Annotated in this window: 216 protein-coding genes and 2 pseudogenes (1 of these 218 running past the window's edge); 95 read left to right on the top strand and 123 right to left on the bottom strand. The window is 66.9% G+C overall.

The genetic code is table 11. The features are described from left to right. From fghA to U5809_RS13960, 4 genes are all read right to left on the bottom strand, one after another. Positions 1-132, bottom strand: the start of a protein-coding gene (fghA, locus tag U5809_RS13975) for an S-formylglutathione hydrolase (RefSeq protein WP_322086941.1). Its footprint begins 714 nt before the window's first position; 132 of the gene's 846 nt are visible here — the first part of the coding sequence; its start codon is at positions 130-132; the stop codon falls past the left edge of the window. Between the two features lie 13 nt (positions 133-145). Next, on the bottom strand, positions 146-307 hold the full coding sequence (locus tag U5809_RS13970; protein WP_322086940.1) for a zinc-binding alcohol dehydrogenase: 162 nt from the start codon (positions 305-307) through the stop codon (positions 146-148). A 146-nt stretch (positions 308-453) separates the two neighbouring features. Continuing rightward, positions 454-1,509: an aromatic ring-hydroxylating dioxygenase subunit alpha gene (locus U5809_RS13965; RefSeq protein WP_322086939.1), complete on the bottom strand. Its 1,056-nt coding sequence runs from the start codon at positions 1,507-1,509 to the stop codon at positions 454-456. A gap of 112 nt (positions 1,510-1,621) precedes the next feature. Next, entirely contained in the window at positions 1,622-2,671 is a 1,050-nt protein-coding gene (locus U5809_RS13960; RefSeq protein ID WP_322086938.1) for an aromatic ring-hydroxylating dioxygenase subunit alpha, read from the bottom strand. A gap of 507 nt (positions 2,672-3,178) precedes the next feature. On the opposite strand from U5809_RS13960, the gene U5809_RS13955 reads away from it, so the two are divergent. Beyond that, positions 3,179-4,141 carry a PDR/VanB family oxidoreductase gene (locus U5809_RS13955; RefSeq protein ID WP_322086937.1) on the top strand — a complete coding sequence of 321 codons (963 nt, stop codon included), beginning with the start codon at positions 3,179-3,181 and terminating at the stop codon, positions 4,139-4,141. Positions 4,142-4,539: 398 nt separating this feature from the next. Here the strand turns inward: U5809_RS13955 and U5809_RS13950 are convergent, their stop codons facing one another. The 3 genes from U5809_RS13950 to ribA all read right to left on the bottom strand — a co-directional run bounded on the left by U5809_RS13950 (position 4,540) and on the right by ribA (position 7,509). Further along, on the bottom strand, positions 4,540-4,785 hold the full coding sequence (locus U5809_RS13950; protein ID WP_322086936.1) for a helix-turn-helix transcriptional regulator: 246 nt from the start codon (positions 4,783-4,785) through the stop codon (positions 4,540-4,542). Between the two features lie 576 nt (positions 4,786-5,361). Beyond that, positions 5,362-6,636, bottom strand: a complete 1,275-nt coding sequence (locus U5809_RS13945) for a tyrosine-type recombinase/integrase (RefSeq protein WP_322087006.1) — start codon at positions 6,634-6,636, stop codon at positions 5,362-5,364. Positions 6,637-6,858: 222 nt separating this feature from the next. Next, entirely contained in the window at positions 6,859-7,509 is a 651-nt protein-coding gene (gene ribA, locus U5809_RS13940; RefSeq protein ID WP_282509022.1) for a GTP cyclohydrolase II, read from the bottom strand. Between the two features lie 178 nt (positions 7,510-7,687). Between ribA and U5809_RS13935 the strand changes: the two genes are divergently transcribed. After that, positions 7,688-8,146 (top strand): CBS domain-containing protein, encoded by a 459-nt coding sequence (locus tag U5809_RS13935; RefSeq protein WP_039344004.1) that lies wholly within the window; start codon positions 7,688-7,690, stop codon positions 8,144-8,146. Between the two features lie 157 nt (positions 8,147-8,303). Here the strand turns inward: U5809_RS13935 and U5809_RS13930 are convergent, their stop codons facing one another. Further along, on the bottom strand, positions 8,304-8,633 hold the full coding sequence (locus U5809_RS13930; RefSeq protein WP_176050181.1) for a DUF4148 domain-containing protein: 330 nt from the start codon (positions 8,631-8,633) through the stop codon (positions 8,304-8,306). 511 nt (positions 8,634-9,144) lie between these two features. Here U5809_RS13930 and U5809_RS13925 point away from each other — a divergent pair. Then, entirely contained in the window at positions 9,145-9,543 is a 399-nt protein-coding gene (locus U5809_RS13925) for a GreA/GreB family elongation factor (protein WP_176050182.1), read from the top strand. A 178-nt stretch (positions 9,544-9,721) separates the two neighbouring features. Here U5809_RS13925 and U5809_RS13920 read toward each other — a convergent pair whose 3' ends face one another. Beyond that, on the bottom strand, positions 9,722-10,804 hold the full coding sequence (locus U5809_RS13920; RefSeq protein ID WP_282509020.1) for a porin: 1,083 nt from the start codon (positions 10,802-10,804) through the stop codon (positions 9,722-9,724). 577 nt (positions 10,805-11,381) lie between these two features. Between U5809_RS13920 and U5809_RS13915 the strand changes: the two genes are divergently transcribed. After that, positions 11,382-11,753 (top strand): hypothetical protein, encoded by a 372-nt coding sequence (locus tag U5809_RS13915; RefSeq protein ID WP_322086935.1) that lies wholly within the window; start codon positions 11,382-11,384, stop codon positions 11,751-11,753. A 293-nt stretch (positions 11,754-12,046) separates the two neighbouring features. Here the strand turns inward: U5809_RS13915 and U5809_RS13910 are convergent, their stop codons facing one another. Next, positions 12,047-12,433, bottom strand: a complete 387-nt coding sequence (locus tag U5809_RS13910) for a winged helix-turn-helix transcriptional regulator (protein WP_176050185.1) — start codon at positions 12,431-12,433, stop codon at positions 12,047-12,049. A 337-nt stretch (positions 12,434-12,770) separates the two neighbouring features. On the opposite strand from U5809_RS13910, the gene U5809_RS13905 reads away from it, so the two are divergent. From U5809_RS13905 to U5809_RS13895, 3 genes are all read left to right on the top strand, one after another. Next, positions 12,771-13,247, top strand: a complete 477-nt coding sequence (locus tag U5809_RS13905) for a nuclear transport factor 2 family protein (RefSeq protein WP_322086934.1) — start codon at positions 12,771-12,773, stop codon at positions 13,245-13,247. Between the two features lie 128 nt (positions 13,248-13,375). Then, complete coding sequence (locus U5809_RS13900; RefSeq protein WP_282509017.1) at positions 13,376-14,191, top strand: helix-turn-helix transcriptional regulator; 816 nt, start codon at positions 13,376-13,378, stop codon at positions 14,189-14,191. Positions 14,192-14,589: 398 nt separating this feature from the next. After that, complete coding sequence (locus U5809_RS13895) at positions 14,590-16,215, top strand: amidohydrolase (protein ID WP_322086933.1); 1,626 nt, start codon at positions 14,590-14,592, stop codon at positions 16,213-16,215. Positions 16,216-16,234: 19 nt separating this feature from the next. Here the strand turns inward: U5809_RS13895 and U5809_RS13890 are convergent, their stop codons facing one another. The 3 genes from U5809_RS13890 to U5809_RS13880 form a co-directional block, all read right to left on the bottom strand. After that, positions 16,235-16,846, bottom strand: coding sequence for a cysteine hydrolase family protein (locus tag U5809_RS13890; protein ID WP_322086932.1), 612 nt, complete (start codon positions 16,844-16,846; stop codon positions 16,235-16,237). A 177-nt stretch (positions 16,847-17,023) separates the two neighbouring features. Next, complete coding sequence (locus U5809_RS13885; protein ID WP_322086931.1) at positions 17,024-18,274, bottom strand: MFS transporter; 1,251 nt, start codon at positions 18,272-18,274, stop codon at positions 17,024-17,026. 150 nt (positions 18,275-18,424) lie between these two features. Beyond that, positions 18,425-19,741, bottom strand: coding sequence for an MFS transporter (locus U5809_RS13880; protein WP_322086930.1), 1,317 nt, complete (start codon positions 19,739-19,741; stop codon positions 18,425-18,427). Positions 19,742-20,057: 316 nt separating this feature from the next. Here U5809_RS13880 and U5809_RS13875 point away from each other — a divergent pair, with 316 nt between their 5' ends. Next, positions 20,058-20,975, top strand: a complete 918-nt coding sequence (locus U5809_RS13875) for a LysR family transcriptional regulator (RefSeq protein WP_322086929.1) — start codon at positions 20,058-20,060, stop codon at positions 20,973-20,975. A gap of 24 nt (positions 20,976-20,999) precedes the next feature. Here U5809_RS13875 and U5809_RS13870 read toward each other — a convergent pair whose 3' ends face one another. The 3 genes from U5809_RS13870 to U5809_RS13860 all read right to left on the bottom strand — a co-directional run bounded on the left by U5809_RS13870 (position 21,000) and on the right by U5809_RS13860 (position 24,645). Continuing rightward, complete coding sequence (locus U5809_RS13870; RefSeq protein ID WP_322086928.1) at positions 21,000-22,145, bottom strand: porin; 1,146 nt, start codon at positions 22,143-22,145, stop codon at positions 21,000-21,002. Positions 22,146-22,208: 63 nt separating this feature from the next. Then, positions 22,209-23,306, bottom strand: a complete 1,098-nt coding sequence (locus U5809_RS13865) for a M14 family metallopeptidase (protein ID WP_322086927.1) — start codon at positions 23,304-23,306, stop codon at positions 22,209-22,211. Positions 23,307-23,313: 7 nt separating this feature from the next. Then, a complete protein-coding gene (locus U5809_RS13860; RefSeq protein ID WP_322086926.1) occupies positions 23,314-24,645 on the bottom strand; it encodes an MFS transporter in 1,332 nt (443 codons plus the stop codon). Positions 24,646-24,776: 131 nt separating this feature from the next. Here U5809_RS13860 and U5809_RS13855 point away from each other — a divergent pair, with 131 nt between their 5' ends. From U5809_RS13855 to U5809_RS13845, 3 genes are all read left to right on the top strand, one after another. Next, on the top strand, positions 24,777-25,670 hold the full coding sequence (locus U5809_RS13855; RefSeq protein ID WP_322086925.1) for a LysR family transcriptional regulator: 894 nt from the start codon (positions 24,777-24,779) through the stop codon (positions 25,668-25,670). A gap of 223 nt (positions 25,671-25,893) precedes the next feature. After that, positions 25,894-26,430, top strand: a complete 537-nt coding sequence (locus U5809_RS13850) for a VOC family protein (protein WP_322086924.1) — start codon at positions 25,894-25,896, stop codon at positions 26,428-26,430. A 41-nt stretch (positions 26,431-26,471) separates the two neighbouring features. Next, complete coding sequence (locus U5809_RS13845) at positions 26,472-27,227, top strand: glucose 1-dehydrogenase (RefSeq protein WP_282509006.1); 756 nt, start codon at positions 26,472-26,474, stop codon at positions 27,225-27,227. A 109-nt stretch (positions 27,228-27,336) separates the two neighbouring features. Here U5809_RS13845 and U5809_RS13840 read toward each other — a convergent pair whose 3' ends face one another. Together U5809_RS13840 and U5809_RS13835 are read right to left on the bottom strand one after the other, a co-directional pair. Further along, entirely contained in the window at positions 27,337-28,854 is a 1,518-nt protein-coding gene (locus tag U5809_RS13840) for a purine-cytosine permease family protein (RefSeq protein ID WP_322086923.1), read from the bottom strand. 202 nt (positions 28,855-29,056) lie between these two features. Continuing rightward, the gene (locus U5809_RS13835; RefSeq protein ID WP_322086922.1) at positions 29,057-29,704 is read right to left on the bottom strand and encodes a glutathione S-transferase family protein; all 648 of its coding nucleotides are present in this window, start codon (positions 29,702-29,704) and stop codon (positions 29,057-29,059) included. A 105-nt stretch (positions 29,705-29,809) separates the two neighbouring features. On the opposite strand from U5809_RS13835, the gene U5809_RS13830 reads away from it, so the two are divergent. Then, positions 29,810-30,922, top strand: a complete 1,113-nt coding sequence (locus tag U5809_RS13830) for a transketolase-like TK C-terminal-containing protein (protein ID WP_322086921.1) — start codon at positions 29,810-29,812, stop codon at positions 30,920-30,922. An 18-nt stretch (positions 30,923-30,940) separates the two neighbouring features. Here the strand turns inward: U5809_RS13830 and U5809_RS13825 are convergent, their stop codons facing one another. After that, positions 30,941-31,396 (bottom strand): MarR family winged helix-turn-helix transcriptional regulator, encoded by a 456-nt coding sequence (locus U5809_RS13825; RefSeq protein WP_322086920.1) that lies wholly within the window; start codon positions 31,394-31,396, stop codon positions 30,941-30,943. 178 nt (positions 31,397-31,574) lie between these two features. Between U5809_RS13825 and aceE the strand changes: the two genes are divergently transcribed. Further along, positions 31,575-34,259 carry a pyruvate dehydrogenase (acetyl-transferring), homodimeric type gene (gene aceE / locus U5809_RS13820; protein ID WP_322086919.1) on the top strand — a complete coding sequence of 895 codons (2,685 nt, stop codon included), beginning with the start codon at positions 31,575-31,577 and terminating at the stop codon, positions 34,257-34,259. A gap of 54 nt (positions 34,260-34,313) precedes the next feature. Here the strand turns inward: aceE and U5809_RS13815 are convergent, their stop codons facing one another. The 3 genes from U5809_RS13815 to U5809_RS13805 are packed head-to-tail and all read right to left on the bottom strand — an operon-like array spanning position 34,314 to position 40,196. Continuing rightward, entirely contained in the window at positions 34,314-35,825 is a 1,512-nt protein-coding gene (locus U5809_RS13815; RefSeq protein ID WP_322086918.1) for an efflux transporter outer membrane subunit, read from the bottom strand. Further along, entirely contained in the window at positions 35,822-38,995 is a 3,174-nt protein-coding gene (locus tag U5809_RS13810) for a multidrug efflux RND transporter permease subunit (protein WP_322086917.1), read from the bottom strand. The genes U5809_RS13815 and U5809_RS13810 overlap by 4 nt, the downstream gene beginning before the upstream one ends. Positions 38,996-39,008: 13 nt before the next feature. After that, on the bottom strand, positions 39,009-40,196 hold the full coding sequence (locus U5809_RS13805; RefSeq protein ID WP_415877946.1) for an efflux RND transporter periplasmic adaptor subunit: 1,188 nt from the start codon (positions 40,194-40,196) through the stop codon (positions 39,009-39,011). A gap of 89 nt (positions 40,197-40,285) precedes the next feature. Here U5809_RS13805 and soxR point away from each other — a divergent pair, with 89 nt between their 5' ends. Then, the gene (soxR, locus tag U5809_RS13800; protein ID WP_310133084.1) at positions 40,286-40,765 is read left to right on the top strand and encodes a redox-sensitive transcriptional activator SoxR; all 480 of its coding nucleotides are present in this window, start codon (positions 40,286-40,288) and stop codon (positions 40,763-40,765) included. Between the two features lie 36 nt (positions 40,766-40,801). Here the strand turns inward: soxR and U5809_RS13795 are convergent, their stop codons facing one another. Then, complete coding sequence (locus tag U5809_RS13795) at positions 40,802-41,563, bottom strand: SDR family NAD(P)-dependent oxidoreductase (RefSeq protein WP_322086915.1); 762 nt, start codon at positions 41,561-41,563, stop codon at positions 40,802-40,804. 108 nt (positions 41,564-41,671) lie between these two features. Between U5809_RS13795 and U5809_RS13790 the strand changes: the two genes are divergently transcribed. After that, a complete protein-coding gene (locus tag U5809_RS13790; RefSeq protein WP_322086914.1) occupies positions 41,672-42,583 on the top strand; it encodes a LysR family transcriptional regulator in 912 nt (303 codons plus the stop codon). 25 nt (positions 42,584-42,608) lie between these two features. Here U5809_RS13790 and U5809_RS13785 read toward each other — a convergent pair whose 3' ends face one another. Continuing rightward, on the bottom strand, positions 42,609-43,262 hold the full coding sequence (locus U5809_RS13785) for a TetR/AcrR family transcriptional regulator (protein WP_322086913.1): 654 nt from the start codon (positions 43,260-43,262) through the stop codon (positions 42,609-42,611). A gap of 148 nt (positions 43,263-43,410) precedes the next feature. Here U5809_RS13785 and U5809_RS13780 point away from each other — a divergent pair, with 148 nt between their 5' ends. Then, positions 43,411-44,703 (top strand): NAD(P)/FAD-dependent oxidoreductase, encoded by a 1,293-nt coding sequence (locus tag U5809_RS13780; protein WP_322086912.1) that lies wholly within the window; start codon positions 43,411-43,413, stop codon positions 44,701-44,703. Between the two features lie 44 nt (positions 44,704-44,747). Beyond that, on the top strand, positions 44,748-45,137 hold the full coding sequence (locus tag U5809_RS13775; protein ID WP_176050207.1) for a DUF3331 domain-containing protein: 390 nt from the start codon (positions 44,748-44,750) through the stop codon (positions 45,135-45,137). Positions 45,138-45,139: 2 nt separating this feature from the next. Here U5809_RS13775 and U5809_RS13770 read toward each other — a convergent pair whose 3' ends face one another. Together U5809_RS13770 and ggt are read right to left on the bottom strand one after the other, a co-directional pair. Further along, the gene (locus U5809_RS13770) at positions 45,140-46,468 is read right to left on the bottom strand and encodes a dicarboxylate/amino acid:cation symporter (RefSeq protein WP_322086911.1); all 1,329 of its coding nucleotides are present in this window, start codon (positions 46,466-46,468) and stop codon (positions 45,140-45,142) included. A 185-nt stretch (positions 46,469-46,653) separates the two neighbouring features. Further along, positions 46,654-48,405, bottom strand: coding sequence for a gamma-glutamyltransferase (gene ggt, locus U5809_RS13765; protein ID WP_322086910.1), 1,752 nt, complete (start codon positions 48,403-48,405; stop codon positions 46,654-46,656). 364 nt (positions 48,406-48,769) lie between these two features. Here ggt and U5809_RS13760 point away from each other — a divergent pair, with 364 nt between their 5' ends. Beyond that, positions 48,770-49,648 (top strand): MurR/RpiR family transcriptional regulator, encoded by an 879-nt coding sequence (locus U5809_RS13760; protein ID WP_322086909.1) that lies wholly within the window; start codon positions 48,770-48,772, stop codon positions 49,646-49,648. A gap of 27 nt (positions 49,649-49,675) precedes the next feature. Here U5809_RS13760 and U5809_RS13755 read toward each other — a convergent pair whose 3' ends face one another. From U5809_RS13755 to U5809_RS13745, 3 genes are all read right to left on the bottom strand, one after another. Continuing rightward, a complete protein-coding gene (locus U5809_RS13755; RefSeq protein ID WP_322086908.1) occupies positions 49,676-51,025 on the bottom strand; it encodes a nitrate/sulfonate/bicarbonate ABC transporter ATP-binding protein in 1,350 nt (449 codons plus the stop codon). A gap of 11 nt (positions 51,026-51,036) precedes the next feature. Further along, the gene (locus U5809_RS13750; protein WP_322086907.1) at positions 51,037-52,791 is read right to left on the bottom strand and encodes an ABC transporter permease subunit; all 1,755 of its coding nucleotides are present in this window, start codon (positions 52,789-52,791) and stop codon (positions 51,037-51,039) included. An 82-nt stretch (positions 52,792-52,873) separates the two neighbouring features. Beyond that, complete coding sequence (locus U5809_RS13745; RefSeq protein WP_322086906.1) at positions 52,874-54,463, bottom strand: inorganic phosphate transporter; 1,590 nt, start codon at positions 54,461-54,463, stop codon at positions 52,874-52,876. A 254-nt stretch (positions 54,464-54,717) separates the two neighbouring features. Between U5809_RS13745 and U5809_RS13740 the strand changes: the two genes are divergently transcribed. From U5809_RS13740 to U5809_RS13725, 4 genes are all read left to right on the top strand, one after another. Then, positions 54,718-55,662 (top strand): metallophosphoesterase family protein, encoded by a 945-nt coding sequence (locus U5809_RS13740; RefSeq protein ID WP_282508966.1) that lies wholly within the window; start codon positions 54,718-54,720, stop codon positions 55,660-55,662. A gap of 19 nt (positions 55,663-55,681) precedes the next feature. Next, a complete protein-coding gene (locus tag U5809_RS13735) occupies positions 55,682-56,023 on the top strand; it encodes a cupredoxin family copper-binding protein (RefSeq protein ID WP_282508965.1) in 342 nt (113 codons plus the stop codon). 94 nt (positions 56,024-56,117) lie between these two features. Continuing rightward, positions 56,118-56,579, top strand: a complete 462-nt coding sequence (locus U5809_RS13730; RefSeq protein ID WP_322086905.1) for a cupin domain-containing protein — start codon at positions 56,118-56,120, stop codon at positions 56,577-56,579. Between the two features lie 162 nt (positions 56,580-56,741). Then, entirely contained in the window at positions 56,742-57,881 is a 1,140-nt protein-coding gene (locus U5809_RS13725) for a patatin-like phospholipase family protein (protein ID WP_322086904.1), read from the top strand. Positions 57,882-58,152: 271 nt separating this feature from the next. On the opposite strand, the pseudogene U5809_RS13720 reads toward U5809_RS13725, so the two are convergent. The 5 genes and pseudogenes from U5809_RS13720 to U5809_RS13700 all read right to left on the bottom strand — a co-directional run. After that, positions 58,153-59,118: pseudogene (locus U5809_RS13720) on the bottom strand (D-2-hydroxyacid dehydrogenase family protein); the annotation flags it as partial. 59 nt (positions 59,119-59,177) lie between these two features. Further along, positions 59,178-60,374, bottom strand: coding sequence for an alpha/beta fold hydrolase (locus tag U5809_RS13715; RefSeq protein ID WP_322086903.1), 1,197 nt, complete (start codon positions 60,372-60,374; stop codon positions 59,178-59,180). A gap of 85 nt (positions 60,375-60,459) precedes the next feature. Then, entirely contained in the window at positions 60,460-61,812 is a 1,353-nt protein-coding gene (locus U5809_RS13710; RefSeq protein ID WP_322086902.1) for an MFS transporter, read from the bottom strand. Between the two features lie 34 nt (positions 61,813-61,846). Beyond that, positions 61,847-62,539: an HAD family hydrolase gene (locus tag U5809_RS13705; RefSeq protein WP_322086901.1), complete on the bottom strand. Its 693-nt coding sequence runs from the start codon at positions 62,537-62,539 to the stop codon at positions 61,847-61,849. A gap of 83 nt (positions 62,540-62,622) precedes the next feature. Further along, a complete protein-coding gene (locus U5809_RS13700; protein WP_282508959.1) occupies positions 62,623-62,934 on the bottom strand; it encodes a winged helix-turn-helix transcriptional regulator in 312 nt (103 codons plus the stop codon). Between the two features lie 243 nt (positions 62,935-63,177). On the opposite strand from U5809_RS13700, the gene U5809_RS13695 reads away from it, so the two are divergent. Next, a complete protein-coding gene (locus U5809_RS13695) occupies positions 63,178-63,507 on the top strand; it encodes a YdhR family protein (RefSeq protein ID WP_322086900.1) in 330 nt (109 codons plus the stop codon). A gap of 61 nt (positions 63,508-63,568) precedes the next feature. Here U5809_RS13695 and U5809_RS13690 read toward each other — a convergent pair whose 3' ends face one another. The 3 genes from U5809_RS13690 to U5809_RS13680 form a co-directional block, all read right to left on the bottom strand. After that, positions 63,569-65,128: an agmatine deiminase family protein gene (locus U5809_RS13690; RefSeq protein ID WP_322086899.1), complete on the bottom strand. Its 1,560-nt coding sequence runs from the start codon at positions 65,126-65,128 to the stop codon at positions 63,569-63,571. A gap of 32 nt (positions 65,129-65,160) precedes the next feature. After that, positions 65,161-66,705 (bottom strand): DUF3138 family protein, encoded by a 1,545-nt coding sequence (locus tag U5809_RS13685; protein ID WP_322087005.1) that lies wholly within the window; start codon positions 66,703-66,705, stop codon positions 65,161-65,163. Between the two features lie 234 nt (positions 66,706-66,939). Next, complete coding sequence (locus U5809_RS13680; protein ID WP_282508955.1) at positions 66,940-68,061, bottom strand: polyamine ABC transporter substrate-binding protein; 1,122 nt, start codon at positions 68,059-68,061, stop codon at positions 66,940-66,942. A gap of 572 nt (positions 68,062-68,633) precedes the next feature. Here U5809_RS13680 and U5809_RS13675 point away from each other — a divergent pair. Both U5809_RS13675 and U5809_RS13670 read left to right on the top strand, forming a co-directional pair. Then, complete coding sequence (locus U5809_RS13675) at positions 68,634-68,942, top strand: ArsR/SmtB family transcription factor (protein WP_006496873.1); 309 nt, start codon at positions 68,634-68,636, stop codon at positions 68,940-68,942. An 81-nt stretch (positions 68,943-69,023) separates the two neighbouring features. After that, positions 69,024-70,085 (top strand): alkene reductase, encoded by a 1,062-nt coding sequence (locus tag U5809_RS13670; protein ID WP_322086898.1) that lies wholly within the window; start codon positions 69,024-69,026, stop codon positions 70,083-70,085. Positions 70,086-70,103: 18 nt separating this feature from the next. Here U5809_RS13670 and U5809_RS13665 read toward each other — a convergent pair whose 3' ends face one another. Next, a complete protein-coding gene (locus tag U5809_RS13665; RefSeq protein WP_322086897.1) occupies positions 70,104-70,631 on the bottom strand; it encodes a GNAT family N-acetyltransferase in 528 nt (175 codons plus the stop codon). Positions 70,632-70,718: 87 nt separating this feature from the next. On the opposite strand from U5809_RS13665, the gene U5809_RS13660 reads away from it, so the two are divergent. Together U5809_RS13660 and U5809_RS13655 are read left to right on the top strand one after the other, a co-directional pair. Next, positions 70,719-71,330 carry a LysE family translocator gene (locus tag U5809_RS13660; protein WP_322086896.1) on the top strand — a complete coding sequence of 204 codons (612 nt, stop codon included), beginning with the start codon at positions 70,719-70,721 and terminating at the stop codon, positions 71,328-71,330. 54 nt (positions 71,331-71,384) lie between these two features. After that, on the top strand, positions 71,385-72,341 hold the full coding sequence (locus U5809_RS13655; protein ID WP_322086895.1) for an alpha/beta hydrolase family protein: 957 nt from the start codon (positions 71,385-71,387) through the stop codon (positions 72,339-72,341). Here the strand turns inward: U5809_RS13655 and U5809_RS13650 are convergent. After that, the gene (locus U5809_RS13650; RefSeq protein WP_322086894.1) at positions 72,338-73,258 is read right to left on the bottom strand and encodes a phosphatidylinositol-specific phospholipase C; all 921 of its coding nucleotides are present in this window, start codon (positions 73,256-73,258) and stop codon (positions 72,338-72,340) included. The genes U5809_RS13655 and U5809_RS13650 overlap by 4 nt on opposite strands. A 6-nt stretch (positions 73,259-73,264) precedes the next feature. Here U5809_RS13650 and U5809_RS13645 point away from each other — a divergent pair, with 6 nt between their 5' ends. After that, positions 73,265-74,287 (top strand): LacI family DNA-binding transcriptional regulator, encoded by a 1,023-nt coding sequence (locus U5809_RS13645; RefSeq protein WP_322086893.1) that lies wholly within the window; start codon positions 73,265-73,267, stop codon positions 74,285-74,287. A gap of 32 nt (positions 74,288-74,319) precedes the next feature. On the opposite strand, the gene U5809_RS13640 is transcribed toward U5809_RS13645, so the two are convergent. From U5809_RS13640 to U5809_RS13585, 12 genes are all read right to left on the bottom strand, one after another. Continuing rightward, positions 74,320-75,180, bottom strand: coding sequence for a carbohydrate ABC transporter permease (locus U5809_RS13640; RefSeq protein ID WP_176049878.1), 861 nt, complete (start codon positions 75,178-75,180; stop codon positions 74,320-74,322). Continuing rightward, positions 75,177-76,046, bottom strand: coding sequence for a carbohydrate ABC transporter permease (locus U5809_RS13635; protein WP_282508948.1), 870 nt, complete (start codon positions 76,044-76,046; stop codon positions 75,177-75,179). The genes U5809_RS13640 and U5809_RS13635 overlap by 4 nt, the downstream gene beginning before the upstream one ends. Positions 76,047-76,080: 34 nt before the next feature. Further along, positions 76,081-77,319 carry an ABC transporter substrate-binding protein gene (locus U5809_RS13630; RefSeq protein ID WP_322086892.1) on the bottom strand — a complete coding sequence of 413 codons (1,239 nt, stop codon included), beginning with the start codon at positions 77,317-77,319 and terminating at the stop codon, positions 76,081-76,083. A 243-nt stretch (positions 77,320-77,562) separates the two neighbouring features. After that, positions 77,563-78,771: a porin gene (locus tag U5809_RS13625; protein WP_322086891.1), complete on the bottom strand. Its 1,209-nt coding sequence runs from the start codon at positions 78,769-78,771 to the stop codon at positions 77,563-77,565. Between the two features lie 166 nt (positions 78,772-78,937). Then, on the bottom strand, positions 78,938-79,876 hold the full coding sequence (locus tag U5809_RS13620; protein WP_174952483.1) for a helix-turn-helix domain-containing protein: 939 nt from the start codon (positions 79,874-79,876) through the stop codon (positions 78,938-78,940). Positions 79,877-79,939: 63 nt separating this feature from the next. Next, entirely contained in the window at positions 79,940-80,527 is a 588-nt protein-coding gene (locus tag U5809_RS13615) for a DUF3156 family protein (RefSeq protein ID WP_322086890.1), read from the bottom strand. Continuing rightward, complete coding sequence (locus U5809_RS13610) at positions 80,524-82,026, bottom strand: APC family permease (protein WP_322086889.1); 1,503 nt, start codon at positions 82,024-82,026, stop codon at positions 80,524-80,526. The genes U5809_RS13615 and U5809_RS13610 overlap by 4 nt, the downstream gene beginning before the upstream one ends. 247 nt (positions 82,027-82,273) lie before the next feature. Continuing rightward, the gene (locus U5809_RS13605) at positions 82,274-83,614 is read right to left on the bottom strand and encodes an aspartate aminotransferase family protein (RefSeq protein WP_011354541.1); all 1,341 of its coding nucleotides are present in this window, start codon (positions 83,612-83,614) and stop codon (positions 82,274-82,276) included. Between the two features lie 72 nt (positions 83,615-83,686). Then, positions 83,687-85,189 carry an aldehyde dehydrogenase family protein gene (locus U5809_RS13600; protein ID WP_176049884.1) on the bottom strand — a complete coding sequence of 501 codons (1,503 nt, stop codon included), beginning with the start codon at positions 85,187-85,189 and terminating at the stop codon, positions 83,687-83,689. 234 nt (positions 85,190-85,423) lie between these two features. Continuing rightward, positions 85,424-85,606, bottom strand: coding sequence for a hypothetical protein (locus U5809_RS13595; protein WP_322086888.1), 183 nt, complete (start codon positions 85,604-85,606; stop codon positions 85,424-85,426). 93 nt (positions 85,607-85,699) lie between these two features. Beyond that, on the bottom strand, positions 85,700-86,428 hold the full coding sequence (locus U5809_RS13590) for a helix-turn-helix transcriptional regulator (RefSeq protein WP_322086887.1): 729 nt from the start codon (positions 86,426-86,428) through the stop codon (positions 85,700-85,702). A 164-nt stretch (positions 86,429-86,592) separates the two neighbouring features. Continuing rightward, complete coding sequence (locus U5809_RS13585) at positions 86,593-87,474, bottom strand: neutral zinc metallopeptidase (RefSeq protein ID WP_322086886.1); 882 nt, start codon at positions 87,472-87,474, stop codon at positions 86,593-86,595. Positions 87,475-87,877: 403 nt separating this feature from the next. Between U5809_RS13585 and U5809_RS13580 the strand changes: the two genes are divergently transcribed. The 5 genes from U5809_RS13580 (at position 87,878) to U5809_RS13560 (ending at position 92,860) form a co-directional block, all read left to right on the top strand. Beyond that, positions 87,878-88,669, top strand: coding sequence for an SDR family NAD(P)-dependent oxidoreductase (locus U5809_RS13580; protein ID WP_282508940.1), 792 nt, complete (start codon positions 87,878-87,880; stop codon positions 88,667-88,669). A gap of 189 nt (positions 88,670-88,858) precedes the next feature. Continuing rightward, on the top strand, positions 88,859-89,902 hold the full coding sequence (locus tag U5809_RS13575; protein ID WP_322086885.1) for a LysR family transcriptional regulator: 1,044 nt from the start codon (positions 88,859-88,861) through the stop codon (positions 89,900-89,902). Positions 89,903-90,001: 99 nt separating this feature from the next. Beyond that, a complete protein-coding gene (locus tag U5809_RS13570; RefSeq protein WP_322086884.1) occupies positions 90,002-90,691 on the top strand; it encodes a DUF4286 family protein in 690 nt (229 codons plus the stop codon). Positions 90,692-90,789: 98 nt separating this feature from the next. Next, a complete protein-coding gene (locus U5809_RS13565; protein ID WP_322087004.1) occupies positions 90,790-92,109 on the top strand; it encodes an MFS transporter in 1,320 nt (439 codons plus the stop codon). Positions 92,110-92,158: 49 nt separating this feature from the next. Then, positions 92,159-92,860, top strand: a complete 702-nt coding sequence (locus U5809_RS13560; protein WP_322086883.1) for a DUF2848 domain-containing protein — start codon at positions 92,159-92,161, stop codon at positions 92,858-92,860. Between the two features lie 350 nt (positions 92,861-93,210). Here U5809_RS13560 and U5809_RS13555 read toward each other — a convergent pair whose 3' ends face one another. Next, positions 93,211-94,188: an NAD-dependent epimerase/dehydratase family protein gene (locus U5809_RS13555; RefSeq protein WP_322086882.1), complete on the bottom strand. Its 978-nt coding sequence runs from the start codon at positions 94,186-94,188 to the stop codon at positions 93,211-93,213. A gap of 98 nt (positions 94,189-94,286) precedes the next feature. Here U5809_RS13555 and U5809_RS13550 point away from each other — a divergent pair, with 98 nt between their 5' ends. After that, entirely contained in the window at positions 94,287-95,189 is a 903-nt protein-coding gene (locus U5809_RS13550; RefSeq protein WP_322086881.1) for a LysR family transcriptional regulator, read from the top strand. A 31-nt stretch (positions 95,190-95,220) separates the two neighbouring features. On the opposite strand, the gene U5809_RS13545 is transcribed toward U5809_RS13550, so the two are convergent. Both U5809_RS13545 and U5809_RS13540 read right to left on the bottom strand, forming a co-directional pair. Further along, the gene (locus U5809_RS13545) at positions 95,221-95,541 is read right to left on the bottom strand and encodes a hypothetical protein (protein WP_322086880.1); all 321 of its coding nucleotides are present in this window, start codon (positions 95,539-95,541) and stop codon (positions 95,221-95,223) included. Between the two features lie 60 nt (positions 95,542-95,601). After that, on the bottom strand, positions 95,602-96,474 hold the full coding sequence (locus U5809_RS13540; protein ID WP_282508933.1) for a LysR family transcriptional regulator: 873 nt from the start codon (positions 96,472-96,474) through the stop codon (positions 95,602-95,604). Positions 96,475-96,619: 145 nt separating this feature from the next. Here U5809_RS13540 and U5809_RS13535 point away from each other — a divergent pair, with 145 nt between their 5' ends. Next, complete coding sequence (locus tag U5809_RS13535) at positions 96,620-98,080, top strand: MFS transporter (protein ID WP_322086879.1); 1,461 nt, start codon at positions 96,620-96,622, stop codon at positions 98,078-98,080. 70 nt (positions 98,081-98,150) lie between these two features. Here U5809_RS13535 and U5809_RS13530 read toward each other — a convergent pair whose 3' ends face one another. Further along, complete coding sequence (locus tag U5809_RS13530; protein WP_176049897.1) at positions 98,151-98,348, bottom strand: oxidoreductase-like domain-containing protein; 198 nt, start codon at positions 98,346-98,348, stop codon at positions 98,151-98,153. Between the two features lie 162 nt (positions 98,349-98,510). On the opposite strand from U5809_RS13530, the gene U5809_RS13525 reads away from it, so the two are divergent. Continuing rightward, on the top strand, positions 98,511-98,933 hold the full coding sequence (locus U5809_RS13525; protein WP_322086878.1) for a RidA family protein: 423 nt from the start codon (positions 98,511-98,513) through the stop codon (positions 98,931-98,933). Positions 98,934-99,008: 75 nt separating this feature from the next. Here the strand turns inward: U5809_RS13525 and creD are convergent, their stop codons facing one another. From creD to U5809_RS13500, 5 genes are all read right to left on the bottom strand, one after another. Beyond that, positions 99,009-100,403, bottom strand: a complete 1,395-nt coding sequence (gene creD, locus U5809_RS13520; protein WP_322086877.1) for a cell envelope integrity protein CreD — start codon at positions 100,401-100,403, stop codon at positions 99,009-99,011. Between the two features lie 101 nt (positions 100,404-100,504). After that, positions 100,505-101,956 (bottom strand): two-component system sensor histidine kinase CreC, encoded by a 1,452-nt coding sequence (gene creC / locus U5809_RS13515; RefSeq protein ID WP_322086876.1) that lies wholly within the window; start codon positions 101,954-101,956, stop codon positions 100,505-100,507. 15 nt (positions 101,957-101,971) lie between these two features. Next, complete coding sequence (gene creB, locus U5809_RS13510; RefSeq protein ID WP_322086875.1) at positions 101,972-102,682, bottom strand: two-component system response regulator CreB; 711 nt, start codon at positions 102,680-102,682, stop codon at positions 101,972-101,974. Between the two features lie 76 nt (positions 102,683-102,758). Continuing rightward, positions 102,759-103,472, bottom strand: coding sequence for an SDR family NAD(P)-dependent oxidoreductase (locus U5809_RS13505; RefSeq protein ID WP_322086874.1), 714 nt, complete (start codon positions 103,470-103,472; stop codon positions 102,759-102,761). Positions 103,473-103,529: 57 nt separating this feature from the next. Further along, positions 103,530-104,438 (bottom strand): sterol desaturase family protein, encoded by a 909-nt coding sequence (locus tag U5809_RS13500; protein WP_176049903.1) that lies wholly within the window; start codon positions 104,436-104,438, stop codon positions 103,530-103,532. Positions 104,439-105,078: 640 nt separating this feature from the next. Here U5809_RS13500 and U5809_RS13495 point away from each other — a divergent pair. The 6 genes from U5809_RS13495 (at position 105,079) to U5809_RS13470 (ending at position 110,552) form a co-directional block, all read left to right on the top strand. Continuing rightward, positions 105,079-106,164, top strand: coding sequence for a hypothetical protein (locus U5809_RS13495; RefSeq protein ID WP_322086873.1), 1,086 nt, complete (start codon positions 105,079-105,081; stop codon positions 106,162-106,164). Between the two features lie 90 nt (positions 106,165-106,254). Next, the gene (locus U5809_RS13490; protein WP_244137758.1) at positions 106,255-106,560 is read left to right on the top strand and encodes an EF-hand domain-containing protein; all 306 of its coding nucleotides are present in this window, start codon (positions 106,255-106,257) and stop codon (positions 106,558-106,560) included. Between the two features lie 45 nt (positions 106,561-106,605). Then, complete coding sequence (locus U5809_RS13485; RefSeq protein ID WP_282508926.1) at positions 106,606-107,319, top strand: response regulator; 714 nt, start codon at positions 106,606-106,608, stop codon at positions 107,317-107,319. Then, positions 107,319-108,665 carry an ATP-binding protein gene (locus U5809_RS13480; protein ID WP_322087003.1) on the top strand — a complete coding sequence of 449 codons (1,347 nt, stop codon included), beginning with the start codon at positions 107,319-107,321 and terminating at the stop codon, positions 108,663-108,665. Before U5809_RS13485 ends, U5809_RS13480 begins: the two co-directional genes overlap by 1 nt. Positions 108,666-108,901: 236 nt before the next feature. Continuing rightward, the gene (locus tag U5809_RS13475; RefSeq protein WP_322086872.1) at positions 108,902-109,669 is read left to right on the top strand and encodes a DUF4410 domain-containing protein; all 768 of its coding nucleotides are present in this window, start codon (positions 108,902-108,904) and stop codon (positions 109,667-109,669) included. A 175-nt stretch (positions 109,670-109,844) separates the two neighbouring features. Next, entirely contained in the window at positions 109,845-110,552 is a 708-nt protein-coding gene (locus U5809_RS13470; RefSeq protein WP_322086871.1) for a dihydrodipicolinate reductase, read from the top strand. 94 nt (positions 110,553-110,646) lie between these two features. On the opposite strand, the gene U5809_RS13465 is transcribed toward U5809_RS13470, so the two are convergent. Together U5809_RS13465 and U5809_RS13460 are read right to left on the bottom strand one after the other, a co-directional pair. Then, a complete protein-coding gene (locus tag U5809_RS13465; protein WP_322086870.1) occupies positions 110,647-111,456 on the bottom strand; it encodes an SDR family oxidoreductase in 810 nt (269 codons plus the stop codon). Beyond that, positions 111,453-112,286 carry a molybdenum cofactor biosynthesis F family protein gene (locus tag U5809_RS13460; protein WP_282508921.1) on the bottom strand — a complete coding sequence of 278 codons (834 nt, stop codon included), beginning with the start codon at positions 112,284-112,286 and terminating at the stop codon, positions 111,453-111,455. Before U5809_RS13460 ends, U5809_RS13465 begins: the two co-directional genes overlap by 4 nt. Before the next feature lie 170 nt (positions 112,287-112,456). Between U5809_RS13460 and U5809_RS13455 the strand changes: the two genes are divergently transcribed. The 3 genes from U5809_RS13455 (at position 112,457) to U5809_RS13445 (ending at position 115,111) form a co-directional block, all read left to right on the top strand. Further along, positions 112,457-113,251 carry an AraC family transcriptional regulator gene (locus U5809_RS13455; protein WP_322086869.1) on the top strand — a complete coding sequence of 265 codons (795 nt, stop codon included), beginning with the start codon at positions 112,457-112,459 and terminating at the stop codon, positions 113,249-113,251. A 172-nt stretch (positions 113,252-113,423) separates the two neighbouring features. Next, positions 113,424-114,377, top strand: coding sequence for a DMT family transporter (locus U5809_RS13450; RefSeq protein WP_322086868.1), 954 nt, complete (start codon positions 113,424-113,426; stop codon positions 114,375-114,377). A gap of 185 nt (positions 114,378-114,562) precedes the next feature. Then, positions 114,563-115,111 carry a permease gene (locus tag U5809_RS13445; RefSeq protein ID WP_282508918.1) on the top strand — a complete coding sequence of 183 codons (549 nt, stop codon included), beginning with the start codon at positions 114,563-114,565 and terminating at the stop codon, positions 115,109-115,111. Between the two features lie 95 nt (positions 115,112-115,206). Here U5809_RS13445 and U5809_RS13440 read toward each other — a convergent pair whose 3' ends face one another. Further along, entirely contained in the window at positions 115,207-115,341 is a 135-nt protein-coding gene (locus U5809_RS13440; protein WP_009688930.1) for an entericidin A/B family lipoprotein, read from the bottom strand. A gap of 234 nt (positions 115,342-115,575) precedes the next feature. Between U5809_RS13440 and U5809_RS13435 the strand changes: the two genes are divergently transcribed. Beyond that, the gene (locus U5809_RS13435) at positions 115,576-116,871 is read left to right on the top strand and encodes an aspartate carbamoyltransferase (protein ID WP_282508917.1); all 1,296 of its coding nucleotides are present in this window, start codon (positions 115,576-115,578) and stop codon (positions 116,869-116,871) included. A gap of 134 nt (positions 116,872-117,005) precedes the next feature. On the opposite strand, the gene U5809_RS13430 is transcribed toward U5809_RS13435, so the two are convergent. Next, entirely contained in the window at positions 117,006-117,425 is a 420-nt protein-coding gene (locus U5809_RS13430) for a type II toxin-antitoxin system VapC family toxin (RefSeq protein ID WP_322086867.1), read from the bottom strand. After that, positions 117,422-117,661, bottom strand: coding sequence for a FitA-like ribbon-helix-helix domain-containing protein (locus U5809_RS13425; RefSeq protein WP_059619278.1), 240 nt, complete (start codon positions 117,659-117,661; stop codon positions 117,422-117,424). Before U5809_RS13425 ends, U5809_RS13430 begins: the two co-directional genes overlap by 4 nt. Positions 117,662-117,970: 309 nt before the next feature. Between U5809_RS13425 and U5809_RS13420 the strand changes: the two genes are divergently transcribed. The 8 genes from U5809_RS13420 to U5809_RS13385 all read left to right on the top strand — a co-directional run bounded on the left by U5809_RS13420 (position 117,971) and on the right by U5809_RS13385 (position 124,023). Then, positions 117,971-120,217 carry a TonB-dependent siderophore receptor gene (locus U5809_RS13420; protein WP_322086866.1) on the top strand — a complete coding sequence of 749 codons (2,247 nt, stop codon included), beginning with the start codon at positions 117,971-117,973 and terminating at the stop codon, positions 120,215-120,217. 3 nt (positions 120,218-120,220) lie between these two features. After that, entirely contained in the window at positions 120,221-120,988 is a 768-nt protein-coding gene (locus U5809_RS13415) for a tetratricopeptide repeat protein (RefSeq protein ID WP_322086865.1), read from the top strand. Then, positions 120,985-121,668 carry a Fe2+-dependent dioxygenase gene (locus tag U5809_RS13410; protein WP_322086864.1) on the top strand — a complete coding sequence of 228 codons (684 nt, stop codon included), beginning with the start codon at positions 120,985-120,987 and terminating at the stop codon, positions 121,666-121,668. The genes U5809_RS13415 and U5809_RS13410 overlap by 4 nt, the downstream gene beginning before the upstream one ends. A 91-nt stretch (positions 121,669-121,759) precedes the next feature. Further along, positions 121,760-121,999: a type II toxin-antitoxin system Phd/YefM family antitoxin gene (locus U5809_RS13405; protein WP_011659184.1), complete on the top strand. Its 240-nt coding sequence runs from the start codon at positions 121,760-121,762 to the stop codon at positions 121,997-121,999. Continuing rightward, on the top strand, positions 121,996-122,391 hold the full coding sequence (locus tag U5809_RS13400; protein WP_322086863.1) for a type II toxin-antitoxin system VapC family toxin: 396 nt from the start codon (positions 121,996-121,998) through the stop codon (positions 122,389-122,391). The genes U5809_RS13405 and U5809_RS13400 overlap by 4 nt, the downstream gene beginning before the upstream one ends. A gap of 55 nt (positions 122,392-122,446) precedes the next feature. Continuing rightward, a complete protein-coding gene (locus U5809_RS13395) occupies positions 122,447-123,034 on the top strand; it encodes a hypothetical protein (protein ID WP_322086862.1) in 588 nt (195 codons plus the stop codon). An 85-nt stretch (positions 123,035-123,119) separates the two neighbouring features. Further along, positions 123,120-123,704 carry a nucleotidyltransferase family protein gene (locus tag U5809_RS13390; RefSeq protein WP_322086861.1) on the top strand — a complete coding sequence of 195 codons (585 nt, stop codon included), beginning with the start codon at positions 123,120-123,122 and terminating at the stop codon, positions 123,702-123,704. 178 nt (positions 123,705-123,882) lie between these two features. Continuing rightward, positions 123,883-124,023 carry a hypothetical protein gene (locus U5809_RS13385; RefSeq protein ID WP_021158153.1) on the top strand — a complete coding sequence of 47 codons (141 nt, stop codon included), beginning with the start codon at positions 123,883-123,885 and terminating at the stop codon, positions 124,021-124,023. Between the two features lie 67 nt (positions 124,024-124,090). On the opposite strand, the gene U5809_RS13380 is transcribed toward U5809_RS13385, so the two are convergent. The 8 genes from U5809_RS13380 to panE all read right to left on the bottom strand — a co-directional run bounded on the left by U5809_RS13380 (position 124,091) and on the right by panE (position 133,362). Further along, a complete protein-coding gene (locus U5809_RS13380; RefSeq protein ID WP_322086860.1) occupies positions 124,091-124,849 on the bottom strand; it encodes an SDR family oxidoreductase in 759 nt (252 codons plus the stop codon). Then, complete coding sequence (locus tag U5809_RS13375) at positions 124,846-126,393, bottom strand: FGGY-family carbohydrate kinase (RefSeq protein WP_322086859.1); 1,548 nt, start codon at positions 126,391-126,393, stop codon at positions 124,846-124,848. Before U5809_RS13375 ends, U5809_RS13380 begins: the two co-directional genes overlap by 4 nt. 31 nt (positions 126,394-126,424) lie before the next feature. Then, positions 126,425-127,513 (bottom strand): alcohol dehydrogenase catalytic domain-containing protein, encoded by a 1,089-nt coding sequence (locus U5809_RS13370; RefSeq protein WP_322086858.1) that lies wholly within the window; start codon positions 127,511-127,513, stop codon positions 126,425-126,427. Positions 127,514-127,560: 47 nt separating this feature from the next. Then, positions 127,561-128,574, bottom strand: coding sequence for an ABC transporter permease (locus tag U5809_RS13365; RefSeq protein ID WP_282508907.1), 1,014 nt, complete (start codon positions 128,572-128,574; stop codon positions 127,561-127,563). Next, the gene (locus tag U5809_RS13360) at positions 128,561-130,081 is read right to left on the bottom strand and encodes a sugar ABC transporter ATP-binding protein (RefSeq protein WP_322086857.1); all 1,521 of its coding nucleotides are present in this window, start codon (positions 130,079-130,081) and stop codon (positions 128,561-128,563) included. The genes U5809_RS13365 and U5809_RS13360 overlap by 14 nt, the downstream gene beginning before the upstream one ends. A gap of 62 nt (positions 130,082-130,143) precedes the next feature. Then, a complete protein-coding gene (locus U5809_RS13355) occupies positions 130,144-131,088 on the bottom strand; it encodes a substrate-binding domain-containing protein (RefSeq protein ID WP_322086856.1) in 945 nt (314 codons plus the stop codon). Between the two features lie 120 nt (positions 131,089-131,208). Next, positions 131,209-132,168: an AraC family transcriptional regulator gene (locus U5809_RS13350; protein ID WP_322086855.1), complete on the bottom strand. Its 960-nt coding sequence runs from the start codon at positions 132,166-132,168 to the stop codon at positions 131,209-131,211. Between the two features lie 246 nt (positions 132,169-132,414). Beyond that, positions 132,415-133,362 (bottom strand): 2-dehydropantoate 2-reductase, encoded by a 948-nt coding sequence (panE, locus tag U5809_RS13345; protein ID WP_322086854.1) that lies wholly within the window; start codon positions 133,360-133,362, stop codon positions 132,415-132,417. 253 nt (positions 133,363-133,615) lie between these two features. Between panE and U5809_RS13340 the strand changes: the two genes are divergently transcribed. Then, entirely contained in the window at positions 133,616-135,169 is a 1,554-nt protein-coding gene (locus U5809_RS13340) for a methyl-accepting chemotaxis protein (RefSeq protein ID WP_322086853.1), read from the top strand. A 25-nt stretch (positions 135,170-135,194) separates the two neighbouring features. Here U5809_RS13340 and U5809_RS13335 read toward each other — a convergent pair whose 3' ends face one another. Beyond that, complete coding sequence (locus tag U5809_RS13335; protein WP_282508902.1) at positions 135,195-135,872, bottom strand: response regulator transcription factor; 678 nt, start codon at positions 135,870-135,872, stop codon at positions 135,195-135,197. A 376-nt stretch (positions 135,873-136,248) separates the two neighbouring features. On the opposite strand from U5809_RS13335, the gene U5809_RS13330 reads away from it, so the two are divergent. Next, positions 136,249-136,740 (top strand): hypothetical protein, encoded by a 492-nt coding sequence (locus U5809_RS13330; RefSeq protein ID WP_282508901.1) that lies wholly within the window; start codon positions 136,249-136,251, stop codon positions 136,738-136,740. Positions 136,741-136,768: 28 nt separating this feature from the next. Here the strand turns inward: U5809_RS13330 and U5809_RS13325 are convergent, their stop codons facing one another. The 4 genes from U5809_RS13325 to U5809_RS13310 form a co-directional block, all read right to left on the bottom strand. Continuing rightward, positions 136,769-137,275 (bottom strand): hypothetical protein, encoded by a 507-nt coding sequence (locus tag U5809_RS13325; RefSeq protein ID WP_322086852.1) that lies wholly within the window; start codon positions 137,273-137,275, stop codon positions 136,769-136,771. Between the two features lie 132 nt (positions 137,276-137,407). Further along, on the bottom strand, positions 137,408-138,766 hold the full coding sequence (locus U5809_RS13320) for a sigma 54-interacting transcriptional regulator (protein WP_415877945.1): 1,359 nt from the start codon (positions 138,764-138,766) through the stop codon (positions 137,408-137,410). Positions 138,767-138,941: 175 nt separating this feature from the next. Next, complete coding sequence (locus tag U5809_RS13315; protein WP_322086850.1) at positions 138,942-139,526, bottom strand: hypothetical protein; 585 nt, start codon at positions 139,524-139,526, stop codon at positions 138,942-138,944. 156 nt (positions 139,527-139,682) lie between these two features. Continuing rightward, positions 139,683-141,173 carry a chemotaxis protein CheA gene (locus tag U5809_RS13310; RefSeq protein WP_322086849.1) on the bottom strand — a complete coding sequence of 497 codons (1,491 nt, stop codon included), beginning with the start codon at positions 141,171-141,173 and terminating at the stop codon, positions 139,683-139,685. Between U5809_RS13310 and U5809_RS13305 the strand changes: the two genes are divergently transcribed. Continuing rightward, positions 141,160-141,435 carry a hypothetical protein gene (locus tag U5809_RS13305; protein WP_322086848.1) on the top strand — a complete coding sequence of 92 codons (276 nt, stop codon included), beginning with the start codon at positions 141,160-141,162 and terminating at the stop codon, positions 141,433-141,435. The two genes, U5809_RS13310 and U5809_RS13305, sit on opposite strands and share 14 nt — an antisense overlap. A 22-nt stretch (positions 141,436-141,457) precedes the next feature. Here U5809_RS13305 and U5809_RS13300 read toward each other — a convergent pair whose 3' ends face one another. The 4 genes from U5809_RS13300 to U5809_RS13285 form a co-directional block, all read right to left on the bottom strand. Next, a complete protein-coding gene (locus U5809_RS13300; RefSeq protein ID WP_059239774.1) occupies positions 141,458-141,739 on the bottom strand; it encodes a hypothetical protein in 282 nt (93 codons plus the stop codon). 73 nt (positions 141,740-141,812) lie between these two features. Further along, the gene (locus U5809_RS13295; RefSeq protein ID WP_282508897.1) at positions 141,813-142,403 is read right to left on the bottom strand and encodes a hypothetical protein; all 591 of its coding nucleotides are present in this window, start codon (positions 142,401-142,403) and stop codon (positions 141,813-141,815) included. A 111-nt stretch (positions 142,404-142,514) separates the two neighbouring features. After that, positions 142,515-142,838: a hypothetical protein gene (locus U5809_RS13290; protein WP_322086847.1), complete on the bottom strand. Its 324-nt coding sequence runs from the start codon at positions 142,836-142,838 to the stop codon at positions 142,515-142,517. A gap of 1,016 nt (positions 142,839-143,854) precedes the next feature. Next, entirely contained in the window at positions 143,855-144,262 is a 408-nt protein-coding gene (locus U5809_RS13285) for a hypothetical protein (protein ID WP_322086846.1), read from the bottom strand. Positions 144,263-144,671: 409 nt separating this feature from the next. On the opposite strand from U5809_RS13285, the gene U5809_RS13280 reads away from it, so the two are divergent. From U5809_RS13280 to U5809_RS13260, 5 genes are read left to right on the top strand one after another with little or no spacing between them, the layout of a single operon-like run. Continuing rightward, on the top strand, positions 144,672-144,896 hold the full coding sequence (locus U5809_RS13280; RefSeq protein WP_322086845.1) for a hypothetical protein: 225 nt from the start codon (positions 144,672-144,674) through the stop codon (positions 144,894-144,896). Further along, positions 144,889-145,896, top strand: coding sequence for a UDP-glucuronic acid decarboxylase family protein (locus U5809_RS13275; protein ID WP_322086844.1), 1,008 nt, complete (start codon positions 144,889-144,891; stop codon positions 145,894-145,896). Before U5809_RS13280 ends, U5809_RS13275 begins: the two co-directional genes overlap by 8 nt. Further along, on the top strand, positions 145,893-146,882 hold the full coding sequence (gene galE, locus U5809_RS13270; RefSeq protein WP_322086843.1) for a UDP-glucose 4-epimerase GalE: 990 nt from the start codon (positions 145,893-145,895) through the stop codon (positions 146,880-146,882). Before U5809_RS13275 ends, galE begins: the two co-directional genes overlap by 4 nt. A gap of 47 nt (positions 146,883-146,929) precedes the next feature. After that, positions 146,930-148,333, top strand: a complete 1,404-nt coding sequence (locus U5809_RS13265; protein ID WP_322086842.1) for a UDP-glucose/GDP-mannose dehydrogenase family protein — start codon at positions 146,930-146,932, stop codon at positions 148,331-148,333. A gap of 26 nt (positions 148,334-148,359) precedes the next feature. Further along, the gene (locus U5809_RS13260) at positions 148,360-151,017 is read left to right on the top strand and encodes a glycosyltransferase (RefSeq protein ID WP_322086841.1); all 2,658 of its coding nucleotides are present in this window, start codon (positions 148,360-148,362) and stop codon (positions 151,015-151,017) included. Between the two features lie 18 nt (positions 151,018-151,035). On the opposite strand, the gene U5809_RS13255 is transcribed toward U5809_RS13260, so the two are convergent. Next, positions 151,036-151,959 carry an AraC family transcriptional regulator gene (locus U5809_RS13255; protein ID WP_322086840.1) on the bottom strand — a complete coding sequence of 308 codons (924 nt, stop codon included), beginning with the start codon at positions 151,957-151,959 and terminating at the stop codon, positions 151,036-151,038. Positions 151,960-152,140: 181 nt separating this feature from the next. Here U5809_RS13255 and U5809_RS13250 point away from each other — a divergent pair, with 181 nt between their 5' ends. From U5809_RS13250 to U5809_RS13225, 6 genes are all read left to right on the top strand, one after another. Next, positions 152,141-152,602: a (2Fe-2S)-binding protein gene (locus tag U5809_RS13250; RefSeq protein ID WP_069252121.1), complete on the top strand. Its 462-nt coding sequence runs from the start codon at positions 152,141-152,143 to the stop codon at positions 152,600-152,602. Between the two features lie 2 nt (positions 152,603-152,604). Beyond that, the gene (locus U5809_RS13245; RefSeq protein ID WP_322086839.1) at positions 152,605-154,812 is read left to right on the top strand and encodes a xanthine dehydrogenase family protein molybdopterin-binding subunit; all 2,208 of its coding nucleotides are present in this window, start codon (positions 152,605-152,607) and stop codon (positions 154,810-154,812) included. A gap of 469 nt (positions 154,813-155,281) precedes the next feature. After that, entirely contained in the window at positions 155,282-155,680 is a 399-nt protein-coding gene (locus tag U5809_RS13240; RefSeq protein WP_282508888.1) for a winged helix-turn-helix domain-containing protein, read from the top strand. Between the two features lie 372 nt (positions 155,681-156,052). Further along, positions 156,053-157,207, top strand: a complete 1,155-nt coding sequence (gene sctQ / locus U5809_RS13235) for a type III secretion system cytoplasmic ring protein SctQ (protein ID WP_322086838.1) — start codon at positions 156,053-156,055, stop codon at positions 157,205-157,207. A 3-nt stretch (positions 157,208-157,210) separates the two neighbouring features. After that, entirely contained in the window at positions 157,211-157,885 is a 675-nt protein-coding gene (sctR, locus tag U5809_RS13230) for a type III secretion system export apparatus subunit SctR (protein WP_322086837.1), read from the top strand. Further along, positions 157,882-158,670, top strand: a complete 789-nt coding sequence (locus U5809_RS13225) for a lytic transglycosylase domain-containing protein (protein WP_322086836.1) — start codon at positions 157,882-157,884, stop codon at positions 158,668-158,670. Before sctR ends, U5809_RS13225 begins: the two co-directional genes overlap by 4 nt. A gap of 19 nt (positions 158,671-158,689) precedes the next feature. Here the strand turns inward: U5809_RS13225 and asnB are convergent, their stop codons facing one another. The 15 genes from asnB to U5809_RS13150 form a co-directional block, all read right to left on the bottom strand. Next, the gene (asnB, locus tag U5809_RS13220) at positions 158,690-160,657 is read right to left on the bottom strand and encodes an asparagine synthase (glutamine-hydrolyzing) (protein ID WP_322086835.1); all 1,968 of its coding nucleotides are present in this window, start codon (positions 160,655-160,657) and stop codon (positions 158,690-158,692) included. Positions 160,658-160,934: 277 nt separating this feature from the next. Further along, complete coding sequence (locus U5809_RS13215) at positions 160,935-161,966, bottom strand: EscU/YscU/HrcU family type III secretion system export apparatus switch protein (protein WP_322086834.1); 1,032 nt, start codon at positions 161,964-161,966, stop codon at positions 160,935-160,937. A gap of 16 nt (positions 161,967-161,982) precedes the next feature. After that, the gene (gene sctT, locus U5809_RS13210; protein WP_282508883.1) at positions 161,983-162,792 is read right to left on the bottom strand and encodes a type III secretion system export apparatus subunit SctT; all 810 of its coding nucleotides are present in this window, start codon (positions 162,790-162,792) and stop codon (positions 161,983-161,985) included. Next, a complete protein-coding gene (locus U5809_RS13205) occupies positions 162,786-163,454 on the bottom strand; it encodes a hypothetical protein (RefSeq protein WP_322086833.1) in 669 nt (222 codons plus the stop codon). Before U5809_RS13205 ends, sctT begins: the two co-directional genes overlap by 7 nt. Next, positions 163,447-164,823, bottom strand: coding sequence for a type III secretion system ATPase SctN (sctN, locus tag U5809_RS13200; RefSeq protein ID WP_322086832.1), 1,377 nt, complete (start codon positions 164,821-164,823; stop codon positions 163,447-163,449). The genes U5809_RS13205 and sctN overlap by 8 nt, the downstream gene beginning before the upstream one ends. Next, entirely contained in the window at positions 164,820-165,449 is a 630-nt protein-coding gene (sctL, locus tag U5809_RS13195; RefSeq protein WP_124449655.1) for a type III secretion system stator protein SctL, read from the bottom strand. Before sctL ends, sctN begins: the two co-directional genes overlap by 4 nt. Then, a complete protein-coding gene (locus tag U5809_RS13190) occupies positions 165,431-166,180 on the bottom strand; it encodes a SctK family type III secretion system sorting platform protein (RefSeq protein ID WP_322086831.1) in 750 nt (249 codons plus the stop codon). Before U5809_RS13190 ends, sctL begins: the two co-directional genes overlap by 19 nt. Then, positions 166,177-167,046: a type III secretion system inner membrane ring lipoprotein SctJ gene (gene sctJ / locus U5809_RS13185; protein ID WP_282508878.1), complete on the bottom strand. Its 870-nt coding sequence runs from the start codon at positions 167,044-167,046 to the stop codon at positions 166,177-166,179. Before sctJ ends, U5809_RS13190 begins: the two co-directional genes overlap by 4 nt. 50 nt (positions 167,047-167,096) lie before the next feature. Further along, positions 167,097-167,576, bottom strand: coding sequence for a hypothetical protein (locus U5809_RS13180; RefSeq protein ID WP_322086830.1), 480 nt, complete (start codon positions 167,574-167,576; stop codon positions 167,097-167,099). A gap of 148 nt (positions 167,577-167,724) precedes the next feature. Next, positions 167,725-167,937 carry a hypothetical protein gene (locus tag U5809_RS13175; RefSeq protein ID WP_034180511.1) on the bottom strand — a complete coding sequence of 71 codons (213 nt, stop codon included), beginning with the start codon at positions 167,935-167,937 and terminating at the stop codon, positions 167,725-167,727. A 141-nt stretch (positions 167,938-168,078) separates the two neighbouring features. After that, positions 168,079-169,413 (bottom strand): type III secretion system inner membrane ring subunit SctD, encoded by a 1,335-nt coding sequence (gene sctD / locus U5809_RS13170; RefSeq protein WP_322086829.1) that lies wholly within the window; start codon positions 169,411-169,413, stop codon positions 168,079-168,081. After that, entirely contained in the window at positions 169,394-171,433 is a 2,040-nt protein-coding gene (sctC, locus tag U5809_RS13165) for a type III secretion system outer membrane ring subunit SctC (protein WP_322086828.1), read from the bottom strand. Before sctC ends, sctD begins: the two co-directional genes overlap by 20 nt. Then, positions 171,433-171,711: a type III secretion system export apparatus subunit SctS gene (gene sctS, locus U5809_RS13160; RefSeq protein ID WP_124449641.1), complete on the bottom strand. Its 279-nt coding sequence runs from the start codon at positions 171,709-171,711 to the stop codon at positions 171,433-171,435. The genes sctC and sctS overlap by 1 nt, the downstream gene beginning before the upstream one ends. After that, positions 171,708-173,915: a type III secretion system export apparatus subunit SctV gene (gene sctV / locus U5809_RS13155; RefSeq protein ID WP_322086827.1), complete on the bottom strand. Its 2,208-nt coding sequence runs from the start codon at positions 173,913-173,915 to the stop codon at positions 171,708-171,710. Before sctV ends, sctS begins: the two co-directional genes overlap by 4 nt. Before the next feature lie 255 nt (positions 173,916-174,170). After that, positions 174,171-174,998 carry a helix-turn-helix transcriptional regulator gene (locus U5809_RS13150; RefSeq protein ID WP_322086826.1) on the bottom strand — a complete coding sequence of 276 codons (828 nt, stop codon included), beginning with the start codon at positions 174,996-174,998 and terminating at the stop codon, positions 174,171-174,173. A gap of 285 nt (positions 174,999-175,283) precedes the next feature. On the opposite strand from U5809_RS13150, the gene U5809_RS13145 reads away from it, so the two are divergent. After that, on the top strand, positions 175,284-176,189 hold the full coding sequence (locus tag U5809_RS13145; RefSeq protein WP_322086825.1) for a helix-turn-helix transcriptional regulator: 906 nt from the start codon (positions 175,284-175,286) through the stop codon (positions 176,187-176,189). A gap of 118 nt (positions 176,190-176,307) precedes the next feature. On the opposite strand, the gene U5809_RS13140 is transcribed toward U5809_RS13145, so the two are convergent. Both U5809_RS13140 and U5809_RS13135 read right to left on the bottom strand, forming a co-directional pair. After that, positions 176,308-177,954: an Nramp family divalent metal transporter gene (locus U5809_RS13140; RefSeq protein WP_282508870.1), complete on the bottom strand. Its 1,647-nt coding sequence runs from the start codon at positions 177,952-177,954 to the stop codon at positions 176,308-176,310. 121 nt (positions 177,955-178,075) lie between these two features. Then, positions 178,076-178,213, bottom strand: coding sequence for a hypothetical protein (locus tag U5809_RS13135; protein ID WP_322086824.1), 138 nt, complete (start codon positions 178,211-178,213; stop codon positions 178,076-178,078). 1,079 nt (positions 178,214-179,292) lie between these two features. On the opposite strand from U5809_RS13135, the gene U5809_RS13130 reads away from it, so the two are divergent. Beyond that, the gene (locus U5809_RS13130) at positions 179,293-179,562 is read left to right on the top strand and encodes a hypothetical protein (protein WP_322086823.1); all 270 of its coding nucleotides are present in this window, start codon (positions 179,293-179,295) and stop codon (positions 179,560-179,562) included. 119 nt (positions 179,563-179,681) lie between these two features. Further along, positions 179,682-181,169 carry a carbohydrate porin gene (locus tag U5809_RS13125; protein WP_322086822.1) on the top strand — a complete coding sequence of 496 codons (1,488 nt, stop codon included), beginning with the start codon at positions 179,682-179,684 and terminating at the stop codon, positions 181,167-181,169. A 95-nt stretch (positions 181,170-181,264) separates the two neighbouring features. Here U5809_RS13125 and treA read toward each other — a convergent pair whose 3' ends face one another. Both treA and U5809_RS13115 read right to left on the bottom strand, forming a co-directional pair. Continuing rightward, entirely contained in the window at positions 181,265-182,992 is a 1,728-nt protein-coding gene (gene treA, locus U5809_RS13120; protein ID WP_322086821.1) for an alpha,alpha-trehalase TreA, read from the bottom strand. Positions 182,993-183,128: 136 nt separating this feature from the next. Next, positions 183,129-183,758 (bottom strand): TetR/AcrR family transcriptional regulator, encoded by a 630-nt coding sequence (locus U5809_RS13115; protein ID WP_322086820.1) that lies wholly within the window; start codon positions 183,756-183,758, stop codon positions 183,129-183,131. A 452-nt stretch (positions 183,759-184,210) separates the two neighbouring features. On the opposite strand from U5809_RS13115, the gene U5809_RS13110 reads away from it, so the two are divergent. Both U5809_RS13110 and U5809_RS13105 read left to right on the top strand, forming a co-directional pair. Beyond that, on the top strand, positions 184,211-185,599 hold the full coding sequence (locus U5809_RS13110; RefSeq protein ID WP_282508865.1) for an MFS transporter: 1,389 nt from the start codon (positions 184,211-184,213) through the stop codon (positions 185,597-185,599). Between the two features lie 389 nt (positions 185,600-185,988). Then, the gene (locus tag U5809_RS13105; protein ID WP_322086819.1) at positions 185,989-187,200 is read left to right on the top strand and encodes a winged helix-turn-helix domain-containing protein; all 1,212 of its coding nucleotides are present in this window, start codon (positions 185,989-185,991) and stop codon (positions 187,198-187,200) included. Between the two features lie 55 nt (positions 187,201-187,255). On the opposite strand, the gene U5809_RS13100 is transcribed toward U5809_RS13105, so the two are convergent. Continuing rightward, positions 187,256-187,474: a DUF1653 domain-containing protein gene (locus U5809_RS13100; RefSeq protein ID WP_006480837.1), complete on the bottom strand. Its 219-nt coding sequence runs from the start codon at positions 187,472-187,474 to the stop codon at positions 187,256-187,258. Positions 187,475-187,531: 57 nt separating this feature from the next. Further along, positions 187,532-187,975, bottom strand: coding sequence for a GNAT family N-acetyltransferase (locus U5809_RS13095; protein WP_322086818.1), 444 nt, complete (start codon positions 187,973-187,975; stop codon positions 187,532-187,534). A gap of 83 nt (positions 187,976-188,058) precedes the next feature. Here U5809_RS13095 and U5809_RS13090 point away from each other — a divergent pair, with 83 nt between their 5' ends. Further along, positions 188,059-188,247 carry a Txe/YoeB family addiction module toxin gene (locus U5809_RS13090; RefSeq protein WP_322087002.1) on the top strand — a complete coding sequence of 63 codons (189 nt, stop codon included), beginning with the start codon at positions 188,059-188,061 and terminating at the stop codon, positions 188,245-188,247. Positions 188,248-188,265: 18 nt separating this feature from the next. On the opposite strand, the gene U5809_RS13085 is transcribed toward U5809_RS13090, so the two are convergent. After that, positions 188,266-188,667 (bottom strand): DUF4087 domain-containing protein, encoded by a 402-nt coding sequence (locus U5809_RS13085; protein WP_322086817.1) that lies wholly within the window; start codon positions 188,665-188,667, stop codon positions 188,266-188,268. A gap of 188 nt (positions 188,668-188,855) precedes the next feature. On the opposite strand from U5809_RS13085, the gene U5809_RS13080 reads away from it, so the two are divergent. The 3 genes from U5809_RS13080 to U5809_RS13070 all read left to right on the top strand — a co-directional run bounded on the left by U5809_RS13080 (position 188,856) and on the right by U5809_RS13070 (position 191,299). Beyond that, on the top strand, positions 188,856-189,686 hold the full coding sequence (locus U5809_RS13080) for a substrate-binding domain-containing protein (protein ID WP_322086816.1): 831 nt from the start codon (positions 188,856-188,858) through the stop codon (positions 189,684-189,686). Positions 189,687-189,703: 17 nt separating this feature from the next. Continuing rightward, positions 189,704-190,327 carry an HAD hydrolase-like protein gene (locus tag U5809_RS13075; RefSeq protein WP_322086815.1) on the top strand — a complete coding sequence of 208 codons (624 nt, stop codon included), beginning with the start codon at positions 189,704-189,706 and terminating at the stop codon, positions 190,325-190,327. A gap of 393 nt (positions 190,328-190,720) precedes the next feature. After that, complete coding sequence (locus tag U5809_RS13070) at positions 190,721-191,299, top strand: DUF4142 domain-containing protein (protein ID WP_282508857.1); 579 nt, start codon at positions 190,721-190,723, stop codon at positions 191,297-191,299. A gap of 102 nt (positions 191,300-191,401) precedes the next feature. Here U5809_RS13070 and U5809_RS13065 read toward each other — a convergent pair whose 3' ends face one another. Both U5809_RS13065 and U5809_RS13060 read right to left on the bottom strand, forming a co-directional pair. Further along, positions 191,402-192,001 carry a GNAT family protein gene (locus tag U5809_RS13065; protein WP_322086814.1) on the bottom strand — a complete coding sequence of 200 codons (600 nt, stop codon included), beginning with the start codon at positions 191,999-192,001 and terminating at the stop codon, positions 191,402-191,404. Positions 192,002-192,057: 56 nt separating this feature from the next. Beyond that, on the bottom strand, positions 192,058-192,972 hold the full coding sequence (locus tag U5809_RS13060; protein ID WP_322086813.1) for a LysR family transcriptional regulator: 915 nt from the start codon (positions 192,970-192,972) through the stop codon (positions 192,058-192,060). A 109-nt stretch (positions 192,973-193,081) separates the two neighbouring features. Between U5809_RS13060 and lysA the strand changes: the two genes are divergently transcribed. From lysA to U5809_RS13030, 6 genes are all read left to right on the top strand, one after another. After that, positions 193,082-194,320: a diaminopimelate decarboxylase gene (gene lysA, locus U5809_RS13055; RefSeq protein WP_322086812.1), complete on the top strand. Its 1,239-nt coding sequence runs from the start codon at positions 193,082-193,084 to the stop codon at positions 194,318-194,320. Positions 194,321-194,957: 637 nt separating this feature from the next. Then, a complete protein-coding gene (locus U5809_RS13050; RefSeq protein ID WP_322086811.1) occupies positions 194,958-195,758 on the top strand; it encodes a transporter substrate-binding domain-containing protein in 801 nt (266 codons plus the stop codon). 65 nt (positions 195,759-195,823) lie between these two features. Then, positions 195,824-196,483: an amino acid ABC transporter permease gene (locus U5809_RS13045; RefSeq protein WP_175022152.1), complete on the top strand. Its 660-nt coding sequence runs from the start codon at positions 195,824-195,826 to the stop codon at positions 196,481-196,483. A gap of 43 nt (positions 196,484-196,526) precedes the next feature. Then, the gene (locus tag U5809_RS13040) at positions 196,527-197,252 is read left to right on the top strand and encodes an amino acid ABC transporter ATP-binding protein (RefSeq protein WP_176050037.1); all 726 of its coding nucleotides are present in this window, start codon (positions 196,527-196,529) and stop codon (positions 197,250-197,252) included. Between the two features lie 51 nt (positions 197,253-197,303). Then, the gene (gene metC, locus U5809_RS13035) at positions 197,304-198,485 is read left to right on the top strand and encodes a cystathionine beta-lyase (RefSeq protein WP_282508852.1); all 1,182 of its coding nucleotides are present in this window, start codon (positions 197,304-197,306) and stop codon (positions 198,483-198,485) included. A gap of 76 nt (positions 198,486-198,561) precedes the next feature. Beyond that, on the top strand, positions 198,562-198,906 hold the full coding sequence (locus U5809_RS13030; protein WP_322086810.1) for a DUF3088 domain-containing protein: 345 nt from the start codon (positions 198,562-198,564) through the stop codon (positions 198,904-198,906). Between the two features lie 33 nt (positions 198,907-198,939). Here the strand turns inward: U5809_RS13030 and U5809_RS13025 are convergent, their stop codons facing one another. Further along, positions 198,940-199,641 (bottom strand): YafY family protein, encoded by a 702-nt coding sequence (locus tag U5809_RS13025; protein ID WP_322086809.1) that lies wholly within the window; start codon positions 199,639-199,641, stop codon positions 198,940-198,942. Between the two features lie 77 nt (positions 199,642-199,718). Here U5809_RS13025 and U5809_RS13020 point away from each other — a divergent pair, with 77 nt between their 5' ends. Next, positions 199,719-200,087, top strand: a complete 369-nt coding sequence (locus U5809_RS13020; protein WP_322086808.1) for a VOC family protein — start codon at positions 199,719-199,721, stop codon at positions 200,085-200,087. Positions 200,088-200,145: 58 nt separating this feature from the next. Here the strand turns inward: U5809_RS13020 and U5809_RS13015 are convergent, their stop codons facing one another. Beyond that, complete coding sequence (locus U5809_RS13015; RefSeq protein WP_322086807.1) at positions 200,146-201,033, bottom strand: DMT family transporter; 888 nt, start codon at positions 201,031-201,033, stop codon at positions 200,146-200,148. 125 nt (positions 201,034-201,158) lie between these two features. On the opposite strand from U5809_RS13015, the gene U5809_RS13010 reads away from it, so the two are divergent. Beyond that, positions 201,159-202,637, top strand: coding sequence for a PLP-dependent aminotransferase family protein (locus U5809_RS13010; protein ID WP_322086806.1), 1,479 nt, complete (start codon positions 201,159-201,161; stop codon positions 202,635-202,637). A 302-nt stretch (positions 202,638-202,939) separates the two neighbouring features. Here the strand turns inward: U5809_RS13010 and U5809_RS13005 are convergent, their stop codons facing one another. Beyond that, a complete protein-coding gene (locus tag U5809_RS13005; protein ID WP_322086805.1) occupies positions 202,940-204,373 on the bottom strand; it encodes a nicotinate phosphoribosyltransferase in 1,434 nt (477 codons plus the stop codon). Positions 204,374-204,446: 73 nt separating this feature from the next. Continuing rightward, complete coding sequence (locus tag U5809_RS13000; RefSeq protein WP_322086804.1) at positions 204,447-205,487, bottom strand: bifunctional nicotinamide-nucleotide adenylyltransferase/Nudix hydroxylase; 1,041 nt, start codon at positions 205,485-205,487, stop codon at positions 204,447-204,449. Between the two features lie 191 nt (positions 205,488-205,678). Here U5809_RS13000 and U5809_RS12995 point away from each other — a divergent pair, with 191 nt between their 5' ends. The 3 genes from U5809_RS12995 to U5809_RS12985 all read left to right on the top strand — a co-directional run bounded on the left by U5809_RS12995 (position 205,679) and on the right by U5809_RS12985 (position 208,079). Then, positions 205,679-206,131 carry a type II toxin-antitoxin system RatA family toxin gene (locus U5809_RS12995; RefSeq protein WP_322086803.1) on the top strand — a complete coding sequence of 151 codons (453 nt, stop codon included), beginning with the start codon at positions 205,679-205,681 and terminating at the stop codon, positions 206,129-206,131. A gap of 147 nt (positions 206,132-206,278) precedes the next feature. Next, positions 206,279-207,166: a DUF4261 domain-containing protein gene (locus U5809_RS12990; protein ID WP_322086802.1), complete on the top strand. Its 888-nt coding sequence runs from the start codon at positions 206,279-206,281 to the stop codon at positions 207,164-207,166. A 124-nt stretch (positions 207,167-207,290) separates the two neighbouring features. Next, positions 207,291-208,079, top strand: a complete 789-nt coding sequence (locus U5809_RS12985; RefSeq protein WP_322086801.1) for a lysozyme inhibitor LprI family protein — start codon at positions 207,291-207,293, stop codon at positions 208,077-208,079. Positions 208,080-208,249: 170 nt separating this feature from the next. Here the strand turns inward: U5809_RS12985 and U5809_RS12980 are convergent, their stop codons facing one another. The 6 genes from U5809_RS12980 to U5809_RS12955 are packed head-to-tail and all read right to left on the bottom strand — an operon-like array spanning position 208,250 to position 212,167. Beyond that, the gene (locus U5809_RS12980) at positions 208,250-208,666 is read right to left on the bottom strand and encodes a hypothetical protein (protein WP_322086800.1); all 417 of its coding nucleotides are present in this window, start codon (positions 208,664-208,666) and stop codon (positions 208,250-208,252) included. Next, positions 208,663-209,046: an adenosylmethionine decarboxylase gene (gene speD, locus U5809_RS12975; RefSeq protein ID WP_322086799.1), complete on the bottom strand. Its 384-nt coding sequence runs from the start codon at positions 209,044-209,046 to the stop codon at positions 208,663-208,665. Before speD ends, U5809_RS12980 begins: the two co-directional genes overlap by 4 nt. Next, positions 209,043-209,192 carry a hypothetical protein gene (locus tag U5809_RS12970; RefSeq protein WP_155291822.1) on the bottom strand — a complete coding sequence of 50 codons (150 nt, stop codon included), beginning with the start codon at positions 209,190-209,192 and terminating at the stop codon, positions 209,043-209,045. Before U5809_RS12970 ends, speD begins: the two co-directional genes overlap by 4 nt. Next, complete coding sequence (locus U5809_RS12965; RefSeq protein ID WP_322086798.1) at positions 209,189-210,703, bottom strand: DUF4178 domain-containing protein; 1,515 nt, start codon at positions 210,701-210,703, stop codon at positions 209,189-209,191. Before U5809_RS12965 ends, U5809_RS12970 begins: the two co-directional genes overlap by 4 nt. 9 nt (positions 210,704-210,712) lie before the next feature. Continuing rightward, positions 210,713-211,753 carry an SPFH domain-containing protein gene (locus tag U5809_RS12960; protein ID WP_322086797.1) on the bottom strand — a complete coding sequence of 347 codons (1,041 nt, stop codon included), beginning with the start codon at positions 211,751-211,753 and terminating at the stop codon, positions 210,713-210,715. Positions 211,754-211,780: 27 nt separating this feature from the next. Continuing rightward, positions 211,781-212,167 carry a DUF350 domain-containing protein gene (locus tag U5809_RS12955; protein ID WP_322086796.1) on the bottom strand — a complete coding sequence of 129 codons (387 nt, stop codon included), beginning with the start codon at positions 212,165-212,167 and terminating at the stop codon, positions 211,781-211,783. A gap of 121 nt (positions 212,168-212,288) precedes the next feature. Here U5809_RS12955 and U5809_RS12950 point away from each other — a divergent pair, with 121 nt between their 5' ends. From U5809_RS12950 to U5809_RS12925, 6 genes are all read left to right on the top strand, one after another. After that, the gene (locus U5809_RS12950) at positions 212,289-213,803 is read left to right on the top strand and encodes a polyamine aminopropyltransferase (RefSeq protein ID WP_322086795.1); all 1,515 of its coding nucleotides are present in this window, start codon (positions 212,289-212,291) and stop codon (positions 213,801-213,803) included. Then, positions 213,803-215,422, top strand: a complete 1,620-nt coding sequence (locus U5809_RS12945) for an FAD-dependent oxidoreductase (protein ID WP_322086794.1) — start codon at positions 213,803-213,805, stop codon at positions 215,420-215,422. Before U5809_RS12950 ends, U5809_RS12945 begins: the two co-directional genes overlap by 1 nt. 124 nt (positions 215,423-215,546) lie before the next feature. Next, positions 215,547-216,311: an N-acetylmuramoyl-L-alanine amidase gene (locus tag U5809_RS12940; protein ID WP_322086793.1), complete on the top strand. Its 765-nt coding sequence runs from the start codon at positions 215,547-215,549 to the stop codon at positions 216,309-216,311. A gap of 54 nt (positions 216,312-216,365) precedes the next feature. Next, positions 216,366-216,755 (top strand): lysozyme inhibitor LprI family protein, encoded by a 390-nt coding sequence (locus tag U5809_RS12935; protein ID WP_282508836.1) that lies wholly within the window; start codon positions 216,366-216,368, stop codon positions 216,753-216,755. A gap of 62 nt (positions 216,756-216,817) precedes the next feature. Further along, complete coding sequence (locus U5809_RS12930) at positions 216,818-217,396, top strand: hypothetical protein (RefSeq protein ID WP_322086792.1); 579 nt, start codon at positions 216,818-216,820, stop codon at positions 217,394-217,396. 50 nt (positions 217,397-217,446) lie between these two features. Then, positions 217,447-217,983, top strand: coding sequence for a GNAT family N-acetyltransferase (locus U5809_RS12925; RefSeq protein WP_322086791.1), 537 nt, complete (start codon positions 217,447-217,449; stop codon positions 217,981-217,983). Here the strand turns inward: U5809_RS12925 and U5809_RS12920 are convergent. Then, entirely contained in the window at positions 217,972-218,907 is a 936-nt protein-coding gene (locus U5809_RS12920) for a LysR family transcriptional regulator (protein ID WP_322086790.1), read from the bottom strand. The genes U5809_RS12925 and U5809_RS12920 overlap by 12 nt on opposite strands. A gap of 153 nt (positions 218,908-219,060) precedes the next feature. On the opposite strand from U5809_RS12920, the gene U5809_RS12915 reads away from it, so the two are divergent. Continuing rightward, entirely contained in the window at positions 219,061-220,239 is a 1,179-nt protein-coding gene (locus U5809_RS12915) for an FAD-dependent oxidoreductase (protein WP_415877944.1), read from the top strand. A gap of 23 nt (positions 220,240-220,262) precedes the next feature. Here the strand turns inward: U5809_RS12915 and U5809_RS12910 are convergent, their stop codons facing one another. From U5809_RS12910 to U5809_RS12890, 5 genes and pseudogenes are all read right to left on the bottom strand, one after another. Then, the gene (locus U5809_RS12910; RefSeq protein WP_322086789.1) at positions 220,263-221,609 is read right to left on the bottom strand and encodes a glutamine synthetase family protein; all 1,347 of its coding nucleotides are present in this window, start codon (positions 221,607-221,609) and stop codon (positions 220,263-220,265) included. A 153-nt stretch (positions 221,610-221,762) separates the two neighbouring features. Continuing rightward, the gene (locus tag U5809_RS12905; protein WP_282508831.1) at positions 221,763-222,320 is read right to left on the bottom strand and encodes a helix-turn-helix domain-containing protein; all 558 of its coding nucleotides are present in this window, start codon (positions 222,318-222,320) and stop codon (positions 221,763-221,765) included. Between the two features lie 16 nt (positions 222,321-222,336). Then, positions 222,337-223,626: an FAD-binding oxidoreductase gene (locus tag U5809_RS12900; RefSeq protein ID WP_322086788.1), complete on the bottom strand. Its 1,290-nt coding sequence runs from the start codon at positions 223,624-223,626 to the stop codon at positions 222,337-222,339. A gap of 328 nt (positions 223,627-223,954) precedes the next feature. Further along, on the bottom strand, positions 223,955-227,323 hold the full coding sequence (locus tag U5809_RS12895; RefSeq protein ID WP_322086787.1) for a hybrid sensor histidine kinase/response regulator: 3,369 nt from the start codon (positions 227,321-227,323) through the stop codon (positions 223,955-223,957). Next, positions 227,269-227,504, bottom strand: a pseudogene (locus tag U5809_RS12890) (hypothetical protein); the annotation flags it as partial. The pseudogene U5809_RS12890 and the gene U5809_RS12895, both read right to left, overlap by 55 nt.

Raw genomic sequence — 227,504 nt, 5'->3', positions numbered from 1 at the left:
TCCCGGCACCGCGCGCGCCTGTGGCGGTAGATATACCGAAAAACGCATCGACAACCCGATCTCGAACGACTCGTGACGATAGATGCGCTGCACGCCGCCGTGGCATGCGTGCTCCTCGATCAGTTCGAGCATTATTTGCCTCTTCTCAATGCAGTTCGACCGAGCGGGCCGAATCACCCTTCTTCATCACGTCCAGGTATGGGCCCTTCAGCGTGCCGCGATCAATGCGGTAGATGCCCGTCGCCCTGACCTCGATCGGCACATCGCCTTCGCACGGAGCTTCAAGGTCGACTTCCTCGATCGTCAACAGTGCACCTGCCGTCCATGCGACAACTCCGTTTCTCTTCATTTCGCTCCCGCCGAAATGGGAGAAACAAATAAGCCCCGAGTTGCCTATGTGCCGATGCTTGCGCGGCAGGTCTGCCAGACGCTGTCCAGGTTTTAGTTCGCTGCCTATAGTTGTTGTTGAGCCAGTTCGGACCGGATCAGGTTATCCAGCAAGCGCCGGACGCGAACACCGGCCGCATCGCCAACCAGCAGTACCGGCTTGAGCGACCAGAAATCTTGCGCTCCGATGGACTCCTGCTGCTTCTCGAGCATCGGCGTGTCCTCCCGGTCGAACGTGCTCGCAAATGATTCGACGACGTTCGCGGCGATTTGCTCGGCTTGTGGGTCCCCGTCTTTCGGCATACACATCGAGAACCAATAGTGCGATGTGCTCTGGGTCTCCGGCGTGAATAGGTGGGGATTATTGAAATTGAGCCCGACGGCCTCGCTTCGTGGTCGTCCGGTAGGTGTTGCACCGCCTAACAGCAGCAGGTTAGACGGTGCACTCCACCTGACATCGAGCCAGCGGTCGACATGCAGGCCGCGCGGAACACCGAACTGGTCGCAGGCCGCATCGGGCAGCACTTCGTTTTGGATAAAGCGCAGCGACCACACATCCGCGCCTTCCTGGCGCACCTCGGTTTGTGCATGCTTGACCGACTCGCTGCCTAGCGAATCAGGATGCAGAAATTCGATGTGTGAAAGATCAAGAATATTGTCGACTTCGAGCCGGTAATTCGCCCGCGGCCGAAGGTATGCCTTGCCGACATACCAGTGCTCAGGATCCATGCACGAGAATTCCGGAATGCTAGACGGGTCGGCCCGCTCCGGATCTCCCATCCAGATCCACAGCACACTGTACCGCTCGACGAGAGGATAAGAACGTACTGCCGCGGCAGCCGGGATTCTGCCATCGCCGTGAGGATTGCGTACACACTGCCCGGCCCCATTGAACTCCAGTCCGTGGTAACCACATTGCACTGCGCCTTTATCGGCCAGAAGTCGACCACAGGACAATGGCGCGAATCTGTGCGAGCAGCGGTCTTGCAGGGCGTGAGCCACGTTTGCGGCATCACGGAACATCACAATCGGCTGATCGAGCAGTTTTCTCGCCAGAAGCCCTCCCTTCTCGAGCTCACTATCCCAACCAGCCATGTACCACGTGTTGAGCAGATAATCCATGTTGTTGTCTCCTCCGGCTATGTGTGTGCCACTGTCAACGGTGTCCGCGCACCGCCGTCATATGGTTCATGAGCAAGTGGCGCTCGCGCAGATAGTGCGACGGAAATGTTCGCTAGCCGTCGCGCTCCATCCACCGCGCCACAATGCGGCGCGCTTGAATGCCCGCCGCATCGGCCTTGACGCTACGCTCGCCAGCACTCACACGGCGAGGACGACGACCCGCCTGCGCCTGAATGGCCTCCAGCACGACGCGGTCCTCGTCGAACCCGGTACGGATCGCCCCAACCAGATGGTCCATCGCTTCCGCCCCAGTCGCGAAATCGCGGCCGATTACCCAGAAGTACAGCATGTGGGTCTGGTCAATCGGCGTGGTCGCGTGCGCCACTCGAAACCGGCTCGGCCCGTGCTCAGGATGCGACGGATCCTCGAAGTCCACACAACCCTCCTGCAGCGCCGGTGACAGGAACGAGCCGCGGTGCTCGCGATGCCACGGCGTACCCGGCGGTACGCCAAGTGACATCGCGTAACCAGGCGCAAGCGGCTTGTTCACGAAGCGCTGACGGTATTCAACGGTGTCGCCGTTCCCGCTCACCTCGGGGGGACTGGTCCAGTCCTCGATCTGGAACGTCGACGCGTGTACATAGCCGAAGTGCGTCAAATCCAGCACGTTTTCCTTGAGCAGCATGTAGTTGGCCGATATTTCAATTTGGCCGGAGTGGGTGGCGAAGGTAGGGTCCGTCATCCAGTGCAACTCGGGTGCCGGCGGAGCCGCGTCGATCATCGAGGGTTCGCCCATCCAGATCCACACGAACGGGCCAACCTCTTTCACCGGATAGCGCCTCACCGAAAACGCGGGCGCCGCGTCGGCGGACGGCACACGCACACAGTGCCCTGCGGCATCAAAGCAGAATCCGTGATATCCGCACTCAACGGTATCGCCGCGAAGACGTCCGATCGACAGGGGCGCCTGGCGGTGCGGACACCGGTCTTCGAGCGCGGCAACTGTGCCGTCCTCCTGCCGGAAAAGCACCACGGGTGTATCGAGCAACCAGCGGCCCAGCAGTGTACGACCCACTTCATCGCTGAATGCTGCGACCCACCAGCAGTTGTAGGGATAGTTGCGGGCTTCCGCGATACTTTCCGCAATATTCACAATTGCCACGATCTCTCACTCCTTGTCTGGACGACTTGTGTCTTATTCCGATCCCGCATCGGTAACCACCCCGCCGATAAGGGCCTCATGCTGACGTGCATCATTCCACCACCCCAGCTACGCGTTGTTGGCCAACGCCGACCATTACTAAACGATTCGTATCGTTTTACTTTAGTTCAAGCTCACACCGCGCGCAATCGGGTTTGCCCGGACAACACTACCCTCCGGCCTTGCCCGCACTTGACTATCTCACCGCCATATGTGGATTGCGCACATGTGTTGAGTGTCGCGCGAGTTAGCATCATCGATGCCGGGGTAAATCCCGTTGACGGCGATAGGCTGTATCGGTATCTTTTTAAATACGATACGTCTCGATCTTCATATGCAGGGACAAAACCACATCCGTCAACGTGAACTTTCGGCCATGCGAACTCTCGGGAGGCTTAGTTTCGCACTGGAGACCCAACCCAGCCCCGTTCGGGATGTGCCGGCCAAAACAGATCAGGAGTTTTTGATATGGACGCAGTAACCCGCCCTGTGCGCATCGCCGCCAAGGTGATTGAAGCCCGCGACATCTTCAGCTTCGAGCTGGTAGCCCTCGATGGCGACAGGCTTCCCTCGTTTTCTGCTGGCGCGCATATCGATGTCCATCTGCCAGCTGGGCTGGTGCGGCAATACTCGCTCTGCAACAGCCCCGCAGAATCCCACCGCTACCAGATTGCCGTGCTCCGTGACGCGAATTCGCGTGGAGGCTCCGTCGCGATGCACGCACTTGAAGTGGGAAAAGTCATTGATATCAGCGAGCCGAAAAACCATTTCCCGCTGATATGCGACGCACAGCACAGCGTGCTGCTTGCGGGCGGCATCGGCATCACACCACTACTGTGCATGGCCGAGCATTTGGCGAGTCTGGGCAGATCGTTCGAACTGCACTACTGCGCGCGTTCAGACGATTGCACGGCATTCACCACAAGACTCCTCACCTCCCGGTTCGCGGCGGCCGTGCAACTTCATTACGACGACGGCCCACCGTCCCAGAAACTCGACCTGACGGCCCTGCTCGAACGGGGCCGCTCCAGCGCACATCTCTATGTCTGCGGCCCTGCAGGGTTCATGGACTGGACACTCGAGAGTGCAAGAACTGCGGGTTGGCCGGAAGAACGCCTGCACCGCGAATATTTTGCGGCCGCACCCAGAGATACGAGCGGAGACCGCAGCTTCGACGTGGAAATCGCGTCGACAGGTCAGGTCATCCGAGTCGCAGCCGAGCAGACAGTGATCGCAGCGCTTTCCGCTCATGGCATCAGCGTCCCCACGTCCTGCGAACAGGGGGTCTGTGGCGCTTGTCTCACGCACATCCTGGACGGCACGCCCGACCACCGCGACATGTTTCTTACTGCCGAGGAACAAGCCCGCGCAGACCAGTTCACACCGTGCTGCTCACGATCCCGAAGCCCTAAACTCGTTTTGGATCTCTGAACTTGTACGGTCGATTCAAGTAGGTTTCAGCAGAGGCTGTTGAAGTGGTTTACTCCTTGGCCAGTTCAGATGGCGGACGCGTGGAACACGCGGAACCTTTCCCTCAAGTCCAATGGGAAAGGTTCGCCATACATCATCCGCCCGACGACACAGTGCAGCAGCCGTCACGCAGCCTCGCGGCGCAGCGCGGCCACAGTGATGATGGCGTTCTCGCTGCTAGTCAAACCGATGGTCACCCTTCACCTTCATCCTTGTCGCCGCCTAAGATATCGAGCAATCGCCAAGAGCGGCGTATCCCTGACGGTCAGCATGAGCAGCGACCAACGCTCTGCGGAGCCAGTTTGCTTTCGATCACGGGTTCGCGACCTTTACAGCCATGGCGCCGAAAACAGGAAGACTTACAAAGCCACCCGATCGTCTTGGGCGACTTGCCGCTTCTTAGCGCCCGTATTCTCTGGCGGCAGCAGGTCGGCAACCGGACGAGCATCAGCCCACGTCTGAACCTCATGTGCGAGCCATCCTACCCTCCGGCCCGATAGCAGCCGCGGTGCTGGGAAAGTTTTCTCGCGTACTAGCTTCTGTACCGTTGCCGGTGATAGTGAGAGTGCCTCTGCCACTTCTTTCAGAGAAAAATAGATCTTCATTGCGACTCCACCTTTCGGCTGTTGCTGTTGATTCCCTGTCTGTGCGGAGGCATTGTCAACATCAGCAACAGGAGAATCGAGAGGGTACGGCAAACCCTTCATGCTTACGATTGACCACACACTTCCGAATTTAATGGGTGACGTCAAGCGCGGCAAACACACTCACAGCAATAAATTTCCGTTTGGCGGTACGTCCATTGGTACGATGGATTTCCTTGAAATTCCGCTGTAGTCCTCTGCCAAAAGAGGCTGAGCCGAAATTCCTTGCAGCCCTGCTCCTTGGCGTTGATCCTTTTTGTTTAAGGTACGACGGAAATCCTATTCGCGTGGCATATCGGGGATGAATAACGTATCGCACCTTGCTTGTCGCGCTGTCGCTGAGATAGCTGCTCAGGGAGGTTACTATCTGAAGCGAGCGTCCAGAAACATGCTGGTGAAAACCAGCCCCCGAAGCCCCGCATGGTTCACGCCGCGGAGACGGGTAACTCACGCACGAAATCAGGGCGCGATCCAAATGCTAGATCGCTGATCTCTCTCCTCCGCCGGACACCAGCCACTGCAATCGGTATCGCTGGCCTACTTCTTCGAGGGATATGTCACAGCGATCGATTCCAAGCGAAGCGACAACTGCGTGAGCCACTCGCGCCGCTCCCTGTCATAGGTGTGCCGGTTATAGACGCCAATGATTCCAGGTTGTACATGGCCGAGCACCGCCTCGGCAATATCATTGGGACATCCCAACATTGCAAGCAACGTCCGGGTTGTGCGACGAAGATCGTGGGCTGACCAATGTGTGACAGGCAAGCGCGGCCGTTCATGCTTAGGAGCGATCTTGCAATATGGTTGATGATAATAGACGCCGTGCTGGACCACAGTCTGGTCCATTGACGTTCCGCGCGACGACGGAAACAGAAAGGTTCCCTTGACCTGATCGAGGCGCCGCCGCACAACAACCTCAGCACGACCTATGAGCGGCACGCGCAGATCCGTTGCCCTCTCGTTATGCAGCCCTTTGGTCTTGTGTTTCGGGATAGTCCACCAGAGACCGTCAGTTTCCGCCGCCACCTCGGCGCTTTCCATGGCGACGATCTCGCCGCCCCTCGTACCGGTCCAAAGGTAGAGCGTCAACGCATCAGCAACAGTCAAACTGAAATTCGGCAACCACCTGATCAATGTGCCCAGTTCATCTACCGAAAGCACTCGTTTCTGTGTCCCGGTGTATTTCCCTTCGACCTTGCGCCCTTTGCTCTTTAATCGCCCTCTTAGAACATCCTTCCACCAATTCGCAGTGTCTTCCGGAAGACGCCCAGCATCAAGCGCATAATTCCAGGCGCCACCAAGCTCCATGCGAAGGCGCGCCGCGAGCATAGGCGTCGACCGATATGAATCGAGGAAATCGAACGCTTGGGCGCGTGTGATGGTCGCCGCGCTCGCATTCGCAATAGGCCCCAACATCGCCTTGAACATACGCGCGACCTCGATCGCTCCCTTTGTTTTCCGATTTACTTCTACATACCCTTCCAGATAGTCGCGGCACAGCTCCTTGACGGTGTAGGTAATTGGTGACGGACGAGCAGTCGCCGCTTCATTCTTTCGACGCAGTGCGGAAAGCTCAGCACCGGAATCGCGCTCGACGCGACTTTTTTCCCACGCGGAGATCGCTGCAGCAAATGCCATCGCCGGCCACTCACCAAGCTTCACCTGCCGCATGCGGCCGTCGACCGGCGACTTGTAACGATACGTCCACGACTTGCGGCTCATCGAAGCCTGAAGGCGAAGGCCCGGAAATCCCTCAAACGTCATGTGCTCGCCGCTCGGCAGCTTGGCCGCGACGCGTGCATCAAAGTGCATTCTTCCCTCGGCGTAGGTTTTTCCTGAGAGAAGCATACGCGGCGTAGGTTTCGTGCACAACGTCACAGAAACCTACGCCGTCGCGGCAAGTTTAGCCAAGCGGAGGTAAGCGTTGATGCGGCGACGAAGACGAAGAGAAGCCTTTAATTTTCACTAATATTCAAAGACTTAAAGACGCTAGCGGATCATTTCAGACCACCTCGGACAAATCCGAAATTTCTACTATTCATTTTCTTCGAAGTAATGCCCGAACTTCGTCTGCTTCGTGCGGATATAACGCTCGTTTTCCTCGCGCACGGGCACCGCGAGCGCCACGCGCTCGCAAACCGGAATGCCGTGCTTAGCGAGCGTGTCGAACTTCTCGGGGTTGTTGCTCATCAGCCGCACCGACGTCACGCCGAGGATCCGAAGGATCGCGGCGGCCGAATCGTATTCGCGGGCGTCGTCGGGCAGGCCGAGGTCGAGGTTCGCTTCGACGGTGTCGCGCCCCTGCTCCTGCAGCGCGTACGCGCGGATCTTGTTGCTCAGGCCGATCCCGCGCCCTTCGTGGCCGCGCAGATACAGCAGCACGCCGCGATCTTCCGCCGCGATGTAGCGCAACGCGAGGTCGAGCTGCTCGCCGCAATCGCAGCGATACGAGCCGAACACGTCGCCGGTCAGGCATTCGGAATGCAGCCGCGTCAGCACGGACTGCTCGCCGGCCACGTCGCCCATCACGAGCGCAAGATGTTCGGCATCGCTGCCCGATACGCGAAACGCGTATGACTTGAACGTACCGTAGCGCGTAGGCAGCGACGCGGTGGCGACGAGTGTCACGCACTCGTCGGCCTGGCCATTGCCCTGCGTGGGCGATTGGGGATGCGAAGACATCATGAATTCAATCGAAACGTTCAGGAATGTAGGAGTTGTGTGGATAGTGCGTGACGGGAGTTTACCGCTAATCTGGAAACGTCACGCGACTGCCACTGCCTGCCCGGCTATACTGGGCTCATCGGGTGTCGCGCACCAACGCCCAGCCTTTCCTGTATCGACCTGCACACGGAGAAAGCGAATGAGCACGACTGTCGCGCAGATTCTCAAGGCCAAGCCGGATTCGGGCCGCACGATCTACACCGTCACGAAGACCGATCTCGTCTATGACGCCATCAAGCTGATGGCGGAAAAGGGCATCGGTGCGTTGCTGGTCGTGGACGGCGACGACATCGCTGGCATCGTCACCGAGCGCGATTATGCGCGCAAGGTTGTCCTGCAGGACCGTTCATCGAAAGCCACCCGCGTCGAGGAAATCATGACGGCCAAGGTGCGCTACGTCGAACCATCGCAATCGACCGACGAGTGCATGGCGCTGATGACCGAGCACCGGATGCGCCACCTGCCCGTCCTCGACGGCGGCAAGCTGGTCGGCCTCATCTCGATCGGCGACCTCGTGAAGAGCGTGATTGCCGATCAGCAGTTCACGATCAGCCAGCTCGAACACTACATTCACGGCACGCCGGTCGCTTCCACCTGATCCGCTCCAGCGAAAAAGGCCCAAACGCGTGAGCGTCTGGGCGGAAAGCCGCCGACATGCGGCGACGGAGGTTCTGCTCCTGCGGACGAACGACGCGCGCGAATGGCGCGCGTCACGTCGATGGAATGGTGCGCTCGGGCAGACCGGGGACGTTCGATTAGTTGCCGAAATAGACTGAGTTCACGGGATTCGGCGCGTCATGCGTCATGCGGCGGCCTGCCTGGCCGGCACCCGTCGCCACGGCACCGTAGCCGCTCGTATCGGCCTGCGCGAGCATCGGCTGGTTCGGCTGGATGCGTTGTTCGGCTGCCTGGATGTTGTTCGGGTACTGCGAATCGCTCGCCAGCGGCTTGTAGCCGTTCTGTTCGAGTTGCACGAGTTCGGCCTTGACCTGGTCGCGCGTCAGCCCCTGCTCGGACTGTGCAAACGATGCGATCGGTGCGGCAAGGACGGATGCGGCGATGGCTGCATAGATGATCGACTTCATGATTTACCTCCGGAATATGTTCTGTTTTGACGTCGCCTCGGCAGGACTGTCTGAAGCGATTGAAACCAGTGTAGTGCTCGTCACCCCAAGGGGAAACCCTTAGTTTGAACATACAGCGTTGCGATTTTGGCAAAAATCACCGAGTATTTCTGAACACATCCGCCGCGACTTGCTTCATCCGCACAACAATCGCTGACGAAACGCCAACAGCCGAATCACATATCCCGATGGTTGTGTTGTAGAATCGTAAGGTTTTATTCGCCAGTCGATATTCCATCCACCATGTACGCGCTCACGCCCCTTTCGGTTTCGCCGTCCGGCCCGGCCGGCGTGCGCGCGCACGCCGGCCATCCGGCACATCCCCTCGCTCGACGCACGGCCCAGGCGCCGCTCGCCCCTGCCCGGCGCCTGATCTGACGGCTCGGTCTCCTCCCGGAGCCAGGTCAGACAGGCTCCGGGCGATCCCCATAGGCACGCCACGCCTGCCCTTGCCGATCATTGGAGAACTGCCATGAAACAACGCCTTTACCAGTTGACCGAACTCGACGTTGCTCGCCTCGAAAAGCACGCCGAACACAACCCGCGCTTCCAGACCATGCTCGACACGCTGCTCGAGCGTGCCGACATCGTCCAGCCCGACGCCATCAAGGCCAATGTCGTCACGATGAACTCGCAGATCACGCTGCTCGACGAGGCGACCCAGGAACAGGCCACCTGGACGATTGTTTATCCCGATTCCGCCAATCTCGAACTCGGCCGCCTGAACGTCTTCTCGCCCGTCGGCATGGCGCTGCTGGGCACGCAGCGTGGCCAGATGGTCAAGGTGATGCAGCCGAGCGGCGCCGAAAAGCTGATGAAGGTCTCCGCGATCGTGTTCCAGCCGGAAGCCAACGGCGAATACACGCGCTGACGTCATCGGCCGCCGGCACCGCGCTCAACACGGGCGCAGAATGGAAAAAGCGAGGCACCGGCCTCGCTTTTTTGCATTCGGGCGATCCGAACCGTCGCCATCGCATTCCGTAGACGAAAAAAAGGCGCCCGAAGGCGCCTTTTTCGATGCTGCGAAGCGGGTTACCCCGCCGTCACGCTTAGAAGCGGTGACGCAGACCAACCGTTGCTGCGGTTTGGTTGATCGACGAGCTCGCTGCCGTCGTGTTGTCGCCGTTGTAGATCGACGTGCCGAACGCATTGCCCTTCGCGCCGCGCTGGTACACAGCTTGTGCGTACACGTCGGTGCGCTTCGACAGAGCGTAGTCAGCTTGCACGCCGAACTGGTTCCAGTGCGAGCTGCCACCGTCTACCTTCGTGTTCGTGTACGTGTAAGCTGCGCCCAGGCCGAGAGCCGGCGTCAGGTTGTACTTTGCGTTGACTTCGTAGTTGTCGGTACGGAACGCGCCAGCTTGACCCGGAACGTTGTCGATACGCGATTGCGTCCATGCAGCGCCGACTTGTGCCGGGCCGAATGCGTAGCCAGCACCAGCACCGTACGTGCGGACGCGACCTTGCGAAGCGATGTTCGTTGCGCCGTTGGCGTTCGTGCCGTCGCCCAGGTTAGCTTGCGAGTAAGCTGCACCCAGCTTCAGGCCTTGGAACTGGTACGACGCACCAGCGCTGTACGCACGGTTGTTGCCGAAGTTCTGGTTGTTCGAGAACGAGTACGTGCCGCCGAATTGCAGGCCAGCGTAGTTAGCGCTCGTGTACTTGATCGAGTTGTTCAGTGCGACGTCGCCGTTCGTGCTGAGACGGTCGTTGTTGCCGCGGTGCGCGAAGTACGTGCCGCCCCACGTGCCCGTTGCCGTCAGCGGCGCCAGGTAGTCTTGCGTTGCGTCGTACTGCTTGCCCAGCGTGACCGTGCCGTACTGGCTCGACAGGCCGACAAATGCTTGACGGTTGAACATGCCGCCGTTGTTGCCCAGCTTGCCGTTACCGATGCCGAAGCCGCTTTCCAACGTGAAGATTGCCTTCAGGCCGCCACCGAGGTCTTCCGAACCACGCAGGCCGAAACGGCTCTGGTCGATACCCGAGCCCATCGACCACAGCGACTTGCTGGCGACGTTGCTTTGGTAGGTGATGCCTGCGTCCAGCACGCCGTACAGCGTGACGCTGCTTTGTGCGTGAGCGACGGTAGCAAACGATGCTGCAGCTGCTGCAACGATCAGAGTCTTGTTCATTCGTGGAGCTCCCTTCTAAAAAGAGGCAGGTCTCGCGACCTTGTTCATAAACGGTCTGCAACCGCCCGGGAGCGCCATCGATCCTGCTGGCCGCGCCCGGATAGTTGCCCGTTTGGGAACCGTGAGTTTAGGGGTGTACCCTAGGGGAGCGATCCGCAAATAAAGAAATAAGCTTTTCCAAAACTAGAAATAATGAAAGTGGGGCCTAGTCATAAGTATTTGTTTTAACGTTTGTTTTTGACTTCTTGACGACGGCGTTTTGGTGGCATTCATCGCACCATTCTTACATGTCATCGTCTTGACGGTTGCATAGAAACAACAAACGGATCTGATGCAGCACCCCGAAATCGGTAATTTATACCTATTTTAGTCCCAATTTCCCGGTGCCGGGCGTCTAAAACGTACTCGCCCTTCTGTAAACAGGGTGCCTCGGGCGATGTCCCCGTCAGTCGACGGAAAGGAAATGGCGGTTACCACCTGCCGTGACACGCAGTAACAGCCTTAACCGCACGCGTAACCCGGCCGGTGCACTGGCAGGCTAATGTAAGGCAGCCTTCAATACTGAACAGGACACGCCATGAATCGACGCTCGTTGTTGCGCGCCATCGGATTGACTGCCGCCTTCGCCGGCACCGGCTGGCTGCGCGCCGCCTCAGCCCAGCCCGCGCCGCCCGTGTATCGGCCGTCCGGCCCGAACCGCGTGCCCGGCGGCCCGCCGTATGACGATCGCCCGCGCGCCGGGCCGCCGGCGGCCCGGCACGACCGCCGGCCGCCACCACCCCGGCCGCACGGTTATATATGGACGGACGGCTATTGGCGCTGGCAGCATGGCCGCTATATATGGGTGTCCGGCCGCTGGGTCGCACGGCGCCCCGGACGTCGCTGGGTACCCGGCTACTGGCGCCGCCAGGGGCCGGCATGGGTCTACGTCGACGGCTCGTGGCGATAGGCCGCCGCCCGGCTCCGGCCAATGAAGGTGCGGAGCCGGACGACGCGCGGGATGCGGCGCCGTTCGCGCCGTCGAATCAGGGATGCGCGGCCCGCAATCAGCGCGTCGTTACGCCAGCGCCCTGCCGCTTTCGCGACGAACACATCGACGCATCATCGCGGTCGTTCGTCTCGACGGCATCCTTCGGATAACGAAATCAATCGATGGCGATGCAACCGTACCGGCCATGCGTCGTTCCATCGCGCGCCATCCGCAGCACTCCATGCACCGACGAAGCGACCGGTGCGTCCTGCTCAACGCCCGCCGCCCTCCGGTTCCCGCGCACGACGACGCGCCGCGCAGATCGCGCGATGATGTTCGTCGGCCCACCGGATCATCGCCTGCATCGGCGTGAGGAACGAGCGCCCGAGATCGGTCAGCGCATACTCGACGCGCGGCGGCACTTCGGCGAACAGCGCGCGGCTGACGAAGCCGTCCTGCTCGAGCCGCTTCAGCGTACGCGACAGCATCTGGTTCGACACGTCGCCGATCGCGCGGCCGAGTTCGTTGAAACGCATCGTTCCGCCGGACAGCGCTTCGAGCACGAGCAGGCTCCACTGGTCGCCGATGCGGTCGAGCACATCGCGGATCGGGCAAGGCTGGTCGAGTTCGACGGATTCGTCGGCGGACGGCAACGGCATGACTGGACTCTCTTCTCTCTTTCTGGGGCAATCCACGGTCATCGCGGTGTGACCTGTTCACACCGCGGTGACTTCTTGTGACGGGTTCGCGGCAACTGTACCATTCGATCGACCCGACAACCGGCAGGATTCGCCAGTTCACCGAAACATGACGATGCCGCACGGCGTCGCCGTATCAGCCGCCGTGACGCCCCATGCGTGGCGACGAATCCTTCGCATCGGGACTGCGCGCGTGCCGGCAGTTGCGCGCTGCCTCCCGCCGATCGTCACGATCGGCGTCACCCGCAGTCGCACATCGTGCGCCCACTCACGAACCGTCAGACAAGGAAACCGCTACATGTCATTGTTCCGCTCCCCCGCTCGCGCCGTTGCCGCATGCGTCATGCTGGCCGCATCGACGGCCGCGCTGGCCGCCGGCCCGGCTACTCGCGACCTGGCCGCCGAGGAAGCCAACCGCCAGCTCGTGCTGACCTTCTACGACCGCTTCTTCAACAAGCACGAAGCCGTCGAGGCCGCCACTGTCGTCGCGGACGACTACAAACAGCACAACCCGCACGTGCCAGACGGCAAGAAGCCGTTCGTGTCGTACTTCGTCGGCGCGTTCCAGAAGAACCCCGCATCGCGCGCGCGCATCGTCCGCAGCGCGACCGACGGCGATCTCGTCTACCTGCACGTGCACGCGACCGAGCGTCCGGGCGATCGCGGCGAAGCGGTGGTCGACATCTTCCGCGTGAAGGACGGCAAGATCGTCGAGCACTGGGACGTGATCCAGCCGGTGCCGGAAACGGCCGCAAACCGCAACACGATGTTCTGACGCGCGGGCGCCGGGCAAGCGCGGATGCCCGGCGCCGGCGAAGTCCCCTACAATCGTGCTTCGCCGCCGCTCCGGCGCAGGCGAAGCACGGCCCGCGCAGGCGGCCGTTCGCGAAGACGGTGTCAACGATGAGCCCCGCCCACATTTCCCTGAGCAACGCCGGCGACCTGGTCGCCAGCCTCGGCAGTCCGCAGTTTCCCGCCCGGCTTTGGGCGTGGCTGCGCGAAACCGTCGATCCGCAATCCCATTACAGCGTCGCGACGCGTTACCGGCGTGACGCGCCGTCGCACGCGGTCGACAGCGTCGACGTGCTGTTCTTCGCCGGCGGCGACGATCCCGACGGCACGCGCCACGCACTCGATCTGTATACACAGGGCGACTGGCGCAACGACACGCTGCTCCCGCATATCGAGCGCGCGACCGATTCGCAGCTCGTGTTCTCCTGCAACGAGGAAATCGACACGGCGACCGAGTACGGCCGCCAGTTCGCGCTTGGCGAGCTCGGCGAGGACTGCACGCTGCTCGGCAGCGAGCGCGACTATGTCTATGCGTTCTCGCTGTTCCGCCGGCGCGGCCAGCCGTCCTATACGCTGGCCGAACTGGCGCTGCTGCGGCAGCTCGGCGATTTCGTGCTGCCGCTGCTGATCCAGCATGCGCGGCTCGCCCGCCTGACGCCGCGCTCGGACGACGGCGCGCTGCTGCAGCGCTTCGAACAGCGGCTGTCGGCCAGCGGCGCGGCGCTGTCGCAGCGCGAGCGGCTCGTATGCCGCGCGGTGCTGCAGGGCCAGCCCGTCCCGCAAATCGCCGACGCGCTCGCGCTCAAGGCCAGCAGCGTGCGCACCTATCTCGGGCGCGCACTCGCGAAACTCGGCGTCGCGAATCGCGCCGGGCTGTTCGCGTGGTGCGTGACCGAAGAAGAAGCGCCGGAAGACCGCAGCCAGTAGACGCCGTCGCCGCGTCACCCCCACCGCCTTTGTCGCGCGTTGTCCTCAAAACAATGACAGACAGCCGGCCGCCCCGCTCCTAGTATCTGACTCACCCGACGACAGCAACGTGTCGGATACCACGGAGACACGGAATGCCGAATACCGGATCGACGCCGGCCCGCGCGGCCGCGAGCGCGTGGCCCATCGATTCGCCGATACAAACCCATCGGCAAAACCGGCATGACGCTCCGGCAGCCGTTGCCGGCCTTCGCCACGGTGCATCGCCGCCGCCACGCAGCGCCGGCACGTAACGCCCCATCCCACTCCAACCCGACCGGGTTCACACGACCGGACGAGCCACACGGCCCGCCCGCCGGACACGTGCGCCCGTCGATCCCCCTATCCGGAGGAGACACATGCAACACGCCGATACCGTCTATCTGAACGGCCTGCTTTACACGGGCGACGCGCAGCGCCGCTTCGCGCAGGCGCTCGCTACAAAGGACGGCAAGATCGTCGCGGTCGGCCGCGACGACGACATCCGTCCGCTGGCCGGCCCCGCAACGCGGATGGTCGATCTCGCCGGCCGACTGATGCTGCCGGGCCTGATCGACGGTCACGTGCACCCGCTCGAAGGTCATCAGATTCTCGGCGACTTCGACCTGTCCGGCATCAACGATCCCGACACGATCCTGCAACGCATCCGCGCGTGCGCCGATGCGACGCCCAACGAGCCGTGGGTCTATCTCGGCGGCGCGAACCTCGCCGCGTTCGGCGCGTATCCGACCCGCGAACTGCTCGACCGGATCGTGCCGGACCGGCCGCTGCTCGTGGTCGGCTTCGACGTGCACAGCGGCTGCCTCAACACGAAGGGGCTCGAAGCGGCCGGCATCCAGGCCGACACGCCCAATCCGTCCGGCGGCGTGATCGAGCGTGATGCCTCGGGCGCGCCGAACGGCGTCGTGCACGAAGCAGCCTTCTACCGTGTGTGCCCGATCATTCCGCAACTGAGCCCGGCCGGCTACCCGAAGTCGCTCGCCAAGGCGCACGCGATGGCGCACGGCTACGGCATCACCGGCTGGTTCGATGCGCGCGTCGAGGAAGCCGAACTCAAGGCCTATGCCGACGCGCAGCGCGCGGGCACGCTAAAGGCGTACATGAGCGCGGGCCTCTACGCGAACCCGCGCCGCGACCCGCGCGAGCAGGTCGAGCGCTTCGTCGCCTGGCGCCGCGAATATGAGCGCGACAACCTGCGCCTGCATACGGTGAAAATCTTCGTCGACGGCGTACCTGAATCGAAAACAGCCGCGCTGCTCGAGCCGTACGCGGGCACCGACGACTGCGGCCTGGCCCTGTGGAGCCAGGACGCACTGAACGAAATCTGCCTGCTCGCCGATACGGCCGGCTTCGACCTGCACTTCCATACGCTCGCCGACCGTGCGGTGCGCATGACGCTCGACGCACTCGAATATATCCAGCGCCGCAACGGCATGCGCGACCGGCGTGCGCAGCTTGCGCACCTGCAGCTCGTCGATCCGGCCGACATGAGCCGCTTCAACCGGCTCGGCGCGATCGCAAGCGTGCAGACGCTGTGGACCGCCGCCCGCGAGGAGCAGCAACAGCTTTATCGCGACCTGCTCGGCGCCGAGCGCACCGCGCGCAACTATCCGTTCCGCAGCCTGCGCAACGCGGGCGCGATGCTCGCGGCCGGTTCCGACTGGTCGGTCAGCACGATGGACCCGATGCAGATCATTCAGACGGGCGTCACGCACCTGCTGATCGACCAGCCCGACAGCCCGCCGTGGAATCCGCACGAACGGCTCGACCTGCTCACGATGCTCGAGGCCTACACGGTCAACACCGCCTATGCGTTGCGCTTCGACGACTGCACGGGTTCGCTCGAAGCGGGCAAGGATGCGAGCTTCGCGATCCTCGACCGCAATCCGTTCGCGCACCCGGTCGAAACGTTCGCGCAAACTCGCGTGATCGAGACGTGCTTCCGCGGCGAAGTCGTGCACGCCGCGCCGGGCTGGGCCGACTGAACGTCGGCCCGGGCCGTCGTCAGGCGACGCCGAGCGCCAGTACCTGCTCGGTCGTCAGCACGTCGCCGAACGTGTCCGACAGCGCGGCCAGCGTCGCGCGATGGAGGTCGCGGTGCGGCACCGTCCCGCCGCTCGCGACGTCGAGATCGCGCGTCGCGCATGCGTCGTCGACGACGATCACCGCATAGCCGAGCGGCACCGCATCGCGTGCCGCACCGGCCACGCATGCATGCGTCATCAGGCCCGTGACGATCAGCGTGTCGACGCCGGCGGCCTTCAGGCGCGCATCGAGGTCCGTCGTCGGGAACACGCTGACCGACGTCTTCTTCACGACCGCGTGATGCGGCGCCGGCTGCAGATCCGCATGAAAGCGGAAGCCGTCGCTGCCGTCCGCGAAGATCGGGCTGTCGGCCGTATCGACGTGCTGGACGTGAAATACCGGAATGCCAGCGCGATCGGCGAACGCGATCACGCGCTGCGCATTGCCCAGCGCACGCGGCCCTTCCGGAATCGGCAGCCGGCCGCTGAAGTATTCATTCTGGAAATCGATCACCAGCAGCGCGGTGCGGGCGGCGGCGATCGACGTCGGCGCGGTCGCGCCCGCCAGGGTACGGATGGTCGGATGTTGCATGGGTCGCTCTCTTTCGGTTCGCACATTGATCGGACGGCGTGCCGGGCCTGCCGGCACCACCGGACGCGGCCCGATCCTTCCCCGGCCGCGAGGCGACAGTGTCGGGCCGCGCGGCCTTGCGCGACAGCGGCGCGCGGGACAACGTCCGACAGGATCGGGCCAACGTGCGTGTGCCGCTTACGACAGTGCGGCCGTACGGGTGCCCGACCGCGTACGCCCGTACGCGACCATCATCACGAAGCTGAGCAGGAAGCCCGCGCCGCCGATCAGCAGCAGGCCCGTTTCGCCGAATACGGGCAGCAGGTTCGTCAACGCACCCGTGACGACCCACGCGACCGCCATCACCGAGCCCGCGACGCCGAGCGCCCAGCCCTGCCGGTCCTCGCTGACGGCGTCCGAGAACGCCGTATACATCGTCGTGTACGCGACCATGTCGAAACAGCCGACGACCATCGCAAGCGCCCACAACACGGGTTCGTGCGGAAACAGTGCCGACAGGATCTGGCCCAGCCCGGCGACGAGCAGGCCCGTCTTCGCGATGTCGATCACGCGCCACACGCGCAGCATCAGCCGCACGACGAACAGCAGGCCGAACACGAAGCAGATGCCGATCACGCCGCTGAACAGCCCGAGCCGCGCGCTCGTGTAGCCGAATTTCGCCTGCAGCAGCAGCATGATGGTCTGCAGGTACAGCCCGTAGCCGACCTGCATCAGGAAGAACACCACCGACAGGAATGCAACGTTGCGCTGCCGGGCGGCCTCCCAGATGATCCGCAGCGGCAGCAGCGGATCGACGCGCGTGTCGCCGCGCGGGGCGGCCGAGTCGCGATACGACGCCCAGGTCCAGAACGCGCAGACCAGCGACAGCGCGGCGACCAGCACGAACGGCGTGCCGTAGTCGAACAGCGGCGAAATCGTCCGGTCGGACGTGACGCCGCCGAGCACCGGACCGACGATCACGCCCGCGCTGAACGCGAGCGACATGATGCTCATGTTGTACGCCTTGTTCTCGGGCGTGCTCAGGTCGGTGATCGCTGCCTGCGCGATGCCCTGGCAGCCGGCCATCAGGCCGGTGAGCCCGCGGCCGGCCAGCAGCAGCGCGATGCTGGCGTGCCATGCACCGGCCGCCATCATCGCGTAACCGGCCGCGAGGCCGAGCACGCACAGCAGCAGGATCCGGCGGCGGCCGTAGCGATCGGAGAGTTCGCCCATCAGCGACGAGCCGAAGAACATGCACAGCGGGTAGATCCCGTAGCCGAGACCGAGATAGAAATTGCGCGCATGCGCACCTGCGTCGGCCGGCAGGATGCCCGCGTGCGGATCGCTGAAGATCGCGGACATCATCGGGTAGACGAGCCCGAACCCCATCGCGTCGAGCGCGATGGCGAGCAGGCAGGGGCCGAGCAGTTTGTAATCGAGCCGGGACATGGCGACCTTCCGGACGGAGTGGATGATCGCCCAAGCGTAATGACCGGGCGGCCGCCGCGGTAGGCCGCCGCCCGCGATGCTAACCATCGGCCGCGCCGATACCCTGCATGCGGCCCGCGCCGATGGGTCGCCGGCGCGGGTGCCCGGCCGCTACTTGGCGCTCAACGGCTCGCCCTGGAATTGCCGGCGTGCGACCACACAGGGCGCACCGTCATGCATGAACACGCTCGCGAGCAACCCGAACGACGCCGCGAACAGCACGTACCAGGCGGGCGCGACGGGCGAGCCGCTCGCACGCGTCAGCCACGTGACGATGAACGGCGCGAAGCCGCCGAACACCATCACCGCGACGTTGTAGGCGAGCGCGACGCCGGTCGACCGCGAGCGCGTCGCGAACTGCTCGGCGAGCGTGGTCGGCGCGGGACCGTAGCAGATGCCGATGATCGTGCAGATCACGAGCTGCATCACGAGCAGGCGCCCGACGCCCGGCGCCGCGGCCAGCCACGAGAACAGCGGATACGTGACCGTCAGCAACGCCAGCGTGCCGGCGATCAGCACGGGCCGCCGGCCGATCAGGTCGGACACGATCGCCGCGACCGGAATCGTCACCGTCAGCAGCGCAACGGCCACCATCTGCACCTTGAACACCTGGTCGAGCGGCAGCCCGAAGGTCTTGTGCACGAACGTCGGCATGTTCACGAGCATCACGTAGAACACGGCCGTGCCGGTGATCGTCTGCCCCATCGACACCAGCACGCCGCGCAGGTTCTCGCGCAGCACGCGCGAGACGCTCGCCGGCGGTTCGGCCGTCGACTTGCTCGCATCGAGGAACGCCTCGGTCTCCTCCATGTGCCGGCGGATCCACAGGCCGACCGGCCCGATCAGCAGACCCAGCGCGAACGGCACGCGCCAGCCCCAGCTGTGCAGCGCTGCGTCCGACAGCGACTGCGTGGCCCACGCGCCCATCGCGGCACCCGAGAACACCGCGAGACACTGGCCGATCAGTTGCCACGATCCGTACAGCCCGCGCCGGTTCGCGGGTGCGCTTTCGACGAGGAACGCGGTCGCGCTCGCATATTCGCCGCCCGTCGCGAAACCCTGCAGCAGCCGGGCGACGACGATCAAGATCGGCGCCGCCGGGCCGATCGCCGCGTACGACGGCGCGAACGTGATCAGTGCGATCGACAGCGTCATCAGGAAGATGATGAGCTGCATCGCGGCCTTGCGGCCCTTGCGGTCCGAATAGAGCCCGAGCAGGATGCCGCCCACCGGACGCATGAAGAAGCCGACGCCGAACGTCGCGAGCGACATCAGCAGCGACGCGTACTGGCTCTCGGCGGGAAAGAACAGCCGCGCGATGATGCCGGAGAAGAAACCGTAAACGATGAAGTCGTACCACTCGAGGGTATTGCCGACGACCGCGGCAATCACTTGCCGCTGCCGCGAATTCCGACGTGAGTCGCGCATGCTGTTCTCCTGCAGTCTCGGGGTGCCGCGCCGCATGCCTGCCGCGTTCCGTGGCGGGCATGGGCGAACCGGCTGTTCGCATCGCCGGTCGGGACGGGACAGGCACGACGGCACCTCTCGGCCCGCGCACGACCAGCGTGAATCGATCATAGGGACGCCGAAAATCCGCATCAATTAACGCCCGCGGCAGATGATTAGCCGGAGACTAAATGTTTCCGCTGCGGACTCCACTGCGCGAAAAACCCGGTATTTCGCGCATTGTTGCGGTCCCGGTTCTGCGGCAGAATCGTCGGCCGCCCTTCCCGTCGTCCGCATCATGCGCAACCGCATCAACGAAGAGATCACGTTCCGCAAGCTCGAGGTGCTGCTCGCCTTCATGGAAGCCGGCAGTCTCGCGAAGGCGGCCGAGGCGCTGGGCATCAGTACCGTCAGCGTGCACCGCGCACTCCATACGCTCGAGGAAGGGATGCACTGCGCGCTGTTCCGCCACGAGGGGCGGAACCTGATTCCGACCGAGGCCGCGCAGGTGCTCGCCGAAGTCGCCGGCGAAGTGCTCAAGACGATGACCGACGGCATCCGTTCGACGCGCGAGGCAGCCGGCTACGGCGCGGGCCAGTTGAAGATCGGCTCGCTGTATTCGCTGACGATCCGCACCGTGCCCGAGGTCGTGATCGCGCTGAAGGAGCGCCGCCCCGAGTTGCAGGCCGAACTCGTGCTCGGCTCGAACGCCGACCTGCTCGATAAGCTCAGGCAGGGCGCGATCGATGCGACGCTGATGGCGCTGCCCGAACCGGATGCCGAAATCGAATCGATCGCGCTGTTCGAGGACGAGATGTTCTTTGCCGTGCCGATCGATTCGCCGTATGCGCAACGCGACGCGATCGATCTTCATGCATGCGGCGACGAGCCGTTCGTGTCGCTCGGCGAAGGTTTCGCAACGCATCACGGCTTTACGGAGGCGTTCCGCACGGCCGGCGTCACGCCGAACGTCGTGATGCGGGTGGGCGACATCTTTTCGCTGATCAACCTCGTGTCGGGCGGGGTCGGCTGCTCGCTGCTGCCCGGCCGCGTGCGCGACCTGTTCGCGCACAAGATCGCGCTCGTGCCGCTCGCGGGGCCCACGATCCGCCAGACGATCGGCCTGAGTTTCCTGCACCGCCGCGAGCGCGACCCGAACCTGCTCGCGCTCGCGACCGTGTGTCGGCTGACGGTCAAGGGGGCGACCTCGCGGTGACGCGGCACGGCGCAGCGCTCGACGTCAGAACTTGACGAGCAGGCCGAGCCGCGCCAGCAACTGATTGGCGGTCGACGACGGTGTCGTCTGGTTGATCTGGGCGACAGCCTGCCGGCCGTACGAGTCGAGCCCGGATGCATGCTGGTAGATGCCGACCATGTAGAGCGTCGTCCGTTTCGACAGGAAATACTGCGCGCCGACATTGAACTGCTGATACTTCGCATCGGGCGCCGCCGTGTACGTATACGCGGCGCCGAGCGCCACGGCCGGCGTGACGAGGTACGTGACGTTGGCCTCGTAGTTGTCGAACGACGCCTTGCCGCGGTATGACGTATTGAGCGTCTGCACGATGTTCTGGAAACGCGTGTTGGTGTACACGAAGCGGAACGTCGCATTGCCGAGCGCATAACTGCCGCCGGCCCCATAGATCTGCAGTTTCGACGCCGACTGGTAGCCGCCCCAGATCGGCGTGGGCAGCGCGGTCGAAAACGCCGCGTTCGGCGCCGGGTTCGCGCTCGCACCCCAGAGCGTCACGGCCGGGTTGTTGACCGTCTCGTACGCGGCGTCGAGTGTCAGCGGCCCACGCTCGTAGCGCGCGCCGACGCTGATCGCGCGGTTCGCGGAGAAACTGCCCGGCACGCCGCCGAAACCGTACAGCGCCGCCATCGAGAAGCCGTTGAAGTCCGGCGTCTTGTATTTGATCGCATTGTTGATGCGCGCCGTGTCGTTCAGGTTGTCGACGTCGGCCGCGTGCGCGCCGAGGTAGCCGGTGAAATTGCAGCCGGCGGCCAGCAGGCCGAGATACTCGCCGCTCAACTCGTCGTACTGGCGGCCGAGCGTGACGGTACCGAATGCGCCCGTCAGGCCGACGAACGCCTGGCGGCCGAACATCAGCCCGCCCTGCCCGAGCCGCCCCGTGTTCGCGTCGTAGCCGTTCTCCAGCGTGAAGATCGCCTTCAACCCGCCGCCGAGATCCTCGCTGCCCCGGAAGCCGAGGCGGTTTCCGTACAGCGTGCCCGACACGGCCTGGATCGCCTTGCCGCCACCCATGTTGCTGACGTAGTTCACGCCGTTGTCGATGGTTCCATACAACGTGACCGAATTCTGCGCGTGCGCAGCGACAGCGAAGGATGCCGCCGCGGCTGCCGAGATGATGCCGTTGGCTTTCATCAGATCTCCTGAATAATATTCTTATGTTTGAACAGGCGGCGCACGCCGCCTGCCTTTCCGCCCTTACGCGGCGGCCAGCCCCATCAGTGCCTGCAGCACCGCGGTACGCGTCTGCCCCCAGATCGCGCCCTTCCAGATGTCGTCGTCGCCGTAGAACGCGTCGCGGATTCGCTGAAGAATGTCGCGGCGCAATTCGGCCGGCGCATCGGGATGCCGGATCAGCCAGTGCGACGCACGCAGCCGGTTGATCATGTCGTCGAATGGCACCGTGCCGAATTCGAGTGCCATCAGCGCGGCATCCGCGCGCGGGCACTCGTCGTGCGCGATCGACGCGATCGGCCCCGACACGCCCGGCGACTCGGATTCGCCAGCGAACGGTGCGACGATGTCGGCGCCCCACCACGCGCGGGCGCGCGCGAGTTCGGCGGCGACGTTGCGGCCCGCGTAGATCTTCTCGCCGTGACCGCGCGGCCCGAGGCCCGTATGCACGTCGATCCATGCGATCGCTTTCGCATGCGCCGCGCGCCCGCGCAGGATCGTACGCATCGTGCGGTTGTTCCAGGTCGGCTCGCGCCCGCCGAAGAACATCCCGTCGGGGGTCGTGTACTGACCGCCGCTCAACGCGCCCTGATACGCGAGCTTGCCATGTCGCGCGATGTACTCGGCCAGCGCCTGCTCGTCGTCAGGCGACGGCGGCCAGCTTTCCGGGAGCACGAGGCGATCGATCTCCGGATACGCGTCGTTGGCCGGCAGCGCTGCACTGAAATCGATGTGGTTGCGGTTCAGGTCGACGTTGTCCTGGTTGGTGCGCTGCAGGTACGAGAAACCGTACGGATTGACCGCATGGATCAGCAGCAGCCCGATACCGGCGCGTGCAAGCCGCGCGATCAGGTCGTCGTCGAACAGCATTGCGATCTGGCAGCCCGATCCGCAGAAACCTTCGGGCCCGTGCGTGCCCGAACTGACGATCAGCAGCCGCTCGGCCTCGGCGACGCCAAGGCCGGCCACGTCGATCGCCAGCGTTTCGCCGAGCGCGCCGCGCAGGCCGGGCAGCACGAACGACTCCAGCGTCGCGCGCCGGTGCGCGGCGGCGTCCAGAAACTTCTGGCGGGCTTCGACATAGGTGCCGGAGAAATGTCGGGTAACAGCGATAGGTTCCATGGTGCGGTCAGACCTTCGAGTAGGAGGAAACGCCGGAAACGGCAGGAGCATCGATCGTTTCACCGGTGCGGTCGCGCAGGTACGGCAGACCGGCCATCGACACGAGCGCAACGACGATCAGGTACCAGGCCGGTGCAACCTTGTCGCCGCTCACGTTGACGAGCCACGTGCTGACGAACGGCGCGAAGCCGCCGAAGATCGCGACGCCGATGCCGTACACGAGCGACATGCCCGTTGCACGCACCGATTCGGGAAACATCTCCGGCAGGATCGTGATGCTCGGCACGGCCTGGATCGCGAGCACGACGGTCAGCACCCCGACCACCGTGAACAGCACGGCCGGGGTCGGCGATGCCTTCAGCCACGTGAACGCCGGATAGATCAGCAGCACGAGGACGATCCGGCCCGCGACGATCAGCGGCTTGCGGCCGACGCGGTCCGACCAGCGGCCGACGAGCGGTGCGCATCCGAATGCCAGTGCGCCCGTCAGCGCAGCGGCCGACAGCGCCACGGTCGGGCTCATCCCGAGTTCGCGGATGGCAAAGGTCGGCATGTAGAAGCTGACGACATACGACGCGCCGGTGGCGCCCATCGTGATCATGATCGCGACGATCACCGCGCGCCCGTGCTCGCGGAACAACGTCGCGACGCGGCCGCTGCGCCGCATGCCGGCCGGCGCGTGCTGAACGGTCTCGCCCGCGTGCGTTTCCTCGAGCCGGCGGCGGATGTACGCACCCACCGGCGCGATCAGCACCCCGAGCGCGAACGGCACGCGCCAGCCCCAGCGTTCGAGCGCGTCGGGCGTCAGCGTGAACGACAGGATCGCGACCGTCAGCGCGGCCATCAGCACGCCGAGCCCCTGGCTCGCGAACTGCCAGCTCGCCATGTAGCCGCGTGAGCGCGGCTGCGCATGCTCGACGAGCAGCGTCGTCGACGCACCGAATTCGCCGCCGGCCGAAAAGCCCTGGATCGACCGTGCGACCACGATCAGGATCGGCGCGGCCACGCCGATCTGCGCATAGGTCGGCATCACGGCGATCATCCCGCAGCCGAATGCCATCAGGAAGATGGTGAGCACCATCGCCGGCTTGCGCCCCGCGCGGTCGGCATAGGCGCCGATCACGACGCCGCCGAGCGGCCGCATCACGAATCCGGCCCCGAATGTGCCGACCGCCAGCAGCAACTGGCCGGCCGAGTCGAACGACGGGAAGAACAGCTTGCCGATAATGAACGCGAGAAAGCCGTAGACCGTGAAATCGAAGTATTCGAGCGCGTTGCCGAGGGTCGTCGCGAGAATGGTCCGGCGTGTGCCGGCGCCGGTTTGCGGTTGGGGTGCCATGACGGGTGTCTCCTTCATCGTGCGGTTTCGCACTGGTTATATGCGACCGCATTCTAGGCGGCTGCGTGTTACCCGAAAAGACAACAATCCATTACACTCGTTGCCATTTGGTTTACACCCCGGAGCGCCCCGTGAAGCCGAACCAGTTGCATGCGTTCGTGGCCGTGGCCACGCAGATGAGCATCCGCGGCGCGGCGCGCCAGCTCGGCGTGTCGGCGCCCGCCGTCACGAAGATCATCCGCGAGCTGGAACGCGAGATCGGCGCCCCGCTCGTCGAGCGCAGCGTCAAGGGCATCGTGCTCACCGAATACGGCGCCGCGCTGTTGCCGCGTGCGCGCCTGCTGCTCGACGACATGCAACGCGCCCGCGACGAGATCGTGCAGTTGCGCGACGGCAACCTGGGGCACATCCGTATCGCGGTCACCACGTCGTTCGCGCAGACCGTATTCGTGCCGGCTTACCGGCTGCTGCGCGAGCGACGCCCCGGCGTGACGGTGCACGTGACCGAATCGGGCCCGCCCGGCACGCTCGCGCGGCTGCGCGACGCTCAGACCGACTTTGCGATCATGCATGTCGATCCGGAGGCGCTCACCGACGATTTCGTCAGCGAACCGCTCGCGCCCGTGCGGCTCGTGCTCGGGGTGCGCGACAAGCACCCGTTGCGCAACCGGCGCAGGGTGCGCGATTTCCTCGATTCCGAATGGGCGCTGCCCGGCGACGGCAACGATCCGATGTCTGCCACCAAACGGCTGTTCGGCTCGTTCGGGTTGCCGGTGCCGGCGCACGTCGTGCACGGCGATTCGATCTCGACCGCGCTCGCGCTGGTCGCACAGATGGATCACGTCGCCTTCTTCGTCGAACCGCTCGCGAACGAGGTGTTCAAGCGGATGGGTATCCGGCGCGTCGAACTCGACGACCCGATGCCCGTGCTGCAGATGTGCGCGATCCAGCGCCGCGGCAGTTCGCTGACGCCGGCCGCCGCGCAATTCGTCGACTGCGTGCGCGAAGTGCTCACGGCGCAGTGACGCGCGGCCGCTCGCACCGGCCCGCTCCTCGCCCGCCTCCACGTGAGCCGGCGTCTCGACGACACCGTGCTCCCGATGCGCTTCGCCCGTCCTCCGCGGCTCATCGCGCGGTAGGCGCACGTCGCGGCTAGTCCATTCGGATGGCACGAAGCGCGCGCTTTGTTGCGATCATGACCGTCATTCATCGCGCGGCACGCACACGTGCGTCCGCCACGGAGACGACATGAACGACCCAGTCCTCGGCCCCATCGAACAGATCGGCTATGTGGTCGCCGACCTCGAACGCAGCATCGCGCGCTGGCGCGCCCGCCACGACATCGGCCCGTGGACCGTATTCCGCAACGTCCGCCTCGACGGCCGGTATCTCGGCGAACCGGTGACGGTCACGATGGACGTCGGCCTCGCGTATCGCGGCGATCTGCAGATCGAACTGATCCACGTCACGAACGACACGCCATCGCCGTACCGCGACGCGCACGGGCAGCCGCTCGCCGGCCTGCACCACGTCGCGTGGATCGTCGACGATCTCGATGCGGCGGTCGCGCAACTCACCGCGCGCGGCCTGCGCGTCGTGTTCGAAGCGAGCAACCCGGCCACGCGCGTCGCGTATCTCGACGACGCCGACGATCCCGGCGTGCGCGTCGAAGTGATCGAAGGCGCGGGCATGCGCGACATGATCGCGCACGGCATCGCCGAAGCACACACCTGGGACGGCACCGATCCGGTTCGCATCATCGACGCCGCGGCCGCCTCCGCGTAAGCGGGCCCGCGCGTCCCCCCTCACTCACAGGAGCAAGCAGGATGAAACGACTCGAAGGCAAGGTGGCGCTGATCACGGGCGGTGCCCGCGGCCAGGGCGAAGCGGAAGCACGCCGGTTCGTCGCCGAAGGCGCACGCGTGGTGATCGCCGACGTGCTGGACGACGCCGGCCGGCGCGTCGCGGCCGAACTCGGCGACGCCGCGCGATTCCAGCATCTCGACGTCACCAGCGAAGCCGACTGGCAGGCCGCCGTTCAGGCAACGCTCGCGCAGTTCGGCCGGCTCGACGTCCTCGTGAACAACGCAGCGATCCTGAAGCTCGTGCCGATCGAATCGTGTTCGCTCGACGACTATCGCAAGGTGATCGACGTGAACCAGGTCGGCTGCTGGCTCGGCATGAAATCGGCGGTGGCCGCGCTGAAGGAAGCCGGCGGCGGCTCGATCGTCAACGTGTCGTCGACGGCCGGGATGGAAGGCGTCGCGGGCGGCAGCGCGTACGTGTCGAGCAAGTTTGCCGTGCGCGGGATGACGAAGGCCGCCGCGCTCGAATTCGGCCGCTACGGCATTCGCGTGAACTCGGTGCATCCGGGCGGCATCGATACGGTGATGGCGCGCCCGCCCGAGTTCGCGGATTTCGATCCGTCGTCGATCTACAGCGGCCTGCCGATCGCACGCATCGGCAAACCCGACGAAGTGGCCAGCCTCGTGCTGTTCCTCGCATCCGACGAATCCGCGTATTGCACGGGGTCGGAATTCATCGTCGACGGCGGGATGCTCGCGGGCAGCACGTTCCACTAATCGACCGCATCAGCCGAAAACGGAAACGACAACGCCGCCGGCGGCTTGACCCGCACGGCGGCGTTGTCGTTTCGGGACGCGGGGCAAATGCCCACGCGCCACGCGCCGCTCAATACCCCTTCGGCTGGATCGCCGGCGCACCGACACCGCGCGCGCCCTGCTTGCCGCCGCGCACGAAGCGGCGCCCGTGCGGCCCGTACACGCCGTCCGGCTCCGGATACAAGGTCAGCAGCACGAAGTACAGCATCCCGCCCACCACCAGCGACACCGGCACGCTCAGGTCGAGCCCGCCCGCGAGGTGGCCGAGCGGCCCGACGAACTGGCCCGGCAGGTTCACGAACGCGAGCCCGATGAAGGCGGCCGGCAGCCATGCGCCCATCGCGCGCACGTTCCAGCCGTGCGTGAACCAGTAGTGACCGCCGTGCAGCCCGCGGTTGAACACCTGCAGGTCGTCGGCGAGATAGTAGCCGCGGCGCGTCACGTAGCCGATCACCATGATCGCCATCCACGGGCAGCTGAACGTATCGATCAGCGTCGAGAACGTGGCAACACTTTCGACGAGGTTGAACCAGAAGCGCCCGACGAAGATGAACGCGATCGCGATCGTGCCGATCAGCAGCGTCGCACGCACGCGGTTCAGGACGCGCGGGAACATGCTCGACACGTCGAGACCGGTACCGTACAGCGCGGTCGTGCCGGTCGACATCCCGCCGATGATCGCGATCAGGCACATCGGCAGCAGGAACCAGCGCGGCGAAATCGCGAGCAGCCCGCCGACGTAGTCGTTCGATGCGATGAACGCGGGCGCCTTCGACGCAATGATCGTCGCGGTCGCAAGGCCGAAGAAAAACGGCACGAACGTCGCGACCTGCGCGGCGAACACGGCGCCCATCACGCGGTGCTTCGGCGTGTTCTGCGGAATGTAGCGCGCCCAGTCGCCGAGCGTCGATGCGAACGACACCGGGTTGCTCAACGCAACCAGCACGGCGCCGACGAACGCGGCCCAGAAGCCCGCGCTGCCCAGTTGCAGCGTGCCCGCGTAATTCATGTCGAACAGGCCGGCGAATGCGAACAGGCCCGCGACAAAGAGCACGCTCGCGGCCCACACGGCGATCTTGTTGACCCACAGCATGAAGCGAAAGCCGTAGATGCAGACGATCAGCACGAGCACCGCGAATACCATGTAGGCTGCGCCGAGCGTGAAGCCGTTGACGGGCACGCCGACCATGTTGTGCGCGCCACCGACGAGCGCATCGCCGGAACTCCACACGGCGAGCGAGAAGAACGCGATCGACGTGAGCAGCGCGAGAAACGAGCCGACGATCCGGCCATGGATGCCGAAATGCGCACCGGACGAGACGGGGTCGCTCGTCCCGTTGCGCGGGCCGAACAGGCTCATCGGCGCGAGAATGCACGTGCCGGCGAGCACGCCGAGCACGATCGCGCAGACGCCCGCCTTGAACGACAGCCCGACCAGCACGGGAAAGCTGCCGAGCACCGATGTGGAAAACGTATTGCAGCCGCCGAACAGCAACCGGAACAGATCGATCGGCCGCGCGTAGCGCGATGCATTGGGAATGCGCTCGAAACCAAACGATTCAACCTGCGTAATCCTGCCTTCACCCATTTGTCTCCAACTCCTCTGGTGCGCCTGTACGGCCCGGGGCTGCGGCCATACGACACATCGTCATCGATTCGCGGCCACTCTAAACCGGATCGCGCGGCTCAAATATCACGCATTCGAGACGTTTACGACGATGGAGAACAATGTTTCCGGGCGGGCAACCAGCCGGATTCCGCGCCGCGCGTGCGGCGCGGGCGATGCGACGTCAGTGCGCCGCCGCTGCCGCCGGCGCGCGGCAGGCGATCAGGCCCCGCTGAACGGCCGGCCGCGCGGCGATGTCGGCGAGCCAGCGCTCGACATGCGGGAAGCCGGCAAGGTCGAAATCGAGTTCGGCGGCCGTGCGCAGCCACGGAAATGCCGCGATGTCGGCGATCGAATACCGCGACGATGCGAGATACGCCGATGCTGACAATCGGCTGTTCACGACCCCGTAGAGACGCGTGGCCTCCTTCCGATAGCGGTCGATCGCCTCCGCATTGACCGTCTTCGATGCATGCAGGAACCACCAGAGCTGGCCGAGCATCGGCCCGATCCCGCCGATCTGGAAGTGCAGCCATTGCTGGACCGCCGTGCGCTCGGCCAGCGTTTCCGGATGCAGGTATCCCGTCTTCGCGGCGAGATAGCCGAGGATCGCGCCGGATTCGAACACGGCCAGCCCGGTGTCGTGATCGACGATGGCCGGGATCTTGCCGTTCGGGTTGATCGCGAGGAATGCCGGGCTGCGCTGTTCGCCCGCGGACAGGTTCACGTGCACGAGGTCGTGCGCGAGCCCGGCCTCTTCCAGGTAGATCGCGATCTTGTGCCCGTTCGGCGTGTCGGCCGTATGGAACGTGAGGGAGTGCGTCGAGGTCATGTCGGGCCTTGTCATCGGGTTGTCGTTGCAACTACAATCGTTGCACTTGCAATCCTATGCCGGAACCGATGGCGCCGGCGACATGCCAGTACTCGAAGGAGGGACATGCAGACTGCACGATCCGGTCCGCCCGTGCGGACGCCCGACACCCGCCGCGCCGCGGCGGCCTGCCTCGAACGGTTGACGACGCGGCGGCTCGCACCGCAAGGCCGCGCGATATCCCCGCTCGGCGCGATGCGTGCGGCCGCCGATTGCCTCGAACGCGATGCGGCAACGTCGAAGCGCGTGTGGATCGTCCGCGCCGATGCGCGCGAACCGTTCGCCGACACGCGCGCACATCGCCACATCAGCGCATGGCCGCTGCGGTTTCTCGATCCGGGCAAACCTTTCGAGCGACCGCTGCTGTACCTGCTGCACGCGCGTGCGATCGACCGGCTGCGGTTGGCATCGATCGAGACCGTCGATCGCGGGATCTTCGTGAACGATGCGGAAACGGCCGCGTCGTCGTGGCCGAAGGGCGTGACGCCCGACGTCCCGCACTGGCTGGCCGCGAACCCAGCATGCACGCCGTACGACCCGGCATCGGGACACGAAGCGATCGCGATCCTGCGCCACGCACTGCGCACGCTTTACGTCGCCGGCCAGCCGGGCTTCTTCTACCTCGCGGGCCATGACGACTGCGTGCCCGATGCGAAGCCGCTGTCGGCCTCGGCCGCCCGCGATGCGTTCAACGGCATGGTGCGGGCCGGCCGGCGCACGGCGGCCGGCGCGGCAGCGCGCATCCGGCTGTGCGGCGCGGGCAGCACGCTCGTGCAGGTGATGAAAGCGGCCGACCTGCTGCACGACGAATGGCGGATCGATTCGACGATCTGGAGCTGCCCGAGCTACACGCAGCTCGCGCGCGACGGCAGAGCCGCCGACCGCTGGAACCTGCTGCATCCACAAGATGAACCGCGCATCGCGCACATCCGTGCATGCCTCGGCGAAGGCGACGCGCCGGTGCTCGCGGTGACCGGGTACGCACAGCACGTCGCCGCGCAGATCGGCGCGTTCATCCCTGCCCGCTTCAGCGCGATCGGCGCGGATTCGGCCGGCCCCGGCACGCGCACGCCGGATCCATGGTGGATTGCCGCGGTCGCGCTTCGCCTGCTGGCCGACGACGGCCGCGTGCCGGCCGACTGGGCCGCGCAAGCGATGCACCGTTATGCGCGCGGCTGATGCGCGCGCCGGCTGCCGTTACTTCGCCTCGGCGGTTGCGTCGCGGGCCATGGCCGTCGCGCGGTCGAGCGCGGCGGCCATCGCCGCCTGCTCCTTGCCGGTGAACTGGTCGAGAAAGAGTTCGGCGACCGTCGACTGGTACACCTTCCACATCTTCTTGCGCAGCGTGCGCCCCTTGTCGGTGATGCTCGCAAACGCGGCGCGTCCGTCGTCGGCCGACCGCGCGCGCGTGACGAGCCCTTCCTGTTCGAGCCGGTCGACGAGCCGCGTCAGGTTGTAGCGCTCGATCGCGAGCACATCGGCCAGTTCGTGCATGCGGCGCGTGCCATCGGGCCCGCTTTCGAGCCCCCACAACGCGTCGTACCACGCATAGGCCGGAAGGCCTGCCGCCGCGAGGCGGCGTTCGATCTCGCGAATCATCGTCCGGTGCGCGCGGACGAACGAGAACCACAGATCGGGTTCGGGTGCGCTCATGTCAGGTCGTTCCTTTCGTTGAATTGCAGTTGCAATTAAATTTTACCTCGACAACAATGGCCGTCGATACGATTGCAATTGCAATCATTTCCTTGCCCGCTGATCGGTGGGTGTTCCGTCGCGCGACGCGGCGCCACGACCGTCGCCCCGCGCAGCCTGATGCTTCTGGAGACACTGCATGACCGCACCTCTCGCGTTACCCGACATCGACCCGCAGGAAACCCGCGAATGGCTCGATGCGCTCGAATCCGTGATCGCGCTCGAAGGCCGTCCGCGCGCTCACTACCTGCTCGACCAGCTCGCCGATCTCGACGCGGCCCGCCACGGCGACCTGCACGGCCGCGTGACGACCGCCTACGTAAACACGGTGCCGCGCGAGCGGCAACCGGCCTACCCGGGCGATCTCGCGCTCGAACGCCGCCTGAACGCGATGATCCGCTGGAACGCGATGGTGATGGTGCTGCGTGCCGGCCGCCATTCGAACGTCGGCGGCCACATCGCGACCTACCAGTCGGCGGCCGTGCTGTACGACGTCGGCTTCGACCACTTCTTTCGCGGCCGCACCGACACGTTCGACGGCGACATGGTCTACATCCAGGGCCATTCGGCGCCCGGCATCTATGGCCGCGCGTATCTGGAAGGCCGCATCACGGACGCGCAGCTCGACAACTTCCGCCGCGAGACCGGCCGCGAAGCGGGCCGCGACGGGCTGTCGTCGTATCCGCATCCGCGCCTGATGCCGGATTTCTGGCAATTCCCGACCGTGTCGATGGGGCTCGGGCCGCTCACGGCCGCCTATCAGGCGCGCTTCATGCGCTACCTCGAATACCGCGGGCTGAAAGCCCATCAGGGCCGCAAGGTGTGGGCGTTTCTCGGCGACGGTGAAATGGACCAGCCCGAATCGCTCGCCGCAATCTCGCTCGCCGGGCGCGAACGGCTCGACAACCTGATCTTCGTCGTCAACTGCAACCTGCAGCGGCTCGACGGCCCCGTGCGCGGCAACGGCAAGGTCATCCAGGAACTCGAGGGCACGTTCCGCGCGGCCGGCTGGAACGTCGTCAAGGTGATCTGGGGCAGCGGCTGGGATCGCCTGCTCGAACGCGACACGACGGGCCTGCTGCGCCAGCGCATGATGGAATGCGTCGACGGCGATTACCAGACCTTCAAGTCGCAAAGCGGCGCGTACGTGCGCGAGCATTTCTTCGGCAAGTATCCCGAGCTGCTCGAACTCGTCGCCGACCTGTCCGACGACGACATCTGGAAACTGGCGCGCGGCGGTCACGATCCGGAGAAGGTCCATGCGGCGTATGCACAGGCGATGCGCGCGGACGGTCGCCCGACCGTCGTGCTCGCGAAAACCGTCAAGGGCTTCGGGATGGGCGAAGCCGGCGAAGGCCAGAACGTGAACCACCAGCTGAAGAAGATGAGCGCGGACGCCGTGCGCGCGTTCCGCGACCGGTTCGCGCTGCCGGTCAGCGACGCGCAGCTCGACGAGCTGCCCTATCTGAAGCCTGAGCCGGGCAGCGCCGAAGCGCGCTATTTCGCGGAACGCCGCGCGGCGCTGGGCGGCCACGTGCCGGCCCGCTTCAGCACCGTGGCTGCGCTGCCGGTACCGCCGCTCGCCGCGTTCGACGCGCAGTTGAAGGACAGTGGCGAGCGCGGGCTGTCGACGACGATGGCGTTCGTGCGCATCCTCGGCACGCTGCTGAAGGATCCGCAGCTGGGCAAGCTCGTCGTGCCGATCGTGCCGGACGAATCGCGTACGTTCGGCATGGAGGGCCTGTTCCGCCAGATCGGCATCCACTCGCATCTCGGCCAGCTCTATACGCCGCAGGACGCGGGCCAGCTCAGCTACTACAAGGAAGCGAAGGACGGGCAGATCCTGCAGGAAGGGATCAACGAATCGGGTGCGATCGCATCGTGGATCGCGGCCGGTACCGCGTACAGCAACCACGGATTGCCGACGATCCCGTTCTACATCTTCTATTCGATGTTCGGGCTGCAGCGGGTCGGCGATCTCGCGTGGGCAGCCGGCGACGCCCGCACGCGCGGCTTCCTGCTCGGCGCGACGTCGGGCCGCACGACGCTGATGGGCGAAGGGCTGCAGCACAACGACGGGCACAGCCAGGTGCTGTCGTCGGTGATTCCGAACTGCGTGTCGTACGACCCGACCTATGCATACGAACTCGCGGTGATCGTGCGCGACGGATTGCGGCGGATGTTCGCGGAACAGGACGACGTCTATTACTACATCACGCTGCTCAACGAGAACTACCCGCATCCGGCGCTGCCCGATAACGCGGAGGCCGGCATCCTGAAGGGGCTTTACCTGTTGCGCGAAAGCACACCGCGCAACGCCGATGCGACGCGCGTGCAGCTGATGGGCAGCGGCGCGATCCTGCGCGAAGTGATCGCCGCCAGCGACCTGCTCGCGCAGGACTTCGGCGTGTCGAGCGACGTATGGAGTGCGACGAGCCTGACCGAACTGCGCCGCGACGGGCTTACCGCCGAACGCTGGAATCTGCTGCATCCCGAGCAGGCGCCGCGCGTACCGTATGTGCAGCAATGCCTCGACGGCCGCACGGGGCCGGTGGTCGTCGCGACCGACTACATGAAGATCGTCGGCGACCAGATCCGCGCATTCGTCGACGGCCGGCGCTTCGTGTCGCTCGGCACCGACGGCTTCGGCCGCTCGGATACGCGCGAGGCATTGCGCACGTTCTTCGAGGTCGACCGGCACTTCATCGCGATCGCCGCGTTGAAGGCGCTCGCCGACGATGGCGCGATCGAGCGTGCACGCGTCGGAGAGGCCATCCGGCGGTACGGCATCGACATCGACAAGGTCGATCCGGCTACCGTGTGATCATGCGCCGCGCGACAGACACGATCCCACCGGTCTGCCGCGCGGCGCCGCGCGCTACGGCTTCGACTGCGCGAGCGGGGCTTGCGCGCCCTGCTCCGCGCCCGACGGCCAACCGCCCGCAAGCGCCTTGTACAGCGCGACCGTCGACGCCGCGCTGCGCGTCCGCCCGTCGGCCGCCGCGTCCTGCGCCTGCAGCAGCGTCCGCTGCGCGTCGAGCACTTCGTAGTAGTCGATCGCACCGGCCGAGAAACGTGTCTGCGCGAGCTGCGCGGCGCACGCGCTGTCGTCCGCCGCGCGCACGAGGTGCGCGGTCTCGTCACGCGTGCGTGCGACACGCAGCAGCGCGTTCTCCGTTTCCTCCAGCGCGCCGAGCACGGTCTGCCGGTACTGCGCGAGCTGGCCGGCCGCTTCCGCGTCGCTCGCGGCGATCCGCGCACGCACGCGGCCGACGTCGAGGAACGACCAGTCGATGCCGAGCGCGATCAGGTTCGTGTCGCTGCCCGCGCGGAAGAACCCGTAGCTGCTCGTCGCGCTGCCGAGCAGGCCCGACAGCGTGAAGCGCGGAAACAGGTCGGCCGTCGCGACGCCGACGCGCGCGGTCGCCGCGTGCAGCCTTGCCTCGGCGGCCGCGACATCGGGACGCCGGCGCAGCAGGTCGCCCGGCGTGCCGGGATCGATGTCGGCGGCCAGCGCCGGCAGCGGCACCGGCGTGCCCGCCACCGTGCCGGTTTTCGGCCAATCGAAGCGGCCGATCAGCGCATCCGGCGTCTGCCCGGTCAGCACCGCGAGCCGATGCTCGTCGACGCCGATCGCCGCTTCGTACACGGCGATCCGCGATGTCGTCGATTCGTACTGCGCCCGCGCCCGCGCCGCATCCAGCTCAGACCCTCGCCCCGCGCCGACGCGCGCATTGATCAACGCAAGCGTCTGCTTCTGGTTGTCGGCGTTCTCGCGCGCGATCCGCAGCCGCTCCTGCGAGCCGCGCAGATCGACATACGTGCTCGCCACCTCGCCGGCGATCGCGACGCGCACCGCGCGCACGTCGGCCGCGCTCGCCGCCGTTTCCGCGCGCTGGGATTCGATCGAACGACGCACGCGGCCGAACAGGTCGAGTTCCCATGCGGCGTTGATCCCGACGCTGGACGTCGGCGTGTCGCGCTGGCTGCGCGGCGCGCCGAACGCCTGGTCCTTGCTCATCAACTGATGGCCGATCTGGCCGCTAGCGGTGATGGTCGGAAAGCGGTCGAAGGTCGCCTGCGACAGCAATGCATTCGACGCGTCGTAGCGCGACACTGCCACCTGCAGATCCTGGTTCGCCGCGAGCGCCGCGTCGATCAACTGCGTCAGCGCCGGATCGCCGAAGCCACGCCAGAACGTGGCATCGGCGGCAGCCGACGCGTCGGGCAACGTATCGGCCAGCGACGCGTCGCGCTGCGCGGCCGGATGCGCGTCGCGCGCGAACCGCGCGGCCGTGGCCGTATCGGGCCGCTTGAAATCGGGGCCGACCGCGCACGCGGCAAGCGTCACCGACATCGCGAGCGCGGAAAGACGGAAAGCGGCGCTCATCGGTTTTCTCCTTCGAGGGTGCCGTGATGTTCGCTCCAGACGGCCGGCGTGCCGCCCGCGAGCTTGCGGATCGCCACATAGAACACGGGTGTCAGGAACAGCCCGAACAGGGTGACGCCGAGCATCCCCGCGAACACGGTCACGCCGGTGGCGGCACGCACTTCGCTGCCGGCGCCGCTGCCGATCAGGAGCGGCACCGAGCCCGCGATGAACGCGACCGACGTCATCACGATCGGGCGCAGCCGCAGCTTGCACGCTTCGAGCGCCGCTTCGATCACGCCCTTGCCCTGGATTTCGAGTTCGCGTGCGAATTCGACGATCAGGATCGCGTTCTTGCACGCAAGCCCCATCAGCACGACGAGACCGACCTGCACGAACACGTTGTTGTCGCCGCCGGACAGCCATACGCCGAACAGCGCCGCGCACATGCACACGGGCACGATCAGGATCACCGCGAGCGGCAGCGTCCAGCTCTCGTACAGCGATGCGAGTACGAGGAACACGAGCATCACCGCCAGCGGGAACACGACGATCGCCGCGTTGCTCTGCGTGACCTGCTGGTAGCTGAGGTCGGTCCATTCGAGCGTGATGCCGGGCGGCAGCACCTCTTTGGCGATCTGCTGGAGCTTCGCGATCGCCTGCGACGACGACATCACCTTCGGATCGGCATCGCCGATCAGGTCGGCGGCAGGATAGCCGTTGTAGCGAACGACAGGGTCGGGCCCGTACGCAGGCTCCACCGTCACCATCGAACCGATCGGCACCATCTCGCCCTTCGCGTTGCGCGTGCGCAGGTTCGCGATGTCGGCGGCCGTCTGCCGGTGGCCGGCATCCGCTTGCGCCATCACGCGATACACACGGCCGAAGATGTTGAAGTCGTTCACGTACATCGAGCCGAGATACACCTGCAGCGTGTTGAACAGGTCGGTCAACGCGACGCCCTGCGCCTTCGCCTTCAGCCGGTCGACCTTCACCTCGAGCTGCGGGATGTTCGCCTGGTACGAGCTGACGGGATAGCTCATCCCCGGCGTCTTCGCGACCGCGGCCTGGAACGTCGTCAGCGCCTTCTGCAATTCGCCGTAGCCGAGCGCACCGCGATCCTCCAGGTACAGCGAGTAGCCCGAACCGTTGCCGAGGCCCTGGATCGGCGGCGGCATCAGCGCGTAGGTAATGCCGCCGCCGATCGCCGCAAAGCGTGCGTTCAGGTCCGCATTGATCTGCGCGGCGCTGCGATGACGCTGGTCGAACGGCTTCAGGATCACGTAGGAGTTCGTGATGTTCGGCGTGTTCACGCCCTGCAGCGCATTCAGCCCCGCGAACGCCGGCACCATCTCGACGCCGTCGGTGCCGAGCGCGATCTTCGTCATCTGCTCGGTCACCGCGCTGGTGCGCGCAAGCGACGCGCCTTCCGGCAGCTTCGCGCCCGCGAACAGGTACAGCTTGTCCTGCACGGGGATGAAGCCGCCCGGCACCGCGTTGAACAGCAGCGCGGTCGCCGCGAGCAGCACCGCATAGACGGCGAACACCACGCCGCGACGCTTCAGCGTGCGACCGACGACGCCATGATAGCGATCCGAACTGCGCTCGAAGAAGCGGTTGAACGGATGGAACAGCCAGCCGAATGCGCGATCGAGCGCACGCGTGAGCGCATCCTTCGGCGCGCCGTGCGGGCGCAGCAGCTTCGCCGCGAGCGCGGGCGACAGCGTCAGCGAGTTGATCGCGGAGATCACCGTCGAAATCGCGATCGTCACCGCGAACTGCCGGTAGAACTGGCCCGTGACGCCCGACATGAACGCCATCGGCACGAACACCGCGCACAGTACGAGCGCGATCGCGACGATCGGCCCCGACACCTCGCGCATCGCCTGGTGCGCGGCATCGCGCGGGCTCAGCCCCTGTGCGATGTTGCGCTCGACGTTCTCGACGACGACGATCGCATCGTCGACGACGATCCCGATCGCGAGCACGAGCCCGAACAGCGTCAGCGTGTTGATCGAATAGCCGAGCAGATGGAGAAACGCGAACGTGCCGACCACCGACACCGGCACCGCGACGAGCGGAATGATCGATGCGCGCCACGTCTGCAGGAACAGGATCACGACGAGCACGACCAGCACGACGGCCTCGATCAGCGTGTGCTGCACCGCGCGGATCGACTCGCGCACGAACACGGTCGGGTCCCACACCGGGCGGTACGCGACGCCGGGCGGGAACCGCTTCGACAGCTCGTCGAGCTTCGCATACACGGCCTTCGCGACGTCGAGCGCGTTCGCACCCGGCGACAGGAAGATGCCGACCACGGCCGAATGCTTGTCGTTGAAATACGAGCGCAGCGTGTAGTCGCCCGCGCCGAGCTCGATGCGCGCGACGTCGGACAGCTTCACGACCTGGCCGTCGTCGCCGTTGCGCAGCACGATGTCGCTGAATTCCTGCACCGTGCGCAGGCGGCCGCGCACGTTGATCGACACGAGGAAGTCGTTTTTCTTCGGCGACGGTTCGGCGCCGAGCTGGCCGGCCGACACCTGCACGTTCTGCTCGCGCACGGCCGCGATCACGTCGCTTGCGGTCAGCCCGCGCGACGCGAGCCGGTTGGGATCGAGCCACAGCCGCATCGCGTAGTCGCCGGAGCCGTACACGCCGACGTCGCCGATGCCGGTGAGCCGCGACAGCTCGTCCTTCACGTGCAGCGTCAGGTAGTTGCGCAGGTACAGGGAATCGCGGCTGTTGTCCGGCGAATAGAGGCTCACGTACATCAGCGGCGTCGGCGACTGCTTCTGCGTGGTCACGCCGTACTGGCGCACCTCGTCGGGCAGGCGCGACAGCGCCTGGCTCACGCGGTTCTGCACGCGCACGGCGGCCGTGTCGGGGTCGACCCCCTGCAGGAACGTGACGACGACCTGCAGGCTGCCGTCCGACCCCGCAACCGACTTCATGTACATGATGCCTTCGACGCCGTTGATCGCCTCTTCCAGCGGTTCGGCGACCGATTCGGCGATTTCCTTCGGGTTCGCGCCCGGGTACGTCGCACGCACGACGACGCTCGGCGGCACGACTTCCGGGTATTCGCCGGCCGGCAACATCGGAATCGAGATCAGGCCGATCGCGAAGATGACGATCGACAGCACGACCGCGAAGATCGGCCGGTCGATGAAGAATCGGGAGAAATCCATCGTATCGCTCCCGTCACTGCGCGGCCGGCGTGCCGGCGTCGGCCACGGCCTGCGTGGCGTTACCGGCATCGGCGCGCGCGGGCAGCGCCTTCGGCTTCACCTGCGCACCCGGGTAGTAGATCCGCTGCACACCGTCGACGACCACGCGATCGCCCGCCTGCAGCCCCTTCTCGACGATCCGCTCGCCCTCCATCTCGCGGCCGATCGTCACGTCGCGGCGCAGCGCCTTGTCGCCCGGGCCGATCACGTACACGTACTTGCGGTCCTGGTCGGTCAGCACGGCCTTGTCGTCGACGAGCAGCGCATCCTGGTCGCGACCGCTGACGAGCTGCACGCGCGCATACAGCCCCGGCGTAAACGTATGGTCCGCATTCGGCAGCCGCACACGCGCGCGGATCGTGCCGGTTTGCGGATCGAGCCGGTTGTCGAGGAAATCGACGGTGCCCGCGTGGGGGAAGCCCGTCTCGTTCGCGAGGCCGACGCGCACGGGATCGGCGCCGATCGCGCGATGCTTCGGATCGGCACGGCGCGCGTTGTAGCGCAGGTAGCTCTGCTCGTCGCAATCGAAGTACACGTAGACGGGGTCCTGCGACACGACGGTCGTCAGCAGCGTGTCGTCCGCACGCGCGAGGTTGCCGACGGTCGCGACCGCGCGGCCGACGCGCCCTGCGATCGGCGCGCGCACCTCGGTGAAGCCGAGATTGAGCTTCGCATCGGCGACGGCCGCGTCGGCCGCCTGCAGGTCCGCGCGCGCCTGCTCGGCGGTGGCGCGCGCATTGTCGAGTTCTTCCTGCGACGTCGCATGCGCATCGATCAGCGTCTGCACGCGCTTGAGTTGCACCTGCGCGAGGCTCGCGGCCGCTCGGGCCCGCTGCTGCTGCGCGTTGGCGCGGTCGAGCGCGATCCGGTACGGACGCGGGTCGATCTCGAACAGCAGCGCGCCCTGCGCGACGAGGTCACCTTCCTTATAGGCCACGCGCTGCAGATAGCCGCTCACGCGCGGCCGCAATTCGACCGCGTCGACGGCTTCGACGCGCCCGTTGAACTCGTCCGCGAGGCGGACCGTGCGCGGCGCGACCGTGGCGACGCCGACTTCGGGAAGAGGCTGGGCCGACGATGCGTCTTTGCCGTCGTGACAGCCCGACAACGCCAGCAACAATGCACAGGCGGCGCCCAACGGCGACGTCCTGCGTAGGGACAAGGAGAGCATGATGCCTCGCGACGGGTTAAACTGCCGCGTAGCATAAAAGTTGAAGTTAACTTTAAGTCAAGCTTTCCCCGGAGAACGTCATGGGTACCCCGGAAGAACCGAAATGGCCGTTGATGTCGATCCGCGAAGTGGCCGCGCGCAGCGGCGTGCCGGCATCGACGCTGCGGTTCTACGAGATGCGCGGGCTCATCAAGTCGCATCGGAACGGCTCGAGCCATCGTCACTATTCGCGCGCGGTGCTGCGGCTGATCGCGTTCATCGTGTTCGCGCAGAAGATCGGCTATTCGCTCGACGAAATCGCAGAACAGCTCGTCAGCCTCCCCGAGGACACCGCGCCGAGCAACAAGGACTGGCAGCGGCTGTCGCGCGGCTGGAAACAGCGCGTCGCGAGCCGGATCGAGGAGTTGCAGCGGCTCTACATCAACCTCGACGAATGCATCGGCTGCGGCTGCCTGTCGCTCAAGCGCTGCAAGCTGACTAACCCGGAAGACCGCGCGGGCCGCAACGGGCCCGGTGCGCGGCGCTGGCTCGGCGACAAGCCGCCGATGGATGTCGAATGACGGACGCACGCATGCCCGCCGCCGGCGCGGTGCGCGTCACCCGACGCGCCAGCCGCCGTTCACCGCGATCGTCGCGCCCGTGACGAACGACGCGCGCGGCCCGGCGAGCCACGCAACCGCGTCCGCGATGTCATCCGGATGCCCGGCGCGACCGGCCGGCGTCTGCTCGCGGATCGTCGCGGCGATGGCCGGCGCAACGCCGCCGTCGCCGAAGAAGCGTGTGTCGGCGATATAACCTGGCGCGACCGTATTGACCGTCGCACCGCGCGGCCCGAGTTCGCGCGCCAACGCAACGGTGAACCCTTCGACGCCGGCCTTCGCGGCCGCATACGCCAGCCCGCCCGGCAGCAAGCTGCCGGCGCGTGCCGCGATCGAGCCGATGTTGACGATCCGCGCTGCACGGTCGGCCAGGTGCGGCAACACGGCCATCGTCGTCAGGAACAGGCTTTTCAGGTTCGCGTCGAGCACGGTGTCCCACACGTCCTCGGCCTCGTCCGTCCCGGTATCCGCACCGACGCGGCCGGTCAGCCCCGCGTTGTTGACCAGCACGTCGATGCGCGGCCACCGCGCGACGATCGCGGCGACCGCCGCCTCCGCCTCGCGCCGCACGCTCAAATCGCCGGCCTGCCCGATCGCCGCGCCGCCGAGACGCGTGACGGCCGCCTCCAGCCGCGCGACGTCGCGCCCGACGATCGCAACGCGATACCCGTCCTCCACCAGCCGGCTTGCGATCGCGAAGCCGATCCCGCTCGACCCGCCCGTGACGATTGCCGTTCGCTGCCGTTCGTTGCCCGCCATGACCTGCCCTCCTGACTGTCGACGGTTGATGACAAGGCCATTCTGGGCGGCGCCAGGTGATAGGTAAAATACGAATTCGATGATCAACTGATACATGGAAGGTATCGCATGATCGATCTACGCCAGTTCAGGCAATTCATCGCGGTGGCCGAGACGCTGAGCTTCCGGCGCGCGGCCGAGCGGCTGCACATGGCGCAGCCGCCACTCAGCGCGGCGATCCGCAAGCTGGAGGACGATCTGGGCGTGGCGCTGCTCGAACGCGACAACCGCGGCTCGCGACTCACGCCGGCCGGCGAAGCGTTCCTGCTCGAAGCGCGGCGTGCGCTCGAACAGGCCGAGCGCGCGGTAGCCATGGCCCGCCGCGCAGGCGCCGGCCTCGGCGGCACGCTGCGGCTCAGGTTCGTCGACAGCACGGTCAACGCGCTGCTGCCGCTGATCCTGCGTGCATTCCAGGAACGGTATCCGGACGTCGATTTTCAGCTCGAAGAAGGGACGACCGCCGAACAGGTGCTCGCGCTGCGCCAGGACCGTACGGACGTCGGCCTTGTCGTGCTGCCGGTGGCCGATGCCGGCGACGTGCGCGTCGAACCGCTGCTGCGCGACCGGATGGTCGCCGCGCTGCCCGACGGTCATCGGCTCGCGCACCGCAAGCGCATCGCGCTCGCCGAGTTGGCGGACGAACCGTGGGTCATGTTTGCGGCGCACCATGGGCCCGGCATGCACGCGCTGATCGTGACCGCGTGCGCGCAGGCCGGTTTCGCGCCGCGCGTGGTCCAGCAGCCGCGCCAGATGCAGACGACGGCCGGGCTCGTCGCGGGCGGCATCGGCGTCGCGCTGATGCCGCGCCTGTTCGTGCCGATGCAGCCGCACGGCATTACGTTCTGCGAACTGAAAGATGCGGGCAGCCCGCTTGCGTACGAGCTGGCGATCGCTTACCGCACGCCGTCGCCGCTCGTCGATGCGCTGCGCGAGACCGCGCGAAACGCGGTCGGCGAACTGGGGCTGGTTGCCGCGATGTGACCGCGCGCGTTGCGCGCGGCGGCGCTCAATCGCCGAGCATGTTGTACACGACTGCGAGTACGGCCTGCCGGAACGCCTCCGGCCGGGTCGGCAGCGACGTGTACTCCAGCATCATGTGGCTGTACGACACGGTCGTGCCGATCGCGCTCGCGATCATGAAGAACAGCACGTCAGGATCGACCGGGCGGATCGCGCCCGCGTCGACCGCCTCCGTCAGCAGCGGAAACATCGCATCGTGATACGGACGCACGATCCGCTCCTGCAGCCGGTCGAGCCGCCCGCCCTCCTCGGTCGCAGCGGTCGAGAAGAACATGCCGATGTCCGGCTCCGCGAACTCGTGATCGACGCATAGCTCCAATGCGCGCCGCACCCGGTCGCGATGCGGCAGCGACGACATGCGCAGCGTACGCAGCGCATCGAACAGTGGCTCGGCCAGCTCGACGATCTGCTCGACGACAGCCAGCCACAACGTTTCCTTCGTGCCGAAATGATGGGCGATCAGCGCCGCGTCGATGCCCAGCTCGCGCGCGACCTCGCGCACGCTCGTCGCGTCGTAGCCACGCTTCGCGAAGGTGCGGCGCGCGGCCCGCAATATCACGTCCGGACCGACGGACGCATCCGCCAGCGGCCGCCCGCGCGTACGCCGCTTCGACGGCACGCGCTCAGTGACTTCAGCCACGTTTTCCTGCTCCCCTTGAATGGTTCGTATGCCCGTGTTCGGGCCCCGGATTCATGTCCCCGGAATTGGATCGCTCGCCCTGCTCCGTTGACACGCGGAGCCGGGAAGCGCTACGATCATACCTTATTCATCACGTGATGATTTATCCATGACAACCCCTACACGCATCGTCATCGTCGGCGGCGGGATCGCCGGATTGCAGCTCGCGACCCGGCTGGGCGAGCGTCTCGGCCGGTCCGGGCGGGCGCAGGTCACCGTCGTCGACCGCAGTCCGACCCACATCTGGAAGCCAATGCTGCACACGATTGCGGCCGGAACGCGCGACGTCCAGCAGCAGCAGGTGATCTTCCTCGCCCATGCCCGCGACCACGGCTACACGTACCAGCCGGGCGAACTGAAGGGGCTCGATCGAGCGCGCCGCCGCGTGCAGCTCGGCGAGATCCGCTCGCAGGACGGCGAGGTGGTGATCGAGGCGCGTGAGCTCGAATACGACGTGCTGATCCTCGCGCTCGGCAGCCAGGCCAACGATTTCGGCGTGCCGGGCGTGCGCGAGCACTGCTACTTCATCGACAGCCAGCAACAGGCCGAGACCTTCAACGAAGCGTTGCGGATGCGCGTGTTCCGCAGCATCGCGCGCGACGAACCGTTCCGCGTCGCGATCGTCGGCGCGGGCGCGACGGGCGTGGAGCTTGCGGCGGAGTTGAGCCGCCTGCTGGAAGTCGCACAGGCCTATGGCGACGAAACGGTGCGCGAGCGGCTGCAGCTCACGCTGCTCGAAAGCGGCCCGCGCATCCTGAACGCGTTTCCGCCGAGGATTTCCGCGTCGGCGCAGCGGCGCCTCGAACAGATCGGCTTTCACGTGCTGACGGCGACGCGCGTCACGTCGGCCGACGCCAACGGTTTCCACTACGGCGACGGTTCGTTTGCCGAAGCGGACCTGATGGTCTGGGCCGCTGGCGTGAAGGCGCCCGATTTCATGCAGGCGCTCGGCGGGCTCGACACGAACCGCGCGAACCAGGTCGTCGTCGGCCCCACGCTGCAGGCAACGGGCGACGAGCACGTGTTCGCGATCGGCGATTGCGCGAGCCTGCTGCCCGACGGCCAGGAACGGCCGCTGCCGCCCACCGCGCAGGTGGCGACGCAGCAGGCCGAACATCTCGCGAAGCACCTGCCCGCGTGGCTCGACGGCACGCCGATTCCGCCGTTCGCGTTCCACGATTTCGGCGCGCTCGTGTCGATCAGCGACTACGACGCGTTCGGCACGCTCGGGCAATTCGGGTTCTTTCGCGGCGGCTTCATCCAGGGGCGTTTCGCGCAGTTCAGCCACCTGATGCTCTACCGGCGGCACCAGCAGGCGCTGCACGGCTTCTCCAAGGCGACCTTGCTGTGGATCGCCGAACGGATCAACGGCTGGGTGCAGCCGCGCATCCGCCTGTCGTGATGCCGCGCGTTGCGGCACCGCGTAACGTTTCGAGGAAAGCAGACATGAACAACCCTGCAGCGCCCTGGCTCATGACCGTTGCCGCGATCGGCAGCTTCGACATGCCGTCCGTTTCATGGGGCGTCCCGCGGCGGCGCACCGTCACGCGCGACCGCTTGCCGTCGTGGGACGCATCGAGCAAGCCGACCATCAACGTGCTCGAACGGCCCACGGCCGACACCGTGATGATTTCGTGGTGCGATGCGTGCACCGGGCATTACGGCTACCAGAAGTGGCGGCTGTTCACCGCGCGCAAGCGCGGCGTCTGTGCGCTGTCGGGGCGGCCGATCGCGGCCGGCGACAGCGTCTATGCGCCGCAATTGCTCGGCTCGACGCCGGGCAACGCCGCCGCGATGGTGCTCGCGGCGTGCATCGACGAGGCCCTGGCGGCCTGACGTCAGGTCGACGTGGTCTGACCGGCGACATAGGCCGGATCGCGGTTCTGCCGTTCCAGTTCGGCATCGAGATGCGCGGCATGCGTCAGCGCCTCGGATTCCGGCATCAGCTCGCCTTCCCATTTCGCGACCACCGCGCTGGCGATCGAGTTGCCCACCGCGTTCGTGGCCGAGCGGCCCATGTCGAGAAACGTGTCGACACCGAGAATCAGCAACAGCCCGGCTTCCGGGATGTTGAACTGATGCAGCGTCGCCGCGATCACGACGAGCGATGCGCGCGGCACGCCGGCCATCCCCTTCGACGTCAGCATCAGGATCAGCAGCATCGTGACCTGCGTGCCCAGCGACAGATGGATGTTGTAGGCCTGCGCGATGAACAGCGACGCGAACGTGCAGTACATCATCGAGCCGTCGAGGTTGAACGAATAACCCATCGGCATCACGAAGCTCGAGATTTTGCGGCGCACACCGAAACGGTCGAGCGCGTCGAGGATCTTCGGGTACGCGGCTTCCGAGCTCGCGGTCGCGAACGACAGCATGAACGCTTCCTTGATCAGCACGAGCAGCCTGAACACACGGCGGCCGAGGAACAGCAGCCCGGCGGCGACGAGCGTGGCCCACAGCAGCACGAGGCTCACGTAGAAGTCGCCCATGAACACCGCGAACTTCAGCAGGATCGACAGCCCGTTGATCGCGACGGTCGACGCCATCGCGGCCATCACCGCCAGCGGCGCGAGCTTCATCACGTAGCCGGTGATCTTCAGCATCACGTGCGCGAGCTGGTCGATCGCGGCGACGAGGATCTTGCCGCGCTCGCCGAGCGCCGACAGCGCGACGCCGAAGAACATCGAGAACACGACGATCTGCAGGATTTCGTTGTTCGCCATCGCCTCGGCGAACGACTTCGGCACCATGTGGCCGACGAAGTCCTTCAGCGTGAATTTGGACGTCGCGAGATGCGCGGACGCGCCGATGTCCGGCAACGGCAAGCCGAGATTCTCGCCCGGCCGCAGCAGGTTCGCCATCAGCAGCCCGAGCAGCAGCGAGATCAGCGACGCGGTGACGAACCAGCCGAGCGCCTTCACGAACACGCGACCGACCGACGACGCATCGCCCATGTGCGCAATGCCGACGACGAGCGTCGAGAACACCAGCGGGCCGATCACCATCTTGATCAGCCGCAGGAACACGTCGGACACGAGCGAGATGTAGCCGGCAATTTCCGCGGCCGACTGCTTGTCCGGGAACTGCGTGTAGATCAGGTAGCCGACGAGGATGCCGGCCGCCATCGCGAGCAGGATCCAGCCTGCCGCGGACATTCGTTTGTTCATGACGGGATTCGCCGCACGGTGAAGGAGTTGACGGATGAAAAGGCGCGCGCCCCGTGCCGTGCCAGGGAGCGCGCGGAGCGAGCCGGTCAGGCTCGCGGATGTCCGTGAACGGACGTGCTGCCGCCACGCCGGTATCCGCAGGAACGCGAACACCGGCGGCAGCGGTTCAGCATGAAACGATCAGGTCAGTAGCCGATCGCCGAGCCGGCCGGACGGCGCGGGTCGTTGACGCCGTAGATGTAGCCGACGCGCACGTTGCCGGACACCGACGAATCGTTGCCGGAACTCTGGCGGCTCGCCGCTTCGGTGCCCGGCAGGCCGACCATGATCAACTCGGCCGCGCCCCAGGGCGTCTGCTCGACCATCTTGTAGCCCATGTTGCGCAGGATCGAGAGCGTGTCGGGCGACAGGCCGCGGGTCTCGTAGTAGACCTCGTCCGGCAGCCACTGATGATGGACGCGCGGCGCGTCGACCGCATCCTGCGGCGTCATCCCGTAGTCGATCACGTTCAACACGGTCTGCAGCGTGATCGTGATGATGCGCGACCCGCCCGGCGAACCGACCACCATGAACACCTTGCCGTCCTTCTTCACGATGGTCGGCGCCATCGACGACAGCGGACGCTTGCCCGGCGCGATCGAGTTGCGCGTGCCCTGCACGAGACCGAACAGGTTCTGCGCACCGACCTTCACGGTGAAGTCGTCCATCTCGTCGTTCAGGAAGAAACCCGTGCCCGGCGCGATCACCACGGCACCGAAGCGGCCGTTGACCGTATAGGTCGTCGACACCGCATTGCCGTCGCGGTCGATGATCGAATAGTGCGTCGTTTCCGGCTTCTCGTGCACGCCGACACCCGGCTGCACGTCGACCGAGGCGGTCGCCATTTCACCGCTGATGTGCTTGCGGATCTCCGCTGCATATTGCTTGCTCGTCAGCTTCGCGACCGGATTGTCGATGAAGTTCGGATCGCCCAGCAGCGTGTTGCGGTCTTCGTATGCGTGCCGCATCGCCTCGGTCATGTAGTGCACCACCGACGCCGACTGATAGCCGAGCTTGCGCAGGTCATACCCTTCGAGGATGTTCAGCGTCTCGCACATCGTCACGCCGCCCGAGCTCGGCGGCGGGGCCGACACGAACTCGTAGCCGCGATACGTGCACGTCAGCGGCGCGATGTCCTGCGCGCGGTAGGACGCGAAATCGGCGGCCGTGATCACGCCGCCGCCGCGCTTGGCCGCCGCTTCGACGATCTTCGGGATCTCGCCGTGATAGAACGCGTCGGGCCCCTGCTCCGCGATGCGCTCGAGCGTGCGGGCCAGGTCCTTCTGCACCAGGCGGTCGCCCGGCTGCAGCGGCGTGCCATCCGGCCGCAGGAAGATGCGGGCGGCTTCCGGGTCCTTCTTGAAGCGCTCGACCGTCGTGTCGAGGATGTCCGTGTCGCCGCGCGTCAGCACGAAGCCATCGCGCGCCAGCTGGATCGCGGGCGCCATCACCTGCTTGCGCGTCAGCTTCCCGTACTTGCGCTGCGCGAGATCGAGGCCGGCCACCGTGCCCGGCACGCCGACCGCGCGATAGCCGTACAGGCTTTCGTCCGGAATGACGTTTCCTGCCGCGTCGAGATACATGTTCGCGGACGCCGCGGCCGGCGCGGTCTCGCGGAAATTGATGAAGCGGTCGCGGCCGTCGGCCAGGTGGACGGTCATGAAACCGCCGCCGCCGATGTTGCCGCAGCACGAGTTGGTCACGGCCTGCGCATAACCGACCGCCACCGCCGCATCGACCGCGTTGCCGCCTTCCTTGAGGATGTCGACGCCGATCTGCGACGCAAAGTGCTGCGACGACACGACCATGCCGTTCTTCGCTTCGACCGCGGGGGTCGACGCAGCGAACGCGCTCACGCTCATGGCCGACAACAGGGTGAGTACTACGAGCCGCCTCATGACGGAATCCTCCAGACAAGTAAACCGGGCCGTGCCGGGATGTGCGGGCCTGCGATCGCGTGCCGACGCTGCCCATCCGGACATGTAATAAACAATACATTCCGGCAAGGCCGCGATCATAGCACTCGCTTTTTTGCACCAAAACCTAGGGTTATCACCGAAATTAAAGCGGATGTCTACCGAGATGTTGATTGGTGTATGTTTGTTTTATTACATCGATCGACAAAGCAAGTGCCAGAGCGATGCGTCCCTCTAATACCGGGACTTGCACGGCCCGCCGTACGTCAATCGGCTAACATGCGTGGAGTCGCCGGCAGGCCGAGGTCTGCCGTTTGTCATACAGATAAGAGAGCTGGAGTGCCCGATGGGGACGAGCATCAGGGCGTTGCTGTTATCCCAGATGGATAGCTTCACGCCGTCGGAACAGAAGGTTGCGCAGGCGTTGCTGGATCGCTATCCCAGTCTCGGGCTGGGCCCCATCGCGCAATTTGCGAAGCAGGCGGAAGTCAGCGACCCGACCGTGTTCCGCTTCGTCGTCCGGATCGGCTTTCCGAACTACTCGTCGTTCCAGCAGGCGCTACACGACGAGATCGACACCGCGATGAATTCACCGCTCGCGCGGATGGACGCGTTCCATTCGGAAACGGGCATGCGCGACAGTCATTCGGCGATTTTCCAGCGGCTGTCCGAATCGCTCGCGACCATGATCGAAGGACTCGATGCGGCGGCATTCGACGCCGCGGTGACGCTGCTCGCCGATCCGGACGTGCGCATCTTCTGTGGCGGCGGACGCTATACGGCGCCGCTCGCGTCGCTGTTTTCATTCACGCTCGCCTATGCGCGGCCGCATGTGCAGGCGGTCGAACCGAACGTGAATCTCGCGTCGGTCGCGCTGGCCGACATGGGGCGCGACGACGTGCTCGTGATCTTCGACTTTCGCCGCTACCAGAAGGACAGCATCCGCTTCGCGCAGGCTGCGCACCGGCTCGGCACGCGGATCCTGCTGATCACCGACGAATGGCGCTCGCCGATCGGCGCATTCGCGGAGATCGTGCTGCGGATCCAGGGGCGCCCGTTCGCGATGCTGCAGACCAACGTGCCGGCACTGGCGCTCGCCGAAGCGCTGGTGATCGGCGTGACGAACCGGCTGCCGGAGCTGGCAAGGCAACGGATGGAGAAGATCGAGCAGCTCAATACCGGAGGGATCGAGCAGGATACGAATCAGCGGGATTTGCCCGAATGACGATCGCTCGCCATCCGGGCACGGACATCAGCTCTCGACATCCTCGAGGCTGAACACTTCCGTCTTGTCGTTGTACGAAAAGACTTCGCCGTAGCGGCCCCAGTCGATCACCGCGTCGAGCGTTTCCTCGGCCGCTTCGTCCGACAGGAAATCCTCCAGCTCCTGCTCGAAGCGCACGCGCGGCGCACGATGGCCCGGACGCTCGTTGAGCACCTTCCGGATCCGCGCCGCCAGCGGCACATGCTTCAGCAGGTGATCGGCGAACATCAACTTGCGCTCCTGCGTGCCGAATTCCGCGAACACGCGTGCGGGCGGCGTCAGGAACACGTCGCCTTCGCGCACGTCCGCGAAACCGAGGTACTGCAGCACTTCGGCGATCGGGAACAGTTCGTCCACTTCCAGATGCAGCGTGCGCGCGATTTCCGGCATGTCCGCGCGGCCGTGGTACGGCGCCATCGCAAGCGTCTCGATCAGGCCGGCCATCAGGTTGGTCGATACGCGCGGCATCCAGCTGCCGAGTTCGAGCCCCTTCTTCGTCGCCTCGTTGGTCTGGCGCGCGGTCATCTTCGCGTAGATGTCGTCGACGAGCTTGCGGAAATCGGTGTCGAGCCGGTTGCGCGGATGCTTGAACGGCACCTTGATCTCGGCGATCACGCGGCCCGGGTTCGACGACAGCACGAGGATCCGGTCGCACATGAACACGGCTTCCTCGATGTTGTGCGTGACGATCAGCACCGACTTGATCGGCATGCGGCCTTGCGCCCACAGATCGAGCAGGTCGGTACGCAGCGTCTCGGCCGTCAGCACGTCGAGTGCCGAGAACGGCTCGTCCATCAGCAGGATCGTCGGATCGACGACGAGCGCGCGCGCAAAACCCACGCGCTGGCGCATGCCGCCCGACAGTTCGCGCGGATACGCATTCTCGAAGCCGTCGAGACCGATCAGGTCGATCGCGGCGAGCGCACGTTCGCGCCGCTCGCGCGCACCGACGCCCAGCGCCTCGAGGCCGGCTTCCACGTTCTGCAATACGGTCAGCCACGGGAACAGCGCGAAGGTCTGGAACACCATCGCGACGCCTTCGGCCGGGCCGCTCAGCGGCTTGCCGAGGTAGGTCACTTCCCCGCCGGTCGGCTCGATCAGGCCGGCGATGATGCGCAGCAGCGTCGACTTGCCCGAGCCGGAACGGCCGAGCAGGCCGACGATCTCGCCTTCGCGTAGCGACAGGTTCGCATCGTCGAGCACGAGCAGTTCGCCCTGCGACTTGTTGAAGCCGCGGTTCACGTGCTCGACGCGCAGGATTTCTTCGCCGAGACGCGGCGGCTGCAGCGGCTGGGACGTCTTGGCGGGTGCGTTGATAACGGTCGAATTTTGTTGCATCGCGCTTACTCTCAATCGAGACGGAGCCGGGATTCCGCGTAGGCGTACATCGGACGCCACAGCAGACGGTTGAACAGGGTGACGAACAGGGACATCACGGCGATGCCCAGGATGATCTTCGGAAAATCGCCCGCGGCGGTCGTCTGTGCGATGTACGAGCCAAGGCCGTGCGCGACGACCTTCGTGTCGCCCCACTGCACGAACTCCGACACAATGCTCGCGTTCCATGCGCCGCCCGATGCGGTGATCGCGCCGGTCACGTAGTACGGGAAGATGCCGGGCAGGATCGCCTGCCGCCACCACTGCCAGCCGCGGATGCGGAAATTCTTCGTCGCTTCCTTGTAGTCGTTCGGATAGGACATCGCGCCGGCGATCACGTTGAACAGGATGTACCACTGCGTGCCGAGCACGATCAGCGGCGACAGCCAGATATCCGCGTTCAGGTGGAAGTGGACGATCACGATCACGAACACCGGGAACAGCAGGTTCGCCGGGAACGCCGCGAGGAACTGCGCGAGCGGCTGGATCTTCTCGGCCAGCTTCGGGCGCAACCCGATCAGCACGCCGAGCGGCACCCAGATCACCGACGCGATCGCGATCAGCACCAGCACGCGCAGCAGCGTGATGAGCCCGAGCACGAGCACGTGCCCGACCTCGCCCATCGTCACGCCGGTCGCAACGAAGCTGACGACGCGCCACGCGACGTACGCCGTCAGCAGGATCACGAACGCGCCCCACACGATGTCGCCGATGCGCGACGAACGGCGCGACGTCGCGCCACGCGAACGCGTGCCCTTCATCGACGGCAGGCGCAGCGGAATCCGCGCGGCCTGCGACAGCAGCCAGCCGGCCGGCACGAGCAGCTGATGGATCAGATGCGTGCGGCGCATCATGTCGAGCAGCCACGATTGCGGCGCATCGCCCGACGCGGTGTTCTCCATCCGGAACTTGTCGGCCCATGCGACGAGCGGACGGAACAGGAACTGGTCATAGGCCAGGATCACGACCGACATCGCGACGATCACCCAGCCGACCGCGCCGAGGTTCTTGTCCGAAATCGCCTGCGCGAGATACGCGCCGATGCCCGGCAACGTGATGGTCTGATTGCCGACGGTGATCGCCTCCGATGCGACGACGAAGAACCAGCCGCCCGACATCGACATCATCATGTTCCTGATCAGGCCCGGCATCGAGAACGGCACTTCGAGCTTCCAGAAGCGCTGCCACGGCGTCAGGTGGAAGCCGCGCGACACTTCGCTCAGGTCGCGCGGCACCGTGCGCAGCGACTGGTAGAAGCTGAACGTCATGTTCCACGCCTGGCTCGTGAAGATCGCGAAGATCGCCGCGAGCTCGGCGCCGAGCACGCGGCCCGGAAACAACGCGAGGAAGAACGTGACGGTAAACGAGATGTAGCCGAGCACCGGCACCGACTGCAGGATGTCGAGGATCGGAATCAGCACCATGCCCGCGCGGCGGCTTTTCGCGGCGAGCGTGCCGTAGACGAGCGTGAACGCAAGCGACGCGACCATTGCCGCGAGCATCCGCAGCGTGGTCCGCAACGCGTATTCGGGCAGGTTGGACGGATCGAGCGAGATCTTCTGCGTCTGCAGTACGCCGATCGGCGCCATCGTCTGGTGAAAACCGACGATCGCCATCGCGAGTATGCCGATGATCAGCGGAAACGCGACGGCGTCCCAGCGGTTGGGGAGCACGCGCCACGCCGAGGCGTTCGCGGTGCGGTTCGGGTCGAAGAAACTGAGATCCATCGGTAGCGTCTTGTGTCGAATTGAAAGTCGATGGGTCCGGCCGCGTCCCGCGCGGCCGGGCGTCGCGCCCCCCCGGCGCGAATCAGAACAGCCCGTGCAGCGCCCAGAACAACGCAGCCGACAGCGCGATCGATGCGGGCAGCGTCAGCACCCACGCGAGCACGAGGTTGCGCACGGTATCCCAGCGCAGGCCCGCGCCGCTCGCCGTCATCGTGCCGGCCACGCCCGACGCGAGCACATGCGTCGTCGACACCGGCAGCCCGTACGCGTCGGCCATGCCGATCGTCAGCATCGCAACGGCCTCGGCCGACGCGCCCTGCCCGTACGTGAGATGCGACTTGCCGATCTTCTCGCCGACCGTCACGACGATCCGCTTCCAGCCGACCATCGTGCCGAGGCCGAGTGCAATCGCGACCGCGACCTTCACCCAGGTCGGGATGAATTTCGTCGCGCGGTCCATCTGCTTCTTGAACGCTTCGAGCGCGCTCGCGTCCTCGACCGAGAACGCCGGCGCCTTCGCCTTCTCCATCAGGCGAATCGCCTCGGACGCGACGTACATGTTGTTGCGCACGTTGTCGACGAGGTTCTGCGGCACGCTCGAGATGCCGCCGGCCTGCGCGACCTGGTCGGCGATCGTGTCGGTGAGCTTGCCGAGCGCGGGAATCGTCACGGGCGTCAGCTTGTGCGTGCGCACGTACGCTTCGACATCGGCACGCGGGTTGGCGGACTGCACGGCCGGATCCGCGTACTTGACGAGCGTCGTCGACGCATGGCGCGCGACCGCGACGAAGGTGCTCGTCTGGTCCGGCGTCACGGCCTTGTTCAGTGCATACGCGGTCGGCATCACGCCGATCAGGATCAGCATGATCAGGCCCATGCCCTTCTGACCGTCGTTCGAGCCGTGCGCGAACGACACGCCCGTGCAGGTCAGGATCAGCAGCAGGCGAATCCAGAACGGCGGCGGCTTGTTGCCCTTCGGCTCCTGGTACAGCGCCGGCACGCGCACGAGCGCCTTCAGCAACAACAGCACCAGCGCGGACAGCACGAAGCCGATCAGCGGCGAGAACAGCAGCGCCTTGCCGACGCCGAGCGCCTGGTTCCAGTCGACGCCGCTCGTGCCCGACGGGCCGCTGACGATCTGGTTCATCAGGCCGACGCCGATGATCGAGCCGACGAGCGTGTGCGAGCTCGACGACGGCAAGCCGAAATACCAGGTCGCGAGGTTCCACGTGACGGCCGCGATCAGCAACGCGAACACCATCGCGAAGCCCGAACCGCTGCCGACCTGCAGGATCAGCTCGACCGGCAGCAATTGCAGGATGCCGAACGCGACGGCGCCGCTCGACACGAGCACGCCGCACAGGTTCCACAGACCCGACCAGACGACCGCGAGGTGCGGGTCGAGCGAATGCGTATAGATGACGGTCGCGACCGCGTTCGCGGTGTCGTGAAAACCGTTCACGAATTCGAAGCCGAGCGCGATCAGCAACGCGACGATCAGCAGCAGAAACGGGAGGACCGAGCTTTCCTTGACGGGGCTGAGATCGGCACTGAGATGAACGCCGACATAGACGATGCCGCAGGCAATGATCAGAAAAAACAGCGCGAGGCTGATGGTGCGCGTGCGGTTGCTGGCCGCGCCGCTGGTTTCCGTTGCCGCGAGATTCGGCATGAAGGGCTCCGGAGAGGTGATTCGGAGTGGCAGGCTATCGGGCGGCCGTGACGCAAATGTGACGTGTCACTTACAAGACATTGACAGGTCATCCCTCAGGAGTCGCGCATCGCCCCGCAGGCAGCACACACAGGTGTTCGACCTTGTAACGCGCGGGAATAAATCCGCCGCTTCGCCGGTATGGCATGCGAAGGCGCCGGCTTATTCCAGGACGATCCGGCCGTCCGGTTTCGTCACACGATTGCGAGGCTCACATGTCTTCATCGACCCCTACCCGCCCGTCACGCCGCAAAGCCCTGCAATGCATGGCCTTCGGCGGCCTCGGCACGCTGTTTACGCTGTCGGGCGGCATCCTGACGCCGTTCGACCTCGCGCTCGCGCAGACCGGCGACGCGCGCCCGGCCGATGCGGGCAAGCCGCTGTTCGTGCAGATCAGCGACACGCACATCGGCTTCAACAAGGACGCGAATCCCGACGTATCGGCCACGCTGAAGCAGACGATCGATCTCGTCAACGGGATGCCCGCGATGCCCGCGCTGGCCATCCATACGGGCGACATCACGCACCTGTCCAAGCCCGAGGAATTCGACCACGCATCGCAGCTGCTGTCCGCGCTGCGCGTGCCAGAGCTGCACACGGTGCCCGGCGAACACGACGTCACCGATGGTTCGGGTGCCGAATATTTCGGCCGGTTCGGCAAGGCGTCGGACAACCGCGGCTATTACAGCTTCGATCACGCGGGCGTGCATTTCATCGGCCTCGTCAACGTGATGCATTTCAAGCCGAACGGGCTCGGCAGCTTCGGCGACGAACAGCTCGCGTGGCTCGCGCAGGACCTGAAGGGGCGCTCGTCGAGCACGCCGATCGTGGTGTTCTCGCACATGCCGATGTGGACTATCTACGAACCGTGGGGCTGGGGCACCGGCGACGCGCCGCAGACGATGGCGCTGCTGCGCCGCTTCGGCTCGGTCACCGTGCTGAACGGGCACATCCACCAGATCGTGTCGAAAGTCGAAGGCAACGTGACGTTCCACACCGCGCGCTCCACCGCATTCCCGCAGCCGACGGCCGGCAACGGCCCGGGCCCCGTGCCGCTCACGGTGCCGCATGACCGGCTGCCGTCGATGCTCGGCGTGACGACCGTCGAATTCGCCGGCCATCCGGTCGCGTCGTCGCTGCACGACGCGACGCTGGCCTGATCAATATAAGGAGACCGACATGATCCGCTTCAAGCCATCCCGAATCGTCGCGACGCTGATCCTGTGCGCGGCGGCCGCCGGCACGCCGCTCGCCGCGTTCGCGCAGGGGCCGGACGGCACGCTCGTAACGATCCGCAATTTCATGTTTTCGCCGATGTCGACCACGATCAAGGCCGGCACGACGATCACGTGGAAGAATCTCGACGGGGAACCGCACACCGTCGTCAACGACGCCGGCATCTTTCACTCGTCGGCACTCGACCAGGGCGACACGTACTCGTTCCGCTTCGACAAACCGGGCGTCTACAAGGTGTTCTGCGGGATTCACCCGTACATGAAGGAGACGATCACCGTCGAATGACGCGGCCCGCTACGCAAAACGCGGACGAACGGAGGGCGGCGGCCGCCTACAATGGCCACCGTCCCATTCGCCCGCGTGGCAGACGGAGCCGCCCATGCCCAGGATCGACCTCAGCGCCGTGCCCGAGCGCCGCGGCAGCGGCTATCCGCGGCCGTTCGACGCGCCGTGCGCGCAGCGCGTCCGCCAGCGTCTCGGCGACGCCGGCGGGCTGCGCGATTTCGGCGTCAACCTGATGCGCGTGCCGCCCGGCGGCTGGTCGGCCCAGCGCCACTGGCATTCCGACGAGGACGAATTCGTCTATGTGCTCGAAGGCGAACTCGTGATGATCGAGGACGGCGGCGAGACCGTGCTGCGCGCAGGCGACTGCGCGGCGTTTCCGAAAAACTCGGGCAACGGTCATCACCTGGTCAACCGGTCGGACGCGGTCGCGGTCTATCTCGAGGTGGGCTCGCGTTCGCCGGACGACGTGATCACCTGCGCGGACATCGACATGATGAGCCCGAGCCGCGACGGCCGGTTCCTGCACAAGGACGGCAGCCCCTACCCCGATGCGTGACGCGTGACGCCCGCCGGCGGACGGTCACGTCAAAGGGCCGGAAGCACTGGCCAACGTCGACACCGCGCGCCATTGCACGGCGAGCGGCCCCGCGCCGTCGATCGCCTAAACTGAATCGAACTGTTCGGATCCGACCCACCGTCACACGCAGCGAGGCAAGGCATGACCGCGAGCCAGCCGGCACGAATGGACCTCCCCGGGCAAGTCGTGCTCGTGCTCCAGGGCGGCGGCGCACTGGGCGCGTTCCAGCTCGGCGTCTTCCAGGCGATGGACGAAGCCGGGATCCGGCCCGACTGGGTGGTCGGCACGTCGATCGGCGCGATCAACGCGGCGCTGATCGCCGGCAATCCGCCGGAACGGCGCTACGAGAAGCTGTCGGCGTTCTGGCAGCGCGTGACCGAACATACCCGTTTCGACACCGCGCCGCTGCTGCCCGGCTGGGACCGGATACTGGCCGAGCTGATGATCATCGGCGGCGGCATCGCGGGATTCTTCCAGCCCAATCCGGCGTCGTGGCTCGGGCCGATGGCGCGCCTCGGCGTCGATCGCGCGTCGTACTACCGGATCGCGCCGCTACGCGATACGCTCGCGTCGCTGATCGATCCCGCCCTGCTGAACGCGGGCCATCCGCGCCTGACCGTCAGCGCGGTCAACGCATGCACGGGCACGATGCGCTATTTCGATTCGCGCGACACGCGGCTCGGGATCGAGCACATCATGAGTTCGGGCGCGCTGCCGCCCGCGTTTCCGGCGATACGGATCGACGGCGAGCCGTACTGGGACGGCGGTGTGTATTCGAATACGCCGGTCGAGGTCGTGCTCGACGACAACCCGCGCCGCAGCTCGATCATCTTCTCGGTGCAGATGTGGAATCCGGCGGGCCCCGAACCCGAGAGCATCTGGCAAGTGTCGGAACGGCAGAAGGACATCCAGTATGCGAGCCGCACCGACAGCCACATCGCGCGCCAGCAACAGATTCACCGGCTGCGCCACGTGATCCGCGAACTGGTCCGGCACGTGCCGGAAGCCGAACGCGCGTCGCCGGCCGTGCGCCGGCTCGCCGCGTGGGGATGCGAGACGACGATGCACCTGATCAAGCTCGCGGCGCCGCGCCTCGCCAGCGACAACCAGTTGAAGGACATCGATTTCACGCCGGCCGGCATCGCGGCGCGCCGGCAGGCCGGCTATGACGCAGCGAAACGGGCGATCGCCGCGCGTCCGTGGGACTTGCCGACGGACCCGACGGAAGGCTTGACGGTGTACGATCCGGACGCCGCGCCGGTCGCCGGAAAAACGGCATGACGCGCGGGTGGCGCCGCCGCGCGCCGGCCCCCCACACGGTCAGGCGCGCGCGACCCGGACATGGGCGCGGCCGGCTTCACTCACTTCGACCTCCGCCACGCCGCCTGGCGCATGGTGGCGAACCACGTAGCCGCGCGCGCACGCCTCTTCCCACACCGGCAGGCGCGGGCACGATGTGCGCCACGCGTCGATCACCTCGTCGTACGGCCGCGCGCCGGGCCCGATCCATTCGAGCAGGTCGAGGATCAGCGGCTCGATCGATGCGGCTTCCGAGCACGTCCGGGTTGACCACGTGGATCGGCTGTCCGGCCGCATAGGACACGATCTGGTCGAACACATCCGAGAACTGCGTTTCGTATTCGTCTTCGGTCACGTAGCCGATATGCGGCGTGCACACGACATTGGGCATACGCAGCAACGGGTGCTGCGGGTCACGCAGCGGCTCCGTCTCGTACACGTCGACCGCCGCCATCCCGGGCCGGCCGGCCTGCAATGCCGCTTCGAGCGCTCCCGGTGCGACGAGGCCCGCGCGGCTCGTGTTCACCAGCAGCGCGTCGGGCTTCATCCGCGCCAGATCCGCGGCCGTCACGATGCCGCGCGTGGCCGGCACGAGCCGCATGTGCAGCGAAAGCACGTCGCAGGTTTCGAAGAATGTGCGTTCGTCCGGCGCCGTGCGCCAGCCGTCGTCGCGTGCGCGCTGCCGCGACGCTTCGCTCGCCCAGACCAGCACGTTCATCCCGAACGCGGCGCCGTATCGCGCGACCTCCGCACCGATCCGGCCATAGCCGTAAATGCCCAGCGTACGCCCGCGCAACGTGCGTCCGACGCCGATCTGCCAGTTGCCGGCCTGCAACGCGCGCATCTGCTGCGGAATCTGGCGCATCGCGGCCAGCACGAGGCCCCATGTGAGCTCGGCGGCCGCATGGGACGGCGTGCCTGCGTGCTGGTTCGACGACACGATCACGCCGTGCGCGATGCACGCCTCGATGTCGATATGCGGATAGACGCTGCGCTGGCTGATCAGCCGCAGCTTCGGCAACCGGGCGATGAGCGGCGCGCGAATCTGCGTCCGCTCGCGAATCAGCACCAGCACCTCCGTATCGCGCAGGCGTTCGGCCAGTGCGTCGACGTCCTGCACGTGGTCGTTCCAGATCGTGACTGCATGCCCGTCCAGCTTGCCGAAGCTCGGCAGCGTGCGCAGCGTGTCGAAATAATCGTCGAGGATCGTGATGTTCATCGGGGCGCTCCTGGGTACGCCGCCATCCTGAACCGCAACCGCCGCACAGGGAAATGAATTTATCTTGCCGATTCATGCATTATTCTGATCGATCGGTTTTCGTCGGGCGCGGGCACGTCCGGCGCGGTGCCGGCCACCACCGGACACGATTGCGGCAAGGCCTGCCCGAACAGCACGGCCAGCCCGCAAGCGGACGTGAACATGCCGAGACCGTCATGCCCGACACCCGGCACTTCGACGACCTGCTGCGCGAGATCGTCCGGGTGCCGCTTCTTCAGGTAATCGAAATAAGCGAGCCCGCGCGCGAGCCGGTACGGGCCCTGCGCCATCGCCGCGCACGAACGGTCGATGAAATGCGTGTACGGGTTCGTGTCGGCCTGCCCGAGCAGGTACACGACATGGCGCGCGACGTAGCGCGTTTCGAGTTCGCGCATGTCCTGCGACGCGACGTAAGGCGGCGCCGACTTCAGCCCGTATTTCCATTGCGTCGCGCGCGGGCAGGCGCCGCCCGCGATCGCGTCGGCATTCGGCCGCTCGTCGTCGAAATACAGGTAGCTCGACGGGTTCGCGACCACGTAGCGCACGGCGATGCCGGCACGCGCGAGCGCGTCGCCTTCGCGTCCGGCCACCGCGTAGCGCTGCAGCAGCTGCGCGCCGGCGGAATGGCCGATCACGACGACCGTCGACAGAGACGGATACAGGCTGCGGTCGGCGAAATGCGCAAGCAACGCGTCGAGTGCGGCAAACGAGCTGACCGGACCCGGCTGGCGGGCCGGTTCGCCGCCCTTCCATCCTTCCTGGGTCCACGCGAGCGTCGATGCGGGCAACGAGAACGCCCGCGTATCGGCGCGCGTCAGGAACTGCGGCGCGACGACCATCGTGCCGTCGCCAGCTGCGCCGGCCTTCTCGACGACCTGGCGCCCCGACGCGTAGTAAGCGTCGGCGTTGCGAAGCGTGCCGTGAATCACGATGAACACGCGCGTGACGTCGGGTGCCGCTTTGTCGACCGGATGGTCGGCGTACACGGGCAACATCGCGCTGCCCTGCGGCGTGTCGACGGTCAGGCGCTGATCGGCGACGGCCTTCACCGGCGCCTCGAGACGTTCGCGCTGGGTGGGCGTCGCGGCTTCGGCCCGGTGCGCGCCACCCAGGACGCCGACGGCTGCCGCGAGCGGAATCGCGAGCGACAGGAAGCGGGCGACCGGCAGCACGCGTGAGCGCCGGATGCTTGCAAAGGCAACGGAAATGAGGGACATGGCGGCGGATCGAGTGGCGGATATCGCTTTAACGGCGATGGTCGCAGAATCCGTCGCGCGCTGCCGGGCCGTTGCGCAATACGGCTCAGTCGGCCGGTTCGGAAACCCGCCCGGCGTCGGCCCGGGTTTTGCCCACGTCGCCGCGCGGCGCGTTCCGGCCCCCTGCCGCCGGCGGCAAGCCGCCCGCCGCCACGGCAAGCAACGCGCGCTCGGGATGCACGAACAGCCACAGCACCGCACCGCAAGCCGCCGCGGCGCCGATCACGACCATCCCGCTGCCCCAGCTGCCGGTGATCTTGACGACGAGCGCGAGCGCCATCGGGCCCGCGACGTTCGACAGCGCGCCCCACACGTTGGTCCAGCCCGACATCACGCCGGCAAACGGCCGCCCGAGATCCTGCGCGGCCGACCACACGACGACCTGCACGAACCCGACGGCCGCAAACGACAGGCACAGCAGCGCGATGACCGCGGCCATCGCCTCCGCACGCGACGCGGCGACCAGTGCCAGCGCGCTCACGACGAATCCCGCGATCGCGACCGGCGTGCGCGCCCAGTAGATCGAGCCCGTTTTCCTCAGTAACCGGTCGCTGACGGCGCCCGCGACGAATACCGCCACGAACACGGCAACCCACGGCAGCGACGCGTACACCCCCATCGCTTTCAGCGACAGCCCGCGCGCGCGCATCAGGTAGGTCGGCAGCCACGTCGTGTAGAAGCTCTGGATCAGCACGAGCAGGAAATACTGGATGCCGAAGATCCAGAAGCGCCCCAACCGCAGGCAACGCACGAGCGAACCCGACACGGCCGTATGGCCGGGCGGCTGGCCGGCCGCGATGTAGTCGGCTTCGGCCTGGGTGATGAGCGGATGCGACGCCGGCGCATCGCGGTAGCAGAACCACCAGATCGCGCCGAGCAGCAGGCCGAGCGCGCCGAATCCGTAGAAGACGGCATGCCAGCCGAAATGGACGATCGTCCAGGCCGTAAGCGGCGCCGATACGATCGGGCCCAGATACAGCCCCGCGAGCAGCACCGCGTTGCCTTTCGCGCGCTCGCCGGCCGGAAACCAGCGCTTGAGCGCGACGACGCTGCTCGACCAGTCGGCCGACTGCGCGCCGCCGAGCACCAGCCGGCAACCGAACAGCCAGGCGAACGAACTGCCGAACGGCGTGACGATCATCATCAGCGACCACAGCGTGCTCGTGCCGAACAGCACACTGCGCGACCCGAAGCGTTCGGCCGCGCGTCCGGCCGGAATCTGGCCGATCGCATAGGCCCAGAAGTAGATCGTCAGGATCATCGACATCTCGACGATCGACAGGCCGAGTTCGCCCTGGATCGTCGGCGCGGCCACGGCCATCGCCGCGCGATCGAGCGTCATCACGAAGGTCAACGGCGCGACCAGCAACGCGACGATCTTCCAGCGGAGATGGTTCACGTGGCGCGGCATCGTGCGGCTCCCGAATCGGGCGTCAGGCGTCGTGCGGGCCGGACGCCTGGCCCGGCTCGCGCTGCATCCGCCGCACGATCTCGGCCAGTTCGCCGATATGCGTGGGGACCGCCTGCTTGCCCGCGCGCGCCCACGCGTCGAACGACGTCATGCCGGTCACCGCGCCGACGAACGACACGCCGGCGCGCTCGGCAGCCTGCGCGTCCACCTCATGGTCGCCTACGTAGATCGCCGCGCGGGCCGGTAGATCGAGCCGCGCGAGTGCCTGCACGAGCCCTTCGGGATCCGGCTTGTGACGCTGCACGTCTTCCCCGCCGATCAACACGTCGACCAGCGTGTGCAAACCGTTGCGTTCGAGAATCGCCTCGATCCGGTAGCGAAACTTGGACGACACGATCGCGACCGCGAGCCCCTGCTCACGCAACTGCGCGAGCAGCGGCGGCACCTCGGGATAGATGCGCGTACCGGGCACCATGATCTCGTCGGCACGTGCCACGAAGTGCCGCGCGAACGCGTCGGCCCGCGCCGGTTCGGTTTCGTCCGTCAACGAGTGGAACATCTGCGGCAGCGTCAGCCCGATCACGGCGTCGATCTGCGCCGGCGTCGCGCCTGCCGCGCCAAGCTGATGCAACGCGTATTCCGTGCATTCGATGATCGCCGCGGACGAATCCGCCAGCGTCAGATCGAAGTCGAAGATGACGGCGCGAACAGACATGAAAAGACTCCGCGAACAAAAAATGGATCGCGCTCGACGCGTGACCCGGAACGATGTCGCAAGACGCACCCGGGTGCGGACGATCAGCGCGCCTGACCGGATTGCTCGCGATCGGCCGCGTCCAAGCCGTCCGGGTCGCGCTTCGCCCACTGTCTTGCCCACCCCAGCAACGGCTGCAGCGCCGCTTCGAGCCGCCGGCCTTCGGCAGTCATGCAATAACCGCCCTCTCCGTGCTCGACGAGGCCCGACGCCTTGAGCTCGGCCAGCCGCGTGTTGAGCAGGCGCGCATTCGTTTCGCAGGCTTCCTGCAATGCGCGGAACGTGAGCGGCGAGCCGCGCAGTTCCCACAGGATGCGCAGCGCGGTGCGGCGCCCGAGCAGATCCAGCACGACCATGATGGGCCGCCCTGTCGTCGATCCGCGAACGCGTTGTCCGATTCTTGGTGTCGTCATGCTTTACTTTTTAAAGCAATCGACAGGCAGAGTCAACGGCTCGAATCGAGCCTCGCTTCTGCTTTACTTTTTAAAGCGCGGTGCCTACGCTACCACGAAGGCGCTTGAAGCGCAGGCAGCACGGCTCCCGTCTCGAGCAACAGCGCGAGTGTTTCGCTTCCGCAATTTTCCTACGAAGGATTGAGCGTGATTACCGAAATCGTCTTCTTCAAGCTGCAACCCGACGTCGATGTCGCCACGTTGAAGATGCGCTATGAAAGCACCGCGGCGAAGTGGGCGCAGAACCCGGATCTGTTGCACAAGTGGTACTTTTACGACGCGGCCACGCACGAAGGCGGCGGCGTGTACGTGTGGCGCACGCGAGAAGCCGCGGCACGCTGGCACGGCGACGAATACAAGACGATGGTCGAGCGGGTGTACGGCCACCCGCCCGTGATACGCGTGCTCGATACGCTCGCGCACGTCGATGCGACGCAAGGGCGGTACGAGATCGTGGGGACGGCACCGACCGATTGAAGCGATTTGCCGCCCGCGACGGTCCGTGACGGGCGGCTTTGCGCTTGTGCCGGGCGCCCGTCTACGCGGGAACTTCGCGTGTCGCGCAATGCACGCCGCCGCCCCCTGACGCAATGCCCAGAATATCGACCTGAACGATATCCCGCGAACCCGCATACGGCTGGATCGCCGTCAGCGCAGCGGAGTCGGCCGAGGCATCGTTGAATTTCGGCATGATGATCGCGCCGTTGCATTTGTAGAAGTTGATGTAGCCGGCCGCGAAGTTCGTCGTCTGGCGCGTGGTCAACGTCACGCCGTTCGAGGTCCCGTAGTTTGCCGGCGTCGTCAGTTCGATCAATTGCAGCGTTCGCCCGCTGGCGTCCGTCTGATTGTTCAGGCGCTGCCAGTTGGCTTCGCTCAGCGCCCGCTCCCCCATCGAATTCGACGCGTCATAGCAGTACGCGACGACGCCCGGAGCAAGGAACTTCGCGTAGAAATCGACATGCCCGTTCGTGATGTCGGTCTCGTTTGCCGGCGTAGCGGCGCCGCCTTGCCCACCGGCTCCGCAGCCTTGCGGAAAGATCGCCGTTCCGGGAATCCAGATGATCTTCTGCACGCCGAGCGTGCGCTGCAGTTCCGCGAGCACCGTGTCTTTGGCCGTCGGCAGCAGTGTCGCGTTGGCGACGACGCCACCCGGAATACTGAACAGCTGCGGATTGCGGCTGACGTGCAGCACGGCGGATTCGGTCAGGATCGCCGTCGCTTCCCCGTCGAATTCGATCGCGCCGCCTTCCAGCGTCAACGTACTCTGTATCAGCGTCGCGTTGTTTGCCTGCGCCATCCATCCCGCCAGCGTACGGTCATTGGCGAACGGCTGGAAGAATTTGCCGGCCTTGGACTTGTTGCTGCTGGCGGCAACGGCAGGCGGCACCGTCATTCCCGCATTGAGGTTCAAGCCGTCCGTGTTCGCATTGCCCCAGCCGTTGAAGTTGAAGTTTACCGCGCACAATGCATTGCCATTGGCCGTATCCTTCACGAAGACACAGCCGGTGTCGCGCGTCCACAGATCGTCGAAGCCATCGGCCAGCGCAATCAGGTTGACGCCACCCACGCCTGCTCCGCGCGCCAGGTAGTTGGCGTGGATCGCGGGGTTCGCGCCACTGGCCGTCGCCAGCAGCGCCTGAGCGGCACTCAGGTCGACCGGCAGCACCAGCATGTTGACCGGCTCGTAGGTGCCGATCGCCTTCGCGACGTCCATCAGATCGGCACGAACGCGGTCGATACCCGCATCCGTGCTCTGCGCGGTGAGCGGCGTCCAGATGCCTTCCGAGCCCGACGCAAATGCCATGTACGTCGCCGAGTGCGGCGCATCCTCGCCCGGCAGCAGATACGCCGCCGGATTGGCCGCCTGGCGCCTGGACGCGCGAAGCGCCGCGGGATTCGTCGATGCATCATCGCCGCCACATCCCGCCAGCGCGCCCACCCACGACGCGCCGAGCAGCACCGCCGATCCCTTGATAAAGCCGCGACGCGTGAGCGACGCGTCGCCGGTTACCGCACACGACAGTTTGGTGCGCTTGTTTTTCATGGCATCTCCATAAGCAATGAACCAACTGGATGGATCCGGCCGACGGTGAATCACCGGCGGCCGGCACGACAGCGCGTTGTCCGGCGCTAGAACGAGTAGATGAACTGCGTCGCGAGCAAGTCGTTGCTCTTGCTGTACGAGCCGTCGTTTCGCAGGAACACCTTGTTATTGGCCCAGTCGTGTCGATACTCGACCTTCACCGTGATCTGGGCGGTCGGGAAAAACAGCAGATCGAGCGCGACGTCCTGACGATTCGAACCCTTGCACTGAAGGCCCATGCCACCGCTTGCCTGCGAATTGGCGAAACAGTCCGCACCGATACCGAAGCCGTTGTACGGGTCGCGCCCCTGCCCGTTCAGCGCGACACCGCCGCCACCGCCGCCGTTCTTGCTGTCGGCGAGGAAGTCGTAGCGGAGCGTCGCGCCCATCCTGCCGACGCCCGGCAGGCTGAACTTGCGGTGCGCGAGCAGCGAAATGCCATACCATTGCGCCTGGCCGCCATTGAACGCGGCATTCTGCTGCTGGCCGTAGTCGATTTCTGCGTTGTACTGAACGTCGGCGAGCTGATAAGTCAGATCGGCTTCCGAGAAGAAGAATGCGCCGAATCCACTGGGCGCCTGACCGCCGATGCCATAGTTCACGGCACCGGTCGCGGGGTTGACGGCACTCGGCAACGTCTGCCGGCCGATGTTGAACGACGCGCCGATATCGAGCGCACTGGACCATGCGTAATCTGCGCGTGCGGTAAACGTCGGTACCTTGTTGCTGGTCGTGACCGGATCGCCCAGCGCATTGGTGCCCGTCTGCGTGACGGCGCCATTGGTCCGGTACTGTTCATTGCCGAGCAAGAACTTCCAGGTCCAGCTACCCTTCGTGTAGTTCGCACCGAGGCCGACATAGCTGCCGGGGTCGGAAAAGTCGTACAGCAGGTTGTGGGTCAGCGTGAGCATCTGATTCGACTGCTGCACTTCGTAGCCGCCGAAGCTGGGCATCAGGCCCGCGACGAACGTCGTCGTGCCGGTGAGCGGCACACTGACGACCGCCGTATTCAGGATGTTGTTGCCGATCTGACCATGCTCGTTCTGCATCAGCGTGATGCCGTTGCCTCGATTGGGCATCAGCGTGATTTCGGCCGATGGCGCCATCGGCCCGACACCGAAGGTCTTCTTGATGTCCAGGTACAGATCGCCGAACGTGCTGTTGAAGTAGCCGCCGGTATTTTCGTGATTGGCGAACAGGAACGACGAACCGCCTTGCGCGCGGTTGTACACATAGGTCGGATCGATGTAGCCCGTTACCGAGAGGCCCGCGATCGGGCCGGTATTCGCCGCGTCCTCGAGCGTGTTCACCTTCAGTTGCTGGACGGCAAGCTGTTGCTTCATGGCCGCGACGTCGTCGTTGGTGAGCGCCGCCTGCGCTTTGCCGTAGGCAGGCGACGAAGGATCGATCGGTGCTGGCGCGGGCTCGACGCCTGCCGATCTGTCCGACGCGTGCGCCCGCAATCCCGCCACCTCTTTCTGCAATACGTCGAGTTGCGCCTGCAACGCCCGGATCTGGTCAGACAGGGTGTTCGCCGCCGCGACACCGGGCAGACAGCCCGCCACCAGCAAACCGATCAGCTTTCTTCTCATACGAAGTCTCCATGTTTTTTTATTGCGGTTATGCCGCTTTGGCCGGGCTGTCGAAGCCAAGTGTTCGGCTGGCGCGAACACGAACGCTCCCGTGCAAGGTGCGCGAGGCGGCTCACAGGGTGTGGGGCGTTCGAGGAATGCGCCCGCTCGCAACCGGCGCAGGCAGTCCGGCGTGACTGCGGTTTCAGTGCGCACGGCAAGCGGCGCTTGCCGCAGCCGCGCTGTGCGACGCCGTCAGCGTCCGGCCTTCAGTTGCGCCCAGAGGCGGTTCTCGAGACGGACGATTTCGATCGGCACCGGCTTCATCAGCGTCATCTTGCGCAGCACGTCGTCGGGCGGATACACACTTGGATCCCGTGACACGACGGCGTCGACGAGCGCTCGGGCGGCACGGTTTGCGCTCGGATAGAACACTTCGTTGGTGATCGCCGCATTGACCTTCGGGTCTTCGATATAGTCGATCCACTTCATGGCTGCTTCGGGATGGGGCGCATCCTTCGGAATCGCCATCATGTCGAACCACATCAGGCCGCCTTCCTTGACGTTCGAGAAGCGGATTTCGTAGGACCGCTTCGCATCTGCCGCGCGCCGCCGCGCGATGCCCACGTCACCCGACCAGCCGATCGCGACGCAGACATCGTTGTTGGCGAGGTCGTTGATGTATCCCGACGAGTTGAACTGGGTGATGTACGGGCGCACCTTCTTCAGCAAATCGAAGGCAGCCTGATAGTCGGCGGGATTCGCGCTGTTCGGATCCTTGTGCAGATACTGCAACGCGCTCGCGAACGCATCGGCGGCCTGATCCAGGAACGACACGCCGCACTGCTTCAGCTTCGACACGTTATCCACGTCGTACACGAGTGCCCAGCTGTCGACGGGTGCGTTGTCGCCCAGTGCTTTCTTCACTTCCTGGACGTTGTAGCCGATCCCGTCCGTGCCGAACGCCCAGGGCACGCCGTACTGCGTGCCCGGGTCGACATCCGCGATCATTTTCATCAGGACCGGGTCGAGATGCCTGAGGTTCGGGATTTTCGACTTGTCGAGCTTCTGCAGCATGCCGGCCTGAATCTGCCTCGCCATGTACAGCGACGACGGCACCACGATGTCATAACCTGAACTCCCGGCCAGCAGCTTGGCCTGAAGCGTGTCGTCGCTGTCGTAGTTGTCGTACCGCACGTGAATGCCGGACGCCTTCTCGAAGTTCGGGATCGTGTCCCTGGCGATGTAGTCGGACCAGTTGTAGACGTTGAGCTCGGGAGCGGCCGCGAGCGCCGGCAGCGAACAGCATGGAAGAAGTCCTGCAATTGCAACGAGCGCAACACCCGCGACCTGCTGGCGAAGATGACAGAAGCGCATTGCTGTTTTCCTTGAAGGTAATGGATCGGCGTGAGGGTCGACGGCAAATTGAAAGAAGCCGGAACGCGATCGGTGCACTCCGTACGAATCGTCCCTGCCCGTGCAGTCGCGAATCCGTGCCGACGACAAGACGCAGCGGCGTACGGGCTCCCTTGATGCTTTCTCTTGCATCGCAATCCGATGACAATTTGCTTTCTAGTCCTATATAATCGGATGATATGAACGGCAACGGGACTGAATGGAACCCGCTGCCCGTCAGGTGTCGCTGTACTCGCCTGGCCGACGAGTGAGCCATTGTGGGTAGAACAATTCCTGGTGAAAATTGATGTTTTTTGCTTGATTCGATCAATTTCCCTCATATCTCGATCGCGCTCGGCACGCACCCCGGCCGGTGCGCAATCCGGGTCCGACACGAAAACCTCCCTCACGCATCCCGACAAGTGCATCCGGCCATGCCGTCGGCGCCTATCAACCCCATTGATAACAGTGCCTTCGTGCATATCGTCGATTTACGATATAAGATTCGCCCATCGACGATACCCGTTTGCCCGACCGAAACGCCACACCCTTCCATGCCGACCGAACTCGACATCGACGCCATCCTGAAAGCGCTCTCGAACCCCGTGCGCCGGGAAATCCTCGTCTGGCTGAAAACGCCCGGCGAGCATTTCCCGCAACAGACGCTGCCGTACGAACACGGCGTCTGCGCGGGCCAGATCGATGCGCGCTGCGGGCTGTCGCAGTCGACCGTCTCCGCGCACCTCGCCACGCTGCAACGCGCGGGGCTCGTGACGTCGACGCGGATCGGCCAGTGGGCGTTTTTCCAGCGCAACGAGGCCGTCATCGACGCATTTCACGACGCCCTGCGCCGCGAACTCTAGCCAACGGCCCAACCGGCCATGCGGTGCGCCGCCGCACATGACGCGACGGTGCTCCCGCCTTTCGTGAAGAGGTTTTCTGCCATGCCTACGCTGTTCGATCCTGTTACCCTCGGCGACCTGACCCTGCCGAACCGCATCGTGATGGCGCCGCTCACCCGCTCCCGTGCGGGCGAGGCGCGCGTGCCGAACGCACTGATGGCGCGCTATTACACCGAGCGCGCATCGGCCGGCCTGATCATTACCGAAGCAACGTCGGTCACGCCGCAGGGCGTCGGCTATGCGGACACGCCGGGCATCTGGTCCGACCAGCAGGTCGAAGGATGGAAGCAGGTGACGCAGGCCGTGCACGCGGCCGGCGGCCGCATCGTGCTGCAGCTCTGGCACGTGGGCCGGATCTCCGATCCGGTGTTCCTGAACGGCGACCTGCCCGTCGCGCCGAGCGCGATCGCCGCAGGCGGCCACGTGAGCCTCGTGCGTCCGCAGCGCCCGTACGTGACGCCGCGCGCACTCGAACTCGACGAGATCCCGGGCATCGTCGCCGCCTACCGCAAGGGTGCCGAGAACGCGAAGGCGGCCGGCTTCGACGGCGTCGAGATCCACGGCGCAAACGGCTACCTGCTCGACCAGTTCCTGCAGGACAGCACCAACCGCCGCACCGATGCGTACGGCGGCCCGATCGAAAACCGCGCACGCCTGCTGCTCGAAGTGGTCGACGCGGCGATCGACGTGTGGGGCGCCGGCCGTGTCGGCGTGCACCTCGCGCCGCGCGGCGACGCGCACACGATGGGCGATTCCGATCCGGCGGCAACGTTCGGTTACGTCGCGCGCGAGCTCGGCCGCCGCAAGATCGCGTTCATCTTCACGCGTGAATCGTATTCGGGCGACCATCTGAGCCCGCGGCTGAAGGAAGCGTTCGGCGGCCCGCTGATCGCGAACGAGCAGTTCACGCTCGAGACCGCGCAGGCCGCGCTCGCAAGCGGCAGCGCCGACGCGATCGCGTGGGGCAAGCTGTTCATCGCGAACCCGGACCTGCCGCGCCGCCTCGAACTCGGCGCACCGCTCAACAAGCCGGTGCCGGAGACGTTCTATGCGGAAGGCGAAACGGGTTACACCGATTACCCGGCGCTGAGCGACGCGGCCTGACGGCCGGGCAGCACGTGTTCAGGCGCGCACGTCCGCGCGCATGAACACGCGCCGTGTTTCGTCGAGACCGAGCGCGACGTGGTGCGCGCGGATCGCGCGCAGCGCATCGTCGAGCGATGCATCGTCGACGATGCTGAAACCGAGGCGCGCGTAGTACGGTGCATTCCACGGCGCATCGCGAAACGTCGACAGCACGACCTGCTCGACGTGCTCCTGCGCCGCGCGCGTCATCACCTGCTCGATCAGGCGCGCACCGATCCGCTGCCCGGCATGCGACGGCGCGACATCCAGTTCCTCCAGATACAGCCGCCGCGCATCGAGCAGCCGGTAGAACGCAAACCCGACGCACGCGCCCCGCGCATCGACCGCGACATACGCGCGGCCATCGTCGATGCGCACAAGCACGGCGGCCGCGTCGGTCGGCTCGCCGTCGGCGATGTCGGTCATGCCGATGTCGCGAAACCGCTGCGCGGCGGCGACTTCCACGGCGGCCATCGCGGCCGCGTCTTCCCGCGTGGCGGGACGGATCAGGATCGATGCAGTCATGGCGGCAATTCAGGCAGACAGTCTGGAACGGCCGTCACTATAATCGAAACTTCATACGTTTCTAACGCCCGACCCACGAGGCTCGCCATGACGCTATCCGCTCTCGCCGTCTTCGCCTTCGCGCTGCTCGTCACCGCCGGCACGCCCGGGCCGAGCGTCGCCGCGCTCGTCGCACGGGTGCTGACGAACGGCGTACGCGACGTGCTGCCGTTCCTTGCGGCGATGTGGCTCGGCGAAGCGCTGTGGCTCACACTCGCGGTCGCGGGGCTGTCCGCGTTTGCGCGCACGTTCGCGACGGGCCTGGTCGTGCTGAAGCTGCTCGGCGTCGCGTACCTGCTGTTTCTTGCATGGAAGATGTGGACCGCGCCGACCGACACGGGTGCGGACGACCTGCCGCGCGGTCAGTCGTCGTGGCGCATGTTCGTCGCCGGCATGCTCGTGACGCTCGGCAACCCGAAGATCATGGTGTTCTATCTCGCGTTGCTGCCGACCATCGTCGACCTCACGCACGTCGGTATCGCTGCGTGGGCCGAGCTGGTCGGTACGATGCTCGCCGTGTTGATCCTTGCCGACTGCTTCTGGTCGCTGCTCGCGTCGCGCGCACGCGCGTTCCTGACGTCGACGCGTGCGAAACGGATGGCGAATCGCACGAGCGCGGCGGCGATGGCCGGTGCGGCGGTGGCGATCGCGACGCGGTAAGCGCCCCGTTCCGGCGCGCATCGCGCGCCCGCTGCCCTTGCCTCAGGACTGCACATGAAAACCTGGCTGCCGGCTCTCCTCCTCTGCCTGTCCGCCACGGTCGCGCACGCGGCCGGCATCAAGTTCGTCCGGATTCCGGCCGACGCCGGCGGCCCTGAACTGAAGGCAGTCGTGTGGACGCCCTGCTCGGACGCCGCTCAGACGCTCACGATCGGCCCCTACGAATTGAAAGGGAATCGAGACTGCCCGACCGTCGGCGACAAGCTGCCGCTCGTCGTGATCTCGCACGGCCACGGCGGCACGTTCCTCGACCACCACGATCTTCCGGAAACGCTCGCCGACGCAGGCTATGTGGTCGCGGCCATCAACCATCCCGGCGACACGGCGCTCGACATGAGCCATGCGGCCGACATTCACGAGTTCGTCGAACGCCCCGTCGACATCAAGCGCCTGATCGACTACATGCTCGTCAACTCGACCGAGGCCGCTCGAATCGACCCGGCCCGGATCGGCTTCTTCGGTTTTTCGCGCGGCGGTTACACCGGGCTGGTGCTGGCCGGCGGCAATCCCGATTACGTGCATGCGCCGGTCGCGTGCACGGACCCGACCTTGCTCATCTGCCAGCAGATTCGCGACCGCGACCTCGTCCTGCCGCCGCTGACACACGACCCGCGAATCAAGGCCTACGTGCTGGCCGATCCGCTCGACGAATTTCCGAGCGCCGACACGGTAAAGGATGTCCACGGGCCGATCCAGCTCTGGGCATCGGAGGAAGGCGGCGACGGCGTCGAGCCGGCCACCCTCCCCGCGCTGGCCGGCCTGTTGCCTCAGCGGCCGGAATTTCACGTCGTTCGGGATGCCGCGCATTTCGCGTTCGTCGCGCCGTGTTCCGACGCATTGAAAAAAATAGCACCGCGCGTGTGCGTCGACGCCGGCGAATTCGATCGCGCCGCCTTTCACCGGACGCTCGACGCCAGCGCGCTCGCGTTCTTCACCGCGAATCTGCGCTAGCAGCGAAACGTCCGGCGCCACGCACCCGGTGACGGCGCATGGTCGTTGCACGCGATCAGCGCACGCACCAGCGCCCAGTCGTCGTCATCGCAGAAATCGAGCAGCATCGCGCCATACGGGCCGCGCTGCTCGCGCAACCGTTCGGCCAGTCGCGCATGAATGCCCTGCACCCTGCCGTCACCGTGTGCAACGACCGACGGATTCGCGCCCATCCCCGTCCCGCTGCAGAAGCTGATCGCCCAGCGGCCGCTGTCCGGCAACGGCAGGTGCGTCAGCAGCGCGTCGATCGCACGCCACTTCCACGCGATCGATGCCGCCACCGGCACACGATATTCATCCTGGATCACGAACGCGCCGTCAGGATGATCGATCGTGAACGTCGCGTTGTCGGGCCACGCGGTCAGGTCGATGCCGAGCGGCCGGCCGCTGCGAAAACGCCGCAGCAGCACGATCGCGCCGCGCACGTCGCCGAGCGCGGGCAGCGTGCCGCCGGCATGCCAGCGCAACCGCGGATGCCGCGCGCGATGCGCATCGAACGTCGCGTCGAAGCTGCGCGTGCATGCCTGCGCCGGCCATTCATCCTTCACCGACATCACGATGCATTCGCGCGGATGTTCGTCGAGAAAGCGCGCACAGGTTGCCAGCACGTCGTCGAACGTCATCCCGAGCGCGATGCCGCCGTGATGAATGTCGAATGCATCGCGCACGTGCCGGCAGCGGATGTCGAGCAGCCGCACGCCATGCGCGAGCTGCGCGTCGAGCGGCGTGCGCTGCGTGCGCACGAGTAAATCGTCGACCGTATACGCACAGGTGTCATGGCTGCCCGGTAGGGTCAGCGTATGCAGCAGCCGCGCATCGTCGAGCGCCGACATCCAGTCGGCGAGCGGCATGCACGTTTCGTGGCTCGAAGGGATCATGAATCGATGAATGACAAGGAAAGAAAACCGTGGGTGACGGCGTCGGATGTCGCGGCGCGGGCCGGTGTCTCGCGCTCCGCGGTGTCGCGCGCATTTTCGCCGACGGCAAGCATCGCACCGCAGACGCGCGAACGCGTGATGGTCGCCGCGCGCGCGCTCGGCTACCAGGTCAACCTGATCGCGCGCGACATGATCACGCAGCGCAGCAGCATGATCGGCGTCGTGACGGCCGGGTTCGAGAACCCGTTCCGCGCACGGTTGCTGTCGGACCTGATGGCCACGCTCGGGCAGCGTGCGCTTACGCCGCTCGTGACCAACGCGGAAGATCCGCGCCAGGTCCGACAATCGCTCGAACAACTGCTCAGCTACCGGATCGCGGGGCTCGTGATGACGTCCGCGTCGCCGCCGCTGTCGGTCGCGCAGCAGTATCTCGAACACCGGATTCCGGTCGTGATGATCAACCGCGAGGCGAACCTGCCGGGCGCCGATGTCGTCGTCAGCGACAACGCGGCGGGCGCCGTCCATGCGGCGCAGCGGCTCGTGCGGGCCGGCGCGCGCCGGCTCGCGTTCGTCGGGCCGCGCTGCGCCAGCTACAGCGCGCGGTCGCGCGCCACGGCATTCGAACACGCGATCGGGCAAGGCGATGCGTTCGACGCGACGCTCGCGCACGTGATCGACACACCGTCCGACACCCATGCGAGCGGAATCGACGCGGCGCGGCGACTGTTCGCGGCGCGCGAACGGCCCGATGGCGTGTTCTGCTCGTCCGACCTGCTCGCGCTCGGCGTGATCGATGTCGCGCGCGGCGAATTCGGGTTGCGCGTGCCGGACGACCTGTGCGTGATCGGCTTCGACGACATCCCGGCCGCCGAGTACGACGCGTATCGGCTGACGACGCTGCGGCAGGACACGCGCGGCCTCGCGCATGCGGCGATCGACCTGCTCGCCGACCGCATGCAGACCTTCGACGGCCCGTCGCGCACGCGCGTCGTGCCGGTCACGCAGGTGATACGGGACAGCTGCGTGTGACGGAGTGAAATCGGGCGCGGCGCGGCCGCGCGTCACTTCAGCCCGCCGGCGAACCCGCGCAACAGGTAGCGCTGCACATAGCCGGCCACGGCCAGCGTGGGCAGCGACGCCATCAGCCCCGCGCTCATCAGGTCGCCCCAGTCGATGCCGTTTTCCGTCACGTAGCCGGCAATCGCGAGCGGCAGCGTGAAACGGCTCGGCGTCGACACGAACAGTAGCGCGATCAGGAATTCGTTCCACGCGGCGATGAACACGAAGATCGCGGTCGCGATCAGCCCCGGCGCGCACAGCGGCAGCACGATCTGCACGAGCCGTCGCGCGAGCCCCGCACCGTCGATGCAGGCCGCTTCTTCGTACTCGATTGGCACTTCGCGCACGAACGCGAGCAGCATCCAGATCGCCATCGGCAACGCATAAATCTGGTACGCGAGCATCAGGCCAAGCGTCGAATCGAGCAGGTGCAGCCGCTTCGCGAGTGCGAACAACGGCACCGCGATCGTGATCGGCGGCATCAGCTTCAACGCGAGCACGAGCACCAGAAACAGCAGGTCGAGCCGTGCGGGAAACCGCAGCCGCACGAGCGCATACGCGGCCGGAAACGCGAGCGCCAGCGCCAGCAACGTCGTGCCGAAACCGACCAGCAGCGAATTGAACAGCGGCGCGCCAATGCCGTTGGACCACACCGATGCGAAATGCTCGAGCGTCGGCGCGGCCGGCCAGATTCGCAACGGATGATCGAGGCGTTCGAGCGTCGGCATGAAAGCCGCGCCGGCCATCCACAGGCATGGCAGCAGCAACAGCGCGAGCGCAACGATGCGCAACACCCACGGCATCGCGCGACCGAATGCGGCGCCCGTTCGCGCGCCCGTGATGCCTGCGGGATGCGCCGTCATGCGCGCCGCTTGCGAACCGTCTGCCATACGTACCCCGAAACCAGCACCGCGGACGCCGCGAGCATCAGCACCGACGCGGCGCTCGCCGGCCCGACGTTGAAGAAGCGGAAGCCCGTGTCGTAGATATAGGTCGACAAGGTCTGCGTCGCATTGCCGGGGCCACCGCCCGTCAGCGCATAGACCTTGTCGAACAGCTTGAACGTGTCGATCGAGCGCAGCAGCAGCGCGAGGCCGATCTGCGGCGCCGCGAGCGGCAGCGTGATGTCGCGCAGGCACTGCCACTCGCTCGCGCCGTCGGTGCGTGCGGCTTCGTACAGTTCCTGCGGAATCGACTGCAACCCGGCCAGCACGATCAGGAACGCCATCGGCGTCCACTGCCATACGTCGACGAGCGCGAGCGACCACAGCGCGAGATGCGGATCGGACAGCCAGCGCACGCCGTCGATGCCGAACACCGCGAGCAGCGCGTTCAGGAAGCCGTCGAAGTTGAGCCAGTTGCGCCAGATCGCCGAGCACACGAGCGTGGACAGCATCATCGGCAGGATCGCGAGCGGCAGCGCGATGCGCCGCCCCGGAAACGCGCGCACGAACAGCAGCGCGAGACCGAAGCCCAGCGCGACTTCGGCCAGCGACGCGACGATCGTGAAGCGCAGCGTGTTGCCGAAGCCGGCCGTGAACGCATCGTCGCCGAGCACCGCGCGATAGTTCGCAAGCCCGGTGAATGCGCGGCGCCCGGCCGAGTAGTCGACCTGGCAGAACGAATCGATCAGCACCTGTGCGACCGGATACAGGGCGAGCGCGGCGAGCACCAGCAGCGCGGGCCCGAGCAGCGCGACGAACGGCAGGCTGCGGCCAAAGGACTTCATGCGCGACCTCCTGCCGCCGAGTTGACGCGCGCCGTCACTTGCCGGCCGCGGCCGTCGCCTGCGCGATCTTCTGCTGCGCCTGGCGCAGCGCCGCGTCGGGCGCGGCCTGCCCCGTCAGCGCGAGCTGCAGCTGGTCGCCGAGAATGCTTTCGACCTGCTGCCAGTCCTTCACGCGCGGCCGCGCACGGCCGGCTTCGAGCGCCTTCAGCTGATCGGGATACCAGCGGTACTGGCGCACCAGCGCCGGATCGTTGAACACGCTGCGGCGGGTCGGCGGAATGCCGATGCCGGCGAGGCGCGTCTGCGTATCGCGGTTGGTCAGGTACGCCAGGAAGTCCTGCGCGAGCTTCGCGTGCGGCGCGTCCTTCGGAATGCCCATTTGCCAGATGCCGAGCATCGGTGCCGGGCCGGCGGTCTGCCCGGGCGGCGGCTGCAGCGCGATCTGCCCGACCACGCGCGACTGCTTCGGATCGTCGAGCGCCGGCACCCATGCCGGCCACACCTCGATCGACTGCGCGGCCGTGCCGCGCTGCAACGCATCGCGCACTTCGGCCGCGCCGTACACGTCGACATCCTTCGGCGCGGACGCCTTCAGCGCGAGGAACGTCTTCAGCGCGGCCTGCGCTTCGCGCGAATCGATCGTCACGTTGCCGGCATGGTCGAACACGTCGCCGCCGTACGCCCACAGGATCGGCAGGAAGCCCGTCACGACCGGGTTGCCCTTGGTGCCGCGAAACACGACGCCCGACATGCTCTTGTCCGCGCCGCCAATGGTCTGCGCGATCTTCAGCACGTCGTCCCAGTTGCGCGGCGGCTGCAGCTTGTACTTCGCGAGCAGGTCCTTGCGGTACGCGAACATCTCGACGTTGCCGACGATCGGCAGCGCGTACAGCGCACCGGCCGCGTTGCGGCCGAGCGCGACGGCGGACGGCACGAGATCGGCGTCCGCGAGCGATGCCGGCAGCGGCTTCAGCCAGCCGTTGCCGATGAATTCAGGTGCCCACGTGTCGTCCATCATCACGAGGTCGTACGCGCCGGTGCCTTCGCGCATCGACAGCTTGAGCTTCTGGTACAGGTTCGCGTTCGGCAGCTTGAGCAGCTCGATCTCGGTGCCCGGGTGCAGCTTGTTGAAGCCGGCGACGGCATCGGCCAGCCCCTTGCCGTAGATGTCGTCGCGGCCCGCGATGACGAGATCCGCGGCACCGGCGTGCGTGGCGGCGAAGGACAACGCAAGGGCGGCGGACAGCGCGCGCAGGCGGCTCAGCAAGGTCATGAGGTCTCTCTCGTTCGACGTGGTGGCGGGACAGCCATGCGTTGCACACGTGTGCAACGCGGGCGGCGCTTCTGGCCGCCTGATGCGAACGCCATTGTTCACGCCGATCGTTAAGAATTTATGGCACCCGGCGAGAGAGGCTGCCGCCGTACCTGGCCGCCCCGCCCGCCTGGCTGCCGCGGCCCGGCCTCCCCGGTCGGACCTCCCCGGCCGGACCTTCCCGGCCAGACCTCCCCGGCCGGATCAGAAGTTCACGCGGATCCCGGCCATCACGGCCAGTTGCCGGCTCGAGTTGCTGTTCGCGAGCACCGGAATCTGCGCGTAGTTCACCGCGTTGCCGTCCGCGTCGGTGCCGAGCCCCGTCCCGCTGGCGATCTGGCCGATCGCGACCGCATACAGCGCCGTGCGCTTCGACAGGCTGTAGTTCGTGCCGACGTTCACCTGGTGGAACCGCGTCGTGCCGCGCCCGTCGGTATGCGCCGCGTTGAAGATGTACGCGACGCCGCCCTGCAGCGCGGGCGTGAACATGTACGTGACGTTCAGTTCACCGATGTCGAACGTGAACGCCTGCGTGCGCGGCTGCGCCGTGGTCGAGAAATAGCGGCTGTCGCCGAGGCGCGTATGCGTGTAGGTCAGCGCGACCGTCGCCGCGCCGAGCGTAACCGAGCCGCCCGCGCCGAACGCCCGCATCGAGCCGGCATCCTGCAGCAGGCAGTACATCGCACCCGGGTTGCTGCACGCGAAATCACCGATGTAGCCGCTCGCACCGCCGAGCGCCGCGTCGAGCGGCTGGTGCAGGTCGAGATATCCGACCGAGAACGCCACCGGCGCACGCGTGTACGTCGCGGCCACCGCATAACCACGCTTCGCGGAAAAGTCGCCGGCCTGCCCGCCGAAGCTGAACGTGCCGCCGAACGTGAGGCCGTTGAAATCGGCGCTGGTGAACTTCACCGCGTTGTTGAAGTTGAACGCGGCGTTCAGGTTGTCGACGTCGCCGAGATGCGAGCCGTACGGCGTCGCCCAGTTGTTGCTCGACACGTACGCGCCGAGCATGTCCGTGTACGAGTCGTATTGACGGCCGAGGCCGAGCGTGCCGATGCCGTCCTGGCGCAGCCCGACCCACGCCTGCCGGCTGAACGCCGTGCCGCCTTGCAGCGCCTGCCCGTTCGCGGACAGGAACTGCTGCTCGAGCGTGAACACCGCATCGAGCCCGCCGCCGAGCGGCTCGGCGCCCTGGAAGCCGAAGCGGGACGGTACGAGGTTGCCGCCACCCATCTGCCACGCATGGCCGCCGCCCGTGCCGCCGTCGGCGCGCGTGAACTGCTGGTTCGTCGAGTAGATGATGCCGGTATCCACCGTGCCGTACAGCGTCACGCTCCCCGAGGTCTGCGCGTGTGCATGCATGCATCCCAGCGTCGCCGCGGCTGCGGCCAGTCGTCGTCCGATTTTCATGTCCCGCCCTCTGTGGTCATCGATTCGCAGTGCAAATCGATGGTGTTGTCGATATGGGTGACAGGACTCTATCCAGCGAAAATTCAGGACCTCTATCGCAAATCGGCAAACGGTGGAATGCGCTGCCCGCAACGGCGCAGGGCGGCGCCGTCGCAGGGCGCGTGCGTCATTCGGGACGCGTCGTCTGGGAAGGCAGCTCGCCGAACAGGTCGCGATACTCGCGCGCGAAATAGCCGAGATGCGTGAATCCCCAGCTTGCAGCGGCCTCGCCGACGCCGAGCTGCTGCACCGATGTCGTGCGCAGCATGCGGCGCACCGCGTTCAGCCGGATCGTGCGCAGATAGCCGACCGGCGTGACGTCGGCCACGCGTTGAAAACTCGTTTGCAGCGTGCGGCGGCTGCAGCGCAGCGCGCGGCACAGTTCGAGCACGGTGACGGGTTCCTCGGGCCGGTCGCGCAGATGCTTCTCGCAACGGCTCACGATATCGCTGTAGGTCGCGTGCGTGATGTCGCGGCGCTCGACGCCGATGCCCTGTTCGAGCGCGTCGAGGAACATGCCGAGCATCGCGTCGCGGAACATTTTGCGCGTGGCTGCGTATTCGAGGTGGCCCGGATTGCGCTGCGCTTCGTCGATCAGCGCCGACAGCCGCACGCCGAGCGCGACGCCCTGTTCGTCGGACAGCCGCGTCACATGCCGCAGCTTGCGCGCGCCGGACGCGCCGAATTCGGCCTCGCACAGCTCGTCGACCATGTCGGACGCCGCGCTGATCCCGACGAGCCCCATCCCTTCCGGCGTGTGGAATTCGAAATCCTCGCCGGCGCGCAGCGCGAGCAGCGCATAACCGTCGATCGGCTGGCCCTGGAAGGTGCCCGCGAGCGGCACGGACAGCGGCACCGCGAGCGACGTGCGCCCGGCCGGTGCGAGCCCCGTTTGCGCGACGCGCCGGTTGGTCGTTTCGCGGAAGAAGTGGAAATCGTCGTACAGCACCTGCGTGACGGTGCCCTTGAAGCGGCCGGGCGTCATCTGGCGGTAGACCTGATGCCAGCCCGCGATCGCGAGCCCGTGATCGTGCACGTCTTCGTGTGAGCGTGACTGGAACAGCATCGGCATCTCCGGTAAAACCCCTAAACGCGGCCGCCGGGTTCCCCCGGCGCGCAACGCCACAGCTTACCCGTGCAAAATCCTGCGTAGTGCGGTTTCGAACGCAAGCAAGGCCGCCGACAGCGCGGCGGCCTGCTCGCCCGTCAGGCGAACGTAGCGGCGGAACGACGGCATCCGGTTCACGACCTCGCTGCCGCCGAACGGCACGATCGCGAGCGTCCAGCGGCCGTCGCGCGCGTCGATCGTGCAATCGGTCAGGTGCAGCGGCCGCAGCGCGTCGGCCAGCGACGGCTCGGCGACCAGCGCGGTCAGTGTGCGAGCGAATACGGGGTCGCATCCCGATGCAGGCACGGCGTCGATGCCCGTGCTGCGCAGCCAGCCGGTCTGCCGCATACGGGCACTGCCCTGCGCGGCCGGACCGTGTGCAATCGCCGCCACCTTCACGCTGACCGTATGCATCAGGAACTGACGCTCGACGCGCTCGTCGACGCTCACGCGCACGCCGTTCGGCAGCCGCGCGGTGGCGCCGCCGGCACCGTCGGCGTCGCGCGCGGCCTGCAGGTCGGCGAGCACGCGCGCGGCGATCGCGCCGGGCCGATGGCCTGGCGGCGGTGCGTCGGGCGCGGTGCGCCAGCGGGCGAGCGCGGCCCTCACGACGCGACGTGCTCGTTGCGCAGCACTTCCTCGACCGGCACCGGCTTGAACGGATGCCGGCGCTGCACGACGAGCGTCCAGAACAGCGCGTACAGCGCGGTGAGCCCGAGCATCGCGCCGAACGGCACGTAGATGTCGCGCGGATTCATGCCGGGCGGCGTGATGTACCAGATCGCGAGCACGATGCCGACGCTCGACACGATCTGCGGCAGCGGGAACAGCGGCGACCGGTACGGGCGCGGCAGGTCCGGACGGCGGATGCGCAGCATCACGACCGACGCCGTGACGAGCAGGTATGCGGTGCCCCATGCGCAGGTCGCCGCGAGCACGAGGTGCAGGATGCTGTCGAGATTGCCGTTGATCAGCCACGCGTGGAAGATCGGCACGATCGCCGCCGCCACGATGCCGACCACGGGCGTCTTGAAGCGCGGATGCAGGTACGCGAAGCAGCGCGGCAGCGCGCCGTCGATCGCCATCCCGTACAGGATGCGCGGCAGCCCGGCCATCAGCGTGTTGATCGTCGCGGCGCCCGCGAACAGGAACGCGATACCGAACCAGATGCGGCCGAAGGGCCCAAGCACCTGCAGCGCGAACGCGGGAATCGCGCCCGGCGTGTCGAGCAGGTGCGTGAGGCCGTCGGGGCTCACCGGCACGTTCGCGACCTGGCGGCGGATCGCCGCGCCGTACAGGAACATGCAGATCGCGACGCCGACGAGGCCGATCGCCATCGCACGCGGAATCGTGCGGCCCGGCGACTTCATTTCCGGTGCGAGCGGCGTGACGAACTCGCAGCCGACGAACATGAACATCGCCATCCCGACCAGCGACAGCACGGCCGGCACCGACGTGCCGACTTCCGAGCCGCCGAACCAGCCGTCGAGATGCACGGCCGGCGCGGCCGCGAGCCCGAGGATCCCGAAGATCATCAGCGACAGCCACATGCCGGCCGTCAGCACGATCTCCAGCTTGCTGAACACCTTGATGCCGATGATGTTGGTGATCGCGAACGTGACCACGAGGCCGACGCCGACGAGCCACGAGCTGTTGTGCTTCTCGAACGCCGCGTTCAGCGATTCGAAGTTGACGAGCGCCATGATGCCGCTCAGGATCGTTTCCGCCGTACCGGCGAACACGTGCACGAGGAAATACGCGGAGATCGTGCCGGTGATCGCCCAGAAGCGGCCCAGCCCGCACGACAGGTAATCGTAGACCGAGCCGGCCGTCGGCAACATCGCGGCGGCTTCGGAGAACGTGGTGGCCTGCGCCTGCATCATCACGAACGCGATGATCATCGCGACCGCGAACGCCCAGCCGCCCATCCCGAAGCCCGACGTCGCGGTGAGGATCACCGGGCTCGCCATGATGAGGCCGACGGCGCTCGCCAGCGCGGTCGGAAAACCGACCGCACCGGCCTTCAGCCCGATGCCGCCACCCGCTTCCGCCGGCGAGCCTGCGGACGACTCGCCCGCGGCGCCGGTCACTCCTGACCATCCCGACATCTTTGTCTCCTTCCTTGACTGGCCTGAACCGGCGCTTCGTCGGCGGCTGAGGCCACATGCTTTGCGGTCGGCCCGGGGCGGCGCTTCAGCGCTTCGGTACCCGGGTCCCCTGTCGATCACATCGTGATCCGATGTCGAAAAAATACGCAGGCAAAATAATCCGGTCATAGCGCAAATCGGCAAACCCGCGGCGGCATTCACACGCTCCGCCCCGGGTTTGCCGTCGTGCGACTACCCCGTCATCGCGTCATGCGAACGGCACGGCCTCGAAACCGGCCGCGAGCGCGTCGACGATCCGGTCGAGCTGTTCGCGCTGGATCACGAGCGGCGGCGACAGGATGATCTTCGTGCCGACCGGGCGCACCAGCACGCCGTTCTCGCGCGCGACTTCCGCGACCGCGTTCGCATAGCCGGACAGCGGGTCGATCGGCTCGCGCGTGTCCTTGTTCGCGACGAGGTCGAGCGCAAGCATCAGCCCCTTGCCGCGCACTTCGCCGACTGCCGCGAAGCGTTCCGCGAACGGCTTCAGCGCCTCGAGCAGATACGCGCCCTGCTTCGCCGCATTCGCCGGCAGGTCTTCCTTCACGACGATGTCGAGGCTCGCGATCGCGGCCGCGCATGCAACCGGGTGGCCCGCATACGTGTAGCCGTGCATGATCGCACCGCCAAAATCGGCGTTCGCGGCGAACGCGTCCTCGATCCGCGCGTTCACGACCGTTGCGCCGAGCGGCACGTAGCCCGACGAAATCCCCTTCGCGAGACACATGATGTCCGGGCGCACGCCCCAGCCTCGGCTGCCGAACATGCTGCCGCTACGGCCGAAGCCCGTCACGACTTCGTCGGCGATCAGCAGCACGCCGTAGCGATCGCACACCTCGCGCACGAGCGGCCAGTAGTTGGCCGGCGGCACGATCACGCCGCCCGCGCCCTGGATCGGCTCCGCGATGAACGCGGCGACCGTATCGGGGCTCTGGAACTGGATCTCGCGCTCGAGCATTTCCGCGCAGATCCGGCCGAGTTCTTCGGGATCCTGCGTGAACGGATTGCGGTACAGCCACGGCGTCTCGACGTGGAAGCAGCCGGGCAGGTTCGGTTCGTAGTTGCGGCGGAACACCGTGTTGCCGTTCACCGACGCACCGCCGAAGTGCGTACCGTGGTAGCCCTGCTTCAGCGAGATGAACTTCGTGCGGTCGGCCTGGCCGCGCACCTTCCAGTACTGGCGCGCGATCTTCAGCGCGGTCTCGATCGAATCCGAGCCGCCCGAGCTGTACAGCACGCGGCGCATCCCTTCCGGTTCGAGCATGTCGATCACCTTCTTCGACAGTTCTTCCGCGCGCGGATGCGAAATGCCGTCGAACAGCTGGAAGTATTCGAGCTCGTCGAGCTGGCGCACGATCGCGTCCTTCACTTCCTGGCGGTTGTGGCCGACGTTCACGTTCCACAGGCCCGCGACGCCGTCGACGAGCTTGCGGCCCTCTTCGTCGAACACGTAGCAGCCGTCGCCGCGCACGATGCGGATCGGCTTGCGCTGCTTCATCTCGTTCGGGTGCACCATCGGATGCCAGAATTTCGCTTCGTTGTAGCTCATTGCAGTCTCCACTGTCGGATCGGTTGAACCTCGATCGCCGAGGTTCGCGGTTTTCGTGATTGGCGCAGCGCGTCAGTGCGCGATGCAGACGGATTTGGTTTCGGTGAAGCCTTCGATCGCGTACTGGCCGAATTCGCGGCCGATGCCCGATTGCTTGTAGCCGCCGAACGGCATCGACGGATCGAGCGGGATATGGCAGTTCACCCACACGGTGCCGGCCTCGATCTGCGGCACGAGGTTCATCACGCGCTTCAGGTCGTTGCTCCAGATGCTCGCGGCAAGGCCGTACGGCGACGCATTCGCGAGACGCACGGCATCGGCCGCGTCGTCGAACGGCACGACGACGATCACCGGGCCGAACACCTCGTCGCGTACGATCGCGCTGTCCGGATGCGGATCGGCGATCACGGCCGGCTTCACGTAGTAGCCGGGCAGGTCGTCGGCCGGCGTGCCGCCCGCGAGGAACGTGAGGCCCGCGCGGCGCGCGCCTTCGATGTGCTGGACCACCTTGTCGCGATGGTGCGCGGATACCAGCGGGTTGATCTGCGCGGTCGTGTCGAGGCCCGCGCCGAGCTTCATCGATTGCGCGACGCCCGCGAGGCCGTCGGCCAGTTGCGCGAACTTGCTGCGGTGCACATAGATGCGCGACGCGGCCGCGCACACCTGGCCCTGGTTGAAGAACGCGCCGGCCGCGACGCCGTCGAGCGCTTGCGCGACGTCGACGTCGTCGAGCATCACGATCGGGTTCTTGCCGCCGAGCTCAAGCGAGAAGCGCGTCATGTTCTGCACGGCCGCCGCGCCGACCAGCTTGCCGGTCGCGGTCGAGCCCGTGAACGAGATCTTCGCGATCGACGGGTGGCTCGCGAGCGCCGAGCCACAGACGCGGCCGCCCGTGACGACGTTGAACACGCCGGGCGGCACACCGGCCTCGCGTGCGAGTTCGGCGAGGCGCAGTGCGGTGAGCGGCGTTTCCGGCGACGGTTTCAACACGATCGTGCAGCCGGCCGCGAGCGCGGGAATCAGCTTCCACACCGCGATCATCAGCGGGAAATTCCACGGCACGATCGCGGCGACCACGCCGACGGGCTCCTTGCGCGTATAGGCCGTATAGCGCGCGCCGGGCGGGAACGGGATCGACACGTCGAGCGTCTGGCCGGTGATCTTGGTCGCCCAGCCGGCCATGTAGCGCACGTATTCGACGCTCGCGCCGACTTCGATCGCGCGCGACACGTGGATCGACTTGCCCTGGTTCAGCGTTTCGAGCTGCGCGAGCGTTTCGGCGTCGCCTTCGATCAGGTCGGCGAGTTTCAGCAGGATGCGTTCGCGGTCGGCCGGGCGCAGCCCGCTCCACACGCGCGTGTCGAACGCGTGCTTCGCGCTGGCGACCGCGCGGTCGACGTCGTGTGCGTCGGCATCCGCGACCGTTGCGAGCCGCTCGCCCGTGGCGGGGTCGTACACGTCGAGCCGCGCAGCCGCGTGCGCGGGCTGCATTTCACCGTCGATGAAGAGGCCGAAATCGCGCGCAACGAAAGTGCGCACGGTGTCGCTGACGGCGACGAAGTTCGTGTTGCTCATGGGCGTCTCGAGGATTGTCGTGGCTGGACCGCGTGCCGGTGAGGCACGCGGGCGTCGAACCACTGTATCGACGAGGGATCACGCCCGGTGAGCGCAAATTGGCAGCGCGTGGGGGAAGGTGGCGGGTTCGAACCCCGAGGGGGGCGTCTGGCGGGGCGAGGCCGGACACCGGGCCGATATCGGCCCGGACAACCGCTGTTCAGCTCCCTGACTGCCAGTCCGGTCGTTGAATGGCTAGTTTCTGAAACCGTGCGCCATCGATGCGAGGAAGTCGTATGCCTGGTAATCCAGCCAGTAAACCCCGAGCGCAAGCGGGATCAGGAAGTACAGCGAATCGTACGTCCCGCTTCTAACCGTCCTGATGATGAAAATCGGCAGCGCAATGCTCAAGGCGACGACCACCAGCGAAGCGGCCATGATCGCGACGTCCATTTTTCGGGCCCTGGGTTGTCATGGCAACGACGAGCGCGCATGGTACTGCCCGATCTCAAGGGCCAGCGAGCGGAACAATTACAAAAACAAAGCCCCGACCAGCTCCGTGCGGTTCGACACGCCGAGCTTGCGATACATGCGCATCAGGTGGGTCTTGATCGTCGGTTGACCGAGCGCGAGATCGCGCGCGATCTCCTTGTTCGAGCGGCCGTCGCGCACGAGGCGCGCGATCTGCTCCTCGCGATAGGTCAGGCGCTCTTCGCAGCCGATCCGGTGGATCCCGCGCCGCGCGCGCAGCAGTGGGCTCAGCGCGGCTTCGGCCACCGGCTGCAACCGCGCGAGCGCGTCGACTTCGCCGGGCGCGAACCGCCCTGCCGTGCTGTTGCCGCTCGCGTCCCCCTTCCCGAAACGCAGCAGCGAGAACGCACCGACCGTGCGGCCCGCGTCGCGCAGCCAGATTTCGACGACGTCGGCCACGTCGTGCCGCCGCAGGAAACGGGTCCAGTACGCGGACGCCTCGCGTCTTTCGTCAGGCAATTGGGAGGCAAGCGTCACGACCGCGCATTCGCCCTCCGCGCAGCGCGACGGATGCAGCGGATCGAGCATCCGGTAGCGCGCGACATAGGTCCGGTGCATCGATTCCGGCATCCCGAACAGTTCGAAATCGGCCGGTTCGCCGCTCTGGTCGAGCCGATAAAACACGATCGCGGACGGGCTCGCGAACGCGTCGAACGCATCCACGCATGCACGCAGCGCGCGCTGCCAGTCGGCGGCGTCCTGGTCGGCGGGAACGGAGAGGGTCGGCATGATGGAGTCGGCTGGCGGGCAAACGGATCGCGTAACGAAGTCCGGGCCAGCCTACCGGCGCCGAAAAGCGCCGGTGAGCACAAATCGGCAAATCGTCCCGGTCCGCCCGCGGCGGCCGGTTCAGCCGGGACGATACGGGCGCGCGACGGTGCGCGCGCCGTCTGTCAGCGCGCGTTCGCGGCGAACGTGTCGCAGGCGCTCACCTCGCCCGACTCCATCCCGCGCCGCAACCAGTACACGCGCTGGTCGCTGGTGCCGTGCGTGAAGCTTTCCGGTACGACGTAGCCCTGCCCTTGCTGCTGCAGCCGATCGTCGCCGATGGCCGCCGCCGCCTTGAGCCCCTGCTCGAAATCGCCCGGCTCCATCAGCCGCTGGTTGGCGCGCTGCGCGTTGTTCGCCCACACGCCGGCGAAGCAGTCGGCCTGCAGTTCCATCCGCACCGACAGCGCGTTCGAGCGCGCCTGGCTCGACCGCCGGCGCGCCGCGTCGACCTTGTCGGAGATGCCAAGCAGGTTCTGAACGTGATGGCCGACTTCGTGCGCGATCACGTAGGCCTGCGCGAAATCGCCGCCCGCGCCGAAACGCTTGCGCAGTTCGTCGTAGAAACCGAGGTCGATATACACCTTGCGGTCGGCCGGGCAATAGAACGGCCCCATCGCCGTCTGGCCCGTGCCGCAGGCGGTCGGCGTCGAATTCGTGAACATCACGAGCTTCGGCGCCTGATATTGCGCGTGCAGCTGGGTCGAGAAGACGCCCGTCCACGTGTCCTCGATGTTGGCGAGCACCTTGCGCGTGAACACCGCGCCCGGATCGTTCGCCGCCGCGCCCTGGCGTTGCGCCGGCGCGGGTTGCGCCTGCTGCTGGCGGCCCTGCAGCGCCGACGCGCCCTCGAGCACCACGCGCGGATCGATCCCGAAGAAATACGACGCGGCCAGCGCGACCACGATCGTGCCGATGCCGATCGTCGCACCGCGCCCGCCGCCGAAACCGCCGGCACCGCGGCGATCCTCGACGTTCATGCTTTCTCTTTCGTCGTCCAGCCTCATTGCCGGCCCCTCCCTGTTCTTGTCGATGGTCCGGCCGCGCCAGCGCGCAACCGGGCGATACGCGGCGGCGACACGATCCATCGGCGGACGCGATACCTGCGCATCGGATGCACGCTCGTGCCGATCCTGCCGGCCGCCCGCTCCGCTCGCACGACGGAATCGGCGCGGCCGGCCCGTCGCACGTCGATGCGCGCGCTCGCCCGCGCTATTTTGCCGGGCTTTCGTGACTTGTCGCGAAAATGTGGAGGATAGAGCGATTCGGCGCCGCACATCGTCAGCCTTTGCAAAATGGGCCATGACCGCCCCGGCCGGCCGGACGCCCCCCGTTCATCCTTTCGGCCGATACCGTCGCGCGCCGGCGCCGCCTAAAGTGGCCGGTAACGACACCTTTCCGGAGAACGACATGACGCACCCGCAACCCCGCACGATCGCGATCACCGGCGCGGGCACCGGCATCGGCGCCGCGTGCGCGCGCCGCTTCGCCAGCCGCGGCGACCGCGTCGTGCTGATCGGGCGCCGTCAGGCGCCGCTCGACGCACTGGCCGCCGAAACGGGCGGCCTCGTCCTCGCGGGCGACGCCGCGAGCACCGCCGACTGGGCCGGGTTCCTGCCGCGCATCGCCGAACGCTTCGGCCGCGTCGACGCGCTCGTTACGTGCGCGGGCGGCCACGGTGTGGGCCGCGCGGACGAAACCGACGACGCGCAGTGGCGCAACGCGATGCACGCGAACCTCGACACCGCGTTTGTCAGTGCGCGCGCGTGCCTGCCAGACCTGATCGCGCAGCGCGGCAGCATCGTGCTGGTCGCGTCGATCGCGGCGCTCGCGGCCGGGCCCGGCGTATGCGGCTACACGGTCGGCAAGCATGCGCTGCTCGGGCTCGCGCGTTCGCTGGCACGCGACTACGGCCCGCACGGCGTGCGCGCGAACGCCGTGTGCCCGGGCTGGGTCCGCACGCCGATGGCCGATGCCGAAATGGAACCGTTGATGGCCGCGCACGGCGACACGCTCGACGGTGCGTACGCACGCGTCAGCGCCGACGTGCCGCTGCGGCGCGCGGCCGAGCCGGACGAAATCGCGGCCGTCTGCGCGTTCCTCGCATCGCCGGATGCGTCGTTCGTGACCGGCGCGACGCTCGTCGCCGACGGCGGCGCGATGGTCGTCGACGTGCCGACGCTCGCGTTCGACCGGCTTTGACGCATATCGGCCCGCCAGCCGCGTGACACGCCGTGGCGGGCAGTGTGCCGGCACCAGGCCGCGGGCGCCCGCACCCACCGCGACGCACTCGCCGCGCCGCGCCGCCCGCCCGTTTCCCCGCGCTGAAAATCCGCTACCATCGACCGATCCGGCCGCCCCACCCGGCGGCGCCCCACAGTTCGGACATCGATGAACATCCGGTTTCTTGAAACCTTCGTCTGGCTCGCGAAGCTGGAAAACTTCCGGCTCACGGCCGAAAAGCTGCACACGACGCAGGCCGCCGTATCGAGCCGCATCGCGTCGCTCGAGGAGGCGTTCGACGTCCGCCTGTTCGACCGCAACACGCGCTCGGCCACACTCACGCCCGCGGGCCGGCGCATGCTCGCGTACGCGGAGCGGATCGTGCGGCTCGACGGCGAAATGCGCCGCGACATCGATGCGGCGAGCGACGCGGGCCTGATTCGCATCGGCGTGATCGAATCGATCGTGCACAGCTGGTTCCCCGCGCTGATGGCGCAACTGCGCGAGCGCTATCCGCGCCTCGACGTCGAGATCACGAGCGACACGACGCTGCACCTGATCCGTCTGCTCAGCACCGATGGCGTCGACCTGATCCTGCAGACCGACCCGGTGCCGGGCCCCGACTTCACGAACCTGCCGCTGTGCGAATTCCCGGTGCGCTGGGCCGCCAGCCCGCGCCTCGGGCTCGGCGGCCAACCGCTCGACGTCGCGCGCCTGGCCGAGTTTCCGATCATCAGCTTCTCGCGCCACTCGGGTCCGCACGCGACGATCGAGCGGCTGTTCGCGGCCGTCGAGCGGCCGGCCAGCATCAACTGCATCACGTCGGTCGCCGCGATGATCCGCCTCGTCGCCGACGGCTTCGGCGTGGCCGCACTGCCGCCCGCGATCATCGGGCGCGAGTTGCACGAAGGCGCGCTCGAACTGCTCGACGTCGAACCCGAATTCCCCGCGCTGCCGCTCGTCGCGACGTACCGCAGCCAGGGGCTGCCGGTGGCCGCGCGCATCGCGGAACTCGCGAGCGAAGTCGCACGCGCAATGGCGGCCGCCGCCAGCCACGCGAAGCCGGCCGCACCGGTCGCGCCCGATCGGGTCGACGCAACGCCCGCTCGAAAGGCGACCAGGACGAAAACGAATACGCCGGCAAAAACGACGCGCACGACGAAAGCCGCACCGGCCACCGCCGCCGCGAAACGCCGCCCGCGCCGCTCATAAGAAAACCTGTTCACCGCGAATTTGTTTTCTTGTTGGACGGGCGCGGCCCGTCTTCGGGAAACTGCGGTTCCTGACCCCCCCGTCACGAGGAACCCCGCGATGACCCGCCTTTCCCTTCCGCATGGCCAGCTTTGCGTCTGGACGGATATCGACCCCGCGCACGAAGCCGATTTCAACGCGTGGTACGACCGCGAGCACATGCAGGAACGTGTCGCGATTCCGGGCTTCACGCATGCGCGGCGCTTTCGCGCGACCGACAGCGGCCCGCGCAAGTACCTCGCGCTGTACGTGACGGACGCGCTCGACGTATTCCGCGGCGATGCGTACCGGCGCGCGTTCACGCAGCAGACCGCGTGGTCGCTCGCGAACTTCGAACGCATGACGGGCACGCAGCGGCGCGTCGGCGAACTGACGATCGAGGCCGGCGACGGTGAAGGCGCGCACCTCGCGCTGTTCGTGCTGCCGCCGGAGCGCATCGACGTGCCGCAACTGCGCGAGCGATTCGACGACGCCCTGCACGAACCGGGCATCCATGCCGCACGACTCTTCCGCACCGCGCCCGACCTGTCCGCGCCGATCGGCGCCGATGCGGCCGCCCGCCCGGCCGCCGACGCGCTCGTGCTGATCGAAGGCAGCGATGCCGCCACGACGCGCCGTGTGGCCGCCGTGCTCGCCGGGCACGACGACGTCCGTACGTTCGACCTGCTGTGGCGCGCCGCTGCGCCGCTGCAGGTGGCACACCGCGACGCCGAAGCCGAACCGGCCAGCGCTGCCGCATTGCCTGCCTGAACGTCGAACGCCAAACGCCGAACACCGGCACCCGCCGTACCGCACTTGCACACGGCCGGCACGCCGGCCGTGTGTTTCCTCCCGTCATCCGTCACGACCTGCCCGATACCATGAGCACTCTCGCCCAGCCCGCCGCCCACGCGCCCCGCCGCGTCCGCACCAGCCGACTCGCGACCGCGAGCATGATCGGTACGTCGCTCGAGTGGTACGACTTCACGATCTACAACACGCTCGCTGCGCTCGTTTTCAATCACCTGTTCTTCCCGTCGGTCGATCCGCTGGCCGGCACGATCCTCGCGTTCTCGACCTATGCGGTCGGCTACGTGTCGCGCCCGCTCGGCGGGTTCGTGTTCGGCAACCTCGGTGACCGCATCGGCCGCCGCGCGGTGCTGATGCTCACGCTCGTGCTGATGGGCGTGACGACCGCATTGATGGGCGCGCTGCCGACCTATGCGCAGGCCGGCATCCTGAGCCCGATCCTGCTCGTCGCACTGCGCTTCGTGCAGGGCGTCGCGCTCGGCGGCGAATGGGCCGGCGCGGTGCTGCTGTCGGTCGAGCATGGCGACCAGAACCGGCGCGGCCTGTCCGCGTCGTGGACGCAGATCGGCCCGTCATTCGGTACGCTGCTCGGCACCGGCTGCATCGCACTCGTGACGCTGTCGACCACGTCCGACAACTTCCTGTCGTGGGGCTGGCGTGTACCGTTCGCGGCCAGCGCGCTGCTCGTCGTGTTCGGTTTCTGGCTGCGGCGCGGCGTCGACGAAACGCCGCAGTTCGAGCAACTCGCCGAATCGCACGCGACCGCCGAAGTGCCCGTTGCCGACGTGCTGAAGTATCACTGGAAGCGCCTGTTGATCGCGGGCGGCTCGCGGATCGGCTCGGACGTGCTGTATGCGCTGATCGTCGTGTTCACGCTGACCTACGTGACGACCGTGCTGCACCTGTCGCGCCCCGTCGCGCTGACGGCCGTGATGATCGGCACCGCGTGCAACGCGCTCGCGGTGCCATTCTTCGGCGCACTGTCGGACCGCTTCGGCCGACGCCCCGTGTATCTCGCCGGCGCGATCGCCGGCATCGTGTGGGCGTTCATGTTCTTCACGATGCTCGATTCGGCACGCCCCGCGGCGATCGTCGCGGCCGTTGCGATCGGTCTCGTGATCCATGCAGTGATGTACGGCCCGCAGGGCGCGTTTGTGACCGAGCAGTTCCCGACCCGCGTGCGCTATGCCGGCTCGTCGCTCGCGTACACGCTCGCGGGCATCGTCGGCGGCGGCTTCGCGCCGCTCGTGATCGCCGCGCTGTTCCGGCAGACGGGCACGACGACGGCCGTATCGCTGTACGTCACCGCCGCGCTCGTCGTCACGTCGATCGCGCTGCTCGCCGCGCGCGAGACCGCGCACCGGCCGCTCGAGGACTGAGCGTCGCCGTCAGCCGCTTCCTTTCTTCGCACTTCAAACGGATCTCCGCATGCAAGCCCTGTCGTTCAACGTGATTTCCAGCCAAGGCGCGCCGGCCGCCGTCGACACCGATATCGAGCGCGTCGTGATTGCCGGCTGGGCCGGCCGCGACCCGGCCGCGATCCAGGCGCATATCGACGAACTCGCGGCACTCGGCGTCGCGCCGCCGTCGACCACGCCGTGCTTCTACCGCGTCTCGTCCGCGCTGCTCACGCAGGCGCCGTCGATCGGCGTGCTCGGGGCGCGCTCGGGCGGCGAGATCGAGTGCGTGCTCGTCGACAGCCCGGCCGGCACGCTGGTCACGGTCGGGTCCGACCATACGGATCGCGAAGTCGAGGCGTACGGCGTCGCGGTGTCGAAACAGGTATGCGCGAAACCGCTCGGCCGCGATGCGTGGCGCTATGCGGACGTCGCCGATCACTGGGATGCGATCGAGATGCGTTCGTGGCTGACTGCGCGCGATGGCGAGCGGGTTGCGTACCAGCACGGCGCGGTGAGCGGCCTGCTCGCGCCGGAGCTGCTGTGGCAGCGTTTCGACGACCGCCGCACGATGCCCGCGCGCTGCGCGATGTATGGCGGTACCGTCGCCGTGCATGGCGCGATTGCGGCGATGGGCGACGGCGATGCGTTCGAAATGGAACTGCACGATCCGGTGCTCGGGCGCAGCCTGTGGCACCGGTATGCGGTCGAGGTGTTGCCCGTCGTGGCGTAATCGGCAGCGCCAAACCGCACGGGACGCGGGCGCGGCGGCGTTCAGTCGTCGCGCCTGCTCCTACCTGTACGACTCGAAGCAGTGGTAGTCCGGGAAGTTGAACTGCGAGTTGTCGCAGTACAGCACACCTGCCAGGTTGGTACAGCCACTCAATGTGAACATGATTGCTCCCGCAACCGACACTTTCCATCCGAGATACCACATCGCGCCCCCGTTTTCGCCTTATCGGTATTGACCGACATGATGCGCACCGGACGCGCGCCGGTATGTGGAGAATTGTGGTCCCGGGGTGCTTCGATTCGCGATGACGCTTTCCCGTGCCGGGGCGTAGCCGTGGCACGGGCCCTGGCTCACTTGAGACACCCCAGCCCCGCCAGCGTCGCTTCCACCGCCGTGTCGAGCGGCGTCACCGGTTCGCGGCCGAGCACCGCGGTCACGCGCGCATTGTCCATCCGGATCGGCTCGCGCCACAGGTAACGCATCTCGAGCAATTCGCGCAGCGTCGTGACGAACGGCGCCGCGGCCCAGACGAGCCACCACGGGAAATCGCGCAGCGCCGGCCGCATCCCGTGGCGCTGCGCGACGCGTTGCACGGCCTTTGCCATCTGCGTGCCGTCCGCGTCCCAATGCCCGCCCAGATGAAAGCGCGCGAACGGTTCCAGCGTCTCGCGGCGCTCGATCAGCTCGAGCATCGTGCGGGCCACGTCCGGCACATACGACCATTGATGGCCGACGCCGCGGCTCGGCACACTGACGGCCGCGACGGGCCGGCCGGGCTTGACCAGCCCCTGCGAAAACCAGCTGTTGCCGAGGTGCGGCCCGAAGAAATCGCCGGCACGCACGACGATCGCCCGCACGCCATGCTCGCTGGCGTCCTGCAGCCGCCGCTCCAGTTCGACGCGAATCGCGCCCTTGCGGGTCGACGGATGCTGCGGCGCATCTTCCCGCAGCACCGGGAACGCGTCGGCGCCGAAGTTGTAGACCGTGCCCGGCAGCACGACGGTCGCCTGCGCGGCCCGCGCCGCCGCGATCGTGTTGTCGATCATCGGCAGCACCTGCTGCGCCCAGTTCCGGTATCCGGGCGGGTTCACCGCATGCACGATCACGCTGCAGCCACGCGCGGCACGGACCACCGCCTCGCGATCCAGCGCGTCGCCGCGCATCCACGCGATGCCGTCGCGTTCCACGACCCCGGCGTCGAGCCCACGCTTGAGCGCGCGCACCTGCCAGCCCGCATCGCGCAACTGCCGCGCGACTTCCCCGCCAATCCCGCCGCTCGCACCGAGCACGAGTGCCTGCCGTTGCGTCCCGCCTGTGTTCGTCGTCATTGCCGCGCTCCTTGAATGAACCATCGTGAGACGCATTCTGGCGCGCGGGCGATCAACAAGAAATTGCCTAACCTTGAAGATCGGCTATACATTTATGTATGACCATCGATTTGAACTGGGAACGTTACCGGACCTTCCTTGCGGTGCTGACGGAGGGCTCGCTTTCCGGTGCGGCGCGCGCACTCGGCATTACGCAGCCGACGGCCGGCCGCCACGTCGCGGCGCTCGAAGCCGCGTTTGGCCAGACGCTGTTCACGCGCTCGCCGTCGGGCTTGCTGCCAACCGAGGCGGCGCTTGCATTGCGCGGCCACGCGGAAGCGCTGCGCAGCGCGGCCGCTGCGTTCGAGCGCGCGGCCGCGAGCCACGGCGCGGGCGTGCGCGGCATCGTGCGGATCTCGGCCAGCGACGTGATCGCCGTTGAGGTGCTGCCGCCGATGCTCGCGCAGTTGCGGCGCGCGCATCCGGGGCTCGTGATCGAACTGGTGCCGACCGACCGCATCCAGGACGTGCTGAAGCGCGAGGCCGACATCGCGGTCCGGATGGCGCCGCCCGCGCAGGACGCGCTCGTCGCGCGGCGCGTCGGCGAAATCGAGGTCGGGCTGTATGCGCGCGACGACTACCTCGCGCACAACGGGACACCCGCGACGATCGACGCGCTCGCACATCACGCGCTGATCGGCTTCGATACGGTCACGCCGTTCATCCGCTCGGCGGGGCGCGGGATGCCGCTATGGAAGCGCGATGCGTTCGCGCTGCGCACCGACAGCAACCTCGCGCAACTCGCGATGATCCGCGCCGGCTATGGAATCGGCTTCTGCCAGTCGGCACTCGCGAAACGCGACACGCGGATCGTGCGCGTGCTGCCGGACCACCTTGCGATGCAGCTGGAAACCTGGGTCGTGATGCACGAGGACCTGCGCACGAGCCCGCGCTGCCGTGCCGTGTTCGACGCACTGGCCAACGGGTTGCGCGCGTATGCCGATGGCGAGGCCGCCGAATAGACAGCGGCTTGCGTGAATCGCGCGGGACGCGCTACTCGTAGCTTTTTCCGGCGAACAGGATGTCCGCGATACGGCGCCACGGGTTCTCGGGCACCTCGTAGAAACGCAGCCCCTCCTCCGACGCCTCGGCCCAATCGACCATCGCCTCCAGGTACTCGCCGATCGCACGGTTTTCCCAGCCGAGCGCGGCGCGGGCGTAGGGCGACGGCGGCAGGTCGGCCTCGAGCTGCCGCTCCTTGTGCCAGTCATGACCGAGCACGCGCAGGAAATGGATCAGCGAGCGCTCGTCGACCACACGTTCCAGCGCATCCTGCAGCCTGTCGGCCATCTGGTTCTTCAGATCGTCGTTCATGCTTGTGGTCCCCTGGCGCGCCTCTCGGATACGCGCCGCCGCGTGTCGCGCGGCAAGGTTTTACATCAGCAACTGGCGCGACAGCACCTCGCGCGCCTGGGTGACGGTCTCGCGTTCGCCCGGCGTTGGCGGCGTCAGCGAAAACACCGCGTCGGGCAGCGGCGGCAACCGGTATTTCGCGCCGAGCCGCATCAGGCCGTCGCCGATCGCCGACGCGCACAGGCAGCCGACCCCAAGCCCCGCCGCCAGCATCGACTGCAGCCCCGCGACGCCCGACGCGCTGTGCACGAGCACATACGGCGTGTGCTGCTCGTCGAGCGAACGCACGGCCACCTGATGCATCATGCAGTCGTCCGGCAGCAGCACGAGCGGCAGCGGCTCGGGCAACTGCTCGGCAAGCGCGGGCGATGCAACCCACGACAGCGGCTCGCGCCGCAGCACCCAGCGCGTATCGCCGGACGCCGGCCGGAACGGCCCGCTCGACATGTTCATCACGACGCCGAGATCGATCTGCCCCCGCGCGTGCGCCGCCTCGATGTCCACGCTCTTCATCGCGCTCACGTGCAGGCTCAACTGCGGATAGCACTCCCGCAGCCGCGCCAGCATCCCCGCCACTTCATTCGTGCGGTAGTAGTCGGTGATCGCGACGCGCAGTTCGCCCTTGATCGCCTGCCCGCGCAGCTCGTCGAACGCGGCCTCGTTCAGCGCGACGATGCGCCGCGCGTGCTGCAGCAGCCGCGTGCCGGCCGGCGTCGGCTCGACACCGCGCTTGCTGCGCACGAACAGCGGCACGCCGGCGCGCGATTCGAGCTTGCGCACCTGCTCGCTGACCGTCGACTGCGACAGGTGCAGCAGCGGCGCGGCAGCCGACAGGCTGCCGGCATCCGCGACCGCCGCGAACGTGCGCAACTGGTCCAGATCGAAACCGCGCATCGCCATCCTCCATCCATCGAATAACCCGATGGATGCTACCACTCTTTCCCGCTTTTCCGAATCATAGGCCATCGCCAGAATACGGGGTCAACGGCCCGTGTGCGCCACCTGCACATACGGCCCTCATTTTTTGGACCCTGCTTCCATGACGAACCCCACCCTTGCTCCCTGCGCGCCGGCCGGCACGGCTGCCGCGGCGACGCCGCGCAGCCATCACGGCTGGGCGCTCGTGGTCCTGCTGGTCGGCGCCATTCTGCCGCCGCTCGACTACTTCATCGTGAATCTTGCGTTACCGGCCATCCGCGACGGCATCGGCGCGCGACCGGCCGAATTGCAGCTCGTCGTGTCGGCTTATGCGTGCGCGAGCGCGGTCGTGCAGATCACCGGCGGCCGCCTCGGCGACCTGTACGGCCGCAAGCGGATGTTCATGATCGGCATGGCCGGCTTCGTGCTCGCGTCGACGCTGTGCGGCCTCGCGGGCAACGGCACGGTGCTCGTCGGCGGCCGCGTGCTGCAGGGCCTGTTCGCCGCGATCCTCGCGCCGCAGGTGCTCGCGACGATCCGCAGCGTGTTCAGTCCGCAGGAACAGGTACGCGTGATGGGCTTCTACGGATTCGCGTTCGGCCTCGCGGCCGTGATCGGCCAGCTCGGCGGCGGCGCGCTGATCAGCCTGCATCCGTTCGGGCTCGGCTGGCGCGCGATCTTCCTCGTCAATCTGCCGATCGGCATCCTGGCGATGATCGGCAGCTGGCGCTTCATTCCGGAAAACCGGCCGCCGCGCGGCCAGCGCATCGACGTACCGGGCACGGTGCTGATGTCGCTGTTCCTGCTGATGCTCGTGTACCCGCTCACGCACGGTCGCGAAGCCGGCTGGCCGCTGTGGATGATCGCGTGCCTCGTCGGCACGCTGCCGATGCTCGGCGCGCTGCTGGCGGTCGAAGCGCGCCGGCTCGCCGGCGGCCGCGATCCGCTGCTCGACGTGCGCCTGCTCCGCAACCCTGTCGTCGCGCTCGGGCTCCTGCTCGCGTTCCTGTTCTACATGCTGAGCGCGTTCTTCCTGAGCTACGGGATCTATCTGCAGGGCTGCCTGAACTGGTCGCCGCTCGCGTCGGGGTTCGCGATCCTGCCGCTCGGGCTCGGCTTCCTCGCGAGCCCGCTGCTGATGCCACGCCTCGTCGGCCGGTTCGGCGGCTATCGCGTGCTGACGCTCGGCTTCGTGATGCTCGCGGCCGGCGTCACGATCGCTGCCGCGCTCGCGCGCGAAGGCGCGCCGGGGCCCGGCTTCTATGCAGGCATCGCGGCGATCGGAATCGGGCAAGGGCTCGTGCTGCCGTCGGTCGTGCGGATCGTGCTCGCGGAAGTCGACGCGGCCCGCGCGGGCGTCGCGTCCGGCATGGTCAGCGCGATGCTGCAGATCGGCGCGGCCGTCGGCGCCGCGACGATCGGCGGCGTGTTCTTCGCGCGGCTCGGCATGCATCCGGCGGCGGCCGACTACGTGCAGGGATTCAGGACGTCGATGTTCACGCTGACGGTCGTGTTGCTGGCGTGCGTCGCATTGTCGACGGCGCTCGGGCCGCTGCATCGTCGGCTGCATGCAGGCGCGTGAATGGGCTGGATGCCGACTCGCCGGCAGGCCAACCGGGGCGGGAACAGGAAATGCGCGCGCGGCGCCCGGTTCAATGGTGCTGCTTGCGCTGCGCTTGCCGCGCCTCCCATTCGGCCAGTTCGATGCGATAGCGCGCAAGCGCTTCGTCATACAGGTCGAAGACGCACGGCGAGCAGCCGCTGTTGCAGCAGTCTTCCAGTTCGGGTTGGACAGGTGGGGTCGGACGGGGATCGTCGACGGACGGATCCCCTGAAACTTGGTTCGGCACGGCGTGGTCCGGTGATGTGGAACGGCAAGTATAGGTCGATCCGGGTCAGCGCCGCTTTCGGCAAACCGGGCGACGCGACGATGAATGCCGCCATAATGCGGCGATAGCCGGGCGCCGCGATCGGCGGCGCTCGCCCCGTTCCCGCCCCACCGGAGCCGCGCAATGGCCGAAGCCTTGAATCCGCCGGAAGTCTGGGCGCCGTTCGGCGCGTTCTCGATGGCCGTGATCCAGGGCGACGGGCGGATCGTGCACCTGAAGGGGCAAGTCGCGCTCGACCGCGACGGGCAGGTTGTCGGCCAGGGCGACATGCGCGCCCAGGTACGTCAGACGCTCGACAACATCCGCGCCGTGCTGGCCGCGATGGGCGGGCAGATGCAGGACGTGATCTCGCTCGTCCATTACGCGACCGACATCGACGCATTCATGCAGGCGGGCGACATCCGCAAGCAGTATTTCGTCGAGCCCTATCCGGTGACGACGACCGTTCAGGTCGAGCGGCTCTACCATCCCGACCTGCTGGTCGAAATCACGGCCGTCGCCGAGATTCCGCAGGCGCGGTTTCACCGGCCCGCATCGCCCACATGAAACGCGAAGGCGCGCACGACATCACGCGCCGGGCGCGGCATTGCCGACCGGCGCGCTGGCTCGCGACCCGTGCGCTTACTTCGCCGGCGCCGCAGGCTTCACGGCCGCCGCACCCTGCTTGTCGGCCAGCGGCTGCCAAGCCGCGCCAAGCGAATACCAGTCGACTCGGCGCGTCAACGTCATGATGCCGGCGAGAATCGCGAACAGCAGCAGCGAACCGAGCATCAGCGCGTTGTCTTCCGACAGCAGCAGCCCGTAGAGCGCCGCATACAGCATCGCGAGCAGCACCGTGAACGTCGCGCCGCGCTTCACGCTATGCAGCACGAACGACAGGTAGAAGCCGAGCAGCCCGATGCATGCGCCGCTCGCCGCGAGATACGCGTAGCCGAACGCGATGTGCTCGGACAGGCTCAACAGCAGCAGGAAGAACAGCGCGAGCGACAGGCCGACCAGCGTGTACTGGATCGGGTGAATGCGCAGCCGCTTCACGAGTTCGTACATGAAGAAGCTCGCGAACGTGAGCATCACGAACAGTGCACCGTACTTCGTCGCGCGCTCGGCCTGCAGATAGACGTTCACGGGTTCGATCACCGATACCGACGCCATCTCGATCTCGCCCCCTCCGTTGCCGGACGCGACCTGTTCGCGCGCCTTCGTGTTGAACGACGTCACGTGCCAGTTGCTCGTGAAACCGCGCGCGTCGATCGCGCGCTCGGCCGGCAGGAACTCGCCGCCGAAGCTCGGATGCGGCCAGGTCGATTTCAGCGAGAAGTCGTTCTGGTCGCCCACCGGCGCGAACGCAACCGATTCCGCCCCCGCCAGCGGCAGGCCGATACTGAACGGCACGACCGCCGCGCCGGCGTTTGACTCAGCCAGCGCCGCGAGATCGACGTTCGCGTGCACGCCCTGGCGCAGGCTGTCGAGCAGCGTGCCCTGCTCCACGTCGAGCGGCTTGCCGCCGATGCGCAGATCGGGTTGCGCCTTCAGCCCGCGAAGATCGCCGATGCCGAGCGCGACATATGCGCCGTCGATCTTGAAGCTCACGTGGCCGTCGGCCTGCGGCAGCTTCTTCAGGTCCGGCAACGGCAGCGTGCCCGTCATCCGGCTGTCGAGCCCGTACACCAGCGCCTTGTGGATGCCGCGATAGCGCACGTTGACCGACAGCGTGCCGTCGAGTTTCAGCGTCCTCGGAAATACCAGCAGGCGTTTCGTCTCGCTCCTCAGGCTCGTCTTGGTCTTGCCGCCGGCCGGTGAATCGTCGCGCACGCGCGTGACTTCCGTGTAACGCACGACGAGCACAGGGCCCGTTACCGTCTGCGGGCCCGCGTAGCTCGCCCAGATGCTCTGCAGCGCGCTCTGCCGATAGTCGGCGCGTTCCCGCACGATGCTCTGGACCATCTGCAGCGGGATCAGGATCGCCAGCGCGAGAAACGCGGTGATCACGGACTTGAACAACAGGACTCGATTCATTGCTGACGGATACCGAAGTGGAAGATGCGGTCAGCATGAGCGGCCCCGGTGAAGGGCGATTGAAGCCGGCGTGAAGCGAATGTGTGGCGAGGGTGAAGCGGTCAGCCGGCCGACGGCAGCGTGAGCGTCGCGCACGCGCCGCCTTCGTCGCGGTTCGCGAGCGCGACCTGGCCGCGGTGCAACATCGCGACCTCGCGGACGAAACACAGCCCGAGGCCCGTGCTGCGATCCTGGCCGTCGGGGCGCGGCAGCGAATAGAAACGCTCGAACACGCGCGCCAGCGCGTAGTCGGGCACGCCGGGGCCGTCATCGTCGACACGCACGACCGCGACCTGCGCCTTGCCCGCCGGCTGCCGTTCAAGCGCGATCCGGATCGTGCTGCCCTGCGGCGCGAAATCCAGTGCGTTGTCGAGCAGGTTGCCGAGCGCCTGGCGCAGCAGGAACGGATCGCCTTCGACGACCGCCGGATCGGCCGCATCGTTCGCGTCGATCCGCAGGCTCACGCCGCGCTGCCGCGCGCGCGGCTCGATATCGTCGACGAGCTGCTCGAGCACCGGCCGCAGCGCGACCGGTTCGTGCACCGACAGGCGCTGTTTCTGCTCGACCTCGGCCAGTGCGAGCAGCTTGCGAATCATCTGTTCGAGGCGGCCGGCCTGGCGGCGGATGTTCTCGGTGAAACGCCGGCGGTTCGCGACCGGCATGTCTTCCTGCAGCAGCTCGGCCGCGCCGCTGATCGCGGCCAGCGGGCTCTTCATCTCGTGCGTGAGCGTGTGGATGTAGGTTTCGACGTACTGCCGGTCCTCCAGCCGCTGATGCATGCTTTCCACCGCGCGCCCTAGTTCGGCCAGCTCGTTCGCGCCCTGCAGCGGCATCGCCGCGCGCTCGCCGGCCGCGATCGCGCGCGCATAGCGCTGCAGGCGCCGCAGCCCGAGCACCAGCCACCACGTGCACGCCACGCCGATCAGGATCGCGCCGCCCATCAGCAATGCGCCGTACAGCATGATCTTGCGCTGGCTGCGCGCGATGAACGGCGCGACCGTCTGATTCGGCTTCGCGATCGTCAGCACGCCGATGATCTCGTTGCCGCGCCGGATCGGCGCCGCGACGTGCATCACGGTGCTGCTGTCGTCGTTCGGATCGCTGCGCGTGCTGCGCGCGCCGTATTCGCCACGCAGTGTCCGGTACACGTCGTTCCAGCGCGAATAGTCTTGCCCGACCGCGCTGCCGGACGAGTCGTAGCGCACGATGCCGTGCGCGTCGGTGATGTAGAGGCGGTAGCCGATCGCGTTCTTCTGGATGCCCCACACGTTCGCGCTGACCGGACGCTCGTGCAGCTTCCCGAGCTGACGCGCGAACGCGCCGTCGGCGATATGCCCGTTCGCCATGTCGTCGGCGGCCAGCGTCGCGAGCACCTGCGCGGTATCGACGAGCGTGTCCTCCATCGCCTCGCGCACGCCGGGCTTCACCTCCTGCACGAACACGCGCAGCGTGATCAGCGCAGCGAGACCGACGATCAGGAAAAAACCGAAGAAGATGCGCAGGCCGATATGCATGGGCGGTGCCGGTCGTTACGGTTGCAGCGAATAACCCATTCCGCGATGCGTGCGGATCGGGTCTCGCTCGGGATCGATCGCGCGCAGCTTGGCGCGCAGCGTCTTGATGTGCGTGTCGACCGTGCGATCGGCCGAATCGAATGCCTCGTGCCACACGAGGTCCATCAGCTGTTCACGCGAATAGATGCGCCCCGGATGCCGGACCAGCAGCGCCAGCAGGCCGAATTCGTAGCGCGTGAGGTCCAGCGCGTGGCCGAGCCACGATACGCGCGCGCCATCCGTATCGAGCGTGAAGCCGGGGGCCGACGTTTCGACCGGCGATGCCGCGGGTGCAGGCGACGGTTCCGGCGCGGCCGTCCGGTAGAAGCGGCGCAGGATCACGCGCACCCGTGCCGCCAGCTCACGCGGCGAGAACGGCTTGACCACGTAATCGTCGGCGCCGATTTCGAGCCCGACGATCCGGTCGATCTCGTCGTGCCGCGCGGTCAGGAAGATCACCGGAATATCGGTGAACGTGCGCAGCCGCCGGCACACTTCGAAGCCGCTCAGGTCCGGCAGGCCGACGTCGAGCACCACGAGATCGAAACGCGTGTCGCGCAGGTGGTCGAGCGCCGCCTGTCCGAGCGTGCAGTGAACGGTCTGCATGCCGTCGGTGCCGAGGGCGTAGACGATCGTGTCCGCGATCGCCATTTCATCTTCGACGATCAGGATATTGGGCTGATTCATGGTCTCGGGTTTGGGTCGCGCAATCCGGTGCGACATTGTACGCACGGCCGGGCCCGGCCAGCCCCTCCCCGGCGCGTTACGCCACGCGGCCGCTCACCGGAATCGATGCGCCGGTGATCGCCTGCGCATCGGCCGACAGCAGGAACCCGATCGTCGCCGCGATCTGTTCCGGCCGCACCCAGCGCGTGAAATCCGCGTCCGGCATGTCAGCGCGGTTCGGCGGCGTATCGATGATGCTCGGCAGGATCGCGTTCACCGTCACGCCGCGGTCGAGCAGTTCGGCCGCCAGCGCCTCGGTGAGCCGCGCGACGCCGGCCTTCGCGGCCGCATACGCGCCCATGCCCGCGCCGGCCTTGAACGCCGCGCCCGCGCCGATGTTGACGATGCGGCCGGCCGGGCTCGCCACCAGGTACGGCAGCGCGGCCTTCGACGCGTTCAGCGCCGTCTTCACGTTCAGTTCGTACATGCGGTCCCACGTGGCGGCATCGCCGTCGGCGACGGTCTGCCACACGAATGCGCCGGCGATGTTCAGCAGTGCGTCGACCCGGCCGAATTCGCCGTTGATCGATTCGAGTGCCCGCACGGCAGCCTGCGGATCGACGAGATCGATTCCGCCGATGCGCAGCGCATCGGCCGGCACGCCGGGCAGCGCCAGCGCCGCCGGAGCCGCACCGCGCCCGATCAACGCGACGCGCGCACCGCGCTCGCCGAGCCACGCAGCCGTTGCGACGCCCAGGTGGCCGAAGCCGCCGGTGATCGCGACTGCCTTGCCTTTCAGGTCGTGTTCCATCGACAGGTTCTCCAGGATCGAGGGTGAATGGACGAAGTTTCGACAGCGTAGCGCCGTTCACGCATCCGTGCGCACGGCGACGAGCCTGCGGCGGCGCAGTTCCTCCGTCGTTTCGCCCTGGTTGCCCGGCCGCCAGCCCGGCGGCAGCATCACGAAACGAATCGCGGTCCACACGTCGCGTGCCGTCGCGACATCGCGTGCCAGGCTCGCCCAGTGCTCGAGCTCGACGACGAACGGATTGCGCGAGCGCGTCGGCGTGACGAGGCCGTAGCGGCACGGCTCGTCGGCGCGCTCGGCGACATACGTGCCGAACAGCCGGTCGAACACGATCAGCACGCCGCCGTAGTTCGCATCGAGGTAATCGAGATTCGACGCATGATGCACGCGATGCGCGGACGGCGTGTTGAACACGTATTCGAGCCAGCCGAGCTTCGGCATCCACGTGTTGTGCAGCCAGAACTGGTACATCAGGTTGAACGACAGGATCGCGAGCACGGCTTCCGGACGCACGCCGAGCCACACGAGCGGCGTGAAGAACATCGCGGCCCCGGCGATCTTGCCGGTCCAGCCGAGGCGGAACGCCGACGACAGCGTCAACTGGTTCGGCGAATGATGCACCGCATGCGTCGACCAGAAGAAGCGCACGCGGTGCGACGCGCGGTGATACCAGTAGTAGCAGAACTCCTGCCCGACGAACACGAGCAGCGCGAGCGCGACGCTGTGGAGCGGGATCGTGAAGAGCCGGTGCGCCCATGCGAAATCGAACAGCGGCGTGGCGAGCGACAGCGGCACCAGCGCGAGCAGCTTGCGGCCCGCGAGATCGGCCAGCGACAGCCACACCTCGTTCCAGTCGAACGGTTCGGGCTGGCGGCTGCGGCGCCAGGTGAGCACGGCCGCCTCGACGAGCGAGACGGCAACGATGAAGAGCGTGACGAAGTACGCGAGCTTTCCGGTGGTGGTGAGCATGATGGGTCTTTCCTTCGGTTGAGTCGGACGCGTCATGGGCGGCACGTGCTGCCGTCGCGTCGAATGGAACGCACTGTAGTGGGCGAGGAACGGAAAGGCCACGCAGGAAATATGTCGCCGTGTGTCGCGGCATGTCGCGGTGCAATGCGTTCGCGCCGTGGACGGCGGTCGCGGGCATTCATGGAGGGGGGAATCGGGCCGGCCGCTGTCGGGCGTGTGTTCACCCAGCGAGAAATGTGTCGCTGCATGTCGTGGCGAAGCCAGCCGGCGGCGTATGAAATACGTGTCGACGGATTCGACGTCGACGGTGCGACGCATGTGGATCGACACGGCGCATCCATGAACCGGTCGGCAAATATGTCGTCGCATGTCACCGCGACACATCGCCGGACCGCGGGCGACCTGCGCCGACCGATGCCGCCCAACATCACCCTGTCGCCACTGCATCGCCGTCAGCCTTGCCTGGCGCGGCACACCCGCGCCCGACGCGACCGATGCACGCATTCGTCGTACCGAAAAACACCGCGCCGCGTGTAACACCGCGACATCTTTCATGACGCGACGGGCGCGCGTCGCCGTCCTAAAGTTCGTCCCGTCGCCACGCCACCGCGTGCACCGAAACGAACCGCAAGGACACCCGATGAAAACCCGCTTCCTCGTCACCGCCGCCACCCTCGTCACACTCGCCAGCGCGCCGGCCTTCGCCGGCTGGTCCGGCCACGGCACGGCCTACACGCCGCGCGGCACCTACAGCGGCGCGCATGCCGATTCGTGCGGCGGTGGCAGCTGCTCGCACGCGGGCGGCGTAATCGGCCCCGGCGGCGGTCTCGCCACCAATACGGGCACCGTCACGCGCACCGCGCCGGGCCAGTTTTCGAACAGCGGCACGGCCGTCGGCCCGAACGGACGCTCGGTCGAGCACAGCGGTGACACGAGCTGCGCGGACGGCACCTGCTCCCACACCGGTTCGCTGACGGGCTCGGACGGTCGCAGCGCGTCGACGTCAGGCAGCGTGACACGCAACGGCCCGGGCCAGTACACGTCGAGCGGCACGATCACGGGTTCGGGCGGCAACACGGCCAGCCACGCCGCATCGACGAACTGTGCAGGCTCGACCTGCTCGCGCTCGGGCACCGTGACCGGCACGGACGGCGGGAGCGTCACGCATTCCGGCAGCGCGACGCGCGTCGCGCCGGGCGTCGTGACGACGTCGGGTGGTTCGACGATCGTCCATGGCGGCACGGTGTCGGCCGGCGGCACGCCGGTAATCCACGGCAGCACGGCAGCGGGCGGCGCGGTCGTCGTGGCTGGTGGGCCGGTGCCGATCCCGGTGCCTGTCGCACCGCCCCCGCCGGCCGCCGTGGTCGTGGCGGCAGCGCCGGCTACCGCCACGGTCGCCATTGCTGCACCAGTGCCAGCGCCAGCACCGGCCGCCGTCGTGGTTGCGGCGCCGCCGCCCGCACCGGCTGCCGTCATCGTCACGCCGCCGCCCCCGCCGCCGAAGGTCGTGCATGTCGCACCGCCGAGGGCCGTCGTGGTCACCCCCGCGCCGCGCGTCGTCTACGTCGCGCCGCCGCCGCCGAAGGTGCTGTACCTCGCACCGCCGCTGCCGCGCTCCGTGTACGTCGCCCCGCGCGCCGTGTATGTCGCTCACCCGCCGCGCGCCGTCGTCTGGGTGCCGGCCCACTGGGCCGGCCGCGTCTGGGTTCCCGCGCACTGGGCGTAACCCCGCATCGATCCGTTTCGCATGCCACCCGATTCAGTTTCATCAACCACCCGGCCGGCGCAGACCGTCGGCCACGCAAGGAGAAACCCCATGAAGTCCATCAAGAAGATGATTGCCGCCGTCGTTTTGTGTATCGTCTCAGCAGCAGCGTCGGCCCAGCAGGTGCCGCCGGGTGCGGCGGCCGGCGGCGCACGCGCCGAACATGCGCTGATGCAGTTGCAGACCCGCTTCGCCAACGCGAACACGACGCACGACGGCAAGCTCACCCGCGAGCAGGCCGCCGCGGGCATGCCGATGGTGGCGCAGCATTTCGACGAGATCGACGTGCAGCACAACGGCTACGTCACGCTCGCGCAGCTCGCCGGTTTCATGCGCCAGCGCATGGCGGCCCGCTGATCGCGGCGCGAGTCCGGCCGCGCGGCACGCACCGGGAGGCAGCCGATGGAACAGACCTGCAGGATCGTCGTGCTCGACGACGAAGCCGAGTTGCGCAACATGCTGCAGCGCTTCCTGACTGGCCACGGCTTCCAGGTCCGCGCGGTGGCCGACGGCAAGCGGCTCGACCGCCTGCTGCAGCGCGAACCGTACGACCTCCTCGTGCTCGATCTGATGATGGAGCCCGAGGACGGCCTGAGCGTGTGCCGGCGCCTGCGTGCCGAAGGCCAGACGCTGCCGATCCTGATGCTCACCGCGAAAGGCGACGCAGCGGACAAGGTCGTCGGCCTCGAGACGGGCGCCGACGATTACCTGGCCAAGCCGTTTCTCCCCGACGAACTCGTGGCCCGCATCCGGGCGCTGTTGCGTCGTCAGAAGATGGCGGCCGGCGAACCGACGGTGACGTCGCAACGGTTGCGCTTCGGCGCGTTTACGTTCGACGTCGGCCAGCAGACGCTGATGCGCGACGGCGTGCCCGTCGAGATCCATTCGGCGCAGATGCTGCTGTTGCATGCGCTCGGCTCGTCGCCGAACCGCGCGGTGAGCCGCGAGAACCTGCTCGCCCGCGCACGCGGCCGCGACCACGCCGCCCTCGACCGCAGCGTCGACGTACAGATCCTGCGGCTGCGCCAGATCGTCGAGGACGATCCCGGCAAGCCGCGCTTCATCAAGACCGTCTGGGGCATCGGCTACATGCTGGTGGCCGGCGTCGAATCGTGATGCGCATCCCGCTGCCGCGCTCGCTGCTCGCGCGCAACATCGCGCTGCTGGTCGCGCTCGTCGCGCTGTCGCTCGTCTGTTCGCTCGGCGTTCTGTTGCACTACGTGCAGCGTCCTCGCATCGAGCGCGCATCGATCATCTTCTCCGACTACGTGCAGTTGCTCGACCGGACACTGGCCGGCCTGCCGCCCGACGCGAGCCGCACGATCGTCGCGCAGCTCGGCGGCCACGCGTCGCCGCCACCTGCCGCGCCGCCGCATGCGCCGAACCTCGCGGCCTTCTTCCGCACCTGGCAGCGCGACGTGTTCATGCAGGCGCTCGAACGCCACTTGCCGCCCGACCTGCCGGCACGGTGGCAGTCGGGCGACGACGAACGCCTGTGGATCCGGCTCCATGCCGCCGGCTCGCCGGTATGGGTACCGCTGCCGATGGCCGCCGACGCGCAGGCGAGCGGCATCACGACGGCGCTCGTGCTGTCGGTCGCGCTGGCGCTGCTCGCGGCGCTGACGGGCTACCTGATCCAGCTCCACCTGAACCGGCCGCTCGATGCGCTGGCGCGCGCGGCGCAGCGCGTCAGCGCGGGCGAGCGCCCGCCGCCGCTGCCGACCGACGGCCCGACCGAAATCGCCGACGTGAGCCGCGCGTTCAACCGGATGGCCGACGCGCTGCAACAGGCGGAAGCGACCCGCTCGCTGATGCTGGCCGGCGTGTCGCACGACATTCGCACGCCGCTCACGAAGCTGCGCCTGGCGATCGCGATGGCGCTGCCGCGCGGCACGCATGACGCGCTCACCGCGTCGGCCGAGCACTATCTCGACCAGATCGATACGATCCTGCAGCAATTCATGGACTACGCGGGCAGCGGCGAGCGCGAGACCCCGCAAACCGGCGACCTGAATGCGCTGATCGGCCAGCTCGTCGCGGATTTCGCGGGGCTCGGGCACGCATTCGAATTCGACGAAGGCGACGTGCCCGCGTTTGCATTCCGCCCGATCAGCCTGATGCGGCTGCTGATGAACCTGATGCAGAACGCGGTCGTCTACGGCCGCACGGGCCTCGGCGTACGGACCTGGACCGAGCGCGGCATCGCGTATGCGGTCGTCAGCGATCGCGGCAACGGCATCGGCGCCGCCGAACTCGAACGTCTCAAGGCGCCGTTCAGCCGCGGCGCGAATGCGCGCAGCCATGCGGGCGGCACGGGGCTCGGCCTTGCGATCGTCGAACGGATCGCCCGCCTGCATGGCGGTTCGCTGACGTTTCGCGACCGCGATGGCGGCGGACTGGAAGCCGTCGTCGCGCTGCCGCTCGAATCATCCGCGCCGGCCCGGCCGTCACTGTCGGCGTGATGGCCTGATGGCTTGATGGCACGAGTTCGTTGCGCTGCCACGCGCTCCGGCACGTGACATGCGCCGACATAATTCCTGTGTGGCGCGTGACACCCGACCTCCGCATACTTGCGCCTGCGTGTTGCGCAGCGGCATGAAACCTCTCCCTCGCCAGCAATCACGCCCCGCTTCCGATCGTTCGCGCTCCTGAATGCCGCGACAGTATCGGCAAATTCATCCAGGCCACGGAGATCGACATGTTCCCTTCCCTTCACACATTGGCTGCCCATGCCAAACGTCTGACCTCCGCTGCGCTGATTGCCGGCGCGCTCGCGATGACCGGCTGCGCATCGACGGCAACCACGACCACGGCCGCAGCGCCTGCGGCCCGCACGCTGCCGCAGGTCCATGCGGATGTCGTCTATGTATCCGCGTTCGACGTGGATACCACCGACGTCAAGGTCGACGGGGGAATGATCAACAAGCTCACGACGCTCGCCACCGGTTCGCCCGCCGACGCGAAGCGCCAGCAGAGCGCGCTGAAGACCCGCGACCAACTCGCCGACGCGCTCGTGCGCGAACTCCGGTCGCAAGGCATTCCCGCGCTGCGCGGCCCGGTACCCGACGGCCGCGACGCGCTGGTAATCGAAGGCCGGTTCGATACGATCGACGCCGGCAACCGCCGCCGCCGCATCCTGATCGGGCTCGGCGCTGGCAAGAGCGAAGTGGGCGCATCGGTCACCGTGCTGTTCCAGCCGGCGCACGGTGCACCGCGGCCGCTCGGGACGTTCTCGGCCAGCGCGAACAGCGGCCACCTGCCCGGCATGGCCGAAACCGCCGGGGTGGGCGCCGTGGCCGGCCGCCTCGCGACGTCGGCGGCAGTCGGCGCCGGCCTGCACGGTGCGTCGGAAGCGAAGCACGACACCGTGGCATCCGATACGGATCGCCTCGCGCGCTCGATCGCGAAGCAACTCGCCGCGCAGAATGCGGCGAATGCATGGCTGCCTACGGTGTCGGCAAGCTGACGCGCCGCGACGTCACGGGCACGGGCACGGGCACGGGCCGGCGGGCACGGATGCGGGCGGCCGGGCATAATGCGCGAGGCCGGTCCGGCGCGACGCGCGCCGCAATCGCCGTACCGGGCTGCCCGACATCCCGCGCCACCCCGGCTCGAATCCTGAATCCCAACCCGTCAATGCCATGCAAGTAATCGTCGTAGGAACCGGCAAGCTGGCCAACGAGCTGCTCAATGCGCACAAGCTCGATCCGGCAACCTGTCGCGTGATGCCGTGGTCGGACAGCACGCAAACCGACGCAACGCGTAACGACGCCCGACGTAGCGACGCCCGATCGATCGTCGTGCACGCCGGTTCCGGCCGCGAACTCCCCGCCGCGATTGCGTTCTGCCAGGCCACCGCGTCGCCACTCATCGAGTTGTCCACCGGCTCCGACCTCGAAACCGCGTCGCACGATTTCCCGGTCGTGCTCTGTCCGAACACGAACATCCTGATGCTCAAGTTCATGAGCATGCTGGAAACCAGCGGCCACCTGTTTCGCGATTGCGAGATCAGCCTGACCGAGTCGCATCAGGCCGGCAAGACGTCCGTGCCCGGCACGGCCGTCGGCATCGGCCAGTCGCTCGGCGTGCGGCCGGAGGACATCCGCTCCGTGCGCGACCCGGACGTGCAGCGCAGCGAATTCGGCATCCCCGACGATCAGCTCGGCCGCCACGCGGTGCACCGGATCCGCATCGACGACGGCGCATGCAGCCTGCAGTTCGAGTCGCGCGTGTACGGCGCGACGCCCTATGCGGATGGCGTATCGCGTATCGTCGAAGCTGTCCGGCAGCACGATCTCGAGAATCGCCAATATTCGATCGTCGAATTCATCCGCAACGGCTGGCTGTAATCGACGCGACGCGTGGGCCGGCTTGGCGCGGCTCACCACGCAAAGCCGGCCGCGCCGTTGCCGCAGCGGCTGCTCACGCCGGCTCGCACCACCGTTACCCGTCTCCCAGCACTGCACCGCTCTCCGGCAAGGTCGCGCCGCCGTCGACGACGATCGTCTGCCCCGTGATGTACGCCGCATCGGCCGATGCGAGAAACAGCATCGCGTTCGCGATGTCCTCCGGCTCGCCCATCCGCGCGAGCGGAATGTCGCGTGCGATCTGCGCCGCGACCGACGCGTCGCCGAGATTGCCGGCCGCCGGCGTACGGATCATCCCCGGCTCGACGCCGTTGACCGTCACGTTGCGACGCGCGAGTTCCAGCGCCGCCGCGCGAATGAAGCCGTTCACGCCGGCCTTCGACGCCGCGTAATGCGCGAGCCCCGGATAGACGACGCGCGGCCCCGTCACCGACGACGTGACGAGCAGCCGCCCGGCTCCCGCACGCTCGAATGCCGGCAACGCGGCCTGCGCGAGCCAGAACAGCGCCGACAGGTTGACCGACAGCGTTCGTTCGAGCGTCGGCTCGTCGATCTGCGCGAACGGTGTCAGCGGAAAATACGCGGCGTTATGAATGACGACGTCGAGCCGGCCGCCGTCGCGCTCGACCGCCGCGACGAGTGCCCCCAGTTCGTCGCGACTGGCTGCGTCGACGCGGTATGCGCGCGCATCGCCGCCCGCACTGGCCAGCGCATCGGCCTGCGCCGCCGCCGCGTCGCCGTTCAGGTCGGCGATTGCGACGAACGCGTCGGATTCCGCGAAACGGCGTGCGATCGCCGCGCCGATCCCCTGCGCGGCGCCCGTGACGAGCACGACACGCCCGCTGAAATCCGCCCGCACACGGCCGCTGCCCAGCACGGCATTCATCGCTGCGCCTCGCCGCCGAGCGGATGCACGGTTTCGTTCAGCACCTGCGCGTAAGCGCCGATCTGGAAGTTCGACAGCGACCCGAAATCGCCGCCCTGATAACCGAAGATCTTGCCGTCGGTCTTGCGCTGCGCGAGGTCGATCAGGACGACGCCCAGCGTCGGCACCACCTTTTCGCGCCACACGAACAGATACAGTTCGTCGGCGATCCTGAAGTAATGGCAACGGTCGACATCGGCCAGCCCGCCTTCGACGCCCTGCAGGCACTGCCACGCGTAGAAGTTCTCGTTCAGGTAGATGTGCTCGTAGCATTCGGTCGGGCTGTAACGGTACATCGTCCGCTTGCCGATCAGCTCGCGCGTGGGCGCGTGCAGCGGCCCCGGCTGCGCGTGACCACCGAGCGTGCCGTGCCGGAATTGTGCGTCGACACCCGTCAGCGGCAGCCCGCGTGCGACGCGCGTGAATGCATCGATGCGCGTGTCGGCTTCGGTCGGCAGCACGCCGACGACCGACGTCCAGACGCCATTGTCGAGATCGATCACGAGACTGGCCGACGTCGCGCGCGCCGCCGTGTCGATGTAGTCGACGAAGTACAGCCCGTCGCGCAACCGCGTCACGCGACACGGCTCGCGGCCGCCCGTGCCGGTCGCCGCGTCACGCCACTGCAGCGCGCCCGGCTCGAACGAATAGACACGCCATGCGCCCGATGCGTCGCCGAGTGCGAGCGTTCGCCCGGCGAGCGCGTCGACGGACGCGAGGATGTTCGCTTCCGGCGCGAAGCCGTCCGCGAGCGCGCCAACCTGAATGAATACCGGATCCTGTCGTTCCACCTGCCGTCTCCCGCGCAGCTTCAGGCCCGGCGGGCCGTGTACGCTGCCGATGTGTACATGGTGCGGGCTGCGTGCGTCGCGCGGTATCCGCCAAAAGGATGAAGGGCGCGCGGCGCCGGAACGCGCTAAAGTGCACGTCATCCGCGCCGCGACCGGCGCGAGGAGCGCACATGCACCGTGTCACCCACTACCGACGCACCGGCGAAGGCATCGAGGCGATCAGCCTCGAATCCGACCGCGCGTTCCCGCGCCACGCGCACGACGAATTCGGGGTCGGCGTGATTGTCAGCGGTGCGCACCGGTCGTGGAGCGGCCGCGGGCAGGTCGACGCGCTGGCCGGCGACGCGATCATGGTCAACCCGGGCGAAGTGCACGACGGCTCACCGATCGATGCCGGCACGGGCCGGCGCTGGCGGATGCTGTACCTCGCACCGGCGCTGGTCGCGGGCGTCGCGGCGGAAGAAGGCCTCGGCGGCGTCGAGCTGGTGCACCCGGCCGTGCGCGACGCGCGGCTCGCAGCCGCCGTCGGCAGGCTGCATGCTCGCATCGTCGCGGGAGAATCCCGGCCGCTCGCCCGCGACGAGGCACTCGTGATGCTCGTCGCCGGGTTGCTCGCCCGGCATGCGAACCGCACGCTGCCTGCGTCCGGCGTCGCGCCGGCGATCCGCGTCGCCCGGGAGCGGCTCGACGCGGCGCCGGCCGCCCCCGTTTCGCTCGCCGAACTGGCCGGCCTGAGCGGCGTGAGCCGCTTCCAGCTGCTGCGCGGCTTCGCGCGCGAGCTTGGCATCACGCCGCATGCGTACCTGATCCAGTCGCGCGCCCGGCTGGCGCGTGCGCTGCTCGCCAGCGGGATGCCGATCGCGGATGCCGCGGCCGAAGCCGGTTTTGCCGATCAGAGCCACCTGACGCGTGCGTTCGCACGCCAGTTCGGGATCACGCCGGGGCGGTTTGCGCAGGCGGCCTGACGCCAGCGCGCTCCCGGCGCAACGTGCCACCGGCCACACCGCATTCGGCGCTGGCTGCCACGGCGACGGCAACCGTTCCCCATATCGCCAGCGCACGCACCGCGTTCAACGTGCCTGCCCGCTGCAATTTCGTTCAAGACGCACGTTGCCGCCGTACGCGACGATGCGGTGCATGAAGACCCGACTGATTGGCTATCTCTATCTCGCCGCCGCGATGGCGGGCGTCGGCAGCACCGTCATCGCGAGCCGTCTCGCGGCCGGCGGCCTGCCGCCGTTCGCGGCCACCGCGCTGCGCTTCCTGATCGCGACGCCGCTGCTGTTCGCGCTGATGCGCGCGCAACGGATGCGCTGGCCGCGCGTTTCCGCGCGCGACGCCGTCCTGCTCGTCATCCAGGCCGCGGCAGGCGGCGTCGGTTATACGGTGCTGCTGATCAGCGGCACGAAGCTGTCGTCGCCGCTCGATGCAGGCGTGATGCTCGGCACGCTGCCGGCCATGTCGACGCTGATCGCGGCCATCGTGCTGCGCGAGCGGCAGACGCCGCGCGACTGGGCAGCCGCCGCGCTCGCCACGGCCGGCGTGTTGTTCGTCACGTTCGCCCCCGGCCACGCGATGCCGTCGCTCCAGACGCTGGCCGGCGATGCACTGGTGCTGGCCGCGGTCGCCTGCGAAGCCGTATTCATCCTGCTCAACCGGCGACTTGCCGCGCCGCTGCCGCCGCTCGTGCTGTCCACCGCGATGTCGGGCCTTGGTTTCGCGCTCGCGCTCGTGCCGGCGGTATTCGAATGGCGCGCGGTCGCAGACGGCTGGACCGTCGGCGCCGTGTCGGCAATCGCCTACTACGCGCTGGTGCCGACCGTGCTCGGTTACCTGTGCTGGTACGCCGGTTCGGCGCGCACCAGCGGAACCGAGGCTGCGCTGTTCACGGCGGTCGCGCCGGTCTCGGCCGTGCTGTTCGCGGTCGCGCTGTTCGGTGAAACGCTGAACGTCACGCGAGTCGCCGGCATCGCGCTCGTCGTTGCAGGCATGCTCGTCGGCGCGACGCGGCGGCGCGAGCGGCTCGCCGACACGCACGATGTGCTGCCGGACAGCCCCGCACCCGCCGCCGCACAAACCGCCGCCGACTGACCGCGGTCGTCGCGGGATTGCGGCAACGACAGCCACTTCTTCCCTTCACATGGCCCCTGGCCCGCGCGCCCCGGCGACTGTAGGAATGTGTCCGTGTGCCGCAAATCGATTGCGCACCACTCCGCAAGATGCAATATTCGCGTGGCCGGACCTTTGACAACCATCGAACAACAATCCGCCACGCAATGAACAGGAAGGAAGCCAAAACAAGAATCGCGGTGCTGCTCTCCGCGGGAACGAGGAAGGCCGACGCACTGGCCGAACTGTCCGGACAGGGGCTCAAGGATCGCGTGCTCGCGCACCTGATCGCATCGCGCCCCGACCCCGAGCGCTGCCGCAAGAACAAGGTGCACGTCCGGATCCTGATCGCGCTCGGTATCGCCCAACTGGCGATCAGCCTCATGCTCGCGTATTACTTCTTCGCAAGCGGCGCCGGCACGGGCCTCGTGGCCGTGTTCCTGGCGTTGACCGTGCCGCTGTCGCTGCTGTTCATCTGGGGCTTCGCGACCCATCGCGTCGGCGCCTATCACGCGTTCATCCTGCTGTCGCTGCTGCAGTTGCCGAAGACCATCGCCGAGCTCGGGCGCGATCCGTCGACCGCGCTGCCGAGTCTCCTGATTACAGCCCTGCTGGTGGGCTACGTCTGGTACGTGCGCAACCGGATGTTCCCCGACTACGGCTGGTTCACGCCGCGCAAAGTCGAAGGCCGCTACGCGTTCGTCGAACACGCCTGACGCCGCGAGCGTCGGCACCGGCCGAAAAAAAGGCGCCGGGCCGCCCCGCAATTGCGGGACGGCCCGGCGCCTTCTGCATTCCGGAACTGGTCGGCTTACTTGGCCTTTTCAGCCGTATCGCTGATCGCCTGGCCGCCCTTCGAAATGTCCTGGCCCATGCCGGCGACCGTGTTGCAACCGGCGAGCGCGGCGGTCACCACCAGCAGCATTGCAGCAATCGTACGCGTCATTCTCATTCTCCTTCGAATCAGCAAGCCCGACCGGGCGAATTGTTTGCGGCATGGCGCCCGGCACGATGCCGGGCACGGGGCCTGACCTGATTATACGGAGACGAACGCGGCGCGCCAGTACGACGCCACCACGTGTGACACGCGCCACACAGCCCGTTCGAGCAGATTTTCCTTGACTTCATTGCGCCAGGAACTAATATACGCACCGCGTATATTTTCCGTCAGGAGCCGCCGATGACCGTTCCCCAGCAAGCCTTCCTCCGCGACGCGATGCGCCGCCTCAACATGACCCGCGAAGCGTTCGCCAATCGCATCGGCGTCAGCCGGCGGGCACTGGATACCTGGCTGTTGCCCGACGACTCGCAGGAATCGCGCGGGATGCCCGAGATCGTCGAGCGCTTCGTGTCGGAAATCGTCGAGCGCCCGGCGCCGGATAGCGGAGACTATACGCAAAGCGTAGACAAACAGGGGCTCTCGAAGCAGTTCCTGTTTGAAGGCAAGCCGCAGTTGATCTCGGTCGACCAGTTCTCGCGTGATTCGGTCGAGGCGCTGTTCCGCGTGGCCGACGTGATGCAGCCGATCGCGCGACGCCACAAGATTTCACGCGTGCTGGAAGGCGCAGTGCTCGGCAACCTGTTCTTCGAGGCCAGCACGCGCACCCGCGTATCGTTCGGCGCGGCCTTCTGCCGGCTCGGCGGCTCGGTGTGCGACACGACGGGCTTCACGTTCTCGTCGATGGCCAAGGGCGAATCGATCTACGACACGAGCCGCGTGATGGCCGGCTACGTCGATGCACTCGTGATCCGCCACCCGGAGAAAGGTTCGGTGGCCGAGTTCGCGCGCGCGACCAACCTGCCCGTGATCAACGGCGGCGACGGCCCCGGCGAACACCCGAGCCAGGCGCTGCTCGATCTTTATACGATCCAGCGCGAGTTTTCGCGGCTCGGCAAGATCGTCGACGGCGCGCACATCGCACTGGTCGGCGACCTGAAGTACGGCCGCACCGTGCATTCGCTGGTCAAGCTGCTCGCGCTGTACCGCGGGTTGAAGTTCACGCTCGTGTCGCCGCCGACGCTCGAGATGCCGGCCTACATCGTCGACCAGATCGCGACGAACGGCCATGTGGTCGAGCAGACCACCGACCTCGCGGCCGGGCTGCGCGGCGCGGACGTCGTCTACGCGACGCGGATCCAGAAGGAGCGCTTCACCGACGAATCGTTCGAAGGCTACACGCCCGATTTCCAGATCAACCAGGCGCTCGTCGACTCGGTGTGCAAGCCCGACACGCTGATCATGCACCCGCTGCCGCGCGACAGCCGGCCCGGCGCGAACGACCTGTCGGTCGACCTGAACCGCGACCCGCGCCTTGCCATCTTCCGGCAAACCGACAACGGCATTCCGGTGCGGATGGCGATCTTCGCGGTACTGCTCGGCGTCGAGAACCTCGTCCAGCATTCGATGCGCGACGCGACGTGGCGCCCGCCGGCCTACCTCGGGCCGGAAGACGCGGTGTTTCACGGCGTCGATTGAACCGCATCCAGGCGCTCGCGCCCGCTTGCCATCGTTTCAGGCTGGCGAGCGCGCTCGCCTGAAGCAGAACGCGCCGCATCGTACGGCGCGTTTTTCAATTGGGGCGCAGCCTGCGGGAGCGGCAGCCGCGCGCGCTAGCGCGCCCACGGATCGATTACGCGAATTCCCATCGCCTCGAACGGCGTGACGTCGCGCGTGGCAACGATCAGGCCGTTCGCCTCGGCCGTGCCGGCGATAAAACCATCAGAAGGCGCGATTGCGGCACCCGCGGCAAGTGCGCGTGCACGAAGGCTCGCATACGCTTTGCTCGCAGCATCGTCGAATGGCAGGATCCGGCCGCGAAACAATGGCAGCACGCGCTGCTCGATGCTCTGATGCAGCCACTCTCGCCGGCGCCCTTCGGGCAATACAGCCACGCCCAACCGTATTTCCGCGAGACTGGTCGCGGCCAGAAACAGTGTCTCGACATTCTGGGCATCGAGCCACTCGATCACGGCCGCGCTCGGCTCGCGTCGTAGCGGTTCGGAAATGACATTCGTATCGACAAGGATCATTCGAAGCTCATCGGATCGGCAGGCGTCTTGTCGCGTTGGGCGTCGAAATCGAATCCGCCGGCCTCCTGCCCGATTGCCGCCAGCATCGTTCCCAGCTTGAGCCGCCCGCCTGGAAGAACGGCCTGTTCGAGAATGTCGCGTACTTCGGCTTCGGTGCTGCGGCCATGCTGGGCCGCGCGAATGCGAAGAGCTCGATGCACTTCATCGGGCAGATTTCGAACGGTGATCACCGGCATGATGCGCCTCGTCAAGATTGCTTTCAATGCAGTCATGTTAGCACTCTGCTGTCATACCGGGTGAATCGCGACACAGCCACTCTAACCGGCCCGACAAGCCCTTCATATCCGGCCATTCGGCCAATCTCGCCGCCACACGCCCCTTTCACATTCGTCAACAATTCCCCAACAAACGAGAACACGAACGCTTCTCATTTAACTTGAAATTACATAGAATGCCGCCTGAAAACAAATCGTAATAATTCCCGATGGCGTGCACATTTCCGCAGCGCACCGCCCCGGGGCCACACCGCGAGGTCGAAGCGCACCATGAAGTCACGTCCCGACGAGCTGAAGCTCGGCAAATTCACCACCCTGTGCAGCGTGCTCGCCGCAAGCCCGGCATTCGCGGCAGACGGCACGCCGCCGCCCGCCCCCGCCAGCACCGAAGGCCATCTCGCGCCGATCGAGATCCAGGGCAAGACCGAGCACAGCTACAAGGCCGACTTTTCCGCCTCCGCGAAATTCACCGCACCGCTCGTCGACACGCCGAAGTCCGTCACCGTGATCCCGCAGGAACTGATCCAGAGCAGCGGCGCGTCGACGCTGACCGAAGCCCTGCGCACCGTGCCCGGCATCACGTTCGGCGCCGGCGAAGGCGGCAACCCGCTCGGCGACCGTCCGTTCATCCGCGGCTACGACACGCAAGGCAGCATGTTCGTCGACGGCATGCGCGACACGGGCGCAACCACGCGCGAGATCTTCAACACCGAGCGCGTCGAGATCACCAAGGGTTCCGACGGCGCATACGGCGGCCGCGGCGGCGCAGGCGGCAGCATCAACCTGATCACGAAGGCCCCGCACCTCGGCACGACGGCCGCCGCGAGCGCGGGCCTCGGCACCGACCGCTATCGCCGCTTCACGGCCGACGGCAACTGGCAATTCGCCGATCACGCCGCGTTCCGCCTGAACCTGATGAGCCACAACAACGACGTCGCCGGCCGCGACGCCGTCAACAACGAGCGCTGGGGCGTCGCGCCGTCGATCGCGTTCGGCCTCGGCACGCCGACGCGCGTGACCGCAAGCTACTACCACCTGTCGACGGACGACATGCCGGACAGCGGCATCCCGTATTTCTATACGACGTCGAACAAGCCCGCGAACGTCGACACGATCTATCCGGCGCCCGTCGATCGCCACAACTTCTACGGCCTGATCGACCGCGATTTCCGCAAGACCACGTCGGACATCAGCACGATCAAGATCGAGCACGACATCACGTCGTCGCTGACGATCCGCAACACCACGCGCTACACGGAATCGACGCAGGACTACATCTGGACCCAGCCGGACGACAGCCAGGGCAACGTGGTGAACGGCAAGGTCTGGCGCCGCAACAACAACCGCGCCAGCTCGATCAACAGCCTCGCGAACCTGACCGAGCTGTTCGGCGAATTCCGCACGGGCCCGTTCAAGCACAGCTTCACGACCGGCATCGAACTGTCGCGCGAATGGGGCAAGCGCGACTCGTACAACGTCGCGACCGACACCGGCAAGATCTGCCAGAAAGGCATCGGCGCCGCATCGGGCTACAACTGCACGAGCCTGTGGTCGCCGAACCCGAACGATCCGTGGGCCGGCTCGATCACGCGCAACAACGACTACGCGCATGCACGGACCACGACGAAGTCGATCTACGGCTTCGACACGATCGAGATCACGCCGCGCTGGCAGGTCAACGCCGGCGTGCGCGTCGACGACTACTCGACCCGCTTCACCGACACCAAGGCAAACGGCGGCAAGACCACCACGCGCGACGACACGCTCGTGAACTGGCAGGCCGGCCTCGTGTTCAAGCCCGCGCAGAACGGCAGCATCTACGCGTCGTACGCGACGTCGTCGACGCCGGCCGGCATGCTGCTCGGCGAAGGCAGCGAAACGCAGTCGCTCACGCCGGGCCGCGGCGGCGTCGGCTCGAACGCCGATCAACTGTCGCCGGAAAAGAACCGCAGCATCGAGCTAGGTACGAAGTGGAACGTGCTGAACGACAAGCTGTCGCTGACGGCCGCACTGTTCCAGATCGACACGACGAATGCGCGCGTGACGCTGCCGAACAACCAGTACGCGATGGTCGGCAACAAGCGCGTGCAGGGTCTCGAACTCGGCCTCGCCGGCCAGATCACGAAGCAGTGGCAGGTGTTCGGCGGCTACACGTACATGAAGAGCGAGCTGCGCGACAACGGCAAGGACAGCGCGAACAACGGCAACCGCTTCCCGAACACGCCGAAGCACAGCCTCACGATGTGGTCGAACTACGACGTGACGCCGAAGTTCACGGTCGGCGGCGGTGCGTTCTACATGTCGGAAGTCTTCGGCGATCCCGCCAACCTGCGTGCCGTGCCCTCTTACTGGCGCTTCGACGCGATGGCGCAGTACCGGATCAACAAGAAGCTCGACCTGCAGCTGAACGTGAACAACCTGTTCAACCGCACGTATTTCGATCAGGCGTACCCGGCGCACTATGCGTCGATCGCACCGGGCCGCTCGGCGTTCCTGACGCTGAACGCGCGCTACTGATCGATGGAGGCCGTGTCGCTGAAGGCGCTCGCGTCGGTTTCGCCGCGCGAGTTCGCCGACATCCTGGCCGGGCCGCCCGAGCGCGCCGCCGCGTGGGTCGCGGCGGCCGCCGACAACGGCATCGTCGATGCGCAGGCCGTCTACGGGCAGTACCTACTCGACGGGCACGGCGTCGCGCGCGATCCGGCGGCCGCGTTCAACTGGTTCCGGCACGCGGCGCGGGCCGGCCACGCGATGGCGATGAACATGCTCGGCCGCTGCTACGAGTTCGGCTGGGGCACGGCCGCGTGCGCGCCGGTCGCCGTGTACTGGTACCGGCTCGCCGCGCAGGCGGGGCTCGACTGGGGCATGTACAACTACGCGACGGCGCTCGCGCTCGGCAACGGCGTCGACGAGAACCGCACCGACGCGCTCGACTGGTTCCGCCGTGCGGCCGCACTCGGCCATGCGAAATCGATCAACCTGATCGGCGGCTTCTACGAAGATGGCTGGGTCGTCGCGGTCGACACCGACGCCGCATTCGAGCACTATCGCCGCGCCGCCGTTGCCGGCGACTTCCGCGGCCAGTTCAACCATGCACGGCTGCTCGCCGAGCGCGGGCACATCGACGATGCGCTCGCGTGGCTCGCACGCGTGCCGGCTACCGCTACCCCCGCGTTCGTCGCGAAGATGCGCGCGTATCTCGCGTCGTCGCCGATCGACGCATTTCGCGCGGCGGCGCTGCAGTTGCAACCACAGCCGCAGCCGCACAGCATGGAATCCGCAACATGATGCTTCATATCCCCGGCGTATTGACCACGGCGCAGGTCGCGCAATGCCGCAACCACCTCGATGCGGCCGAGTGGGTCGACGGTAACGCGACGTCCGGCGCGCAGTCGGCGCTCGCGAAACGCAACCGGCAATTGCCGGAAGGATCGCCTGCCGCACGCGCGGTGGGCGACGCGATCCAGGATGCGCTCGCACGCAATCCGCTGTTCTTTTCGGCGGCGCTGCCGTTGAAGGTATTTCCACCGTTGTTCAATCGCTACGCAGGTGGCGAGACGTTCGACACGCACGTCGACAACGCGATCCGGCTGTTGCGCGGCACGGATTTCCGCGTGCGCAGCGACCTGTCGGCGACGCTGTTTCTCGAGGAACCCGATGCGTACGACGGTGGCGAGCTGTGTGTCGAGGATACGTACGGCGTGCATCGCGCGAAGCTGCCGGCCGGCGATCTCGTGCTGTATCCGGCGTCGAGCCTGCATCACGTGACACCGGTGACGCGTGGCGAGCGCGTGGCGTCGTTTTTCTGGATCCAGAGCATGGTGCGCGACGACGGCGACCGCACGCTGCTGTTCCAGCTCGATACGCAGATTCAGGCGCTTTCCGCGGAAAAAGGCGCGAAAGATCCGATGGTCATCGCGTTGACGGGGATTTATCACAACCTGTTGAGGAAGTGGGCGGACGCGTAGCGCGAACGGGTAACACTGTCTGTCCCGGGCGCTTGCGCCGTGTCGGAATCCATGACTAAAATGACCATCGTCAAATGACCATGCTCATATCATGATGCCGCACGCTCCCGTATCGAAATCCGAATTCAAGGCTCGCGCGCTCGAATACTTCCGGCTCGTCGAGGCGTCGGGTGAAAGCCTGATCGTCACCGACCACGGCAAGCCGACGCTCGAGATCAGGCCGTATCACGCACGCGAGGCTCAGCCGTTGGACATATTGCGCGGCTCGGTCATGCGCTACGACAATCCTCTCGATCCGATTGCGGAAGATGATTGGGAGGCGTCGCGGTGATTGTGCTGGATACGCATGCGTTGGTGTGGTGGGTGGCGGGCGATCCTTCGCTCAGCAAGAAAGCGCGCAGCGCGATCGATCGCGCACGGAGCGAAGGTGCGCTCGCCGCATCCGCGATCTCCGCGTGGGAGATTGCGATGCTGGTGCGCAACGACCGCCTCGCGCTGACGATGGATGTCGACGCGTGGCTCGCCACCGTCGCGCAGATCGACGGCATGCGCTTCGTGCCCGTCGATGCCGACATCGCCGCGAAATCCACCGACCTGCCCGGTACTTTCCACAAGGATCCGGCCGACCGCATGATCGTTGCGACCACGCGTCGGCTTGGCGCGCAGTTGATCACCCGCGACGAAAAAATCCGCGCGTACGCTCATGTCAAAACGCTCTGGTGAGCGCCACCCGCCCGCGTACCCAACCGCCGCACGTTCTCGGCCGGACTCTGGCATATTGGCGATTCGTCTGACCAAAACGACCACAGCCGCCTCACCGCATCGGCTCGTGACCCGCAATCGCCATCTCGCCTGCCTGCCCGCTACCGTGATACCGCTCTCCGATCCTGCCGTCCGGTCGATCGCCCTGATGGAGTCGCACGAAGGGTTTGTCGATCTCGCCACCTACGATGAACGCATCGCCGTCGACCTCACCCGCAGCGTCGTCGAAAACACGAGCCCGCATTTCCTGAAGGTGCGCCGCGGCATCGCCGAGCGGCTGGTGGCCGCCACGCACGCGCTCACCGCCGGCCTGCGCCTGTACGTGAAGGAAGGCTATCGTCCGCTCGCCCTGCAGCGCGAGTACTTCGCGAGCCATCTCGCGCAATTGCGCGCGACGCTGAATCCGCTGCCGTCCGACGACGCACTGGTCGAACTCGCGAGCCGCTATATCGCGCCGCCCGAAGTCGCCGCCCATCCGACCGGCGCCGCCGTCGACATTTCACTGATATTGGGCCGTCATCCAGAACGAATCGCACGCCATTTACGGTCCCGTCGAGGAAAGCATGCTCGACGAAGCATCGCGATGACGGTCTTTCCGACCTGACGGGCGCGAATCGGTAACATCCTCACTTGCCGATCCCCGTCCGCTCCCGCACAATCGCGGCACCTGCCTCACTCCCCCCGCGCCGATGTCCTATGCGTCACTCGCCACCGGCGTCCTGCTCGCCGGCGGCCTTGGTCAACGCTTCGACCCGAGCGGCCTGCACAGCAAGCTGCTCGCGCTGCTGCCCGACGGCACGCCGGTTGCGGTCGCCGCCGCTCGCCATCTCGCGGCGGCCACGGCCGACGTGATCGCCGTCGTCCGCCCTGGCGCCGAGAAACTCGCGATTCTGCTGAACGAAGCCGGCTGTCAGGTCGTCTATGCGCCCGACGCGTTGCGCGGCATGGGCGCAAGCCTCGCCGTCGGCGTACGCACGACGCCCGACGCGAGCGGCTGGCTCGTCGCGCTCGGCGACATGCCTTGGATCGCGGCTTCCACGTACGAATCGGTCACACGCGCGCTCGAGGCCGACAACGCCTCGATCGTCGCGCCCGCGCATCGCGGCGTACGCGGCCATCCGGTCGGTTTCGCCGCGCACCACTTCGATGCGCTCGCCGCGCTCGACGGCGACACGGGCGCCCGTGCGCTGTTCGCCAGCGCGCCGGTCAAGCTGCTCGACGTCGACGACCCCGGCATCCTGCGCGACGTCGACACGCCGGCGGATTTGCGCTGACCGCGGTCGTGCGGCGCCCGCCCCGGCGCGATCCCGCACGAAAACCGCCAATGCACGAACTTCGCCGACGATCGCCTACCCGCCGCAAGAATCCGCTGCAAACGCACGCCCGATTGCCTATAACGGAGACGAGGCGCACCCGCTGCGCCGCCGCCGTCATGCACTGCGCGAGTTCTCCATGACCGACCACACGACCCCGACGCCCGAGCCACCGGCCGACCCGAACCGCGATCCGGAAGACGACCCGCTGTCGTCGCCGCCCGGTCATCACGACAACCCGCAACAACCGGACGGACCGCCGAGCAAAGACCCGGTTTAGCCGCGCGTCGGCCGCCCCGCGCCTTCACCGCCATTCCCCGTCATGCGCGACCACCGCGTGACGCGGCCTAGCGCGACGTATACCCGCCGTCGATCGGCAGCGACACGCCGCTGATCATCGACGCCGCATCGCTCAGCAGAAACAGGATCGGCTCGACGACTTCGTCCGGCTCAGCAAAGCGCCCGAGCGGAATCGCGGCCAGCATCGGCGCGCGCTTCTCCGGTTCGCTCCACGCGAACTGCGCCATCGGCGTGAGCGTGACGGTCGGGTTCACGCTGTTCACACGAATGCCGTGCGGGCCGAGTTCGATGCACAGCACACGCGTGATCGCATCCATCGCCGCCTTCGACGCGCAGTAGCTCAGATGCGCGGGCAGGCCGACGAGTGCGGCCTGGCTCGATACGTTGACGATGCTGCCCCGTGCGCGTGCCGCCCCGCGCCCGTCGCGTTCGATCATCTTGCGCGCGACGGCCCGCGCGACGAGCGCCGCACCGCGTGCGTTGACGGCCATCACGCGATCGAAATGCTCCGCGCCGACATCCAGAGCCGGCTCGAGCGATGCGATCCCCGCGCAATTGACGAGGCCGTCGAATGCATCGTGCGCGGCAAGCGCCGAGTCGATCGCATGCTCGTCGCCACCGACATCGATACGCAACGTCTCGCACGCGGTCTCGCCGGCGAGCGTGTCGAGCGCGGCCATGTCGCGCGCCGCCGCGACGACCCGCGCACCCGCCTGCGCCAGCGCGACCGCACACGCGCGCCCGATCCCGCTCGATGCTCCCGTGACGAGCACCCGCGCACCGCTGAAATCGAATCGCGTGTTCATGATGATGTGCCCAACCGGTGCATGATCGGCTTGAGTGCCGGATAGAGCGCCGTGTAGAGCGCGAAACGCGCGTCGTACGTGTTCGCGCTGGCGGCATCGGGCCGCGCTCGCTCGACGAGTGTGACCCAGCCACCCTGCGCATCGTCGTGCGACACGAGCCCCGCCCCGACACCCGCGAGCAGCGCGGCGCCCATCGCGGCTTCGACATCCTGCTCGATCGTCCACACCGGAAAACCCGTCACGTCCGCGATGATCTGCATCCACAACGCCGAATGCGCGGCACCGCCGACGACGATCAACCGATCGTCCAGCGCGACCGCGCCACGGCGGCCGGCCTCGATGTTGTGTCGCAACGCGAACGCGACTCCTTCGAGCACCGCGCGATACAGGTGCGCACGCGTATGCGCGAGACTCAGCCCGACGAACGCGCCGCTTGCCTGCGCATCCCACACCGGGCTGCGCTCACCCATCAGATACGGCAGGAACAGCACGCCATCGGCGCCGGCCGTCACGTTTTCGGCCGCCTGCTCGAGCAGCACGTGCGGATCGCCGTGCGGCAGCAGGCGCGCCGCATCGATTTCCGCCTGACAGAACTGGTCGCGGAACCATGCGACCGACGCGCCGGCCGTAATCGCACCGCCGAACACGTACAGGTCGCGCTGCCCGTCGAACACGTGCGGCATGCTGACGAGCCCGTGCCGCGCATCGACGTGCCGGTTCACGTAGCCCCAGCACATGCTGGTGCCGATCATCGCGACATGCTGCCCGGTACGCGTCGCGCCGGCCGCGAAGGTCGCGACGGCCGCATCGACGCCGCCCGCGACGACAGGCGTGCCGGCCGGCAACCCAAGCCGCTCCGTCCATTGCGACAGCAGGCCGCCGACGATGTCCGTCGAATCGACGAGCCGCTCGGGCATCATCGTCGCCGGAATGCCGAGCATGTCGAGCGCATCGTCGGACCACTCGCGGCGCGCGACGTCGTACACGCCGCCGATATTGCCGGCTGAACTGTGATCGACCGCGACCTCGCCGGTCAGCAGGTAGATCACGTACGCGTTCGGCGGCAGGAAATAGCGCACGTTCGCCCATACGTCCGGCCGCTGGTCGCGCAGCCACAGCATCTTGGTGAAGCCGTAGTAGCTGTCGACACCGTTGCCCGTGATCACGCGCAGCCGCTCGACGTTCACGTGCTCGTTGACCCAGTCGACTTCCGCGGTCGCGCGCCGGTCCATCCAGATCAGGCAGGGATGCAGCGGCCGCATGTCGATATCGACCGGAATGCCCGAGCCGCCGTACAGGCTGCTCACGCACACCGCGCGGATCGCGTCGGCCGGCACGCCCTGCGCACGCGCGTCGCTCACGCAGCCCGCGACGCATTCGAGCACCGCGTCGAACCACACCTGCGGCCACTGCTCGGCCCACAGCGGGCGCGGCGTGTCGGGCTGGTAGCCGGCCGAGCGCCGCGCGACGATCGTGCCATGCCGGTCGACCAGCAGCGCCTTGGTACTCTGCGTGCCGATGTCGACGCCAATCACGTATTCCATGATGTCTCCGGTGAGGCGCATGCCTGCCGCATCAGCGGGCCGGCTTCAGCAGCACCTTGATCGATTCCGGCGATTTCGCGACGCGGATCGCGTCGTCCCAGTCCTCGAGCGCGAAATCGTGCGTGACGATGCCTTTCGACGTGACGAGCCCGCGCGCGAGCAGGTCGATCGCGACCGGATAGCAGTATGGCCCAAGGTGCGCGCCGCGCACGTCGAGCTCCTTGCGGTCGCCGATGATCGACCAGTCGGCGGTCGTATCCTCGCCGAACACGCTGAATTCGACGAAGCGGCCGAGCTTGCGGATCAGGTCGAGCCCCTGGTTCACGCCGACGGGCGCGCCGGTCGTCTCGATGTAGACGTCGCAGCCGTAGCCGTCGGTGAGCGACCTGACGATCTCGCGCGCGTCGTCGCGCTTCGGGTTGATCGTCACGTCGGCGCCGTACTGCCGCGCAAGTTCGAGCCGCTCGTCGATCAGGTCGATCACGACGAGCTTCTTCGGCGTCTTCAGGTGCGCGACCTGCGTCATCATCAGGCCGAGCGGGCCCGCGCCCGCAATCACGACGACGTCGTCGAGCTGGACGTCGCCGCGGTTCACCGTATGGATCGCGCACGACAGCGGCTCGATGATCGCCGCGTCCTCGAGCGATACGCCGAGCGGGATCTTGTGGACGATCGCGGTCGGCGGAATCCGCATGTATTCGGCCATCCCGCCGTCGGCGACTTCGCGCTGGAAGCCGAAGATGTTGTGCACTTCGCACATCCAGTACTGGCCCGACTTGCAATAGCGGCACTTTCCGCACGGCACGATCTGCTCGGCGATCACACGATCGCCCATTGCCACGCCGAAATGCCCGGCCGCGCCGTCGCCGAGCGCTTCGACGTAGCCGAAGAATTCATGGCCGGGAATCACGGGCGCCTTCACCCACGGGTTCGGGCCGCCCCAGAACATCTTCGCGCCCGTATAGCACTTGCAGTCGCTCGCGCAGATCCCGCATGCGGCAATGCGGATCACGAGCTCGTTCGCACCGGGTCGCGGCCTCGCGACCTGCTCGACGCGGTAATCCTCGGGGCCGTGGCAAACGACCGCGGTCATCCGCGGCTGGGCTTCGGGTGTCGTCATGAGTTGTCTCTTTCGTTGATGATAGGGATTGCTGATCGATTGAATCGTTACCGCGACCGTTCGCGGCTGATGTAGATCGCGAGCAGGATGATTCCGCCCTTGATCACGTTCTGCACATACGGGTTCACGCCGATCATGTTCAGCCCGTTGTTGAGCACGCCGAGCAGCAACGCGCCGACCAGCGTGCCGAGGATCGCGCCACGCCCGCCGGAGATCGACGTGCCGCCCATCACGACGGCCGCGATCGCGTCGAGCTCGAATCCGACACCCGCGTTCGGCTGCCCGCTCATCAGCCGTCCCGTCAGCACGATCGCGGCCAGCGCCGACGTGAGCCCAGCCAGCGTGTAGACGATCAGCTTCACGCGCGCGACGCGCACGCCGGTGAGCCGCGTCGCCTGCTCGTTGCCGCCGATCGCATACACGTAGCGGCCGAACGGCATGCGGTCGAGCAGCAGCCATGCGATCGCGTACACCACCAGCATGATCAGCACGGGCGCCTGGATGCCGAGCACCTTGCCGCTGCCGAAGAACGCGACCCAGTCGGGCAAGCCGTCGATCGGATAGCCGCCCGTGTAGATCAGCGCGAGGCCGCGCGCGATGCCCATCGTCGCGAGCGTGACGATGATCGGCGGCATCCCCGCGAACGCGACGAACACGCCGTTCAGGAAGCCGAAGCCGAGGCCCACCGCGATGCCGATCGCGAGCGCGGCGACCGCGTTGACGCCCGCGACCATCAGTCCGGCCGCCAGCGTGCCCGAGAGCGCCATCACCGAGCCGACCGACAGGTCGATCCCGCCAGTCAGGATCACGCAGGTCATGCCGACCGCGATGATCGCGTTGATCGACACCTGGCGCAGCACGTTCTCGAGGTTCGCGGCGGACAGGAAGCTCGGGCTCGCGATCATCATCGCGATGCACACGACGATCAGGCCGACGAGCGGATAGAACAGCGTCGAGCGCCGCAGTTGTGCCCACATCGCGCGCGGCGGCGGTGCATCGCCGTTTCCGGCGGCGGCCGCGAGTGTCGTGGAAGGCGTGGAAGAAGAATCAGGCAGGTTCATGGGTCGCTCCTCGCGTGCCGGCCGTGGCATAAGTCATGACCGTGTCGGGATCGATCTCGTCGTCTTCGAGCATCGCCTCGATGCGTCCTTGCCGGAACACGGCGACGCGATCGCACATGCCGACGATTTCCGGCAGCTCGGACGAGATCATGATGATGGCGTAGCCGCGCGCGGTGAGTTCGCGCATCAGCCCGTAGATTTCGGCTTTCGCGCCGACGTCGATGCCGCGCGTCGGCTCGTCGAAGATCAGCACCGACGTGTGATGGTTCAGCCAGCGCGCGATCACGACCTTCTGCTGGTTGCCGCCGGACAGCGTCGCGACTTCGGTGTGGATCGACGACGCTTTCACGCCCACGCGCCGCATCACGTCGTGCGTCGTGCGCGCCTCGCTGCCGCGGTCGATCAGCCAGCGCATCGACCGGTACTTGCTGAGGTTGTTCAGCGAGATGTTGTCGCGGATCGAGAACGACGTGACGAGCCCTTCCGTCTTGCGGCTTTCCGGCAGGATGCCGATACCCGCGCGCAACGCGTCGGCCGGATCGGCGAGCTTCGCGGCCGCACCGCGCACGCGCACTTCCTTGCGATGCACGCGCGTCGCGCCGATCACCGCGAGCGCGGTTTCGGTGCGGCCCGAGCCGACCAGCCCGGCGAAGCCGAGGATCTCGCCGGCATGCAGCGTGAAGCGGTTCACGGGGCCATCGCGTTCGATCTGCAGCGCATCGACTTCGAGCACGGCTGGCGCATCGGCCACGCGCGCCGGTTTCGGCGGAAAACTGCTCTCGATCCGCCGTCCGACCATCATCCGCACCAGTTGCTCGACGTCCGTGCGCGCAACGTCGGTCGTCGCCACATACTGGCCGTCGCGCAGCACCGTGATGCGGTCGCACACCGCGAAGATTTCCTCGAGATGATGCGAGATGAAAATCATCGCGACGCCCTGCCGCTTCAGCTCGCGCATGATCGCGAACAGGTGCCCGGCTTCGGCCGGTGTGAGCGTGGCGGTCGGTTCGTCGAGGATCAGGATGCGCGCGTCGAGCGACAGCGCCTTGCCGATCTCGACGAACTGCTGCTGCGCGACCGACAGCGCGCGGATCGGCGCGTCGAGATCGATCGCCACCCCGAGCCGCGCGAAGATCGCGGCCGCTGCGCGGCGCATCCGCTTGCGGTCGCGCGCGCCCCAGCAGTTGCGCAGCTCGCGGCCGAGGAACAAGTTGTCGACGGCATCGAGGTGCGGAATCAGGCTGAACTCCTGAAACACGATGCCGACGCCCGCCGCGACCGCGTCGTGATAGTCCGCGAAATGGCGCGCGGCGCCGTCGATCTCGATCGTGCCGGAATCCGGCTGATGAATGCCGCACAGGATCTTCATCAGCGTCGACTTGCCCGCACCGTTCTCGCCGAGCAGCGCATGGATCTCTCCGCGCGCGATCTCCAGATGAATGTCGGACAGCGCCTTCACGCCCGGAAAACTTTTCGTGATGTGGCTGAGCCTGAGTATCGTGTCCATCGGCTTCTCCGTGTGAAAGGCGCCGGCCGCGCCGCCGCCTTTCTCGTCACGTCGTACGTCGTTCACCAGCTGAAGCCCTTCGCGTTACCGCGGTCGACGACCTTCACGTCGACCGGGATCGCCTTCGGCACCGTCGCGCCCCACTTGCGCGCGATCGCGATGCCGAGCGCGATGCGCACCTGGTCGGCCGGGAACTGCGCGGTCGTCTCGATGAACTTCGAGTTCGGTTTCTGGATCGCGGCGATCGCCTCGGGCGCGCCGTCGACACTCGTCAGCTTGATGTCCTTGCCGGAACCCTCGATCGCGGCGAGCGCGCCCATCGAGCCGCCGTCGTTTACGCTGAAGATGCCCTTCAGGTTCGGATGCGCGGAGATCATGTTTTCGGTGACCGACAACGCGGTCGCGCGCTCCTGCTTGCCGTTTTGCGTATCGACGAGCTTCACGTTCGGGAATTTCGCGAGCCCGGCCTTGCAGCCGCGCACGCGTTCGAGAATCGGCACGACCGGAATGCCGTCGAGAATCGCGACCTCGCCGCTGCCGCCGATCGCCTTCGCGAGGTATTCGCACGACATCACGCCCGCGTCGTAATTCTTCGAGCCGACGAACGAATCGACGGGCCCGTTCGCATTCGCATCGACGGCGACGACCACCGCACCGGCCTTCTTCGCCTGCGTGATCGCCGACTGGATGCCGGTCGAATCGGTCGGGTTCACGAGCAGGATGTCGATCTTCTTCTGCAGCATGTCCTCGACGTCGCTCACCTGCTTGCTGACGTCGTGATGCGCGTCGGTGACGACGACCTGCGCGCCGATCGATGCGGCCGCGTCGTTCAGCGCCTTCTGCATCGTCACGAAATACGGGTTGTTCAGCTCCTGGAACGTCATGCCGATCCGCAGCGGCGCGGCCTGCGCGGCCGTGACGGGCAGCCAGGCCGCGGCGGCGAGCGCGGCAACGGCCGCCATGCGGGCGGCGCGACGAGGGGATGAAGCGGGCGATGCATGCGTCATGGCGGTGTCTCCGGAGTTGTGTGCAGCTTTTTCGTGGGTGAGTGAGCCCCTCGCGACGTGAGCGGCGCGATCGGCTGGGTAAAACGTCGGGAAAAACTCAGGCGGGCAACGGCCCGGCGATCATCCGGGCTGCGGGGCGAGCTCGGGCGCGCCAGGGGTCAGCACGCGCGGCGGCATCGGGTTGCCGGTAGGCGCCGCGTGCAGCGCCAGGTCGCGGCTGCGCGCGTTCAGGCGCTGCAGCGCGCGAAATTCGGACGGCGCCATCCCCTTCACCGCGCGGAACTGGCGGTTGAAGTTCGACACGTTGTTGAAGCCGGCCTGGAAGCAGATGTCGGTGATGTTCGCGTCGTCGGCGAGCAGCATCTGGCACGCGGATTCAATCCGCAGACGATTCACGTACTGCACGAACGGCATGCCCGTCTGGCGATGGAACGCGCGCGAGAACGCGCTGACGCTCTGCCCGGTCAGTTGCGCGAGATCGGATTCGCGCAGCTCCGACGCGAGGTTCTTGCCGATATACGACAGCGCGTGGCTGAGCCGCGTGGGCGTGACGTCGGCCTGGTCGTACGCGGGGCTCGCGAGCAGCGTGCGTTCGGCCGCGCCGCACAGGCGTTCGAGGATCGTCATGAACAGCGCGATGCGGCGCATGCCGCGCGCGGCCAGCAGTTCGTCGAACAGCGGCGCGATCGCGGCGCTCGTCGCGGCATCGAAGCCAACGCCGCGCCGCGCGTCGTCGAGCAGCGCCTGCGCGTCACGGCATTCGGGAAACGCGTCCATGCAGCGGCGCACGAACGCCGGGTCGAACTGGATCACGAGATTGCGGCGCTCGACGGTTTCGCCTTCGGCCATGTCGCTGACCCAGTTGTGCGGCAGGTTCGGGCCGAGCAGCACGAGATGGCCGGGGCCGAACGAACCGATATGGTCGCCGACGAAATACTTGCCTTGCGTCGCGACAATCAGGTGCAGTTCGAATTCGGGATGGAAGTGCCAGCGGATCGTGCGATACGGGTAGCCGTGCGACCAGACCTTGAACGACTCGTCGCGTCGCACGTCGACCACTTCGAGATCGGGGTGCATCATGTTGGCGTCTCCATTCCCATGTATCGCTGGCCGGCCTGTTCGGCATGGCGCACGTGCGCCGCGTGTTGCCGTGTTTCGTGCGGCGACGCGACCGGTCGCATGGGAAGCAATGTAGGTCGATCGAGCGCGCGGCTCCACCAACTTTACGCCTGATTTCCGATACTTTTTTGCGCAATCCGGCCGCAAACGGCGCCGGACGGCAAATTTGTGCAGCGCGCAACGGCCGGGCGGCCGCCCGCGCCGGCTTTACGCGGCCGCGTGCTCGCGTGCCGTGCGCACCTCGTACGCCTTCAGGTGGTTGTACGCGATCCGCAGCAGCGACAGCGGATCGGCCGCCTGCGGGTCGCGACGAGCGAGCAGGTCGCCGATCACGTGATCGGCCTCGACGCGCGCATGGTTCTCGACGTCGCGCAGCATCGACGCGGTCAGCGGCGACGGCGTCAGCACCATCCGCTGCATCCGCTCGATCGCCGTCGGGTCGGGCCGATGACCGTTGTGTTCGGCGATCGCGCTGCATTCGGCGAGCATCGTCTCGAGCAGGCGGCGGCCGTCCGGCGCGGCGAGGATGTCGCCGACCGAGCCTCGGAACAGCGACGTGCTCGCGGCGAGCGTCGCGAGGAACACCCACTTCTCCCACATCCGTGCGGCGATGTTGTCGCTGAGCGTCGCGTCGAAGCCCGCGCCGCCGAACACGTCGGCCACCGCGCGCACGCGCGGCGATTCGCCGCCCGCCAGTTCGCCGAACGACAGCCCGGCCGTGTCGTTCAGGTGCACGATGCGCTGCTCGCGATCGAGCGTGGCCGCGATCACACACAACCCGCCGAGCACCTGCGCGGCGCCGAAGCGGTCGCGCAGCACGTCGAGGTGGCGCATCCCGTTGAGCATCGGCAGGATCAGCGTCTGCGGGCCGACGAATGGCGCGAACGATGCAATCGCGTCGTCGAGGCTGTATGCCTTGCAGCTCAGCAGCACGAGATCGAACGGCGCGACGCCTGCGTCCGCATCGGCCGCCCGCACGGTCTGCACGTTCGCAAGCGTCAGGTCGCCGCGCGGGCTGCGGATCAGCAGCCCGTCGCGTGCCAGCGCAGCGGCGCGGCCGTCGCGCACCAGGAACGTGACATCCCGCCCTGCCGCAGCCAGCCGGCCGCCGAAGTACCCGCCGACCGCGCCGGCCCCTACCACCAGAATTCGCATCGTTGCCTCCTTTCGGTTTCGTTCAGTGCCGCACCGGCGCCATCCCGCACGCGCAGCGCACAAGCCATCGCCCCGACAGTATAGCGATGCCCGTTATGCATATGCATAGATACCCGCATCGGCATCGATGCCATGGCCCGCGGTACCGGTTCCTAGGGATAACCCGTCTACGGCGATGCACCTTCGACGCCGTCAAGACACTTACCCCGTCACGCCGCCCCGGCGAGCATTCTCGACTGACCGACCACACACCATGCGCAACCTTTCCCTGAATCAGAAACTCGCCTCGATGATCGTCATCCTGTGGCTCGGCCTGCTCGTGATCGCCGGGCTCGGCGCATGGCAGACGCGCGCCTCGATGATCGCGGACCGCCGCGACCAGCTCGCGTCGCTGGTCGCGCAGGCCGCGAGCGTGACCGACCACTACTACAAGCTGTCGCAGCAGAACGCGCTGCCGGAAGCCGATGCGAAGCAGAAGGCGCTCGAAGCGATCGCCGCGATGCGCTACGGCGCCGACGGCTACATCTCCATCAACGACTCGAAGCCCGTGATCGTGATGCACCCGATCAAGACCGAGCTCAACGGCAAAGACGTGTCGAATTTCACCGACCCGGACGGCAAGCACCTGTTCGTCGAGATCGTGAAGGCCGGCAACCTGGAAGGCGGCAAGGGCTTCGTCGAATATCTGTGGCCGAAGCCGGGCGCGGACAAGCCGCAGGCGAAGACCAGCGCCGTGCAACGCTTCGCGCCGTGGGACTGGTATCTCGTCACGGGCATGTACATGAACGACGTCCGCTCGGCCGTGCTCGCGAGCATCGGCCGCTGGCTCGCGATGACGGCCGTGCTCGGCGCGCTCGCGACCGCCGTGATGGTGCTCGTGCTGAAAAGCGTGCGTGCGAATCTCGGCGGCGAGCTCGAAGTCGCACTCGACGCCGCGCAGCGCATCGCGCAGGGTGACCTGACCGCGCGCGTGACCGTGAAGCAGGACGATCGCGGCAGCCTGCTGCATGCGCTGCACACGATGCAGGGCGGGTTGATCGACATGGTGTCGCGCGTGCGGATGGGCACCGAGAACATCAACGTCGGCGCGAGCGAGATCGCGTCCGGCAACACGGACCTGTCGCAGCGCACCGAGGAACAGGCGGCCGCGCTCGTGCAGACCGCGTCGAGCATGGACCAGATGACCGCGAACGTGAAGCAGAACGCGGACAGCGCCGCGCAGGCTGCGTCGCTCGCCGGCCAGGCCGCGCAGGTCGCGACACGCGGCAGCGCGGTGGTCGATGACGTCGTGCGCACGATGAACGAGATCACCGACCGCTCGCACAAGATCGGCGACATCATCGGCGTGATCGACGGGATCGCGTTCCAGACCAACATCCTCGCGCTGAACGCGGCCGTCGAAGCGGCGCGCGCGGGCGAACAGGGGCGCGGCTTCGCGGTGGTCGCGGCCGAAGTGCGCTCGCTCGCGCAACGCTCGGCCACGGCGGCGAAGGAAATCAAGTCGCTGATCGTATCGTCGAACGAGACGGTCGAGCACGGCGCGGCGCTTGTTTCGCATGCGGGCGAGACGATGGCCGAGCTCGTGCAGTCGGTGCGGCGCGTGAACGAGATCCTCGACGAAATCAGCCATGCGTCGCGGGAGCAGAGCGCCGGGATCGAGCAGGTCAACCGCGCGGTGGGCGAGATGGACCAGGTCACGCAGCAGAACGCGGCGCTCGTCGAAGAGGCCGCGGCGGCCGCGCATTCGCTGCGCGATCAGGCCGAAGCACTGCGCGACGCCGTCACGCGGTTCGCATTGCCGGCCTGAAGGCACCCGACCGACGCGGGCGTGTTCACCCCGCGCCGCCGGCCCGCGGCGTGCCCGCACCGGTGCCGAGCCCCAGCCCGGCCGCTCGCTGGATCAGCTCGACGTCGTTGTTCGCCCCGAGCTTCTTCATCGCGCTGATCTTCTGCGCGCTGACCGTCTGCTTCCCCTTGCTCAGGCGCTGCGCGATCGTCTTGATCGGCACGCCCGACAGATACAGGCGGATCACCTCGATCTCCCGTGCCGACAACTTCACGGGCGCCCCGCCCCGCTCGCCGAGCGTGTCGACCGCGCGCCTGATGGCCGGCGACTGGTACGCGCCGCCGCTGTAGCTCGAATGGATCGCCGTGACGATGTGGCCGACCTCGTCGAACTTGCTGACGACGTTCACGCCGCCGATCCCGATGATCGACCGGACAATCAGCGGATTCTCGTTCGCGACCAGCGCGACGATCCCGGCGTTCGGCCGCGTGCGGCGCAGCCAGTTGAACAGCGCGAGGCCGTCCATTTGCGCATCGCCGCGAATCGCATAGTCGACCAGCACGACGTCGCAGTCGACCCCGCCGAGCGATGCGACCAGTTCGGCCGCGCTCCGGTAGACCGCGACGAGTTCGATCGCGCAGGTGCCGCCCGCGATCTGCTCGATGCCGGCCAGCGTCAACGGCCAGTCGTACGCGAAGACGATGCGAACATTGAATTTCCTCATGCGCAGTTCCTGATGGTTCACCGGCTGCGCCGCGCGGAACGCGCGCGACCGGTTGGGCGTTGAAAGGACATCCAGGCTATTTTTAGCCTGAATACCGATTCTATGAACCTGCTCGCGGGCGGGATATCGGACGGCATCTGAATCGGCCGCCGAAGGCGTAATACGAGTTTGATATTTGCCCGGCTTCAGCGGCCGGCAGCCGGCGGCCGACCGTCGCGGCATCGGCCCAATGGCCTGCGTTACGCGCGACGCGGGCGGCCAGCAGGTAAAATTGCGCCTTTGCATGCCACTCCGGGCCACCGGCGGCGAGCGATGCGCCGATGCCGGCCGTGCGCCACCGCCCTTTTGCCGGCTGCCCGTACTCGCCGCTTTCCTCATGACCGAATCCGACCTGCAATCCGACGACACCTCCATCCACGAAGACGGCCTCTGGCGCGACAACGGCTGGACGGCCCGCATCATCAAGAACGAAGACGACGACGGCTGGGCCGTCGAGATGATCAAGGACGGCGAGTCCGAGCCCGCACTCGTCGGGCCTTGGACGATGGGCCGCGACAAGAAGAACCCGAAACCGATGGACGCGAACGCGTTCCGCACGCTCGTGAAAACCGCGACCGAGGTGCTGATGCGGCACGAGCAGCAGCGGCGCGCGATGCTGCACAAGGAGGTGACGGTCCAGGGCGACGACGAACAGGATGTGTCGGTCACGCTCGACATCGTGCCGGACGAGTTCGAGCCGTATGCGCAACTGAAGGCATTCGATCCGTATGGCGACCTGCTGGCCGAAGCGAAGGTGTCGGCCGGGTTCAAGCTCAACAAGGCCAGCGCCGAACGCTGGGTCGCATCGGGCTTCGAGCGGCCGGCCTGAGCGGGCGCGGCGCGAGGAAGCGCGCGAGTCAGGTGCCGGCGCCCTGCTCCATACGCTTGAGTCGGCGCGCCGCCAGCTTGCGCCGGACGAACGCCTCGAACTGCTGCGTCGCAACCTCCGGATCGCGCGCGGCCAGCCCCAGCGCGTTGCGCACGAGCTGAATCGGCGTCAGCACGATGCCCCACGGCAGCCCCCACCAGCCGAGCGTGGCCGACGCGAGCAGCGCGGCCGCCTGCTTCCTGCGTCCGCAACGGCGGCAACACACGTGGCGCCGCGTCGCCCAGCGCGTGACGAACAGCAGCGACACGATGCGATGCGACGCATGCACGTCGACCGGCTGCCCTTCGCGCAGGCAGATCGGGCATGGCCCGTAGCGCCAGTCGTCGACATACTGCCGGACCTTCGCGTCGGGCACGCGTTCGGCCTCGACGATGATCGGATGCGCGTGCGCGCACACCCGGCTGCAATAGCGGCGGCCGTCGATCGACCGGCCGCCGACCAGGAACGTCCTGCCGCAGTAACTGCACTCCGTCACGATAAACCTCGGATAAGCGTGATGCGCCGCGTGTCGGCCGCCGGCGCATCGATGCGCCGGCGGTCCGCACGGGTCATTTCATGCTTTAACGGCCGCTACCGCGCGGTCTTGAGCGGCGCGCGCCAGCGCGCATCAGCTGTGCAGCCCGTGCGCGGTCATCAGGCGGTACAGCGTCGCGCGCGAAATGCCCAGTTCGGCGGCGACATCCGCATGCTGGTGGCGGTTGCGCATCAGCGTTTCCTCGATCGCGCGCCGCTCGGCCTGCCGACGCGTTTCCGCCAGCGTCGGCGGCTGCCGTGACGTGTACGCGCGAAGTTCGAGATCCGCTGCCGAGATCAGCGGCCCGTTCGTCATCACGACCGCGAACCGGATCCGGTTGATCAGCTCGCGCACGTTGCCGGGCCACGGATAGTTGTGGATCGCCTCGACCGCGCATGGTGTGAAGCCACGGATCCGGTGCGAACTGTCGCCGCGATAGCGCCGCAGCACGTAATCGGCGAGCAGCATGATGTCACGGCCGCGCGCGCGCAACGGCGGCTCGTCGATACGCAGCACGCACAAGCGGAAGTACAGATCGGCGCGGAACCGCCCTGTCTGCATCGCGGCCTCGAGATCGACGTGGGTCGCCGATACGATCCGCACATCGACCGGAATCGACATGTGCCCGCCGAGCCGTTCGATCTTCCCCTCCTGCAGGAATCGCAGCAGGCTCGCCTGGCTCTCGAACGGCATGTCGCCGATCTCGTCGAGAAACAGCGTGCCGCCGTGCGCGGCCTCGATGCGGCCGATCTTGCGCTGGTGCGCGCCCGTGAAGGCGCCACGCTCGTGGCCGAACAGTTCGGCCTGCAGCAGCGTCGACGGGATGGCCGCACAGTTCACGGCGACGAACGGCGCATCGGCCCGCGGTGACTGTTGATGGATCGCCGCCGCGGTCAGCTCCTTGCCGGTGCCGGATTCGCCGGCGATGAACACGGTGGCGTCCGTGTTCGCAACCTTGCGGATCGTCGTGAACAGCCGGCGCATCGCGTCGCACGAGCCGATCATCGTGCCGCCGGGCGGCGCCGTGTCGGCAGCCGGATCGCCGTCCGCGAGCTTCAGCATCCCGTACGCATGGCCGACGAGATAGCCGATCGTCGTATAGGCCGTCGCGTTGCGCACGTAGTCGAAACAGCAATGACGGATCAGGCGCGCGATCGACAGGTCGCGCAGCCGCTCGTCGTCGGCGAGCGCGACCCAGCCGACGCGCGGGTCGCGCAGCAGCGCCTCGAACGACGCGACGTCGGGCGACGCGAAACTGTCGAAATCGACGATGCCGGCATGCGGGCGGTTCGCCTTGACGAGATTCAGTGCGTCCGCAACGGTTTTCGCGCGCCACACGTCCCAGCCGCGCGACGCCAGACAGTCGACGAGCGCGGCATCGTGCTGCTGCGACAGGTAGACGAGCGGCCGCGACGGCACCACATGATTGCGCCGGACGGCGACGAACGACATCGCGCCAGCCTCCCGTTCGACATCCTGCGGGCCTGACACTCTGAGCTGGCAGCAATAGTTCACGATGGCCTCGCCGCGTAGAGTTGTATGTCGGGACGGCCGTTGCCGGATCGCATGTGGCGGGGCCCCGTGGTCCCGCGGCGCGGCGCCGCCCCGTCCTCGAATCGATGTTTCGTTATCGGCAGAACACGACGCGCTGCGTGTAGATCTGCGGCTCGATGACCGGCTTCGCCGATCGGTTGAGATCGTCGCGATAGGCGCGATAGGTCTTGCCGTTTACCGTCACGTCAGCCGCGCGGGCCGTCTCGATCTTGTCGAGCCGGCTGCGCTGCCAGTCGCTCACCCGGTCCGCCGCCATCACGTTCGACTCGCCGGCGATCTTCTGCGTGATCGCGCTCCCGTCGCTCCACGGCAGCGTCTGCATGTCCTCGGCGTGCTGCATCGCGCCGACCGTCTTGCCGGTCGACGACGGCCCGTTCTGCGCTTCGAACGGTGCGCCGCGGCCATACACCGGCGATTGCCACGACGGCGCGTGCCCCTCCTCGGGCATCATGTAGATCATCTGCGGGTCGCCGACCATCATCATCGGCGCGCAAGCGGTGTTGTCGGAGCGCCCGAGCGTCGTCAGCGCCTGCTGGACGCTCACGGCATTCGCGGCAGTCTGCTCGCTCAGGATGACGAACACTGCGGGATTCTGGAAAACGGACTGCGCAGCGGCTTGCACGCTGACCAGCAGCAAAGCGACCAAAAAGATCCTCATGATTGAGGCCTCCTTGCATCCTCGTCAGGCAAAAAGAGGTGTTGACCTCGGGGATGGGACCAACACCCGTCCAAACGGAAACGATCGTCGGGCATCGGGGCCGAACGGCTCCCGTGCGGCCGGTGTTCCGGTCGCACGGGAAGCGGCCCCGCGCACTTACGACGACGTGCTCGTCGAGATGACGGCCGGCGCCGGCGCGACCGGCGCAGCCGGTGCGGCCTGTTGGTCGACAGCGGCCGGCGGCAACGCCTGGGCCGGGTCGGTCAACGCCGGCATGTCGGCGGGCGGCGCAGCCGGTGCGGCAGCGGATTCGACCGCTTCGGGCACCTTCGCGTCGGCAGCCGGCATGTCGGCCGGCGCTGCTGCGGCGGCGGGCTGTGTAGCTTCAGGAGCGGGCGCTTCGACAGCCGCTTGCGGGGCCGGCTCGGCAGCCTTTGCGTCGGCTACCGGCGCCGTGACGACGGCAGCCGCCGGCATCGGTTCGGCAACGGGTTCGCCGGCGGCCTGCGCTGCGTTGTCGGTCGCGGCCGGCATCGGCTCCGGTGCCTTGTCGGCGACAGGCTGCACGGGCTCGGGGGCCTTCGTGTCGGCAACCGGCTGGGCGGGCTCGGGCGCCTTCGTGTCGGCAACGGGCTGCGCGGGCTCCGGTGCCTTCGTGTCGGCAACCGGCTGCGCAGACTCGGGGGCCTTCGTGTCGGCGACGGGCTGTGCGGGCTCGGGGGCCTTCGTGTCGGCTACGGGCTGCGCAGGCTCGGGAGCCTTCGTGTCGGCCACCGGTGCGGCAGGCGCTTGCGAGGCCTTGTCGGCAACCACCGGCGCGGCAATGACGGCCGCGGCCGGCACGGCTGCCATCGCGGCCGCCGGTACGACCGCTGCTGCGGGCGCGGCGGCAACGGCCGGTGCAGCGGCGACAGCAGGTGCCGCGGCAACCGCGGGCGCTGCTGCTGCCTGCGCAGCCACTGCCGGTGCCGCGGCGGCAACGGCTGGCGCCGCGACGGCCGGCACTGCGACTGCCGGTGCGGCGGCAACCGGCGCGACTGCCGGCACCGGGACAGGCACCGGGATCGGCACAGGCGCCGCCTGCACCGACGTCGTCTGAATCGGACGCGTCGGCGCAGGAGCCGGTGCGGCCGAACCGAGCGGCGGCAGGCCCATGCGGTCGCGCACGATCGGGTCGCGATACTTCACGTCGTCCGCGACGGTCGCCTCGACGCTCGGCGCCACGTTCGAACGCGCGAGCGGCGCGGTCGTGCCCGGGCACAGGTGGCCGGTCGCCTCCACCGCGCGCCGGTTCGCATCGCTCTGGCACAGCAGCGCGAGCGCGACGTCGGTCAGGCCCATCGCACGGAATTCACGCGCATCGAGACGCCGGACGCAAGCCTGGTCGACCAGTGTCGTGCCGCCCGTCGCGCCGAACCCCGGGAACGACACGCCGACGCTCACCGAGCCCATGCAGGTGTCGGACAGCGTGGTCGTGAGGCCCGGCGCCTGGATCGCCGGGTTGGTCTTGATCGTCTGCGTACCCGAGTAGTTGACGTTTTCCGATGTCTGGGTGTTGTACGGGTTGGTGCCTGGCGAGCCGGACGAAGCCAGCGTGCCTACGCTCTGCGGCGTCACGTTCGAGCCGCCGCTCGTGCTGGACGGCATCGTCACGTTCACGTTCACGCTCGAATTGCCGCTGCCGCGCACCCCGCTGGAACTGGTGGCATTGCCGCCGCGCGAGCTCGTGGTGTTCGTGTTCATGCTCGAGCCACCACCCTGGCTGACGGCCGTCGACGACGTCGACGACTGCGCGCTCGAAGTCGAGTCGGCAGTTTGCGCCTGGGCACCGATCGTGGTCATCGCGAACATTGCCGCGCATGCCACCTTGATCCTGTTGCTGTTCATTTCACTCTCCGGACGAGGTTAAACCTCCCACCCAGGCAACCGTGCTAATTCCCCTGAATGACTTCAGATTTCGCTGCTTCCCCGAACTGCTTCCAGCCACTGCCCAGCTGGGACCACGAGCCGGCCGACATGCCCTGCCACTGCTGGGCGTCCGGTCCGCCGATGGCGCTGCCCGACGAAAGCGTTTGTTGTTCTGACGGTTTGGTTGTCTGGTCAGGGTTGTTTGACGTCTGCATAGTCGATTGCACACCATCGGCAGCACGGTCAGCGCCATACGCCGTCAGAGACGCGAGCATCAGAGCGGCGGCAATCAGGTTCTGCTTCATGCCAACTCCTTACGTGACAACAGTGCGGGAAAAGAGACCAGCGTCGCTGGGAAACTGGTCCCCCCACACCAGACTAATGACTGCTCCCGGTCGCGCTCGAGCTGCCCTGGCTTCCGCCCGACGCTGACGGCGAACCAGCCGGACCGGTACTCCACGCGGTCGACGAGTTGTAGTGATTCGAACCCGTGATCGCAGCCGATCCACCACTGCCCGTGAGTCCAGCGGCACCCGCGTTGGCAATGCCGTTGTCGTTCGCGCCCGTGGCCGTGTAGTGGTTCGCGCCGAGTACGATCGTGGCGGTCACCCCTCCCGACAATGCGTTGGCGTTCTCGTTCGTGCTGCTGTTTCCGCCGTACGAGCCTGCGGCACCGATACCGCCGCCTGCCGCGAACGCGCCCCCGTTCGTGCCGGAACCGCTGGCCGTCGAGGTCGAGTTGTGGTTGGCGGACGCCGTGCCGACGGAACCAGCGGGTGTCACGGTACTTCCGGCGCTTGCACCAGCCGTCGACGTCGAATTGCTCGTATAGCTGCCGGAGCCGACCAGTACCGACCCGGACACACCCGCGGCAACGGATTGCGTCTGGTTGGTCGTGAACGAACCCGCTGCCAATGCGGCCGACGATAGGACGGTGAGCGCTGTCGCTAATATGACTTTGGCTTTCATAGCAATCCCTTGCTGTGAGTGAGTTCGGCGGTGGCGGAGCCAGGCTCGCCCTGGTGGGGTGAAGCCCGGCATCCGTACCGCCAGCCAATGACGAACGCTACGCGCCGCGGCTTAGTGGTGATACGTCCAGCCAATCGAACCGGCATTCGCACCGCTGCTGCCGCCAGCCTGTGCGCCGCCGAAGCCGAAGCCGCCGACGGTCGACGTTTGGGTGTGGTTCGTGTACGAGATCGAACCGCTGCCCGGGCCACCCGCCATTGCGCCGGCTGCGCCGAGTGCCGAGCCGGAATCGGTTGCGGTGAAATGGCCGAAGCCTGCAACACCGGCCATCGTCTGGCCACCGCTCGACGAGTTGCTGCTCGACACCGTGCCGCTGGCGGCGAACGCTGCACCCGAAACCGCCAGAACTGCTGCTGCAATCAGAAGCTTCTTCATGGTCGACTCCATAACGGCGTGGAGAGAATGAGCAAGGAAGGCTGCACGCCATCAACCTTCCTGCCTCGAGCAATCCTTAAAAAATAAGGATTACTATCAAATCAAGAAATTTTTACTGCCTCGCAATTTCAAGTCTTCGTTATTTTTGACAGCCGAAGTCTAGTTTTATGTTTTTGGATTGTCCAAAATTTATGGATAGGTGTTTTCTATTATTTTTATGAACATTTAATTTTTAATAAAACACCGTGAATTGCGCGACCGGGATGATTAACACACCCTCGGCTCACGATTTTCGATACCTCGTCGAAAACGGATACCGGCACTGGCATCCGTTTCCGGAATCAAAAATGCGCGAATATATACCACCGCAAAATACGACAGCCGTTCAAACTGCGCTCGTCAGCCGAGCGATGACGGTGCCGCATTGCAGACAGATGGCATGTTTGCTCCCTGAGCTGGCGAAGGCCGGCTTGCGTTCGATCTAATCCGGCCGGCGCCGGTACTGGCCCGGCGCGATCGAAACCGCTCTGCACGGTTGAAGACGGGACGGCATCACGCTGTCCGGCACGAACAGCCTGGCCAATCCGGGTGAACTGAATGAAAACGAGCACCGCTGTCGCCCGGTTGCCGCGAGGAGCGACAACTGCCCCGACACGCGGCCGGTGCGGAGGCCGGAAAAGCGGCAATGGAATACCCGCGACGCTGGCACTGCGTCGTGAGCCTCACCCCGGTTTCTCCGACTACCCCATTGGTGCGCAAAATACGCGCGGATCACGCTACTGCTTATGGTCTTCATCGCCGTTTCCCCGACTGCTATAGACGAGTTGGTCGCCCCCACATCTTTGTTGCATCGCGTCGACCGCTCGCCGATGCGTCCAATACCGCAAGCGGCGTGCCACATGTTGTCCCGTCGCGCATTGCGCACGGCAGATCGCCGCCACACCGGGTCATTTCGCCGGAAACGTCATTTTTTGTTTCAGGAATGTATCGCGACAACGATTGCGCTCGTGCCGCGATCATTGAGCGTCGCGAAGCAATACCGCGATTAGACGGACGAATCCGGCCCGTGGAGCCTTGCCGGACGGCAAGATGAACGGGTGTTTCAAACTTGAGAAGCGCCCAGCCGCGCCGGCTGGGCGGGAACCAGATTTCCACTGACGAACCACGCTTCGCGATGTACGCAACCAGGCTAAGGTCCCAAAAGAACGAGAATCGATTCGCCCGGCGTGTGGCTCCCGGGCCACGTGCAGCGGCCTTCGATGCGCCGCCGGCACGCGCGCACCCCGATCGTCGAAACGAATTTGATTCATCCGTGAAAATACCGACACGATCACACGACGAAAAATGTTGCCATCCCGGCCGTTACCGGCGTAATAATTAAAACAAATGTAAACGCGGAATCCCGACAAAACCACCAGCGCCATTTTTCATTCCGGCGCGCTCCACCTTTCACTTCGGAGACATCCTGACAAGCGATACATTCGAGCAACGTTTTCCAAGCATTTATTCGCCCGATTCTCATCGATGAAACATGCCGATTAAGCATGCGTTTTACGTTAACAATCTCGTAAAAGCCTGATTTATCGAGCGTTTCGTCGTATCGAATCGCATTGATCCGGCGCTCGCCCGGGTCATTCCCCTGTCCCCACGATTCACGCGTGAAACGCCTGCACGCCTGTCGATCGGCGATGGCATCGCCGCGCCCGCGCCCGGCGGGACCGCGTCGTCCATGGCATGCCGATTGCCTGATGTCCGGCTCTTACCGAGCGGCACGCCACCACACACGATTCACGGGCAGTGGCCGCTCGCAATCAGCGTGTCGGGGAAACGGCGATGAAGATCACCACCGATCGATCGGCGCTTGCGCCGTTCAAGCATCAACGGGGTTGTCAGCGAAACCGGAGCGCCTGTCGTGGCGCTTCGTCGACATCGGACCAGGCGGACCGGCGCTTGCCGAAACGGCACCCGTGCAGCGGGATGGAGCGTGTGCGCGTCGCCGTCGGGCAAATCGACCTGTGGTTCCTCGATATGCTCGACGAAGGAGACGGCGATGAATGACCGCGCACCGCTCGAAACGCGCGCCGGTCAGCGCGTGCTGGTGACCGGCGGCGCCGGCTTTCTCGGCAGCTACGTGTGCGAGCGCCTGATCATGGAAGGCGCAACGGTCACGTGCGTCGACAGCCTGCTGACGGGGCGCAAGCTCAACATCGCCGATCTGAAGGCATCCGGCCGCTTCGAATTCGTGAAGGGCGACGTGTCGCTCGGCCTGCCCCAGCTGCAGGTGGACGAGATCTGGAATCTCGCGTGCGCGGCCTCGCCGCCCACGTACCAGATCGATCCCGTGCACACGATGCTGACGAACGTGCTCGGCATGAACCACTGTCTCGCGCTCGCGCGCAAGACCGGTGCGCGCGTGTTCCAGGCATCGACCAGCGAAATCTACGGCGACCCGGGCGTGCATCCGCAGACGGAAACCTATCGCGGCAACGTGAACACGATCGGCCCGCGCGCCTGCTACGACGAAGGCAAACGTGCGGCCGAGGCGCTGTGCTACGACTACTACCGCACGCACGGCATCGACGTGCGTGTCGCGCGCATCTTCAACACCTATGGCCCGCGCATGTCGCCACGCGACGGCCGGGTCGTGTCGAACTTCATCGTCGCCGCGCTCAACGGCGAGTCGCTCGAGATCTATGGCGACGGCAGGCAGACGCGTTCGTTCTGCTTCGTCAACGACCTGATCGACGGCTTCTTCAACCTGATGAGCGCCGAGCGCAACGTCGGCATGCCGGTCAACATCGGCAATCCCGGCGAATTCACGATGCTCGAGCTCGCGCAGCAAGTGCTCGCGATGACGGGCTCGACATCGGAGATCGTATTCCGGCCGCTGCCGATCGACGATCCGCACCAGCGCAAGCCCGACATCTCGGTCGCCGCGACCGAGCTCGGCTGGCAACCGGCGATCGATCTCGATGAAGGGCTGCGCCGGACCGTCGACTACTTCAGCCGCGAACTGTGGCTCGCGCCGGTGCTGCGCCCGACCGGAGCGGTCGCATGAAAGTGCTCGTGACAGGTGGCGCGGGCTACATCGGCAGCCATACGTGCAAGGCACTCGCGCAAGCCGGACACGAGCCGATCGCCTACGACAACCTCTCGACCGGCCATGGCGACGCGGTGCGATGGGGGCCGCTCGTCGTCGCCGACATTCTCGACCGCAACGCGTTGTCGAAGGCGCTCGCCGCGCACCGGCCCGACGTCGTGATCCATTTCGCCGCACTCGCGTATGTCGGCGAATCGGTGCTCGCGCCCGAGCGCTACTACACGGTCAACGTGACGGGCACCTGCACGCTGCTCAGCGCGATGCACACGGCCGGCGTCGGCAGGATCGTGATGTCGTCGTCGTGCGCGACTTATGGGGTTCCGGACACGCTGCCGATCTCGGAGCGCACGCCGCAGCAGCCGATCAATCCGTATGGCTTCACGAAGTATGCGATGGAGCGAATGGCCGCCGATTTCGAGCGCGCGTACGGGCTGAAGTGGGTCGCGTTGCGCTACTTCAACGCAGCAGGTGCCGATCCGGACAGCGAGATCGGCGAATGCCACGCGCCTGAAACGCACGCGCTGCCGCTGGCGATCCGTGCGGCGCTCGGCACGGGCAACGCATTCCAGGTGATGGGCACCGACTACCCGACGCCCGACGGCTCGGCGATTCGCGACTACGTGCACGTGAGCGACCTCGCCGATGCGCACCTGAGGGCCACCACCCATCTGTGCGGCGGCGGCGAAAGCGTCGCGCTGAATCTCGGCACCGGCAAGGGGACTTCCGTGCTCGAGGCGCTGCGCGCCGTCGAGGCCGTAACCGGGTGCCGCGTACCGACGGTGATGGCCGCGCGCCGCCCGGGCGACCCGCCCGCGCTGTACGCGGACGCGACGAAGGCCGCGCGCGTGCTCGGCTGGCGGCCGCGCTTCACCGCGATCGAACAGATGGTCGAACACGCCGCGACATGGCATCGGAAGGCGCAGCAACTCGAACCCAGCAGCTGAGCAGCTCACTACAACCATGTTCTCGAACGCTACCCAGGGGGCTCATCATGAATGTGCGGATCGCCATCGTTGGCACCGGCTACGTCGGGCTGGTGAGCGGCGCGTGCCTTGCGGATCTCGGGCATGACGTCATTTGCATCGACAACAATCGCGGCAAGATCGACGCGCTGAACGAAGGCGTCATGCCGATCTACGAGCCGGGCCTCGATGCCGTCGTCGCACGCAACGTCGCACGCGGCACACTGCGTTTCAGCAACGACCTGGCCGCGAGCGTGCGCGATCGCGATGCCGTGTTCATCGCGGTCGGCACGCCGACGCTGGCGGGCACCGATCACGCGGACCTGCAGTACGTCGAGGCGGCCGCGCGGGAAATCGCGTCGAACCTGACCGGTTTCGCGGTGATCGTCACCAAGTCGACGGTGCCGGTCGGCACCAACCGGATCGTCGGGAAAATCGTCGAGTGCTGCGCGCCGGACGGCGTCGACGCGGCGATCGCATCGAATCCGGAGTTCCTGCGCGAAGGGTCGGCGATCGACGATTTCATGCATCCGGATCGCGTCGTGTTCGGCGCCGAGCATCCGCGCGCGATCGAGATCATGCAGGCGATCTACGCGCCGCTGGAAGCGACGGGCCATCTCGTGCTTGCAACCGAGATCGAGACGGCCGAACTCGTGAAGTATGCGGCGAATGCCTTTCTCGCCGTGAAGATCAGCTACATCAACGAGATCTCAGACCTGTGCGAAGCGGTCGGCGCCGATGTCGAGCTGGTCGCGAACGGGATGGGCCTCGACCGCCGCATCGGCGCGTCGTTCCTCAAGGCCGGCCCCGGCTGGGGCGGCTCGTGCTTCCCGAAGGACACGCGCGCGCTGAAGGCGACGGCCTCCCAGCACGCGGTGCCGCTACGCATCGTCAGTGCGGCGATCGAATCGAATGCGCTGCGCAAGGAACAGATCCTCCGCCGTATCGAGAACGCGTGCGGCGGCTCGATCAAAGGCAAGCGCATCGCGGTACTCGGCCTCACGTTCAAAGGCCAGACCGACGACGTGCGGGAGAGCCCGAGCATCGACGTGATCCAGTTGCTCGTCGGTGCGGGCGCGCATATCCGCGCGTACGACCCGGCGCGTCCGCACGAGGCAACGCGGTTGCTGCCCAAGGTATTCATGGAAGGCTCGGCGGTCGACGCGGTGCGCAGCGCGGACGCCGTCGTCGTCATGACCGAATGGAAAGCGTTCGAGATGCTCGATCTCGCCGACCTGGCCGATCACATGGCCGACCCGGTGATGCTCGACATGCGCAACCTGTTCAGCGAACAGCTGGCGGTCGACAGCGGCTTTCGCCGTTACGAACGCGTGGGCCGTTCGTGCGGCGAGCGCACGCCGGCCGAACCGGCGCACGAGCAGCCGCATGCCGGCGAGGACACCCGGCTGCCACGCAGCCTGCTTCAAGACTGATGGTCCGACCTTGACGGGAGAGCGCCATGAAGAAGCTGGTTGCGTCGCTTGCCGGCGGCCCTGTGCCGGAAACCGACGACACAACGGATTCCGAATCAAATGAAGCCGGCACGCAGCAACCCGGCATCCCGCTCGTCGTGCCGCTGATGGACAGCGGAACCCGGTTCGTCTTCCAGATCCTCGCGCTGTGCTGGTTCGTCGCACTGGGGATCTTCTGGCGCTGGTGGCTGCGCGACGAGCACTATGTCGACGCGTTCCGCTTCGGCGTCAACTGCTTCGTGCTGTTCTGGACCACCTTCATTCCCGGCTACTTCATCTTCATCATCCGCTCGGCGGTCGTGCCGAATCCTTCACTGCCCGTACCACGCGACTGGCGCGTCGCGATGGTCGTCACCAAGGCGCCGTCCGAGCCGTTCGACATCGTCCGTACGACACTGCTCGCGATGCTCGACCAGACCTACCCGCACGACACCTGGCTCGCCGACGAAGACCCGTCGCCCGAAACGCTCGACTGGTGCCGCGAGCACGGCGTATTCGTGTCGACGCGGCGCGGCATTGCCGCGTACCACCGGACCAGCTGGCCGCGCCGCACCAAATGCAAGGAAGGCAATCTCGCGTACTTCTACGACATGGTCGGCTACGACAACTACGATTTCGTGTCGCAGCTCGACGCCGACCACGTGCCGACCCGTACCTATCTCGAGGAGATGCTGCGGCCGTTCGTCGATCCGGAAATCGGCTATGTGTCGGCACCGAGCATCTGCGACAGCAACGCGGGCGACAGCTGGAGCGCGCGCGGTCGCGTCAACGTCGAGGGGCCGCTGCACGGCACGATGCAGGCCGGCTATGCGGGCGGCCTCGCGCCGCTGTGCATCGGCTCGCACTATGCGGTGCGCTGCCGCGCGCTGCGCGAGATCGGGGGGCTCGGGCCCGAGCTCGCCGAGGATCACTCGACCACGATGATCTTCAACGCGAACGGCTGGCGCGGCATGCACGCGCTGAACGCGATCGCGAACGGCGAAGGGCCGCGCACGTTCGGCGATCTCGCGACGCAGGAATTCCAGTGGTCCAAGAGCGTGATGATCATCATGCTGCGCTACACGCGCCGCTACTTCACGGGCCTGCCGCTGAAGCTGAAGGCGCAGTTCCTGTTCTGCCAGCTGTGGTACCCACTTTGCGCGCTCGCGATGGCCGGCAGCGTCGTGATTCCGGTCGTCGCGCTGCTGACCGGCCGCGTCTGGGCGCACGTCGACTACCTCACGTATCTCACCTACGCGCTGCCGCTCACCGTGCTGATCCTGTGCGTCGTCACCTGGGCCACGCATTCGACGCAGTCGTGCCGTCCGCTGAATACGAAGCTGCTGTCCTGGGAAGGACTCGCGTTCGTCTTCGCGCGCTGGCCGTGGGTCGTGCTCGGTTGCCTGTCGGCGATACTGGACTGCGTGCGCGGCAAGGAATTCCCGTTCAAGGTCACGCCGAAGGGCGGCACGATCGAGCAGGATGCGCCGCTGCGCGTGGTCGCGCCGTACCTGCTGATTTCGCTGTTCTGCAGCCTGCCCGTCGTCGCTGTCGAGAACCCGCGCAACGCGGCCGGATTCTATCTGTTCTCGACACTGACGAGCATCCTCTATCTCGTGATCGCGGCCGTCGTCGCAGTCAATCACGGCCGGGAGCAAGGGCTCGCCGCGTCGACGCTCGGGCAGATGTTCGCGAGCCGCCTGCCGGTGCGCAACGCGCTGTTCGCCGTCGCGCTCGCGATGCTGCTGACGGGCATCGGGCTGCGCGCGCCGAAGGGCTGGCAGGCGATGATGTGGCGCTCGGGTATGCCGGCCGTCGCAACGGCCGCGCCGGCGCCGGGCGAACCGGTCAGGCAGCCCGAACTCGGCGCGTACGATCCCGAACAACGGTTGAGCGCCGATCCCGTGCTGACGTTCGACCATGTGTTCGTGTCGTGGAACGCGCCCGACCTCGGCGCGCAAATCGGCGACGCGTACCGGACCGCGCAGGCCCGCAACCGCTCGCTGATGCTGACCATCGAGCCTTGGGCCGCCGGCGACACGCGGCAAGGCTCGCTGCTCGCGGATATCGCGCACGGGCGCTACGACGCCCGGATCGCGACCACCTGCTCGGCGCTCGCGGCCTTGAAGGGCCCCGTGTTCGTGCGCTGGGGCCACGAGATGGAGGCGGACACCGGACGTTACCCGTGGGCTGTCGGCGACGCATCGGCCTACGTCGACGCATACCGGCGCGTCGTGACCGCGTGCCGCGCGATGACCGACCGGATCCGCTTCGTGTGGTCGCCGGCCGGCAACCGGAACCTCGACGACTATTTCCCCGGCCGCGGCTATGTGGACGAAGTGGGCCTGTCGGTATTCGACTGTCCACGCTGCGCGATCTGGCCGTCCGGCGGCCACTTCTCCGCCGCGAGCATCCTGCAGGCCAAATACGAGCGGGTAACCGACTACGGGCTGCCGGTGATGGTCGCGGAGCTCGGCGTCGACGGGTCGAATGCGCGCAAGCGCGAGGAACTCGACGAATTCCAGCGCTCGCTATGGCGCTATCCGCTGCTGAAGGCCGTGGTCTATTTCAATGCGGTCGATACACCCGGCGCGTGGCCGGCGCACTACGTGCCGGACTGGCGAATCGCGCCGGCGTTCCTGCAGACGACGGTCGTCGCGAAATAACCGCCGGCCGGCAGCACGTCAGCCGAGCAGTTCCTTCTTGCGCAGGTGCACGACGTCGCGCATCGGCGGCGCGCCAAACAGCCGGCTGTATTCGCGGCTGAACTGCGACGCGCTTTCGTAACCGACGACGGCGGCCACCGACCCGACGTCGCCGCCCTGGCGCAGCAACAAGCGCCGCGCTTCGTGCAACCGCAGCTGCTTCTGATACTGCAGCGGGCTCAGCGTCGTCACGTGCTTGAAATGATGATGCAGCGACGACACGCTCATGTTGACCGCCTGCGCGAGCGACTCGACGCGCATCGGCTCCGCGAAGTGATCGCGGATCCATTCGATCGCGCGTGCGATCCGGTGCGTCTGGCTGCCCGCAATGGCCATGTGCCGCAGCCGCGTGCCCTGCCCGGTCGTCATCAGCCGGTACAGCAGTTCCTTTTCGATCAGCGGCGCGACGACCGGAATGTCGGCCGGCGTATCGAGCAGCCGCAACAACCGCAGCGCCGCGTCGAGCAGCGGCGGGGTCAGTTCGGCGAGCGCGATCCCCTCGCCTTCCGGGCCCGCGTCGGGCTCGGGCAACCGCATCTCGGCCGCGAGCTCGACGATCCGCTGCGGATCGAGCGTCAGCGACAGGCACAGGTACGGCGCATCCGCCGACGCGCGCGTCACGCGCGAGAGGATCGGCAAGTCGATCGACGTAATCAGGCAATTGTGCGTGTCGTATTCGTAGGCCTGGCCAGCCACGATCACGCGCTTCGCGCCCTGCGCGGCGATCACGAGCGCAGCCCGCGACACGCCGCAGCCGAGATCGACCGGACGCGTGTGCCGATGCAGCATCAGACCCGGCACGGCGGTCGAATGCGAGCCGTCGGCCGGTGCGAAACGGCCGATCAGCGACGCCAGCTCGCGCCGCCCGGATTCGCGCGACGCCACGATATCGGTCATGTCCATGACGCATCCTCGAATGATTTCTCCGTGTCGCGCGAGCATAGCGAAACGGCCCGCCGCGTGCCGGGGATTTGCAGGATTGTTCAATAAATTTGCAGGATTGGGTAGACGCAAACTTCTCCTGCTCGCGCACACTGCCCGCTAACCGGGCGCATGCCGGGTTTTCCCCACGGAGACATACAAAATGCCTACCTCGTTTGTCCTGAACGGCAAGAACGTCACGCTCGACGCCGATCCGTCGATGCCCGTCCTCTGGGCGATTCGCGAACACGCGGGACTGACCGGCACGAAGTTCGGCTGCGGCATGGCGCAGTGCGGCGCGTGCACGGTGCATCTCGAAGGCCAGGCCGTCCGCTCGTGCGTGCTGCCGCTCGCCGGGATCGCGGGCAAGCACGTCACGACGATCGAAGGCCTGCAAAGCAAGCCCGCGCACGCCGTGCAGGCCGCCTGGGTCAAGCTGCAGGTGCCGCAATGCGGCTATTGCCAGTCGGGCCAGATCATGTCGGCCACCGCGTTGCTCGAACAGAACCCGAAGCCGACCGACGCGGACATCGACGCCGCGATGAACGGCAACCTGTGCCGCTGTGCGACCTACGCCCGTATCCGGGCCGCGATCCACGACGCCGCCGCGACGCTGGGAGCCTGACCATGACGATCGAACTCGACAACACCGGTTCGGTGCGTCCGTCGCGCCGCACGTTCCTGAAGGCCGCGGGGGCCGCCGCGGTCAGCCTGACCATCGGCTTCGACTTCGCCGGCTTCGGCCGACGCGCGCTCGCCGCGAATGCACCGGCCGCCGGTTTCGCACCGAACGCATTCCTGCGCATCGCGCCCGACGGCACCGTCACGGTCATCGCGAAGCACGTCGAGCTCGGCCAGGGCGCGTATACGGGCATCGCGACGATCGTCGCCGAGGAGCTCGACGCGAACTGGTCGAACGTGCGCGTCGAAAGCGCGCCGGCCGATGCGAAGCGCTACGCGAACCTCGCGTTCGGCACGATGCAGGGCACGGGCGGCAGCTCGGCGATGGCGAACTCGTGGCAGCAACTGCGCGAAGCGGGCGGCAAGGCCCGTGCGATGCTGGTGTCGGCCGCCGCGGCCCGCTGGAAGGTGCCGGCCGGCGAGCTGACGACCGCCAATGGCGTCGTCACGCATGCGAAGAGCGGCAAGACCGCGCCGTACGGCACGCTCGTCGCCGATGCGTCGAAGCTGCCCGTGCCGGACAAGGTCACGCTGAAGCAGCCGGCGGATTTCAAGCTGATCGGGCACCGGATCCCGCGGGTCGACGCGTCGGCGAAATCGAACGGCACCGCGCATTTCACGCTCGATACGACCTTCCCCGGCATGCGCGTCGCGCTGCTGCAGCGCCCGCCACGCTTCGGCGCGAAGGTGAAGTCGTTCGACGCAACGGCGGCCAAGGCGGTGCCCGGCGTCGTGTCGGTCGTGCAGGTGCCGGGCGGCGTGGCAGTCGTCGGAACCGGCTTCTGGGCCGCGAAACAGGGCCGCGATGCGCTGAAGATCGACTGGGACGAAGCGAACGCCGAAAAGCGCGGCTCGGACGAGATCATGCGCGAATACCGGCAGCTCGCCGACAAGCCGGGCACGTCGGCACGCAAGGACGGCGATGCCGATGCGGCGATCGCGGGCGCGACGCGCAAGATCGCCGCGACGTACGAATTCCCGTATCTCGCGCACGCGCCGATGGAGCCGCTCGACGCGGTCGTCAAGCTGACGGCGGACAGTTGCGAAATCTGGGCCGGCGACCAGTTCCAGACCGTCGACCAGGCCAACGCGGCCAGGACGGCGGGGCTGAAGCCCGAGCAGGTGCAGATCCACACGCTGTATGCGGGCGGCAGCTTCGGCCGGCGTGCGAACGCATGGTCGGACTACGTGGTCGAGGCCGTGTCGATCGCGAAGGCGCTCGGCGCGGACGGCAAGCCCGTCAAGCTGCAGTGGACGCGCGAGGACGACATCCAGGGCGGCTTCTACCGGCCGATGTACTTCCACAAGCTCGATGCGGGCCTGACCGCCGACGGCAAGCTGGTTGGCTGGCGGCACCGGATCGTCGGCCAGTCGATCCTCGCCGGCACGCCGTTCGAGCCGTTCATGGTCAAGAACGGCGTCGACGCGACGTCGGTCGAGGGCGCGGCGAACCTGCCGTACGCGGTGCCGAACGTGTCGGTCGAGCTCACCACCGCGAAGACGGGTGTGCCCGTGCTGTGGTGGCGCGTGGTCGGCAGCTCGCACACGGCCTACGCGGTGGAGGCGTTCATCGACGAAGCCGCGCACACGGCCGGCAAGGATCCGTACGCGTTCCGGCGCGACCTGCTCGAGAAGGAGCCCCGGATGCGCGCGGTACTGGATCTCGCCGCGCAGAAGGCCGGCTGGGATCCGGCCAAGCCGCCGCCGAAGGGCCGCGGGCGCGGGATCGCGGTCGCCGAGGCATTCAAGAGCTATGTCGCACAGGTGGCCGAGGTGTCGGTCGACGCGGACGGCAAGGTGAAGGTCGAGCGCGTGGTGTGCGCGGTCGATTGCGGAATCGCGATCAATCCCGACATCGTCGCGGCGCAGATGGAGGGCGGCATCGGCTTCGGGCTCGGCGCGGTGATGCACAGCGCGATCACGCTGAAGGACGGCCAGGTCGAGCAGCGCAACTTCGACGGCTACCACGTGCTGCGGATGGCCGAGATGCCGAAGGTCGAGGTGCATATCGTGCCGTCGGCCGAGGCGCCGACCGGCGTCGGCGAGCCGGGCGTCGCGCCGGTCGGGCCGGCCGTGGCGAACGCGATCTTCGCGGCGACGGGCAAGCGGCACTACGTGCTGCCGTTCGATTCGGCGGATGGCGCGAAGGCTTGACGGTCGGGTGATGCACCGGCCGCGGGGCGAGGTTTGCACTGCGGCCGGTGTTTTTTACGCCGGCCATCCAGCTTCCGTGTCGGGTTCGATGTCGGGTTTGATATGCACTTACACCGCTGATTTATATCGATTTTTACGAAGGCCATGTCGGTTCCATGTAGGGCTGCCCGTGCCCGCCTCGTACCCAAATCGAGCGTACGTTACCCGAACTCTTACCCGCCCCACACACGTTACGTCAGACGTAACGCCCGTAACGTCGCCCGCCGATGCTACGTAACAATCCTTCAATATTGCTCCGACCCCTTCGGTATCCGCGCGGCGCCTCCCGTTAAAAATTCTTTTAAATTCAACGCTGCCAAGCCGTTTGCGCCGACACTGCCGTCGGCCGCCACCCGGCACCCCTTCCCCTGGCCCGAAAGTTGCAGCACAGGACCCGCAAACACTCCTTTATGGACATGCGAGGGCCACCATGGATTGCAAATACCTGTACATCGACAACATAAAAATCAACTTCGTGCGCCGCACGATCGAGATCGACAACAAGATCGTTGACGTCACGCCGCGTGAATTCGACGTCGTCGAATTCCTGCTCGACAACATGAACAAGATCGTGCCGCGGCAGGCAATCCAGGAGGCCGTATGGGGCCGTGAGCTCGGCGTGTCGTCGCGCACGCTCGACACCCATATCTCGCGTATCCGTTCGAAGCTGCAGCTCGACCACGACAAGAACCTGCGGATCATCCCGATCTACGCAGTCGGTTATCGCCTGGTGCTGTTCGGTGCGGCGATGACGCACGTCGAGCGCCACGACGCCGCGCCGATCCTGCGCGCCGCGCCGCAACCCGTGATGGCGGCCGACTACGCGTGACGCTTCACCCGCGCGCCGCCTGGTCGCGGCGCGCCGGCCACGCTCCCCCCACCGCGCTGCGCCAAACCGCAGCGCTTCGCGGCCTGCCAGCCGGATCCGGCCTGCACGCCCTCCGGCCCGCCAGCCAGTCGCGACCCGACCGCCGCCTCCGGGCGGCGGTTGCTTTTGGGCGCAGGCCACTGCCTGCCCGGCTTCGGCACGCTTCGTAGCACCCCGCTTCCCCGATCGCCGCACGATGCGCGCGACTACGGATTCCGGCGCGGCACGCGGCCATGGCCGTCCCTACAATCGACGCAGCAGCCGCGCGCCTTTTCGCGCCGCCGGCCCCAGAACAACCCGTCGAATCAACGCCGAATCCGCCCCGATCCCGCCGTGCCTGCGCAGTTCCTGACGAATGCCGACGCCGGCGACGCCGCGAGCCGGGCGATGCCCGCCGCTTCCGCGCCGCCCGCCGCCGCGCCGGCCGCGGTCGCGCTCGACGCGTCGCCCTACCTGCCGCGCCTGTCCGCCGCCGCCGCGCGCGGGCTGTCGCACGCGTACTGCGCGACCGGCGCCGTTTCGGTCACGCTCGGCGAGCATGCGTACGAAGTACGCTGGCGCGTCGACGCGGAACCGGCCGCCGATGCGCACGCATACCGTTTCGTCATCGGCCCGGCCGCCGGCACGCTGTGGATCGATCCGGTCGCGGAAACGGCATGGCTCGGCGACGCAGCCGATCCGGTGGTGCCGGCCGTGATCCGCGCGGCGCTGCTCGCCGACCTGTGCGCGCCGCTCGCGGCCGTGCTGCAAGCCGCGACGCGGCAGCGCGTGGAACTGCTGCCGCCGCCCGAAAGCGTGCCTGCGTGGCGCGCGGCGCCGGCCGCGCTGCGCTTCGAGCTGCGGCGCGCCGATGCCGCGTGGCGCTGCCATGGCGCGCTGCTGTTCGACCTGCCGGATGCGCTGGCCGTGTTCTTCGCCACCGCGCCGATCGCGCTCGCCGATGCCCGCGCGGCCTATGCGAACCTGCCGGTGCCGCTCGTGTTCGAGATCGGCCGCACCGAGCTGACGACGGCCGAGCTGGCCGACGTCGTCGGCGGCGACATCATCGCGATCGAACGCTGGCAGGCGCACGAGCAGAACCTGCTGTGTGTCGCGCGACTGCCGGCCGCGCCGGCGTGGGAGATCACCGGACGGCCGTCGGGCAACCGGCTGACCGTCGAACGAATCAGGGAGATGCCTTTGGAACCGACCCGCACCGACAACGCGCCCACCACGACGCACGACGCGCCATCCGCCGATGCGCCGCGCACGCTCGACGGCCTCGCGGTCGACCTGCGCTTCGAGCTGCCGCCCGCGTCGATGCCGCTCGGCGAGCTGAGCGCGCTGCAGCCGGGCGCCGTGATCGAGCTGCAGCAAGGGATCAACCAGAGCGTGATCCATCTCGTCGCGAACGGGATTCTGATCGGCACCGGCCACCTGATCGCGGTCGGCCAGAAACTCGGCGTGCGCGTCGTCACGCTGACGCAACCCGCGCCGCGCGAGCGCTGAACGATGGGTAGCCTGCCGAATCCGGTCGCGCTGATCGCGGTCATTGCCGCGCTCGGCATCGCGCCGTTCGCGGCGCTGATGGTGACGAGCTACACGAAGCTCGTGGTCGTGCTCGGCCTGCTGCGCTCCGCGCTCGGGATCCAGCAGGTGCCGCCGAACCTGGTGCTGAACGGCATCGCGCTGATCCTGTCGCTATTCATCATGGCGCCCGTCGGAATGTCGATCCGCGATGCGCTGCAGGCACGCCATTTCGATGCGTCGGCGCAGTTGTCGACCGCCGATATCGGCGCGCTTGCCGATGCCGCCCTGCCGCCGATCAAGGATTTCCTCGTGTCGCACACGCGGCTGCGCGATCGCGAGTTCTTCGTGCGTACCGCGACGTCGGTGTGGCCGAAGAACCGCGCGGACGGCATCAAGGACGACGACCTGCTCGTGCTGGTGCCGAGCTTCACACTGGCCGAGCTGACGAAGGCGTTCCAGATCGGCTTCGTGATCTATATCGTGTTCATCGTCGTCGACCTGCTGGTCGCGAACATCCTGCTCGCGCTCGGGATGCAGATGATTTCGCCGACGACGATCTCGGTGCCGTTCAAGCTGCTGCTGTTCGTCGCGCTCGACGGCTGGTCGCTGCTCGTGCACGGGCTGGTGATGTCGTACCGCGTGGCGGGCGCGGGGTGAATGCGCGCGGCCTGCGAATCGCCGCCGCGTGCCTGTGCGCGCTGGTCGTGCTCGCGCTTGCGGGCATGCCGCCGCGCGTCGCGCAGGCAGCCGGCAGCGGTGCGGATTTCGCTCGACTCGCGCGGGCCTGCGCGCCGAACGTCGATCCCGACACGCTCGCCGCGCTGGTGCGCACCGAGTCGGGCTTCAATCCGTATGCGATCGGCGTGGTCGGCGGCCACCTGACGCGGCAGCCCGCGTCGCTCGACGAAGCACGCGCGACCGCGCGCGAGCTCTCGTCGCGCGGTTTCAGCTACAGCGTCGGCCTCGCGCAGGTGAACGAGCGCAATTTCACGAAATACGGGCTCGACGCCGCGACGATGTTCGAGCCGTGCCGCAACCTGCAGGCCGGCGGCGCGATCCTGACCGAGTGCTTCGCGCGCTCGTCGGGTACCGGCCGCGCCACGCAGGCCGCGTTGCGCGCGGCGCTGTCGTGCTACTACAGCGGCAACTTCACGACCGGCTTCTCGAGCGGCTACGTGAGCCGTGTGGTCGCGAGCGCGCAGCGCAACGCGCGCGAAGGCGGCGCCGGACCGATTCCCGTCGTGAGCGACACGCCGCCGCCCGAGCGCCAGCGGCGCATGGCCGCGGCCGCCACGACGCCGCCCGAACGTGCGCGCCGCTTGCCGTCGCCCGCCGCCTCCGCCGACGCGCCATCGTGCCATGCACGGCCGGTCGTGATGATGTGCCGCGGGCTGCCTGCCAGCCAGGCGAAGCGGCTTTGCGTGCGGTGCCTCGACCAGTAAGCCGCCGCGGCGTGGCGCATCACCCCGCGCGCTGCGCCTCCAGCCACGCCTGAAACATCAGCACCGTCCACAACTGGTGCTGCCAGTTCATCCGGCCGGTCTGGTGCTGCCGCCACAGACGCTCGACCGCGGTCGCGTCGAAGAAGCCCTCTTCGCGCAACCGCGACGGCCGCAGCAACGCCTCGGCCCAGTCGCGCAGCGAGCCGCGCAGCCAGTGGTCGACAGGCGCGCAGAAGCCCTGCTTCGGCCGGTCGATCAGCGCGGACGGCACGTACCGGTCGAGCAGCCTGCGCAGCAGCGCCTTCGACTGCCCTTCCGGCAAGCGCACGGCCGCCGGCACGCGCCACGCGAATTCGACGACGTGATGGTCGAGGAACGGCATGCGTGTTTCGAGGCTCACGGCCATCGCCGCGCGATCGACTTTCGCGAGAATGTCGGTCGGCAGGTACGTGAGCGTATCGATCGCCATCGCCTGCTCGGCGAAGCTCAGGTGCGCGGGCCATGCCGACGCCGTGTCGAGCGGCGTCGGCGGCTCCTGCCCCGACAGCGCGATGCGTTCGGGATGATGCACCGACGACATCAGCAGCCGGTACAGCCCGATGCGGCTCTCGGCCGTCATCACGTGGCCGAGCTTGTGCAGACGATCGCCGATGCGCGACGCCGAGTCGCGCGCCTCCACGCCGCCCCACGCACCCTGTGCGACGGCCGCGAGCTGGTCCGCGTGATCGGGCCGCAGCGCATGCAACGCGGCCGCGATCCGCGCGCGCACGGCCGCCGGCACGCGATGCAGCTTGCGCCACAGGCGCGGCGTCAGGAAGTAGCGCGTATAGCCGCCGAACAGTTCGTCGCCGCCGTCGCCTGACAGGCTGACCTTCACGTGCCGGCGCGTCATCTCCGACACGAGGAAGGTCGGGATCTGCGATGCATCGGAGAACGGTTCGTCGTAGATCGACGGCAGCTTCGGCACGACGCCGAGCGCGTGGTCGGCCGTCACGTAGAGTTCGGTATGACGCGTGCCGAGGTGGCGCGCGACGGCCTTCGCATAACCGGCTTCGTCGTAGCCGGCCTCGTGGAAGCCGATCGTGAACGTGTCGACCGGCGTCGACGATTGCGCCTGCATCAGCGCGACGATCGCCGACGAATCGACGCCGCCCGACAGGAACGCGCCGAGCGGCACGTCCGCTTCCATCTGCCGCGCGACGGCCTGGCGCAGGATCGCGTCGAGCTGGCCGACGGCCTCGTCGGCGCTGCCCTCGAACGGCTGCGCTCGGCCCGCCTCGATGGCCTGTTCGAGCGTCCAGTACGCACGCACGCGCGGCGTGTCGCGCGCATGCTCGAACTGGATGTAGGTGCCGGGCGGCAGCTTGTGGATGCCGCGATAGATCGTGTAAGGCGCGGGCACGCTCGACTGGCGCAGGTACAGGCACAGTGCATCGCGATCGATCGTGCCGTCGAAGCCCGGATAGCCGCGCAGCGCCTTCAGCTCGGACGCGAACACGAGCGCGTCGCCAATCCGGCCGTAGTAGAGCGGCTTCTCGCCGATCCGGTCGCGCGCGAGCGTCAGCACCCGCGACGCGCGATTCCACAGCGCGATCGAGAACATGCCGGTCGCGCGGCGCAACGTTGCCTCGACACCCCACGCGACGATCGCCGCGATCAGCACCTCGCTGTCGGAGTGGCCGCGCCACGCCGGTGCGCGACCCGCGCGCTCGAGTTCCACACGCAGTTCGCGATGGTTGTAGATTTCGCCGTTGAAGACCATGACGTAGCGGCCGCACGCGGATGCCATCGGCTGTCGGCCGTGTACCGACAGGTCGACGATCGCCAGCCGCCGGTGGCCGAGCGCGATGCCGGCTTCCGGGTCGACCCAGATCCCCTGCCCGTCCGGCCCGCGATGCGCAAGGCTCGCCGTCATTCGCGCGAGCGTGCCGCGCGCTGTCTCCTCATCGAAGGCGACGCTATTCAGAAAGCCGTCGATTCCGCACATTTGATTTGTCCGCCCCTGTTGACCTGTTCCGTCACGCATGGCGCAACCTCGCGGCCCGCCGTCCGGCGTGACGGTCGAGCCATATTACGAAGAAATAAATCAGCAATAATTCACCGGTGAATGCCGGAGAAAACCGGAAAAAAAACGGCGTCAAGCGCCCGGTACTGATAGCCCCGTCAAGGGGCCATATCGGATTGAAACGGATGGCCGAGGCACGTCGCGGAACGAAAAAAGGGGCGGCATTCAAGCAGGCCAGCCCCGACCGTCGCCACGCGCGTCACGCCGCGCCGGTCGCCCATTTCAGCAACTGCGCGACCTCGCGGAAATGCTGCTGCTGGATCGTGCCGTTCTCGGGCGTCGTCTCGTACAGCGCCTGCGCGAGCCCGACGTTCGCGAGCGTCGGGCGCAACGCGTCGCGTGCGAGTCGCACGATCCGCTCGGCCGCATCGCCCTCGCCGCGCGCGAGCACCCACGGCAGCGTGCCGACCCCGCCGTAATAGAGCGCAACCGCGACACGCGGCGAATACACGACCACCGACGCGAAACCGATCCGGTCGGGCAGCGACGCGAACTGCGCTTCGCGCGCGAGCTGCCGGCGCTTCGCCTCGATATGCGGATCGCCTTCATCTTCCTTCAGCTCACGCCGCACTTCGTCGATCGACATCTTCATCTTCTGGTTGAACGCGTGCCGCTGGTGCACGATGTCGATCAGCGCCATCACGATGTAGACCAGCGCAGCCCAGCCGAACAGCAGCATCAGCAGCTTCACGATCAGCGCGAGGATCGACACCGGCCGCGTGAAACCCGACTGCACCGCCGGGTCGAGCGACTCGACGATCAGCCAGCCGAGCGTCGCGACGAGCAGCGCCGTCTTCAGCAGCATCTTCGCGAGATTCACGAGGTTGCGCATCGACCACATGTTCTTCAGCCCTTCGGCCGGATTGAGTCGCGACAGCTGTGGCATCAGCCGGCCCCACGCCATCACGCCGCCGACCTGCACGAAGCCCGCGAGCAGCCCGGCCAGCAACCCGGCCGCGACGATCTGCGCGGACAGCGTCACCCAGTCGCGCGCGGCGCCGTCGATCAGCACCGCGATCCGCTCGGACGGATCGGCCGCGCCGGCCGCGTCGAACACGAGCCGGAACAGCGCCTGCAGCCGTGCGAACAGCGACCCGATGCCCACCGCGAGCGCGACGCACACGCCGACGAAGAACGCCGACGAAATCGTCTCCGCGCTCTTCGGCACATCGCCTTTCTCGCGCGCCTCGCGCAAGCGCTTCGCAGTCGGCTTCTGGTCCTTTTCGGCCATGTCGGCTCCGGCGCGCTCAGCCGCCGCCGTGTGCGGCGAACAGCGCGCGCAGCAGCGCCATCAGCCCGCTGTCGGGGCTCAGCAGCGAATGCAGCGACGCATACACCACCGGCAGGAACAGCATCATCATCAGCAATGCGAGCGCGCTCTTCAGCGGTTGCGCGAACACGAAGATGTTGAGCTGCGGCACCGCGCGCCCGACGAGGCCGATGCCGAGCTCGACGAGGACCAGCACGATCGTCACCGGCGCGGCGAGCTTCACCATCCATTCGAAGATCGTGTCGGTCTGCCGCACGATGAAGGTCTGCAGCATCGACGAGAAATCGGGGCCGAGCGAGCCGATCGGCCACCACGCGTACGACTGCGCGAACAGTTGCACGAGCACCTGCAGGCCGCCCGCCGTGACGAACAGCGCGATCGCGACGAAATTCAGGAATCCAGACGTCGGGCCGCCCTCGTGGCCGCCCATCGGATCGAAGAACGCGGCGCTGCCGCTGCCGGTCTGGAAGTCGATCAGGTAGCCGACGCCCTGGATCGCGAACAGCACCGCGCTGAACGCGCCCGCGAGCAGCATGCCGACCACCGCCTCCTTCGCGACGAGCAGGCACCACATCAGGAACGGCAGCGCGGCCACCTGCGCGGAATCGATCGCCGGCGCGACGAACGCGGCGATCACGACGGCGATCCCGTTGCGCACGAGGCCCGTGATGATCTGCTCGTTGAACACCGGCACGACGAACATGATCGGCAACAGGCGCGGCATGACGTAAAGCAGCGGCCGCAGCGTGCCCGCGACGTCGTTGAAACCCGCGGCCTGGTCTAGCATCGGCGCTCCGCGACGGCGGGTGGAGCGGTATCGTCAGCGTGGCTGGTGGCGCCGGGTTCCGTTCCGGGTTCGGTGCCTGCCTCCGCGTCGCTCATCTCCGCATCGAACGCGGCGGCCGCTTCCGGCCGCGCAACGGCATGGGCGGCCGCATCGCCCGCGCCGGCCGCCCACGTGCCGGCCGTCGCGAATCGCCGCACGGCGTAGCCGTCCGCGACTTCGTCGGCGTCGCGCTCGACCCGCGCGGCGCGTGCATGCAGCGCCTTCTCGCCGGCCTTCTCGAGCTTGTCCTCGGCGGCCTTCGCCTTGCGCGCGGCGCGCTGCAGGTCGGCCAGCGTCGCCTCGTGGCCGCGATGTACGTGCGCGGCCTCGTTCACGGATGCGTTTGCGGTGCCGATATGGCGGTCGAACGTGCGCGTGTCGGCCGCCGCCTCCTGCAGCGCGCGTGCCTCGCGCACAACGTCGGCGAGCCGCGTCTGGATCGCGGCCTTGGCGGCGACCTGCTGCGCAAGCTGCGCATGAGCGGCATCGAGCGCGCGGCGGCTCTGCGCGGCGATGCCCTGCTGGCGCGCCGCCGCGACACGGGCGATCTGGCTGCGCATCTCGCGCACGCGCTTCAGGCGCGCGAGCGTCGCGAGCACGAGGCGGTCGTCGGCTTCAGACATGATCGTTCGCCAGCTTCATCAGCTTCGCGAGCTGCGCGTCGAACCGCACGTCCTCGTTCGACGCCTGCGCGCAGAACGCACCGATCGCGTCGCGCGCACGCAGCGCGAGATCGCCGAGCCGGTCGCTGCCTTCGCGATACTCGCCGATCTGCACGAGCAGCTCGATCTCCTGGTACTTCGCGATCAGCTCGCGCACGCGCGCGGCCGACTGCTGGTGCGCGCGGCTCGCGACGAGCGGCATCACGCGCGACAGGCTCGCGAGCACGTCGATCGCCGGATAGCGGTTCGCGAGCGCGATCTTGCGCGACAGCACGATATGGCCATCGAGAATCGAGCGCACTTCCTCGGCGATCGGATCCGACTCCTCGTCGCCTTCGACGAGCACCGTGTAGAGCGCGGTGATCGACCCGTGCGCGCCCTGCCCCGCGCGTTCCAGCAGGCGTGGCAGCACCGCGAACGTCGACGGCGGGAAGCTGCGCCGCGTCGGCGGCTCGCCGCTCGCGAGGCCGACCTCGCGTTGCGCGCGGGCAAAGCGCGTCAGCGAATCGACCAGCAGCAGCACGCGCTTGCCCGCGTCGCGGAAATGCTCGGCGATCGCGGTGGCGACCAGCGCGGATTTCACGCGCTCCATCGCGGGGCGATCGGAGGTCGACACGACGACGATCGAACGTGCACGCACTTCCGGCGACAGGCTGTGCTCGATGAATTCGCGTACCTCGCGGCCGCGTTCGCCGACGAGCGCGATCACGTTCACGTCGGCCTGCGCGCCGCGCGCGATCATCCCGAGCAGCGTGCTCTTGCCGACGCCGGACGGCGCGAAGATGCCGACGCGCTGCCCGATGCCGAGCGTCATCAGGCCATCGATCACGCGCACGCCGGTCGGAAACGGGGTGTCGATCATCTTGCGCGCGAGCGGATTCGGCGGATCCTGCTGCGTCGACACCCACGTGGCACCCGTCACCGGCCCGCGATCGTCGAGCGGCCGGCCGAGCCCGTCCAGCACCCGGCCGAACAGTCCTTCGCCCACCGGAAACACATGCTCGCGCCCGGACGGCACGACGGTCGTCTCCGGCGACAGCCCTGCCACGTCGCCGAGTGGCGTGAGCAAGGTCGTCTGCCGCGAGAAGCCGACCACCTCCGCGAGCAGCGTGGGCTGGTTCGGCGTGCGCAGCTCGCAGATCTCGCCGAGCCGCGCCCGGATGCCCGTCGCGTTCAGGATTTGCCCGACCGCGTGATTGACGCGCCCCTGCACCGACACCGGCGAGAAGAACGCGAGCCCCGCGTCGAGCTCGCCGACGAGGCGGCCGCGATCGAACGGTGTGTCGTCTTCGCTGCCGAACGGCTGCGGATCGTCGAGCGGTGCGCTCATCGCGCGGCGCCCTTCAACGCGTCGCGGCGGATCGCCTGGCGCAGCGCGTCGATCTGCAGGTCGAGGCTCGCGTCGATACGCCCGGACGGCGTCTCGACCGTACACGCGTGGCGTTCGAGCTGCGCGTCCTCGACGATGCGGATCTTCTGGCGGTTCGACTGCCCGGCGAACGCGCCGTCGAGCGCATCGCGCATCTCGTCCTTGCGGCCGGGCGCGACGTGCACGACCAGGAACGCCTCGTCGCGCACGAGCGGCGCGATCCGTGCGAGTGCGGCCTCGTACAGCTTCTGCGTGCTCATCTCGCCGACGATCGCGCGCACGGCTTTCACGACGATATCGGCCATCGCATCCTTCATCGTCTCCATCGTGCGCGTGGCGGCGAGTGCCTGCGTGTACGCCTGCGCGGCCTGCTCGCGCTGCGCGCGGCGCATCCCCTCGTCGTAGCCGGCCGCCTGACGCTTGTCGAATTCGCGCTGTGCATCGGCGACGATGCGCGCGGCCTCTTCATGCGCGGTCGCGATCACCGCCGACGCGTCGAGCAGCGCCGCGTATTCGCGCTCCTTGAGCACCTTGCGCTCCGACAGCAGTTGCAGGTTGTCGCTCGTGATCAGAAAAGCCAGTCCCATGACGCAAGCCTCTCGGGAATCAGAAACAGGAACATCAGTTCGCCGAACTGGTCGCGCTGCGCGCGGTTCAGCCAGTAAGGCGCTTCGTCGTCGATCGCGCGGTTGAATTTCAGGCGGACGCGCCGCGCGACCGCGTCGCCGGCCACGCCGATGAAATCCGCGAGCAGCCGCCCGCCGCGTGCACGGATCACGACCGGCAACGCGGCGGGATCGGCACGCCACGGTTCGAGCGTGTCGGTAAGCGCGCCGAATTCCGGCGCGCGTTCGAGCGCCAGTTCCAGCGCGTCGCCGCCGAGCCGAGCCGCGACCTCCGCCCGGATGCGGCGCGCGGCCAGCGCATCGCGCAGCCAGGCGCGATGCAGCAGCAGCCCCGCATACGCGGCCAGTTGCTCGAGCGCCGCGCCCGGCAGCAGCGCGAGCCGCGCGCACGGGTTCGCGACGTCGAAGTCGTGCCGCTCGCCCACGCCGTTCGCATCGAGCAGGTGCCGCGCGAGCAGCTTGCGGCCGGCCGCGCCGAACGCGTCCGGCGAGCGGTAGCTCGCGGGCCAGCCGGCCGGCACGCGCGTCACGTGCAGGTAGCGGTCGGGCCGCAGGTTGAAGTCGCAGACGAGCGCATGGAACGCCGCGCGGCGCGGCGCGGGCGGCACCGCGAGCGGCTGCAGCCACGGCAGCGGCGCGGCGTCGGTCAGGTTGAGCCCGTCGCCCGGCAGCAGCGCGTGCGGATCGCTCATGCGCCGTCGGGCGTGCGCAGGCCGCCACCCGACTGCGACGCGCCGCCGGCACCGTTCGCCGCGCGCGGCGCACCGAGCAGGCCCGCGAGCCGCGCGCCGAACATCCCGCGCCGGGCGGCCGACAGCGCGATGACCGCGCAGGTCAGCAGGATCAGCGCGAACACGAGCCAGCCGAGCGGCGAACGCAGCCGCACGATGTCCGACACCGCGCTGCCGATCCCGTCCACGCGCGTTGCCTGCGCGGCGGCCGGCTGCAGGAACAGCGACACGTTGTCGTACTGCAGCCCTTCGATGCTGTGCGCGACGAGATCCTTGACCATCGGCGCCATCGCGCGCAGGTCGACGCCCGGCCGGTAGCGGATGTACACGGCCGCCGACGACGGCTTGATCTTGTCCGCGAGCGGATCGTTCTCCGGAATCACGACCTGCACGCGCGCGACGACCACGCCCTCGATGTCCTGCAGCGTCCGCGACAGGTCCTGCGACACGCCGTACAGGTAGCGCACACGTTCCTCGGCCGGCGTCGACACGAGGCCCTGCTTCTGGAACAGCTCGCCGAGGCTCGCATAGCTGGGCTTCGGCAGCCCGTTCGCGTGCAGCACCGTGAGCGCCGACTGCATGTCGCCGTCCGCGACGCTCACCAGCCATGCGCTGCGGTCCGACGTGTCGCGCGCGTCGTTGTCCTTCGACGCGCTGATGCCTGCGTCGCCGAGCACCGCGATCATCTGGTTCGCGTCGCGCTCCGACAGTCCCGAGTACAGCTCCTTCTGGCACCCGGCCAGCAGCACGAGCAGCCCCGCGAGCAGCGCGCGCGCCGCCCGGCTGCGCCACGCATGCAAGCGCGGCGTCGAATCGATCGTCGTCATCGTTTGTCCGCTTCAGGGCGCGCGAGACCGGATCCGGCCCACGCGCGCCATCACTCCTGCGTCTTCAGCACCGTGTGCGTGAAGCCGTTCGCCGCCTGCGCGACCGACAGGCTCAATTGGTATTCCGAAATGGTGGTGGTCGCCGTCCACTGGAAATCCATCGCCTTCACCATCGTCATCAGCGGATCGCTGCGGTTGTCCGCCATCGACGTCAGCATCTCGCTGCGATGCTTGTCGATGTTCGCGTACCGCGAATCGAGATCGTTGCCATAGGTGCGCAACCGCTCGACCAGCGATGACTGGTTCGCCTGCGCGGGCGTCATCTGCACGGCCGGCGCCGCATCCGCCGGCGCGCGCGACATCGCGACGCCTGACGCGGACGGCGGGGCGGCCGGCGATGCCCCCGGCTGCATCAGCGCGTCGAACTGGCGCACCCGCTCCGGATCGGACGCCGCACCCGTCTGCTGCTGCGCGGCACTCGCGAGCGCGGCCGCGCCCGGCGGCGCCGCGCCTACGCCTGTCACTGACATGTCCATGCCCTCCTTGAGTGGCCGACACCGGACCGGATCGGTCGGGCCAGCCCGGAACAGGCCGGCCGGCACGCGCGCATCCGCCGCCGGATGCCCGTCCCGGGCAGACCCGGCGCGCGGCCACGCGCGGCACGGCCGGCGACCGGCGTCATGCGCGGCCGGCCGAGCTCAGGTGTTGCGCGACCTGGGCGTTCGCCGTCCCTTCTTGCGCGGTCACTGCGTTGCTGGTTTCGAACGTCGCCGTCGACTGCTGAACCTGGAAGTTGATCTTCGTCAGTTCGAGCTGCGTCTTGGTCAGGTCGTCGGCCTGCTGCTGGACCTGGTTCGTGTTGGTTGCACCACCTGCTGCCTGCGTACCCATGTTGCGCTCCTTTACGTGAACGTCATCCACCTTCCGGCGGCGGCCCCATGCCCCACCGGCGACGTGAGCCGCCGCACCGCTGCGACGCCTCGCGTATTGAACGCACCGCGCGCCGCGCGATGCGCATGACCTGTCGCGGCGCTAGTGCGCCACCTCCTTCGATCCGCCGGCGGCAGCCGCTGCCTCCGGCAACAGCGTCGGCCCCGGCACCGGCTGCGCGACTCCGGCGGCCGCGCCGCTCGCGAGCGGCGCCACGGGCGGCGCCGGCGCCTGCTCGGCCGCACTCGCCGACGGGCCGCCGAGCGGCATCGTGATGCGCTGACCGTTGCGTTCGAACACGACTTCGTCCGCGCCGATCGACACGACGGTCGCGCCCTCCTTCAGCCGCGCGCCTTCGAAGTAACGGCTGCCGTCGGCCGTCTCGATGTAGCGCTGGTCGCCGTCGCCCGCGAACACCGTGGTGATCTCCGGAATCCCGGCCATGCCGCCGAGCGTCGTCGCCGTGCGCGGCGCGGCCGGATCGGCATCGCGCACGTGATCGACGACTTCGAGCGCCGGACGCGCGTCCTTCATGTAGTTGCGGATGCGCGGCTCGATCTGCGCACGCGCGGCCGCACCCGTCAGTTCGATCCGGCCGCGGCCGAGATACGTGACCGTCAGCGCCGTATCGCTGAAATAGGTCTGCGCGGTCGCGACCAGGTCGCTCACCACGTAGATGTTGCCGAGCGCCGCGTTGTCGACGCCCGCGACGATCTGCGCGACGCGTTCGCGCGCGGCCGGATCGCCGACGTAGCCCGACACGATCACGCCGTCGTCACGCGGCGCGACGGCCAGCTCCGGATACGCATGCAGTAGTTGCTGCAACCGGTGCGTGCGCGCAAGCACCGATTCGTGCTGCCACGGCAGGCGCCCCGACCACGCGACGAAGCCGTAGCCGAGCGCGCCGAGCAGCACGCCGATCCACAGCGCGACCAGCGCGATCACGAGCCGCCGGCTGCCGAGGCGGCGTAATCCGCCCGTGAGCCAGCCGAGCCACGCGGCCTCGCGCGCGGCGTCCGGCGCGTCGGTTTCGTCGGGCAGCGCAACGCTCGCCTGTGCGTGCCGCGCGATGCCGAGCCGGATCGAGCCGACCGTCACGACATCGTGCGGCGTCAGCGAACGGCGGCCCGCGCCGAGCGGTTCGTCGTTGAACAGCACCGCTGCGCCGGTCTCGCCGCCGTGGTTCTGCACGGTCACCGCGAGCGCGCCGACCTGCAGGCACACCTGCTTCGCGCCGATCTCGCGATCGGGCAGGATCACTTCGCAATCGGCCGCCGTGCCGACCCAGTTCGCACCGCGCGCGAGCGACATCGTGCGGCCGTACATCGGCCCGCTCAGGAAGCACAGGTTCCACGGCGACGCGAGCGCCGCCGCGCCGCCCCCCGCGCCGCCGGGCAATGCGCCGTCGCCGTGCGGATCAATGATGGTCGTCGACATGCGTGGTCACTCCTGCGGTCGCCGCCGCCGGCTGCGCCGCCGCGTCCTTCGGTGGCGGCAGTGCGGGCGGGCCGAACTTCGTGCCGGGCAGCGGCTTCGGCGTCAGCGGCACCGCGACGTCGTTGTCCGGCGGGCGATACATCGACATCCCTTCCGGATTGGCCGGCGCGTCCATGCCCGGATTCACGGGCGAGCCGTCCGGCGCATACATCGACGCGTTCGTCACCACGCGCGGCGTCAGCAGGTAGAAGCGCTCCATGTGGTTGCCCGACTTGTCGGTGTACTTGAACAGGTTGCCGATCAGCGGAATGTCGGACAACCAGGGCACGCCGCTCTTGTTCAACTTCACCTCGTCGTCGTTGAAACCGGCGATCAACAGGCTCTTGCCTTCGTCGATCATCGACTTGGTGACGATGTTGCGCTGCTGGATCACCGGGATGTTCGACACGGCCTGCCCCTGCACGACATTGCCGTCCTGGATGTCGATCGACATCATCACGCTCTGCGGATTACCGGATACGGCGGCCGCGTTGCGGATCGCCTCGTCGACGATCATCGGCGTCACCTTGATGCTCGTGCCGGTCGTCACGCTGTACAGCGACGAATCCTGATAGCCCTGCACCTGCACGTAGAACTGCGTGAGGTTCTCGAGGATCGCCTCGGTGTTGTCGAGCGCGAGCACCTTCGGTTTCGAACGCAACTGCGCCTGCCCCTTCTGCGCAAGCGCGTTCACGCGCGTGAGCAGGTAGTTGCGCAGCGAGCCGCCGATCGATGCCGTCAGCGCGATGCCGGTCGGCAGGAAGGTGCCTGTCTGCCCGGTTTCCGACGTGCCGACGCCGAACGTCAGCGGCGGATTGCCTGCGCCGTTGTACTGCGAGTTGCCGTTCAGCGGGTTCGCGCCGTTGCCGATCTGCACGTCTCCGTGCGTCGTGTGCAGACGCCAGTCGATCCCGAGGCTATCGAGCGAATCCTCGTTGATGTCGATGATCGTCACGTTGATCTCGACGATGCGCGGCCGCTCGTCGAGCTGGTTGATCAACGACTGGTAGCGATACATGTTCTCCGGCAGGTCGCGCACGATCACCGCGTTGATCGCCGGATCGGCGACGATCTGCGGCAGCGCGTCGCCGCCGCCGGCGTTCGCGAACGGCGAGAGCCCGCCGGCCGCGCTGCTGTCGCCGGTATAACCGCCCGAACGCGGGCCGCCGGAGATGTCGGGGAAGTCGAGGCGCGGCACCGCGATCGTCAGCCCCGAGCCGAGCTTCACCTGGCGCGCGGCCTGCCCGAGCGGCGTGCTCGACGGCAGCGCGTTCGTGCCGCCGCCCTTGCCGAACAGCCGGCTCAGGATCGTCGCGACGCCCGGCACCGTCACTTCCTTGCCCGAGCGGTTGATCGTGAAATCCGACGCCCAGCCGTACTTGAGCCGGAACGCGCGAATGTCCGCATGCGCCCCGTTCGCCGACGGATCGCCGACCGAGCCGACCGCCTGCCGCACGAGTTCGACGTAGCGGCGCGGGCCGGCCACGTACACGCTGTTCGCGCGGTCGTTGATCACGAGCGTGTAGCGCTTGTCGGGAATCTGCATCGCCTGCAGCGCGCGGCCGATTTCACCGGATGCATTCGGTGGGACCGGAATCATCTGCGTCTGCGACTGGTCGGCCGGATCGACGTACAGGAACGAGCCGTCGTAGTACCACGTGAGCCCGTAGGTCGAACAGATCGTGTCGAGCGTCTGTTGCGGCGTGCCCGAGAAGCGGCCGCTGATCACGCCGTCGACCTTCGGGTCGACCACTGCCGTCACGCCCTGCGACGACGCGAGCTCGCGGATGAAGTCGCCGATCTTCTTGCCGTTCGCGACGATCGTGAACGGCTTGTTGCGCCAGCGCAGGTCCGCGGCCCGCGCATGCTGCGCGGGCGCCATGCACAGCGACGCCGTGAGCAGCGCGGTCGCGCACATGGCGAGCGCGGCCCGTTGCAGGCTGCGCGGTTGAATCCGGATCGGGGCGACGCGTCGACGCATCAAAGGACTCCTGTGGAAGAAACGAACATGCGTTCCAGCGCCTGCTGCGCGAAGCGCAGCACTTCGCCGCCGAGCCACGCCGACAGCAGCACGAGCGCGACCATCACGGCGATCAGCCGCACCGCGATGCCGATGTTGGCGTCCTGCACCTGCGTGACGGCCTGCAGGATCGCGACGACGAGCCCCGTGACGGTGGCGATCAGCACGATCGGCAGCGACAGCAGCAGCACGAGCATCAGCGCCTGGCGCGTCAGGTCGAGGATCGTCGAGCTCGTCATTGCACGGCTCCCGGTATGCGCACGTCGGCGCCTGCGCCGACCGTGCCGTCGTCCGGCGGGTTCTTGACCCAGCCGACCGTATGCAGCTGCACGTCCTCCTCGACCTCCTGGTACGACAGCACCGCGAGGTCGGGCAGCACGGGCTGCAGGATCGTCTTCACGTAGCGGCGCGCGCCGAGCGCGACCATCACCGCGAGCCGCACGGCGCCCTGCACGTTGCCGTGGCCGCCGGGGCCGGCCGCCTGCGCGGCCTGCACGATCGCGCGCACCTGCTCGCCGATGTCCTGCTTCACCGCGCTCGACAGCGCGAGGAAATTGCCCTGCTTCGTGCGCATCACCGCAGTCTCGATCCGCTCCTGCAGGTTCTGCTCGAACAGCACGACCCGCAGCTGGCGCGTCGTGCCCGCGTGGCGGTCGGTAATCATCCGACGCAGGTCGACGCGCACGAGCTCGACCAGCGCGATCACGTCGTCCGGCTCGTTCGGCGCCCACGTGATCAGGCTTTCGAAGATCACGCGCAAATTGCGGATCGGCACCTGCTCGGCGAGCAGCCGGCGCAGCACCTCGGTCACGCGCTGCAGCGGCACGAGCCGCGTCAGCTCGCCCACGAGTTCCGGGTGCTCGCGGCGCACCAGATGCACGAGCGCCTGCGTTTCCTGGATCCCGAGCAGTTCGTCCGCATGCTGGCGCACGATCTGCTCGACGTGCGCGGCAAGCGCGCTTTCGCTCGACAGCCACTTGCCGTCCGGCGCGGTGCCGTCGGGCTTGATCCACAGCGCGGTCGCGAACGGGCCGAAGGCCTCGGCCGGCTGGCGCTCCGCGCGCTCGGGTAGCGGCGCGACGCCGTCCCACAGCAGCCAGCCCGGCTTCAGCGCGCCGTGCGCGGCGAGCACGTCCTGCAGATAGATCCGGTAGGTGCCTGCCGCCGCGCCTTCGTCATCGTTCAGCGTGATGCGCGGGAACACCGTGCCGATGTCCGCATCGACGCGCGCTTTCGCGCTCGACAGCGCGGCCTGAAACTGCGCGAGATTCAGGCTCGTGCGCAGGTCGTCGGACAGCGACACCGCGATCAGCGACGTGACGCCAGCCGCATGCGATACCTTCGCGGGCTGGCCGTCGTCGGTTGCGCCGACCCGCCCCGCGATCTGAATCAGGTTGAAACTCGGCGCGGTCGTCTTGCGCTTGAGCTGCGAGAACGCGAACACGCCGAGGCCGATCGCGATCAGCGCGAACGACCATTTCGGGAAACCGGGCACGACGAGGAAGCCGCTCAGCACGACCGCCGCGATCAGCAACGCACGCGGATGCGCACCCAGCTGCTCGCCGAGCTGTTCGCCGAGCTGGCGCTGCCGCGCATCGCGCGTCGCGACGCGAGTCGTCACGATGCCGGCCGCGATCGACACCAGCAGCGACGGAATCTGCGACGCCATCCCGTCACCGACCGTCAGGATCGCGTAACGCTGCAGCGCCTGGCCGATATCCATCCCGTGCATCAGTGTGCCAACCGCGATCCCCGCGACGATGTTGATGAACGCGATCACGAGGCCCGCGATCGCGTCGCCCTTCACGAACTTCATCGCGCCGTCCATCGCGCCGTGCATCTGCGATTCCTGCTCGAGCTTCTCGCGGCGCTCGCGCGCTTCGTCGGCGTTGATGATGCCCGCGCGCAGGTCCGCGTCGATGCTCATCTGCTTGCCGGGCATCGCGTCGAGCGAGAAGCGCGCGCCGACTTCCGCCACGCGCTCCGACCCTTTAGCGATCACGATGAACTGCACCACGGCGATCACGAGGAACACCACGCCGCCCACCACGACGTTGTTGCCGACCACGAGCCGCCCGAACGCATCGATCACGTGGCCCGCGTTCGCGTGCAGCAGGATCAGCTTGCACGACGCGATGTTCAGCGCGAGCCGGAACAGCGTCGTGAACAGCAGCAACGCAGGAAACGACGAGAAGCTGACCGCCGACGGCACGTAGGTCGATACCGTCAGCAGTACGACGCTCGCGGCCAGGTTCAGCGAGATCATCCCGTCGAGCGCGGCCTGCGGCAGCGGCAGGATGAACAGCGCGACGACCGCGATGATGAACGCCGCGATAAACAGGTCGGCGCGCGGCGACGCGCCTCCGAGACGCCGTCCGGACACGCCGCGGCCGGCGGAAAACAACCGCTGCAAGTCGCGTGGGAGCGCCTTCGGTTCTGCCATCGTGCCGTTGTCCTGTCGTTATCGCCGGCTGGCACGGGCAATCCTGCCCCTGCCGCGCGGACCGTTGAATGGGACGAGTGTAGCGACGGGAAACGATGGAAAAGGGGATGCGCCTCGTAGCGTGAAAGCGCGTTTTCCGGCGACGATCGAATCGGACTACGAAACCCGGCGGCACGCTCGGGCACGCGCCGCCGGAACCGCTTCCATTGCGCGCCGTGCCGCCGGCGCGCGTGTCAGCGGCGCGTCAGGCGAGGGTTACAGACGCCGCGCGGCGAGGTACGCGAGCTGCGCGCGGTTCTGCACGTTGAAGAGTTTCTCGAGCGACCGGATGTGATGGCCGACCTTGTGCAGCGACGTGCGCAGCGCGCTCGCGATCTCCTGGTCGGACAGCCCGTGCACGAGGCGATCGAGCACCTGCTGCTGCTCGTCGCCGAGCGCGAAGCCGCGCATGCGCGCGATGCGCGCCTCGAGGAACGGCAGCGCGACGCGATGCACGGCGAGACTGACCGACAGTGCACCGCCGATCACGCGATCGTCGATCCATTCGGTGCCGTGCGTCTCCGACGTGACGTTCACCGCGACGCGCAGGTCGAGACGCGGCGCCGACAGGCTGAAGATCACGCCGCTGTTCATTGCGTGCGCACGCAGATGGCCGGCAAGCGCCAGCACCTTGCGGTCGCCGCTGCCCTGCGCGGCCGCCTCGATCTCGTCGAGCCGCCACGCGACCGGAAAGCCGCTCTGCCGCACCTGCGCGAAACGCGGGTCGCTCTCGTAGAGCATTCCTTCGATAAACGGCTGCATGAATGTCGCCGGCGCGAGGTCGCGCAGCAAATGCGCGCACAGAATGCGCCGCCCGATCATTTCGTACGCCCCGTAACCGAGCGTACTGAAACCGATTTGCCGCAATCGCGCATGGCATTGCGCGAAATCGATTGGCGCGAGGTCGGTTTTACCGGATCCAATTTGAATGCCGGCAAAAACGTCGCGCTCGATTGCCTGATATTCGTTCGAATAAGCGGCAGCCGCTGCAATATCGGCTTGTGAGAACCATTCGACGCGTGGTGCGCCGTCAGCATATGTCATGAGGTGCCCGCCCCTTTCCCAATATGTGGAACTGCGCCCCGTCACGATCTGGTCTTTTCTTTATGATTTTCTGGTCGACGTTATATGCGTGCGAATATGAACCTTCCGCCGCCATTCGTATTACGGCATATTACGCATTTACGGGCATTTTTGTACAATGCCCCCGCGTTTCGTCAGGGATGACGATCGGCGCATATCAAAAACGATGCTCGATCGCACCGCCGCGAATGCCGTACACGATACGGCCGCCGCCAGGCGATGCGCGTCGATTCCGAGGGATGGCTCATGTCCGATATTGCATTGCATGAAGAAGCGGTCGCCCCAACCTTTCCGCGCCCGTCGCACGGATCGAGCGCCTGCGCCGATGCGCTGCGCGAGCGCGCCGTGCAGGTCGTCTGGTGCGACGACGTGAAGCGCGGCGACGTCGCGCAGCCGCACGCGCCGAAGCTCGGCGTCGCCGATACGCTCGCGCACGCGCAGAGCACGGCCGAGCGCAACCGGATCGTCACGAGCCTGCTGCACCTGACGGGCTTCTCGACGTTCGCGTACTTCGCGCTCGAATTCGCGCGCGACCGTGTCGAAAGTCTCTACCTGCACGAAGCGTTCACGCCGGCCACCTATCGCGGCGACTACGTGCGGCACAACCACCACGACGTCGATCCGCGCACGCTCGGCGCGCGCGTGTGCAACATGCCGATCGTGTGGGACCTTCAGCAGCTGCGCCGCGATCACCGCGAACGCGACGACGCCCCGTACGTGAGCCCCGCCGCACTCGACGGTTTCCTGCAGACGATGCAGGACGACGGAATGTGCAGCGGCATCATGTATTCGATGGCCGTGCCCGGCACGCGGCTGCATGCGTTCATGAGCTTCACCGCGCCGCGCCGCACGCGCGAATGGATAACGCCGGCGACGATCGAGCAGGCGCTGTCGATCGGGCTGTCGGTGCACAAGTTCGCTTCGCCGCAACTGATCTCGACGTCGCGCGAGCGCGCGGTGAACGGGCTCACGCCGTTCGAGCAGGAACTGCTGCTCGGCATCGCCGAAGGCGCATCCGACAAGGAGATCGGCCGGCGCCTCGACACCAGCGCGCACAACGTCGACTATCACCTGCGCAAGCTGCGCAAGCGCTTCGGCGTCGCGAACCGGATCCAGCTCACGTACCTGACGTCGAAGCTCGAGTTGATCTGAGCGCCGCGCCGCTTCGTGAAATCGGGCGCGTAAACGCACATGCCGGCCTCGCGGGCCGGCATGCACGGGTTGCGGCGCGGTGCCGGGTCCGGCGCCGCTTCCTGTCAAACGTCCTGCGTTACTTCAGCAGCGTCATCTGGACGACCTTCACGATCACGAGGCCGACCGCGATCACGAGATAGCCGCGCAGCACGGCCATCCAGATCCGCGTCGCAACCGTCATGTTCTGCGGCTCGAGCGTATCGAGCGGCGGCATGCGCCACGTATCGCGCAGCGAGCGATCGAGCGCCGGCTCGACCACGCGCTTGTTGCGGCGAATCAGGACCGTCGCGAGATAGCCCGCGATCGCGAGCACGGTACCGCCCACCAGCACGTCGACGATCGCCTCGCCGCTGATATCCGGATACATCACCGATGCGGTCAGGATGATCGACAGCAGCACGAGCACCCAGATCACCGCGCCCGTGAACACGTTGAGCTTCGTCGAGTTGATCCATGGGCCGAGCACCTGGCGGTCGTTGCACAGCACGAGCAGGAACACCGTCGCGCTCGGCAGCAGCACGCCGGCCAGCGTCTGCACGGCTTCGGTCAGCAGTCCGAGCGGGCTGCCCGGGATCAGCACGAGCGTGGCCGCGGCCGCGACGATGCCGAAATAGACGAGATAGAAGCCCTTCGCGTCGGTCACGCCGCGATGCAGCGAGTGACGGATCTTGAACACGTCGCCGATCGCATACGCGGTCGACAGCGACACCGCTGCCGCACCGATGATGCATGCGTCGAGCAGCGCGATCGCGAACAGCGTCGCGCTCGTACGGCCCGCATACTTCTCGAGGCCCGCGATGATGCCGCCCGCATCGGTGAAGTTGCCGGCTTCCGGATGGCCGTTGAAGAGCGCGGCGCTGAAGCCGATCATGGCCACCGCACCGACCAGCACGAACGCGATGCCGATCCACAGGTCGGCCTTCTCGTACTTCATGAAGCGCGGCGTGATGCGCTTGTCGATCACGTAGCTCTGCTGGAAGAACAGCTGCCAGGGCGCAACCGTCGTGCCGACGATGCCGATCACGAGCAGCATCACGTCCGACAGCTTCGCGTGCGTGGGCCAGTTCGGCACGAAGAAATCGCGCGACATCTGCGCGACGGGCGGGTGGATCGACACGAGCACCGGCACGAGCAGGAGGCTCAACACACACAGCCCGATCGCGAATCGCTCGAAGCGCCTGAAATCGCCGGTACTCACCGCGGCCATCGTCAACGCAGCGGCCACGCACACGCCGGCCACCTTCGGCAGCCCGAAGAAATCCAGCACGAACGTGATGCCGATGAACTCGGTGACGATGGTCAGCGCATTGAGCAGGAACAGGTCGATCACGCTGAACGCACCCCAGAACTTGCCGAAGCGTTCGAAGATCAGGCGCGCATGGCCGACACCCGTGACCGCGCCAAGGCGCAGCACCATTTCCTGATTCACGTACAGCACGGGCACGAGCAGCAGCAACGTCCACAGCAGCGTCGTGCCGTAGTTCTGGCCGGCCTGCGTATACGTGCCGAATGCGCCGGCATCGTTGTCGCCGACCATCACGATCAGGCCCGGGCCGATGATCGCGAGCAGCGTGCGCAGGCGCGCCCACCATGAGCCGCGCGCACCGGTGTCGTGGTGCGAGATCGTGCCGAGTGCACCGCGGATGTCGCCCAGATGTGCTTCGTCGAGCACGGCGCTGCGTTCGACGGCGATCGGTGGTGAGACGTTGGATGGCGTGGACATGATGTGTTCCGTACGGCTAAGGGTTATTCGATTCGATAAGCGTGTGACCTTGGAATGCGCACGGGGCGGCCGCTCGAAGGCGGGCGCGCGTGCGCATGCCGAGGCGCGCTCGGCGCTTGTTTCAGCGGATCAACGATTTCAGGTGGTTCAGCAGGCGCGAGAACACCCGCGGACGGGCATCGAGCGTCAGCATCGCGTCGTAGTGGTTGCGCGATTCCGTGACGTGCGGGAGGTTCGACAGCAGAAGGCCGAAGTTCATGGTCTGGCTCCGTGCGGCGACGGCAGGCGTGCCGGCCGCGTGATGGGTGCGGGGCCAGTCCGGGGCCTGAACGACGTGTCAGGCTAGTCGGCCGGATTGACCCTGCGACCCGGGTTCAAAAGGGTCTGTGTGTGCAACGGGCATAAGGGACAACTGTCACTGTCGTTCATGGCGGCTCCTGTGCGGTGTTCCGGAAAACACGGTTGACCGCCGTCAGGCATGCGGGCCGCCATTCGCGAGCCGGGAAAAGGCATGCGCGAACGCGGCCGCCTGCCGGGCGGCGGTGAAACCGGGCAACGCATGCGAAAACGCATCACGCTAACCGGCGCGAATCAGGGTGCACGTAGGGATTTGCTGCGGAATACTGCTGCGCGCACCGTTTGCCTGGGAGACAAACGGCGGCTTCGATGAGGCGCGGACGTCGGTCGCTCAGGCGGAAATTTCGTTCGAAGATCGACTACTGCAGGCGTCCAAGGCGGCGGCCCCAAGAGTGAAGATGCCGGATTCTATGGACCGCCCGAAAGTGAAGTCAACCCCTCCAAACCCCATTTCTCGAAATAAATTTCCCGCTTTCCGCCACTGAAAGATTTGCCCTTGAAATGGCGTACCGGAACCTTTCATCGCGTCGCTCAGCGGTCACGCAACGATGCGTGCGAACAACGACGTGGCATCCTGCCGCGCGCTTCCCGCGCCCCGCCGAAACGCTGCCGCGCCGCGGCGGTCGGTTGCGACGCGCACGCCACAGACGTCATCTTTTGTGCTTTTTTTGCTTGCACCGCAGCAAAAGTCGCGACTACAATCCGCCCCAATTCATCAAGGGAGTCCCTCCGTGGACACATGCTCTAGTTGCAGTTCGATGCCGGTCCAGGCCGGCCAAGCCATCGCGAGATAGCAGCCAGACGCATGTCTTTCGCCGCTAGCTCGCATTCGCCGGGTTAGCGCGCTTCCTCCCGGGCCGGCCATCGCCGCCCCGCCAGTCGCACGCTCCGTTACGTTCCACCCTCCGATCGCAGGTCGCGTCACGCGCCCGCGCTCGATCACGTCGTCCGGCATTTGCCGGACCGGACGGAGGCAGCGTCATGTTTCTTCAATCCTTCGCGCTCAGACTCAAGCGCATCGTGCACGTCGCGTGCGACCGCTCGTTCGCGTCCGGCCTCTCGCCGCTCGCTCACGCGTTCAGCAACTGGCGCGGCGTGGCGCTCGCCCACGTGCCGGCAACGCCGCGCCCGCTCGACTGCGTGCTGGTCGCCGCGATGGCGGCCGCGATCGCGCTCGCCGCGCTGCTGTGCTCGGCCGCATCGCGCCTCGGCTTCGCGCAGGTGTGGCGCGTCGGCGGCTGGCTGCCGTAACCCCGTCGCCGCGCAGCGGCACGGCTCGCCCCGGGCCGCCGCGCGATCGTCTCGCCGCGTTTCCCGCATCACGTTTTCGTTTCTTCAGTCTAACTAATCAAATCATCGACGGAACCCACATGAAGAATCACCTCGAACCTGTCCCGCGCAAGCTCCGCGCCAATGCGCTCGCCACGCTGCTGCTGTCGCTCGCCGCCACCTCCGCATTCGCGCAGGCGTCGAAGCCGGCCGCAGCCGAACCGGCGGCCGGCGCCAGCGACGCCGCCGCTCCCGCACAACAGGCCGCCGATGCTGCCGCGCCCGCCCCCACCGGTCTCTGGGAGCGTTCGAACCTGCTCGGCAACATGGGCGGCCTGCGCGATCTCCTCGGCGATCACGGCGTCACGCTGAGCCTGCAGGAAACCAGCGAGTACCTGTACAACACGTCCGGCGGCACGAATCGCGGCGGCGCGTACCAGGGGCTCACGCAATTCGGTTTCAACGTCGATACCGGCAAGGCGATCGGCCTGCCGGGCGGCACGTTCAACGTGTCGGGCCTGCAGATCCACGGCACCAACCTCACGCAGCGCTACCTGCAGACGCTGCAGACCGCGACCGGCATCGAAGCGAACTCGACCACGCGCCTGTGGGAACTCTGGTACCAGCAGTCGTTGCTCGACGGCAAGGTCGACGTGAAGGTCGGCCAGCAAAGCGTCGACCAGGAATTCATGGTGAGCCAGAACGCGGCGACGTTCATGAACGCGACGTTCGGCTGGCCCGTGCTGCCGTCCACCGACCTGCCGGCCGGCGGCGCCGCGTATCCGCTGTCGTCGCTCGGCGTACGGCTGCGCGTGAAGCCGGCCGACGCGTGGACCGCGATGATCGGCGTGTTCGACGGCAATCCGGCCGGCCGCACCGACGGCGACGCGCAGGTGCTGAACGCACACGGCACCAACTTCAACCTGCGAAGCGGCGCGTTCGTGATCGGCGAAGTGCAGTACGCGCTGAACGCGCCGCCCGCCGACCCGAAGGCGCCGCAACCGGTCGGCCTGCCGGGCACGTACAAGCTCGGCTTCTGGTATCAGTCGCAGCACGCGAACGATCCGCGTTTCGGCACCGACGGCCTGTCGCTCGCGGATCCGGCCAGCAACGGCACGCCCGCCACGCATCGCGGCAACTACGGGTTCTATGCGGTCGCGGACCAGATGGTGTGGCGGCCGTCGGCCGACAGCCCGCGCTCGGTCGGCGTGTTCGCGCGCGTGATGGGCTCGCCGGGCGATCGCAATATCGTCGATTTCGCCGCCAATGCAGGCGTGACGCTGAAGGCGCCGTTCAAGGGACGCGACAACGACGTCGCCGGCATCGCGGTCGGCTACGCGAAGATCGGCTCGCATGCGCGCGGCCTCGACGGCGACACCGGCGTGTACACGACGCCCGGCTATCCGGTGCGCCGCGCGGAGACGGTCGTCGAAGCGACCTACCAGTACCAGGTCGCGCCGTGGTGGCAGGTGCAGGCCGACCTGCAGCACTTCTTCCGCCCGGGCGGCGGCATCCCGAACCCGAACGCCGCCGGTGCACGCATCGGCGACGAAACGGTGGTCGGTGTACGCACGACGATCACGTTCTGATGCAAGCCGCATGAAGACACGGGCCGGACGGCCGCTTGCGCGACCGTCCGGCCCGTGTGCGGGTGTACGTGCGGGCAGGTGGCCCGCGCCGCGTATTACTCGCCGTACAGTCCGAGCAGTTTAAGCGTGACGCCGTTGGTCCAGCCGAAGCCGTCCTGCAACGGATATTCGCCGCCCCCGCCCCCTCCGGTACCGGCGCCTTCGACCACGTATTTCTCGACGAGCTTGCCTTCGGTCGCATACACCTGCTTCACGTCGGACAGGAAGCGCGTGCCGATCTCCTTCGCGAGCGCCGGTTCACCATAGCGGCGCAGCCCGTCTATCGCGATCCACTGCAACGGCGCCCAGCCGTTCGGCGCATCCCACTGCTGGCCCGTGTTCTCGGTCGTCGTCGCGAGGCCTCCTGGCTGCAGGAGCGTCTTGCGCACTTCGCGCGCGGTCGCCTTCGCGCGCTCGGGCCATGCGACGCCCGCGAACAGCGGATACAGCGTGGCCGCCGTCACGCCATCGCGCGGCTTGCGCAGTTGCCAGTCATAGTCGCCGTAATAGCCGCGACGGTTCCACAGATAGCGATTGATCGCGGCCGCACGCCGCGCCGCGCGCCCGGAGAAATCGGTCACGCATGCCAGGTCGCGCGTGACCGTGCAGCCCTTCACGATCGTCGTCTCGAGATGGAACATCAGGCTGTTCAGGTCGACCGGCACGATCGACGTCGTACGGATCGTCGCGAGCGTCTTGCCATCGCCGAACCAGCGCGAGCTGTAGTCCCAGCCGCTTTCCGCGCCCGCGCGCAGGTCGCGGTACACCTCGCTCGCCGGACGGGACGGCACGGATTTCGCGGTCGTCACGTCCTCGAGATACGACTCGTCGCGCGGCGTGTCGCTCGCGTCCCAGTAACGGTTCAGCACGGCGCCGTCGGGCATCGCGACCACGTGGCGCGCGGCCTGCCCGCGCGGCGTCGTGGTTTCGCCCTGCATCCAGTACGCGTGTTCCTTGCGCAGCTCCGGCAAGTACTTCTGGTAGATCTTGTCGCCCTCGGCCTGTGCGGCCAGCGTGACCATATAGGCGAAGAACGGCGGCTGCGAGCGGCTCGCGTAATACGTGCGGTTGCCGTTAGGGATGTGGCCGATCGTATCGATCAGATGTGCGAAGTTGTCGAGCATGTCGTCGACGAGATCCTCGCGCCCCGACACCTGCAGCCCGAGCATCGTGAAATAGGTATCCCAGTAGTAGCCTTCGCGGAACCGGCCGCCCGGCACGACGTACGGTTTGGGCATCGCGATCAGCGAACCGTATTGGGGCACCGTGACGCTCGTGCGCGTGAGCTGCGGCCACAGCCAGTCGATATGCTGGCGCAGCGTCTGGTTCGGCGGCGGTGTCACGCCGCTTTCCGGCGGCGGCGTGAAGTGCTGGCCGACGAACGTCTTCAGCGAAAAGCCCGGCTGCGATTTCTGTTGCTGATACAACTGCACGATCGTCGCGGGATCGGTATCGGGCGTCGCGTCGACGAAGGTCTTCTGGTCGGGATAGATCTGCGCGGTCTGCACCGCGACGAACAGGTCGCCGTAGAGCTGGCTCGGCGGCGGCAGCAGCGTGCCCGACGCGGGGGCCGTCGCGGCGGTGGCGGCCGCTACCGTGGACTGGCCGGCCGCTTGCGCAGCGGCCCGGTTCGCGTTGTCGGCCTGCGCGGCGCAGCCGGCGACGGCGAGATAGGCGACGGCCAGCGCGGCGGCCCAGCGCAGACGCGGCGTGGGCAGCGCAGCACGTGACGAGAGATGAACCGGGAAGCGAGATGCAATCGATGCGGCACGACGTGACGTCATGACGTGTCCCCTCCTTTCGATGGTGAGTGGGTCGGCACGAGGTCTCGTTCGCGCGCGCGTTCGTCTCGATGGCCCTCGATCGATACGCGTCATGTTGTGGTGCGAGTGGATTCGACTGTCGCACGAAACGTGCTCATCAAGCAAGTTTCGATTCGCGCGACTCGCGCAGATAACCGCGTACCGCCCGCCACGCGCGCACTTCGAGCGCCGCCGCATCGGTCTCGCCGCGCGCGCCCGCCGCATCGACGATTCCTTTCACGATCGCGAGCAGGTCGTGTGCAACGACGTCGAGTGCGGCGACACGCGGCGCGTCGCGCAGGCCCAGCGCATGCAGCAGCGTCGCGTGGATGCGGTCGGCAACGCGCGCGGTGCGCGCACCGAGCGGCAGCCGCGCTTCCTCGAAATCGATCAGCCGCGCGAGCACCGGCCGGCGCATCTGGTGCGCGACGGCCCCGCGCACCAGCATGCGCAGCACGTCGTCGCAGGAAGACAGCGCGGCCGCCCGGTCGACGTCGTCGAGCAGATGCGCACTCTCCCGCTCGACGAGCGCGGCCGTCAGCGCATCGCGATTCGGGAAGTATTGATAGAGCGAACCGATGCTCACGCCGGCCAGCGCCGCGACGGCGTTCGTCGTGTAACCGTCGAAGCCGTCGCGCTCCAGAATGCGAGCAGCGGCCTCGACGATCGCGTCGACGGTGGCCACCGAGCGGCGCTGGCGCGGCGCCTTGCGGGGCGAAAGCGGAATACGCGAAGACGATTCGGACATGACGGGAACGCGAGTTTCGAACATGAGTAAACGCTCATATTCTAGAAACGCTTTTTCACGCCGTCAAAAGGAATCACCATGCCCCGCCAAACTTCGAACGCGCACACTATATTCATGCTCGTGAAGATGCGCGTCGGTGCCGCCGTGCCCGGCCGCTTCCGGCAACGGCACGAACACGTCGAGCCGTTCCGGGATCGCTGCGTCGTCAGCGTCGGGATCCTGCCGTGCGTCGAGAGCGCATCGCGTGCGTCGAACGACGGCGGGGCCGCGCAGTCCTCCGGTCAGTTCGGTCGCGCACACAAACACGATCGTCGGGCCACGTTTGCGCAGTCGTTCTTTTTACATAGCTCGCCGGAAAGGACGACTGTTGCAACATGCGGAACAACTGTTGTCACGCGTGACTCAGCGGTCACATTGTGGGCATAATGACGCCTTTACCGCGCGCCCAGCCCATGTCGCCCGTCTTTCTAGCACCGCTCATCGTTGCCTGTGCGTTGTTCATGGAAAGCGTCGACGCAAACATCATCGTCACCGCGCTGCCCGCGATGGCGAGGGACTTCGGGCACAACCCCGTCACACTGAACATCGCGATCACGGCCTACGTGGTCGGCCTCGGCGTGTTCATTCCGATCTGCGGCTGGCTCGCCGACCGCTTCAGCGCACGCTCCGTGTTCCGCACCGCGATCGGCATCTTCGTCGTCGGCTCGCTGATGTGCGCAGCCTCCAACTCGCTCGGCGTGCTCACGTTCGCGCGCTTCATCCAGGGCGTCGGCGGCGCGATGATGGTCCCGGTCGGCCGCATCATCATCTTCCGCGCGGTGCCGCGCTCCGATCTCGTGCGCGCGATGAACTACCTCGCGATTCCCGCGCTGTTCGGGCCCACGGTCGGGCCGCTCGTCGGCGGCTTCATCACGACCTACCTGCACTGGCGGATGATCTTCTTCATCAACGTGCCGATCGGTATCTACGGGATCTATCTCGCGAGCAAGCACATCGCGAACACCCACGAGCCCGATCCCGGCCCGCTCGACTGGTTCGGCTTCCTGCTGTCGGCAAGCGGCGCCGCACTGCTGCTGATGGGCCTCACGCTGATCGACGGCTCGCTCACATCGCGCTCGAACGCGATTCTCATGTGCGTGGCCGGCACCGTGATGCTCGCGCTGTACGTACCGTACGCGCGCCGCAAGGAGCGGCCGGTGCTCGACCTCAGTTTCCTGAAGATCCCGACGTATCACGCGAGCGTCGTCGGCGGGTCACTGTTCCGCATCGGCCTCGGCGCGGTGCCGTTCCTGCTGCCGCTCGCGCTGCAGGAAGGGCTCGGCATGACCGCGTTCCATTCGGGGCTCATCACGTGCGCGTCCGCGCTCGGCGGCGCGGTGAGCCGCTCGACGGCCACGCATACGCTGCGCCGCTTCGGCTTTCGCACGGTACTGATCTACAACGCGGCGTTCGCGGGCCTCGCGATCGCCGCGTACGGCGTGTTCCATCCCGGCATGGCGACCTGGGCGATCTGGTTGATCGTGCTGGTCGGCGGCATCTTCCCCGCGCTGCAGTTCACGAGCCTCAACTCGATGATCTACGCAGATATTTCGCCGCGCGACGCCGGCCGCGCGACGAGCCTCGGCAGCGTCGTGCAGCAGATGTCGCTCGGCCTCGGCGTGACGGTGGCGGGCCTCGTGCTGCACGTGTCGCACTGGCTGCAGGGCCATCAGACGATGATGTGGTCGGATTTCTGGCCCGCGTTCCTCGTGGTCGGGCTGTGCTCGTTCGCGTCGATTCCGATCACGCGGCGGCTGCCACCCGGCGCCGGCGACGAAGTCGCGCGCGGCAAGCGGCAATGATCAATACGCAGTAAGCGGCCGGTACGGCCAGGGAAACGAATGCCGCGGCATGACATGCCGCTCGGCGAGGAGTGAAAAACCGGAAATACAAAAAAATCAGCGGACATCCACTCGGGGCCGGTGCACAGCCGCATGGATGTCCGCTCAGGGCTCCTGGATTCCCGATGGGGGTTGAGAATCCAGGATTCGCTTCCTGCGTGCCATGGACATATGTGCGTCGGAAGCGGAATCATTGCGCGCACTTGTCGTCGCGCCATGAACTGCACTATAGGGAAACTTGCGAAACCCGTCTGTCAAGCATTGTCAGACGCGTTGCAGCGGTGCGTCGCACGTGTGCGCCGCTTTCGCGCTAAAGTGGTCCCCGATCGCCACCCTCGACCGCCACTCCGATGCTTACGCTCTCGCCCGCCGCCGCCCGCGCGCTGCATCTCGCCGCACAGGGCCTGCTGACGCCGCCCCGCCGCAAGGCGACTAAGGCCGACGTGCTCGACTCGATCCGCCGGATGGCGCAGTTGCAGATCGACACCATCAACGTCGTCGCACGCAGCCCGTATCTCGTGCTGTTCAGCCGCCTCGGCGATTTCGCGCCGCAGTGGCTCGACGAACATCTCGCCGAGGCGCGCCTGTTCGAGTACTGGTCGCACGAAGCGTGCTTCCTGCCCGTCGAGCAGTTCGGGCTGATGCGTTACAAGATGCTCGATCCGTCGGGGATGGGCTGGAAATACGCAGCCGAGTGGCATGAGCAGAACCGGCCCGACATCGAGCAGCTGCTCGCGCGGATTCGCGCCGAGGGCCCGGTGCGGTCGGCCGACTTCGAGCGCGAGGATGGCGTGAAGGGCAACGGATGGTGGGATCGCAAGCCGGAGAAACAACACCTGGAGGTGCTGTTCACGACGGGTGACCTGATGGTGTCGGAACGCCGCAATTTCCAGCGCGTGTACGACGTACGCGAACGCGTGCTGCCCGGCTGGGACGACTCACGCGACCTGCCGCCACGCGATGCCGTGCTGCCGGCGCTGCTCGACTACACGTGCCGTGCGCTCGGTGTCGTGCGCGCGGACTGGGTTGCCGACTACTACCGGCTGCCGCGCCGCTCGTACCGCGAGGAACTGGAGCGGCTCGCGGAAGCCGGCGACCTGATTCCGGTGCAGATCGACGGCTGGAAGGAGCCCGCGTACGTGCATCGCTCGCTCGAGGCATTACTGCCGGCCGCCGGAACCGACACGCTGCGCTCGACGGTCACGACGCTGCTGTCGCCGTTCGATCCGGTCGTCTGGGACCGGCGTCGCGCGTCGACGCTGTTCGGCTTCGACTACACGATCGAGTGCTATACGCCGCAGCACAAGCGGCGCTACGGCTATTTCTGCCTGCCCGTGCTGCATCGCGGCCGACTGGTCGGCCGCGTCGATGCAAAAGCGCATCGCAGGCTGGGTACGTTCGAGCTGAAGGCCGTGCATGTCGAGCCGGATGTGCGCTTCGGCACGGGGCTCGCGGCCGACGTCGCGAAGGCCGTGAAGAAGCTCGCGGCATGGCACGGCACGCCGGAGGTGACGGTCGCGCATGCGCCGCCCGAGCTGGTGAAGGCGCTGGCCGGCGCGTAACGGCGTCACGCTCACGCGGCCGGCTGTCTCGGCGGCACACGCCGCCGGTTGCGGATCAGTCGCGCAGCTTGCGAAAACGCGGCGTGCCGTCCTCGAGGTTCCCGTTGAACATCGCTTCCGGGCGCACCCACAGCCCGCGCGCATGCGGCCACAGATGCTCGTACACGACCACCGACTCCTCGGTTTCGGAATGGCGCGCAACGCCGATGTAGCGGTACAGCCCGCCCTTGTAGTGACGGTGCGTCGCGAGCTGTTCGGCTTCCTGTTCGGTCATGATGGGCTTCTCTTCGGCAAAAACGGAAAGCGCGTATTGTATGCGCAGCGCCGCGCGTCAGCGTTTCGCGTAGATGTCGGGGCGGCGAATCTCCATCAGCCGCTCGGGATTCGCTGACGGCCCGAAGCCGACCGGCCGGTACAGCTCGTGCGCATCGGTCGTCACGAGCATGATGCGGCGCAGCCGCTGCACCATCTCCTGCGCGAACACGTGGTCGATCAGCGCGCGGCCGTAGCCGTTGCCGCGATCGGCCGGCAGCACGAACACATCGCACAGGTACGCGAACGTCGCGTGATCGGTGACGAGCCGCGCGAACCCGACGAGCCGGTCGCCGACATACGCGCCGAAGCACAGCGAACCCTCGATCGCCTTCTCGACCACGTCGCGCGGAATACCCTGCGACCAGTACGCGTCGCGATGCAGAAAATCGAAGATCGCGTCGATGTCGAGTTCGCGCTTGTCGGTGGAAAATCTCAGCGTAGCGGGGGCGGCTGCGGGCACGGCTGTTCTCCGGTCGGGGTCGGAAGGCGGAGCATCGACGATACCGCGCCGTGACGCGGGGGACAAGGGACACCGCCAATCCGCTGCGGCTGAAGGCTGGCGCGACGCCTTACCCCCAGCGAACACCGTTCGAGGGCATCGGCAAGCCCGAACCGCTAAAGGCCAATCTCTCGGGTTTCTGGTCGCGGCGCATCGACGACACGAACCGTCTGGTCTACGAGGCTGACGACTTTCAGATCAGCATCGTATCCTGCCGCTATCACTACGGGTAGCACGGCCTTCATCGATTCTCACCACGGCGCCGGCAACGTCTTGTCGGCCTTGCAACGCTTCAGCGGAAGCGGCTTCGCAGCCATGATCCTCGTCACGTCGCGCTTGTGTGGATCAATCTCCAGGTCGAGGCACGCGCAGCCGTAGCCGTGCTCCCCGGCGTTCGTGACGACCCACCCCTGCTTCGACATGTCGGGCATCTCGTCGAGGCCCGGCACCGGCTCGCTGCCCATGGTCGACAGCGTCCAGCTGCCGTCCTTGTCGACCAGCCACCAGTTGGCCGGCGTCGGGTTCTCGAGCCATCCGCAGCGTTTTACCGGCGCGGCGGCCACCGCCGTTGCGGCGGTCGACGCGAACGCCGCCGCGAGAACCCACATCGCACAACGGGCACGAGCGATTTTCATTGGATCGAATTCAGGCACGAAGAAGCATCGGGAAACCGCCATCACGGGCGCCGGACAGCATACCGGGCTTTCCTTCCCGCGTCGCGCGCCAGCCGGCAACACACGCACGCCGAACGGCACGCGTCCGCTTTTCGGTGGATCATGTAGCCCGTGCAGGATGCAAGCAAGCGCACACACCAACAACGACAGACTGGACGGAGCGACCCATGCACGCCCAAGCCGCACTCACCGCCCCTGCGACCCGGCCTCCCCTCGCGCGCCGCGCCGCGTTCTGGCTCGCCGCCGTCGCGCTCGCGTCCGCCGCGCTGCCGGCCGAAGCGGCCGAACTGCGCGTGATGATCTCCGGCGGCTTCACGGCCGCATACGAGCAATTGGGTCCCGGCTTCACGGCGTCATCCGGCGACACGCTCGACACGATTTCCGGCCCGTCGATGGGCCAGTCGAAGGAAGCGATTCCGAATCGCCTCGCGCGCGGCGAGAAAGCCGACGTATTGATCATGGTCGGCTATGCGCTCGACCAGTTGATCAAGGAAGGCAAGGTGATTCCCGCGTCACGCGTCGAGCTCGCCGATTCGCGGATCGGGATGGTCGTGCGCGCCGGCGCGCCGAAGCCCGACATCGGCACCGTCGACCAGTTGAAGGCCGTGCTGCTGCACGCGAAATCGGTCGCGTATTCGGACAGCGCGAGCGGCGTCTACGTCGAAAAGGAAATGTTCCGGAAGCTCGGCGTCGAGGATCAGGTGAAGCCCAAGGCGAAGATGATCCCGCGCATCCCGGTGGCGTCCGTCGTCGCGAACGGCGACTACGAAATCGGCTTCCAGCAGGTCAGCGAACTGCTGCCGGTGCCGGGCGTCACGTATGCGGGCAAGGTGCCCGAATCGGTGCAGTCGGTCACGCGCTTCGCGGGCGGCATTCCGGTCAGCGCCGATCATCCGGAGGATGCGAAGAAGCTGCTCGACTATCTCGCGTCGCCGCAGGCGCAAGCGACAGTGCAGGCAACAGGGCTCGATTCGGTGACAATGTCACCCGCCCAATAACCCTGTCGCGTCGCTTCATGACCTTCCGCCTCATCGCATTCGACTTCGACGGCACGCTCGCCGATTCGCTCGACAGCTTTCTCGCGGCGCTGTCGGAAGCGTCGCGCCTGCACGGCTTTCGCGACGCCACGCCCGAACTGCGCCCCGCGTTGCGCGGCATGTCGGCGCGCGACATCATTCGCGCGCTCGACGTGCCGATGTGGAAAGTGCCGCGCGTGACGATCGACATGCGCCGCCTGATGCAGCCGCGCGTCGCACAGGTGAGGCTGTTCCCCGGCGTCGACGCAACGTTCGATGCGCTCGCCGCGCGCGGCATCCGCATCGCGATCGCCACGTCAAACACGGAAGACATCGTGCGCGACCGGCTCGGCCCGCGTGCCAGCGCGCGGGTCGACACCTTCGCATGCGGCATTCCGCTGTTCGGCAAGGCGCGTCGCCTGCGTGCACTCGTTCGCGAGGCCGGTGTGCGTGCCGACGAAGTGCTGTACGTCGGCGATGAAATCCGCGATGCCGACGCGGCGCGACGCGCACGCATTGCATTCCAGGGCGTAGCGTGGGGCTACACCGCACCCGACGCCTTGCAGGCACATTGCGCGACACCGTTGCTGCCACACCTCGAATCGTTGCTCGATCGCGTGTGACGCTTTCTCGCGCATTGCATGCGCGATCCGACACGTCGCTCGACGTGCACGACACAGCAGCAAGACGATGAAACGCGGATGACATGCGCGTGCTTCTCGTGCATTGCATGCGCCACGTGCACGCAAAAATTGCCGCCATCGCACCCGCATCAGGTACGCAATACCTGTCTGCAAGCACGCACATCGATTCGTCTTACCAACCGTTACACAAACCACAGCACGGTTGCACCTGCTACCCGACCGCTCTCCTAGAATCAGTCGGGCCGGGAAACACTTCGACCGGCGCCGCGGCAGAGCGGCGGTCGAATCCGGCCCGGGCGCGCCCGGTCTCTCGCACAGCTACGGATCACGTCATCCGTTTTTTAACCAGAGCCCCGATCGAAAGGAGGTCCCATGAACCGCTTTCCCCACATCTCGCGCCTTGCTTTGTCTGCCGCTGGCCTGCTTCTCGTCGCCGTGACGGCGACCGCGCAAACCGCCCAACCGGCACCCGCGGCACCTGCCGCGCCGGCGGCCGCCGCGACGCGCATCCACGAAGCCGACCAGGCCTTCATCACGGACGGCACGAAGACCGTGTCGACGCAGCACGACGCCGCACGTATCGCCGATTCGCGCACGTCGGACAGCCAGGTCAAGGCGTTCGCGCAACGCGTGTCGGCCGACGACGAGAAGATCATTCAGGCGATGCGCGCGGCGAGCCCGCGCGGCGTCGACGTGCCGGCCAACGACCCGGACACCGCCGTGCTGAGCAGCATCAAGAACCTGCGCGGCGCCGAGTTCGACAAGGCGTATATCGAGCAGGTCGCCCTTGCCGGCCAGCAGAAGGCGATCTCGGCATTCCAGGCCGAAATCGCATCGGGCCGCGACACGAAGCTGAAGGAAGTCGCACGCCAGTCGCTGCCGATCCTGCAGGCGCACTACGCGGACGCGCAGAAGCTCGCGCAGCGTCACCACCTCGCATCGGCGCAGTAACGCGATGCAGCGCCGCGCCTCGCGCGCGGCGCACCGCTTCCCCCCTCGTCGCGCTGCCGCCTCCCTTGCCGGCGGCGCGACGCACGTCACACACGTCACACGTTACGTCGCAAGCTTCGCTCTCAGCCGCGCACTCACTTCCGGCCATTCGTCGTCGATGATGCTGAAGCGTACCGAATTGCGCTTGCGGCCGTCGGGCATGATCCGTTCGTGGCGCACGATCCCCTCCTGTTTCGCCCCGAGCCGCAGAATCGCCGCGCGCGATTTCTCGTTCAGCTCGTCGGTCGTGAACTGCACACGCACGCACTGCAGCGTGTCGAACGCATAAGCCAGCAGCAACCACTTCGCTTCGGTATTCGCACGCGTGCGCTGCGCCGATTCGCTCAGCCACGTATGACCGATCTCGAGCTTGCGATTCTTGCGGTCGATCTTCCAGAAACGTGTGCTGCCGACCACGCGGCCCGATGCGCGATCGACGATCACGAACGGCATCACCGTGCCGGCCGCGCGCCCCTGCAATGCCGTATCGATATAAGCATCGACCGTCTCCGCGCCCGGCACGACCGTGACCTTCAGGTTCCACAACTCGCCGTCGGCCGCGGCGTCGAGCAGTGCCTGCCGGTCGGAGGCATCGAGCGGCCGCAGTACGATGCGTTCGCCGGAGAGGGTCGGTGGTTCGAAGGCAGGCGCTGCAGCGGTCATGACGAGATTCCGGAAAGTGAGGACGGTAGCGGCGAAACGCCCATCATACGGTGCCGCTAGCCGAGGTGCGCGGCCAGCCTGCGGCGGATCGCCTTCGCCTCGCCGCGCAGCGCATCGGCAAATGCATCGACGAGCAGATTCTTCGGCCGGTGTTCGGGCACGATCATGCTGACGCGGTACGGAAACGATCGCGTGAGCGGCCGCACATGCAGGTCGCGCCCGACGAAATCGAGCGCGGTCAGCGGATTGACGATCGCGGCGCCGAGCCCCTGCCGCACGAACGCGCACACCGACACGGCCGACGGCGTATCGACCACCGAGCGCGGCGCGACGCCGAGTTGCGCGAACGCCTCGTCGATCAGGATCCGGTACGGATCGTTCAGCGACAGGCTCACGAACGGGCGATCGGCGAGATCGAGCAGGTCGATCGCGTCCTGCGCGAGCAGCGGATGGCCGTCGGGCAACACGCACACTTCGTCGACTTCGAGCAGCGGCGTGAGCACGGTGCCGGCCGGCGCGATGTCGTGCTCGGTCAGCCCGAGGTCATAACGCTGCGCGGTGAGCCACTCTTCGAGCATCGGAGACTCCTGCGTTTCGACCGAGATGCTGACGCCCGCATGCGCGTCGTGAAATCGGCGGGCCGCACCGGGCAGGATCGCGTGCGAGAACGCCGGCAGCGCGATCACCGACAGCTGGCCGTCGCGAAACTCGCGCAGGCGCGCGGCCGTCGCCGCGACGCGTTCAAGCCCCACATACGCGAGCCGCACGTCGTCGAACAGCGTGAGCGCGGCCATCGTCGGCCGCAGCCGGCCGTGCGTGCGCTCGAACAGCGCGAAGCCGACGACCTGCTCCATCCGCGCGAGCTCGCGGCTGATCGTCGGCTGCGACGTGTACAGCATCTCGGCCGCACGCGTCGTGCTGCCGGTGACCATCAGCGCGCGGAATACCTCGATATGACGGTGCGTGAGCATGATCTTCTATATCAAAAATGAATCGAATATCGATAAACAGGCATTTTACTGCATAGCCAATCAGGTGCATCATCCACGCTATCCGTTCATTCGATCCGATTTATCCGCCATGTCCCTCGATTCCCGCCAGCTCGCGACGCTCGCGCAGCAATACGGCACCCCGCTGTGGGTGTACGACGCCGACGTCATCCGCGACCGCATCGCCCAACTGCGCCAGTTCGACGTGATCCGCTATGCACAGAAGGCGAACTCGAACATCCATATCCTGAAGCTGATGCGCGAGGAAGGCGCGTGCGTCGACGCGGTGTCGCTCGGCGAGATCGAACGCAGCCTCGCCGCAGGCTTCAGCCCCGCGGGCGAGCCGGAAGGCGTCGTGTTCACGGCCGACCTGATCGACCGCCCGACGCTCGCGGCCGTGCTGAAGCACGGCGTGACCGTCAACGCCGGGTCGCTCGACATGCTCGCGCGCATCGGCGAGCACGCGCCGGGCCACCGCGTGTGGCTGCGCGTCAACCCCGGCTTCGGCCACGGCCACAGCAACAAGACCAACACCGGCGGCCCGCAGAGCAAGCACGGCATCTGGATCGACGATGTGCCGCGCGCGATCGAGATCGTGCGCCAGTACGGGCTGAAGCTCGTCGGCATTCACATGCACATCGGTTCGGGCGTCGACTACGGCCACCTGTCGCAAGTGTGCGATGCGATGGTCGATCTCGTCACGTCGCTCGGCCATGACATCGACGCGATCTCGGCCGGCGGCGGCCTGTCGATCCCGTATCGCGACGGCGAGCCGCGCGTCGATGTCGATCATTACTTCAGCCAGTGGGACGCCGCGCGCAAGCGGATCGAGCGGCACCTCGGCCACCCGGTGCGCATCGAAATCGAACCGGGCCGCTTCCTCGTCGCGGAAGCCGGCACGCTCGTCACCGAAGTGCAGGCCGTCAACCGCCGGCCGAAGCACGATTTCGTGCTGATCGACGCCGGCTTCAACGACCTGATGCGTCCGTCGATGTACGGCAGCTACCACGCGGTGTCCGTGCACGCGCACGACGGCGCGCTGCCCGCCGGCCGGCCGGCCGTCGATCTCGCGATCGCGGGGCCGCTATGCGAATCGGGCGACGTGTTTACGCAGGATGCGGGCGGAGTGGTCACGCACCGCAAGCTGCCGCAGCCGCAGATCGGCGACCTGCTGTTCCTGCACGACGCGGGCGCGTACGGCGCGTCGATGTCCTCGAACTACAACAGCCGGCCGCTCGCGCCGGAAGTGCTCGTCGATCACGGTACGCCGCGGCTGATCCGCCGCCGGCAGACCATTGAAGAACTGCTCGCGCTCGAAACGTTCGACTAACGCGCATCCCGCGTGACGAAGGCCAACGGCCAGGCTTGCCACTACCGGCAGCCTGGCCGTTTTGCTTTTCGGCGAGCCACCGGTTCACCCGTTCACGATGCGGAGCAACCCCACCGTCGCACCGTAGCACCCGATGCTTCGCATCACGCGCAACCGCAGCAGATCGCTTGCGCCACCTTCCGCACGCAGAGAAAAACATTCCACGGCACGCAGAAAGTGCGTGCATCTTTGGAAACACATTCCTTTTTGACAAACCTAAGATTGCCCTCAGTCGCTCAGCATTCGTGTCACCGGATGCGCATCGACGAGGCACCCGGTCCACTCCTCTCGCAAAGCCGTACGGGCAATCATGAACACCATGCTTGAACTCTTCGCCGCGCACCGGAACATATTCGACATGCATGCCGCGCGGTCAGCTCACGCGTCATTCGACGGCCGCTCGCACTGCTCACGCCTTCAGCCGCACACGCGCCGCGCCACCGTCGCGCGCGAACGCATGCCGTAACGCACGGCATCACGCACGGCGGCGCTCGATTCGCGCCGCCACCCGCCGCACTGATTTCCCGCTCACGGCGACGCCGCTCGTTGCCGCGGCGTCGCGCACCCTGAATTTTCGACAACAACCACGGAGACAACCATGAAGCACTTCAACCCGACGCTCAAGCAAGGCATCGCGGCCGCCCTCCTCTGCATCGCGACCGCGACGTCGCACGCGGCTGACCTGCTCGACACCGTCAAGCAATCCGGTGTACTGAAGATTGCGCTGGAAGGCACTTATCCGCCGTTCGACTACCGCAACGCCGACGGCCAGCTCGAAGGCTTCGATGTCGACGTCGCGAAGGCGGTTGCGGCCCGCCTCGGCGTGAAGCCACAGTTCGTGACGACTGAATGGAGCGGGATTCTCGCGGGCCTGCAGGCCGGCAAGTTCGACGTGATCGTCAACCAGGTGGCGATCACGCCGTCGCGCCAGCAGGCGCTCGACTTCAGCGCACCGTACGTGTATTCGTCCGCGCAACTGCTGCAACGGCAGAACGACGCACGCGCATTCAAGTCGCTCGACGAGCTGAAGGGCAAGAAGGTCGGTGTGACGATGGGCAGCAACTACGTCGATCTCGTCAAGACCGTGCCCGCGATCGACCTGCAGGTCTACCCCGGTACGCCGGAAAACCTCCGTGACCTCGCCGCCGGTCGTCTCGACGCGGCAGTCAACGATCGCCTGATGCTCAACTACCTGATCAAGAACTCGCACTTGCCGCTGCGCCCGGGCTCGGTGCTCGCGGGCGGCGAAGACCGGATGGGTATCCCGTTCCGCAAGGGCAACCCGAAATTCGCGAAGGCGATCGACGACGCCGTCGCATCGCTGCAGCAGGACGGCACGCTGAAGAAGATCTCGATGCAGTGGTTCGGCACGGACACCACCAAGCCGGTGACGCAATAACGCAGCCCGCCGCGCCCGCGCGCACGAACGCGCGGGCCGTCCGGCACACAATCAGGAGACACGCAATGGAAGCACTCCAACTGGTCGTCCATACGTTGCCCGTGATGGTCAAGGGCGCCATGCTCACGCTGAAGTTTGCCGTCGCGTCGATGGCGCTCGGCCTCGTCGTCGGGCTCGTGATCGCGATCATGCGCATCGGCAGCAACCGCCTTGCCGCCAGCCTCGCGCAGGGCTATGTCAGCCTGATGCGCGGCACGCCGCTGCTCGTGCAGATGTTCGTCGTCTACTACGGGCTGCCCGATCTCGGCATCACGCTCGACCCCACGACGGCCGGCATCTTCACGTTGACGCTCAATGCGGGCGCCTACCTGTCCGAAAGCATGCGCGGCGCGATTCTCGGCATCGGCCGCGGGCAATGGGCGGCCGCCCACAGTCTCGGCCTCACGCACGTGCAGACGCTGCGCTACATCGTGTGCCCGCAAGCGCTGCGCCTCGCGGTGCCGAGCCTCGGCAACACGCTGATCAGCCTGATCAAGGACACGTCGCTGGTTTCCGTGATCACCGTCACCGAATTGCTGCGCTCGACGCAGGAAGTGATCGCCGCGACGTTCCAGCCGCTGCCGCTCTATCTCGCCGCCGCCGCGATCTACTGGGTTCTCAGCACGCTGCTCACGCGGCTTCAGGGTCGCGTCGAGACGCGTCTCGCGCTGCCGTCCACGCATTGAGCGCACCCCCGGCATTCACATGAACTCCATCGACGGACAGAACATGATTACGCTCGACAACGTATCGAAATGGTATGGCAAGCATCAGGTGCTTTCGGCATGCAGCGCAGCAGTCTCGAAGGGTGAGGTGGTCGTCGTGTGCGGGCCGTCGGGCTCCGGAAAATCGACGCTGATCAAGACGATCAACGGCCTCGAACCGTTCCAGAAAGGCAGCATCACCGTCGACGGCACGCGGCTCGGCGACCCCGCCGCGAAGCTTGCGCAACTGCGCGCCCGCGTCGGCATGGTGTTCCAGCATTTCGAGCTGTTTCCGCACCTGTCGATCACCGACAACCTGACGCTGGCACAGATCAAGGTGCTCGGCCGCCGCAAGGACGAGGCCGTCGAGAACGCCATGAAGCTGCTCGACCGTGTCGGCCTGAAAGCGCACGCGCACAAGTATCCGGGGCAGTTGTCCGGCGGGCAGCAGCAGCGCGTCGCGATCGCGCGTGCACTGTCGATGAACCCGGTCGCCATGCTGTTCGACGAACCGACCTCCGCGCTCGATCCCGAGATGATCAACGAAGTCCTCGACGTGATGGTCGAGCTCGCGCGCGAAGGCATGACGATGGTCTGCGTGACGCATGAAATGGGTTTCGCGCGCAAGGTTGCGCATCGCGTGATCTTCATGGACCAGGGCGCGGTGGTCGAGGACGCGGCCAGCGACCGGTTCTTCGCGGCACCGCGTTCCGAACGCGCGCGCGACTTCCTCGACAAGATCCTGCATTGAACGATGCGACAACTGTCCCGCTTCGCTTGATCGACACTCCAAGGAGACATCTTGAACCACCTGCATTCGACCGACACCGTTCTCGCCCATGAAGGCCGCTCGCACGGCCAGCCCGGCTCGCCGGTGAACCCGCCCGTCTATCGCCAGTCGACGCTGCTCTTTCACGGCACCGATGCGCTCGACGCCGTACGCGGCACGCCGCTCGCGTACGGGCGTCATGGCAGCCCGACCACGCGCGCGCTCGAGAAAGCGCTCGCGCGACTCGAAGGCGCGCACGCCGCGCTGCTGACGCCGAGCGGCCTCAGCGCGATCACGACCGCGCTGCTCGCGGTGCTGAATCCGGGCGACCATCTGCTGATGGCCGACTCCGTGTACGACCCGACCCGTTCGTTCTGCGACGAAACGCTGGCGCGCCTCGGCATCGAGACGACCTACTACGATCCGACGATCGGCGCGCACATCGCCTCGCTGATGCGGCCGAACACGCGCGCGGTATTCGCCGAATCGCCGGGTTCCCTGACCTTCGAAGTACAGGATATTCCGGCCATCAGCCGCGTCGCGCACCTGCACGGGGCGGTCGTGCTGCTCGACAACACGTGGGGCACGCCGCTGAATTTCCGCTCGTTTTCGCATGGCGTCGACGTGTCGGTTCACGCCGCGACCAAATACATCGCCGGGCACTCGGACGTACTGATGGGGGCGATCCTGACGACCGAGGCGCTCGCGCCGAAGATCACGCGCTGCTACCGGCAGCTCGGGATGACCGTCAGCGGCGACGATGCGTATCTCGCACTGCGCGGCCTGCGTACGCTGTCGGTCCGGCTCGAGCGGCACCAGCGCAACGCGCAGGTGCTGACCGATTGGCTCTCGCAACAACCGGAAGTCGCGCGGATCCTGTATCCGGCGCGCCCCGGCGACGCGGGCCACGCGCTGTGGCAGCGCGATTTCACGGGCGCGTGCGGGCTGTTCGGCGTGGTACTGCATCCGCAGGCCGACGAAGCCGTGCGCGCGCTGCTCGACGGCATGACGTGCTTCGGCATGGGGTATAGCTGGGGCGGATTCGAAAGCCTGATCATCCCGTCCAATCCGTCGCGCCACCGTACCGCCACCCAATGGGCGGCGACGGGCCCGCTGCTGCGGATTCATGCAGGGCTCGAGCACCCCGACGACATGATTGCCGACCTCGCCGCCGGCTTCGCGAGGATGCGCGCCGCCGCGCTCGCGGAAGCCTGAAATCCGGCAACGTAGTACACGCCATCCCGCATCACGTTTTCTTCGACGTTCGTCCCTCTCTCATAGCGAGACCATCATGAAAGACACGCTGTTCATTCTGCGCCCGGGCTTTTTCAAGGACTCCGAAGGTCCGTTCTACTGCGGCGATTCGGTTTCCGTCGAAGGGCTGCTGAGCTTCTACCCGCAGCTGCGCGACGCTGTCGACGTCGAGTACATCGACGCGCCGCGGCCGCGCCAGCCGATCGTCGCGCTGATCGGCGCGGACAACCAGTCGGCGCCTGTGCTCGTGCTCGGCGACGGACCAACGCCTAACGACGACACACTCGCGATTCGCGAGCACAACGGCAGGCGCTTCATCGATTCGCCTGCCGAGATCCGGCGGTACTTGTCTTCGCAATACGACGTCGCGCACGTCGCATAAGCGCACCGGCGCGTGCGGCCGAGCGGCCGCACGCTACCTCACCGTCACACGCGCGTCGGCGCCCGCCGCACGCCACGCCTTCAGCAGCACCGCTCGCCGCCTCGGATAACGCACATCCAGCCGTTCCAGCTCGACGATGCGATCGGTCCGAAAATGCCGGAAGTCGTTCCGCCCTTCGCACCACGCCGCCAGAATCCGCGCGTCATTGAAATAGCCGAGCGCGAATGGCCACACGATCCGTTCGTCGATCGCTTTCCGGCCTTCGCCCGCATATCGAATCCTGATCTTGCTTTCGGTACGAATCGCCGTACGCACGGCACCCATGTCGACGATCTCCCGATCCTCGACCGTACGCGGGCCGACGAGCAGCGTCGTGCATTCCATCTCGCGGCGCAGCTCGGCGGGTAGCACCGCGGAGATCTTCGCGAGCGCATCGGACGCAGCCGTCGTGAGATGCGCATCCGCGAACTTTCCGACCCAGCGAAAGCCGAGCATCAGCGCTTCGAGTTCCGATTGAGAAAACATCAATGGCGGCAGCATGAAACCGGCACGCAGCACGTAGCCGACACCCGGCTCGCCTTCGATGTCCGCACCCTGCGCCTGCAACGATGCAATGTCGCGATAGACCGTCCGGAGGCTGACACCGAGTTCCCCGGCCAGCACGCGGCCGCTCACCGGGCGGCGGTGACGCCGCAGCACCTGCAGCAGCGAGAGCAGTCGTTCGGCACGCGCCATCGTTCCATGCTGCCACTTTCTGACAGCATCCGTTCATAGAATGGGAAGCATCTTAATCGATCCCTGGACGGCTCCGCATGACCTCCCCGAATCTCGTTCTTCTGTATGTCGACGATCCGACGCGCAGCGCGCAGTTCTACGCACGCCTGTTCGGGCGCCCGCCCGTTGCCGCGTTTCCCACCTACGCGGCGTTCACGCTCGACAACGGGCTGCATCTGGGCCTGTGGTCGACCCGCGCGCGCGATTTCGTGTCGGGCGGCGCCGGCCACCGCTCGGAGCTGGCATTCATGGTCGACGACGACCACGAGGTCCGGCGCCTGTACGAAGCGTGGAAGGCGCTCCGTGTGACGTTCGAGCAGACGCCGATGACGGCCGTGTTCGGCCTGACGTTCGTCGCGCTCGACCCGGACGGTCATCGCTTGCGCGTGTGCACCCCGGACGATTGAGCGCGAGCGGGCGCGACCTGCGACGGGTCGCGTCCGCGCCCCTGCTCAGGCGCGCGCATCACCCCGCGCGCTGCACGGGCGCCATTTTCGAGAAGTATTTCGCGCCCGCCACGCAGCCGACCACGACGACCGTCACGACGACCATCGACGGCGGCACCGTCTCATGCAACAGGCCGGCCGCCAGCAGGAAGCCGAAGAACGGTTGAAGCAGCTGCAACTGGCCGACGCCCGCGATCCCCCCGAGCGCGAGCCCGCGATACCAGAACACGAAGCCGATCAGCATGCTGAACAGCGACACGTACGCGAGCCCCCACAGCGCGGCGGCATCGACGGCGTCGAACGACGCGGGCCACGTGAGCCCCGTGAGCGGCACCATCAGCGGCAGCGACAGCACGAGCGCCCACGAGATCACCTGCCAGCCGCCCAGCTGGCGCGACAAGCGCGCGCCTTCCGCGTAGCCGAGCCCGCACGCGACGATCGCGGCCAGCATCAGCGCATCGCCGACCACCGACGCCTGCCCGCCGTTGCGCAGCGCAAACGCGGCCACCGCGCCGCTGCCGACGATCGAGAAGATCCAGAACGGCAGCCGCGGCCGCTCGCCGCCACGCCACACGCCGAACAGCGCGGTGGCCAACGGCAGCAGCCCGACGAACACGATCGCATGCGCCGACGTCACATGCTTCAGCGCGAGCGCCGTCAGCAACGGGAAGCCGACCACGACGCCGAGCGCGACGATGGCGAGCGACACGGCCTCGGCCCGCGTCGGCCGCCGCTGCTTCAGCACGACGAGCAGCAGCAGGCCGAGCGCACCGGCGATCGTCGCGCGCGCGAACGTGAGGAACAGCGGGTCGAGCCCCTGCACCGCGATACGCGTCGCAGGCAGCGAGCCACTGAAGATGATTACGCCCAGCAGGCCGCTGAGCCATCCGTCGGTCGTCTTTTGCACGGGAAATCCTGAACGGGGAAAGTGGATGACCGATGATCCGCCGCCCGCGAAAAGCGCGTAAGCTACAGCCCAATACAATTCAGACAAACTGTACTGGACAACCGACCGTACAGTTCATTTTCGTCATGAGCCAAGCCGCCCCACCTCCCGTTCCGCCCACCGCGTCGCGTACGCGCGTCGAAACCGTGATGGATACCTTGCGCGCGCGCATCGCGAGCCGCGCGCTGATGCCCGGCGCGCGCGTACCGTCGATCCGGATGATGGCCGACGGCCTGGGCGTGTCGAAATCGACGGTCGTCGACGCGTACGAGCGGCTCGCGAGCGAAGGCGTGCTGATCGCACGGCGCGGCTCGGGCTTTTATGTGTCGGGCCACGCGCCGCCGCTTGCGCTCGCCGATCTCGGCCCGCGCCTCGATCGCGAGCTCGATCCGCTGTGGCTGTCGCGCCAGTCGCTCGAAGCGGCGCCGACGTCGGTGAAGCCCGGCTGCGGCTGGCTGCCGTCGTCGTGGCTGCCGGATGAAAGCCTGCGCCGCGCGTTGCGCGCCGTGTCGCGCGACGATTCCGACGCGCTGACCGACTACGCGACGCCGCTCGGCCTGCCCGCGCTGCGCCAGCAGCTCGCCTGGCGGCTCGCGCAGCACGGCGTGCATGCGGAACCCGCGCAGATCATGCTGACCGACGGCGGCACGCACGCGCTCGATCTCGTGTGCCGCCTGCTGCTGGAGCCCGGCGACACGGTCGTGCTCGACGATCCGTGCTACTTCAACTTCCAGGCGCTGCTGCGCGCGCACCGCGCACGGATCGTCAGCGTCCCGTACACGCCGAATGGCCCCGATCTCGTGCGCTTCGAGCAGGTGCTTGCCGAGCATCGCCCGCGCCTGTACATCACCAACGCGGCGCTGCACAACCCGACCGGCGCGACGCTCGCACCGCCCGTCGCGCACCGGCTGTTGACGCTCGCGGCCGAGCACGGGCTGCTGATCGTCGAGGACGACATCTTCGCCGATTTCGAGAGCACGCCCGCGCCGCGCCTCGCGGCATTCGACGGGCTGTCGCGTGTCGTCTCGATCGGCAGCTTCTCGAAGACGCTGTCGGCCGCGATCCGCTGCGGATACGTGGCCGCGCGACCGGAGTGGATCGACGCGCTCGTCGACCTGAAGCTCGCGACGTCGTTCGGCAACGCGCAGATCGGCGCAAACGTCGTGCACCGGCTGCTGATCGACGGCACCTATCGGCGCCATCTCGACAGCCTGCATGCGCGTCTGGCGGATGCGATGGGCGAATCGATCCGGCGCCTGACGCGCGCCGGGCTCGGCATCTGGACGGAACCGCGCGGCGGCCTGTTCGTGTGGGCGGAACTGCCCGACGGGCTCGATGCCGCGCGCGTGGCACGCCACGCGCTGGATCACGACGTCGTGCTGACCCCCGGCAACGTGTTCAGTCCGTCGCACGGCGCGACGTCGTACATGCGCTTCAACGTGTCGCGCTGCAAGGGGCCCGTGGTGTTCGATGCGCTGGCGCGGGCGATGGACGCGACGCGTGCGGCCGATCGCAGCGGCGTGCCGGCAAATTCGGGCGGACGCGTGCTGGCCGGAGAACCGTGAGCGGCCAGCCTGAGGGAATACCTCGTCCAGCTCGGCACCAAGGACGAAAACATCTGGTCGGACACCCACATGATCTCGCAGTCGTATCCGAAAGACAGTGCCGGCTACGAGGGTTATCTTCAGATCGGACTGACCCTGGTTCCGCTGTGCGCGGACGGATGCCGGCATCTTTGCGACGATCCTTGCATCACACCGACATCCAGAGCCATCGATCGCCCCTGACCGCCTTCGGCGAAGCCGCCACCGAATCTCGCCAGTGACAGGGTGACACAAACGCCTCGCGCCACCCCCGCCCCCCTACCTCACACCTCCCCCGCGTGCGCCCTCGCCCGCACCTCGGCAAACGACGTATCGACGAGCAGTCGACCCGTATCGAACACGGTTTCGAGCGCCTCTTCCCATTCGCCTTCCAGTGCACGATCGTCCCATGCAACGGGCAGCGTCACGGTCCGATACTCGCCGGTGCGGCGATTGCGCAACAGCGTGAGCCTTCCCTTCTTCGAACGCTTGCCCTGATCGGTGACCGGATCCTTGCGAACGTCGTGCCACATGCCGCCACGCCGGATCGCCGAGCACTTCATCGCGAAGCGCTGCGTATCGCGGTTCACTTGCTGCAGCAACGCGCCGCCCATGCCGAACACGACGTTGCCGGCTGCATAACCCGCGTCGTCGAGTGCGGAAAGGATCGCGTCGATCGACAACTCGTCGACACCGTCACCCTGAATCACGCGCACGCGGTTCAACACGCGCCGCCCCTTGCCGTTCACGGTCGAGCCGAACGACGCGTCGAGCGCGCGCACGGTCTGCATCACGATCGCCACGGGGTCGCCCGAATCGGGCCGCACGACGAGCGTCGCACCCGAATCGATCACGGCCTGCCGAAGCTCGCCGCCCCACAGATCGAGTGCGGCGAACAGATCGTAGGAATCCGACACGACCGACACAATCGCACCGGGCAAACCGAAGCGCGCAATCATGTTCCGGTACGCATCGACCTCGCCTTCGCGCCCCCACGACGTGATCGTGCTGTGCTCGGCCGCCGGCACCGAGTACGCGGCCATCGGCTCGCGATAGAAACGGTTCGCGGCCAGCACGCCGAGCACGGTGTCCGAGCCCATGAAGTTCACGAGGTGCGCGGCGCCGCCGATCGCGGCCGATTCCGCGCTCGATACGCCGCGCGCGCCGAAGTCGTGCAGCTTGAACGGCAGTTGTGCAAGGTCGTCGTCGGTCTTTTCGAGGAAGCGGCGGATCGTCTGCCGCAAGTGCCAGCTGCGTGTCGCGACCGTCACCGGATACCAGACGCGCAACAGCATCGTCTCGAGATACGACACAAGCCAGAACACCTGCGGATCGTCGCATTCGACGGTCATCAGCGCGTTGTGCACCGGCACCACCGAGCCCTCGGGCACCGCGCGGATCTTCACCGGCAGGTAGCCGTCGTAGCGTTCGACGATGGTGCGCCACCCGGCTTCGTTGAACGGCTCGCCGTGTACCGTGAAGAAGTCGCGCGCTTCGTCGATCATCGCGTGCGTGACGGGCTTGCACAGATATTCCTTCAGCAGCATCTGCAGGCCGAAGAACACCGTGCGGTCGTAGCGGCCGCCGCGCGATTCGACGTACGAGAACATCGCCTGCGCGTCGGGCGGATATTGCAGGAAGTGCGAGGCCTTGTAGGAATCCGTATTGAGGATCGGATTGGAGAGAACCGCGGCAAAGCCGCCGAGATCGTTTTGCATGGCTAGAGCTCCTCTAGGCCGTTGAAGTGCCGCCGCGTCTGTCGCGGCGGACGGAATGCGGGGAATCAGCGGATCACAGCTTCCCCAGGAAGTGATACGCGATGTCGAAGTGATCCTCGAACATCACGTTGCGCATCTGCGCGAATTCGTTGAGCGGCACCCAGCGCGCCTTGTCTGCGTCGTCGCTGCCCTTCACGCGCGGCAGCTCGCCGGTCGGGAAGTTGAACAGGCACGCGTGCGTGATCGTGCGGCCGCGCAGCGAGCGCGTCGGGTGATCGAACACCTGGCGATCCTTGATCGAGCCGCGCAGCACGGGCTCCGGCAGCTTGAGGCCGGTTTCTTCGCGCAGCTCGCGGATGCAGGCCGCATCGAGCCGCTCGTCCTGGTTCACGAACCCGCCCGGCAGTGCCCACAGGCCGCGGCCCGGCTCGCTGCGGCGACGCACGAGCAGGATGTGGCCCGAGTGCACGACCACCGCGTCGACCGTCACGAACGTGACGGGATACGGTGCGGCCGCCCACGCCTTGCGATACGCGGCGATGAATTCGGCTTCCGACTTCAGCTGCGCGAATTCCGGCTGCGTGCGGAAACGCTCGAGCCAGCCGAACACGGGTTCCGGCACGGCCCACTGCACGAAGCTGTTGGTGCGTTCGGCGAAATACTGGTCGCGGATCTCGGTGGCGGAAATGTCTTCCGTCGCGTCGACGTCGACAAGCTCCCATTGCGGGAACATCCGCAGGTAATACGATGTGGCGTCCTTCTCGTGGCCGATCAGCCCGACCTTGCGCTGTGCGATATCGCCGAGCGTGATTGCCACGGCCTCCTGCACCCAGCGCACCCAGTCGCCGTCGTTGTACGTCGAATCCTGCAGCGGCGCGATCGTCACGCGGTCGCGCTCGGACGCGTCGAGCAGCGAAGCCAGCATCTGGCGACGCTCGTCGAACGAGAACGGATCCTTGATGGTGCGGGGCTTGTCGGTCGACCCGATCAGCACGCACACGCGCTCGGCCCGGCTCAGTGCCGACTTCAGCACATTCAGGTGACCACGATGCGGAGGCTGGAAACGACCAATGAAAACGAGCGCGTCGAAGCGCCGGTTCTGTTGCGTACTCATGAGGCTCCCTCAAGAGATTGAAACGCTCCGGGTCTGTCCCGAAGGGTTGAATCAAATCCTAGGGGAAATCCCGGGGTGCGTCAATCGCACCCATTCGAGTGCACGCTCGACTTGACGAAGTCTGACGAAACGCGCGTTATTGGCGGGTTACACTGGATTTCATTCCAATCCGCGCCTTCGCGCCCGCCATCATGAGGATCTCAGTCAGCCGGACCGTCGGCGTCGATCGCAGACGCCTCTTCACGTGGTCGCAGGATTACGCGCGGCGGCTCGTGTGGGACAGTTTCCTCACCGACGCCTATCTGCTCGACGGGACCACGGCCAACGTAGGCGTCGACGCGTTCTGCCGCAGCCAGTCAGGCGCGACGATGGTGTCGCGCTACATCTCGTACCGCCCGCCGCAGGTCGCCGCCGTCGAAATGGTCGAAGGCCCGAAGGTGCTCGAGCGCTTCAGCGGCAGCTGGAACTTCACCGAGCACACGCCGGGGTCGACCGAGGTGAAGTTCACATACAACTTCCGCGCCCAGCCGTCCTGGCTGCGCTGGCTGCTCGAACCGCTGATCGGCGCGTTCTATCTCGTGCAGACGCGCCGGCGTCTCGATTCGTTCAAGCGCTGGGCCGAAGCCGAAGCACTGCCGCGCTGACCGGCGCGCGCCGCCCGCCGCGCCATCGGATATTTGCCAGATTCGCCGAACCCGGGGAAACTACGGGCCACCGTCATCCCGACGGCACGCCCTGACCGAGAGAACAGGGCGCGCTCCCTGTAACGGCATCGACACAAACACAATCCGATGAGCCTGATATCCCGATTCTTTGGCCGCAAGGAAGAACCCGAGAACCCCGTCGCGCTAGTCGCGGCGCCCGACGTCGAGAATCCGCTGAGCGTGACGGTCGTCTTCGACGGTCCGCTGCAGGTCGACATCGCCGCGCTGACGGCCGCGCTGCGCGCATACCACCCGAGCATGAAGCAGGCGCGCGTCGAAACCGAGCCGACGCTGGAGCAGGTATTCGGGCTCGCCGGCTGGGGCAACCACGTGGTCCGGCTGGTCGGCTTCGATGCGCCCTATCCGTCCGACGCGCTCGAAACATGCGTCGCGCCCGCCCACTACGGACAGGACCTGAAGCAACAAGTCCGCGCGAGCCGCAGCCACGTGATCCTCTACTACGCCGGGTACGAAGCGAATCCGCTCGACCAGTATGTCGCGCTCGTGGCCGTCGCCGGCGCGCTGGCCGAGCAAAACGGCCTCGCGGTGCTGAACGAGCACGCGCACACGTCGCTGCCGGCCGGCGTCTTCAACGCAAAGGAGCTCGGCGACGAAAGCCTCGAAGTGCTGCGCGACTTCCCGCTTAACCTGTTCTTCTGCGGCTTCGTGAAATACGAGGTCGAAGGCGTCGAAGGCGTGTGGATGCGCACCTATGGCGCCGACGTGTTCGGCCTGCCCGATTTCGCCGCGCTTGCGGCGGGCCATCACGAAGGCGAACGCTATTCGGGCATCTTCAACAACGTGATGCATTACCTGCTGGAAAGCGGCGCCCGCATGCACGCAGGCGAAACGATGCAGATCGGCGCGGAAACGTACATGAAGCTGCGCGAACCGCTCGAGCACGAGTATTACCTGCAGGGGCCCGCGCAGGTGCTGGTGGCCGAACTGATCTCGGCGGACGAAATCAATCGCTGAAACGCACGTTGATGCACGGCGCGCGCGGTCAAGCGTTCTCGAACCACGCGCCGCCGCTGCGTCGCCACTGCGTCACATGACGGCTGCGTGACAGCCGCCGCCCCCACCCGATGAGGAGATGTCCGTGTTCGGCATTCGCCTTGCCCTCACGCTGGCCGCGATCGGCCTCTCGTTGTCGGCCCATGCCGACAGCATCGATTGTTCGCACGCAAAGACCCGCACCGATCGCCTGATCTGCGGCGACAAGACGCTCGTATCGGCCGACAGCACACTGTCGAACGCCTACTACGACGCAATCGGCATCGCGGCCGACCAGCATGCCGTGATCCGGTCACAACGCGCATGGCTCGCGCAACGCAATGCGTGCGCCGACGCCACCTGCATCGCCACCGCGTACCGCGACCGCACGGCGGCGCTGAAGCAGGTGAAACACGCGGGCTGGAAAACCTATCGCGATCCGGCGCTCGGCATCTCGTTCGAATACCTCGCGAACCGACAGGTGAAAAAGCCCTGCCCGGAAGGTGGCGGCGACCATTGCGTCGCGATCGTCGGCCGCAACATGACCTACAGCAGCAGTTTCATCTCGTTCGAGATCGTCGACGGCGCGCTGGAGCCGGTCGCGGAGAAGGAAGCAGGATTCGTGAAGCAGGACGACGGCAAGTGGGTGACGTCATACGGCCCCGGCATCCCGCAGGAAGTCGAGCGCTTCTCCGGCCCTGGCTGGCGCGGCATGCGCGCGACGATCACGTGCGGCATCAGCGATCCGGAAACCGGCTTCCATGCGGCCGGCGGCGAATGCTACTGGGCCGTGCTGAGCAACGGCAAGCGCTCGGCCGTCGCGGGGACGCAGGGCATCGTCGGCACCGACGACGCGACGATGCACAGCGTGTCGACGTTCCGGTTCGACCGCTAACAGGAGCGTCACGGCGTTCGACCTCCGGGATACGACGCTCCGAGCGGCGATGCGTCATCGCAATGAAGCATCGGCGGCATGTCGCCGACATCGGCAATGATGAACTCACCCTTTCCGGCCCGATCCGAAACGGCCACCGCACCCGCCGCGCCGCTCGGGCCACCTTCGCACTAACGTGCGCCGTCCCGCCGCAACGGGAACGTCTCCACACCGGCGTCGCGGCGCAACGTCACTTCCGTACCGGTCAGCCATCCTGACGATTTCAGGATCGGGCGCGCCACCGCATACAACCGATCGGCGCTGGCGCCATACAGGTACAGATAACCGTCGTTGCCGTCGCGATGCAGTTCGGTTTCGCCCAGTTCGCCGGCCCCTGCCTGCCTTACCGCACGATCCAGCCGTTGCTCCAGCGCATGAAGGCGCGCATTGTCCTTCTCGTAGTAATCGAAGTGAACCATCACGACCGGCCCGGGCGGCTTCGGCGGTACGTCGGCGGCAGCGTGGTCGGCGAGCAGCACCCAGCCGAGCAGCGCGGCGAATCGGATTCTGTCGAGCATATCGATAAGGGAGGTAAAACGCCCGCTCACGTCGCCGCGTCGCCGCGCGCCACCTGCTGCCGGACCTGCGCCTGGGTGCCGAGCGCAGCCGCGATCGCATCGACCGCCTCGGCCGCGCGCGCCGCACCGCACATGAACGCGTCGACGGCCGCGAAGCGATGCTCGGGCCATGTATGGATCGTGATGTGCGACTCGGCGAGCAGCACGACACCCGTCACGCCATGCTCGCCGCCGAAGTGATGAAAGTGCGCGCCGATCACGCGCGCGCCGGCCTGTTGCGCGGCGTCGGTGAGGATCGTTTCGAGCCGCGCGGCGTCGCGCAGCAGCGCCGCCTCGATACCGGCCAGGTCGGCCAGCACATGCGAGCCGAGCGTCGCGCGCGGCGGCGCGATCCCGTCGCGCGCGGTCATTTGTGCGACCCGTACGACGAGTAGCCGCTGCGGGCCGACGAGCTGCCCCATCCGCTACCGCCCGAACCGCTGCCGCCGATCGATGCGCAACTGAACAGCGTGACGACGATCAGGCCGTAGATGCCGTAGAGGATGTACCGGATCACGACTTTCCCCCATCCGATGCAAAACCCTTCCACAGCCACTCGGGCAGCCACAGCACCAGCAGGCCAACCAGCACATAGACGGTACGGCCGCTGAACGAGAACAGCGAACCCATGTTGAAGATCACGAGCAACGCGCTGAACACCCACGGCAGCGGCGCAAAACTGTGCGGACTCTTCCCGCCGAACAGGCCCGTCGATGCCGTTGCGCCCGAAGCAGCCGCCGCAGCCGTCGCAAGCGCCGGCGTGCTGAAACGTTCGGCGAGCGCGCTGCCCGACAGCGGCCGTGCGCGCGACCAGACGATTTCCGCGTCGCTGCGCTCGCGCGTCAGCTTGTCCTTCTGCCAGCCGTAGTCGATGATCGACGTGCGATCGCCCACCTGCACGCGCCAGTTGAACGCGCCCACCACGTAGACGACCTCCGAGTCATATTCCTCGCGCAACCGATAAGTCTTGCCGCCGTCGGTTACGTCGGACGCGCTGCCGATCGTCGGCCATTGGTCGAGCACCTGCACGCGTTCCCAACGCCCTTCGCTCTGCACGAGCCACAGGAAGCCGCGCTTCGGGTTCAGCAGCAGGTATTCGTCCCAGGTCTCGTCGTCGCCCGGCACGCGGCAACGCATCATGCCGATCACCGTGTACTTCACGCCGTCGAACGTGCCGATCGCGCCGAGTTCGAGCGCGCCCTTCACCGAGTCGAGCTTGCGTTGCGCCGCGAACACGGTCTGCTGCTCGGCCGTGCACTGCACGCCCGCGTGGCAGCTTCCGCATACGACGTAGTCGGCCACGTTCGGCAGGTACGACAGCGGCGCGCCGCAGCTCGGGCATGCGAACGGCACCATCTCGGCGCCACGCTTCTCGCGCGTGTCGTTTTCGGTATCGCGCAGCCCGGTGAACGCGAGCGCGTCGAACTCCAGTGCTTCGCCCGTATAGACGACCGGGCTGCCGCCGTTCGAATCGGCGTCGGAATAGTCGTAGGTCGCGAATGCGTTGCCGGTCCGCAGATCGACGACACGCGCCTCCCAACCCGCGTCGACGCGGAACGGCAATTCGCCGTCGCCGCCCGTGCAACGCGCGGTCCGCATGTCGGACACGAGATACGCGCGGCCGCCGTGGTCGATCCGCATGCCAGGCTCGAGCGTGCCGAACGCGGGCCATGCGCCGCCGGACGCGTCGTCGGGCTCGCGCACCGTGACCGCGTACTGGCCCGACGCATCCGACAGCCAGCCGAACGCACCGTCGTCGAACACGACGTACCACTCGCTCCACGCGCCGGCGTCGTAGGTCATCTGGATGTGCCCGAGCACCGTGAAGGCACGTTTGCCGTAGCGGCCGGCCGTGCCGATCTGGATCGGCGACGCATCGTCGAGCACCGTGGCGAGTTCGCCGATCCGCTCGACGTCGGTGCCGCGCTTGAGCAGCGTGCTGCGGCAGAACGCGCAGACGGCCATTACGGCCGCCGCCGAGCGAAACTCGACCGGCGCGCCGCACTGGGGGCACGAGGTACTGAACATGCGAGCGGTTTACCGGGTGAGCTTCGCGAGGATCTCGGCCTTCGCGCGCGAATATTCGTCTTCGGTCACGAGGCCCTTGTCGAACAGCGCCTTCAGCTGTTCGAGCCGCTGCACGTAATCGGTGCCCTCCGCCGGCGCTGCGGCCACCGGCGCCACTGCAGGTGCGGGCGGTGCGGTGGGCGCCGGCTGCGCGGCACCCGCGATCTGGCCGGCCATCGCCTGCCCGATCGCCGCGCCGGCAGCGAGCCCCGCGCCGACCCCGGCGATGCCGCCCGGGTTCTGCGCGGCGAGCGGAATCGCCTGTGCGGTCTGGTATTGCGTGGCACGAGCAAGATCGCCGGCCATCCCCGCGCCGATTCGCAGGTCGAGCGCCTTCTGCAGCTCGGCCGGCAGCGACACGCTTTCGACCGCGAACGCATCGAGCGCGAGGCCGTAGCGTGTGAACACCGGCGCCAGCGCGTCGGCGACACGCTGCGACAGCAGCGACTGGTTCGCGGCCATGTCGACGAACGGCACATCGGCCGAGCCGAACGTCGTGCTCATCGCGGTCACGACGAGGTTGCGCAGTTGCTGTTCGACGTCGTCGACCGTGTACTGCGCGCGCGTTCCGCTGACCTCGCGATAGAACGCGCCCGCGTCGACGATCCGGTACGAGTAGATGCCGAACGCGCGCACCTGCACGAAGCCGAATTCGCGGTCGCGGATCGTCACCGGCTGCGCGGTGCCCCAGCGGCGGCCGAGCTGCAGCCGCGTGCTGAAGAAATAGACATCGGACTTGAAAGGCGATTGAAAGAGTTTGTCCCAGTTCTTCAGGTACGTGAGCACCGGCAGCGTGTTCGTTTCCAGCGTGTACAGCCCCGGCTGGAACACGTCGGCGACCTTGCCTTCGTTGACGAAGATCGCGACCTGCGTTTCGCGCACGGTCAGCTTGCCGCCGTACTGGATCTCTTGGTCTTCCATCGGATAGCGCCAGGCCAGCACGCCGTCGGTGTCTTCCGTCCATTGCAGGACGTCGATGAACTGCTTGCGGATGAATGAACCCAGACTCATGTCGGTCTCCTCGAAACGCGTGGCGCGTCAGGTCAGGCAGGCGGCATTGATGATGCCGACGACGAGCGACGCCGTGCCCATCAGGCTGCCCATCGCGACGTTGCGATCCTCGATCGCATGATTCATGCCGGGCATCAGGCGCGTCAGCGCCGCATAGGTGATCAGTTGCACGATCATCGCGCCGACGGCCCAGATCACGACCTCGCCGAGCGTCGAGTTGTGCGCGATGCTGGACGCGAGCGTCAGGCAGAAACCGATCAGCGCGCCGCCGAACGACAGCGTCGCGGCGGCGTTGCCGTCGCGGATCAGCGCCAGTTCGTCGAACGGGGTGACCTTCAGGTACACTGCCGCGAACACAAGAAGCAGCACGAACGCCGACAGTAAATGAACCGCATAAAGATAGGCACTATTCATTCTTTCCCTCGGATTTTGTGCTCGGTTCGCCGCCCCGTCGCCGGCCGGCCCATGCAGGGCCGGCGGACAAAATTCCGCGCCAGTATATCCACATTGCCGACCGCCGCACAACGGACATCCCATGCTGCATAAGCGTGCACTCGTCCTGTCGATCCTCGTGCTCGCGTCGTGCGGGCTCGGCTACGAACTGATCAGCAGCGCGTTGTCGAGCTACCTGCTCGGCGATTCGATCCTGCAATTCTCGTCGGTGATCGGCAGCTACCTGTTCGCGATGGGGATCGGCTCGTGGCTCGCGAAGTTCGTCGAGGACGACGACGTGCTCGACCGCTTCGTCGACATCGAGCTGCTCGTCGGCCTGCTCGGCGGCGTGTCGGCCGCGCTGCTGTTCGCGGTGTTCGCATGGCTCGCCGCGCCGTTCCGCGCGGCGCTTTATGCGTTGGTGCTCGCGCTCGGCCTGCTGATCGGGATGGAGATCCCGCTCGTGATGCGCGCGTTCCAGCAGCGGCGCCAGGCGTTCCGCCATACCGTCAGCGAAGTGCTGACCTTCGACTATCTCGGCTCGCTCGCGGTGTCGCTGATCTTCCCGCTCGTGCTCGCGCCGCGTCTCGGCCTGCTGCGCACGAGCTTCCTGTTCGGCCTCCTGAACGCATTCGTCGCGCTGTGGACGACGCACCTGTTCCGCGACGAGATCCGCAACGTGCGCGGCAAGCTGATGCGCGCGGCGCTCGTGATCGGGCTCCTGGTCGCCGGGTTCGCGCTGTCGGACCGCATCACGCACTGGGCCGAGCACGGCATATACGGCGACGAGACGATCTATTCGGAAACGACGCCGTACCAGCGCATCGTGCTCACGCAGTGGCACGACGACATGCGGCTGTACCTGAACGGCAACCTGCAGTTCTCGTCGCGCGACGAGCACCGCTATCACGAGGCACTGATCCACCCGACGATCGAAGCACTGCCTTGGGCGAAGCACGTGCTCGTGCTCGGCGGCGGCGACGGGCTCGCCGTGCGCGAACTGCTCAAGCACCGCAATCTCGAGCAAATCACGCTGGTCGATCTCGATCCCGCAATGACGAAGCTGTTCTCGACCTCCGCGCCGCTCGTCAAGCTGAACCAGGGCTCGCTGAAGGACCCGCGCGTGCGCGTGATCAACGACGATGCGGTGCGCTGGCTCGAATCGAATGCCGACGTGTACGACGCGATCGTCGTCGACTTCCCCGATCCGACCAACTTCGGGCTCGGCCGGCTGTATTCGGTGCCGGTGTTCCGGCTGCTCGCGCGCCACCTGTCGGAGAACGGCTATGCGGTGATCCAGTCGACGTCGCCGTACTTCGCGCCGCACGCATACTGGACCATCATCGCGACGCTGCACGAGGCCGGGCTCAACACGTGGCCGTACCACTGTTATGTGCCGTCGTTCGGCGACTGGGGTTTCGTGATCGCCGGCAAGCGCCGCGACTTCACCGTGCCGACGCATTACTCGGTGCCGACGCGCTGGCTCGACGCACAGACGGCCGCCGAGATGTTCCACTTCCCGGCCGACATGCCGGCGCTGCCGATGTCGCCGAACGAACTCAACGACCAGCCGCTCGTGCGCCGCTTCGACGACGACTGGAAACACGTGCTGCGCTGATGGATCGCCGCACGTTCCTCGTCGCGTCGGCGGCCGCGTCGCTCGCCGCCTGCGGCCGCACCGGCTGGATCGAGACGACGCCACAGGTCGGCTATCCCGGCATGCGTGAAGGCCATGCGCTGCGCGACCATGCCACGCTGCCGCCGCCGTCGGGCACGATCGAGACGGATGTCGCGATCCTCGGCGCCGGCGCGGCCGGACTGTCGTGTGCCTGGCAGCTCGCGCGTGCTGGTCACAAGCGCTTCACGGTGCTCGCAGGCCCCGAATTCGGCGGCAATGCGACCGGCGGAAGGTTCGGCGAACTCGGCTACCCGAAAGGCGCGCACTACCTGCCGCTGCCGTCGCTCGAATCCGCGCATCTGCGCGACATGCTCGCCGATCTCGGCGTGATCGAATCCGCGCCGTTCTCCGCGCGCCCCGTGTACGACGAACGCGCGCTCGTGCATGCACCCGACGAACGGCTCTTCATCGCCGGCCAGTGGCAGGACGGCATCGTGCCGACCGCCGGCCTCGGCGACGACGAACTCGCGCAGCAGGCGAAGTTCTTCGCCTACACGGACGGGCTGCGCACCGCGCGCGGCGCCGACGGCCGCAAGGTGTTCTGCATCCCGATCGCGGAATCGTCGCGCGACCCGCGCTGGCGCGCGCTCGACCGGCGCTCGTTCCGCCAGTGGCTGCTCGACGAGGGCTACACCGCGAAGGCGCTGCACTGGTACCTGAACTACTGCTGCCGCGACGACTACGGCGCCGGCTACGAGCACGTATCGGCCTGGGCCGGCCTGCACTACTTCTCGTCGCGCGGCGGCCATGCGGGCGATGCAAGCGACGGCGCGGTGCTGACCTGGCCCGACGGACTGCATACGATGGTGACCCGGCTGAGCGATTCGATCACCGCGCGCACCGGCTCGAACGCGTGGTTGCGGGACGGCTTCGCGGTGCGCGCGACCGAACGCACGGGCGGCGTCGACGTGCTGTATGCGCGCATCGGCGACGACGGCACGCTGTCTACGTTCACGCTGAAGGCCAAGCGCGTCGTGAGCGCGATGCCGCTGTTCGTCGCCGCGCGCGTGTTTCCGCAGCTTGCCGCCTATGGCTTCGAACCGGCGCGCGACCTGCCGCCGCGCGCGCCGTGGCTCGTGTCCAATTTCCTGCTCGACGGGATGCCGGCCGAAGAAGCCGGCGTGCCGCTCGCGTGGGACAACGTCGTCTACGGCGGTGAGGCGCTCGGCTATGTCGTGTCGACGCACCAGCTGATGCGGATGTCGCCGCCGACGCGCTCGGTGTTCTCCGCATATCAGGCATTGAGTACGCAAACACCGGACGACACGCGCCGCTGGCTTGCCCAGGCAAAACCCGACGCGTTGCGCGAACAGGCCGCGATCGACCTGCAGGCCGTCTATGGGCGCGAGCTGTGGAAACACGCAACGGCGCTCGAGATCACCGTGCGCGGCCACGCGATGGCGACGCCCGACGTCGGCTTCCTGAGTCGCCCGGGCCTGCTCGCGCTGCGCGATGCCGACGGCCCCGTCGTGTTCGCGCATGCCGACCTGTCCGGGCTGTCGCTGTTCGAGGAAGCGTCGTACTGGGGCATGCTCGCGGCCCGGCGCGTGCTCGCCTGACGCCCGTCGTTCGTCATTGCGGCGCCGCCGCCAACCGCTATAATCGCGCGACATTCCGACTGCATTGAGCAGGCCGACGGTGCCGCACCGTGCGATGCGCCGTATGCCCTCCGCGCAAACAACAATGACGAACCGAACGATCCGACGCCTTCGCCCGCTCGTGCGCGCCGCCGCGCGCGTGCTCGCCTGCGCCCCGCTGCTCGGCGCGCCGCTGGCGCTGCATGCGGCCGACCCCGCAGGCACCACCGGCACCGAGCCCGCCTCCGCGCGCTACATCGTCGTCGACACCGGCCATACGCCCGCGCATCCGGGCTCCACTGGCGCGAGCGGCCGCGTCGAATACCTGTACAACCTCGACCTGTCCGGCGCAGTCGCCGAGAAGCTCGTCGCGCATGGCGACCGCGTGCTGCGCACGTCGGCCGACGGCCGCGAGATCAAGCTCGACCAGCGCTCGACCCAGGCGCCCGACGCGAACCTGTTCGTGTCGATCCATCACGACTCGATGCAGCAGCAGTTCATCGACGCGGGCCGGCAGCGCGAATTCCGCGGCTTCTCGGTGTTCGTGTCGGAGCGCAATCCGCACTATGCGGAAAGCCTGCGTTGCGCGAAGGCGATTGCCGAGCGGCTGGTCGCGGCCGGCGAACGGCCGTCGCTGTATCACGCGCAGCCGATCCGCGGCGAGAACCGCCCGCTGATCGACCCGCAACTCGGCATCCACCGCTTCGACGATCTCGTCGTGCTGCGCACCGCGCCGATTCCGGCGGTGCTCGTCGAGGCCGGCGTGATCGTCAACCCGGACGAGGAAGCACGGCTCGCGCGGCGCGAGACGATCCAGCGCCTGTCCACCGCGATCGCGGGCGGGATCGACGCGTGCACCACGCCGCAATAAATGACGGTATCGCCCGTCGGGCTCAACGGTTTTCACCCAGTCAGGAGCATCACAATGAAAAAGAAGAATCTGTTCGCATCCTGCGCGCTGCTCGCGCTCGCCGTTCCGTTCGCCGCGCACGCGGCCGGCTGCGGGAAGCCGCGCAGCGCGTTCGACCAGGTGTACTGCACCAGCACGCAGTTCTCGCAGTCCGACCGCGATCTCAACGACGAATACGGCCGTCTGCGCAAGCAATTGAGCGGCGACCAGCAGGCGACGCTGAAGGCCGGCCAGCTCGCGTGGTTGAAGCAACGCGATGCGCAGTGCAGCGAGACGCGCAACAACAGCTACCTCGTGGATATCCAGTGCGCGAACGACATGACGCAGTCGCGGCTGTCGTTCCTGCGCGAGCGTGAGCGCGAATGCTCGAGCACGGGGTGCGTGACGTCGAAGCTCGGCGAGTAAGGTTGTCGCACGTGCGGTGCCGCGAATCGATTCCCGGCACCGCACACCCGAAAGGAACGACGATGCGGCATGAATTCTCCGAAGTCCTCAACGACCTGATCGACTGTTTCCTCGTTGGCGATCTTCTGCTGCTGAAGCGCTACAAGGAAACCCATCGGCTGCCGGACAACCTCGCGTCCGAGTTCACGACCCACGACAGCGGCGACCATGCCGTGCTCGAAGGGGTCGTCGTTCCGCTGGCCGGTATCGAGAACCATCCGTATACGATCATCTTCACGCTGGACGACGACACGCCCGAACTGCTCAAGGCCGGAAGCCGCCTGCAGCATCGGCGCGGCGGATACGTGCTGCGCGTCGAACATCGTTCGGTGATGCTTTACACGTGGCGGATTCTCGAACGCTTCACCGACGCATCGGTAAACGCGCTGCTTGCGCGCTATCGTGAACCGGGCAGGCCCGTCATCGAAATCGACAACGGCTGGTACGACGTCGAGATCCTCGGCGGCGAAGTGCCGCGCAACGGCTGGTTCGAGCCCGCGTTCGAGTTCGTGCTGAAGCGTACCGACGCGCCGGGCGACGCGTCACGCGTGGATCTCGGCTACAGTTTCGCCATCGACAGCAGCCTGGATCCGGCGGAATGAACCCCGCGCGGGGCAACGCCGCAAACGGCACACGATCTGGCGAGGTACGCATGGCACCGAACACGACGACGATCGACATCCGCGCGGCCACATCCGCCGATGCGCTTGCCATCGCCTACATCCACGTTGCATCGTGGCAGGCGACCTACACGGACATCATGCCGGCGGCGTTCCTCGCAGGCCTGTCGGTCGAAAAACGCACTGCTTCGTGGCGCCATGCGCTCGACGCCGGACGGCCGCGTGTCGCACTCGCGGTCTCGGGCGCGGACAACACGCCGGCAGGCTGGATCGCCTATGGCGCGACGCGCGACACCGACAAGGATCGCGCGTGGGGTGAAATCGAGGCGATCTATCTGCACCCGTCGCATTGCGGCCAAGGGATCGGCGCGGCGCTGGTCGACCACGCATGCCGGTCGTTGCACGACCTGGGCCACGCATGGGTGTCGCTCTGGGTATTGATCAAGAACCGTCGGGCCAGGGCCTTCTACGAACGCGAAGGCTTCGTCGCCGAAGACGACATCAGGACGTTCGAGATCGACGGGAGCCCTATCGAAGAGGTGCGCTATTGGCGTGCGCTACCGAAGTGACCTCGATGACGGTTTCGCCTCTTCCACCGCCAGCCGCTCCTGCATCATCTGCAGCAACTCGCGGATCTTCGCATTGACCGAATTCCGGCTCGCATAAGCGGCATGCAGTTCCAGCGGCGCCGGCGTCATCTCCAGCGGCACGCGCACCAGTCGCCCCGCGGCCAGCTCGGCCGCGCACCCGCGTTCGACGAGAATCGCGAAGCCGATCCCGTTCACGGCCGCCAGCCCCGCCATCTCGCCGCTGTTGACGCGATACCGGCTCGCGACCGGAATCTTGTGAATCCTCCCGTCGCCGTCGGCGAACTGCCACGGCTGCCCCTTTAGCGTGCTCAACGTCGTGATGCACGGCAATTGCCTGAGCTGCTCCGTCCGGGTCGGCATGCCCGCGCGTTCGATCAGCGACGGCGCGGCCACGACGACGCTCGGCAAGCTCACGAGCGGCCTGACGACGAATGCGCTGTCGTCCAGCTTCCCGCGATTGACGACGATCGACAGGTCAATATCGTCGCGCAACGTCGAGACGCCTGCGAGGCTCGTATCGCAATCGATTTCGACGCGCGGATGGCGGCTCGCGAATTCCGCGACGATCGGCCCGAGCATGCGCGGTCCGATTTCGCCGGGCACGCAGAGCTTCAGCACACCGCGCAGCTCCGTGTGCTGCGAGGTCAGTTCGAACTCGGCGAGCGTCAGTGCATCGAGCATCGGCTTCCCGCGCTCGTGCAGCAGACGCCCAGCCTCCGTCATGCGCAGGTGCCGCGTGCTGCGTTCCAGCAGACGCACGCCGAGCCTCGACTCCAGTTGCGCCACATGGCGGCTCACGTTGGAACCCGGCATCGCGAGTACGCGCGCGGCGCCGGCAAAGCTGCCTTCGTCGACGACCGACACGAACACACGCACCGCGTTCAGATCCAGCTTGCTGCGCATCATTATCCCGTTTCAGGTATCAAAGCTTGCCAATTTTCATGGCTTATCCCGTTCGTGACCGTAATTTACGATGCGGATCCAGTCAAGGCGTGGCCGCCGACGCGCGAACCCGCGTCGACGCGAGCACGCTCAAAAACCTACGGGAGCATCACCATGGATATCGCCATTCTCGGCGCCGGCGTGGCCGGCATGAGCACCGCGCTCGCGCTTGCCGGGCAGGGGCACCGGATAAGGCTCTACGAACGCCGGCCGTCGGAATCGACGATGGGCGCCGGCGTCGTGCTCTGGCCGAATGCCGGCTTCGTGCTCGCGCAACTCGGCCTGCTGCCGGACATCGTCGAGGTCGGTGGCCACCTGCATGCGACGCGACGCATCGACCGGCACGGCACACCGCTCAAGGTCACCGATATCGGCGCACTCGACCGCCGCATGGGTTTCCCGACGTATTCGATCCTGCGGCGCGACCTGCAGGCAGTGCTGACACGGCACCTCGCCGCACGCGGCATCGACGTTCGCTTCGGCCACGGTGCGACGGCCATCGAAACCGGAAGGGACGGCCACGCCGTCGTTCGCTTCGACAACGGAACGACGATCGCCCCCGATCTGGTAATCGGCGCGGACGGCCGCATGAACTCCGTCGCGCGACACTACGTAGTCGGCCACAACACGCCCGTCTACCAGGGATTCGTCAACTGGATCGGTATCGCGCAGCACGATGCACCGCTGGTCGACGAGGTGTCGATATTCGACTACTGGGGCGTGCGCGAGCGTTTCGGCATCGTCGCGCTGGACCGGCGTCGGATGTATTGGGCGGCGGCATGGCCCGAAACCGATCCGGGCGAGGCGACGGAACGCGATCCGGGCGCGACGCTGGAGCGGCGCTTCGCGACGTGGCCGGCACCCGTCGCGGACGTGATACGTGCGACACCGTCGGACACGATCACGAAGATCCGTGTGCACGATCTCGATCCGGTCGACGTATGGCACCGCGGCAACGTGCTGCTGATCGGCGATGCCGCGCACGCACCGCTACCGACCTCCGGACAAGGCGCCTGCCAGGCGCTCGAGGACGCGTGGCATCTTGCCCGTTGCCTCGACGAGCACGGAGCCGGCAACGGCAGTGACCTCGATGCCACGCTCGCATCCTTCACGATGCGGCGTCGCCCGAAAACGGCGGCGATCACCGAACGTGCGCGCGATTTTGCCCACCTGCTGTTCGGCGAGAACGTGAACGAAAGCGCGCGACAACAGATCGACCCGGTCGTGGAAATCGAGGCCCTGACGAACGCTTGGGGCGCGCACCTGCCGATGGCGCAGGTGCGCGGACGATAGGACGCGCGAGCGCCAGCATCCGCTCAAAGAAACCACCGATACTCACGCGCGCCGATCTCGTTGCGGAAATCCAGCTCCTCCTGCCGCTTGTTCTCGCAACACACCATCACGAACTCGCTGCCGAGCCCTTCGCGCACGGCCGCATGATCCTGCATCGCCGCGACGGCCGACAACATCTCCTTCGGGAAATCGATCCCGCTGCCGCGATCCTCGTTGAGCGGCGCGATCGGTTCGATCCGCGCATCGAGCCCGTGCTCCATCCCGGTGAGAATCGCCGCGAGCACCAGATATGGATTCGCGTCCGCGCTCGCGAGCCGGTGTTCGATCCGCAGGTTGCGTGCATCCGACTCCGGAATGCGGATGCACGCATCGCGATCCTCGAAGCCCCAGCTGGCACGGCTCGCCGCGTTCACCATCGAACCGTAGCGCCGGAACGCGTTGTGGTTCGGCGCGAACACGGGCATGCAATGCGGCAGCAGCGCGAGGCAGCCGGCCACCGCGTGCCGCAACGGCCGCTGCCCGTCTGCCGCGAGCAGGTTGCGTCCCGCGTCGTCGTACAGGCTCACGTGCACGTGCATCCCGCTGCCCGGCGCATGCAGGTATGGCTTGCCCATGAAGCTCGCACGATAGCCGTGCTGCAACGCGACGCCGCGCGTGCTGCGGCAGAACAGCGCCGACCAGTCGGCCGCGCGCAGCCCGTCGTCGCAATGGCCGAAGTTGATCTCGAACTGGCCGGGCCCGAGCTCGGCCGTGATCACGGTCGCGTCGATCCCCTGCGCGCACGCGACGTCGACCATCTCGTGCAGCACGTCGGAGAAGCGCGACAGCCGCTCGATATGCATGTTCGGCTGATCGTCGCGATCGTCGGACAGGCGGTCACGCGGATACTGCGGCATCCCTTCGGCGAGCTGCGCGGCGAACAGGTAGAACTCGAGCTCGAACGCGACGACCGGGCGGATCCCGCGCCGCGCGAGCCGCTTCAGCACGCGCGCGAGCACCTCGCGCGGCTCGAACTCGACCGGCGAATCGGTGCCGTCGGTCGTGATCAGCATCTGGCCGAGCGGCTGCTTCTCCCAGGTCACCGGCTTCAGCGTGCCGGGGATCAGCCGGCGCACGGCGTCCGGGTCGCCGTCGTTGAAACAGTAGTCGCCGATCTTGTAGAGCCCGCCCTGCGTGCCGAGCAGGATGCAATTCTGCGGCAGCTTCAGGAGCGAACCGGCCGCGACCTTTTCGAGCGCATCGATCGGGTAGCGCTTACCGTAGAAGTGTCCGGGCAGGTCGAGGCAGATCAGGTCGACATAACGGATCTCGGGGTGCGCCTGCCGGAATGCGCGGACTTCATCGACCAGCGCGGGAACGACGTCAGCCATGTCTCATCCTTTCCATGTCTTGGTATGGCGGTGCCGCAACGCGGCGAACCGGATTCGTGCGGCACGCGTGACAACGCACACCGCATTTCACTCAGTACTGCAAACAGGCTGCGTGGCGCGCCGGCCTTCGGCACCGCGCGCCCCGCCGACAACTCAGGTGAATACCCAGATCACGCGCGTCGGCGCGTCGGTCAGGTTCGCGTAACGGAAGCGCTTGTGCGCGGGAAGCTGGAACGCATCGTTCGGGCCGAGCGTGACGGGCGTCTCGTCGCCGTCGACCCAGATCGTCAGTTCTCCTTCGAGCACGAAGCCGCCCTGCTCGTCGCTGTCGTCGACCGGCCGCTCGCCGCTGCTCGCGCCCGGCGCGAGATGGCTTTCGAGGATCGAAAAACGCGAACGCATGTTCGGCGACACGAGGATGTCGGTAATGCCGGCCGCGTAATACACGGTGCGCCGTTCGTCGGGCCGCGTGACCCACGGCACGCTGCGCGGCTTGCTCAGGCTGTAGAAATACGTGGTCGGCACGCCGAGCGCCTCGCCGATCGCGGTGAGATCCGCGACCGTCGGACGCGACAGCCCGCGCTCGACCTGCGACAGAAAGCCGACCGAGCGGCCGATCCGTTCGGCAAGATCGTTGAGCGTGACCTTGCGATGCTTGCGCAGGTCGCGGATCAGGATCGCCAGACTTTCTATCTCTTCCTGTTCGTTCATGACGGGTTCCGGTGGGTCAGACGGTATCGCGCAAACGGTACCAGGCCTTGCCGATCGCTTCCAGCGGCGCGGCGAGCCGGTCGCCGCCCGGGAAACGCGGATTGCGGATGCGTTGGTACTGCGCGAGCAGGCGTTCGTCGCCGAGCACGGCGTCGGCCACCGCGCGCGCGCCGGCGAGTGTCGGCAGCACGCCGTGCCCCGAAAAGCCCTGCAGCCAGAAGCGCTGCCCGTGGCGGCCGATGTCCGGCGTGCGGCGCATGCTGATGTCGATGTGGCCGCCCCACGCGTAGTCGAGCGGCACGCCGGCCAGCTGCGGGAACACGCGCTCGAGATGCGGTCGCGTCGCCGCCGCGATATCGGCCGGAATACCGCCGAGGTACGTACAGCCGCCACCGAACAGCAGACGGTTGTCGGGGCTCAGGCGGAAGTAGTCGGGCACGAACTGGTTGTCGATCACGCAACTGTTCTGCGGCAGCAGCGCCCGCGCGACGTCGGGCGCAAGCGGCGCGGTCGCGACCTGGTACGTGCCGACCGGCAGCAGCCGGCGCGCGAGATCGCGATCGAGCCGGTCGACGTACGCGTTGCACGCCAGCACGAGCACGTCGGCACGCACTTCGCCGCGCACCGTGCGCGCGACGTAGCCACCGGCCGTCTCGCGGCAGTCGAGCACGCGGCTCTGTTCGAAGATGCGGCCGCCCGCACGCTCGATCGTCTGCGCGAGGCCGAGCGCGAGCTTCAGCGGGTTCAGGTGGCCGGCCTCCGGATCGTGAAGTGCCGCGAGATAGCGCGTGCCGCCGATCCATTCGGGCATCTCGTCTCGGCCGATCACGCGCAGCCGGTCGTAACCCCAGCGCTCGGCCGCCTCGTGCCGCGCCTGCGCGAGCATCGCGACGCGGCGCGGCCGCACCGCGGCCCACAGGCTGCCCGGCCGGTAATCGACGTCGAAACCGTGCCGCACCGGCAGTTCGCGCACTTCGGCCGCCGCCCAGCGCATGCTGTCCCACAGCAGGCGCGCGCCGTCGCGACCAAGCGAATCCTCAAGCGGCTGCATGTCGCACGACCAGCCGAGCAGCGCCTGTCCGCCGTTGCGGCCCGACGCGGCCCATGCGACGCGGCTCGCTTCGAGCATGACCACGCGCTTGCCGGCGAGCGCAAGGCGCAATGCCGTATGCAGCCCGCTGAAGCCCGCGCCGACGACGAGCACGTCGGCGTCGATGCGTTCGTCCAGTTCCGGGCGATGCGGGATCGGCGCCGGGTAGGTGCCGGCGTAGTAGCTTGCGACGTGACGGTCGGACTGCACGAACATGCGGACTCCCGTGAAATTTACGCCATGAAATTTCATGAAAAATTAGCACGACAATTTCACGGGAGCAAGCGCGTCAGAAATCTGGTCCGATGAACAGCGCGACGAACTAAAGTTTCGCGTTTTTCGACCCATTTCGGCGCAACCTTACAACAAGCACAAATGGTGCAAATTTCCTGTTTTCGCGCTTCGCGGTTGCGGGGACTCGCCTTCCGGGCCGTTCTCGGCCATATCAATCACGGAAGTGCCTCGGGGATTGCCGCCATGCCTCGGGTGCCGACAATCCCACGTCGTTTCTCAATGCGCGGATCGATTAGTGGGCCCTCGTCCGTCAGTGCGAATCGTCCGCCAGGAACGCCGCCAGCACATCGTCGAACGCCCGCCATTCCGCTCTCGCCTGTCCGAGCCCGGCTGATTTGATACGCTGCTCGAGCGCCCCGCATTGCTGCCCGAGATCACGTTGCTGAAAGATGCCCAGCGCGCCCTTTAACGAATGCAGCTCCGCCAGCATCGCCCGCTCGTCGCCGCGCGCCAAGGCAGCCTTCAGCACCTCGCGCGATTTCGCGAACGACTCGCGGAACGTGGCGACGAGTGCCGGCGACATTGGATGACCGCCGACCAATGCGCCGTCACCGTCATCGCTGGCCCCATGTTCAACTCCGTCCATTGCTAGCGACAGCACGCGCGCCAGACCGTCGAGTGACAGCGGTTTCGACGCCACGGCATGCACGCCGAGCTCAGCGCAACGCCGCCGCTCGTCGACCGTCGCGTCAGCAGTCACCGCGACGATCGGCGTGTTCGGCCAGCGCGCGCGCATAATCCGGGCGAGTACATAGCCATCCATACGGGGCATGTTGAGGTCGGTTAGCACGAGGTCGAAGGTTTCATCCGACAGCGCCTGCAGCGCGTCGACACCGTCCGTCACAAGCCGGGCCTTACAGCCAAGCAAGGTCAGTTGCTCGTCGAGCAGGTGACGGTTGACCTCATTGTCTTCCGCGACGAGGATGCGCAATCCGAGCCGTTGCGCCGGTGCGTCATCGCAGTTCGCGGTACCGGCCGCGTGCGCGCCGTCGATCACAGCAAGCGGCGTACCGTTTAGCAGATGTTCGAGCGCGGTGCGCAATCCCGCCGGCGAATAGCACGACACGGACAGCACGCGGCCCACACGCACCGGCTGCAACGGGCCGCTGAAACTGCAAATGACGACTGCGGCACTGTCCTCGACGACCCGGTTCTCGCTCTCCGCCGACCAACTGCCGCGATCGCCGCAAATGATCAGCGCGCCCGCGCCCCCTTCAGCCATTTCATCGGGATGACGAACCGCTTCGACCACGGCACCCCACACCTCGATCACCGGTACCGCATACGCGTGCCATTCGTCGGCGGCAGCCAGCAGCGTCACACGCTGTCCTGCAAAAATTCGCGCATCAGGTACGACAGGCACGCCGGTGCGATCGAGTGGCACGCGCACCGTAAAGCGACTTCCGTTGCCGGCTTCGCCTTCAAACCCGATCGAGCCGCCCATTCCAGCGACAAGGCGCTGGCACAGCGCAAGGCCAAGGCCCGTTCCACCGAATCGTCGTGAAATCGACGAATCGGCCTGCGTGAACGCGTTGAACAATCTTTCACGCTGCGCCGCATCGATACCGATACCGGTATCCGACACGCTCATGACCAACGTGCCGCCCACTCGCGCATCGCGAGATGGTGCTTCATATCCGACGGCAAGCGTTACCTTGCCTTCGACCGTGAACTTGATCGCGTTCGACAGCAGATTCTGCACGACCTGCGCAAGTCGAGCCGGGTCGCCCCGCATCGGCTGGTCGATCGAGATCCCGAACGTGCCATACAGCGCAATGCCCTTCGCCTCGGCGACCGGCGCGAACATTGCCAGCGCGCGCGTCATCACGTCAGTGGGGAAAAATTTTGTCTGTTCGAATTGCATCGCACCCGCCTCGATCTTCGAGAAATCGAGCACATCCTGAATGATGGCGAGCAGACCATTCGACGACGCGCGGATCGTGCGCAGGCGGTCCCGCTGCAGCGCATTCATCGGCGAATGCGCGAGCAGCTCGAGGTTACCGAGGATCGCATTCAGCGGGGTACGGATTTCGTGGCTCATCGCGGCTAGAAACGTGGACTTCGCGGCGTTCGCCTGGTCGGCTGCAAGCTTCGCGTCACGCAGCTGCTGTGCGAGCCGCTGGCTCGTGGTCACGTCGACAAATGCCGTCACCAATACATCCTCGCCAAGGTAACGGCCCAGCGCGAAGCGGGCCTGCAATGCAATCTCGTCACCATCGCGGGTGGGAAGTGAGACGTCCTCCTGGAACACCTGCGCATCCGATGCGGCACGTTGCTGCGACCGGATTCGTGCGTAGCGTGTCGTCAGCTCAGTGAGCAGGCGCGGCGTGCCGCCATCGACCAGCTCCGTTAGCGTCGCCAGCGACGAGCCGCCGTACAGCAACTCACCGCTGCCGGTCGATACAAGACCAATGCCGACCGGCACCGTCTCGATGACGGTACGGCTCAGGCGCTCGCTCTCGAACACTTGCTCGGAACGGGCGTACATCGGAAGAAATATGCGGCGATTCAACAGATAGAGCAAAAACCAGATCGCCACGAGCACGGATGCAAGCACGATCGCCGCTGACAGCGCCTTGCTACAGACCGCCGCAGCGATGTCCCGCCACGAATACGTGTAGATCAGTGTGTAACCCGTCCCGCACAGTCGCTGCGAAATAATCATACGATTATCGTAATACTGTTCGCCCGGCTTAACCGTGTCGATCGAATGCGTACGCCTCCAGCGAGTCACGAGTTCCCGCAGTGGGTTGCCGGGCCCGAAATGCGCAGCGGTAGCAAGGATCTCACCGGCATCATCGACGATTGCGAACACGCCTCCATATCCGCCGCTCGCGACCGGCCAGATCAAATCATCCGGATCGATTTCGTTGACGAGAACAGCAGCAGCACGGTCGTTCAGCATCACTGGCGCAGCGAGCCGAAGCATGCGGTCGCCATCCGGTAGCAAGTACAGACTCGACGACCAGTGCACGTTTTTTGGCCCGCACGATGCGGGCGCGCTCGTCCCGTCCGCCAAATGCACGGCGCCGTTCGCGAGTTCGTTTATAAAGGCGGCACGCCCAGTGTCGTCTTTCAGGCGTTCGGGATAAAAAATCGCAGACGACGGCAGGATCGAAACGATCCGTCTATCAGGACTAAAGAAGAACTGTGTCACCTGCCGCCCAAGCACTTTCGAAGTCGCAATGTTTGCTCGCCCGATCTGCGAGGCGAACTGAAGATATCGTTCGATCGTCGCATCATCGAGCGAAACGCCCGGCGCGCCGGCAATAGCTAGTTCCAAGTTTTCGGTCGGGAATGGCTTCCAGTAGAGCAGGTTAGAGTTTGTCCGAAAGCGTTCGACCAGGCTACGCGGAATCGCGCGTTCGTCGTCCCACGACAATTCGGCGCGAACCAGACCGTTCAGGAACGAATGCTCGTTCTCAACGATACGCCCCCGTACCAGACGATGCGCGACGGTGAACATCTGGCGCTGATCTGACACATAGGTCCGAACCAGCACTAACACCTCGGCAAGCAACGCGATCAGGATTCCCAGAACTGCCGCCCAGCGTGCTCCAGCCATCAGCAGCCGGTGATAGCGGCGCAGTTCGTCCAGCGTCTGACTGAGAACAGGCATAGGTATTCAGGGAAAGCGTTGTTCAGGTAAACGAAGTGTATCGCCAACACTCGATGCCGACGAATGGCGAGCGCCGCGCCGGAGCCGATTGCGCATGCGAGTGCAAACGCGAGTTTCAGGGTGGCCGTGTGCTTCATCGTGATCTCCTGTGACTGGTCGATGCGACGCACCCGTCGCCGGA

Source organism: Burkholderia sp. BCC1999, from assembly GCF_905339975.1.
Taxonomy (GTDB): Bacteria; Pseudomonadota; Gammaproteobacteria; order Burkholderiales; family Burkholderiaceae; genus Burkholderia.
Note: the sequence above shows the minus strand (reverse complement) of the source record. Positions and strands in the feature narration are given on the sequence as shown.

What these genes read in the sequence shown, in the direction of transcription:
- U5809_RS13780 (WP_322086912.1), top strand. Translation starts at nt 43,411, where the DNA reads ATGACAACCCCTACACGCATCGTCATCGTCGGCGGCGGGATCGCCGGA.
- U5809_RS13080 (WP_322086816.1), top strand. Translation starts at nt 188,856, where the DNA reads ATGCACGCCCAAGCCGCACTCACCGCCCCTGCGACCCGGCCTCCCCTC.
- U5809_RS13380 (WP_322086860.1), bottom strand. Translation starts at nt 124,849, where the DNA reads ATGAACACGCGATTCGATTTCAGCGGTGCGCGGGTGCTCGTCACGGGA.
- U5809_RS13895 (WP_322086933.1), top strand. Translation starts at nt 14,590, where the DNA reads ATGCAACACGCCGATACCGTCTATCTGAACGGCCTGCTTTACACGGGC.
- U5809_RS13885 (WP_322086931.1), bottom strand. Translation starts at nt 18,274, where the DNA reads ATGTCCCGGCTCGATTACAAACTGCTCGGCCCCTGCCTGCTCGCCATC.
- U5809_RS13205 (WP_322086833.1), bottom strand. Translation starts at nt 163,454, where the DNA reads ATGTCTGAAGCCGACGACCGCCTCGTGCTCGCGACGCTCGCGCGCCTG.
- U5809_RS13655 (WP_322086895.1), top strand. Translation starts at nt 71,385, where the DNA reads ATGAAAACCTGGCTGCCGGCTCTCCTCCTCTGCCTGTCCGCCACGGTC.
- U5809_RS13255 (WP_322086840.1), bottom strand. Translation starts at nt 151,959, where the DNA reads ATGGACATGACCGATATCGTGGCGTCGCGCGAATCCGGGCGGCGCGAG.
- U5809_RS12995 (WP_322086803.1), top strand. Translation starts at nt 205,679, where the DNA reads ATGAGGATCTCAGTCAGCCGGACCGTCGGCGTCGATCGCAGACGCCTC.
- U5809_RS12915 (WP_415877944.1), top strand. Translation starts at nt 219,061, where the DNA reads ATGGATATCGCCATTCTCGGCGCCGGCGTGGCCGGCATGAGCACCGCG.
- U5809_RS12900 (WP_322086788.1), bottom strand. Translation starts at nt 223,626, where the DNA reads ATGTTCGTGCAGTCCGACCGTCACGTCGCAAGCTACTACGCCGGCACC.
- U5809_RS13950 (WP_322086936.1), bottom strand. Translation starts at nt 4,785, where the DNA reads ATGAAGATCTATTTTTCTCTGAAAGAAGTGGCAGAGGCACTCTCACTA.
- U5809_RS13590 (WP_322086887.1), bottom strand. Translation starts at nt 86,428, where the DNA reads ATGCCGACCCTCTCCGTTCCCGCCGACCAGGACGCCGCCGACTGGCAG.
- U5809_RS13050 (WP_322086811.1), top strand. Translation starts at nt 194,958, where the DNA reads ATGAAGCACTTCAACCCGACGCTCAAGCAAGGCATCGCGGCCGCCCTC.
- U5809_RS13965 (WP_322086939.1), bottom strand. Translation starts at nt 1,509, where the DNA reads ATGGATTATCTGCTCAACACGTGGTACATGGCTGGTTGGGATAGTGAG.
- U5809_RS13485 (WP_282508926.1), top strand. Translation starts at nt 106,606, where the DNA reads ATGGAACAGACCTGCAGGATCGTCGTGCTCGACGACGAAGCCGAGTTG.
- U5809_RS13790 (WP_322086914.1), top strand. Translation starts at nt 41,672, where the DNA reads ATGATCGATCTACGCCAGTTCAGGCAATTCATCGCGGTGGCCGAGACG.
- U5809_RS13880 (WP_322086930.1), bottom strand. Translation starts at nt 19,741, where the DNA reads ATGCGCGACTCACGTCGGAATTCGCGGCAGCGGCAAGTGATTGCCGCG.
- U5809_RS13250 (WP_069252121.1), top strand. Translation starts at nt 152,141, where the DNA reads ATGCCTACCTCGTTTGTCCTGAACGGCAAGAACGTCACGCTCGACGCC.
- U5809_RS13495 (WP_322086873.1), top strand. Translation starts at nt 105,079, where the DNA reads ATGAAAACCCGCTTCCTCGTCACCGCCGCCACCCTCGTCACACTCGCC.
- U5809_RS13575 (WP_322086885.1), top strand. Translation starts at nt 88,859, where the DNA reads ATGAACATCCGGTTTCTTGAAACCTTCGTCTGGCTCGCGAAGCTGGAA.
- U5809_RS13625 (WP_322086891.1), bottom strand. Translation starts at nt 78,771, where the DNA reads ATGAAAATCGGACGACGACTGGCCGCAGCCGCGGCGACGCTGGGATGC.
- U5809_RS12950 (WP_322086795.1), top strand. Translation starts at nt 212,289, where the DNA reads ATGCTGCATAAGCGTGCACTCGTCCTGTCGATCCTCGTGCTCGCGTCG.
- U5809_RS13040 (WP_176050037.1), top strand. Translation starts at nt 196,527, where the DNA reads ATGATTACGCTCGACAACGTATCGAAATGGTATGGCAAGCATCAGGTG.
- U5809_RS13570 (WP_322086884.1), top strand. Translation starts at nt 90,002, where the DNA reads ATGACCCGCCTTTCCCTTCCGCATGGCCAGCTTTGCGTCTGGACGGAT.
- U5809_RS13745 (WP_322086906.1), bottom strand. Translation starts at nt 54,463, where the DNA reads ATGCCGAATCTCGCGGCAACGGAAACCAGCGGCGCGGCCAGCAACCGC.
- soxR (WP_310133084.1), top strand. Translation starts at nt 40,286, where the DNA reads ATGGGTACCCCGGAAGAACCGAAATGGCCGTTGATGTCGATCCGCGAA.
- U5809_RS13445 (WP_282508918.1), top strand. Translation starts at nt 114,563, where the DNA reads ATGAACAGGAAGGAAGCCAAAACAAGAATCGCGGTGCTGCTCTCCGCG.
- U5809_RS13465 (WP_322086870.1), bottom strand. Translation starts at nt 111,456, where the DNA reads ATGAATGCCGTGCTGGGCAGCGGCCGTGTGCGGGCGGATTTCAGCGGG.
- U5809_RS13275 (WP_322086844.1), top strand. Translation starts at nt 144,889, where the DNA reads ATGAATGACCGCGCACCGCTCGAAACGCGCGCCGGTCAGCGCGTGCTG.
- U5809_RS13550 (WP_322086881.1), top strand. Translation starts at nt 94,287, where the DNA reads ATGACCATCGATTTGAACTGGGAACGTTACCGGACCTTCCTTGCGGTG.
- U5809_RS13385 (WP_021158153.1), top strand. Translation starts at nt 123,883, where the DNA reads ATGACCGACCACACGACCCCGACGCCCGAGCCACCGGCCGACCCGAAC.
- U5809_RS13290 (WP_322086847.1), bottom strand. Translation starts at nt 142,838, where the DNA reads ATGAAGAAGCTTCTGATTGCAGCAGCAGTTCTGGCGGTTTCGGGTGCA.
- U5809_RS13010 (WP_322086806.1), top strand. Translation starts at nt 201,159, where the DNA reads ATGAGCCAAGCCGCCCCACCTCCCGTTCCGCCCACCGCGTCGCGTACG.
- U5809_RS13920 (WP_282509020.1), bottom strand. Translation starts at nt 10,804, where the DNA reads ATGAACAAGACTCTGATCGTTGCAGCAGCTGCAGCATCGTTTGCTACC.
- U5809_RS12990 (WP_322086802.1), top strand. Translation starts at nt 206,279, where the DNA reads ATGAGCCTGATATCCCGATTCTTTGGCCGCAAGGAAGAACCCGAGAAC.
- creC (WP_322086876.1), bottom strand. Translation starts at nt 101,956, where the DNA reads ATGCATATCGGCCTGCGCATCTTCTTCGGTTTTTTCCTGATCGTCGGT.
- U5809_RS13835 (WP_322086922.1), bottom strand. Translation starts at nt 29,704, where the DNA reads ATGACCTCGACGCACTCCCTCACGTTCCATACGGCCGACACGCCGAAC.
- U5809_RS12930 (WP_322086792.1), top strand. Translation starts at nt 216,818, where the DNA reads ATGCGGCATGAATTCTCCGAAGTCCTCAACGACCTGATCGACTGTTTC.
- U5809_RS13260 (WP_322086841.1), top strand. Translation starts at nt 148,360, where the DNA reads ATGAAGAAGCTGGTTGCGTCGCTTGCCGGCGGCCCTGTGCCGGAAACC.
- U5809_RS13295 (WP_282508897.1), bottom strand. Translation starts at nt 142,403, where the DNA reads ATGAAAGCCAAAGTCATATTAGCGACAGCGCTCACCGTCCTATCGTCG.
- U5809_RS13140 (WP_282508870.1), bottom strand. Translation starts at nt 177,954, where the DNA reads ATGTCCACGCCATCCAACGTCTCACCACCGATCGCCGTCGAACGCAGC.
- lysA (WP_322086812.1), top strand. Translation starts at nt 193,082, where the DNA reads ATGTCCCTCGATTCCCGCCAGCTCGCGACGCTCGCGCAGCAATACGGC.
- U5809_RS12955 (WP_322086796.1), bottom strand. Translation starts at nt 212,167, where the DNA reads ATGAATAGTGCCTATCTTTATGCGGTTCATTTACTGTCGGCGTTCGTG.
- U5809_RS13660 (WP_322086896.1), top strand. Translation starts at nt 70,719, where the DNA reads ATGACGCTATCCGCTCTCGCCGTCTTCGCCTTCGCGCTGCTCGTCACC.
- U5809_RS13915 (WP_322086935.1), top strand. Translation starts at nt 11,382, where the DNA reads ATGAATCGACGCTCGTTGTTGCGCGCCATCGGATTGACTGCCGCCTTC.
- U5809_RS13215 (WP_322086834.1), bottom strand. Translation starts at nt 161,966, where the DNA reads ATGGCCGAAAAGGACCAGAAGCCGACTGCGAAGCGCTTGCGCGAGGCG.
- U5809_RS13110 (WP_282508865.1), top strand. Translation starts at nt 184,211, where the DNA reads ATGTCGCCCGTCTTTCTAGCACCGCTCATCGTTGCCTGTGCGTTGTTC.
- U5809_RS13410 (WP_322086864.1), top strand. Translation starts at nt 120,985, where the DNA reads ATGATGCTTCATATCCCCGGCGTATTGACCACGGCGCAGGTCGCGCAA.
- U5809_RS13285 (WP_322086846.1), bottom strand. Translation starts at nt 144,262, where the DNA reads ATGGCGCTGGTGGTTTTGTCGGGATTCCGCGTTTACATTTGTTTTAAT.
- U5809_RS13870 (WP_322086928.1), bottom strand. Translation starts at nt 22,145, where the DNA reads ATGAAAGCCAACGGCATCATCTCGGCAGCCGCGGCGGCATCCTTCGCT.
- U5809_RS13335 (WP_282508902.1), bottom strand. Translation starts at nt 135,872, where the DNA reads ATGAGGAAATTCAATGTTCGCATCGTCTTCGCGTACGACTGGCCGTTG.
- U5809_RS13300 (WP_059239774.1), bottom strand. Translation starts at nt 141,739, where the DNA reads ATGAAGCAGAACCTGATTGCCGCCGCTCTGATGCTCGCGTCTCTGACG.
- U5809_RS13760 (WP_322086909.1), top strand. Translation starts at nt 48,770, where the DNA reads ATGGGGACGAGCATCAGGGCGTTGCTGTTATCCCAGATGGATAGCTTC.
- U5809_RS13075 (WP_322086815.1), top strand. Translation starts at nt 189,704, where the DNA reads ATGACCTTCCGCCTCATCGCATTCGACTTCGACGGCACGCTCGCCGAT.
- U5809_RS12920 (WP_322086790.1), bottom strand. Translation starts at nt 218,907, where the DNA reads ATGCGCAGCAAGCTGGATCTGAACGCGGTGCGTGTGTTCGTGTCGGTC.
- U5809_RS13705 (WP_322086901.1), bottom strand. Translation starts at nt 62,539, where the DNA reads ATGTCTGTTCGCGCCGTCATCTTCGACTTCGATCTGACGCTGGCGGAT.
- U5809_RS13365 (WP_282508907.1), bottom strand. Translation starts at nt 128,574, where the DNA reads ATGAACCTGCCTGATTCTTCTTCCACGCCTTCCACGACACTCGCGGCC.
- U5809_RS13715 (WP_322086903.1), bottom strand. Translation starts at nt 60,374, where the DNA reads ATGTCCCTCATTTCCGTTGCCTTTGCAAGCATCCGGCGCTCACGCGTG.
- U5809_RS13700 (WP_282508959.1), bottom strand. Translation starts at nt 62,934, where the DNA reads ATGGTCGTGCTGGATCTGCTCGGGCGCCGCACCGCGCTGCGCATCCTG.
- U5809_RS13525 (WP_322086878.1), top strand. Translation starts at nt 98,511, where the DNA reads ATGGCCGAAGCCTTGAATCCGCCGGAAGTCTGGGCGCCGTTCGGCGCG.
- U5809_RS13755 (WP_322086908.1), bottom strand. Translation starts at nt 51,025, where the DNA reads ATGCAACAAAATTCGACCGTTATCAACGCACCCGCCAAGACGTCCCAG.
- U5809_RS13265 (WP_322086842.1), top strand. Translation starts at nt 146,930, where the DNA reads ATGAATGTGCGGATCGCCATCGTTGGCACCGGCTACGTCGGGCTGGTG.
- U5809_RS13685 (WP_322087005.1), bottom strand. Translation starts at nt 66,705, where the DNA reads ATGAGAAGAAAGCTGATCGGTTTGCTGGTGGCGGGCTGTCTGCCCGGT.
- panE (WP_322086854.1), bottom strand. Translation starts at nt 133,362, where the DNA reads ATGCGAATTCTGGTGGTAGGGGCCGGCGCGGTCGGCGGGTACTTCGGC.
- U5809_RS13180 (WP_322086830.1), bottom strand. Translation starts at nt 167,576, where the DNA reads ATGTCAGTGACAGGCGTAGGCGCGGCGCCGCCGGGCGCGGCCGCGCTC.
- U5809_RS13440 (WP_009688930.1), bottom strand. Translation starts at nt 115,341, where the DNA reads ATGACGCGTACGATTGCTGCAATGCTGCTGGTGGTGACCGCCGCGCTC.
- U5809_RS13955 (WP_322086937.1), top strand. Translation starts at nt 3,179, where the DNA reads ATGGACGCAGTAACCCGCCCTGTGCGCATCGCCGCCAAGGTGATTGAA.
- U5809_RS13480 (WP_322087003.1), top strand. Translation starts at nt 107,319, where the DNA reads ATGCGCATCCCGCTGCCGCGCTCGCTGCTCGCGCGCAACATCGCGCTG.
- U5809_RS13310 (WP_322086849.1), bottom strand. Translation starts at nt 141,173, where the DNA reads ATGCCGTCCAGCACGAGCGGCGGCTCGAACGTGACGCCGCAGAGCGTA.
- U5809_RS13595 (WP_322086888.1), bottom strand. Translation starts at nt 85,606, where the DNA reads ATGGCCGCTTCGCTGGTGGTCGTCGCCTTGAGCATTGCGCTGCCGATT.
- U5809_RS13490 (WP_244137758.1), top strand. Translation starts at nt 106,255, where the DNA reads ATGAAGTCCATCAAGAAGATGATTGCCGCCGTCGTTTTGTGTATCGTC.
- U5809_RS13475 (WP_322086872.1), top strand. Translation starts at nt 108,902, where the DNA reads ATGTTCCCTTCCCTTCACACATTGGCTGCCCATGCCAAACGTCTGACC.
- ggt (WP_322086910.1), bottom strand. Translation starts at nt 48,405, where the DNA reads ATGAGGCGGCTCGTAGTACTCACCCTGTTGTCGGCCATGAGCGTGAGC.
- U5809_RS13825 (WP_322086920.1), bottom strand. Translation starts at nt 31,396, where the DNA reads ATGAGCGCACCCGAACCCGATCTGTGGTTCTCGTTCGTCCGCGCGCAC.
- U5809_RS13945 (WP_322087006.1), bottom strand. Translation starts at nt 6,636, where the DNA reads ATGCACTTTGATGCACGCGTCGCGGCCAAGCTGCCGAGCGGCGAGCAC.
- galE (WP_322086843.1), top strand. Translation starts at nt 145,893, where the DNA reads ATGAAAGTGCTCGTGACAGGTGGCGCGGGCTACATCGGCAGCCATACG.
- U5809_RS13330 (WP_282508901.1), top strand. Translation starts at nt 136,249, where the DNA reads ATGACCGAATCCGACCTGCAATCCGACGACACCTCCATCCACGAAGAC.
- U5809_RS13650 (WP_322086894.1), bottom strand. Translation starts at nt 73,258, where the DNA reads ATGATCCCTTCGAGCCACGAAACGTGCATGCCGCTCGCCGACTGGATG.
- U5809_RS13115 (WP_322086820.1), bottom strand. Translation starts at nt 183,758, where the DNA reads ATGTCCGAATCGTCTTCGCGTATTCCGCTTTCGCCCCGCAAGGCGCCG.
- U5809_RS13030 (WP_322086810.1), top strand. Translation starts at nt 198,562, where the DNA reads ATGAAAGACACGCTGTTCATTCTGCGCCCGGGCTTTTTCAAGGACTCC.
- U5809_RS12925 (WP_322086791.1), top strand. Translation starts at nt 217,447, where the DNA reads ATGGCACCGAACACGACGACGATCGACATCCGCGCGGCCACATCCGCC.
- U5809_RS13020 (WP_322086808.1), top strand. Translation starts at nt 199,719, where the DNA reads ATGACCTCCCCGAATCTCGTTCTTCTGTATGTCGACGATCCGACGCGC.
- U5809_RS12945 (WP_322086794.1), top strand. Translation starts at nt 213,803, where the DNA reads ATGGATCGCCGCACGTTCCTCGTCGCGTCGGCGGCCGCGTCGCTCGCC.
- U5809_RS12940 (WP_322086793.1), top strand. Translation starts at nt 215,547, where the DNA reads ATGACGAACCGAACGATCCGACGCCTTCGCCCGCTCGTGCGCGCCGCC.
- U5809_RS13130 (WP_322086823.1), top strand. Translation starts at nt 179,293, where the DNA reads ATGTTTCTTCAATCCTTCGCGCTCAGACTCAAGCGCATCGTGCACGTC.
- U5809_RS13430 (WP_322086867.1), bottom strand. Translation starts at nt 117,425, where the DNA reads ATGATCCTTGTCGATACGAATGTCATTTCCGAACCGCTACGACGCGAG.
- U5809_RS13635 (WP_282508948.1), bottom strand. Translation starts at nt 76,046, where the DNA reads ATGAAGTCCTTTGGCCGCAGCCTGCCGTTCGTCGCGCTGCTCGGGCCC.
- U5809_RS13665 (WP_322086897.1), bottom strand. Translation starts at nt 70,631, where the DNA reads ATGACTGCATCGATCCTGATCCGTCCCGCCACGCGGGAAGACGCGGCC.
- U5809_RS13730 (WP_322086905.1), top strand. Translation starts at nt 56,118, where the DNA reads ATGCCCAGGATCGACCTCAGCGCCGTGCCCGAGCGCCGCGGCAGCGGC.
- U5809_RS13935 (WP_039344004.1), top strand. Translation starts at nt 7,688, where the DNA reads ATGAGCACGACTGTCGCGCAGATTCTCAAGGCCAAGCCGGATTCGGGC.
- U5809_RS13725 (WP_322086904.1), top strand. Translation starts at nt 56,742, where the DNA reads ATGACCGCGAGCCAGCCGGCACGAATGGACCTCCCCGGGCAAGTCGTG.
- U5809_RS13740 (WP_282508966.1), top strand. Translation starts at nt 54,718, where the DNA reads ATGTCTTCATCGACCCCTACCCGCCCGTCACGCCGCAAAGCCCTGCAA.
- U5809_RS13925 (WP_176050182.1), top strand. Translation starts at nt 9,145, where the DNA reads ATGAAACAACGCCTTTACCAGTTGACCGAACTCGACGTTGCTCGCCTC.
- U5809_RS13735 (WP_282508965.1), top strand. Translation starts at nt 55,682, where the DNA reads ATGATCCGCTTCAAGCCATCCCGAATCGTCGCGACGCTGATCCTGTGC.
- U5809_RS13240 (WP_282508888.1), top strand. Translation starts at nt 155,282, where the DNA reads ATGGATTGCAAATACCTGTACATCGACAACATAAAAATCAACTTCGTG.
- sctV (WP_322086827.1), bottom strand. Translation starts at nt 173,915, where the DNA reads ATGGCAGAACCGAAGGCGCTCCCACGCGACTTGCAGCGGTTGTTTTCC.
- U5809_RS13375 (WP_322086859.1), bottom strand. Translation starts at nt 126,393, where the DNA reads ATGGAATACGTGATTGGCGTCGACATCGGCACGCAGAGTACCAAGGCG.
- U5809_RS13555 (WP_322086882.1), bottom strand. Translation starts at nt 94,188, where the DNA reads ATGACGACGAACACAGGCGGGACGCAACGGCAGGCACTCGTGCTCGGT.
- sctD (WP_322086829.1), bottom strand. Translation starts at nt 169,413, where the DNA reads ATGTCGACGACCATCATTGATCCGCACGGCGACGGCGCATTGCCCGGC.
- U5809_RS13370 (WP_322086858.1), bottom strand. Translation starts at nt 127,513, where the DNA reads ATGACGACACCCGAAGCCCAGCCGCGGATGACCGCGGTCGTTTGCCAC.
- U5809_RS13175 (WP_034180511.1), bottom strand. Translation starts at nt 167,937, where the DNA reads ATGGGTACGCAGGCAGCAGGTGGTGCAACCAACACGAACCAGGTCCAG.
- U5809_RS13905 (WP_322086934.1), top strand. Translation starts at nt 12,771, where the DNA reads ATGTCATTGTTCCGCTCCCCCGCTCGCGCCGTTGCCGCATGCGTCATG.
- sctJ (WP_282508878.1), bottom strand. Translation starts at nt 167,046, where the DNA reads ATGACGACGATCGATTCGACGCCGCGCTTGCATGCGTGGCGCAGCCGG.
- U5809_RS13815 (WP_322086918.1), bottom strand. Translation starts at nt 35,825, where the DNA reads ATGAGCGCCGCTTTCCGTCTTTCCGCGCTCGCGATGTCGGTGACGCTT.
- U5809_RS13105 (WP_322086819.1), top strand. Translation starts at nt 185,989, where the DNA reads ATGCTTACGCTCTCGCCCGCCGCCGCCCGCGCGCTGCATCTCGCCGCA.
- U5809_RS13795 (WP_322086915.1), bottom strand. Translation starts at nt 41,563, where the DNA reads ATGGCGGGCAACGAACGGCAGCGAACGGCAATCGTCACGGGCGGGTCG.
- U5809_RS13005 (WP_322086805.1), bottom strand. Translation starts at nt 204,373, where the DNA reads ATGCAAAACGATCTCGGCGGCTTTGCCGCGGTTCTCTCCAATCCGATC.
- U5809_RS13455 (WP_322086869.1), top strand. Translation starts at nt 112,457, where the DNA reads ATGCACCGTGTCACCCACTACCGACGCACCGGCGAAGGCATCGAGGCG.
- U5809_RS13320 (WP_415877945.1), bottom strand. Translation starts at nt 138,766, where the DNA reads ATGTCGTTCGTCGCCGTCCGGCGCAATCATGTGGTGCCGTCGCGGCCG.
- U5809_RS13670 (WP_322086898.1), top strand. Translation starts at nt 69,024, where the DNA reads ATGCCTACGCTGTTCGATCCTGTTACCCTCGGCGACCTGACCCTGCCG.
- U5809_RS13150 (WP_322086826.1), bottom strand. Translation starts at nt 174,998, where the DNA reads ATGACATATGCTGACGGCGCACCACGCGTCGAATGGTTCTCACAAGCC.
- U5809_RS13450 (WP_322086868.1), top strand. Translation starts at nt 113,424, where the DNA reads ATGAAGACCCGACTGATTGGCTATCTCTATCTCGCCGCCGCGATGGCG.
- U5809_RS13415 (WP_322086865.1), top strand. Translation starts at nt 120,221, where the DNA reads ATGGAGGCCGTGTCGCTGAAGGCGCTCGCGTCGGTTTCGCCGCGCGAG.
- sctN (WP_322086832.1), bottom strand. Translation starts at nt 164,823, where the DNA reads ATGAGCGCACCGCTCGACGATCCGCAGCCGTTCGGCAGCGAAGACGAC.
- U5809_RS13280 (WP_322086845.1), top strand. Translation starts at nt 144,672, where the DNA reads ATGAAGATCACCACCGATCGATCGGCGCTTGCGCCGTTCAAGCATCAA.
- U5809_RS13890 (WP_322086932.1), bottom strand. Translation starts at nt 16,846, where the DNA reads ATGCAACATCCGACCATCCGTACCCTGGCGGGCGCGACCGCGCCGACG.
- sctS (WP_124449641.1), bottom strand. Translation starts at nt 171,711, where the DNA reads ATGACGAGCTCGACGATCCTCGACCTGACGCGCCAGGCGCTGATGCTC.
- sctL (WP_124449655.1), bottom strand. Translation starts at nt 165,449, where the DNA reads ATGGGACTGGCTTTTCTGATCACGAGCGACAACCTGCAACTGCTGTCG.
- U5809_RS13645 (WP_322086893.1), top strand. Translation starts at nt 73,265, where the DNA reads ATGAATGACAAGGAAAGAAAACCGTGGGTGACGGCGTCGGATGTCGCG.
- U5809_RS13910 (WP_176050185.1), bottom strand. Translation starts at nt 12,433, where the DNA reads ATGCCGTTGCCGTCCGCCGACGAATCCGTCGAACTCGACCAGCCTTGC.
- U5809_RS13100 (WP_006480837.1), bottom strand. Translation starts at nt 187,474, where the DNA reads ATGACCGAACAGGAAGCCGAACAGCTCGCGACGCACCGTCACTACAAG.
- U5809_RS13680 (WP_282508955.1), bottom strand. Translation starts at nt 68,061, where the DNA reads ATGCGCTTCTGTCATCTTCGCCAGCAGGTCGCGGGTGTTGCGCTCGTT.
- creD (WP_322086877.1), bottom strand. Translation starts at nt 100,403, where the DNA reads ATGAATCGAGTCCTGTTGTTCAAGTCCGTGATCACCGCGTTTCTCGCG.
- U5809_RS13865 (WP_322086927.1), bottom strand. Translation starts at nt 23,306, where the DNA reads ATGGAACCTATCGCTGTTACCCGACATTTCTCCGGCACCTATGTCGAA.
- U5809_RS13470 (WP_322086871.1), top strand. Translation starts at nt 109,845, where the DNA reads ATGCAAGTAATCGTCGTAGGAACCGGCAAGCTGGCCAACGAGCTGCTC.
- U5809_RS13135 (WP_322086824.1), bottom strand. Translation starts at nt 178,213, where the DNA reads ATGAACTTCGGCCTTCTGCTGTCGAACCTCCCGCACGTCACGGAATCG.
- U5809_RS13390 (WP_322086861.1), top strand. Translation starts at nt 123,120, where the DNA reads ATGTCCTATGCGTCACTCGCCACCGGCGTCCTGCTCGCCGGCGGCCTT.
- U5809_RS13860 (WP_322086926.1), bottom strand. Translation starts at nt 24,645, where the DNA reads ATGGCACCCCAACCGCAAACCGGCGCCGGCACACGCCGGACCATTCTC.
- U5809_RS13630 (WP_322086892.1), bottom strand. Translation starts at nt 77,319, where the DNA reads ATGACCTTGCTGAGCCGCCTGCGCGCGCTGTCCGCCGCCCTTGCGTTG.
- U5809_RS13585 (WP_322086886.1), bottom strand. Translation starts at nt 87,474, where the DNA reads ATGAGGCTGGACGACGAAAGAGAAAGCATGAACGTCGAGGATCGCCGC.
- U5809_RS12965 (WP_322086798.1), bottom strand. Translation starts at nt 210,703, where the DNA reads ATGTTCAGTACCTCGTGCCCCCAGTGCGGCGCGCCGGTCGAGTTTCGC.
- sctC (WP_322086828.1), bottom strand. Translation starts at nt 171,433, where the DNA reads ATGCGTCGACGCGTCGCCCCGATCCGGATTCAACCGCGCAGCCTGCAA.
- U5809_RS13640 (WP_176049878.1), bottom strand. Translation starts at nt 75,180, where the DNA reads ATGACGGCGCATCCCGCAGGCATCACGGGCGCGCGAACGGGCGCCGCA.
- U5809_RS12960 (WP_322086797.1), bottom strand. Translation starts at nt 211,753, where the DNA reads ATGAGTCTGGGTTCATTCATCCGCAAGCAGTTCATCGACGTCCTGCAA.
- U5809_RS12895 (WP_322086787.1), bottom strand. Translation starts at nt 227,323, where the DNA reads ATGCCTGTTCTCAGTCAGACGCTGGACGAACTGCGCCGCTATCACCGG.
- U5809_RS13770 (WP_322086911.1), bottom strand. Translation starts at nt 46,468, where the DNA reads ATGAACAAACGAATGTCCGCGGCAGGCTGGATCCTGCTCGCGATGGCG.
- sctR (WP_322086837.1), top strand. Translation starts at nt 157,211, where the DNA reads ATGGGTAGCCTGCCGAATCCGGTCGCGCTGATCGCGGTCATTGCCGCG.
- U5809_RS12905 (WP_282508831.1), bottom strand. Translation starts at nt 222,320, where the DNA reads ATGAACGAACAGGAAGAGATAGAAAGTCTGGCGATCCTGATCCGCGAC.
- U5809_RS13845 (WP_282509006.1), top strand. Translation starts at nt 26,472, where the DNA reads ATGAAACGACTCGAAGGCAAGGTGGCGCTGATCACGGGCGGTGCCCGC.
- treA (WP_322086821.1), bottom strand. Translation starts at nt 182,992, where the DNA reads ATGACGTCACGTCGTGCCGCATCGATTGCATCTCGCTTCCCGGTTCAT.
- U5809_RS13315 (WP_322086850.1), bottom strand. Translation starts at nt 139,526, where the DNA reads ATGAGGATCTTTTTGGTCGCTTTGCTGCTGGTCAGCGTGCAAGCCGCT.
- U5809_RS13350 (WP_322086855.1), bottom strand. Translation starts at nt 132,168, where the DNA reads ATGATGCACCCCGATCTCGAAGTGGTCGACGTGCGACGCGACGAGTCG.
- U5809_RS13070 (WP_282508857.1), top strand. Translation starts at nt 190,721, where the DNA reads ATGAACCGCTTTCCCCACATCTCGCGCCTTGCTTTGTCTGCCGCTGGC.
- U5809_RS13900 (WP_282509017.1), top strand. Translation starts at nt 13,376, where the DNA reads ATGAGCCCCGCCCACATTTCCCTGAGCAACGCCGGCGACCTGGTCGCC.
- U5809_RS13340 (WP_322086853.1), top strand. Translation starts at nt 133,616, where the DNA reads ATGCGCAACCTTTCCCTGAATCAGAAACTCGCCTCGATGATCGTCATC.
- U5809_RS13060 (WP_322086813.1), bottom strand. Translation starts at nt 192,972, where the DNA reads ATGCTCACGCACCGTCATATCGAGGTATTCCGCGCGCTGATGGTCACC.
- U5809_RS13025 (WP_322086809.1), bottom strand. Translation starts at nt 199,641, where the DNA reads ATGGCGCGTGCCGAACGACTGCTCTCGCTGCTGCAGGTGCTGCGGCGT.
- U5809_RS13610 (WP_322086889.1), bottom strand. Translation starts at nt 82,026, where the DNA reads ATGTCGGGATGGTCAGGAGTGACCGGCGCCGCGGGCGAGTCGTCCGCA.
- U5809_RS13145 (WP_322086825.1), top strand. Translation starts at nt 175,284, where the DNA reads ATGTCCGATATTGCATTGCATGAAGAAGCGGTCGCCCCAACCTTTCCG.
- sctT (WP_282508883.1), bottom strand. Translation starts at nt 162,792, where the DNA reads ATGCTAGACCAGGCCGCGGGTTTCAACGACGTCGCGGGCACGCTGCGG.
- U5809_RS13620 (WP_174952483.1), bottom strand. Translation starts at nt 79,876, where the DNA reads ATGCTGTTCCAGTCACGCTCACACGAAGACGTGCACGATCACGGGCTC.
- speD (WP_322086799.1), bottom strand. Translation starts at nt 209,046, where the DNA reads ATGACCGCGCGCGACGGGATCGCGCCGCCGCGCGCGACGCTCGGCTCG.
- creB (WP_322086875.1), bottom strand. Translation starts at nt 102,682, where the DNA reads ATGAATCAGCCCAATATCCTGATCGTCGAAGATGAAATGGCGATCGCG.
- U5809_RS13605 (WP_011354541.1), bottom strand. Translation starts at nt 83,614, where the DNA reads ATGAGCTACAACGAAGCGAAATTCTGGCATCCGATGGTGCACCCGAAC.
- U5809_RS13600 (WP_176049884.1), bottom strand. Translation starts at nt 85,189, where the DNA reads ATGAGCAACACGAACTTCGTCGCCGTCAGCGACACCGTGCGCACTTTC.
- U5809_RS13580 (WP_282508940.1), top strand. Translation starts at nt 87,878, where the DNA reads ATGACGCACCCGCAACCCCGCACGATCGCGATCACCGGCGCGGGCACC.
- U5809_RS13425 (WP_059619278.1), bottom strand. Translation starts at nt 117,661, where the DNA reads ATGCCGGTGATCACCGTTCGAAATCTGCCCGATGAAGTGCATCGAGCT.
- U5809_RS12910 (WP_322086789.1), bottom strand. Translation starts at nt 221,609, where the DNA reads ATGGCTGACGTCGTTCCCGCGCTGGTCGATGAAGTCCGCGCATTCCGG.
- U5809_RS13125 (WP_322086822.1), top strand. Translation starts at nt 179,682, where the DNA reads ATGAAGAATCACCTCGAACCTGTCCCGCGCAAGCTCCGCGCCAATGCG.
- U5809_RS13245 (WP_322086839.1), top strand. Translation starts at nt 152,605, where the DNA reads ATGACGATCGAACTCGACAACACCGGTTCGGTGCGTCCGTCGCGCCGC.
- ribA (WP_282509022.1), bottom strand. Translation starts at nt 7,509, where the DNA reads ATGATGTCTTCGCATCCCCAATCGCCCACGCAGGGCAATGGCCAGGCC.
- U5809_RS13540 (WP_282508933.1), bottom strand. Translation starts at nt 96,474, where the DNA reads ATGCGCGGTTTCGATCTGGACCAGTTGCGCACGTTCGCGGCGGTCGCG.
- U5809_RS13560 (WP_322086883.1), top strand. Translation starts at nt 92,159, where the DNA reads ATGCAAGCCCTGTCGTTCAACGTGATTTCCAGCCAAGGCGCGCCGGCC.
- U5809_RS12935 (WP_282508836.1), top strand. Translation starts at nt 216,366, where the DNA reads ATGAAAAAGAAGAATCTGTTCGCATCCTGCGCGCTGCTCGCGCTCGCC.
- U5809_RS13535 (WP_322086879.1), top strand. Translation starts at nt 96,620, where the DNA reads ATGACGAACCCCACCCTTGCTCCCTGCGCGCCGGCCGGCACGGCTGCC.
- U5809_RS13850 (WP_322086924.1), top strand. Translation starts at nt 25,894, where the DNA reads ATGAACGACCCAGTCCTCGGCCCCATCGAACAGATCGGCTATGTGGTC.
- U5809_RS13810 (WP_322086917.1), bottom strand. Translation starts at nt 38,995, where the DNA reads ATGGATTTCTCCCGATTCTTCATCGACCGGCCGATCTTCGCGGTCGTG.
- U5809_RS13435 (WP_282508917.1), top strand. Translation starts at nt 115,576, where the DNA reads ATGACCGTTCCCCAGCAAGCCTTCCTCCGCGACGCGATGCGCCGCCTC.
- U5809_RS13830 (WP_322086921.1), top strand. Translation starts at nt 29,810, where the DNA reads ATGCAGACTGCACGATCCGGTCCGCCCGTGCGGACGCCCGACACCCGC.
- U5809_RS13000 (WP_322086804.1), bottom strand. Translation starts at nt 205,487, where the DNA reads ATGAGTACGCAACAGAACCGGCGCTTCGACGCGCTCGTTTTCATTGGT.
- U5809_RS13405 (WP_011659184.1), top strand. Translation starts at nt 121,760, where the DNA reads ATGATGCCGCACGCTCCCGTATCGAAATCCGAATTCAAGGCTCGCGCG.
- U5809_RS13840 (WP_322086923.1), bottom strand. Translation starts at nt 28,854, where the DNA reads ATGGGTGAAGGCAGGATTACGCAGGTTGAATCGTTTGGTTTCGAGCGC.
- U5809_RS13500 (WP_176049903.1), bottom strand. Translation starts at nt 104,438, where the DNA reads ATGCTCACCACCACCGGAAAGCTCGCGTACTTCGTCACGCTCTTCATC.
- U5809_RS13355 (WP_322086856.1), bottom strand. Translation starts at nt 131,088, where the DNA reads ATGACGCATGCATCGCCCGCTTCATCCCCTCGTCGCGCCGCCCGCATG.
- U5809_RS13065 (WP_322086814.1), bottom strand. Translation starts at nt 192,001, where the DNA reads ATGACCGCTGCAGCGCCTGCCTTCGAACCACCGACCCTCTCCGGCGAA.
- U5809_RS13190 (WP_322086831.1), bottom strand. Translation starts at nt 166,180, where the DNA reads ATGAGCGATCCGCACGCGCTGCTGCCGGGCGACGGGCTCAACCTGACC.
- U5809_RS13930 (WP_176050181.1), bottom strand. Translation starts at nt 8,633, where the DNA reads ATGAAGTCGATCATCTATGCAGCCATCGCCGCATCCGTCCTTGCCGCA.
- U5809_RS13750 (WP_322086907.1), bottom strand. Translation starts at nt 52,791, where the DNA reads ATGGATCTCAGTTTCTTCGACCCGAACCGCACCGCGAACGCCTCGGCG.
- asnB (WP_322086835.1), bottom strand. Translation starts at nt 160,657, where the DNA reads ATGTGCGGAATCGACGGCTTTCTGAATAGCGTCGCCTTCGATGAGGAG.
- U5809_RS13545 (WP_322086880.1), bottom strand. Translation starts at nt 95,541, where the DNA reads ATGAACGACGATCTGAAGAACCAGATGGCCGACAGGCTGCAGGATGCG.
- U5809_RS13775 (WP_176050207.1), top strand. Translation starts at nt 44,748, where the DNA reads ATGAACAACCCTGCAGCGCCCTGGCTCATGACCGTTGCCGCGATCGGC.
- U5809_RS13045 (WP_175022152.1), top strand. Translation starts at nt 195,824, where the DNA reads ATGGAAGCACTCCAACTGGTCGTCCATACGTTGCCCGTGATGGTCAAG.
- U5809_RS13875 (WP_322086929.1), top strand. Translation starts at nt 20,058, where the DNA reads ATGCGCAACCGCATCAACGAAGAGATCACGTTCCGCAAGCTCGAGGTG.
- U5809_RS13360 (WP_322086857.1), bottom strand. Translation starts at nt 130,081, where the DNA reads ATGGACACGATACTCAGGCTCAGCCACATCACGAAAAGTTTTCCGGGC.
- U5809_RS13675 (WP_006496873.1), top strand. Translation starts at nt 68,634, where the DNA reads ATGCCGACCGAACTCGACATCGACGCCATCCTGAAAGCGCTCTCGAAC.
- U5809_RS13505 (WP_322086874.1), bottom strand. Translation starts at nt 103,472, where the DNA reads ATGGAACACGACCTGAAAGGCAAGGCAGTCGCGATCACCGGCGGCTTC.
- aceE (WP_322086919.1), top strand. Translation starts at nt 31,575, where the DNA reads ATGACCGCACCTCTCGCGTTACCCGACATCGACCCGCAGGAAACCCGC.
- U5809_RS13420 (WP_322086866.1), top strand. Translation starts at nt 117,971, where the DNA reads ATGAAGTCACGTCCCGACGAGCTGAAGCTCGGCAAATTCACCACCCTG.